The following is a 230,686-nucleotide window of genomic DNA, read 5'->3' as shown; positions in this document are numbered from 1 at the left end:
TTCAAGGGTCAGGTTCACCCGAGCAAACTTTCTTCCGCATTGTCCATGCTTGCAGAGGTCGATAAGCATGCTCAAGCGGCGGGCAAGGACGAGACGTTCCGGGCCAAGCTTCGTCGGGTCGCCGAAAAGGATCTGGCTGAAAAGATTGAACGCACCACGCCCGAAGAGTTCAGCCGGTATGTTACCCAACGCAAGAAAGACCTATTGGCTTCGCTGGATCCGCCAGACGGCAATTTCACCCAGGCACAAACGGAGGCAATGTATGACGTGCGTCGAACCGGACCGGTACGTGGCAATAAGAATGCGATCGGTTACGAAATGGTCGTGGATGCCGAGTGCGACGAAATCCTGCAAACGTACCTCATGGGCCGCACAAATCCGCGCGGTAAAGACGACGCAGACACTGACTTCGAGACGCGCAGCCGCGGCCACCGAAAAATGGTTGCGCTTCGTGACGCGTTGAAGTTTGTCACCGCAAATCTCGATAAAACCGGGTTCCGTGGGGCCAGCGGAGCACACACCCAAATGCTGGTCATAATCGACTACCCCACCCTGCTTGACGGACTGCGCAAGGACCTCGGCGACCGACTGCCCGAGATTTCTGCGGCACAACGTGAGAACCTTCTTGCCCTGCTAGCACAAGCACACCACGAGACGAGCAGCGATAATGCCACGGCCCAGTTACCTTTAGGAACCGTAACCGCAGACGATGCACCAGCACCAGAAACGCATTCACCACATGAATCCATCATGAAACAACTTGGTGAAAATGTGCTTTCCCTGCCGCCACCGAAAACCACGAATATCGAGGAGATTATCGACGACGACAATCTCGACCGGTTGCAGCCGAGAATATCGCAAGGTGTGTATAACCCGGATATTCCACCGGATGTTCTGTTGCGTATGCATTGCGATATTGGTATTACTCCGATCACGCTGACGGGTGACCGGCAGATTTTATCCGTGGGGACTTTAACACGGCAATTCCCCGAGCATGTTCGTCGAGCCATTAAAGCTCGCGACCGGGGCTGCGCTGTGCCAGGATGCCATGTGCCAGTAGCACTGTGCGAAATTCACCACGCCACGCCCTGGGCCAAAGGTGGTGTCACGAGCACCGATAACGGCGTCATGCTGTGCAGCCACCACCACGCTGCGGTGCACGCTCAAGCATTAAAGATCGTGCGAGTTGACGGTGAATTCCGATTCGTCTTGCACCCGATGATCGACGCCGACCAACGACCTCGGGTCAACTATTTCTTCCAGGCCTAATGCGCGCATTAAAGCGCAAGACCCGCTCATTTGGCGGGTCTTGCCTTACGTATTGTCTCTGGATTGGTGGGCTTCAACGATGCTGTCGCGGAAAAACTCCCGGACTTTCTGCCAATCCACTGCAGTCTGGTTGAGGTGTTCGACCATACGGGAAATTTCTGCGTGCTGTTCGGCTCGGCGTTCGGCTTCTGCCCGGGCCTGCATGCGGCGTCGAACTTCATGTTGTAACCGTGCCATGTGAAGATCGGTGTCGGTCAGCAGTTTGAGGAGTTGCTGATCTGTGAGTTGTTCTAGCTTCTCATCCGAGCGATCTGAAGTTGTCATGTCTCCTCCGGAGTCACCGTGCAGTTAGATCAGGGCACTCAGACCGATGATAATGCCCGGTAGAACAATGAACAGCCCTGCAAGCCAGGCAACGACGTATAGCTTGTTCTTTGCACCGAGATTGCCCAACCATGTCGCTCCAATGACTGGGATCGGACGCAGGAATGGCAGGGAAAAGATCACAATCGCTGAGAAAATGTTGTAGAACAAGTGGACGGCAGCAGCGGTCATTGCGGCTGTTGCTGCCGAACCGGAGAATCCAAAGGCTGCAATCATCGCCGTCATAGTGGTACCAACATTCGCGCCAACGGTAAAGGGATAAATCTGCCAGATGGAGAATTTACCGGAGGCTGCCAGCGGAACCGCTAGCGAGGTGGTCGTGGATGAGGACTGAACCATGACCGTGATGATCAGACCGGATACGATCCCGGAGATTGGGCCGCGACCGATCGCGTTGTGGAACATCTTTTCAACGTTGCCCACCAGCAAGACTTTGAGCATGCTGGAGATGAATTTGATGACGAGCAGAATGCCAGCCACACCCAGAACGATCATGGCGATGCCGGCCCACACTGGCGGCATGATGGCCAGGAGACCAGCTTCTACAAGATCTGCTCCCGGGTCGGTTACGGCTGTGACGGCACTGCCCATTCCGGTGAAGATGGTGGCGATGATCCCGCCGTCAGAGCCAGTGGTTGCCCCAGCGAACCAAGTACTCACCCGGTTCAGAATCCCGAAGGCCCATTCCAGCGGGAAGAAGATCGCCACAGACAGCAGGTTATACATGTCATGGACGGATGCTGCAGTAAATGCGCGGCGGAATTGATTGCGGTCGCCTGCTGCACCCAGAGAAACCAGAGTGGAGGTCATGGTGGTGCCCACGTTGGCACCCATCAGGATCGGGATAGCAGTCTCAAGTGGTAGACCACCGGCGACCATACCCACAACGATTGAGGTCGTCGTCGAGGACGATTGTGTCAAAACGGTCGCCAAAATACCGATCACGAGTCCGATAACGGGATTTTGTGCGAAGGCGAAGATCTCTTCTGCACGCCCACCGGTGGCAGCACCGAATCCGGAACCGATAATGCTCACCGCGGTGATCAAGATATAGACGGCCAAGACCACGGAGAACCATTCAACGACTTTGCGAGTTCTTCCGGTGAATGGGAGGCGATCCATGAGACCCGGACGCTTGACGGGGGTGGTGTCTTCCTCGACTAGAGGTGCGTCGTGGAGCGGAGCATGGAGTGTCTTGCGCTCCGTCGAGTTATCTAGGCTCATACCCGAGATGTTCCCTTCGTAACGGGTGATGTCGCGCCCAGTGAAACACCGGAAGGTAAACCAAAGGTTAACTCTGGGTCAATGTACGGTTTTGGACGTCGAAAAATGTCTCATTTATTCCAGGTATTCCCCGCGCAAAGTCGTAAAACCCCTTGTCAGGGGAACGGTTGAGTGATTAATCACAACTTTTGGTTTCTCGCTGCCCAGCGCCGAAAGTGAATAACAAGATGCATTCGCTCCTGTGTTTCACGTTAGGAATATGGTTCTGAGGGGCCCTTCTCGTGGTGTACACCTCGATCGAGCCCAGAAATACATGGGCAAGCCATCTTGGTGTGGCGAAATTCTCCGCAACTGTTTACCATCAGTTCAGCTATTTGGGCTCGTTGCGGCGGGCCGCGGCAGGCATGTGGCAGGCTGGCGGTGAGTTGCTGCTGTCTAGGCTAGGTCTGGCCCGACGATATTCACCGTGGAACCGGACTGCAATTTCTGGACCTGAATGCGGTAGGGAATCTGCTGTTTCATGGACTCAACGTGCGAGACAAGACCAATGAGACGGCCGTCGTCCTGCAGCGCAGCCAGCACACCCATAACTTCTTCTAGGGTGTCAGCATCCAGCGAGCCAAAGCCCTCATCGATGAACAGCGTGTCCATGGCCACTCCCCCGGCTTGAGCCTGAACGGCGTCGGCAAGACCCAGTGCAAGGGCTAAAGACGCCATGAACGTTTCACCGCCAGATAGGGTCGAGGGGGTGCGCACGGTGTCATTGAGGTGGTCGATGACCTCCAGGTTCAAGCCGGAGTGGCCGCGGCCGCCCTGCCCGACGGCGTGTTTGAGTTCATAACGTCCGCCGGTCATCCCGGTGAGGCGTTCTGAAGCATTGGCCGCAACGTGTTCCAGCCAGCCCGCCAGCACAAAGGAACGCAGCGGCATACTCACGGTATTTTCTCCACGTCCGGCGACCACATCGCTGAGTCCAACCAGTTCCTCGTAAATGGCTAGCTGTTCTGCCGAGCGTTCGCTGACCTGGGTTAACAGGTCTTGGTGGGTTCGACATTGCTTGTGGGTGGCTTCGATGCTGCCGTGCTCGCGGTTGGCTTCTGAGAGGGCCTGTTCGGCGGCACGCTGGGCTTGTTGGGCCGCCTCGAGGGTTTCTTCTGATGGGGGCGCGACGTCGTCGTCGAGTAATTTCAGACCTGCGATGACGGCGGTCTGACCGGCTTTTTCTGCCAGCCGGTCGCTCTCGGTGGTCCACTGACGCACCAAGGTTTCATATTCGGCCTGCGTTGTGGGATCCAGGAAATTTTCGCAGGCTTCGGCGGCGTCCTGATAGGCAGGGTGGTCCTGGGTCGCCGAATTGGCTAGAGCTTCGTGCACGCGTTGTTGGGCGGTGGTGTGATTGGCGACGGCGGTGGTGACGGACTGCCCGGCGCGCACGATCTGACCCACAAGCCGGTGAGCTGGTTCCACTGCGGCCCGCAATGCTGCAACATCGGGGAAATCGCCTAGGGCTGCAGCCAGCTCGTCCCGGAGTTGGGCAAGTTCAGTGGTCTGAGATGCAATCTGTGTGGTGACCTCGGTGAGCTGCTGGGCAACAGTGGTTTTGGCTTCGCGGAGTTGTTCGGTCTGGGCTTCGCGTTCCTTAATGCGCGTACGAAGCTGTGTCAGCTCGGTGGCTTCACGCTGGGCCTCAGCAACCGTTTGTTGTGCATGAGTCACGGCCGCTTCGGCATCGGTGAGGCAGAGTCCCCCGGCTTGGGTCTGCAGTTCTTGGAGGTCGGTAAGTTTGAGTTGATACGTTTCAGCTGCGGTATTGGCTGCCCGGCGGGCTTGGGTTGCGCGTTGTTGGGCCTGTTGAACGGCGTCGTTGGAAATTTCTGCCAGGTCGAGCGTTTCGGCCGGTTGCGGGTGGGTGGTCGAACCGCAGACTTCACACGGTTGCCCGGGTTCCAATTTGTCCGCCAAAAACCCTGCGGCGGCCTCAATGCGACGGCGCAATAGGTCTTGGGCGTGTTCAAGTGCCGCATCGGCCTGGGTTTGGGTCTCATCGAGTGTGCGTTTGGCACCATCAGCGGCAGACTGGGCGGTTTGAGCTTTTTGTGCGGCGGTGTATTTGGTTTTGGCCTCTTGAAGCTGCTGTGTCGCAGTTTCCAGGGTTTTCTCCACGCCTGAAAAGTGTTCGGCGCGCTGGCGGTCGGCGGTCAGCTGTTCACACACCGTGTCGAATTGTTCTTGCAGTTGTCCGATGCGTTGGCTCAGGGTCTGCTGACTGGTGGTCCAGGTGTCGAGTTGTCGTTGCCCGGCTTGGATCGTAGCCTGGGTTTTTTCGTGTTGGGCAACGTGTTCTAAGGCTCGAATGGCGGCGGCTTCGACCGTCTTCCAGCCAGCAAGTAACGGTTGGAGCTCACCGGCGTCGACCGTGAAAATCGGCTGTTGCCCGGCCCAGTCAATAATGCTGGGGTCTTGTTGTGCCGCATCGCAACGCTGCTGCAGGGTTTCCACGGCGTCTGCAAGTGCGGTCTGGGCGGTTTGGCAGTGGCGTTGGGCTTCGACCACGGCCCGGGCGCGTTCGTGGTGTTCCAGTTGTAGTGTTGCTTTGCGCACCGCGGGGGCCTGTTTTTGATGAGCGGTATGACGACGGCGATATGCTTCGGCCTCGCGCAGGTGTTCTTGTTGCTGTTGCAACTGTTGGAATGCATCGCGAGCGGTTTTCAGGGCGCGCTGGGATTGCTCGACTCGACGTTGTGCTCCGGTTGCCAGTTCGGACATGAGCCTGTCGGTGTGGGCGATGAGTTCGACGTCGTCCAGGGTCTCGAGATCAGCCGGCTCGGTTGCCGGCTGGGTGGAGTCAGCATCGTGGGGTTGTGCGCAGGTTTGCGCGGTTTCGATCAGGCTTGCGCGCAGGGTATCACGGCGTTGCGTGTCGGCTTGCAGGGTGCCACGCAGTTTCTTGGCCTCAGCGGCAAGGTAGTCGCCGATTTCGTCGAAGCGGTGGGTGTTGAACAGCTGGCGCAAGATGGCCTCGCGGTCGTTGCTGGAGGCCTTGAGGAAACGGGCGAACTCGCCCTGGGGTAACAGTACAACCGAGGTGAATTGTTCCCGGCTCAGCCCGATGACGCCGCGTAGGATCTGTTGGGCTTCATCGACGCGGGTGGTCAGCTGGCGGTGCTCGCCGGCAACGATTTCCACCAGCGACATGGCCGCCTGGCGGGTGACGACGTCAAGCGGGTCTTTGGCGCCACGCCGCGGGGCGAAGTGCTGCAGGGTCCGGTCAATGATAAATCGGCGGGTACCAAATGTGACATCAAGCTGGATGGTTGGTGGCAGTCCGGGCTCGGCCAGTGTGGAATGCAGTTCGGTATTTTTGCGTTCGTCGTCAGCCTTGCCGTACAGGGCGAAGGTGACGATATCTAAGATGGTGGATTTGCCGGCGCCGGTGGGTCCGTCGAGCAGGAACAGTCCGACGTCGTCGAGCTGGGTGAAATCCAGGTGCTGAGATGTGGCGTATGGGCCGATGGCTTGGAAGGTTAGGGTGTGGATGCGCATTATTTCACGTCCTGTGCGGTGACGCGGTTGACGTGGTGCAGGGCTTCGGTGAGCCAACGGTGTTCATTGTCTGAGGCCGGACGGTTGCGGACGTGGTCAACAAAATCCAGGATCAAATCCATATCGGTGGTGGCTTTGGCGATGCGATCGGAGTAAGTGGTTTGGGCTTCAACACCCCCGGTGGGCGCCAGGATAAAATTCAACATGCCCGGAAAGCGGTGTTTCAGACGGCGGAAAGCATGCGGTGGGCGTTTGGGGTCGGTCACGGTGATTTGGCACCAGGCGTCCTCGGCCCAAGCATACTGCTGGGATTCCAGCAGCGGGGTGATCTCATCTTTAAGAACCGCCAGCTGTTTGAGCTGCGGGATATCAACGGGCTCGATAGTCAACTCGTGGTGTGTATCCAGTAGCCACATGCCCTTGGTGTGGTTGACCTCCGAGAACGAATAGGCCACCGGTGAACCCGAATAGCGCACCGTGTCAGACATACTCTGGCGGCCGTGCAGGTGCCCCAGAGCAACATAATCCATGCCGTCAAAAATATCGGCGGGCACCTGACCCAGGGTACCGACTTCGCCCTGACCAATATTTCGTTCGGATTCGGACCCAGAGGCGCCGGCGGCAAATAGGTGGGCCATCAGAATGTGTGTGGCGTGCTCCAGACCCCGAGTGGAAATTTCTGCGCGCACCTGCTCCATCACATAGCCCATCACGGCGGTGTGGTTGGCCGCCACGCCAAACTCGGCGGCGTGGTAGCGCGGCTCCAAATACGGCACCGTCCAGATACACACGGGTGCGGCGTCGTCGGGAGCAAACACAATGGGGTCGGTGATGGATTCGGGCATGGTGCGAATATAGACGTCGCGCATCATCCGGGACATAAAACCTAACCGGATTGCGGAGTCGTGGTTACCCGAGGTGACAATGACGGTGGCACCGGCCGCGTGCATGTCCACCAGCGCCTGGTCAAACATGGCCACCGCATCCACGGGTGGCAGGGCACGGTCGTAGACGTCGCCGGCGATCAACACCAAGTCAATATCGCGTTCGGTAATGGTCTCGATCATGAAATTGATCGCGTGCTGCTGGGCGTCGGCCATGCCCACGTTGTGAAATGAGCGGCCCAGGTGCCAGTCCGAGGTGTGAAGAATTCGCATGCCACTCAGTCTAAGCAACCGGGTGGGACACGCTAAGGTGGTTACCATGGAGAATTACACTTCGCGTGTCGCCGGGTTATTTGCCGGAGGGGCGGTGGCTGAGGCCGCTGCGATCGATCCGCAGAACACCGAAATGTCCACCGGCACCCAGTTGAGTTTATATGTAGCCGACGGGCTCGTTGAGGTGTTGGAATGGGCCGCCGAAGGCCAGGTCGCTGATCCACCGGCTGCCGTTTGGTTGGCCCTGCTGCGCTGGTATAAAAACCGCTTCGGTACCTTCCCGGATGGACTACCGGCCGCCCCGGATCGCTGGATTGACCACTATGAGCTCTACGCCGGTGCCGTGGATGAGGCGACCAAGTCCGGACTCGAAGAACCCGACATGGGTTTGGTGCACAAACCCCACGGTGTGGATGCCACCGGTGCCGATGCCTTAATGCGCGCAGCACCCCTGGGTATGCTGCCCCAAATGGACGCCCAGTGGGTGACCAACATGTCGCACCAGATTGCGGTGTTGACCCACGCCGAGTGGGTGACCCCGAGTGCTTATAGTCTGTTAGTTCATCACATCCTGACCGGCAAGACGTTACTCGAGTCGGTCACCGAGGTCTTAGACTGGTTGAAAACCACCGACGACGACGTCGAGCTGGCCGAACTGATCCGCACCGGTCTGAGCGCTGGTATTACGGCGCCAGCAACAGCGGCCCAGGTGCTGGCCGCGGCAATTGCTGCGGTGGCCGATACCCTGCAAGAAGCCGTAGCACCCGAACAGCTCTACGCCACCGCCGTGACCAAAGCAGTCAACGCCGAAGGTCACACCCAAGCCACCGCGCTAGTGGCCGGGCAACTGGCCGGAGCGCTGCTGGGCAATACGGCCATCGGCATGCCGTCGAGACTGACACAGTATCCCATGGTCGAAGATGCCATCGACCGGTGGATCAACCTGACCACTTAGGAATGATCATGCGCCGCAATTATTGGGAGTCCATCGTCGCCGCCAGAGCACCCGGACCCGGAGATGATGCGGTGCAGGCCGCAATGCGACGACGTCGGCGCAGAGATTTTCTGCCCAAGCACCAGCGTAAATTTGCCGGTTACAACCGTCCGATTCACATTGGCTATGATCAAACAAATTCACAACCCAGCACGGTAGCCGATATGTTATGGCTGCTGGATGTGCACCCGGGTCACAAGGTGCTTGATATTGGGGCCGGGTCAGGGTGGACGACGGCGATCCTGGGTGACCTGGTCACTAAGACCGGCAGTGTCCTGGGATTAGAAATTATTCCCGAACTCGCCAATACCGCCGCAGCCGCGCTTGAGCAACACAACCTGCCGTGGTGCCGGATCGAAACCGCCACGCACGGCGTGTTGGGTGCACCCAGTGAGGCACCTTTTGACCGTATTCTCGTGTCTGCCGAGGCAGCGCATTTACCTCATGCACTGGTCGAACAATTGACCGACGACGGGATCATGGTCATCACGGTGGCAGGCTACATGTTGCGCGTGGTGCGCCACGGCCCAGATCCCAACGACGCCGAAATCACCCGCCACGGAGCCTACCGGTTTGTGGACCTGATGACTTAGCGGCCACCGGCAGCACCACCGCCACCTCCGCCGCCCACGGCTCCACCACCGGTTGATCCGGCGGTTGGGCTGGAGGTTGACGCCGCAGAACTGACCGACGACAGCATCGAAGTCAACGCGGATTCGGCACCGTGGTGACCACTGCTAAACATCAGCGGATACCACATCGGTGCCGGCCAATCATGATGCGTATAGGTATTTGCCATGGCTTTGGTCCACTGTTTTTGCAGGCCAAACTGCACCGCATAGGGTAACAGGCGATCATAAATATACACATATGACCCGTCGTCAGCTCGGCGCGGTGCGTTGGTGAATGATTGCATCATGTTCAACCGCGCGGCGTCATCGGCTCGTATCACCTGCTCCAGGCTTTCCAGTTGTCGCCGCAGTGCAGCCCCGCGCGGTGTGAGTACCCGGTGTTTGATCACGCAGGTGATACTCAATATCAGACACAGCCCACCCAGCATGATGCTGGCAACCGTCATCGGGGTGTTATCTCTGCTGGTGCCCAATATCAGCAGCACAACAGCCGGAATCAGCAGGCCCATGGCCGTCCAGCCGGCTACCGCTGCACCCGGATGTCGCTGATTCTGCTGATATCCGCGGTCGAGCGCCGTCGTCGTACTGTCTTTCACCACGGCCTGGGTGGCCTGCATAAAGGGTTTGGAGTTCTTCGGGAAATCGAAGGTCTCGCCTGGTTGAAGGTTCGGGAACATCCCGCGCAGTAACAGGTGTTCCTGTGGGTCATCAACCAGTTGGGGGTCAAGCAGGCGCAGCATCGGCTTGGTCTCTGCCTGTTTCAACCACCGTGAGGTTTCTGGTATTTCTTCAATGCGCACGACGCCGCGCACCGCCAAATCCAGGATGGTCGCCACAATCGGATTGTGATGCTTGCCCATCAGTTGCCCGGCAAGCAGTGGATTCACCTGGGACGGAATGCCGTATTCGATACTGGTCTGGCTGGTGTCATGGCGATGACGCCGTACCATCGTCCAGACCGCGAGCGCTCCCCCACCGGCTATCAGCGTTGCCGCAATGACAATGAGTAGTGGCACGACGTCGAGGAGGAAATTGTCCTGGCGTTGCGGGGGTTGGACCACGGTGCCGGGTTCTACTCCGATGGCCACGGTGACGCCGTGGCCGCCCGGCAGCCCTGCCTGCTCAATACTAAAGACTGCCTCATCGCCGTCGGTTCGTTGTATGTCGCAGGCTTGTGAGTCCTGCGGGGTGCCAACATAGCAGGCCGCCGAGCCGGTCAACGCAGCAGTTAACTGCGCATCAAGTGTGATCTGGGCGGTGACTTCAGCAATGTGTTGTGGCCGATCCGACGGGATAATGTCCCAGTAGAACTCATCGGCCTGCTGGGTTGTGTGCATGACGTCGTGAAGCGTATAGGAAATGACATAGGTTTGGGATCCGTGAATGAAATCGTCGTCGCCGATGAGAATACTTCGAAACCCATCGCTGTTATCTACCTCAAATGGTACTGGTGCTCCGGAGCCATCCGTGACAGTAATATGCTCCGGTGCTGCCGGAGCCGACTGATAGCGCAGTGGCAGCGAGCGAATGATCCCGCGGTTTTGGTCAAACTCTGGGAACTCGGCGTGTAATTCTTCGGTGACTTCAGCGACCGCACGCCCGTCGGCATCCAGTCCGACGTCGTAGCTGAGATGCCAAGCAGCATAGTCAAAGTTTTCAACGGTATGCTCGTCAGCGGTTGCTGTACTTGCCCAGCTCAGCGTAAGCAGCAGAGCCCCAAGACAGATAGCCCAATATTTCTTGCCCGCAGGAATAGCACTCATGGCGCAAGTCTAAAACACCCGCTGACATAGGACTACTAGCGTCATGCTGGTCAGGTTGGAGCGATCCGGTCAACGCCAGGTCCGAACTGTGGCATTCTGTAGCATAGGTACTGCAATCTTCAATCAATTCATGCGGAGAGACTGTGAAAACAACATCCCTGCCTCAACGTGCCCCAAGGCGTCGTCATGTGGCACCTCAGGCTCGCTGGGCTTTTGGTTTGGTCATCGTAGTCATCACCGCATTGAGTCTGGTCTTGTCGACCAATGCGCCGAATTTCACGGCTGCACATTGGCATTCCTCCAGGGCTGCTGCAGGTGCTTTCCAGGCCGGTAATGTACCAGCGCCCACACTGACGGGGCAGTGCCAATTTCGTCCGGGGATTCTTGGACTCGGTGCACGAGTGAGAATCTTTTGGAGCCTACCGGATGGCTACACACTCGACGACGTTGAAGTCCACGCCTCGACTTCAGGACTCGGTTCTGTCCTTGCCCCACTGACAGGCTTCAGCCTCAGCGGTAATACGGTGACAACCGCCCAAGGCTACCGTACTGATGTGCCGACGAACCTGTTGGGCGGGTTGCTGGGGCTCGGCTCAGAGTTGGAGATTGCTATTGTTGTCACCGATGGCTCGTGGACCTCCCAGGATGCTGCAGCCGTGGCCAGCAATGCCGGTCTACTTGCCGGCATCGGCGGAAATTGTCGCAACCTCACCTAACCACCGTGGGCCTCGGCCCGGCCGCAGCCTAGACCGCAATACGCATTAAATCGCGGTGGCGTGCGGCCAGTTTTCATTGAGCATCGCCAAGAATTCGGGCTCGGTGACCAATACAATATCCTGGCCTTGGGCACGTCGGGCGACGACGTCGCGCATCTTGCGCTGCTGCAAGCGCGGGTGGTTGGTAATGTCGGTGAGTTCTTCGGGGCGGATGCCGTCTCCAATCACGACCATTGTCGTGGTGGTGTTAATGCGCGACTGGGTCCTGGCACCGTAGGCGGCGGCCTGATTCTTGGCTTCCTGCCGGGAGATGCCCAGCATGCCGGTAAATACTACGTGATGTCCGTAGAGCGGGTGGCGCGGATCGGCGTCGGGATTGACCTGCGGGTTGGTGCCCTCGTTGGGCCAGCGGATCAGATCTGGGAGTTGCTCGGCGGGGACAGCACCGTTATTTGCATCGAATATGCCGGGCATGGTCAGGGCGTGTCGAGTGGGTTTGGAGAGGTTTTCGCCCACGGCGCGGGGCTGCAGCACGCGGCGCTGCATGCCGGTGGCATGTAGGAGTGCGTCCAGGGAGTCTGCCTCGACGCGTCGGGCGACATCTACGACAATCGCGGCCGCGGCTTTAGCATCCTCGAGCGCGTTGTGGTGGTTGTGCAATACGTAGCCGGCTTCGGCGGCGGCAGAGGGCAGCGCGTGGCTGGCCAGCTGGTAGGTTTTGCGTGACAGGCTCAGCGTACAAGCAAATTCCAGGCGTGGAATGGGCTGTTTCGATACTTCGAGTCCAGCTTCGATGACGCCGATATCAAAACCGGCGTTGTGGGCAAAAACGACGTCGTGGTCAATAAATGCATAGAAGTCTTTGAAGTGCTCGGCGAAAGCAGGTGCGGTGACGACGTCGCCGGGGGTGATCCCGTGGATAGCGATATTGCGCGGGTCAAACCGGTCGTATCCGGCCGGCGGTTGCACCAGGGTGTAGTGGGTTGCTACGAGTTTGCCATCGCGGAATTTCGCCGCGCCAATGGCACAGGCCGATCCGCGAAACCCGTTGGCGGTTTCGAAATCGATCGCGGTGAAATTCACTTGCCCAGCACACCTGCCAGATGTGGTGCCAGTGCGCGGAAGGCTTTGCCGCGGTGTGAGATCGCGTTTTTGGTTTCGGAGTCCAGTTCGGCACAGGTCTGACCATATTCGGCCAGTTCCACGATCGGGTCGTAACCAAAACCATTATTGCCGCGGGGTTCGAAGGTCAGGTCGCCTGCCAGTTGGCCAAATTCTACGTGGCGGGTTTCGCCGTCCGGGGTGGCCAAGGCTGCAGCGCACACGAAGGCGGCCCCGCGGTGCGGGTGGTCAATATCGGATAGTTGGGCTAACAGTAAGTCCAGGTTGGCCTGGTCATCGCCGTGGGTGCCGGCCCAGCGCGCCGAGAAAATACCGGGGGCCCCGTGCATGACGTCCACGGTGAGTCCGGAGTCATCGGCTACGGCGATCAGTCCGGTGGCCTGGGCGGTTAGGGTGGCTTTTTTCAGCGCATTGGCTTCAAAAGTCACGCCGTCTTCGACTATGTCGGGGGCGTTGACGGTTGCGGCGTCAATAATTTGTGCCGGGTCTAGTGTGGGGATGGCTTCGGTGAGGATAGCGCGCAGTTCGCGCAGTTTGCCGGCGTTATTGGAGGCCAGGACGATCAGCGGTTCCACGATGTTACGCCTGGGCTGCTAGTTCGGCGGCGCGGGCTTCGGCTGCAGCGTTGAGGGCAGCCTGCTGGATGTCAGTCAGCTGGGTGGTTGCGGCCAGGGCAAGGTCCAGCATGGCATCCAGTTGGGTACGATTGAACGGGTGTTGTTCAGCGGTGCCTTGGATTTCGATGAATTCGCCATCGCCGGTGGTCACCACATTCATATCGGTTTCGGCGCGCACGTCTTCTTCATACGGTAAATCGACCACGGCGACGTCGTCCACCATGCCAACTGACACTGCGGCGACCGAACCGGTCAGCGGCACAGCGGTTGAGCGGATGATGCGTTGTTCGCGGGCCCATTCCACGGCCAGCGCCAGGGCGACATAGGCGCCGGTAATCGCGGCGGTGCGGGTGCCGCCATCGGCCTGAATGACGTCGCAGTCGATAACGATGGTGTTCTCGCCAAGAGCTTTGGTGTCGACGACGGCGCGCAGGGCACGGCCGATGAGTCGGGAAATTTCTTGGGTACGACCCGAGATTTTACCGCGCACGGACTCCCGAGCGGTACGTTCGCCGGTGGCACGCGGCAGCATGGCGTATTCGGCGGTGACCCAGCCGCGGTTTTTACCTTTGAGCCAGCGTGGCACGCCCTGGGTAAATGATGCGGTGCACAGTACTTTGGTGTTGCCAAAACTCACCACGGTGGAACCTTCAGCGTGGGCGGACCAGCCGGTTTCTATGGTGACGGGACGCATTTGGTCGGCGGTGCGGTCATCGGCGCGAGTGGACAAACAGTGTCTCCTTCTAAACGGTATAGGTCACACCGGAAACGGCCACAGCCAGTTGTCCGGCAAAGGTTTCGCGAGCTTCTTGGGATGCGACTAACGGGTCGTTCCAGACGGGAATGTGTGTTAATAGCAGTCGGCCGACGTTGGCTTCGCTGGCCATTTGTCCGGCACGTTTACCGGTCAAATGTACGCCGTCGATCGCATCATCGCGGCCCTCGTGGAATGCGGCTTCGCATAGGAACAGATCGGCGTCTCGGGCGGCTTCGACCAGGCCGGGGGCGGTATCGGTATCTCCCGAATACGTCAGTACCGCGGTGTGTTGTTGACCATCGGGGCCAATTTCTGTGGCTTCCACTCGCAGCGCATAGGCCTCATCAATGGGGTGGCGCACCGGATACGGGGTGATCTTAAACGGGCCGATCTCGATGGGTGTGCGGACTTGCCAGTCGATGAACTCAAAATCCGGGTGCATGCCCGGATCGGGGTCCAGCCCGTAGGCGATGGCAATGCGGTCGGCGGTATCGGCCGGCCCGTACACCGGGATGCGCCCAACGTCCCACCCGTTGGGGTTCCAGCGGACCACGATGTGTAGGCCACACAGATCCATAAAGTGATCCGGGTGCAGGTGCGAAAGCATGATCGCATCGATGTCTTCCAGTGCCACGTAGCGCTGCAGGGTACCCAGCGCGCCGTTACCAATATCGAGGATGATGCGCCAGGTTTTGGGGTCACCAGCCTCGTCAACGCCTTGTGCGGACACTAGGTAACAGGAAGCGGGTGATCCCGGCCCGGGAAATGAGCCTGATGCGCCAATGATGGTGAGCTGCATGTCCTCGATTCCTTTGCTAGTGCGTGGCAGAGCCGGACGTCGGTGCGGCAATTACCGACAGTGTACCGGTCGGGAACTGTTCGGCGACCGTTCGAATCTGCGTTACGCCACCGACCTCTGGGCCTAAGAACCGTTGGGCAAGCTGGGCGAAACTGCCCGGATCCCCGGTGGACATGAACTTGTGTCGCGTGTTGGGGTGCGGGTTTTCTGGCCGGGCACCGGCCGGATTTTCTAACCCGTGGCGGACCAGTTCGCGATACACCGCACGCGCCGTGGACTCCGATGAGGTGACTAAGTTCACATTCTCCCCCATCACATAGCTAATCACCCCGGCCAGTAGCGGGTAGTGCGTGCACCCAAGAATCAAGGTGTCAACCCCGGCGGCTTTGAGGGGCTCCAGGTAGTGTTCGGCCACCGAAATAAGCTCTGGGCCGGTGGTAATTCCACGTTCCACAAATTCAACAAATCGCGGCGCGGCGGCGGAGGTAATGTCTAAGTGTGGTGCCGCAGCAAATGTATCTTCATAGGCTCGCGAGGAAATAGTCGCCTCGGTACCAATGACGCCGACCTTACCGTTTTGCGTGGAAATCACCGCGCGTTGCACGGCGGGTTGGATCACTTCTACCACCGGAATCCCATAGGCGGCAGTGTAACGTTCCCGGGCGTCACGCAGTACCGCGGCGGTGGCCGAGTTACATGCGATGACCAACAGTTTGACTCCGGCGTCGACGAGTTCGTCCATGATGGTCAGCGCCAGACGCCGCACCTGGGCAATCGGTTTGGGACCATACGGGCTGTTGGCAGTATCACCCACATAGACGATGTCCTCATCGGGCAGCTGATCGATAATCGCACGCGCCACGGTCAGCCCGCCGACACCCGAATCGAAAATGCCGATCGGCGCTTGAGGATTGGGCTTCGTCACGATATATCTCCGATCAACGCCTGCATGAGCGTTTCTTGTAGCCAGGACACAAAGTTATATAACAACGCCATGTAGCTTTCTACGTCGGTGGCCTGGTCTACCGAACCGATCGCATGGACCCGCTCGGCATCCTGCTCATCGGTGATTTTCAGTCGCGATGACAGCACCAGGCGCACCTGATTCAATGCGCGCGAAAATGATTCGGCTTCCGCGCGGTTGAGCATTAACGATCCAGACTGCAACAGCGCATAGGCCCGTTGCAAATCGGTGATCTTCTGTTGGCGAATGTCATCCTGAGCCAACTGGCGGAACTGTTCGGAACCGTGGTGGGCGTCGTCACCCGAACGCGCATCCGGCAGTAAGCGTTTGACGGCCGGGTCATCCAGGTTGAGGTGTACGACCTCATCAGTCAACGTCCCGACCAGATTCCAAAAAGCGTCATCGGTGGACGACGCTGCTTCAGCTGGCCCGGGGGCGCGGGGCAGTCGGAGGGATTCGCCGGTCCGAAACCGATCCCGGAACCGGGGTTTGTCGTCATCGAGTTGCTGATCGGCCGGCGATACCCCGCCCAGCAGGGTTAGCACATCGGAAAACAGCGATCGCAGGATTTGCCGTTCGGGCTTTTCGAGAAATGCGGAGTACCCGCGCAGGGTGGATTTAAATGCTAATGCCATAAGAAAAGTGTGCCGTTCCTTACTGATTCTGCTCGTAGGTCGCCCACAGGCCAAATCCGTGCAGTGCCGCGACGTGGCGTTCGGCTTCTTCTTTGGTGCCGTTGGCTACCACGGCTTTGCCTTCGTTGTGTACCTGCAGCATGAGTTTATGGGCAACCGATGCGGTGAACCCAAAATAAGTGCGAAAAACGTAGGTGACATAGCTCATGAGGTTGACGGGGTCATTCCAGACAATCACTTTCCACGGTTCGGCGACCTTGGCGGTTTCCTCAACGGCAATATCCGGGTCGACATCAACAGCACACGTAATGGACATGCCCCATATTCTAGGCAACAACTTGGGCACAAGTGTGCCAATTCGTTCTGGCAAGGCCAAAATGTGTTCTGACGGTGCACAAAGGACTAGTGTGTAAGGCGTGCATAACACCCAACGTGGCATCAGCCCTACTTCGTTTTTTACTGACCACTACGAATTGACCATGGTGGATGCGGCCCGCAAGGCCGGTACTGCCACGCGTCGTGCTGTTTTCGAACTGTTTGCGCGGCGCTTGCCCGCCGGACGAAGATACGGCGTCAGCGCGGGTCAAGGGAGGTTTCTTGAGGGGCTAGCGAATTTCCGGTTCGACGACGAGCACCTTGGTTTCCTCTCCGATCATCATGTTGTGTCCGAAGACACCCTGAACTGGTTGGCTGAGTATCGGTTCACCGGCAATATTTTTGCCTATGCCGAAGGTGAACCCTATTTCCCAAACTCTCCACTGATGCAGGTCGAGTCGACTTTTCAAGAAGCCGTGATCCTAGAAACCTACCTGTTATCGGTGCACAATTATGACACCGCCGTCGCCTCGGCCGCCTCACGCATGACCATGGCCGCCGGTGGCCGCCCGTGCATCGAGATGGGGTCGCGCCGAGCTCATGAAGAAGCCGCCGCGGCCGCTGCTCGTGCCGCCGCGATTGCCGGATTCGATTCGACCTCGAACCTGGCCGCCGGTCTGCGCTACGGTATTACCACCGCCGGCACCGCAGCCCACTCTTTCACGCTGCTGCACGACGACGAACAGGCCGCCTTCGAAGCCCAGGTTGAGGCTATGGGCAACCAGACCACCCTGCTGGTCGATACCTACAACATCGAACAAGGCATCCGGAATGCAGTAGATGTCGCTGGTCCCGAGCTGGCCTATGTTCGCATCGACTCGGGGGATCTATTAGAAGAAGCCCACCACGCCCGGCGCCTGTTGGACGACTTGGGGAATACCAACACCGGGATCGTGGTCACTTCGGATCTGGATGAATATGCGATTGCTGGACTGCGCTCTGCCCCGGTAGATTCCTACGGTGTGGGCACCCAGCTGGTCACCGGCTCAGGCGCCCCAACGGCGTCATTGGTGTATAAACTCACAACCCGCGAAGACCAGCACGGCAACTGGATTGACGTGCAAAAACAGGCTGAGGGTAAAACCAGTCGTGGGGGACGCAAATTTGCCGCCCGCCGGATGCACAATAATGTCGCAACCGCTGAGGTTGTCATTGCAGATGAACAACCCGCCTGGGACGCCAACCACCGACCACTCTTGGTACAGATGGTCACCGAGGGCGAAATCGATTCCCGATACACCGGCGCAGCGGCCGTGCGGCGAGCTGCAGCGCACCATAGCCACACGTTGGCCGAACTGCCTCGTGACGCCCGTCGCTTACAGGCCGGTGAACCCGCCATTCCAACCATTTTTGCATTACACTAGGCTTCCCGGTTACCTACACCGGAGAAACACTCCCATACAAAGGATGAAATCCCATGCATGCTCTGATCATCGTGGACGTCCAAGCGGACTTTTGCGAAGGCGGATCCCTCGCGGTTGAAGGCGGGGCAGAAACGGCTGCATTGATCACCGAATACATCAACCAGTGCGGTGAAAAATACCACGTCATTGCTTCAACCCGCGATTGGCACATCGATCCGGGCCCACATTTCGCCACTGAGCCAGACTTTGAAACCAGCTGGCCTATCCACTGTGTTGCTGGTACTGATGGTGCAGAACTCCATGAAAATATTGACGCGGAGGCAATTGACGCCGAATTTCTCAAAGGCCAGTACACAGATGGGTACTCGGGTTTCGACGGCGTACTTGGCGAGCCGGATACTGTTCGCAGTCAGGACGGCGTCGCCGGACCCTACGGGGCCACCGCTGCCGCCGCTGCTGCAACCGATGCCGATTCCATGACCATGGACGACTGGTTGCGCGATCACGACGTCGAACGAATCACCGTGGTCGGTATTGCCACCGACCACTGCGTACGTGCCACCGCCTTGGATGCCTCCGACGCCGGATATGAAGTCCGCGTGCTCACCAACCTGACCGTTGGGGTCTCCGAAGACAGCATTGATGCCGCACTAGAAGAGATGGAAGACGCCGGCGTGATGCTCTCTGAATGGCCGGGAGCCGACGCCTTCGTGCATTAAACTTTCCTATTCTCAAAGGACCGCTGTTCCCCCAGGACCAGCGGTCCTTTGGTGGTTAACCACGCCGCGGCGAGGTAGTGTCAATGTGCCGGTTGCTGTGGTGACCTCATCGTGGCTGTTGTCGCCCTTTGTATTGGCTTGGCGTTGTTCAACAGTACATTCAGGTGTGTGGCAGGGTGGATGTACCTTTGCTTCCCACCATCGAGTATCGTCCCACTCCAGCAGTGTCTGTGAAGCCTGCACCTGGCCGTAGTCTCCGGTGGCGGGCTATTTTCGTCCGACGAACCAACCCTGTAGGATCTCCAAGCGGTGTTCAATTTGTTCTTTCGTTGCCTGTGCGACAGCAGGTCCACCGGAGAGCTCACGAAGTTTATTGTGTATCATCCCGTGCGGTGTGCCCGTGCGTGCTGACCAAGCCGATACCGAGGATGACAGTTTCTTGCGCAGCTCTTTCATCTGGCGGTGATCAACTACACTAGGATCTTCAGCCGGTTGTTTGCGCGGCTGGCGACGCAACTGTTCGGCCTGGCGCTGTTTAAGCAACGTGGAGACTTGATCAGCATCCAGCAAGCCGGGAATTCCTAGGAAGTCGAGTTCTTCTTCCGAACCAATTGCCCCGCCGGTGCCAAATTCACCACCATCGAATAAGACCTTATCGAATAGTGCCTGCGATTCTAATGCCTGGAACTTGGCGCCGGTCAACGACGACGATGCGGATTCTTCTTGATTGGCTGCTCGCATCAGGTCCTCTTCGGGGGCCTGTTCCAGCTCCTCAACAGAGACACCAGTATCAAGTTCTAGCGCGTGGTCGCGTTCTTCTTCCATCTCATTTGCCAGCTCCATGAGCTTTGGCACGGAGGGCAGAAAGACCGAAGCCACTTCACCACGTTTTCGAGAACGAACGAAACGGCCAACAGCCTGGGCAAAGAACATTGGGGTTGACGTCGAGGTTGCATACACCCCCACGCATAAACGTGGCACGTCAACGCCTTCAGAGACCATGCGCACCGCTACCATCCAGCGCTGAGTGCCCGCTGAGAATTCTTCAATTTTCGACGACGCAGTAGGGTCATCAGATAAGACTGTGATAACTTGCTCGCCGGATAGTTGCTCCAAGATTTCTGCATAGGCGCGGGCATCTTCATGGTCGGTGGCGATGACCAGTCCACCGGCGTCGGGGACATTGCGGCGTACCTCGGTCAGACGCAGGTCGGCAGCTTTCAGGACCGATGGAATCCATTGGCCTTTGGGATCCAGTGCCGTCCGCCAGGCACTTGCGGTCATATCTTTGGTGGCCGCCTCACCGAGTTGAGCTTCCATGACCTCACCGGTTGAGGTTTGCCAACGCATTTGTCCCGAATATGCCATGAAGATGACCGGCCGCACGACATAGTCTCGCAGGGCCGGACCATAACCGTAGGTGTAATCGGCCCGGGAACGCAGCACACCGGTACCGTCGTCCACGTAGTCTACGAATGGGATTTGTGCATCATCCGAGCGAAATGGTGTACCGGTCAGCGATAAACGCCGAGTTGCCGGCTCGAAGGCCTCGCGGATGGACTCACCCCAGGACAAAGCGTCGCCACCGTGGTGGATTTCATCAAGGATCACCAAGCTCCGGGCGGCTTCGGTCCGGTTGCGGTGCAGAATCGGTTTGGAAGCCACCTGAGCATAGGTCACCGCGACCCCCATGTATTCCGATCCATGGCGACCGTCGGAGTTTTTAAAGTTCGGGTCAATCGCCAAACCGATGCGTGCTGCTGAGTCGGCCCACTGGCTTTTGAGATGCTCTGTTGGCGCCACCACTGTGATCCGGGAGATTACTCCGCTTTCGTGTAGCATTTTTGCCACCCGCAGCGCGAATGTGGTTTTACCAGCGCCGGGTGTTGCCACGGTCATGAAGTCTTTACGCGGTTTCTCGAAATACAGTTCAAGGGCTTCTTGCTGCCACTGCCGTAGTTTCGGTGCGGTCCCCCAGGCGGCCCGTTCTGGTAGGGCGGGTGGGAGATCTTCTCCGATCTGAAACAGCGCTTCACTCATGAGTGACGACACAGCCTCCTTCATGGCCTAAGTTCGTGATGAAAACAAATAAATATTGACCACCAGTCCATGGTGGTCAATATTTATAACGTTTTAGAGTTACTTCTTACGACCGAAACCGAAGAAGCCTCGGCCTTTGCCTGAGTCCTCGGAATTATCATCCCCAGATTCTAGCCCGTCCCAAATTTCTTGGCAGGCGGGGCACATGGGAAAACGTTCTGGGTCGCGAGATGGCACCCACACTTTGCCGCACAGTGCCACAACGGGCGTACCGTTGATGATAGCCTCGGTGAGCTTGTCTTTTTGCACGAAGTGCTTGAACCGTTCGTGGTCTCCAGGTTCAGTTGCATGGAGCTGCTCTTCACGCTCCAACACACCGGTTGCGCCGCCGTTGACGTCTTCGTGCGGATCGTAATCAGTGGACGAAGCGTACACAGAGTTCATCGGATTCATGCCTCCATTGTAGTCAGAACAGCGGACAATACGCGTCCGCGACAGGCTATGTGCTCAGTATAACGCCGCAACCTTGACAATTGACTGATAAGTTTCTGGCAATGCACGTTCATACCATTTGGCTCCAAGTTTCACTCCGACCCACAATAAGCCGGCCCCGTAGAGCACCCCAATCATTAACGTGATGATGCCCCACGCTTGACTGCCCAATATCAGTGCTACGACGGCAGGAATGACCACGGGTAAGGCAATCAACAACTGCACGAATAGTCCCACGGTCTGGACTAACATGGTTCGTCCTATTCCGCCTTCGGGTTGTGACATCAGGCTGGTCCCGGGTGGTGGAACTGGATAAATGTAGCGTGCAGAAATCACCGCTGACAGCGCCGTGCCAGTTAATAAGAGCCCAATGGACAGTCCCAGCCAGGTGGCCCACTCATGCCAGACGCCGGTGGCAGACACCATCGCGATGGTCAGCAACAGTACCACGGGTAATGCCCAGGTCAGCAAAGCCAAGACCCTGCCCAGTCGGTCATCGACACCGCGCACACCAGAGGTGACATGCAGCGAGAAACCGGTGGAGTCATATGACAGGTCAGCCGAGATGGAAAACGCGAGCATGTAGGCGATCAGGGCGGGAAGAATCTTGATAAAGAACTGGAAATCATTAGTGTCCATGACGGTGGTACCCAGCACACCGAACAGCACAAGCACACCGACCAGAATCAGGCTTGCAGCATAGCGGGGGTCTTTAACCCAGTACAGCAATGAGCGGGCCCAGATGACTTGCATCGGCGAATTTGCGCGTCCCAGAAGACCAATACCGGCGTTTTCGCGTTGGCGTTCGCGCGTGGTTCCGGCACCTTCAACCGCACGGTCGACGATTGCGCTATATGCCCAGGTTGCCAAACCAATATAGGCAAGCATCACGATGAGGTGTAGTGCCGCCAGACCAAACAGTCCCCGGGCGACGAACCACGGTAGGGCCAAGAATCCTGCTGGAGTAAATGCTACCCAGGTGGCAATCTGCGGCAGGAGTTCCCAGAATTCCTGGATGGTTTCAATGGCGCCCATCAGGATGAATCCGGTGAGCATTAACGGCACTAGAACGATCAGCTGGATGGCATCGCGTACGACGCGCCGGGAAATCAGGTTATTAAGCACCCCCACGATCACCTGCATGCTGATAACGCACAATACGGTGCCCAGCAGTGCGGACAGCACCCCAGCAATGATTGCCGCTGGCTGCCAACCCCACAACACGACACCGGTGAGCAACAACACCAGGGTACCGATGCCGGTTGGGGCCACGACGCCCCCGAGAACCACCCCGGGAATGAAGGACTTATTGGGGATGCCGAAAGTCAGAAAATGTTTCGGGTTAGTGAAGGGGTTTGATGAAGAAAAGATGATCGGTCCGACCATCCAGACGATCAGGCTCACAGCTCCGCACAGGACAAAGACTCCGCCACGGGCGGTATAGGACATTTCTTGGACCGGGATAGCGGCCGCCAGAAACGCCAGAACGTAGGCCATGACGATAAAATATAAAAACCCCAGGGCAGAAAAGATCGCCCCGATCATCGTCCCCACGGAACGCCGAAACCCGTTCCACATCAATAAGTACCGCAGACGAACTAGGTGCGAAACCATGACAGTCCTTCCCCGGATTGTTCGCTGGAGACCATGCCTACGAAGCGGTCTTCAAGTGAGACGCCGTCGGTGACTTCCGCCATGGATCCCGATGCCAGGACCTGACCCTTATCGATGACCGCAACATGGTCACAGGTACGTTCAACCAGATCCATCACGTGAGAGGAGATCATCACGGTGCCGCCGGAGTTCACATAATCATTCAGGATGGCCCGGATGCGAGCCGAGGACACCGGATCCACGGCTTCGAAGGGCTCATCGAGGATCAGTACTTGTGGCGAATGGATCATTGCGGCAGCCAGCGAGATTTTCTTGGTCATACCGGCTGAATAGTCGGCCACCATTTTATTGGCTGCTTCTTCCAGATCCATGACCCGCAATAGGTCGGGCACGCGCTCGGCAACGACGTTGGCCGCCATACCACGCAGTAGCCCTGAATAGGTGATCAGCTGGGTACCGGTGAGCCGGGGAAATACCGCGGCGCCGTCCACCAGGACACCCAGTACAGACTTGGCTTGTTGCGGGGATTCCCACATATTGATGCCGTGGACCCACACCTGGCCATGGTCCGGGCGCAACAGCCCGGTCATCATCGACATGGTCGTGGTTTTCCCGGCACCGTTGGGACCAACGAATCCATAAAATGAGCCGGCGGGAATGGTCAGATTGATGCCGTTGACGGCGATCTTGTCGCCAAATTGTTTGCCCAATGACCGGATGACAACTGCGTTGTCAGGGTCGGGTAGGGAAGTTTTCTCTAACATAAGTCCAGTCTAAAAAGTCGTGTGCAAAAAGGTATCCCCCGTCCGGTTGAACTTCGCCTCGGACGGGGGATGGAACGCATCAGCTGACCGGTTTAGAACAGGGTGGCAGCAAGTTTTCGGCGCGAGCTGGCAACTCGTTCGTCTTGCTCGCCGACGATACTGTAGAGCTCCAAAAGGTGCATGCGGGCGGTGTCTTTGTCCTCCCCGGCGCTGCGGGCAATGAATTTCACCAGGCGATCGAAGGCGTCTTGCACGTGACCGCCGAGCAAATCCAGGTCGGCCACTGCGGTTTGCGCGGCCACGTCGTTAGGGTTATCCGCCGCGTTGGCGCGCACCTGTTGAACGTCCATGTCGCGAGTGCGCTGCATGAGGCCGACCCGGGCTTTGCCACGGACGGCTTCGTCGTCCTGCGGGTTTTCGGCCAGCGCTTTGTCATAAGCGGCAATGGCGTCGTCGTAGTTTTCGGCCTGCAGCGCGGCTTCGGCCTCTTGGTGCAGGGGTGGCAGCACGGCCTCACCGTCTGCGTCGGTGGCCTCGACCAGTGGTGGCACCGTGCCGGCCATGCCCGATTGTACGGCGGAGGCGTTGATTTCATCGAGCAGTTGTTCCAGCTGTTCGGCGGCTACGGGGGCGTTGAACAGTGGCAGGGCTTGCTGTCCCACCAGGGCTACAACCATCGGGCCTGCCGGCACACCAAACATTTGTAGCAGTTGCGGGTGTTTTTCGGTGTCGATGCGGCCCATAACCATGCGTCCGGCGCGGGCGTCGATGGCCGGCTGCAGTACGGCATCGATTTGGTCCGAGGCAGGGTTGGAGGGCACCGCCAGGTGGATAATCACCGGGACGGTGGCCGCGTGTTGTAACAGGTCTTGTAGCGATTGTTGGTCGACGTCGGGTAGGACCCAGGATCGTTGGGTGCCGCCCTGGGCATCGGCCGAATGGGCCGAGGACAGTTGGGTCAGATCGATGGCATCGCGGGAGTGCGATGGGGTGGAGTCAGGCTGTTGAGTCATAATCCTCTTCTTCTCAGATTCGGCTCGTGGACGTGATCACCAGTCTAGTGTGCTGGTTAGTCAACGGTAGATAGAACGGTCTCATATCCGGCCAGCGAAACTTCGCCGTCGGAAGGAATCAGCAACGCAAATTGTTCACGGTAGCGGATGCGCACCTGTTCCTCGCGAGACGACGACGGGAATTCGCCAACTTCCTGAACAAGATCGGTGACATCAACTGTGGCACCTTCTTCTTGCGGGGTCAGCGACTCCAACGAGTTCATGGTGCCAAAGACCAAGGCGGATCCGTTGGGCAGACGTACCGAGGTCACGGAGTCTTCGAATAGGTTTCGAGTCACGCTGGCATCAATGTCGTTTTCCCTGTGGGTTTCTTCCAGGTCGGCCTGGTGTTCGTGAATCATCTCGATCCACTCGTTATCGGCAATCTGGTCTGCGGATTCGGCCTCCGGATCCGTAAGATAGTCGGCCAGTGCTTCAACAGCAGCGTTAGGGGACATGACCAAGTCGGTGGACTCGTCGTTGGCCATATTCACCACACTGTGATCGGTCAGGGATCCGGCGGGCAGCTCTGCCCCGGGAGCAAAGGGGGCGTTTTGAACCAGCTGGTACTGCGAGCGAGCATCCTCTTGGCGCAACACCAATAGCTGGGTTGCCGAGCCTTCGGCGTCACTGGTGACAGCGTAGATGGTGCGTGGGAAGGACTCATCACGATCCATCCAGGTCGCCAGAATCTCATCGGAGGCCACCGGGATTCGGCTCGGATAGTCTGCATCGATTGTGTGGTTGCGGTAAGAATCCTGGCGCGAACGCAGCGCGTGGCCCGCCACGCGTCCGGTGAGTGCTTCGGCATCAAAGTCTGCATCAGCCTGTTCGGTGGTTGTGGACACGGCCTCGAGGATCTGTTCAAATTGAGCATCGACGACGATCGGGAAGGTATCGGAGTCTTCGGCAGCACCTTCTTCTTCCAGCTGGTTCTGATCGACCTGGTCCGAAATGTCGTCTTCTGCCGGAGCTTCCGAGCTGGCATGCACCGGACCGACACCCAGGCCGATGGCCAGCCCCGTGGCTGACAGCGCAGTAATCGTCCGGCGCAAGAATCCACCGTTGTCTTTTGTATCTTCGGGGTGGTCGTGATCTTCTGGTGCGTCTGACAGCGGCGGCTGCCCGGTTGTCGGGTCGTGATCCGGGCCAGCAGACCCGCCGGGGGCATCCTCATCGTCGTCGAGGTGATCGTCCTCGGGGTCGGTATTGTCAGCAGGCTCGTCCACGCGGCTGGTCTTGTCGGCAGTCGAACCACGAATCGCCAATTCATCTTCATCGGCAAGTTGGTCATCTTCGGTCAGTGGCAGACCGGCCACAACCTCGGTGGCTTGATCGGTCTGGGGATCCTGGACCGGTTCGCCGGCCTCGATCTGTTCAACAGATAGCGTCTGGGTCGTTGATTCACTGCCCGCCATGACATCGGCTGCCGTCAGACCGGTGTAGTCGCCGCGTTGCGCGGCGCGGCGTCCCGAAGTGCGTTTGGCACGTCGTCGAAATTCAACAAAGCGCCAGATCAGCAAGGCAATGCCAAGAAGGACCAGGGCAATGCCCGCGATCATCAGCGGCACGATCAGCGGTGAGCTGGGTTCAACGTTGACCCAGGAAACACTGAAATCGGCAGGTGCGGGAGCTGTTCCGTCGACGGCGATCAGCAGGCCCCACTCCCCTGCATCGGTGCGGGTCCAGCGTTGGGTGACCTCATCGGTGACTTCTTGGGTGGCCAACCACAAATCTGAGGTCACCGGGTTGGGCACTTCGGCTTGTCCATCCACATAGGTGATGTTGACGCTGGGGTCTTCCCCGCGGCCCACGTCAGTATTGACTCCGTCGATGCGATGATGTGCGGCGTCGCCAACCCAGGCTTCAATGTCACGCAACTGGCCGTACATCAAGGTGAACTCGCCGTCACCTTTCACGGTATATTCGATGGCCTCATCCGGGTCAATGTCCACCCCGTCGGTAATGATAGTCAGCGGGGCGTCTTGGGTTGTTTCGGTGGTCGCGTTGAATACGGCCGGGGGTGCCCAAATGGTTTGCAGCCCCACGGAGACTAAAATCGCGACGACGCCCAGAATCATGGCGCCGATACCGCCGAGAGTTTTCAAAACCTGCCACCTTTTCCGTTCGATTGCTCGGTTTGGCGCACCTGGTCGATGCCACCTGGCTAATTTTCCATCATAGTAGCAATCCCATCGCCACCGCGCCGTTCGGGTCTGCCACAGCGGCGGCATCGTATCGTAATGTGGAGGCTGTGGCGGAGAATTCGAAGTCGGACAGGCCAAAGTCGAACCTGTTCCAAAATATTAAGCAACGCATCACCGGGGCGCGTGCCCAGTTGGCTACGACCCGCGCCAGACAACAATTTCGCGTGCCCGAGCCGGACGAGTACCCTGCCAGCCCGATCACTCAGGCCGAAGATTTCACCTCCGAACGCCCGCCCACCGGCCCGGTGGAGCTCGTATCGCGCCCGATCAGAACCGGATTCTTACTGACTGTTGGCGTCGGGCTGGCACTGGCCGTCTACGTGCTGGTGTCATCAAATGTTCAACTGCTCGTTTGGATTCTGGCAGCAATTTTCATCACGCTGGGTTTGGATCCGATCGTCACCAAAATCCAATCCTGGGGTGCACCCCGCGGGGTCGGTGTCGCAGCGGCGGTGACCATTTTGATCGGGATCGTGACGATCTTTATTTCCACGCTGATCCCGGTAATCGTGGAACAGACCACCGAATTTGCCCAGATCTTACCGACCGTGGTGTCAGATTTTATTGCCTCAGATTTCTTCCGTGCTATCGACGACGAATTCGATGTTGCCACGGTCATCACCACCGAGGTCAATAAATTCGTTTCGGATACCTCCAATATCACCACCTTGCTCGGCGGTATTCTGGGGTTTGGTACCGCCGTGGTCAATGTTGGCTTCTCGGTTCTGATCGTCGTCGTGCTGACCTTGTACTTTCTGGCCTCGCTACCCACCATTAAACAGTGGCTCTACCGGCTGGCTCCGCGATCGCGCCGTGAACGGCTCGAATACCTCTCGGAGAAAATTACCGGGTCCGTGGGACACTATATTGTCGGACAGACCATCGTGGCCACGCTCAATGGCATCGTGGCGTTCATTGCCGTGTCCATCGCCGGGTTGCAATATGCCGCACTGTTGGCATTATTTGCCGGATTCATGGCTTTTATCCCGTTGGTGGGCGCGGTTACCGGTGGCATCATCATCACGCTGCTGGCACTATTTGCCGGTTGGCAATCCGCTCTGATCTTCGCGATCATATATTTCATATACCTACAAGTCGAGGCCTATGTGATCTCTCCGCGCATTATGCAACGCGCGGTAGCAATCCCAGGTGCATTGGCCGTCATCGGCGTCATTGCCGGCGGCTCCCTACTGGGTGTGTTGGGCGCGCTGATGGCCATTCCCGTGGTCGCCGGCTTTTTGGTACTCGTACGAGAAGTGTATGTGCCCTATCAGGACGCGCGCTAATATCGCATATCTTGGCGCCGATTATTCCAGCAAGCACTATGCCAATGACGACGTAATTGGCCGGCATCTTCATCTCCCATGAGCCAGTCTGACCGCCAGGTAACCACGTGCGTCTGGCCCTGCGGGATGTGCCGCAAACACCCCGGACAGGTGTAGATTTTCACCGCACGCCAGGCCGGGATCTGCCGAACGTGCCATCCGCCGTCAAAGGACTCTTCGTGAGAGTAGTTCGTGTCAAAAACGGCTCGGTTGAGTTCTCCGACGGGACGGGTTCTTCTGCCGCGTTTGGGATTCTGATCACGACGGCGCTTATTCTTGCGAGCCATGCACCTATTGTCACATACTCGCCGACCCACCCGGCTGCACTATGAAATACAAAATACCCAGTAGACTAAGGCCCGTTATGCGACTTGTCATTGCTGAATGTTCTGTCACCTATGCTGGCCGGCTTAATGCCTATTTACCCCCGGCCAAACGCCTCATTATGATCAAGGCCGACGGTGCCGTACTGGTCCACTCCGATGGTGGTTCGTATAAACCGCTCAACTGGATGACTCCCCCGGCGAAGTTACTCGTCTCCGAACCCACCGAGACCGAGCGGCAAGAGGGTATTGGAACGATCTGGACGGTGCAGTCGCAGAAGTCAGATGACCGCCTGATCATTAGTATTTACTGTATCGACCACGATTCCAGCCACGAACTCGGTGTGGATCCGGGATTAGTCAAAGATGGCGTGGAGGCTGATCTGCAACGGCTGTTAGCCGAACAGATTCACCTGCTGGGTTCAGGGTATAAACTCATCCGCCGTGAATATATGACAGCGATCGGGCCGGTCGATATTTTGGCTAAGAACGGCACCGGTGAAACTGTGGCAGTCGAGTTGAAGCGTCGCGGAGATATCGACGGCGTCGAGCAACTGTCCCGGTACGTTGAATTACTCAACCGTGATCCCCTGCTGGCTCCTGTGCACGGTATTTTCGCTGCCCAGCAGATCAAACCACAGGCACGTGTTTTAGCCGAGGATCGGGGCTTTAGCACCGTGACCTTAGACTACGATGCCATGCGAGGCGTCGACGATGCTGATGCGCGCCTCTTCTGAGTGCACCAACACCTTTTCCGACCGTCACATTCACGGTCTGGCCGGTGTTGATTTTGCGACCTCGAGTGTTAGTGCCATTCGCGCGGTGCTCAGCCTGCTGGCTTCCCGCCGAACCACCGGTGTCACCGCTTCAATCCCGACGGTTGACCGGGCAACACTGCCCAATACGCTGGACCGGTTGCGTTGCTTACAGTCAGATGGGCTCATAGACGGCGTGCATTTAGAAGGACCTTTTCTTGCACCCGAATATGCCGGTGCGCATCCTGTTGGGGCCATCATCAACCCACAAGAAGAACGTGGCAGGCTATTCCTAGAAACCGTATTTGAGTACCAACAGTACAGCCAGCTGATCACCATGATGACGCTGGCTCCCGAAGTGCCTGGCTTTGAGCATGCTGTTGAGCAGCTGGTCCGCCACGGTATCGAACCTGCGCTGGGCCATACCGCTGCCGATTACCACCAGATGCGCCACGGTATAGCCTTGATTCATGAGCTCACGGGTCAACCGGTGACCATCACCCATTTATATAACGCGATGCGTGGTTTTCATCATCGCGATCCAGGACCCGTTCTCGCGGTGGCAGAGGCGGTAGCAAGCGGTGAGGTTATTGTGGAGTTGATTGCAGATGGCTACCACGTGGATTTACCCCTCGTGCGCTGGTGGCTGGACCGCTGGCCCGAGGCAATCCGCTTGGTCTCCGATGCCTCGGCTGCAACACTGCCCCGCGGCGTTGAGCCAGTAATAGCAGGACGTCCACGGTTGGGCCACACCGAACTGCACTACCCTCAAGCAACCGGTCCACAACTTACCGGCAGCACCACCCTGGCTTCGGGTGGCAAAGACTTATTGACCATCCATGAAAATTTAGTCGCCGCCGGATTTGATCATCAACGAGTTTGTGCGGCGATGCAGCGCTGAATAGCAATCTGCTGGTCTACGATCGTGCTTAACGAAATCGGTCGACAGGGCCATCCACGTACCCTGTCGACCGATTGTCATATGAACTTAGAAATACCGCCGACGTTGTCGACGTCGTGGCGGTTCACGCCAGTGTCCGATGCCGACAGCGGGGCCGGATTCGTACCATGTGGTCAGTTCGGACACGTGGGCGTGCGCGGCGCTGAGTTTGATGTTTTCTCCGGTTCCGAGATTGTCTAACCGCAACCAGGAACGAATGCGGGTTCGACGCGGGAACCGTGTCACATCGAGCGTGTGCCGAGGCACACTGGCGGTCGGCCGCGGCCACATCGAATACACGCTGAAGATTTCCACCGAGTATTCGTTATACGATACGACCACAGGTTTGCCGGGTTTTTCGTCGTCGTGTTTGCTGACCAGACGGGCTTTAAAGGATCCGGGTGTTCGTAGCAGCATAAATAATCGCCAGGCGATGATAATAACCGTTACGAACGCTATAACCGCGATACCGATAAGCGTCCAGGCCAGCCACGACGGCATGTTAGGCTGACAGCTCCGCTTGCGTTGCGGCGATGGTCACCCGATTTGAATCAACCGAGAAGAACCCGCCGTTGGCCTGTGCGACCACGGCTTCGCCGTCTGCTGCTTCGACCACGACTTCGCCGTCACCTAGCACCGCGAGCAGCGGAGTGTGACCGGGAAGAATCCCAATCTCACCGTCGATGGTGCGGGCAGACACGGAGCGGGCTTGCCCAGACCACACGAAGTGGTCTTCGGCAACGATTTCGACGTCCAGAAAATTATCGGCCATGAGATTTAGCCTTCTTTCTGGATTTTTGCCCATTCGCGTTCAACATCATCCAGGCCACCAACGTTGTAGAAGGCCTGTTCTGCAATGTGGTCAAGGTCGCCGTCGGCGATGGCCTTGAAGCCTTCGATGGTGTCCTTGATCGGAACGGTCGAGCCTTCGACACCGGTGAACTGCTTAGCAGTGTAGGTGTTTTGGGACAGGAACTGTTCGATTTTGCGTGCACGGCCAACGATGACGCGGTCTTCTTCAGAAAGTTCGTCGACACCGAGGATGGCGATGATGTCTTGCAGTTCTTTGTTCTTCTGCAGGATCTGCTTGACGCGGGTAGCAACGTCGTAGTGCTCTTGACCAACGTACTGTGGGTCCAACAGACGAGAGGTCGATGCCAGTGGGTCAACCGCAGGGTATAGACCACGCGAAGCCAGGTCACGGGTCAAGTTGGTGGTCGCATCCAGGTGGGCAAAGACGTTGGCTGGAGCGGGGTCAGTGTAGTCGTCGGCTGGGACGTAGACGGCCTGCATGGAGGTAATGGAGTGACCGCGGGTTGAGGTAATGCGTTCCTGGAGGATACCCATTTCGTCGGCCAGGTTTGGCTGGTACCCCACAGCCGATGGCATACGGCCCAGTAGGGTTGAAACTTCCATTCCGGCCTGGGAGAAGCGGAAAATGTTGTCAATGAACAACAATACGTCCTGCTTCTGGACATCACGGAAGTACTCGGCCATGGTCAGACCGGTCAGTGCAACGCGCAGACGCGTGCCAGGTGGCTCGTCCATTTGGCCGAACACTAGCGCGGTGTCTTTCAGCACGTCGGCTTCATCCATTTCAACCCAGAGGTCATTACCTTCACGGGTACGCTCACCGACACCGGCGAATACCGAAGTACCACCGAAGTTGCGAGCAACACGGGTAATCATTTCCTGGATCAGAACGGTCTTACCAACACCGGCACCACCAAACAGACCAATCTTTCCACCCTGAATGTAGGGGGTTAGCAGGTCGATAACCTTGATTCCGGTCTCCATCATCTGCGTGGAGGATTCAAGGTCAGCGAAGTTTGGTGGCTGGCGGTGGATTGGCCAGCGTTCCTGTACGTCCAGCTCAGAGATATCCAGGTCTAGGGAATCACCCAGGGCGTTGAAGATGTGGCCCTTGACGACGTCGCCGACTGGAACCGAAATAGGACGACCGGTGTCCAGCACTTCCTGGCCCCGAACCAATCCGTCGGTGGCCTGCATCGCGATAGCGCGAACGAGATTTTCGCCCAGGTGCTGTGCGACTTCGAACGTGATGGTGGAAGTCTGGCCGCCCAGGTTCAGTTGAACTGTTAGAGCGTTGTAAATTTCCGGCATGGCATCGGCTGGAAATTCAGCGTCGATGACGGGACCGGTAATGCGGGCAATGCGGCCCACGGCGCCCGTTGTAGCGCCGCTACCGGATTCATTCATAGTGGCAGTCATGTAACTCACTTCTATGTGGATGTTGAATATGGGTCAGTGAGGCTGTGGTGTCAGCCCGTTTAGGACTCTGCCAGTGCATCTGCACCGGCGATGAGTTCGGTGAGCTCCTGAGTAATGGAAGCCTGACGGGCGTTGTTCATCAGCAAAGTGTATTCACGGATGAGATCTTCGGCGTTATCACCGGCTGCACTCATAGCTCGTTGACGGTTGGCCAGTTCAGATGCGGCAGCCTGCAACATCGACGAGAAGATTCTCGACTCAATGTATTTCGGCAGCAGTGCATCTAAGACATCTTCTGGGGCTGGTTCGTAGTCGTAGAGTGGCAATAAGTCCGATTCGTCGGTGACTTCTTCTTCCACTATTTCCAGTGGCAGAAGACGAACAACCGTTGGATCTTGTTTGACCATGCTCTTGAATTCGGTATAGACGATATGGATTTCGTCCACGCCGCCGTCTTCATAGTCGGTTAGGAAGGCATCGACAAGAGTTTCGCCGACGTCCTTTGCGACATCAAATTCTGGGTTATCTGTCGAACCGGTCCAGAATTTCTTATACGAACGGTTACGGAAATCAAAGTACGCCTGAGCCTTGCGACCGATCAAGTATAGGTCGGCGGTCTTGCCTTCATCAGTAAGGCGTTCGATCAAGGTCTCTGCGTGACGCAGGATGTTTGCGGAGTATGCACCGGCCAGACCGCGGTCGCTGGACATGATGAGCACGGCTGCGCGACGTGGGTTTTCTGGTTCCGACGTCAAAACGTGCTCAATGTCTTGTTGCGAGGCTACGGCGGAAACTGCCCGGGTGATTGCATTCGCATAGGGCATCGATGCTGCCACACGCTGGCGTGCCTTACCGATTCGCGAAGTAGCGATCAGTTCCATCGCATTAAAGATCTTCTTCATCGACGTCGTCGAATCGATCTTATTGCGAAAGACCCGAATATCGGATGCTGACATGCTTTTCCTTTCTGTGACCTATAGCAGGTGCCGGGTATTCCCGGCACCTTGAGCTAGGGTCGATCAGCGTTTCTGGCGGACGATGCGTTCTTGTTCAACGGCGTCCTCATCGATGGCGTCGAATTCCTCGTTGCCAGGCTGGACGGTATTGCCTCCCTGAGCGAGGAAGGACTTCTTGAAGCTGGTCACTTCCTGCTCCAAGACCGCAATGACATCATCGTTCAAACGACCGGATTCGGCAATGTCAGCTAATGCAATGTTGTTCAGACGCAGGTGCTGCAAGAATTCTGATTCAAAGCGCAGCACATCGGAGACTGGAACATCGTCCATGTGACCTTGCGAACCAGCCCAGATCGAAACAACCTGGTCTTCAACCGGGTATGGGGTGTACTGCGGCTGCTTGAGCAGTTCCATCAGCCGTGCACCACGGTCCAGTTGTCGACGAGTCGATGCATCAAGGTCCGAGGCAAACATCGCAAAGGCTTCCATATCGCGGTACTGTGCCAGATCAATGCGCAGAGTACCGGAGACAGATTTCAGCGCCTTGGTCTGGGCTGCACCACCAACGCGTGATACCGAGATACCAACGTCAACAGCTGGACGCTGGTTGGCGTTGAACAGGTCAGACTGTAAGAAGATCTGGCCGTCGGTAATCGAAATAACGTTGGTTGGGATGTAGGCCGAAACATCGTTAGCTTTGGTCTCAACGATTGGCAGACCGGTCATGGAGCCGGCACCCAGTTCATCGGAGAGTTTCGCACAACGTTCCAACAGCCGCGAGTGAAGGTAAAACACGTCACCTGGGTAGGCTTCACGGCCTGGAGGACGACGCAACAGCAGCGATACAGCACGGTATGCTTCAGCCTGTTTCGATAGGTCGTCGAAAATAATCAGAACGTGTTTGCCACCGTACATCCAGTGCTGACCGATGGCTGATCCGGCGTATGGTGCCAGGTATTTGAAGCCTGCTGGGTCAGATGCTGGTGAGGCAACGATGGTGGTGTATTCCAGTGCGCCTTCACGTTCCAGGGTGGCACGAACCGATGCGATCGTGGAAGCCTTCTGGCCCACAGCAACGTAGATACAACGCACCTGCTTATTCGGATCCCCCGATTCCCAGTTCGCTTTCTGGTTCAGGATCGCATCGACACCGATCGCGGTTTTACCGGTCTGACGGTCACCAATGATCAGCTGACGCTGGCCACGGCCGATCGGAATCATCGCGTCAATGGCTTTCATCCCGGTCTGAAGTGGTTCGTGTACCGACTTACGCTGGGTAACACCTGGTGCCTGGAGTTCCAGTGCACGGCGGCCTTCGTCTTCGATTGCACCGAGGTTGTCGATTGGTTCACCCAGTGGGTTCACAACACGACCCATGAAAGCGTCACCAACCGGTACGGACAGTACGTCGCCGGTACGGTAAACTTTCATACCTTCTTGAATACCCTGGAAGTCTCCCAGGACAACGACGCCAATTTCACGTGGGTCGAGGTTCTGAGCCAGTCCAGTGATGCCATTGTCGAAACGAAGAAGTTCGTTAGACATAACGGAAGGAAGACCTTCCACACGGGCAATACCGTCAGCTGCGCTCGTGACATAGCCGACTTCGACACGTTCGGTGTCGGCCGGTTCGTACGACTCCGCAAACTCGTTTAGGGCATCACGGACGTCGTCAGCGTTGATGGTCAAATCGGCCATCTGCAGTCCCTGCTCTCTTTTCATGCCACATCATTGTGGTGATGGGCCTAGTTGTATAGGTTTCGAGTGCCGGTTTCAGCCGGCCAGTTTAGTGTTCAGATCGTTCAGTCGAGAAGCGACCGAGGAGTCAATGACTTCGTCACCAACTTGGATCCGGATTCCGCCGATCAGCTGCGGGTCAGTGTGAACGTTCAGCTGCAGCTGGCGACCAAAAGTGGACGACAGCGAGCCAGCCAAGCGATCAAGCTGAGCTTGCTGGAGTGGACGGGCCACCGTCACATCGGCGATCCACTGACGTTGTTGCTGTGCGCTCAGATCAGCGAAACGACGAACAAGATCAACAGGTTTGACTCCGCGAGGGTTTTCAACGGCCTGACGTACCAGTAATTTGGCTGAGTTCAGGGCGTTGGCCGACATGAGGTTGTCAGCCAGATCGCCTCGGGAGGATACCGGTGCTTGTTGGTCTGTTAGTGCTCGTTGCAGTTCGTGGCTGGCTTCAACAACACGGTTGAATTCCAGCAGTTGCTGTGTGAGCGTTTTCAGACCTGCAAGACCGCCCTGTTCGGCGTTGTAGATAGCGGTAGTAGCTGCCATCTCTTCGAGTGCATCACCGAATTCGCGTTCGGTGGTCCAGCGTACGCCGGCAAGATCTTGCAGTACGGTCACAGTGTTTGTTGCGACTTTATTAGCAAAGACCTTGCGAATGAGTTCTTGACGTCGGTTGGCTTCAACCGTTGGGTCGGTGATCGACCGGCGCAGTGCACCGTTTTCGTCGATCACTTTCAAAGCCGCAAACAGTTCGGCGCCGAGTTCGACTCCTCCGGCTGAAAGGGTCGCTTTCAGCTCGGTGTGCAGTTGTGCCAATGAATCACGCGATGCTTGTGACATTACTCAGTTGCACCTGCACTCGTGGTTGAGGCCTGTTCCTTCTCCAAGTCTGCCAGGAAGCGGTCGACTACACGCTGGGAACGTGCATCGTCATCAAGAGCTTCACCAACAATCTTGGAAGCCAGCGATGTTGCGAGGGTACCGACTTCGGTACGCAAGGCTGCAACGGCCTGCTGGCGTTCAGCAGCGATCTGAACAGAAGCTTGTTCAGAGATGCGAGACGCTTCGGCAGAAGCATTCTGACGGGCCTCTGTAACAATCTGTGCCGCTTCAGTACGAGCCTGCTCGCGAATTTGGCTGGCCTCGGTGCGGGCTTCTTGCAGGAGCTGTTCGTAGTTGTTTTTTAATTGTGCAGCTTCTGCTTGTGCAGCCTGAGCGCGCTCAAGTCCACCTTCGATCGCATCCCGACGTTCGACATAAGATTTCTCCATTGCCGGAACGACGAATTTGATGACGATGAACAAGAGGACGAGGAAACCAACCGACGTAACCACAATTTCCCAAATATTTGGGATCAGCGGGTTCGCTTGCTCCTGTTCCGCGGCGGCCGCCATGATCGTCATGCTATTGATCATTTCAAACCATCCTTAAGTGTTCATTACAGACATATCAGGTCGGATGATAACCGACCGTGGATGGCGCCTAGGCTCCAATAACGAAGGCGAAGACCAGACCAAGAATGGCAAGAGCTTCTGCCAGAGCGAAACCAAGCAGCGCAATTGGCTGCAGCTGCGACTGGGATTCTGGCTGACGTGCTACACCGTTGATGTATGCAGCGAAGATCAGACCCACACCAATAGCGGAGCCAATTGCGGCCAGACCGTAACCGATCATGTTCAATGAACCGTGCAGTTCCATTGTGTTCCTTTCAAGATGCCTAACAGGCAGGTTGTGGAGGGTTCCCGGCGGGGATCCGATGGGTACCGGTACCAGGAAGATATTTCACGGCGTGTATCTCACCGTTGCGATCCGTAAGTCCGAATCGCCAAATTTCTGTATCAAATATTGAATTGTAGGCAAACCGTTTGCAGTTACGCCGCGACAGTCGTTGACGTGTCTACTGCAGGTTCCGGCTGGGCATCAATTGCCCCTTGGATATACAGCGCCGTCAGCAAGGTAAAGACGAATGCCTGCAGCACCATGATTAATAGTTCCAAGAAGTACAGTGCAACCGAACCGATAATGACACCGATACCAAGACCAGCGTTGAGAATGCTGTCAGTTTGAGTGATGAGGTATTCCGCACCGGAGCCAGCCAGCATAACGATCATGTGACCGGCCAGCATGGTGGCCATTAAACGCAGTGAGTGTGTCAGCGGACGAACGATGAAGTTCGAGATGATTTCCAGTGGAACCAACAGTGGCAGAATCCAACCGGGAACACCCTGTGGGACGACAGCCAATTTGAAGTACTTGATGCCATGGTGACGCAGGCCGACGCCGATCCACACGATGTACATGATGATGGCGATCGAGTATGCGGCACCAGCATGCGAGAACGATGGCAACTGCAAAATCGGGATTGCACCGAATAGGTTATTGAAAAGTACGAAGAAGAAGGTCGCAAACAGCAGTGGTACCCACTGACGGAAATGTTTCTCACCGAGAATGTCGCGACCCATGCCGTTGCGAACGAAGGCGTAGCCGGATTCAGCGATCCACTGAAGTCGACCTGGCACCAGGGATGGTTTGCGCATTGCGATGCCAAACAGTGCCCAGATGAGAATGACCGACAGAATGATCATCACCATCTGTTTGCCGAACCCGGTGCCGTACTCAGCCATCCACGGAATGATATCTGGCGGGTGCGCATCGTCGATCGTGGGCGGCACGTATCCCTGCGTGGGGAGATAACTTAGCACGAGTGGAAGCACGCAAATCCTCTCTTAAGAATCCCACGGGGAGGTTTAGGTTTTTGAACCTGCTTCGGGGATGTTGCCGGAGTGTTGTTGTAGGCAGTTGCGATATTCAACGCGTTTTTGCCCTTGGATAGTCTAGCAAAAACACTAACCTGTGTCGCATTGAGTCGCTTATTTGGAACGACGTTGCTTGTACAATCTAGCAAATCGTATGAGATATTACTCACACTATTTCTACGTGATGTCGAAAAATTCCAACAAAACACCTTGTCAGAGCGTTAATCACTGGGTATCACAGCCCCTTTCTGTTGTCTTAATCACATTGATCTGAAGGACTATGAGTAGATCAAACGTCGGGTATTGATAAATATAAGAACTTCTGCGCCTTGCCAGATCACGATCGCAACGAGGGCTCCAATAGCAGCTCCGACGGTATGTAACCAGTCTGGGGCAGGCACCAGGGCGAGCAAAAATCCTAAGATGACAATTTTGGCGACAAAAACTCCCATCGCCACGGGGATCGCCAAATGCCGACGCCGTTGCCACACAAGGGCGATCAGCAACACAGTGATAGCTGATAAGACCCAGACGATCATGCCGGCAATCAGCGCTGAGAGTCCGGCGTCAGCGTTTTCGACCAAGGTGAAAGACACAGCGGTGATAACAATGCCGATGAAGGTGGGCCACGAGGCGTGGATCAGGATCCCCCACCAGCCACGTTTATTGACGGGTTTCTTTGCCATGTGTGTCACCTTGTTCTGCCGATTGATTCAGCGCTCGTTCGGCAGCACGTGCTGCGCGCAGCTGATTGAGTCGTCGATAATAGGCCCGTCGCGCCATCCAAGGTCGAAGCGTTAGCAAAATAAGCAGTGCCAAAGCGACGATTGTTACGGATATAACGATCTCTGCTGGGAAATACGTCAGCGAAACAGCACCGTATCCAACGACAAAGGTCCATAAGTACAGCAGTAGTACTGCTTGTCGGTGAGTGTAGCCGCCGTCGACGAGTTTGTGGTGGATGTGGCCACGATCGGCACTAAATGGGGAGCTTCGTCGTGCTGTTCTGCGAAGCACAGCCATAAACAGATCCAATAGCGGCAGGATCATGACGGCTAGGGGCAGCAAGATCGGCATATAGGCGGGAATGTTCCGGAAGCGGAAACCTTCTAGTGCTCCCAGATCTGCTGTGACGGCCACGGCAGCGGTGGCCATGAGCAAGCCAATGAGCTGGGCACCGACTTCTCCCATGAAGATGCGTGCCGGATGGAAATTAAACGGTAGAAAGCCCAGGCAGGCGCCGATGAGTAGCGCAGTCAGCAGGGTTGCCAGGTTGGAGTAGTCATAGGCGTTGATGGTTCTGGTGAGGATGTAACTGTAAATAAAGAAGGCTGACCCACCGATGATGGCCACACCGGCTGCCAGTCCATCAAGTCCATCAATGAAGTTGAACGCATTGATCGTAAGCACAATAACGAAAATGGTAATAACGATCTGCGCGAGTTCATTATCAACGTGGATCCAGCCAACCGGCATGGCTTCCACGCGGATCCCAGCTGCCGCCACAATGCCTGCGGCCAGTATTTGGCCAGCAAATTTGATGATCCAGTGTAAGTCCCACAGATCATCTGCCACACCCATGATGAGCGTGACCAGAATTGCCAATAAGATCCCGACAATGGGCGCTTGGTAGATCCCGGATAAAAATGGGATCAGTGAACCAGCCCCCAGGACGATCATGACCGCTAACGCCATGGCTGCTCCCCCAAGTTTGGGGATGGGTTCGCGGTGCATGTCACGTTTGCGCGTGGGTGTGTAGACGCGTCCGCGAACACCTAACATGCGTGCCATCGGGGTCAGTGCGAAACTGATCAGCGCGGTGATGGCCACGATGGCGAGATAGACCTTCATAAGGACGAAGAATCCTCCGATGCCGGGGGTTCTGATGGCCCGGCATCAGGTGTTGGTTGGGGGTCATTGATGTCTAATACATCGGCAACGACTTCGCGGAGCTGTTGGATGGTGATGGCGCCGGCACGCAGGACCCGATGCGGAGTAACCGTGCAATCTACAATGGTGGATGCTGGTTGTGCCACACGATCACCGTCGTGAATGTAAACGGCTATGGATTCTCCTAGGGCCTCTTGGGCTTGGTGGACTGTGGTTGCTGCTGGCTGACCGTGCCGGTTGGCAGAGGATACTGCCAGTGGTCCGGTATTTTGCAGGATGTGTTGGGTGAGTTCATCTGCCGGTTGCCGTAGTGCAACGGTGCCGTGGGTTTCACCAAGGTCCCAGGAGAGTGAGGGTTGGGCGTTGAAGATCAGCGTTAGGGCACCGGGCCAGAAGGCTTCAGCAAGTTGTCTGCCGGTGGGTGGGATCTCGGCTGCTAGTGCATCCAAGACCTGCATATTGGCGATTAACACTGGCGGCGGTGATTGCCGTGAGCGTCCCTTGGCTGCCAAGAGCACAGCCACCGCTTGGGGGCTAAACGCATCGGCACCTACACCATAGACGGTGTCGGTGGGTAGGACGATGAGTTCACGTTGGCCGATGGCTTGACTCGCCGCGGCAATGGCGGCGGTCCGTTGGTCTGATTGTTGGGCGTCGAACAGCTGAGTCACGATAGTTATTGTGCCAGGGTTGGGGATGAATTCGGTGTTGGTTTCACCGATGGTGTGCGAATTGCCATAACGAATCGCTGGGCACCGGTGAGATCTTTGACGGTTTGTGGTTGTTCCCATGCGGGGTCAGCGGTGAGTGCATCCACGAGTTGTTGGGCGTGGGTGTGGTCATGTTCCATCATGAAAAACCCGCCCGGTGCAAGCCATCCGGCCGCCTGTTCGGCAATGCGCAACGGGATGGCCGTGCCATCCGCTGACCCACCGTATAGGGCAAGGTCGGGGTCTTGTTCGGCTTCGTATTGTGTGACCGGCGTCGTGGTGGGAATATAGGGCGGATTGGCGACGACCGCGTCAATTTGTGCTCGCAACGGTGCAAGTTCGGGCGCTGCTGTGATGACGTTGTGATGGTCGGTGGCATCTGCGCACAATACGGAAACGTTGTACTGTGTGGTGTTTTCGTCGGCAAGTTGGGCTGCTTGGGGGCAGATATCGATCGCCCACAGCTGTGTAGGGATGTTCCGCTGCTGCAACTGCTCGGCTAGAGCTGCGGCGATGGCGCCCGTGCCAGTACACAGGTCGAGAATCTTCAGTGGTCCGGGGTGTGACGCGAAATGTCGGAGCGTGGTTTCAACCAGGATTTCAGTTTCGACTCGAGGAATAAACACCCCGGGTGCGACCTTGACCTCGAGGCCATAGAACGCGGCGGTACCGATCAAATATTGCAGTGGTGTGCGCGTGGCGCGAGCTTTGGCAAGTTGGGTAATTTGTTCTACAGCCTTAGCATCGAGCCGTTCTGCTAGCGCCCGGAGTACTCCGAGTCGGCCACGGGAAATACCTAGAACATGAGCAACGATCGTCGCCGCCTCGGCCTGTGGCGAGTCAATATCCGCCTGGCTCAAGTGGTTTTGAACCAGGCGGATCACCTGGTTGACGTCGGTCATGAGGCCTTGGAGTTTTCGCCCAGTGCGGCAAGACGTTCGGCTTCGTCCATTTCGATCAACGAATCAATAACCGGATCCAGTTCGCCTTCTAGCACCCGATCCAGGTTATTGGCTTTGTATCCGGTGCGGTGATCGGCGATGCGGTTTTCTGGGAAGTTGTAGGTACGAATGCGTTCGGACCGATCCATGGTGCGAACCTGGGAGGCGCGGGTCTCGGCGGCTTCGGCGTCGAGTTGTTCTTGCTGCCAAGCCAAGAGTCGCGACCGCAGCACACGCATGGCTGCTTCACGGTTTTGGATTTGGGATTTTTCGTTCTGCATGGCCACCACGATGCCGGTGGGCAAGTGGGTAATGCGCACCGCGGAGTCGGTGGTGTTGACGTGCTGACCACCTGGACCGGAGGAACGATACACATCGATCTTCAGGTCAGTTTGGTTGATAGCAATTTCTTCTGGTTCATCGACTTCCGGGAACACCAGGACACCGGCAGCTGATGTGTGAATACGTCCTTGGGATTCGGTTACGGGCACTCGTTGGACGCGGTGGACGCCGCCTTCGAATTTCAGGTGTGCGAACACACCTTCGGCCGGATCGTTGGTATTGGATGAAATACCGATGTGGACGTCTTTATAGCCGCCCAGATCGGATTCGGTGGCCGAAATGATCTCGGTTTTCCAACCCTTATGCTCGGCATATCGCAGGTACATTCTGGCAAGGTCGGAAGCAAATAGGGCTGCTTCCTCGCCACCTTCGCCACCTTTGATTTCTAAAATGACGTTGCGGGCGTCGTCGGGATCACGTGGAATCAGCAGCCGGTGTAGCAGTTCGCTGGCTTCTTCGTAACTGGCTTCCAGCCCCGGAATTTCGGCTGCAAAGTCCGCGTCTTCTTCGGCGAGTTCTTTGGTGTCTTCTAGGTCTTGGCCGAGTTGTTGCCAGCGTTTATGGGCTTTGACGATTTTTTCCAACTCGGCAAAGCGCCGTCCGACTTTACGTGCCAGGGCTTGGTCTGCGTGGACTGCCGGGTCTCCCATTTTTTCGGTGAGCTCGGCATGTTCTTCTAACAGGTTATTGATGGAATCGAAGATCATATTTGGTACCTCGTAGTTGAAATCTTAGTGCAGATGAAAAAACCATCGCGCAACCGTATCTGGTCGCGCGATGGTTTCAGCATGCTTGCTAAGATTCTGTCTGACCACGCAGAGTGGTCTTGGAGACCAGCATCAGAAATTCCGCGTTGGTTTCGGTTTCTTTGAGCTTGGAAGTCAACAGTTCCAGAGCCTGCTGGGTTTCCAGACCGGACAGCACGCGGCGCAGCCGCCACATGATGCGAATTTCTTCTGCGGTCAACAGGTTTTCTTCGCGTCGGGTACCCGATGCGTTGATATCGATGGCTGGGAAGATACGACGTTCTGACAGTTCGCGGGACAGGCGCAGTTCCATGTTGCCGGTTCCCTTGAACTCTTCGAAAATCACTTCGTCCATGCGCGACCCGGTCTCAACCAGGGCGGTGGCCAGAATGGTCAGCGAACCGCCGCCTTCGATATTTCGGGCTGCACCAAAGAATTTCTTGGGTGGGTACAGTGCTGCCGAGTCAACACCACCGGATAGGATTCGGCCCGAGGCTGGTGCGGTCAGGTTGTAGGCACGGCCCAGACGGGTCATCGAGTCCAGCAGGACGACGACGTCGTGGCCGAGTTCTACCATGCGCTTGGCACGTTCGATCGACAGTTCAGCAACTGTGGTGTGGTCTTCGGCCGGGCGGTCGAATGTTGACGCGATGACTTCACCGCGGACCGAGCGCTGCATGTCGGTGACTTCTTCTGGACGCTCATCCACCAGCACCATCATGAGTTTGACCTCGGGGTTATTGGTGGTGATGGCGTTGGCAATGGATTGGAGCATCATTGTCTTACCGGCTTTTGGTGGTGAGACAATCAGACCGCGCTGACCTTTGCCAATCGGTGCGACGAGGTCCACCAGGCGTGGGCCCATGTCTTTTGGATTATTATCTTCCAACCGCAAGCGTTCTTTGGGGTACAGCGGGGTAAGTTTGTTGAATTCAACACGGTTGGGGTTTTCTACGGCTTCTTGGCCGTTGACCCAGTCAAGTTTGACCAGCGCATTGAATTTCTGACGATTGCCACCGCCACCACTGCGACGGTTGCGTCCACCACGGCCACCGCGTCCGCGGCCACCGCCCTGGTTGCTACCATCGTCACCTTCGCCCGGGGCACGAACCTGGCCGCGTACTGCGTCACCTTTGCGCAGGCCATAGCGTTTGACCATGGCCATGGATACGTAGACATCGTTGGGACCGGGCAGGTAGCCCGAAGTGCGCACGAATGCATAGTTGTCGAGCACGTCGAGGATGCCGGAGATCGGTACGAGCGATTCATCTTCAGAAACGTCGTGTTGCTGCTGATCGTCATCGGAATCTTGGTCATGATCCTGATCACGACGACGATCACGCGAGCGGTTGCGATCGCGTTGACGCTGACGGCGCTGGTTGCGCTGGTCATCATCACGACGACGGCGAGAACCGTCCTGTTTGTCGTCACCGGATGCATCGGTTTCCTGATCCTCAGATGAGTCTTGATCGTCCCGAGAATCACGGCGTTGGCGTTCTTGATCGCGACGCTGCTGATTTCGGGTGCGTTGACCGCGGCCACGCTGGCTGGACCCTTGCTCATCAGCTTTTTCGTCGTCTTGCTGCTCGGCGTTGTCGGTCTTGGGGGTCGACTCTTCGCGTGCGGTTTTGTCGTTACGTGATTGCTGGCTGCGGCCACCGCGGCGTCCACGGCCGGACTGTTGCTGGCGCTGCTTGGATTCTTCAGCGCCAGTGTCTTGTTGAATGTCCAGCTGTTCTTGGTCTTGCTGGTCAGCCGATTTTTCCTTGGTGGAGTCAGACTTGGTCTGCGTCTGATCAGTTACGGCAGCGGTGTCGGATGCCTTGGTGCCGGGCTTCTTGGCCCGCGAAGTTGTCCGCGATTTTTGCGATTTTGATTCGGCAGCCTTGTCTTGTTTAGATTCTGCCGTCTTGGTTTGTTTTGCCTCGGCGGTCTTGGCTTTTTGGGCAGCTGGACGTTCAGTACTGCCACCGCCGCGCTGGTGGTCGGTGATGACTTCTACCAGCTGGGCTTTGCGCATCCGGGAGATACCAGTGATACCCAGCTGCGACGCTAAGTCTCGAAGTTGGGTCAATTTGAGGCTACCCAGGCCAGCAGACCCATTTTCGGTTGGTGCCTGCATTGTGTCTTGTTCAGTCACGAAGGTTCCTTCCCCCTCGTCGGTACGGGCTTTAAGATACCCGCAGATTTGATAACAAGCCTGACGCGACTGTGGTTACGTCAGATTGTCGTGGTGTGATTGCAATATAGCGAGCACCTCATGTTGCACAGTAGTGTCAACGGAGGTGTCTATCGTGTTGGATAACCTGACATCTAGGATGATGGGTTATCAAAAACTTTCCGCAGAACTGCGGTAAAAACCAGGCCGAATACGATCGGTTCAGAAAAGCTCCAAACCGTAAAACGTTCTCGTTATGGCCGGAATACTTCCATGGTAGCACCTTGAGCGGCTACAGGCAGAATCCTAACATCCCAGTGTTGCTCAGATTTCGCTGCCCGCTGGGTTAGCTTGTCCGCGACAACGTTGGCTTCGGCCGAATCCGCAGCGAAAACGCACAGGGTTGGGCCGGCTCCGGAGACGACGGCGGCATGTCCTTGGTCACGCAATGCGGCGATGTGGGCCAGGGTTTCGGGCATTGATGGTTGCCGATATTTTTGGTGTAACCAGTCTTCGGTGGCGGCCAATAGCAATTCCGGGTTTGTCGTCATCGCGGGGGCTAATAACGCTGCTCGCGAAGCATTGGCTACGGCTTCAGTGTAGGGCACGCTAGCCGGCAGCAGGGTTCGGGCGGCCGCCGTGGACAACGGCTTGGATGGAATAGCAACAACGGGGGTCACCGCTTTGTGCGCGGTGAGCTGCAGGCTGCGATAATATTTGACGCCGTCGTTGTCTGACTCACTCCAGGAAAAGGTCAGCCCGCCATAGACCGCCGGGGCCACATTATCCGGGTGGCCTTCGGCTTCAGAGGCCCACTGCAACAGATCTTCGTTGGTGATGTCACAGTGCTGGGGCAACAGGGCTTTGACGGCCAGGGCGGCTGCAATGTGTGCGGCGGCCGAAGATCCTAGACCACGAGAGTGTGGAATTCGGTTGATGGCGTGTAGTTCCAGACCGGGCAGATGCCAGCCGAGTTGTTCCAGTCGGGCACGAATTTGGGTGATGATCAGATGCCGGGCATCGGTGGGCAGGTAGTTGTGTCCCTCGCCCTCAACGGTTGCGCTAAACCCTGCCTCCGTGGTGCGGATTTCCAATTCATCAAACAGTGCTACCGCAACGCCTGCGCTGTCGAAGCCGGGCCCGAGGTTCGCCGAAGTGGCCGGTACCTTAATTTTGGCAACGATGCCAACTGGGACCCGGTTAGCTGGTGGTGTAGTGGCCGGTGATGCCACGATCATTTACCTTCGACCCGCATGACGGACAACACGTCGTCAACGACGTCCAGTGATTTAGTTGCTTCAAGTGTTTTAGCCAACTGAGATTCCTTGGCACGGTGGGTGATAAACGATAGCAGTGCGGTCTTGTGTTCTTCGGTTGAGGCCACATCTGGGGTCTGATTCATTGATTTGATCGACACGTTGTGCTCAGCAAAGGTGCCGGCAACCTTGGCCAGGACACCCGGTGCATCAGCGGCCCGTACGACCATCATGTAGCGGGTCGTGGTTTCACCAATCTCCAGGGAATCCAGCTCCCGGCGTGCGGTGTGGGTACGGCCTGGACCACCGCGCAGTTTGCGCTTGGCGATTGACATCACATCGCCCATCACGGCGGATGCGGTTGGCGCTCCACCGGCGCCGGGACCATAGAACATCAATTCGCCGGCGTTTTCGGCTTCGACAAACACGGCGTTATAGGCGTCGCGAACCGAAGCCAGCGGGTGTTGTCGTGGCAGCAGGGTTGGGTGCACGCGCAGCACCACACCGGCGGGGTCATCGAGTTGTTCAGCGATGGCCAGCAGCTTGATAATGTAGCCGGCACTGGCAGCAGCCTTGTGATCCAGGTCAGTGATTTCGGCGATGCCTTCGGTATAGACCTGGTCCAGGGTAAACGGTGCATGAAAGGCCAGGTGTGCCAGGATCGCGGCCTTGGCTGCGGCGTCTTCTCCCCCAACATCAGCGGTTGGATCGGCTTCGGCATAGCCTAAGCGTTGAGCTTCAGCCAGCGCATCATTAAACGAGGCCCCGGTGGTGTCCATTTGGTCCAGAATGTAGTTCGTGGTCCCGTTGACAATGCCCATAACGCGGGTGACCCGGTCGCCCGACAAGGAGTCGCGCAGCGGTCGCAGAATCGGAATGGCCCCGGCAACGGCGGCCTCGAAGGATAGTTGGACGCCGGCCTGGGCTGCGGCTTCATACAGTTCATTACCGTGGGTAGCTAGCAGGGCTTTATTTCCGGTGACGACGTTGGAGCCCTGGGCTATGGCCTTGAGAATCAGCTCCCGCGCCGGGTCAATGCCGCCCATCAGTTCGACGACGATATCGGCATCGGCCATGACCTCGTCAATATCATCGGAGTAGTACTCGGCAGGCAGCTGGTAGTCGCGGGTGGCCTGCGGGTTGCGCACAAAAATCTTGGTCAGCTGCAGTTTGGCGCCGATGCGTTGGGTGAGGGCATCAGCGTCCTCGGTGAGAATTCGAGCAACCTGTGATCCGACGGTTCCACCGCCCAGCAACGCAATGTTCAGGGCTGGGGTCTCAGATGCAGTGGTCATGGTCCTCCGAGTCGATAATGAATGTGGCTATGGCACCGTGTCGTTATTGTAGTCCAGTTGCATCCGCTGGCTTACAAATCGACCTCGCGTGCAAAAAGATCATCGTAGGTTTCGCGCCGGATTATTTCACGGGCTTGACCGTCTTTGATCGCAACAATCGCCGGACGCAGCAGCATGTTGTAGTTCGAACTCATCACATGCCCATACGCTCCTGTGGCTGGCACCACGAGCAGATCCCCGTGATCGGTGTCTTCTGGCAGATACACCGTATTGACCACGATGTCTCCGGATTCACAGTGTTTGCCGACGACGCGGGAGAATACCGCATCAGCATCCGAGACCCGGTTGGCCAATACCGCCGTGTAGTCGGCGTCATAGAGCACAGGACGCGGGTTATCGGACATCCCGCCGTCCACGGCCACGTAACGCCGCGGGTAGTGTTGGCCTTCGTGTTCTACCCACACGGTCTTGGTGGTGCCCACCGTGTAGATCGTAAGTCCGGCGGGTCCTGCTATCGAACGACCCGGTTCAATGGAAATCCGTGGACATCTAATACCCAACCGGTCGATTTCTGTTGTCATATGCGCGGCTAAGTTCCGGGCAATGACGGCGGGCTCTACAGGATGATCGGCCTCGGTATAGGCGATGCCGTATCCTCCACCGATGTCGAGTTCGGCAATAGCAATGTCTTCGGCAGCCAGCACCGCGATGAATTCCAACATGCGCGTCGCTGCAGTTTCAAAACCGGCCGAGTCAAAAATCTGACTGCCGATATGTGAATGCAGTCCTACCAGGTTGAGGTGAGCAGCCTCATCGGCAAAACGCACGGCCTGATAGGCACTCGAAGTTTCGGCACCTGGAGCCGGCGTCATGGTCAGGCCAAATTTTTGGTCCTCGTGTGCGGTGGCGATGTGCTGGTGCGTCGAGGCGTCGACTCCCGGAGTAAGGCGCAACATGACGTTGGCCGGTTGCCTGAGACGGGCCGCCATGGTCTCAACACGGTACAGCTCGGGCAGCGAATCAACCACGATCCGGCCGATCTGACGGGAAATAGCGGTGTGCAGTTCCTCATCGGATTTGTTATTACCGTGCAGCCCGATGTGCGCCGGGGCGGTACCGGCACGCAGCGCGATGGCCATTTCGCCACCGGAGGCGGTGTCGATCCGCAGGCCTTCTTCGTTGACCCACTTGGCGATCTGGACGGTCAACAACGCTTTCGAGGCGTAAAACACGTCAACCCCGCCGCACAGCGGTTCGAAGGCCGTATTGAATGCGTCAACGTAATTGCGAGCGCGGGCACGGAAATCATTTTCGTCAATGACCCACAGCGGGCTGCCAAATTGTTCGACTAATTCGGTCACACCAATCCCCTGGATGGTGACTTGACCGGCATTTCGGGCCACACCGGAAGAAAAGATCTTGGCGTTGAGTCCGGCAGTATCGTCTGGCAGGCTCAGCCAGGCTGGTGCAAGCGGTGAGTGCATTACATTTTCTCCGGTGCTGAAACACCCAGCAGACCCAACCCATTGGCCAGCACCTGGGTGGTGGCATCGTTGAGCCAGCGGCGGGAATAGTTCACAGTTTCTGGGGCGGGTTTGGTGCCGTCTTGTGCTGGTGCCGGCACGATTCGGCAGGCTGCGTACCAGGCGTGATAGGCAGCAGCAATGGCTTCCAAGTGGCGCGCTACCCGGTGTGGCGCCCGACCCTTTGCTGCGGCACCGACCACGGATGGGAACTGTGCCAGTTTGGATAACAGTTCTTCTTCGGTCGGGTGATCCAGCGACGAGGCATCAAATGTTTCGACCTGGCGCACTACGCCTTGCGCATCAGCAGTCCGAGCCGCCGAACGCGACCGAGCGTGAGCGTACTGGACATAGAACACTGGGTTGTCATTGGTCTGAGAACGCAGCAGGTCCGGGTCGATTTCCATGGGCGAATCATTCGGATAGCGGGCCAACGAGTAGCGCAGTGCATCCACCCCCAGCCAATCAATCAGATCGCGTAGTTCAATGATATTGCCGGCACGTTTGGACAGGCGCGCTCCGTTGACCGAAATCAATTGCCCAATGAGCACCTCAATGTTGTGGTCCATATCGTCGCCGGCGCACGCAGCCAAAGCGCGCAGCCTGTTGACGTAGCCGTGGTGGTCGGCTCCCAGCAGGTAGATTTTCTGCTCGAAGCCACGGTCTTTTTTGGATAAGTAGTATGCGGCGTCGCCGGCAAAATAGGTGGGCTTGCCATCAGCTTTGATCAGCACCCGATCTTTATCATCGCCGAAATCGGTGGTGCGTAGCCAGAAGGCACCATCTTGTTCAAAGGTATGACCCTGGGCTTTTAGACGCTCCAGCGCACTGTCAACGGCACCATCGTCATGCAGCTTGGATTCCGAGAACCACACGTCGAAGTGGACGGCAAACTCATCCAGCGTGGCGCGGATGTCGGCCAGTTGGATTTCATAGGCGCGCTTGCGCAATTGTGGCAGTGCTTGGTCATAAGCCTGGTCTTTGATGCTGGGGTCTTCGGCCAGGATCGTATCAGCGATTTCGTGAACGTATCCGCCGGGGTAGCCACCTTCTGGCACATCCTGGCCGTGCATCCGAGCCCATACTGAAGCAGCAAAGGTTTCCAGTTGGGCACCGTAGTCGTTGATGTAGTACTCATTGGTCACCGTGGCACCGGAGGCGCGTAACAGTCGGCTGATGGCATCCCCTAGCGCAGCCCACCGGGTATGCCCAATGTGCAGTGGGCCGGTGGGATTGGCTGAGACAAATTCTACGTTGACGACATCTCCAGCAGCCTGATCGTTGCGCCCATATTCCTCGCCGGCTTCCACGATGGTCCGCGCGAGCTCACCGATGGCCGCGGCATCAAGAGTGATGTTGAGAAATCCTGGTCCGGCGATGTCGACTGCGGCAACTCCATCGAGGCTCTGAATTTTCGGAGCGACAATCTCTGCGAACTGGCGCGGATTCATGCCGGCGCGTTTACCAAGTTGCATCGCAATATTGGTAGCCCAATCACCGTGGTCACGCGACTTAGGGCGTTCGACTCGTGGGGCTTCTGGAACAGCATCGATCGGGAGGTTAATTTCCCCGGCATCAATGGCAGAACGCACAATGTGGGCAAGGGCAGCAGACAGAGTTTCAGGATTCACGTGTCCAAGTTTAGCTTTCGTCGCCTAGGTCAGCACCTTTAAGGCAAAGTTACCCTCGTCACCAGACATTTGGAGTCTATTATTTCATTACGCGAGATTTTTACGGTAGGGTATTCAAAGTCCACCGGAACATTTGAGCGCTCTGGTGAACATCCGCCTCCGTAGCTCAGTGGATAGAGCGTCTGCCTCCGGAGCAGAAGGCCGTAGGTTCGATTCCTATCGGGGGCACAAACCCTACAGCAGCCATGCACGGTCTGTGGGGTTTTGTGGTTAATTGAGTCCAACGACGACGCACATAGCCCCGGCCGTTAAACCAATCTTCAGACCATTTGCGACAGCCTCGGCAGAATCTGCCCGCCCACGAGAGTTTCATCTCACGACCGGCACCCTATTTGGTGACATGAAACACTCCCCACCATGCCCGGTGCTGAAAAGCACTTCACTCAACCATGAATTCTTGATCTGACAAGCAGGTTTGGGGCCAATGAGATATTGTGTCATGATAAACCGTTGCTGCATACTTGAAAAATCAACCGATGCAGAAAGCAGAATTTTTTGGACGGCAGATACATGCGTAGGAAAATCCACCCTCGGGAAGGGCAGGAACAGCTCGACCCCAAGGACGAACTTTCAGTCGGGTTAGACATCATGCGTCGGAGGGAAGCCGCACATCTCCCCCGTACCGAACTGGCCCAGAAAATTGGCATTTCCGAACGGACGCTTTTCCGTTGGGAAATGGAAGGCACCACCATGAAAAACCGGGAACGCACCATCGAAGCATTAGCGTCTATGGTGTACACTCCGGGTGGTCGCCCAACGAATTTGACAATGACCCGTAAGGAACTGCGCCGGGCAACTTCAATGGATCTGGCCTCTGAGCTGCAAGATCGAGCACGCATCATGGACAACTACACCCAGTTGGTAGAAGACCTCAAACACCGACTGCGCCAGGATGGCTTAGACCACTATATTCCTCCGGGCCTCTAACTGTCATAACAGCCAGCCAGATCTCACCAGCGTCAGTTTTTTACCTCCGATGACGCCTATTTCTGGTCCCCAGCATCCTGCCCGTAGGCCCACTAACAACGTTGCTACGTCTGGTCGTCCAGTAGCCCGTGATTTCTTCGATCACTTCGTTTAGATTGGTGATCGAATCACACTGTGCTGCGAATAAGAGGAATGCTCCATGACCACAACGTATCGGACACAAAATCCCGCCACCGGAGAACTCGTTAAAGAATTCCCCTATGCCTCGGACGATGAAATCCAACAGTCCCTGGCCGCTGCTGCCAGCGCGTATCGCACTTGGTCCACAAAGCCAATGGCAGAACGCGGCAAAATCCTGGTGAAGCTCGCCGACTTATTCGACGAGCGTGCCGAAGAACTCGCCGCACAAGCCACCCTGGAGATGGGGAAGAACACTCGTGAGGCCATCGGTGAAGTCCAATACTGTGCACGCATTATTCGGTACTACGCCACCGAAGGCCAGCGGTTGGCCGCCGATCAGGAGCTCAAGAACATTGACGGACAGACAGCGATCCTACGTCGTCGCCCCATTGGCACCATTTTAGGGATCATGCCGTGGAACTTCCCCTACTACCAGGTCATCCGTTTTGCTGCACCCAATTTGATGTTGGGTAATACGGTGATCCTCAAGCACGCCGAAATCTGTGCGGGCACGGCTTTGAAGATCCAAGAACTCATGCGCGAAGCCGGTGTGATTGAAGGTGCCTATATTAATGTATTTGCCACTCATGAACAGGTTTCGACAATCATCGCGGATCCTCGGATCCAGGGTGTATCACTGACTGGTTCCGAACGCGCAGGGTCCGCCGTAGCTGAACAAGCTGGCCGCCATTTGAAAAAGGCTGTCCTTGAACTCGGTGGTTCGGATCCATACATTGTCTTGGACTCAGCCGATGTCGCAACGTCGGCCCGCCGTGCATTATTCTCCCGGATGAGCAACAGCGGCCAGACCTGTACTTCAAATAAACGCATTATCGTCATGGATGACATCTACGACGAGTTCGTAGCTGAACTCACCAAGCTGGCCTCTGAACTCACCCCGGGCAATCCTTCCGATGCGAATCGCACTGAATACGCTCCCCTGTCTTCCGAGGCAGCAGCCATCGGTTTGATGGAACAAATTGAAGATGCTCGCAAGGCAGGAGCGACCGTACACGTTGGCGGTCAACGCCCTGATCTGCCTGGTTATTATGTGGCACCCACCGTACTGACCGATGTGCCAGAAACGGCCCGCGCCTATTCCGAAGAACTGTTTGGACCGGTTGTGATGATCTACCGAGTGCACACCGAAGATGAGGCGATCGAACTGGCCAACTCGTCATCCTACGGTCTGGGTGGTGCAGTATTCTCCGCAGATGAAGCACGCGCCCAAGCCGTGGCAGATCGTCTGGAAGTCGGCATGGTCCACATCAATGCATTCAATGTCGGCGGCGAAGATCTCCCCTTTGGTGGGGTAAAACGCTCCGGATTCGGACGCGAGCTGGGCCCGTTGGGCATGGATGAATTCGTCAATAAACAACTCATCACCATCAACACCCCGCGCTAACGACTCCGCTGCTTTAGGGGTGACGTGTTGAAGTCACCCCTAAAGCAGCGTTTTTTGGCTGCGCGCGTGGACTGCACACGTCGCCGCGGACTACCGTAGAATTCTGAGCATCATGTCCAATACTTCAGCGTCTCAGTTGTCTGCCATTACGTTCCCCGAAGATCTACCTGTCTCCCAGCACCGTGAACGCATCATGGCCCAACTGACCGAACATCAGGTGGTCATCGTTGCCGGTGAAACCGGTTCCGGGAAGACGACCCAATTACCCAAAATGTGTTTGGCACTGGGACTTGACAAGACCGGAATGATCGGACATACCCAGCCCCGCCGGATCGCTGCCCGATCGGTTGCTGAACGTGTCGCTGAAGAACTCGGCCAGGATATTGGTGCCAGTGTGGGGTACCAGGTGCGTTTCACCTCCGAAGTTTCCGACGACACGCGGCTCAAGGTGATGACCGATGGGATCTTGCTGGCTGAGATACAACATGATCCCACCTTGTCGAAGTATTCGGTTATCATCATCGATGAGGCTCACGAGCGCAGCCTGAATATCGACTTTTTGCTGGGCTATCTCAAACGTTTACTGCCTCAACGCACTGATCTGAAGATCATCATTACCTCAGCCACAATCGAGCCTGAGTCCTTTGCCAAACATTTTGCAGATACCACCGGCACCCCCGCGCCCATCATTGAAGTCTCAGGGCGCACGTATCCGGTAGAAATCCGCTACCGTCCCCTGACCCAACAAGCCCTACCGGATGATCCCGATGATGACGCCGATGACCTGGAAGACGCCCGCGATCCGCTGGATGCGATTGCCGACGCCGTCGATGAACTCAGCCACGAAGCACCCGGCGACATTCTGATCTTCTTTCCAGGTGAACGCGAAATTCGCGACGCCGCCGAAGTCTTAGCCCCACGAGTCGCTGACAACCCGCGACTCGCCAACGCCGAAATTCTGCCGCTATTTGGTCGGCTGTCAATGCAAGATCAACAACGCGTATTTCGTCCGGGCAACAATCCGCGTATCGTGTTGGCCACCAACGTTGCCGAAACCTCACTGACGGTGCCAGGGATCAAATATGTTATTGACACCGGCACCGCACGCATTTCTCGGTATTCGCAGCGCACCAAGGTCCAGCGTCTGCCCATCGAACGGATTTCGCAGGCCTCAGCACAGCAGCGCTCCGGGCGGGCCGGACGCACCAGCCCGGGTATTGCCATCCGGTTATATTCCGAACAGGACTTCACCGAACGTCCGGAATTCACCGACCCGGAAATTTTGCGCACCTCATTAGCCTCGGTTATTTTGCACATGGCTTCGATCAACATCATCGACACCGCAGAAGAACTCGATGCTTTCCCGTTTTTACAGGCTCCTGAACATAAACAAATTACCGACGGCGTCACGCTCCTGACCGAACTGGGCGCATTGAATACCGGCAACCCGGTCACAGTGCGCGGCCGCGGAGGACGCCGGGTCACCCGCACATTTACACCCGGCACGATCACTCCCCTGGGCCGCCGTCTGGCCCGGCTGCCAGTGGCCCCACGGCTGGGCCGCATGATTTTGGCCGCGGAAACCTATGACGTCGTCCCCGAACTCTTGGTTCTTGCCGCCGGGTTGACGATTCAGGATCCACGCGAGCGTCCCGAAGAGCACCGGGCAGCCGCAGATGAACTGCATAACCGATTCACCGATGAGAAATCGGATTTTTCAGCACTGTTGAACCTGTGGAACTATCTGCATGAACAACAACGCGAATTATCAGGCAACCAGTTCCGCAAGCTATGTCGCCGCGAATATATCAATTACCTTCGCGTGCGCGAATGGCAGGACCTGGTGCGCCAATTGCGCCAGATCGCACGGGAAGTGGGCATCAAGACCGGTTCAAAAACCATTGATGCAGTGGCCCATCACGACGGCGTACATAAGGCGCTGCTGACCGGGTTATTGTCACATATTGGATCGTGGGATGAGCGTCGCAAACAGTACCAGGGCGCCCGCGGATCACGCTTTGCAGTTTTCCCGGGATCAGGGCTATTCAAACAACGCCATGATTTTGTCATGGCAGCAGAGCTCGTGGAGACCTCTCGACTGTGGGCTCGCCAGGTGGCTGCGGTCGAACCCGAATGGATTGAACAAGCCGCCGGGTCGATTGCCAAAGTTCATACGTCGGAACCGTATTGGTCTCGCCGCAATGGTACAGCAATGGCGCGACAACGGGTCACGGTCTACGGCGTCACCATTGTGACCGATCGGCCGGTGCGCTACTACAACGTGGATCGTGTAGCCGCCAGAGACTTATTTATCCGGCACGCGCTGGTTGAAGGCCAGTGGAATACCCGGCATCACTTTTTCAAGCGCAACCTGGAACGTTTGGCCGAGGTTGAGGAGCTAGAAACCCGGCTGCGGCGTCGTGACCTGATGGTTTCTGAAGACACGCTATATGAGTTTTATGATGCTCGCATACCCGAACAAGCGGTTTCTCAGCGTCATTTCGATTCGTGGTGGCGCAAACAGCGCCACGATGATCCCCAGTTATTGGACTTTGATCCGGCCAAATTGCTGGCGGCTGAGACCACCGATCTCGACATTGATCAGTTTCCCGACGTGTTTGTGCATCCCACACCAACCGGGGATGTGGAATTACCGCTGCATTATGAGTTCAAACCAGTCGTGGCCATTGGCGAAGATGCCTCAGGCACCGGTCAGCCGCCAGGGCCGCAAACGGATGGGGTGACGGTTACTATTCCGCTGGCGCTATTGCACTACATGGATCAGCAGCGCTTCGACTGGCTGATCCCAGGATTGCGCACCGAGTTGATCACCGCGCTGATTCGAGGACTACCCAAGCCAATCCGCAAACACCTGGTACCGGCTCCCAATACTGCCCAAGCTGCTGCTGAGCATCTGGAGGCCGCCGCTAACCCGGCTACCGATCACTTCTATACCGAGTTGGGGACCTTTTTACGTCAAACCAAACATCAGCCGGTGGGAACCGATGATTGGGCGCCAGAAAAGCTTCCACCGCATTTGCGGTTCAACTTTCAGGTCGTGGATGAGCGTGGGGCCATTGTGGGCACCGGAGATGATTTACAAGCTTTACAACGCGATCTGGCCGGCCGGAACCAAACTGCGCTGGCGGCCTCGTTGACCGAAGCGGCCAAAGAACGCGGAGTGCGGCTGCCGAAATCCGAGCAACCGGCGGCCAAGCCGCAACCCAAGCGGCCCCAGCAGCACCGCGGTGTGCCAAAGAAGCCTCCAACGCCGTCGTTAGCACCACAGACCGGGCTGACGGCATGGAATTTCGGGGATCTTCCTGAAACGGTCGAAACCTCAATTTGGACGGGTACGGCGTATCAGAACGTCACAGGCTATCCGGCGCTGCAGTCCGAGGAACAGGCCTCACCGTCGGCAGCGTTGGTCATCCTGCGAACCGAGGGCGAGCAACATGCCGTGCACCGTGGCGGTATCATAGCGCTATTGCAGGCCGAGTTGCCCAATCCGCAACGCTATATTCTGGATCATCTTTCGGCGACCGAAAAGCTTGCGTTTGCTCATTCGCCCTATAAAGACAGTGCAGCACTGGTGACAGACTGTACGCGCACCGCCATTGATGCCCTGGTGCCTGATGCGTTGCCAATGACCGCCTCGGCCTATCAGTCGCTGAAGCAACAGGTGCACGAAGAACTCATCGATACGACCTTCAACGTCACGACTGTGGTTGCTGAGATCTTGAACCTCTCGCGAGAGGTTGATCGTCGGATCCGCAAGATCCGTTCCCTTGCGCTGGCGGCTACGGCAGCTGATTTGCGTGCCCAACATGACCAGCTGATCGGCCCCAAATTTGTTTCAACCACCGGCTGGACGCAAGTACGACACCTGCCCCGTTATCTGCAAGCGATGAACCAGCGCATGGACAAACTGGATGCTGGCGGCGCGCTACAACGCGATGGATTGAATATGCAGGTCGTGCAGGAGTTAGAACAAGCCTACGAGGACCTGAAAACCCAGGCCCCCGCAGGCGTTCCCACACCGGCGGCAATTCAACAGATCTTTTGGTTGCTCCAAGAACTACGGGTATCGCTATTTGCCCAAGAATTGGGCACCGCTTCCAGTGTGAGTGAAAAACGTTTGCGGCAGGCCATCAAATCCGCGGCAGCCGCAGTGCGTTAGTCTGCTGGAACGAATTCGCCGTAGCCTGCGTCACGCAGTGCGGCACGCAAGTCGGTTGCGGCCTTGTCCATTTTCTCTTGGTCCGGTTCGCGCATGACCCTGCGCAGATCAAAATCCGCCAAGGATTGGGTCGGGAAGACGTGCAAGTGCAGATGTGGAACCTCATAGCCGGCGATCATCATCCCGGCTCGTGTGGCTCCCAGCCCGGCTACCTGAGCAGCACCAATCCGCGAGGCGACCGTGTAAAGGTGAGCATTGAGGTCTTCATCCACGCCGGTCCACATATCGACTTCTTGACGTGGGACCACCAGGGTGTGCCCATAAGACAACGGGTTGATGTCTAAAAACGCCACGCATTTATCGTCTTGCCAGATGAAGCGACCGGGGATGTCGCCGTCAATAATTTGGGTAAAAATTGTAGCCATGAGCTCTCCTGTATACGAAGACAACAGTATGTTTCCGCCGCCAGTCTAGTAACCCCGCGGCCAAAAGCTCACAGGTGTGGCTCTAGAGGTCGGTAGGCATGTCTCCGGGGGCTTCACCGGTGGCGATCGGACGATCGCGCGAGGAGGACCAGGCCGACCAGGAGCCCGGGTACAGGGCCCCGTCAAACCCAGCCAAGGCCAGTCCCAGCACGGTTTTTGAGGCGGTGACCCCGGAACCGCAATAGGCGGTGACGGCGGATTCGGGTTGGACCCCATGGCGGGCAAAGTAGTCGCGTAATTGTGCTGCCGGTAGGAAACGCCCCGTGGCATCGGTCAGGTCTGCTCCAGGGGCCGACAGCGCCGAGGGAATATGCCCGGCCACCGGGTCGAGGGGTTCGTGTTGTCCTGTGTAGCGTTCAAGGGCTCGGGCATCCAGCAGGATGCCATGGTTATGGACGAATTCGGGGACCTGGTCAGTATCAACCACCGGCATCTTGCCCCAAGACAGGTAGGCCGAACCAATGCGCGGTAGGACTTCCCCGGCGTGCAGTGGCAGATCGGCATTGCGCCAGGCGTCCAGGCCGCCATCAAGCACATAAACTTCCTTTTTGCCCGCATAGCGTAGGAGCCACCAGGCGCGAGCGGCAGCCGCGGAAGCCACCGCATCGTAGATGACCACGGTATCGCCATCGTTGAGTCCCAGCATGCGCACCGCGTCGGTGAATTTGGCAGGATCCGGCAGCGGGTGCCGGCCGGCGGCAGGAGCGCCGTGTCCGGCCAGGTGGCTGGTCATCGAAACATACACGGCTCCGGCAATATGCCCCTGACGGTAGGCCTCATGATTTTGCGTTGGATCAGTAGCTGACCAGCGAACATCCCAGATCACCAGTCTGCCGAGTTCCGGCACCGGCGTAGGGGCGACAAAACCTTCGGGTTGGGCAGGGAGCTGATCGGCCAGGAGTCGGGTGCGCACTTCTAAAGTGTGTTTATCGGGCAGGCTGTGGTCGGTGCGATCCAAGCCCATCCAGGCGGCCAACACATCAACGCTGACCAATACGGGGTGATTTGTCACTGAGCGCCTCCAACACGGTTGGCACGGAACGGTCCATCGTTTTGTGTGACACGGAGTGTGCCAGTTCGCTGCGGATTTTTCACATCCTCCACAATAGCTCGGGCAGAGTTCGATTGCACGGTTGACGCATTGAATGATCGAACTCTTCGGCAGCTGGTGCTTCCTTGCTACACTGTAGGCCGAGTGCATCATGTCAGAAGGGGAAATTACCAGCATGTCGTCAGCTTCATCGCCCCGGCCTCGCACCCGCAATACCTGGCAGAAGCAGGCTATCGATGCGATCCTAGATCAAAGTACGGACTTCTTATCGGCTCAACAAGTCCACCAGTCAGTAGCCGAATCGGGCAGGACAGTCTCGCTTGCAACAGTGTATCGGGTGCTACAAGCCCAGGTGGAAGACGGCGTCGTCGACATTCTGGCGTTGGATGACGGCCAAACCCTGTTTCGGAAGTGCGTCTCGACCGGACACCACCATCACCTCGTGTGCCGCAACTGTCGGGCAACCCAGGAGATTGAGGCCCCGAAGATTGAGCAATGGGCCAATCACGTCGGCGCAGAGTTCGGTTACACCGACGTTAATCACACCCTAGAAATTTACGGGCTGTGCCCACAATGTGCACAAGCTGGCGCCTAACCACCAGCGGTGGCTAGAAGCTAGCTGCTAGATACTGCGGTGACCGTAACCTGCGGGGTGTTCTTCGGCCTCGTGTGCATCGCCCTCGGCCGTGCATTCGGGTAGTTCCACTACAGTTGTGCCATTGACCTCGGCCGGCTCGTGCAGACTGCCCAATCCGTAAGCGGTTTCGAGGTTTTCGCGCGTCAGGACATCTGCCGGTGCTCCGGCAGCGATGATTTTACCGTCCATCAGAATCACGTGATCTGCGGCGGCGGCTTCATCCAGGTCATGGGTGGTCAAAATGACCGAGTGGCCGTGTTCTTCTACCTCGGCGTGGATGACGTCGTCGATGATGCGCATTGAGGTCAGATCCAGGCCGGTCATCGGTTCATCTAACACCAGAATCTCATGGCCTTGAGCAATACCCTGGGCCACATAGACGCGTTGCCGTTGTCCACCGGAGAGTTCTTCCAGGTGCCGGTGTTTGAGATCCGTGACGTTCATGACATTCATTGCGTAATTGATGGCCGAGCGGTCATCCGAACGGAACATGCCAAACCAGCCGCGCTGGGCGTACCGGCCCATTGACACGACATCTTTAACGGTGATGGGCGTGCCCGTAGGAAACACTACCGACTGCATGACAAATGAGATGTCTTGTTTGACCTCTTTCACCGGCTTGCCCATGACGCGGATTTCTCCGGCACTGGGCGACAGGATCCCGGCAATGGCCTGCAGCAAGGTGGTCTTGCCCGAGCCATTCGGCCCGATGACGGCGGTAATTTTGCCCTGCGGGATAGTGAAACTGGACGCCGAAACGGCTCGGTGGGATCCACGATATAACACAATGTCGTGGCCTTCTACGAGAATCATGAGGCTCCTTGCTTAGCAAAAGTCGCGTTTCGGCGACGTCGGTGAATTGCACCGGTGAGTTCTCGGATCAGCAACACTAGGAAGAATCCCACGATCGCGACCAAGGCCATGGAGGCGCCCGCGGCAGTTCCCAGATGGTAACTGAATATCAATCCAACAGTAACAGACACCACGCCAATGACTAGCGACGCCAGAATCATCCTGGGCACGGTGCGGGTAATTAATGCGGCCGTGGCGGCCGGGCCAATGAGTAACCCAAGCACCAATAATGTCCCCACGGCTTGGAAGGATCCGATGACTGCCGCAGCGATCATCATCAATAACAACCAGTGCGTCAGCTGTGGGCGCATTCCCAGTGCCTCGGCTTTATCTGGGGAAAATGACAGTGCCATCAATGGCCGGTATAACAACAGCGAGACCACGCCAACGCCGATCACAAACACCAGTTGCATTTGAATATCAGTCCAGCTGACCCCCAGCGCGTCACCGAATAAGATGGCCGTCAACGAACCTTGGAAGCTGTCGGCACGGGAAATCACGACGACGCCCAGTGCCATCATGCCGACGAATAACAAGCCAATGGCGGTGTCTTCTTTGAGGCTGGTGGTCCGGTAGATCAGCTCCATCAGACTGACCATAACGGTCGCTGCCAGCGCCGCCCCAAGATAGGGTGAGAAGCCGAATAGCACGGCTGCAGCAATACCGGGGACCACACCGTGAACAAAAGCGTCGCCAAAAAAGCTCATTCCGCGCAGCACCAGCCAGACACCCACGAAACTCGACATCACAGCAGCCAAGAGTCCTCCGAGCAGGGCTCGGATTTGAAAGCCAGCCTGGAATGGTTCGACCACCCAGTTCAGTAACTCCACTACTTGGCATCCTTCCTGTAGATCTGCATGGTTAGTTTAGGGCCTCGGCCAGGGCTTCAGCGTTATACAGCATCGCTTGTTGATAGGTTTCTGCCTGGGAGCCAGGTTCCCCAACTGCAGATTCATAGAGTTCAACCACCGGAATAGTACCGCCGGTTTCCTCTGCTAAGGCCTGAATCATTCGATTCGTATTGGATTTCGAGGTCACCAACGCATCGGCACCTTCGTCCTTGAGCAACTGAGTCAGTTGAGCAAGATCTTGAGATGAAGGCTCCCCATCGGTTGAACCGCCTGGAATGACCACACCTTCAATTTGGACGCCGTAACGGTCAGCAAAGTAGCCATAGGCTGCGTGGTCGGTAACCAGGCGTGCGGATTCAACATCGGCAAGGGTTGTCGCAATTTGTGCATCGACGTCGCGCAGCTCTTCAGCAACTTCGGTACCGCATGAGGTATAGGTGTCATCGCCGGTCACCTCGGCAAGCTTAGCCCCAATCAACTCAGCGCCTTGAGCCATCCGGGATACATCCATCCAAATGTGTGGATCCTGCGCGCCGTGATCATGCTCGTCTGCACTGTCTTCTGCACCGTGTTCTGCCTCATGATCGTGGTCGTGGTGCTCTTCCAGGGGTAGCGGATCCAGTTGCGGGGCGAGTTCAAAGACCTCGGCACCGTCGGTCACGGCGTTATCGATCGAGCCTTGCATTGACGACTCCAAGCCCAGACCATTGGTCACCACCAGGTCAGCAGAGATCATGTCAGCTATTTGAGCACTGGAGGCTTCAAATTGGTGCGGATCGTCTCCGGGGCTCATCAACACCTGGGTGTGGCCGTCGGCGCACTCGGTCACCTGGCCAGCAACTGATCCCACCTGGGTAGTCGTGGCGACAACTGTGGCAGTGGCGTTTGCAGCTGCATCGTCATCGCCGGATCCGGAGCTACAGGCCGACAGTGCCAATCCGAACACCGACAGCATTGCCGCGACCGTCAGAGTGCGCTTAGGGGGTGTATGCATCGAGATTCCTTTGAGAAAAGCGGGAATGAGGCAACGTCGAGTCTTCGACGTCCACCACCACACACTAATGCAAATCATTCGCATTAGCAATAATCGTGCCGGACTAGGCGTCTATCGGGCTGATTCTCCCCCGGCCTTGCCCATTTGTTGACGAATATTGACACGTTGCAACTGGGTGATATCGCGGATCTCGCCAACCAACACTTCGATAACATCTTCTAAGAACAAGATTCCCACAGTTATACCGTTGGTGTCCTGCACGCGGGCCATGTGCACGCCAATACGCTGCATAACCGTCAGGGTGTCGTCAATCGGCTTATCCACCGTGACGTTAACCATCGAACGTATACGGTTGACCGGGATCGGGGCGGTATAGCGTTCACTCGGAATCGACATCAGGTCTTTGATGTGCAGATATCCGATCAGAGTGTTATCGGATGAGTCTTCGACGACGAGTCGAGACAATCCAGTTTTACGGACGGCTTCGTCAAAATCCTCTGGAGTAGCCATCGAGTCGATCGAGACGATCTGATCAATCGGTACCATCACTTCACTCGCTGGCACATCTGAGAAACTCAGCGCACCGGACAGCAACCCGGTTTGATCATCAACCAGACCAGTACGTTGTGATTCCTCAACAATGGATTGGACCTCTTCGAGGGTATAGGTGGAAGTCACTTCCTGCTTGGGTTCAACCCGGAACAGTCGCAAAATAATGTTGGCTGACCAGTTGAGAATGCGGATGACCGGACGAAAGACCTTTTCCAGCAACACCAACGGTGGCGCCAAGACGAGCACGGCCCGATCAGCGATACTGACCGAAGCGTTCTTTGGCACCATTTCGCCAAAAGTGACGTGCAAGAAGGTCACGATAACTAGTGCCAGGATGAACGCAATCGTGCCGGCAAATGCTGGGTCGATGCCCAGTTCTTCCAGTGGAACGGCAAAAATATAGGCGATTGCCGGCTCGGACACGTTCAAGATCAACAGCGAACACACCGTGATGCCCAGCTGACAGATGGCTAGAATATCAGTGACGTGTTCCATAGCAAACAGGGCGTATTTGGCAAGCTTGGAGCCGTCTTCAACTCGAGGTTCAATTTGTGCTCGGCGTGCGCCCATGACCGCAAACTCACCGGCGACGAAGAACGCATTGCCGGCCAGCAAAACGATCAGCCATAGGAGACCAGGAATGTGCTCGCTCACGCGTCCTCCTTCGCAGCAGACATCGGTTGGTCAAGATCGGAGTCTTCAGGGATATATTTCACACGTTCGATCCGATGACCATCAATGCGACGAACTTCCAAGACGCCGTTATCCAAATCAACGGTGTCGCCAACGTTAGCGACTCTGCCAAGTTCGGCCATGATAAATCCGCCAACGGTCTCATAGGCTTCATCTTCTTCGATGACCAGCCCTGGAATATAGCTCATAACTTCATCTGGGCGCAGCCTGGCTGGGAAAAACCAGCCACCATCGGCATCTTGCAGCACTCCGGGACTCAACCTGTCGTGTTCGTCGGCAACTTCACCAACAATTTCTTCTACTAGGTCTTCCAGGGTCACCACACCTGCGGTACCACCGTACTCGTCCACCACCACCGCCATTTGAAACGGTGCCTCTCGCAGATCAGTGATGAGCGTATCGAGATTAACCGCTTCAGGCACCCGGGTGATGTCACTGACGATAGTCGCGGCGGTCAGCTGACCGCGCTTTGATCGCGGAACGGCGATGGCCTTTTTAATGTGCAGCACCCCGCGGATCTCATCGGCGTTACCTTCGGTCACCGGAAAGCGCGAGTACCCGGTGGACCGGGCAACCGCCAGAACGTCGTCAAGGCTTTGATCGGCCTCGACCGTTTCCATATCCATGCGCGGCGTCATCACATCGGCTGCGGTGCGCTCACTAAATTTCAACGTCCGATCCACGAATGCGGCCGTTTTGACATCCAAGGTACCCATTTCAGCAGAACGACGCACCAACGATGAGAGTTCCTCAGGAGTTCGTGCGCCGGAAAGTTCTTCTTGTGCAGCCATCCCGAATAGGCTCAAGACCCAGTTCGAGAAATTATTCAATCCGGCAATAATAGGGTGAAAGATCGCCGTAAAGATCAGCTGTGGTCGGGCCAGTAGTCGCGCGACGGGCAGGGCTTTAGCTAAGGAAAGATTCTTTGGCACAAGCTCACCGATCAGCATCGACAAGCCCGTACCGATGATCATGGCCAAGGTCAGCGACGCAGAATAGGTCAGTGCTTGGTTATCCCCAAAGATGACCTCCAGCGGGACCTGGAAAAGCACACCCAGTGAGGGCTCCAAGAAAAAACCAGTCAGCAAGGCGGTCAGAGTGATGCCCAACTGGCACGATGACAGCTGGGTCGATAGTGACTTTAGAGCTTTCAGCACCGGCTCGGCGCCCTTGTCGCCGTCGTCGACCATCCGTTGGACTGTGGGGACGTCTAAGGAAATCAGCGAGAATTCCACCGCGACGAAAAAGCCATTGCCCAGAATCAATAGCATGCTGACGCCGAACAGCAACCATTCAACTAGCACCGAGGATCACCGCCCCGGCCTGTTCTATCGTGTTGGCTCAGCGGCCAACTCGGAGGCTCCATTTCGTTCGCCGGAGCGTGGCGAATTGTTCTGTGATTCGTGCATTGAGCACGTCTGTCATCGTCCATGATGCACCTATTATAGGGCCTTTTGATTACCAGGAACTGGCAACCGGGCGTCCTTCTTCATACCCTGCGGCAGATTGGATCCCAACGAGAGCACGCTCATGGAATTCCGCCAGATTTTTGGCCCCGGCATAGGTCATCGACGAGCGAACCCCCGCGGTGATGTCATCCAAGAGATCTTCCACGGATGGGTGGGCTGGGTCGACATACATTTTCGATCCGGAGACACCTTCTTCGAAGAACGCTTTGCGGGCACGTTCGAATGCATCATCTTGGGCGGTGCGAGCTGATACAGCTCGAGCCGAGGCCATACCGAAATTCTCTTTATACTTGCGACCGTCACGATCCATGAACATATCCCCGGGGGACTCCATGGTGCCGGCAAACCACGAGCCAATCATCACCTGCGATGCCCCTGCAGCCAAAGCCAGGGCAACATCACGCGGATATTTGATTCCACCATCAGCCCAGACATGTTTGCCATGGGTGGCTGCCGCTTGGGCGCAATCGTAAACCGCTGAGAATTGTGGACGACCAACTGCAGTCATCATGCGCGTGGTACACATCGCACCAGGGCCGACTCCCACTTTAACGATATCCGCACCGGCTTCGATGAGATCATGGACACCATCAGCGGAGACAACGTTGCCTGCGACCACCGGAACCGGCAGGCCGCGCAACCTACGCAACGCGGCTAACATTTTTTCCTGGTGACCGTGAGCGGTGTCGACAACTATGACATCGATACCACTAGCGACCAACGTTTCAGCATGCTCGGCAACATCCGCGTTAACCCCAACTGCGGCACCCACCCGCAAGCGACCTTGGGCATCTGTCGCCGGAGTGAAAATAGTCGAACGCAGCACCCCGCTCAGTGTCAGCACACCTACCAGACGAGTACCGTCAACAACGGGAGCGTAATTGACCTGTGCATCATGCATTTTCATATACAAATCACGCAGTGCCTTGGCTCGCGCTTCTGCAGGTAAGTCTTTAAGATCAGCAGCAGCAACGGTATACAGCGGCTCACGCAACAACGACTGCACCGAGGCAAATTGATCGATGTTTTCAGTGTCAGCATTATGCACGATCCCCAGCAGCGCTTGATTCGCATCGACGACGCACACCGCTGGATGATTGCGCTTTTCTGCCAGGTGACGAACGTCTAAGACCCGATCGTCCAGCCCCACATGCAGCGGAGTTTCAAATAGGGTGTCACGAGACTTGATCCAGTCGATGGACTCTTGGATTAGATGAAGCGGGGTGTCCTGCGGGAAAATGCCAAGTCCACCGCGACGGGCGACAGTTTCTACCATGCGTCGACCCGTAACACCGCTCATATTCGATGACACCACGGGAATCGTCGTTCCGGTGCCATCGGTCGAGGATATATCAACGCTCATTCGTGAACCAACCTCTGAGCAGGACGGCACAAGAAAAACATCTGAATACGTAAGGTCTGTAGAAACCGGATTAAGAAAACGCATAAAACCATCATGACAGCTTTTTGCTTTGGTGGCAGGAATTACCAGCGCACACCACGCTGCAAACGTGTTGCAACTCACCTTTTTTGCGGCATATTTTGCGTGCAGCCAATCTGTGAGCAATCCAACGTATTCTGTGGCAATTTGGCAGCGAATGTCACTATGATGGATCCAGCTGCCGTTGATGGCTGGCTTGGGTGAGTCCAGCCTCACTCAAACCAAGTACCGGGACACCATGGACGGCCCCGACGGCGAGTTTCGTCGGCCCGGCAGTTAGAGAGCTCGCCACGTGTACGCACAAAACACAAGAAATTACGGAAGAGGCCTTCACCGTGCCAGAACTTACGTCCGCCCAGCTCTCCGAGGAATTTCCCGGCAATGAGTGGCTTGTTGCGGATATCTACGAAAAGTACAAGGCGGATAAGTCTTCTGTGGATGAAAAATGGGCTGAGATTTTCGCCCGTTTAGAAGCTGCTAACACCTCGACTTTCCCACAGAGCTCAGCAGATTCACAGACCGCCGCACCTGCTCAAACAGCACAGAAACAAGCTGCAACATCTGCAGTCGCTGCTCCGAAGACGGCGACGAAAACTGCACCTGAAGCAACTGCGGCCAACGGGACGAAACCACCGAAACCAAGAGTTCGCCGCGCTGAAGCCGCCCCACATGCCATTACCTCTGAGCCATCGATTGCTCCTCGCCAAGAACAAAAAGAAGAAGGCGCGGAAGCGAAAGAAGACGAATGGATTCGGCTTCGCGGCATGCCCCAGGCTATTGCCTCCAACATGGACGCGTCGCTGTCCATGCCAACCGCCACCACCGTACGCGATGTGCCAGTCAAGGCCCTGGTGGATAACCGTACGATCATCAATAACCACCTGCAACGAACCCGCGGTGGTCGCGTGTCCTTCACCCACCTCATCGGATACGCAGTCATCCGTGCGCTGGTCAAACACCCAGAGATGAACGCGATTTACCGCGAGCAAGATGGCAAAAAATTCAAAGTCAATCCAGCGCACATTAACTTCGGTCTGGCCATTGACCTGCCTAGCGATAAAGGCGAACGCGCGCTTGTCCAGCCATCTGTTAAAGCCGTTGAGAATATGAACTTCCGTGAGTTCTGGGAAGCATACGACGATCTCGTCAAACGCGCCCTGAACAACAAGCTGACCATGGAAGACCATTCAGGTACGACCGTCTCGCTCACCAACCCCGGTGGTATTGGTACCGTTCACTCTGTACCACGCCTGTCCGAAGGTCAAGCAGCCATTATTGGTGTCGGCGCGTTAACTTACCCGGCAGAATTTGAAGGCACGTCCCAGAAAGTCCTATCTGATCTTGCCGTCTCGAAGACTATGACCGTCACCTCAACCTATGACCACCGTGTCATCCAGGGTGCAGGCTCCGGCGAGTTCCTACGTACCGTCCACAACTTGTTGCTGGGCGACGACGATTTTTATGATGAAATCTTCGTCAATCTACGGATTCCTCATGTGCCAGTTCGTTGGGCACCGGATGTCCAAGTTGATCCGCAGGATGAGGTCGGTAAAGCCGCCCGCATTCAGCAGCTGATTCACTCCTATCGTGTGCGCGGCCATCTGATCGCTGATACCGATCCGCTGGAATACCGCATGCGCACCCACCCAGACCTTGACCTAGACTCACATGGACTAACTCTCTGGGATCTGGATCGCGTTTGGCCAACCGGTGGCATTGGTGGCAAGTCCCACATGCTATTACGTGATCTACTGGGCGTACTGCGTGATGCCTATACCCGCAACTCCGGGTATGAGTACATGCACATTGATGACCCGGAACAACGCGCATGGTTCCAAGACAAACTCGAACACCCGTTTGTGAAACCCACACGTGAAGAACAGCTGCGCATTCTGGGTCGACTCAATGCTGCTGAGGCATTCGAAACATTCCTGCAGACCAAATTCGTCGGTCAGAAGCGTTTCTCACTCGAAGGCTCCGAGTCACTCATTCCGCTACTGGATGCACTCCTATCGGGTGCAGCAGACGACGACATGGATGAAGTCGCCATCGGTATGGCCCACCGTGGTCGACTCAATGTGTTGACTAACATCGCTGGCAAGACATTTACCCAGGTTTTCCGGGAATTCGTTGGTGATATTGATTCAACCGTCGCCCAAGGCTCAGGAGATGTTAAGTACCACCTGGGTACCGAAGGAACGTTCACCTCATATAACGGCAACACCACCACCGTGTCGGTTGCCGCCAACCCATCACACTTAGAGGCAGTCAACCCGGTTCTAGAAGGCATTGTGCGTGCCAAACAGGACCGTTACGACCACGGTGCTAAATCACCCAAATCGTTTTCGGTACTGCCAATCCAAGTTCACGGTGACGCCGCATTCGCTGGCCAGGGTGTCGTCTTTGAGACCATGCAGATGTCTCAGCTTCGCGGCTACCGAACCGGTGGAACTGTCCATGTTGTTATCAACAACCAGGTCGGGTTCACTACCCCACCATCACAGTCACGTTCCTCGACGTATGCTACTGACGTTGCCCGTTCCATTCAGGCACCGGTCTTCCATGTCAACGGTGATGACCCAGAAGCAGTAGTGCACGCAGCACAGCTGGCCTTCGAATACCGCCAGCGTTTCCACCGCGATGTTGTACTGGATCTGATCACCTACCGTCGTCGTGGCCACAACGAGGGTGACGACCCATCGATGACCCAGCCAGGCATGTACAACCTGATCGCCAATAAGACCTCGACTCGTCGGCTCTATGTCGACGCACTCGTTGGTCGTGGTGATATTACCCAGGAAGAAGCCGATCAGGCTGCTGCCGACTACAAGAACCGTTTGGAATCTGCGTTCGCAGAAATTGGTGAGGCCGAGACCTCGCCAATCCCAGTGCTTGGTTCGGCACACGGTATTGAGGACACTTCCAAGATCTACACGCCAGAGTCCACAGCGATCTCTGAAGACATGTTGCGTCGCATCGGCGAAGTCCACATGGAGATCCCAGAAGGCTTTAATGTCCATCCGAAACTGCTCACGCTACTAGAACGCCGCAATAAGATGGCCATCGATGGCAACATCGACTGGGGCTTTGCCGAGCTGGCTGCCTTTGGTTCATTGATGATGGAAGGCGTACCCGTACGTTTGGCTGGTCAAGATACTCGCCGTGGTACCTTCGTCCAGCGTCACGCGGTCTTCTATGATCGTGAAACCAATGACGAATGGACCCCGCTGTCCTCGCTGTCACACAACCAGGGCAAGTTCTGGGTCTATAACTCCCTACTGAGCGAATACGCCGCACTGGGCTTTGAATATGGATACTCGGTAGAGCGTCCAGAAGCACTGGTCCTGTGGGAAGCTCAATTCGGTGACTTCGTCAATGGCGCCCAAATCGTCATCGACGAATTTATCTCCTCGTCCCAGCAGAAATGGAACCAACACTCTTCGATCGTATTGTTGTTGCCTCACGGCTATGAAGGTCAGGGGCCGGATCACTCATCAGCACGAATCGAGCGGTTCTTGCAGCTGTCTGCCGAAAACAACATGCGCGTGGTGCAGCCATCTTACGGGGCAAACCACTTCCACTTGCTACGCGAACACGCATACTCCAGCCCGCGCCGCCCACTGATTGTGTTCAGCCCGAAACAGCTGCTGCGACTGCGCGCTGCTGCTTCCCAGGTGGACGATTTCACCAAGGGGCACTTCATGCCGGTCGTCCCAGACGAAACCGCACCGAAGTCAGCTAAACAGCTGCTGTTGGTCTCCGGACGCTTGTACTACGACCTTGTCCAACACCGCAAGGCGTTGGACTTGGAATCCGAGGTAGCCATCGCGCGTGTCGAGCAGCTCTACCCACTGCCAGTACAAGAGATTCAGGCAGAGCTCGACAAGTACACCAACGCTAAGGTCTCTTGGGTTCAAGATGAACCAGCAAACCAGGGACCATGGCCATTCATGCTGCAGAACCTGCTGCCTGAACTGGACCGCGAGGTCTCGCTGATCAGTCGCCCAGCTGCAGCTTCACCATCCGCCGGAAACAAGCCGCGTCATGATGAAGAACAAGACACCCTGCTACAGGATATCTTCGGCTCCTAGTCGAACGTTCTGTTTGTAGTCCAACCTGTTGCGGTCCAAGTTTTTGGACCGCAACAGGTGTTTAACCACCCATTTTGGTTCTAGACGACTACAGTGGATACAACCGATTGGCGAAGGAAAAGAGGCAATGAACGTGCACACACGAAACATCCGGTTGTTCTCCGTTGGATCTCAAACCCTCACCGGTGTTGGTGATGCGCGTGGTCTCGGGTGGCTAGGTCGGGTTCTGGCCAAAACCCATGCACCAGACCTCATCATTGAGTCCTATCCGTTAGTCTTCCCGAACGAGACCACAGAGCAACTCTCCGAGCGTTGGGAACCAGAAATACTGCCCAGACTGGCAAAAGATGAAACCGAAAACCGCATGATTATAGCGGTACCACACGATCCAATGGCAACAGCAGGCTCCTCGGCACGAGCTCGACTGCATTTGGCCAATATCCTCGACCGAGCAGCACAGCACAATCTTTCCACGTTCGTGGTTGGCCCTACCCCTGCACAAGATCCTGACATGAACGCTCACCTTGCACAGCTCAATGCTGCGTATCAAGATGTTGCCGAGCGTCGCGGAGTCACCTATATTGATGCGCTAACGGATCTGGTGAACCACCAGAACTTCAACGAAGATGTCATGATCAACGAAGGGCTACCAGGCCAAGCCGCCTATGGACTCATCGCCTGGCTCGTGTTGAATCGCGGCTGGTTTGAATGGCTTGGTATTGCCGACCCCAGCATTCATGGCTAATTGTCAGTGGTACACTAACGGGGAACCATTTAAAGAAAGGAGCCACTCAATGAGCAAACGTGGTCGCAAACGTAAGGATCGTCGCAAGAACCGTGCCAACTCTGGCAAGCGTCCAAATGCCTAAACGATCTTGAAAAGAAAAAGTCTGAACCAGTTGGTTCAGACTTTTTTATATGCCTCATCCTGAGCAAAACTAGTCGGCGCTTTTCAACGCCTCGATACGGTGCATAATTTTATCTTTCAAGCTGCTCGGGGCCTTTTCATCGCATGAGCGCTTCACGACGTCGCGAATAATCAATTCAAGATCATGTTCCGATTGACAGGTCGTACAGCCTTCAATATGAGCGCGCACTTCTGCTAAATCAGCAGAGTCAAGGGCACCATCTAAGTATTGGTAAATATTTTCAATACGGTCGTCGGTACAACCACCGTTTTCAATGCAATCGGACTCGGTCCGAACGTGTTGTGCTTCATGTGTCATTTTTGGGCCTCCTCCGATGCTTTTGACTGTTGCTTCTTCTGCAATTCGATTGCACCTTTAATGCCCCGCTCAGCAGCATAATCGGTGAGTAATTCACGCAAGCTACGCCGTCCTCGATGCAACCGCGACATCACCGTACCAATGGGCACATCCAGAATGTCGGCGATCTCTTTATATGCAAAGCCTTCGACATCCGCTAGATACACCGGAATCCGGAAATCCTCGGAAATCTCGGCCAACGCGTTTTTCACGTCACTATCTGGCAAAACATCGAGAGCTTCAGTCTCAGCAGAACGCAAGCCAGAAGATGTATGCTCTGCAGCTCTGGCCATTTGCCAGTCTTCCAGACCATCACCGTCTGCCTCTTGCGGACGGCGCTGACGCTTACGATAAATATTGATGTACGTATTGGTCAGAATCCGAAATAACCAGGCTCGCAAATTTGTGCCGGGCTTGTACTGGTGAAACGAAGAATACGCCCGAGCGTAGGCTTCCTGTACCAAGTCCTCGGCGTCTTCAGGATTACGAGTCATCCGTAAGGCACCGGAGTACAGCTGATCAACGAATTGCATCGCATCCCGTTCGAAACGGTCACGGCGCTGCTCATCCGTCTCAACTTTCGGATCAATACGAGAGCCGTCATCGGCTGCGGGAATTTCAGAAGGCAAAGGAGTCATCCCAGCTAAGTCTAATCTCAAAACCTGCTCATGAGAGGTTTCTGTCGGCGCATAAAGTGTTAGCACGGTTGTACACACCCTCCCTGCTGTGCTGCCAGACGTTCATCATCTAGCAATTACAGCGGGGATCAGAAGATAAATATTCCCTCAACATCGGCTCAACTGCCACGCTGTCAGCGAGAACAAGGTATCTTGGAAGAAGTCTAGTCAACCTATTTTGTGTATGTGAAAGAGGTCTGTGTTGGTCACAATGACACCCGCCCCCGGTGAAGACTGGTCTGCACCATTTGCCGATGCTCCTATCCATGCCACCGTGACATTACCGGGTTCTAAGTCATTGACGAATCGACACCTTGTGTTAGCAGCACTATCTACCACCCCGAGTCGATTGATCGGCGTATTGGTCTCCCGTGACACTGATCTGATGGTCCAGGCCCTCACTGCACTGGGCGCTGTTTTTCAACGCGTCGAGGGTGATCCGACCGTCCTGGATGTCACCCCCATTGGGTTGGCCACGACTACCGGGTCGATCACTGTAGAGTCTGGGCTAGCTGGAACCGTTATGCGTTTTATCCCGGGCGTGGCTGCAAGCACCAATGCCACCGTGTTCGTCGACGGTGATGAACAATCTTATGCCCGGCCGATGGGACCCGTAATTGACGGGCTGATTCAAGCCGGTGCGCGCATCAGCGCAAATGGCCAGGATCCGGTAACGAATCTGCCACTAACGGTTCACGGACAAGGAAGTGTACCCGGCGGCGCGGTTGGTATTGATTCGGGTGGATCTTCCCAGTTTGTTTCCGCCCTGCTGTTAGTGGGTGCAACATTCCAACGCGGTCTTGATTTACGCCATACCGGTGAACATACGCCCAGCCCGGAACACATCGCCATGACCATCAGCGTGCTGGAAGCTGCCGGTGTACGCATCGAGACTCCGGAACCAAACCGCTGGATGGTGTTTCCCGGTCCCATCACCGCCCCCGATACAGTCGTAGAACCGGATTTATCCAATGCAGGACCGTATTTCGCAGCGGCTCTGGCCACTGGCGGCAGCGTCACCGTACCATACTGGCCACAAGAAACCACCCAGATTGGCAACCGCTGGCGCGAAATCTTACCGGCCTTTGGGGCAACCGTTACCTTTGAACCTGTAGCAGGCACAAACTACGGCAACCTTACCGTCACCGGTAGGCGTGACGACAAGGGACATCCGGTCATCACCGGTGGTGGTGAAATTGCCGATCTAGCCGAGCTGACTCCTACGACCGCCGCGCTGGCGTTGTTGGCCGACGGCCCGACCCAGTTGACCAAAATTGGTCACCTCCGCGGGCACGAAACCGACCGACTCAAAGCCCTCAGTGCTGAAGCCGCCAAGCTTGGCGCCACCATTGAAGAAGGCCCCGACTACCTGGCCTTTGCCGGCGGCTATGACCTGACCGGTACCACCCTAGACTCCTACGCAGATCACCGTATGGCTACCTTTGGTGCGATCATCGGCCTGGCTGTCAAAGACACCGTGGTCAACGACATCGCCACGACCGCCAAGACCATGCCCGATTTCCCAACCGCATGGAACACACTTGCCGCCGGACAACGGGACATCCGCGCATGAGCCGGTACCGCATCGATTACTCGCGCTACGATGAGTCATCGGTCCCCAAGCGTCCCTCTAAACGCGGCAGCCGACCCCGCACCAAGGACCGCCCAGCCCACGAGGACGCCATCACCGGCCGGGTGACCACCGTAGACCGGGGACGCTACACCATCTACCTGCCTGGGGAACGTAAAACCAAAACCTCACGCGGCACCAAGGCCCGGTACATCACCGCCATGCGCGCGCGTGAAATGCGCGACACTGCCATCGTAACCGGAGATCTCGTCGACATCGTCGGCGATACCTCCGGCAAGGAAGGCACCCTGGCACGAATCGTGCGTCTGCAACCGCGCGACACCGTGTTGCGACGTTCCGCCGACGACACGGACGCATATGAGCGCGTCATCGTAGCCAACGCCGATACCCTGGTCATCGTCGTCTCCGCTGCCAATCCCGAACCACGCACCGGTTTTATCGACCGCGCCATGGTTGCCGCCTACGACGCCGGAATCACCCCGATATTATGCATTACCAAAACCGACCTGGCCTCGCCCGAGAAGCTCACGGAACACTACGCGCATTTAGACCTGGAAATATTTTCCATCGGACCGGTCAATACCGACGGCGATCCAAGCCTGGCTCCCATCCTGCATCCGGCCGATCTTGACACCATCCAAGGCAGGCTGGCCGGGCACATCACCGCGCTGATCGGTCCATCCGGGGTTGGTAAATCTACCCTGCTCAACGCGCTAACCGGCGCAGATCGTGCCGTTGGCCAGGTGAATGTGATCACCGGTCGCGGTCGTCATACGTCGTCATCAGCACTGGCCATTCCACTTAACCAAGCCGGCACGTCCATGATCATTGACACCCCGGGCATCCGATCCTTTGGGATGGGCCTGGTCGACCCAGACACCGTGGTCGCTGCGTTCGAAGATCTTGTAGATGCTATCGTGGACTGCCCACGTGGTTGCACTCACACTCAAGACTCCCCCAGATGCGCTTTGGACGCCTGGGTGGACGCCGGTCACGCCGGAGAATCCGGGCCCCAGCGTCTGGCTTCATTGCGCAGACTATTAGAAAATCGCCTTGAAACCGAAGACTTTGACTAATCCCAACAAGGAAAGACACCCCTCCATGCAGCTCACCCCACCACGCCAGGGTTACCGCGAAGACCTGAATCTTGCACTGGTCATCGCCGATTCCGTTGACGCGCTAACGATGTCCCGGTTCCAGGCAGTAGACCTACGCGTTGACACCAAACCCGATATGACCCCGGTTTCCGATGCCGACCGCGCCGCCGAAGAGCTCATCCGCGAACAACTTAAGCGCGCTCGTCCCCGTGACGCTGTCACCGGCGAAGAATTCGGTCACACCGGCTCGGGCAAGCGCCGCTGGATCATCGATCCGATCGACGGCACGAAAAATTTTGTACGCGGAGTACCCGTGTGGGCCACACTGATCGCACTAGTCGAAAATAATCAGCCCGTGGTCGGCGTCGTCTCTGCACCAGCGCTTGGCCGCCGCTGGTGGGCCTATGCCAACGGTGGCGCCTACACAGGCAAGTCCTTGTCCAATGCCACCCGCATCCATGCTTCCGATGTCACCGACCTGTCAGATGCTTCCCTGTCGTTCTCCTCGCTGGAAGGCTGGCGTGATCGCGGCAACGTCAGCGAATTCCTGCAGCTGACCTCCGATATCTGGCGGGTCCGAGCCTTCGGGGACTTCTGGTCATACATGCTCGTGGCCGAAGGCGCCGTCGATATCGCCTGTGAGCCTGAGCTGGAGGTCTATGACATGGCCGCCCTGGTCCCCATCGTGACTGAAGCCGGCGGTACCTTTACCTCCCTGGACGGCGAACCCGGTCCGTGGGGCGGTCACGGTCTAGCAACCAACACACACCTGCACGGCGACGTGCTGGAACGTCTCAACCCTGAGCTACGTGGCCAGACGCGCGCCTAAACCCAAAGTCCTAACGCTATTGGCGGTTGCCGTTGGCGGTGGTTTCGGCGCATTGGCCAGGGTCTACCTCCCCTGGCCAACGCTTTTCGCCGCGCCGATGCACGACTTCGACCCGCTGCCGTTAGCCGTCATAAATCTCCTTGGAGCAGCCCTGTTGGGTTTCGTCACAGGGATCGCCACCACCAGACAGTGGCCGGAGCCGCTGGCAAAAGGTATATCGACTGGCTTCTTCGGGTCCTTTACCTCAATGTCGGCTCTTGCTGTCGTCATATCCGCATTGTCTTTCGGACAAGCAATCTTCACTGATGCACCATCCGTACCTAATATCCTGACCAGCTTTGGCGTCGTCCTTGGCATCGTGGTCTTTTTGTGGCTGACGACCTGGATTACGATCGGCACCATCAAGTTCGGGACGTATGTGGGTAGAGGTGGCTAAACAGTGACTGTTTTTCTGCTTGCCGCCGCCCTGGCCGCGGTTCTTCGTTATCTGGCCGACTTGTATCTGCCTCGTTACGGTATTTTGCTCGTCAACATTATCGGCTCGTTCATTGCAGGGGGCATCCTGACCCTGGGCGCAATAGTACAAATACACGAGACGGTTGTTCAAGTAATTTTTGGTGGTTTTGCTGGGTCTCTGACCACCTATTCCACGGTCGCCATTGTTGCCGCAGAGCAATACGGCAACCGTACCGGTCGTGCCACGAGAACCTGGTTTGCCCACGTAGGGTTATCGATTGTGGCCTGTGTTTGCGGTGTCATCGTTACCAGGTTGATAAGTCTGTAACGCCTGAAACGGTGCGGAAAACCCGGTTAGCCGTACAGGATTGCGCCGCGGATTGGTGTCCACCAAGATTCAGCTCACCTCACTGGCCGATGTGCTGGGAACCGTCATCCCGTTACTCCTCTTTGTCGTTATCCTGTTATTTCTCAACCGCCTTGATCTCGATGGTGCGGTCGTGTCGTTGGGTTCGATGAGTATTCCCGGACTGCTGGCTATGAGCGTCATGTTCAGTGCGGTCATGGGCATTGCCGGGGTGTTATCAATCGACCGAACCAACGGCACCTTATTGCGAAGTAAATCCATTCCCGGGGGCACCACAGGATATTTGGTCGGAGAGATCACGGCGATTGCGCTCATCACCGTGATTTCCACACTCGTCCGATTGGCCACCGGGTTGAGCCTATTTGATGGTCTGGTATTTTCCACCCCCGGTCGGTGGGTTCTATTCACTATCGTTATGTTCCTTGGATTGGTGGCAATGTTAGCCATCGGGGCAGTGGTCGGTGCTTTGGTGAATAGCCCCAAGAACATGGGTTTGGTCATGCTGCCGGTTATGGCGCTGATTAGCGTTTCCGGTATTTTCTACCCATTGATTGCCCTGCCGGTGTGGTTGCAGACCATCGCGCAGGCTTTCCCTTTGTATTGGTTTGGTCTAGGCCTACGCGCCTCGTTGTTACCCGACTCCATGGCATCTGTAGAGGTAGCTGAGTCTTGGCGTCTGGAAGGGGTATTTATCGGGCTGGTGACCTGGGCGATTGTGGCCATGGTGCTGGCGCCAAAATTGTTAAGTAGGATGGCGCGGCGAGAGTCGGGGTCGACACTGGCTGCCCGACGTCGTGATATTCAACAAGACTGGGGAGTGTAGGCCCCAGTGTCTGAAGTCGTTCATAACCGGATTGCGTTGCTGCGTGCCGAACGTCAAGTGTCGCGGAAGGATCTGGCACAAGCACTGGCGGTGCATTATCAAACCATCGGCTACCTGGAACGCGGCGAATATAGCCCTAGCCTGTATTTAGCACTGAAGATTGCAGCCTATTTCGATGTGCCGATGGAGGTTATTTTCTCGACTGACCCATTTCCACAGATCTTTTGAGCCACTTGCCTCATATCTATCCTGTACCGTAAACAAAACACTTGCATATTCACGACGACGGTTAAAGAAAAAACCCGTAAACTCAACGGTCTACGGGCTTTAGTGTGGAGATGCCGGGAATCGAACCCGGGTCCGATGTGGCATTCGTTAGGCTTCTCCGTGCGCAGTCTGCATGGAGTTTTATCGACCTCAGGAACTCGCAGACGAGTACCTGTTAGGTCTAGTCGGATTCAGGTCTCTGTCACTTCCCCCGACAGGGGCGACAGACAGTGGCTATCTAAGCGACGCCAGACACCAGGTCGATAGCAAAGCCTGGGCTGACGGACTCGTTCGCTGGATTAGTTAGGCAGCGAGAGCGAAGTCAGTGCGTTTAGAATCGGCACTTAATTGGTTGCAAAGGGTGTTTACGAGATAACTTTGCGTCCTCGGCACGCTTCCCTGACGGCAACTCACATCGTCGAAACCGATCATCCCCATATTCTGTTATTCAACAGCACCTGGCGCAGCCAGGACCTTTTACTCTAACGCAAAAGTCTCAACTTGTACAACCACAAGTCCCCTACTTTTATTCCAGCAGGGACTGACTTCTTAGAGCATCGATATGCCACGACGGTTAGCTTCCCGCATGGCGCGTTGTGCTTCCCGTTTATCCTGCGCCTCGCGCAGGGCATGACGTTTGTCGTAATCGCGTTTGCCTTCTGCAAGCGCGATTTCTACCTTGGCTTTGCCGTTACGAAAGTACAGAGACAATGGAACAATGGTGGTTCCCGCGGCATCCAGTGCACGTTTCAGCTTATTCAACTCGCTGCGATGCAATAACAGCTTGCGCTTGCGTCGCGCTAAATGGTTGGTCCATGTACCGTACCCGTACTCAGGAATGTACACATTTTCAAGCCATAGCTCATTGCCGGAAAACATCGCGTAGCCATCCACGATGGATGCTTGACCGTCACGAAGGGACTTGACCTCAGTCCCCATGAGTGAAATGCCAGCTTCGTAAGTATCTTTGATGTTGTAATTATGACGCGCTTTGCGGTTGGTAGCGATCACTTGTCGATCTGAACGCGCAGGCTTACTGCGACCAGATTTCTTGGACATTCTCACTCCTTCCGCTGTTCGTTTTCGTCCAACCTGCAATTATACAGGCCCTGTCAAAACGACGCCCCTGTTCAATTGCAATCAACTGAACAGAGGCGTCGTGAAGTATGGATTTTAGAGCAGTCCAGCTGGGTTGACCGCAGTACCGTTAAGTAATGTTTCAAAGTGCAGGTGGCAACCGGTTGAGTTACCGGTGGTGCCGGTATAACCAATAACCTCTCCCTGTGAAACTTTCTGACCTGGACTGACAATGTAGCGAGTCATGTGGTGGTACTTGGTGGCAAGCAGGTCACCATTGACACGTCCGTGGTCAATCACCACACGACGGCCCGAAGTCGCCACGGCCCAGTCGGCGTTGATGACCGTGCCAGAACGTGCAGCCTTAATTGGGATGCCGCAACCACCGCCGTAATCAATACCGGTATGAACATAGCCGCCGCGGCCACCGTAATCATAGGTGCCGGCAGGCGTTGGACGCCAGCCGAATCCTGAGGTGACATAGGTATTGATCGGGACAATCAGTCCCCACGCGCTACCACGATTCGCCTGCTGCGTTACTTTCTTCTCAGCGGCTTCATAGCTCTTATTGGCACTATTTGCTGTGCTGCGGGCTTTTTCTGCAGACTTCTTCTGCTGTTGTGTAGCGTCGCGCTGCGCGGCCTGTCGTTCAGCTTCGCGAGCCTTGCGTTCAGCCTCCTGAGCAGCTTTTCGTTTGGCTTCTGCTTCGGCAACAGCCTCATCGTATTCTTTTTGAATCTGTGAGACCTCAGAGGACTGAGCGTTAACCTTTTCTTGCTGAGCAAGAATTTCTTCGTTAACGCTGCTGGCTGCCTCCCGATTCTTTTCAATCGCAGCTTCGATCCGCGGACGCTCTGCCTCAAGTTCTGCGGTGAGACGCTCGTTAGTGTCGATCATGCCATCGAGTTCTTCTTTGGCAGCGTTAGCTTCATCTCGCGCAGCTTGTTCGGCTGCAAGGGCCTCTTCTGCCTGAGCTTTCAGTTCCCGGATTTCGGACTCTACGGCTTCGAGTCGGGCCTGTGCATTCATGTCTTCTGCATTTTGCTGGGAGACTTCAGCAATCTGATTCTCTTGAATGCGCAGAGCCTGCTGTGCCATTCCCATAGCTTCAGGAAGCGATGAATCGCTCACACCAAGTAAAAACGACAGGTTATTGACGCCCCCGGACTTATAGGCTTCGGCCGCGATTTGTCCGACTTCGTCTTGTGCGAGGTCAAGAGCAGCTTCCGACTCTGCGATTTCCTGCTGTATTTCAGCCAGGCGGGCTTCGGCCTCGGCAATGCGATTATTTAGCGAGTTCACTTCTTGCTGCGCAGCGGCGACCCGGGACTCGGCTTCCTCAACAGCTTGCTGTGCTGCTGGTAGCTGCTCTTGCAGATCCTGTAGCTCGGTCACTTTATTGGCAATATCCTCATCGAGACCTTCAAGCGAAGCGTTGAGATCCCCACGGTCCGAGTCGAGTCCAGCTTTTTTATCGTTAAGTTCTTCCAACGAGTTGCCCAGCTGATCGCGCTCCTTTTTTGAGTCCTCCAGCTGGCGTTCAAGCCGGTCAATACGATCCTGTCCAAATGCCGGCACCACCGAGGTGACACCTAAAACGGCAACGATGCCGGCGGCTGCAAGAACGCTTGTGAACCGTCGTTGTGTCATATTCCTGTCTCCTTTAGACACGTGCCAAATATCGTGTTGGATAATTTGAGGGTGGCCCGGTCACTAACATTACTCAATTACTACACTTTCAGGTAGCGTCGAAGCGTCAACATGGACGATGCGGCAGCAAGTACTAGTGCAATCAAGAACAGCAGCGGCACAAGCCATAACGCTTCGGTCGAAGAAATGAATCCAGTTTGCGGATACTGGCTAGCCAACCAGTCGGCAATAAAGAATTTAGCAATAGCCCACGTTGTGATCGAAGCAAGTGCTGCGCCAAGCAGAGCCGCGACCACTCCCTCAGCCAAAAACGGTAGCTGGATCATTGTCTTGGAAGCACCCACCAGACGCATGATACCCGTTTCGCGCCGGCGCGAGAAGGCAGAGAGTCGAATGGTGGTGGCTATCAGCAAGATGGCAGTAATGAGCATGATGACGGCCAAGGCAATGGCGATCACCGATGCGATATTCATCAAAGAAAAGAGCGACTCTAAGAGTTCTCGCTGGTCGGAGACAACTTCGACACCTGCCATACCGGAGAACATTTCATTGACGACTTCATACTGTTCTGGATCAACCAGCGAGACTCTAAATGATTCTGGTAGCTGGTCGGCGGTGACGCTATCGGCCATATCCAGGTTGGCATACTGCTGCTGAAACAATTCCAGGGCTTGTTCCTGGGATTCGTACTCATAACTTTCCACATAGGCAGCGGCTTGTGGTGATTCAAGTTGGGCTTCGATGGCGTCACGCTGGGCATCGGTGACTCCCCCACCGGCGCAGCTAGCTGCAGTCGAGGTGTCGGTACACAAAAACATTGCGACTTCAACCCGGTCGTACCAGTAACCTTTCATCTGGTTAATCTGCATCTGCAGCAAACCTGCAGAGCCCACGAAAGTCAAAGAGATAAATGTCACGAGGACAACCGAGATGACCATGGATAGGTTCCGGCGAATGCCGGAGAACGTCTCCGACAGGATGAACGCGAACCGCACTATTTCACCTCGGTCTTTCTCAGTCGAGATTGAAGCTGCACGGTGTTATCTGCGGGCTGATAGCCACCTTCGGCTTCATCGCGGACGATCTTGCCGGCATCGAGCTCAACAACCCGCCGTCGCATTGTATTGACAATTTCGTGATCATGAGTTGCCATGACCACGGTTGTTCCGTTCTGATGAATCGTATCGAGTACTTCCATGATTCCCCAGGAGGTTTCTGGATCGAGGTTCCCGGTAGGCTCATCGGCCAATAGGATGGCTGGTTTATTGACGACGGCGCGGGCAATCGCCACGCGCTGTTGCTCACCACCCGATAGTTCATGTGGGAAACGGTGTGCTTTATCGTGCAATCCCACGGTTTCTAGTACTTCGGGCACTGTCTGATGAATTAAGCTGCGACGTTTACCCAGTACTTGCATTGCAAACGCTACGTTTGCAAATACAGTTTTGTTGGGTAACAAACGGAAGTCTTGGAAGACTACCCCGAGATCGCGGCGTAGGTGAGGCACTCTCCACGACGATAGCCGCGCAACGTCGCGACCAGAAACATAGACGGTCCCGGAAGATGCTTTTTCTTCACGTTGCACCAATCGAATAAAGGTGGATTTTCCGGATCCCGAAGGCCCTACCAGAAATACAAATTCGCCTCGGATAATTTCGGTCGTCACACTGTCCAATGCAGGACGCGAGGTCGTGTCATAGACCTTCGTTACATCTTCGAATCGGATCATCTTTTTCCTCGACCGAATCGTCGCACGATCCACCGGCGCTTGGTCTTGTCGGGGAAGCAAAAAGCACCAGCACTACCAAGAATAATCACGGTTGGATAACATCCGTGGGATCTTGGGGCTGGTGCCGGGGGTGTGTTGAAATTTATGTTTTATCGTTCAAGCAAGATGGCTTCTCCCTGGCCACCGCCGCCACACAGTGCAATAGCTGCTCTACCACCACCGCGTCGGCCAAGTTCTTTTGCGGCAGTCAGCGTCAATCGAGCACCGGATGCGCCAACCGGGTGACCCAGCGCAATAGCACCACCATAGAGATTGGTCTGTTCCAGCGGATAATCGTCGAGCTCTTTAAGAGATTGCACGACGACGGCACCGAAAGCTTCGTTAATCTCCAGAAAGTCCAGATCGGAAATCTGCCAGCCGGAACGCTTGATGGCGGCCTGCACCGCATTGGCGGGTTGTGAGTGCAGCTGCGCATTGCGTGGACCAGCGACTTGACCGTAGCCTGCTACAGTCGCCAAGATGTTGAGTCCGTATTTTTGAGCATATTGTCTTGCCACTACGACAACTGCTGCTGCGCCGTCCGATATTTGCGAAGAGTTTCCTGCCGTTACACTGCCGTCTTCAGCAAAAGCTGCCGGAAGTTTGGCCAGCGTTTCTGTCGTGGTACCGTCGCGAATTCCTTCGTCACGATCAAATACGATCGGTTCCCCGCGACGCTGTGGAATTTCGACCGGCCGGATCTCTTCTGCACGCGCGGCAACGCCCTCGGCTGCACGTTGATGTGACCGTGCTGCAACGTAGTCCTGACTTAGTCGATCGAGCTTATGTGTAACGTTCCCTTGCTCGGTCAGAAGGCCCATCGAAACCTGACTGTCCTGGTCGGTTAGCGAATCGTGATCGGTAGCGTCGAGCATCGTGACGGGCCCATATTTATGCCCACCGCGCGATCCAGGGATCAGATGCGGGGCGTTGGTCATGGACTCTTGTCCCCCAGCGATTACAACATCAGCATCACCAAGAGCAATCATGCGGGCCGCATCGATGATCGCTGTTGCTCCCGAAAGGCAGACCTTGTTGATGGTTATACCGTGCACATCACGTCCGACGCCTGCCTGGAGTGCGGCTTGACGGCCTGGGTTCTGGCCGCAGCCGGCCTGGATAACCTGCCCCATGATCACTGTATCCACCGCTTCGGCACCCACGCCGGCGTCCTGCAGTGCACCGGTTATTGCGTGCGCCCCCAGATCGATGGCTGAGTAACTCTTCAGAGATCCAAGTAAGCGCCCGAAGGGTGTGCGCGACCCACCGACGAGCACAGCATCGCGTGGTGAAGTTGTAGACAACGTGACTCCTAAGATTTTGGCCTGTTGTCTAACTTATTCTATCGCACAAGGGGCTAAAACTAGTCAGTTGTATAACGCTGGTTTTCGGCTTTTAACGATAGCCGATTCACTGAGTTCATCAGGGCGTCCTCGGTATAAGAGCGAGCCCGTGCAAAACGTGTTTCGTCAGTTAGTTGTGTCCAGTCGTAAGTGTGAGTCACCTCGGTGCTATTGTCATCGATCGGACGCAGTTCCCACCGAAAGATATGCCCACGAGGTTCTTGGCCAGTGGGCGCTGGTTTCCAGGCAATGCGTCGGCCCTCATCGAACTCAATCACGTGATTGGTGCGGCTTTCACCGTTGGTCAAGGCCATCGTGAATTGTTGATCTACCGCAGTGATTCGCTGCCCTGCTGGGGCCTGTGCAAGATTATCGTTGCCGTCCCATTCTGGTTGTCGAGCAGGATCAGCGATGAGTTCGAATATGGTTGCAGCGGGCGCATTAATCGTCCGTGTGGCTTTCACAATGCGTTGTTCAGTCATGTCCTCTAGTGTTGCACCCCTGCAGCGAGGTTGGCTAGGTTCAGCGGCTACTCGTGGCGACCTTCGGCGCGCCAACGCACCCCGGCTTCGATGAACTCGTTAATCTCACCATTGAAGACTTTGTCCGGGTTGCCTTCTTCATGGTTGGTCCGTAAGTCTTTGACCATCTGATAAGGATTGAGCACATAGGAGCGCATCTGATCGCCCCAGGAGGCTTTGACATCGCCGGCCAGTTCTTTCTTTTTGGCTTCTTCTTCCTCTTTGCGCAACAGCAAGAGCCGCGATTTCAAAACCCGCATGGCCGCAGCGCGGTTTTGGATCTGGGATTTTTCGTTCTGCATCGAAACAACAATACCCGTTGGGAGGTGAGTCAATCGGACGGCAGAGTCAGTTGTGTTGACGTGCTGGCCGCCGGGACCCGAAGAGCGGAACACATCGACTCGCAACTCAGTATCCGGAATCTCAATAGAGTCATCCGATTCGATAAGTGGCACCACTTCTACCGCCGCAAAGGACGTATGACGTCGTCCTTGGTTATCAAATGGTGAGATGCGCACCAGACGGTGGGTGCCAGCTTCAACGGATAACGTACCGTATGCATATGGGGCGTTGACTTCAAAGGTCGCCGATTTTAGCCCTGCCTCTTCCGCGTAGGAAGTGTCCATGACTTTGGTGGGGTATCCGTTGTGCTCGGCCCAACGCAGATACATCCGAAGCAGCATCTGGGTGAAATCCGATGCATCGACCCCTCCTGCTCCAGCACGAATACTGACAACCGCTTCGCGTTCATCATATTCACCACTGAGCAAAGTAACGGTTTCCAATTGGCCCAGGGCTTTTTTAATACTGGCCAGTTCCGTATTGGCTTCCGCATAGAGATCAGTGTCGTGTGCCTCTTCGGCCAGCTCAATCATGACTTCTAGATCATCAATCCGTGCGGCCAAGGACGTGAGACGTTCTAGCTCATTTTCTTTTCGTGACAGCGCAGAAGTAACCTGCTGTCCGATACTCGGATCGTCCCAGAGATTCGGTGCGCTGGCTTGTTCGGACAGCTCAGCGATGTCGGCACGGATCTGTTCGACGTCAGATACCGCCTCGATAGATTCGTAGGTGTGACGCAGGTCTGCGATTTCTGCGGAAAAGTCAATATCAGCCATTATTCTTCAAGGATACGCGAAATGGGGGTCAGGTCATAAACGCCGAGTCATTGCGTAAGCTGTGTGCGTGCGGTGCCTTCGGCCGTCACGACGACGCCGGCGGGCAGAACCCAACTGACAACAGGCGGGTGTGCAGTCGCTGACAACTGTACCGAGACCGTCGTATCGCCGGTAACAAGGACCCGGTCTACTCGAAGGTTCGGGAACCTGTCTGCGGCGTCGACATTGCTGAGGTGTTGGTTGACCTGATTCGTTGCTGTGTCTGGCGTAATCGTCAGGCTAAATGATTCCGAATTGGCAACCGTAAAAGCTGTAGCAGCACTTTGAGCAGCAGAATCCGCGAGCGATAATAACTTGCGATGCTGCAAGGTTACGGACATGATTGCTGCGATGGTCAAGGCAAAGAGCAAGATGATGACCGTGGCACCGATGACGAATATGGACGTTTGGCCGTCATCACGTTGGCATTGAGGGGTCATTCAAAGTCTCCAATCACGTGATACCCGGTAGCATGCATCGTGGCAATACGGGTGGGGTTTCCTAGGAAAGTAGGAACTAGTGGCAAAACCACATCGATCGATACATGAACTTGTATCTGGGTTCCAGGGTCCGTGCATTCGGAGTTGCTGCAGTGAATAGTCGTGCTCGTGGCGTGTGGATCCAGTTGAAAATCTGCCGCGGTTAACTGGACAGTGCGGACCGCACGCGTTTCAGCCTGTGCTGCATCCTCGGAAAAGCCCACAGTTTTTGCAGCCTGGTCCGCCGCAGCTACAGCGGCATATCCTGCCGCTTGAAGCTGTGAGATGGTCAGAAGCAAATATATTGCTGGGATCAGCAAGATGATCGACAAGCCGATGAACTCAACTGTGGCCGACCCTTCATCGCTACGGGGTGAGATCATAAGCTTGTGCCGTCGCTGACAGTGGGATGGGAGCGGTGATGAATCCCAGTAGGGGAAGCTGATGTGTCACAGTTACTGTGATGAGATCGCCTTGGCTCGCCCGCGCGATGGTTACGATTGCTGATTCTGCATTCGGGATACTACTAGTAAGCAGTGCAGCAGTTCGTTTTTGTCCATCAGATAGATTACGATCTGCCAGCGCAGCATAACGCGCTCCAGCAGACGCTGCGTCGATCATAGTGTTTCTGGTATGGATGATAACGCCAAGCTGCAAAATAGTCCCACAGAGTAAAGTCACCAGAGCGATGATCATCGCTGATTCAGCTACGATCGCGCCAGATTCTTTAGGAGAGCTCACTCTAGGACCCTGAAACACGCGCAATCGCTTGTTCAAACAACCCATTGAGTGCAGGTCCTGCGAGCGCCAGTAACCCTGCCACCAAAATAGCCGACATGAGGGTGATCATGACCCATCCGGGGACATCCCCACGCTCGTCAGAGATAGAATCGATCTTGAAGTACGTCACAAGGCGATAAAATAGGCGCATAGTGAATCCCTTTCGAAATTACAGTCCGATGTTGAGTAATGAGAGTCCGGGGAAGATTGCGAAAACCACGGTCAGCGGTAAAATACCGAATATTAATGGGACGAGCATCGAGATCTCTTTTTTGCCAGCGAGCTCGAGTAGTTCGCGTTTGGTAAGTTCACGAACGTCTCGTGCCTGTGCATACAGCACCGTTGCAAGGGGTGTTCCTCGTTCGTGTGCAACAGTCAAGCCCGTGATAAACCGCTCCACCGGATGAAGCTTCAAACGAGTTGAGCACGACTGGAGCGCAGTGGTCAGGCTATCACCAGAGCGTATGTCGGTTATCACCAGAGTGAACTCATAGGCGAGTTCTCCGTGAGCAGTGGTGGCAACCCGTTCAAGCGCACTATGTGCCGAATCTCCTGCCGCCACGGACAAGGCCAATAGTTCGGCAACAGTCGGAAATTCCGCAAGAATCTTAGTCCGTCGTCGGTTAATTTGGGCGGTCAAGAGATTATCCCGAGCAAAAAATGCGATCACAGTGGCAACTGTGACGACAATAAGTCCAATGATTGGGTTCAAAGAGTGATTGAGCGCTGCCCAAATGCAACCGGAGGTGGCCAGCACTGCTGCTCCGACAGCCATGATTAATTGTTGAGCTCGGTAGTCTGCCACGGTAAGGCGAGAGCCGGCTTGTGCTAATCGCGCGGCAAGCTGCGCATTACCTAGGTTCAGCCTATTGAGCTGGTCAACTCCTGCCTGCACCAAAGGAGCGCTAATGATCGACAACGTACCGAACATCGTAAGGGTGGTCTGTTCAGTTTTTTCTGCAGTCGAGTATCCGCGCATCTGGGGAGCGACTCGTTGTGCCAAACTCGGCTTGTTAAACCGGATACCTACCGATAGCAACATCGTGATCCCGATGGCCCCTGCAATTGCCAGCCCGACGGCTATCCACATTGAAACGGTCATAGGACTCTCCGCTCGGCGGGCAGGGAACCGATTTTCAGCATCAGTTGGTAGCACACGACTGAAACACCCACCCCACCTAATAAGATCACTAACCCACTCACAGATTGGTAGGCTGCTGCGGCCTCAGGCTGAGTAGCCAGCAGCAGGAGAACTAACCAGGGTGCCACTACAGCCAACCGTGCTCCGTTAATGGTCCAGGATTGTCTCGCTTCGAGTTCCGCTCGGGTTCGTGCATCGTCACGCAAAAAATCAGACAACGTTTCAAGCAAGCGACCGATATCTGCACCACCGACCTCGCGGGTCACCTTAAGGGAGGCGATTAACCGGTCAGCAGTTGGATCTGCTAAGGAATGCTTGAGCCGATCAAGAGCATCTGTAAATCGTGCTCCAGCTCGATAATCCGCGGCGAATTCTTTAAACGCATCACGAAGCTCTTCGGGCCCACGATCAGCTAACTGAGTTAGGGCTTCGGGCAAAGTCAAGCCTGCTCGTACGGCTGAACGGAGGTTGTCGATGGCATCGGGCCAGATCTCGCGTAACGCAGTTTGTCGTCGACTAGCTTGCCATCTCAGTACCGCCCATGGAGCCACGGCAGCAAATAGTGCAAAACAAAGACCGATCGGAACTGCTCCGGTAAGAGCAGAGAGACTCACAAAAACTACCAAGGCGAGCACAACAGATAGCATCACGACGCCAGGAACCGTTAGACGATCTATTCCTGACTGGGCAATGAGTTGATGCGCCTTTGACGGAGGTCGATTCTTAGATTTGATGGGCTGTGGCCAAAATGACCACCAGATCATCAGTAATCCTGCTCCGAGCAGAAGCCCCATAACGACACTCATGCGACTTCACCAATGACAGTGCGAATGTCTACGCCGGCAGCGGCGAATTTCGGGTTCTCCATCAAACCTGTATGGTTCAACTTCAGTTCGCCGTCTACTGGGCGGAAGACCGAGGTGGATTCTATGATTCCGTTCTCCACACGGTTACCAACCGCCAGAATCTCAGATACATACCTGTGTCCATCATGACTGCGAGTGCAATGCACGACAAGATCAAAACAACTGGCCACGGTCGGCGTAACAAATTCCCTGCTAATGTTTTCTCCAGCCAGCAGTGGCAAGGTACAAATTTTCGCTAATGCGTCATGGGCAGAATTGGCATGCACGCTGCACATGCCAGCAAGACCCGCATTTAACGCCACGAGCATATCGAGCGCCTCAGCCTCACGGACTTCGCCAACGATGATGCGATCGGGCCTCATACGCAAAGCTTCTTTCACTAGCCGTCGCAATGAAATCTCCCCGACCCCTTCGAGGTTAGGCTGCCGGCACTGCATATTGACTACGTCTCTCTGCGGCACCTTGAGTTCAAAGATCTCCTCGACAGTAATGATTCGTTCTCGTGGGCCTATCGATGCAGAAAGGCAATTGAGCATGGTGGTTTTGCCGGCCTGCGTTGCTCCAGATACCAGGATGTTGAGACCAGCGCTGACGGCAGCGTCAAGAAATGCTGCGGCCTGGGAGGTCAGACTTCGCTTACGCACGAGGTCCGATAATCGATGCGCTCGAACCACAAATTTTCGAATGTTTACTGCCCAGTGTTTGGCTGTGATATCTGGGATGACAACGTGGAGCCGTGAACCATCCGGTAATGCGGCATCAACGAAGGGCGTAGACAGGTCAAGCCGTCTCCCGCTAGTCTTGAGCATCTTTTCTACAAGATCGGCCACTTGCTGTGAAGTTAAAGAAATATTAGTTAGTTCGGTAACTCCATTGCGCGCACAAAATATTTGTGACGGCGTATTGATCCACAATTCCTCTACCTCGGGATCGTCAAGCAAGGGCTGAAGTGGACCAAATCCTGCTACAGCATCAAAGACCGCTTGTTGCGTTGAATCTAAATCATTTAGAACCGGGAGTTGAGACTGCAGGCTGCGCGCATCGTAGTCTGCGGTCGCCGACGCAACGAGTGCGCGTACTTCGTCAGGCTGCCCAGTGGGATCGATACCACGAGAACGAATCAGCTCACGGACTTCCAGTTCTAGCAATTGCTTGGCTTCCATGGGTCTCCGTCTTCAACCAAGGTGCATTTAATGAGTTGGTGACACGATTCACTTTCGTCAACTCAGCTTTATGTTTCAAGCCTTGATTGACGCTTTGTGGATAACCGCAATGATTGCTTTCATTTTCCACATGCGTAGGAAATTATCTTCACCATAAGCCGCAAATGCACGAATATGAGTGGACAGACGCGAAAGGAAAGGAATGCTACTCCAAATCTTTGGTTTGCCTGATAGTCCTACCTGGTGGCATCTCAATCGTATCCCTTCAGATGGGGGTGGTGGCCTAGCTTTGCACTTACGTCAAGTGGTTCCCGGCGCAAAGAACCTCAGGTTTTACATTCAAAAACTACCGTTGGATGACATGACTGTGCAGCAACTCTCACAGCTGTGGTCTGATGGCGTGGGATATCTGATAGCAAAACCGGCTCAGGCCGCTGCAATCAGTGAGCCAGAATCCAGGCTCTTACTAGTGACCGATGAAGGTCGCGACGCTGGCAGAATCTTTCCCCTGACTCGAGCTAACCTCGCTGTCGGAAGAAGTGGTTCTCAAGCGCAAATCCGTGATCCATGGCTCTCGGCTCATGACTTTAACATTCGAATGTCTTCCAACGGCACAGTCGTCACCCCGATACACGATATCCCCGTCCATTGGGAGTCCGATGAGACGTTTGTGGCAGGTAGGACACGGTTCAAACTTCATCGAGGTGCCGGCGACCGATTGCGCGTTCCTCACTATCCGGGCGCCTTCGAAGTCTCTTGTGGCCAGCCTCCCTCACCGCCCAACATAGTTCTGCAGGTGATTGGTGCAGCTGCCCCCTTGTTGATCGGCATAGTGCTGATGGTCGTTACCGGGATGTGGTATTTTCTGTTGTTTTCGGGAATTTCTGTCATCATTGCTTTTGTGCTCATCACGCAATATCGAAAGTCTCGGAGGCGATTCATCGAGAAGATCAGTGCGGCACTCGCCTCAACGGTGGAGAACATTCACAACAGCATCTTCACTCCGTCTCAGCTGATGTTAGCTTTGACAGCTCACGTAGCTGATCCCCTAGCCCTAACGAAAAAGCAGCCGGAGAATCCAGTCATTCACGTAGGATCTGGTATCTGCAAAGCGCAGATGCTGCATGTCCAAAATACGCAGCAATGGGATGCGTATCTAGATGCACGGACTGACTTGGTCCTAGAACTGCTACCAGGCCAGCGCACCGTAATCATTGGAGAATCAGACCTTCTTCAGCCGCTGAAGAACTGGATCATTGCTCAGCTGTTGCGCCATGTCCGAGCCACGGCGACAGGTCTAGTCATCGATGGTCACCAGGTGGGTGGTTCACCTCGCGTAGAGATATCGGATGGCCTCACTCCATCAGACAACGCCTCAGTACACCACCTGATATTCACCAAGGATGTCTATTTTGCAGATAGTTCCACCATCGTATTGGATCTCAATAGTCATCGAATTACGGGTTCATGGACTGCAACCGATGTCGTCCCAATTGGCATTAGCAGCATACTTCTTGACCGGATCACGCACGAACTAGGACTACACCAACCAGCTCATCAGCCCAGTTCTAATCACCTGGTGTTGTCGTCACCGTGTATGCGTGGTCAGGCAATATCGCAACTTGCAACAAGTTTGGGGACCGGAACGCTTGGTCTGACTTTCGATCTGGTTTCCGACGGCCCGCATGTCCTTATTACTGGAACCACTGGATCTGGCAAATCTGAACTGTTACTCACGCTGCTGGCTGGTTTTGCGGAACGTTATCCCCCGTGCGAGATCAGCATGATTCTGTTGGATTTCAAAGGCGGTTCATCTTTCAATGTATTAGCCATGCTGCCACACGTTATGAGTGTGGAGACTAACCATATAGCAGCAACTTCTTTGCGATCTCTCAAAGCCATCGCCGCCGAACTGTTTCGCAGAGAACGCCTATTTTCTGACTATCAAGTGGCAGATTATGACGATTTCCGGCGTCGGGCACCTCATATCGTCTTACCCCGGCTCGTCGTAGCGATTGATGAGCTCAGAGTATTAGTCGAGCAGAACCCAGAGGCGTCGACAACGCTCGCCCACCTTGCGGCCACGGGTAGATCACTTGGGTTTCATCTCATTATCGCCACCCAACGAACACAAGGCGCTGTCAGTGCCGACATTCGGGCAAATATCGGATCATCAATCTGTCTGAGAACTGCCACTGAGCATGATTCATGGGATGTTTTAGGGACTGCTGAAGCATTTTCGATCTCCCCTACGACACCTGGACGGGCGTACTACAAGGGTGGAGCAAGTAAACCTCAACTTTTTCAGACGTGTCGCTATCTACTGGATGACGAGCCAGTGGTTCTGCAACCCATCGACACTTCCCAGCGGTCGTTCGACCAAACCACAACGGATTGGTCAGCGCTTGTTCAAACACTACGGGAACGAGCCAGTGACCTGCCGCTTCCTGATCCGATTATATTGCCGGCTTTGCCACAGCATATATCTAAGTCTGCTCTTCAGCCTGTCGACAGTAGCATGGAAGCCACCGCTATCGGGTTAGTCGATGACCCTATGCAGTCCAGACAGTTTCCGGTTTACCTCGGCCAGGCACCTTCCGGTAGCGAAGAATTTGTGCTGTCTAGGTCTGTCGCCTGGATTGGTGCAGCAGATAGTGGCATTACACAGTCACTGTATGAAACGTCACGCTATGTTTTGGGAACGGCAGTTCACCGAATATTTCTTGATGGACAGCCTCACGTACAGACCTCAAAGGGGTGGGACACATACTTACACCATTCTGCGGCGAACGCAGATGTGCTAAAACAGTTCCTAGCGGATACCGCAACAGTCCTGGCTACCAGTGCAGAAGTCATCATAGTCATTGCTGATTGGGGTAGTTGGGCTGATGCGCTCGTAACAGGTAGTTTTCAGGGTTTTGAAGAACAGCTAATTCAAATCATGCGACAGTACTCTACGAATTTGAAAGTGTATGTGTTTGGTGGCCGAGAACTCGCCGGAGGTCGTTTACTCGGAATGATTCCCGATCGATTCTATTTACCCAAGAATTCATCGATCGAACATCGGATGATTTGGCCCAAGCTTGTAGATACCCCAACGGTGACATCTCGTGCAGTCTTGGTCACAGCGGATGAGCCTAACGGTGGTTGGGAAGTTCAGCTGGTCAATGGTTCATAGCGACGCTGAGCCATAGCGGAAGAGTATAGACAGATCGTTGCTGCAGTAGCCACGTTCAATGATTCTGCTAAGCCATAGAGGGGAACTGCTACCCTTTGATCGGCCAATCGAAGTTCATGGTCATTGAGTCCTTGGCCTTCATTACCAAATAACCAAGCCGTTGGTTCATTGAGCATGCCGGGGTCTGTCTGGTCTAATACCCGAGTGCCATAACCATCTGCAGCGAAGATTCGTCCCTGAAACGATGCAACGAATGCACCTATTTCTACCCGGGGGTAGACCGGAAGGTGAAACAGTGAACCCGCTGTGGACCTGACAGTTTTGGGGTTGTAGATATCGACTGTGCCTGGAGTAGCCAGAGCATAATCAGCGCCAGACGCATCGGCAACGCGAATGATTGTGCCGACATTACCTGGATCTTGAACGCGTACAATTCCAGCAACTAAATCAGCGCGCGGAGATGGTTGAAAATTATTTGATGGCATGTTGACGACGGCAACGATGCCCTGATGGACTACCGCATCGGACATGGACTGTAGCACTTGATCCGATGTCTCAGCGACGAACACATGGGCGGGAAGTTGCTGTACGAGCGCAAAGAGGTCAGGGTGAGAAGTTGCAAGCCGCTGTGTGTAATACACTTCCGCTACAGTTTCACCAATCGGCCACATTTGTTGGGCAGGCTCAGATAGTTTGAGCAATCCGAGGTGGGCACGGATAGCCTCGGTCGCTGATTGTGGACCTTCGGCCAGAAATTGCTGTCGACGGTTTCGCACAGCAGAACGCCCCGCCAACCGGGCGACCCGTTTGACGCGATCGGCATACGGGTTATCCATCAGATTGACGGGGCGTTGTGTCATGTTCTGAGTGCTAAATGTTATTTAGCGGCAGGTGCGTTGACGTCTGCAGGCAAAGCTTCTTTTGCCATTTTGACCAGAGCGGAGAATGTCTCTGCGTCAGATACGGCAATTTCAGCCAGCATACGACGGTCCAATTCAATTTCAGCCAGTTTCAGACCCTGGATGAAACGGTTGTAAGTCATACCGTTGGCACGTGCAGCCGCGTTGATGCGGGTAATCCACAGACGACGGAAGTCGCCCTTACGCTTATGGCGGTGCTGGTAGTTATAGACAAACGAGTGCAGCAGCTGTTCGTGTGCTTTACGGTATAGACGTGAGCGCTGACCGCGGTAGCCTTTAGCGCGCTGCAGTACTGTGCGGCGCTTCTTTTTTGCGTTAATCGAACGTTTGACACGTGCCATGCGTTCTACTCCTTATTTATATATTCCCTTTGGTGGGGAGAAAACTGATGGTGATGGTACCTGTAGAGGTCTGCTAGATGCCAAGCATGCGACGAATGCGTGCGACGTCAGCTTTAGCCAGCGCGACGTCTGGCTTCAGACGACGTTTGTAGCGTGAGGACTTGTGCTCCAGGTAGTGACGGCGGTTTGCACGTTCGCGCATCAGCTTTCCTGACCCGGTCACGCGGAAGCGCTTGCGGGCACCGTTGTGAGTCTTCATTTTCGGCATAGTGGCCGTTCTCCTTATCGTTATCAGCTGGCTTCCGCACGAAACCAGTCTCAGTCTTGTGACAAGACGCTGTGTCCCGGAACCGAGATCAGCTCGGGCAATTTTTCATCAAAACGAACTGTTTAGTTTTTTGGTCCAGGTTTGGGACCATCATTGGCCTGCGAGGCTTGTTGTTTCAGTTCTTCTGGCATGGCATCAGCAATCGAATTCTTTGGTTCTGCTCGCTGTGCTTCTTCTTCACGTGCTTCACGTGCAGCAGCTGCCGCACGGTCACGACGGGAACCGCCACCCTGACGAGGCTTATGAGCTCCGCCTTTTCCGCGAGTAGCTTGTGCACCCCTTAGAGGGCCAACCACCATAACCATGTTTCGACCGTCTTGACGAGGTTTAGATTCAACCTCGCCGAACTCGGCAACATCATCAGCGAAGCGTTCCAATAACTGAACACCAAGTTCAGGACGTTGTTGTTCGCGGCCACGGAACTGGATCATTGCTTTGACTTTGTCACCAGACTTCAGGAACTTCTGAGCCTGGGAGACTTTGGTCTGGTAGTCGTGGTCTTCAATTTTTAGACGGAAGCGAACTTCCTTCAGCTGGGTAGTTGCCTGGTTGCGGCGTGACTGCCGGGCTTTGACAGCCGCCTCGTATTTCCATTTACCGAAGTCCATCAATTTGGCAACAGGTGGTTTAGCTTTGGGAGCCACTTCCACCAAATCTAAATCAGCTTCAACAGCCAACCGCAACGCATCTTCAATGCGCACGATCCCGACCTGTTCGCCCTCTGGGCCAACCAACCGGACCTCGGGCACGCGAATGCGTTCGTTTACTCTTGGCTCGCTAATGAGATATCTCCTTGCTTGGGTGTCATACTGGTAGTCACCACTCCCCATGGTGGCTTCCAGGAGAGACATAAAAAATGCCTCCCTGCAAAGACAGTGGAGGCTAAACCGATAACACAAGGGGTGTTATCGACTCATCGAAGAAAGCTTAAGCTTCATTCGGGCTACCCGATAACAAGACATAAATCCGTCGGCGGGTGGGAGGAAACCTCCACTTGTCATACGTCGATACACTGTATCATGTTCGACCATTGATCTCAATTTGGTGTAATGGGCCTTGCGTCTCCTCTCTGCACGAAAATTCTGTCCCACTGAAATTTTCCGACACAAGTTGTGCCAAGCTTAGACGTATGACTGAACCACATGATCACACCCAAGACGGTGTATATGCATTCGGGCTGGATGACGTCGAGAATCAAGTCCGCGAGATCCACGAAGTACCCGCCGCCGAAGTTATCTCCACGACGGCTGTCCACCTGATGACAGCAGCTGCTGTCAAAGTTGGGTTGGGTGACATGCCGAATGCCCGGGACCATATTGACCTTGATGAGGCGCGCAAGCTCATCACCGCACTTGCCGGACTCATTGTTGCGGGTGCCGCTGACATGGGTGCGGCTCACGCTGCACCACTTCGTGACGGCCTGCGGAGTCTGCAGCTGGCCTTCCGGGAGGAGTCCATTGTCCCTGACCCACCGGGTCAAGGGCCCGGCGAAAAATACACCGGACCAGTCAACTAACAATTATTCTCGACTCCGGCGTTGCACAAGATGGTTGTTCAGCGCCGGAGTGAACAGCAAGATCAACACGACGCCACCCGAGATTATCAGCGCACCGCCCAGCAAGATGTCGCCAAGTTGGAAATAGGTAAATGAAACGATTACCGCCAACAATTCTGCAACGATCAACGCACCGCGCGGCCACGCCTTGCCTTTATTGACCCCAACAGCGGCAGCGATCAACCATACGGTACCAAGTAAATACAAGAAGACTAAGAAGATAATCGCTGAGACTGGCAGCTGACCCGTCCCGCTGCCCATAATCGTTAGGACGGCGCTAACTAAAAGCGCAACGGCTTGACCCAAAACCACGAGAACCACAGCCCTCACGAAAAGGAACGCTTGAGTGCTCTGTGGTGACTGTGACATGTCGTAACTCCATGACTAAAAAAAATCGACTGTAAGACAAAAAGATGCACGTCTCAGCGTATCGTCATTTGGGCACCCTTGATGTGATCATCGCATCATCGCTCATCACTTTCACTGTTCAATGTGATTAACAACTCGCGGTTTTCGGAAGAATTCTCGGAAAAGCTCTTGAAGAGGTGCACACTCCGTGAAAAGCTGGTTCATAACACATTAATGGAGATCCGTAATCTGTTTGTCTTTATGGGACACATCACGTGTCATCGAGACTGACGCGTTTTTAATTACCGATCACAAGGTACTTTTATTTCACGCTTAGAAAGCGTCATTTAGGGAGCGATTATAATGGATTGGCGCAGTAAAGCTGCCTGTCTTGACAAAGACCCAGAACTATTCTTCCCAGTAGGCAATACTGGCCCTGCATTACTGCAGATAGAAGAAGCCAAAGCAATCTGCCGTACCTGCCCAGTTCAAGAAGTCTGTCTGCAATGGGCAATTGAGACCGGCCAAGACTCCGGTGTCTGGGGTGGCATGAGCGAGGACGAACGCCGCGCGCTGAAGCGTCGTAAGGCTCGCGCTCGTCGCGCCTCATAACTACAGATTTTTTCAAAAAGGTCGGTGCTACAGGTCATGTGTGGCACCGACCTTTTGTTCTTTAAATAGCTAATGGTCTAGTGGAATCAACACTACGGCACGAGTACCTGCTGCCCCATATTTATCGGGTAACTGACGTTCCCAACTGATCGAGCCACGAAGATCAGATTCCACAAGGGTCCGAATAATTTGAGTACCCAAGCCGCTACCGATTGCTGCAGTCGCCGCCGGCCCATCGACGACACCTTCATCAAGGACTTCGACTTTCAAATACGGATGAGGCTGGCCTGGCGTATGAACCCGTTTGGTTAGCAAGGAGATCATCCCACCATCCGGGCCTGTGCCATGTTCAGTTGCATTCGTGGCTAATTCATTGACTACCAGGGCTAATGGAGTGGCGAGGTGACCTGGCAACTGTCCAAAGCTGCCTTGAATCCGAGTAGACACCGGACGCGATCCTGCTGCAATCTCAACGGCCATCGTAAACTGACGGTTCAATAGGTCGTCCATGTCAACGGTAGTTTCCATGGTCTGCGATAAGGTTTCGTGGACCAAGGCGATCGCATCGACTCTCGACATGGCTTGCAAAAGCGCCTGACGTGCGCCGTCGGATTTCATTCGTCGCGATTGCATACGGAGCAGGGACCCCACGGTCTGCAGATTATTTTTTACACGGTGATGGATCTCTCGGATGGTCGCATCTTTGCTGATGAGTTGTTCATCTCTGCGACGAATCTCGGTGATGTCCCGTAGTAATACTAGTGCGGAGAAGTGTTGCCCTTGGTCGTCTAGCAGGGGAATCGAACGAGCTGACAGCACGATATTGCGGGTTTCGATATCGACTCGGGCTGATTGGCGTCCAAACAGAACTGCTGGCATAACCTCGTCTATGGGCATATTGAGATCAAGCTGATTGGTCACTAATCTCGAAAGCTGACGCCCATCAACGGAGTCTCTGATGCCAAGTTTTCGAAAAGCCGACGTCGCGTTCGGGGAAGCGTAGGTAATCAGCCCGTGGGCATCGATGCGCACCAGCCCATCCCCCACTCGCGGATTACCGTGACTTGTCGAGGACGCCTTTGAATCCTGTGCCGGCCAGGTGCCGTGGGCGATCATGACGAATAAATCGTTGGCGGATTGTCGGTAAACCTCTTCCAGCCGTGAGGTGTGACGTTGTGAAACGAGATTTTGGTGGACGGTTACCACCGCCATGGTTTCGTCCTGTCCGACCACCGGCCAGGCGGACACCCCGGGTGGGCCACCTACGTCGTCGCTGCTTTGTGTGAAGGGTTGTCTACTCGTAAAGACCCGCTCTAGTATCAAACCGATACTTGCCGGAGGCGCGGTTCCGGTCATATCTTGGGGCAGCGTGGTTTGAGCGGTAACGGGTCGAGCCTGTGCTATCGCAATATATGAATCGTCGTGTGGATACCACAACACCATGTCGCAGAACGAGAGATCTGCTGCGATCTGCCATTCGGCGGTAATGAGCTCTAGCCGTGGTGCGTGCCGCTGGTCAACAAAAGACCCGGGAGTCGAGGTGTGCATGTTTGTAGCGTAGTCTCGACGCCCGGGTTTTGCGAAGCGGGGCCGCGATTACAGAATCAAACTGCGCAGTCGGCGCAAGACGACGGTCATCATGGCAAGATCCGTGTCTTCGTGCATGGTCTGGGCATCAAATTGTTCTGCTATCTGGGTTAGGAAACTGCGAACGCGTGCCACGCGTCGGAGGTGGTCGGATTCCCAGTGCGCCACTGCTTCAGCTGGTGAGCGCCCTTGGACTCCCTCGGTCGTCAGAACTTCACCGGTAAGTTCGGTAAGCCAAGAATAGAGTTCCTCACGCATCGACGCTCTGGACAGCGAGTCCCACCGGGTTTCCCGAGACAAACCACTGATGAGATCCAGCAAGTAGCTGACGTTGAACTCATCGTGGAGAGCAAAAAATATCCCGATGACGCGCTTGGGATCTTCATCGAGACGAGCAGCCAGATCCACGATGTCCATTAGCGAATAGGCTTCGAACATCCGTGAAGTTCGTACGGCGAGCTGCGGCTCGAAGCCAGCTTCAATCAAGCGATCACGGTCGGATTCAAATCTTCGCTTGGTATCACCCACGAATGCTCCGGAAATCTCTGGAATCAATTCGGTCACCGGTTCCAGGTAGCTGGAGATTCGTTGTTGCATGGTCAGATCGGCGCGCTGGTGGTGGATAATCCACCGGGTGATTCGATCCGTAAGACGTCGCAGCCGGAATCCAATCTCCCATCTGATCTCCGGGTCGATGCTTCGTGGCAACGCGTCAAGTTCCTCGCGGTATTCATTGATCTCATAAATCCATTGGCCAGCCAAAAATGATTCGACAACCGTGTGAGTGTCAGCTCCGGTTTCTTCTTGGGCACGGAATACCGTGGTGATCCCTCCGGTGTCGACCACATGATTTGCAACCGACATCGCAATAATCTCCCTGGCTAACGGATGATTAAAGACCGTCCGACCAGCGCGTTGCTGCAAAGTTTTCGGGAAATACGCATAGAGCCAGTCATTGAACCACTCATCATCGACCATTTCAGATTCCAGTAGATCGTGCATCATCTGGATCTTGGTATACGAGGCAAGGATCGCTAATTCAGGAGTGACGAATCCTTTACCGTGTTCCATGCGCTGGCGAAGTTCCTCTTCGGAAGGCAGAGCCTCTTGTTCTCGGTCTAGCCCGGCGTGTTCTTCTAACCACGCGGTGTGGCGGATCAGCGTCGGGGTCCACTCCGCGTCGAGGCCTTCTTCCAGACGCAATAGGGCGTTCTGGGACACGTTGGTTTTCAGCACCAGCTCTGCAACCTCGTCGGTCATTGACAGCAGCAGCTGGGTCCGTTCCTCAGGTGCGATGAGGTTTTCTTCAAGCATTGTATCGATCAAGATCTTGATATTGACTTCATGATCCGAGGCGTCGACACCACCTGAGTTATCGATCGCGTCCATGTTAATTAACACCCCGTTGAGGGCTGCTTCAACACGTCCTGCCTGGGTAGCACCAAGGTTTCCACCTTCGCCGACGACTCGAGCACGCACTTGGGAACCGTTGACCCGAATCTGGTCGTTGGCGCGGTCGCCGACGTCGTCGTGGGTTTCTTCTGATGATTTGATATAGGTTCCGATACCGCCGTTATAAATTAAATCGACCGGGGCTTGCAGGATTGTCTTGAGCAGTTCGTTCGGCGTCATTTCGGTGACGGTCTGATCGATAGCAAAGACCTTACGCATCGGCTCGGTGATTTCCACCGAACGAGCGGTACGGTCAAAGACGCCGCCACCTGCAGAAATCAGCTCCGGATTGTAGTCACTCCACGATGAGCGCGGTAGATGGTAGAGGCGTTCGCGTTCTTCGAAGGAAACTTCTGGATCCGGATTGGGGTCAATAAAGATGTGCAGGTGGTTGAAGGCGGCGATCAGTTTGGTGTGACGGGATCGGCGCATACCGTTGCCGAACACGTCACCCGACATATCGCCGATGCCCACGACCGTGAACGGCTCGGCTGTTACATCTATGCCTAGTGTGCCAAAGTGCGATTTCACTGACTCCCACGCACCGCGAGCGGTAATGCCCATGCCTTTGTGGTCGTAGCCCACCGAGCCACCTGATGCGAAGGCATCACCCAGCCAGTGGCCGTATTCGGCGGCGATTTCGTTTGCGATATCCGAAAAACCGGCGGTCCCTTTATCTGCCGCTACGACAAGGTAGGTATCCGTGCCATCGTGTCGGATGATATTGTCACGAGTCCAGGTCACGCGTCGACCTTCAACGGTGCGCTGGTTATCGGTGATGTCCAGCATGCCGCGCATAAAGGTTCGATAGGCTGCACGTCCGGCTTCGAGCCAGGCTTCCCGATCGACCGAGGGATCCGGCAGACGGTGAGCGTAGAATCCTCCTTTGGCACCTTGAGGCACAATAACGGCGTTTTTGGTTTGTTGGGTCTGCACCAGTGACAGCACTTCGGTGCGGAAGTCTTCTCGACGATCCGACCACCGCAGCCCACCGCGAGCAATCGACCCGAACCGGAAATGCACACCGGAGACCTGTGGTGAGTGTACCCAGATTTCATGCAGCGGCTGCGGATGTGGGGCAAATGGGATCCGTTGCGGTGCGATCTTGAAGCTTAGCCACCCGTGGCCGGTATAAGCATTCGTTCTGTCCGTGGCTTGCATAACCGTCAAATAGTGACGAAGCAAGCGATCGGCATCTAGGGTTGGGACTTTGTCGAAGCGTTCGTGCAGCTTGGCCACGATGTCCTCAAGTTGTTTAACTCGAGCCTGTGATGCCAAACCGTCGCGTTCTTCTCCGACCCCGGCTAGGTCCGGGGCAAAGCGCGTGTGAAAGTACTCCACTAATCCTGCGGTGACTCCCGGGTTAGCCAACAGCACCTCGGCCATGAATTGCAGCGAGTTGGGTAGCTGCAATTGCCGCAGATAGTGGCCATAGGCACGCAGTACTGCCACCATTTCGGGGGAAACCCCCTGATGAAGCACCAGTTTATTGAAGGCATCAGCTTCAATATGCCCGGCGATAGCTGAGGAAACCGTATCCTCCAGGAGTTGTGCCACGCTGGAGAGGTTCACGTCTTCGTCGGCGACCAGCCCGACGTCGTAGAGGTAGTAGTCGTCTCTATTGCGCGGCGAAATACGGAACGGGTACTCATCGGTGACTTGGACCCCCAGCTCCCCAAGGATTGGCATGAGCGTGGTCAAGGTGATGGGCTGGACCGAGTAGATTTTCATGCGCGCCCCGGTCTCCCCCTGCACCAGGTAAATGGCTGGCCGGTCCTGTTCCAACGCGGTGAAACGCGAAATATCTTCCATCGCGTCATCGATTTCAAAGCGGACCCGGTAGTTCGGTGGGAATGCCTCATCCCAGACCTGAGCAGCTTCGACCCCGGAATTCTCGCCAAAGACGGCGACAGCCTGGATGTCGACACCTTCTTTCCAGGACCGTACAGCCATCACAAGGTCTTCTTCGATTAGGTCGTGGTCAACCTGGTCATAACCGTCCCAATCTTTGGGTAATTGAATGCGGTAGAACAAGCGGGCCAGCACCGATTCATCGAGGTAGACGTTGAAGTCCAGCGAGGTAGCGTTGAGGTGATCTACGAGAACCTCCTGGATCCGCAATCGTACTGAAGTGTTGTAGCGATCGCGCGGCAGATACACCATGGCTGTCATAAACCGGCCATAGATGTCTGGTCTCAAAAACAGTCGAGTTTTGCGACGTTGGCCCAATGACAAGATGCCTAACATCGTGTCAAGCACCTCTTTGGGGCTCATTTGCATCATTTCGTCGCGCGGATACCGCTCGAGTTCATGATTCAGTGCGGCACCCGAGTGTGATTGTGGGTCGAATCCTGCTTCGGTGCGGACTTGCTCGGCAAGTTCGTGAGCATAGGGCACCTGGTCGATCGGAACCGAGCTCAAGGTGGGACGCCACAGTCCAATGAATCGGCGTTCCCCGATGGTCTCGCCGTCGTCATTATACTTTTTGGCGCCAATAAAATCCATGTACGCGTTTCGATACACCCGTGAACGCGAGTTGGTTTTAGTGATGATCAGCGGTTGTGGCTTATCAATTTGTTGCTGTCCCAGTGCGGTCAGCGGCTGAGCGGTTGATGCTTGGTCCCGCATAATACCCAGTCCGGTTTCCATATTGGCGGCAAGATACTGTTGCCCATGCTCATTGGTGGCCAGCTGGTATTCGCGATAGCCCAGGAATACGAAATTATCATCGCGCATCCATTCCAACAGACGGGCAGCCGGTTCGATATCCTGAACCCAGTTCGGGCCCTCAGTTCGCAGCGCCTGGGCGGTATTGGTTGCGGCGTGTTTCAGTTCTTCGTAATCACTATTCGCAGCACGAACATCAGACAGTGATGCCTCGATGGCTGTCACCAGAAGCTCGGCTTGTTCCGGTTGCAACGGTATACCGGTTTGGATGGAAATCCAGGACTGTAGCTCCGCGTGGTAGCCCTTAGGAGACGGCGGAATTTGTTCCAACGGCATGACCCGGTCGCCTGAGATCCGAGGCGGGTGCGCTGGTAGTTCAAAAATATCGGTGAGTTGACCGTCATCGTCTGCGTGTTGAGCGACCACGATGGGGTGAACGACCACCGAGATCGGTATGTCCATCTTATTGAGTTCGGCCGACACCGAGTCGACCAAAAACCGAATGTCTGGGTGAACAACTTGAATCACGGCGTGCCGCGGATAGTGTCGGATAGCAATTTTTGGTTTGCCGGCGGCTTTGACGGCAAGTTCGAGGTGACATTGCACCATCTCGTCACGACCTTGCTCGCCTAGGACCCGCTGATCTTCTGGGCCAATATGCCGAAAATAGGCTCTGGCAAGCTTATCCGTCGCTTCGACGGGACTATCCGTGGACGGCGCTGTCCACAACGGTTCGTTCGCGGGCATCATGCAACTTTCTGTTGGTAACCTTTCAGAGTGACGGCGCCATTGCCGCCATCCATCACCCTAGCTTCTGACCAGGTCTGAAAACAGGGTTGAGGCACAATCTGGTTCATAGCCGCGCCCAAAAAGCTTATCCAGGAGTATAATTAAGACTTCTTGGTGAATTTCAACAGTCTGCTTCGCGATCTTGACGGGGCTTTTTGCTTCAGCGAGGAGTTGTTAGCAGCAGGTGCTAAGTTGGTCACACATGCCTGCATGAGTCGTTGGATCGCCAACCGGATCTCGGCCTTCGGAGCACTTTCTGCCAGGGTTTTGCCAGACAGTAGCGCCCCAGCGGTAACTTCCGGAGCCCACCCGATAAATTGTTCCAAGTCCACTTTTGGTCCGAAACGTTCCCAAACACTGCGCAACTGCCGCTTCGGACTCAGGCCTGACGACATAGGGGTGACCTTGTTGACGATCGGCACGATGTCGCTGTTGGTTGTTTCCCTCAGGTGCTCTAGGCCTTTCATGAACCTGACAAATCCAACCGGGTCGCCGGTCCCAACTGCTATCACGGTATCTGCATTGGTCACAGCGGTGATGGTGGTGGCGTTGCGCTGCGGTGCAGGAATGTCAAAACTGAGTTCCTCATCTTCTTCAAGGCCAAATCCACAGTCAATAATAATGACATCCCAGCCCTCACGTGCGACGTCTAAAACGTGTGCCCACGCCGCCGCACGCACTTGCGGCCAGCGTTCTGGACGCGTCAACCCCGTGAGCACATCCACTGCGGATCCCTGAACAGTGACCCGCTGCGTATAACGCGCCAGACTCGCGGTATCCAAACCACGATGTTCGGCAGCACGGCAGGCTTGGGCAATGGCTGCGGTGTCTTCCAGCAATCCCAGATACACCGAGACTGCAGCCCCATAGGTATCTGCGTCAATAAGCAGCGTACGATAACCCGCCAGTGCCGCTTCCACCGCTAAATTCACCGCGATAGTTGTCACACCGGGTGAACCTATGGGGCCCCAGACTGCGATGATCTGGCCGCGGTTGTTACCTGATTGGACAGTTGGCTCTTCGACTTCGTCCGCGTCAACAACAGGGGTCTGTTCAGCATGCTGCGCAGATCCAAAATCGACGTAATCCAGGCTGTCGCTTTCACTGGATGCTCCCCCATTATTCACCACGTCCATCTCAGAAATATCCGATCCCATGCCGGCATTGGCAGCTAGCGTATAAGCGACTGGATTTTCGGGGAGATCCTTGGTTGGGTCATATGGCCTTGCACGGCGACCACGACGCCGCGAGGGTGTGGCATTGGGATCGAGTTCTGCAAGGACTTGCGAATCTTCCTGGCTCAATGACGAGTCGCCTTGAGGTTCTGGAACCACCTGGTGAGCGTCAACACTTTCTAGCCACGCGACGAGTTCAGCACCCGACAACTGTGGTGAGACGACGGGAATACCTAGTTCGGTTAATCGTTGACGATCGTCAACGACGTCGCTAATGGCAGCCAACTTAGGAGCTCTGTCATCGATGTTGCTCAGTTGTTGCAGGGTCTCCAAAGTCACCAGGTCTAAATCATCTGCCACCAAGACAATATCCACCAGCCCCGACCGGGCCACCGCCATCAGCTCTGCAAAGGCATGACATCGGTGGGTAATCGTCACATCCGAGCGCGTGGACTCAATCGGGGTGACATGATCAAAACGCGGGTTGATCGTGGTAGCAACATTGAGAACTGCCATTTCAAATCAATCTCCCGAAATGGACGGTACCAGCGAAATCTTAGCCCCATTGGCCTGTGCATCTAACACCCCGGGTAAAGCATCCTGCGACAGCATCAAGTACACAGTCGTGGTGTCTGCGGCAGCAAATGTGGATGTGTTGTCATCAATATCCACAACTTCTGCACTGCTAATGAGTTTGTGTGGTTCCTCAAAGCCTCGACCATCTGAATCGGCAAGTGCAACCCACACATCGGCTCGTGAACCGGTGGTAACCGAGGCCGGCATATCCTCCGAAATTCGAATCCCCACTTGCTGTCGTCCGCCTGGGTCAGCTTCATTGACTTGTCGCTGGGCTAGGAACTCACCTTGCAAGATTGTTGAGGCGACATAAAATTCCGAAGGCAGATCTTGTTCGGCCGACCAGTATATATCCGAGGCCTCAGACATGCTGGCTTGAACGACATGGAAGTCCTCAGGTTTCACTTTGACTCCCGGAACGACATCGACCGACGCTGCCCAATAGCCCTGCCGAGAGTCTGCAGCTTGCATCAACGCCACAACCCCGGCGACTGAAAGGACGACAAGAATAACGCCCACGATCAAGCGTGGATCGCGCCATCCGGGGGTGCGGATACGTGGGGCTTCTACGATTTTATCGTTCATGGGTCTTCCTCACGGGCGGTTACAGTCATCTACTGTGGCAAATCGCATAACAGAATATAAGGGTTGATCGTCCTATATTCGGAGGAACTCTCAGAGAGACGATTCACGGTCAGGCTAACGCATATCTCATCACTTGTGAACATTCAGCATCTCACGTATTCTAAAATCATCAAAGATCCCCAAATTTACCGATACAGGAGCTGCAATGGCCCGCTTTATGACCCTGACGGATGTTGCAGAAGAACTCCAGATCTCAGCCGCCGCCGTACGTAACATGGTGCTCAAAGGAGAACTTGAAGCTTTCCAGATCGGTGGTCGCGGTCAGTGGCGCGTTGATTCCCAGAAGTTTGAGCAATTCATCGAAGAACTCCACGAAGAACAGCGCCAACGCGTAGCGGAAGAACAACACACCGACCAGCATCAGTAGATGTTTCCAGCCCGTCACACTATATCTTCAAGCCCCATGGGCGAAGCCCTGACGAGTTGAATCGCGTCGGTTGGGATAATTCGCCATCCCTGTACCACTGATGAACGCCGAAACTCATCACGTGCATGTATCGCAATGTCGAGATGATCTTTCCCGACACGGTCGATCGTTCCTTCAGCTAACATTGCGCCCTGCCGTGAGACAACTTGCACCGGTTCTCGACGTCGCGCCAATGTGCGGTAAATAGCAAGCACGCTCGGGCCAGCACGCATGGGTCGAGATGGCACGACAGCTCGTTTCAAATTCGTGTCAATCCCCCGGATGGCGTCCCGCACGATGATGACTGAACTTGTCTCGTCAATACCACCGACCCAGGCGGGCCCAACGGATCTGAGATCAATGACTTGACTCCGCCCATCCGCCAGAACCATCCGTACTTGTTCACCCAATGCCCCACGTAGGCGATCCATTAAGGTCAGCTCAGCCCATAAGCCCCGAGTCAGCTCTGCAGCATCTTGTTCAACAGCTTCCCAGTGACCGAACTGCAGCTGAGCTTCGAGATCAGCAAATAAATCATTCCATCGCATGAGTTCACCCTAAAACCAGATCCACTTGAATTCACGGGTTGACCGCACGTTAACCACCAACGAATCCGAAAAATCTGTGTGGACAAATTCCGTCTAATCAATCAAAGTGAATCAAACGATATCTAACATGATAAAAATTATCCGTTGACATTCAAACAGAGGCTCTGTCAAACTACTGTCATCTTCGGCACCACCGTTTCAGGAGACAGTATGACGATCGATACGACGAACGAGATGCATCGAGCTGGCATAGAAGACATCTTGTTAGCGATTCTTGGAGTGATATCTGGACCGCTACTGTGGTGGATGAGTCAATCCTGGAAATCACAGCCCGCAGCTTCCTCTCTTCATACCTTGGAATACTGGATCGCCTTACTGTGCGGTCTGATTGGCGCAGCTCTAGCCGCTGTCTGGATGATCTACCTACTCGCAGCCATGACATACATAATCGGGGTTAAGACTCGACGTGCTGCACTTACATACTGGTCTGAACTCTTCACGCCGAAGTTTCTTCGTCGCATCCTCATTTCTGTACTCGGCGCACAGCTGGCACTTTCTTCCCAAGCGGTTGCAGCCCCAGAAGATGACAGCACTGCAATAGAGACACCTAGCACTTCACAACAAGAAGGATTTATGCCGTACGTAGCAACCCCTACCGAAACAAACCGCCTCGCAGAGGAAGACCAAGCTGGTATCAAATCTTCGAGCCCGTCTCCTGATTCGAGCGCACTGACAGCCCCCATCCAGGACTCCACGCCGAGTGCGACAGAGCCTGCCCTGACACCCAAGCCTCGAGAGACAAGCCACGTCGAAGTGTCACCCAGTCCCTCTGCTATTGCCAGTGACGAAGCACAAATCGTCCCAACGCCGCGCCAGACCTCAACTATCCCGGTGGAGTCTCTCCATTCCCACCCAGAGGCGTCAGACAAAGAGCCGAAGAATCACCAATCACACACTTACACACCGCAGCCAGTTCCTGTGGCTCCGCATTTGTCAACACCACGACCTAGCAGCAACACCACACAAACCGAAACATTCGTGGTCAAAGCAGGAGATTGCCTGTGGGACATTGCCCATTACGAACTTGGTGCAGATGCGACCCTGTATCAGATCGATCGTCGCTGGAGACAGTGGTGGGAGCACAACTATCAACTCCTGGGTGACGATCCACACACATTACAACCGGGAACCCTTCTCGAGATTCCGCCATTCACCGAGTAAACAATCGATCATTCTCACACTGGAAAGAGGAAATAAGCATGTCTACCGCACTTCATGAGCAATCCGTTCCTGAAGAATCAGGTCACACTCCAAGCGCCGTCCCGAGCCCGTCACACTTACGACCCGTACCACAACAGCAGTTGCACATCGCGCCCGTCTCAGGCCTGTTGGCCACGGATGTTCGGCAGGTGGCTCGGTTAGGCGAGGCGCCTATGGATCCGGTGGACGAGTATGAGCCATCAAAGTTCTTGAAACCTAAGAAACTCACGAACGTATTTCCCCTTCGCAAAACACCTTCGTCCCAGACGACGGACCGACGATATCGTCAGCAATTGGCTTCCATCAAAAAGATGACTCAGACCATTGGGGCAGCGTTTATTGAAGCCGAATTGGGAATCCGTCCCTATATGCAGCTGAGCTCATGGATGGAACTGGAACTCTTTCAAAAAGTCCGGGGGCGGCTCGAACACAGCATCAATGAAAAGTATTTGGCCACCCGACGTGGCGACGAGGGATCAAAGAAAGTACCTTCGATTGAAACCCTTGGGGTACGTGCCTCGCCAAAAGCCAATGGAGAATGGGAAGCATCGATAACTATTCGCGTAGGCCAGCGTGCTCGAGCGATCGCGATGCGCTTACAATTACACCGCGACCGCTGGAGGGTTATCGCTTTTGAAGCCGGTTAGGCCTCCCGACGAGCCTTCTTTGCGGCTTTACGAGCTTCGCGCTCTTCTGCCTTTCGCTCTGCACGTGACTTCTGCGCGGTCTTGACCCGTTGACCATCAGCTGCGCGGGTCTGCGTAGTGGCCGTACCTGGCGTTGACGCAGAGGGTCCGGAGTATTGGAGTGGTTGCTGGCGTTGAGCACCAACATTGGCAATCTGGGAGAAATCAGCAGCAACACCGGGCATGTTCGAGCCGATTTTTACTTCAGGTTTGCGAACCTTCAGATGGAAGAGTTTATAAACAGTTTCTTCGCGAATAGCCTGCATCATGGCCTGGAACATGGTGTGACCTTCGCGCTGGTATTCCACGAGAGGATCCCGCTGTGCCATAGCACGTAGTCCCACACCTTCACGGAGATAGTCCATCTCGTAGAGATGCTCTTGCCACTTCTGGCCAATAGTTTCAAGCAGTACCCGACGTTCTAAGTCGCGTAAGAGTTCTTCACCAAGTTCTTCTTCACGAATGCCGTAGAGTACCTTCGCGTCCGAGACCAGTTCGCGTTTTATATCGGCTGGTTTGATCGATGATAGCGATCCCAGTTCGGATTCGATGTCTTCTTGGGTCAGCGATACCGGGTAGAGTCCTTTGAGATTCTGCCAAAGTCGGTCGCCATCAACTTCTTCATTGCTGTCTACAAGATATGCTTCGTCAACAATGTCAGAGATGGAACTTTCAATGAATTCGTAGACGCGGGATTCTAAGTCTTCGCCTTCAAGAATTTGGCGCCGGTCGTTATAAATTGCTTCGCGTTGGGAGTTCATGACCTGGTCGTATTTCAACAGGTCCTTGCGTTGCTGGGTGTTGCGTTCTTCAACGGTTGCCTGGGCACGCTCAATTGCCTTCGTTACCATTTTGGCTTCCAGCGGCATATCGTCAGGATAGTTACTCATACTCATGACGCGTTGGGCCATGCCGGCGTTAAAGAGTCGTAGGAGGTCATCGGTCATCGACAGGTAAAACCGTGATTCGCCTGGGTCACCCTGGCGACCAGAACGACCACGAAGCTGGTTATCAATACGACGCGATTCGTGACGTTCCGTACCCAGCACGTATAGTCCACCGGCTGCTCGTACGGCTTCTCGTTCTTCTTCACTATCTGCCTGGGCTTTGGCGAAGACTTCATCCCAAACGGTTTCATATTCTTCAGCATGTTCCACAGGGTCCAGACCCCGGCGGTTCATTTCAGCAACAGCCGTGAACTCAGCGTTACCACCCAAGATGATGTCCGTACCGCGACCAGCCATGTTCGTAGCCACAGTCACAGCACCTAGTCGGCCTGCTTGGGCAATAATCGCAGCCTCACGGGCATAGTTCTTCGCGTTGAGAACCTCGTGACGGATGCCTGCTTTGGCCAACAGTTTCGACACATACTCGGATTTTTCAACCGAGGTGGTACCAATCAAAATCGGCTGTTTGGTTTTGTGACGTTCAACGACGTCGTTCACAACGGCATCAAACTTGGCTTTTTCATGTTTGAAGACGAGGTCTTGTTGATCGATTCGCTGTACCTCACGGTGGGTTGGAATTGGTACAACACCCAGCTCGTAGGTCGACATGAATTCGCCGGCTTCCGTTTCAGCCGTACCGGTCATACCCGAGAGTTTTTTGTACTTACGGAAATAGTTCTGCAACGTGACGGAAGCCAGAGTCTGGTTTTCTGCCTGAACTTTAACTTTTTCCTTGGCCTCAATGGCCTGGTGCAGGCCATCTGAGAGACGTCGTCCGGGCAACATACGCCCGGTATGTTCATCAACAATCCGGACTTCGCCGTCAATAATTTCATATTCGCGACCGCGTAGGAAAAGTTCCTTTGCACGAATCGCGTTATTGAGATGACCAATCAGTGGCGTATTGGCCGACTCATAAAGATTGTCGATGCCCAACCAGTCTTCAACTTTGTCGATGCCGTGTTCCAAAACCGACACGGTGCGCTTCTTTTCGTCGATTTCGTAGTCCACATCGAGCTTCAGACGCGGAGCCAGCGCAGCAAATTGCGAGTACCACCCGGATACGTCGCCCTGCGCAGGACCAGAGATAATCAGCGGGGTACGGGCCTCGTCAATGAGGATCGAGTCGATCTCGTCCACGATCGCAAAGCCATGGCCACGTTGAACCATATCGGTCATATTCATGACCATATTGTCGCGAAGGTAGTCGAAACCAAATTCATTATTGGTCCCATAGGTGATGTCGGCGTCGTACTGCGCTTTACGTTCCGACGGTGACTGACCGGAAGAAATGACGCCCGTTGACATGCCCAGGAATCGGAAAATACGCCCCATCAGTTCGGATTGATATTCGGCCAGATAGTCATTGACCGTCACAATGTGTACGGGGTCCCCAGACAAGGCATTCAAATAGGCCGGTGCAGTAGCTACCAGTGTTTTACCTTCACCAGTCTTCATTTCGGCTATCAAGCCTTCGTGCAGTGCTGCACCACCCATGAGCTGAACATCGAAGTGACGTAACCCGATCGTCCGAGAAGCGGCTTCGCGTACTGTTGCGAAGGCTTCTGGTAGTAACGTATCGAGGGTGACACCGTCGGCTATCTGGGCTTTGAACGAGTCTGTTTCGGCACGCAATTCGGCGTCACTGAGTGCTTTGAAGTCCTCTTCCACAGCGTTGACAGCGTCCGCATAATGGCGCAAGCGTTTGAGGATCCGTTTCTCACCGGTTCGCAGAATCCGTTCAATAAATGATGCCACGTGTCTTGTACTCCCGAAATCTTATTCTCTAGCGGGGCTACCGCATACTCTTGACAGTCTACGTTGCCCAGCTTTGTGGATACCAAATCCACATGCCTCTGGCATACATGATGCCCCACCGAAAACAGTGGGGCATCATTTTTAGCATTCAGCTTTAGGCTTCTGCTTGGCGATATTCGCGTGTGGTTTCTGATTCTTCATTGCCCATGGCAATGACACCATAAGACCAACCACGACGACGGTACGCTACCGATGGCAGTCCTGTTTCTTCATCAATAAACAGGTAGAAGTCGTGTCCGACCAGCTCCATGTTGTCGATGGCATCATCCAGATTCATCTTTTGGGTCGGAAAGACCTTGCGCCGGATGGTTACTGGAATGTCGCCGTTTTGCTCTAAACGTTCTTGTGCTGCTTGTTCTTTTGCTTCTGCAGCCTGCTGTTCCAAGACTTCTTCAACCAGGGAAACGTCTGATGGAACAGGGGAAAAGTTTTGGGTGATTTCTTGAACCGACGGACGACGGCGACCGCCTTTGGCACGTTCGCGTAGTCGACGCAGTCGCTCCTGCAGACGGGCAAACGCGTGGTCAAAGGCGATTTGTTTGTCGTTGTCGTTGGCTTCCGAACGAACCACGTTGCGTGGTGAGTGCAGGGTAAGCTCTGCAGTCACCAACCCGGAAGCTCCGGTGTGTGATTCACGAGAAACGAGCTTGACCTCCAAACGCTGAGCTTGTTCGGTCAATGACGAGATCTTGTCGAACTTTTCTTCGACGTACGAGCGAAAATCATCGGTTAGATCTGTGTCGCGGGCCAGGTAATTGATGTCAAGTGCCATCAAATCCTCCTCGTGTACTTAGAGCAATAAAGTCAGCGGCGAAACAACAAGCGTTTAACAACTGCTCCGCCGCCGAGGTTGGTTCACATTATGTTACCCGTTGGAATCCTTCACGATAAGTTTTGGTCTCTGGATTCCTTGAAAATTTGGGAAATTCTGCCTACCGCTAAGGGACCTATTGCTTAGCCGCGGGGCATCACCGCAGAGAAAACCACTGCTGCAACGACATCAAATCCGTGTGCCTGCAGCGTTCGAGCACTCGCGGCCAGTGTGGCCCCCGTCGTGAGGACATCATCGATCAGAATCACCGGTTCTGCTGGTTCCGCATGGCGTGTAGCAACACGAAATTTCTTGCGAGATTGCTCTCTGCGACTTTGAATACCCGTCCCGTGATGTGCCGCTCGATTCAGCAGGTGCCAGCGGGTTTTCAAGACCCCGGCATCGAGGTTTAATGTGGGCGGGAGCTGACGAGGCAGCATTGTGAGTACCGGGTTATATCCACGTTTTCTCATGCTGGCTCCCGATGCAGGAATCGGCACGAGCCGATAATAGGAATAGCCCAACATATCACTGGCGTACTGCAGTGTTCGATAGACGATAGGGCGCAGAAATCCGGCAATCTTGATGTGCTGGTGGTCTTTGAATTTCAGCAGCACCTTGGCCATCTCTGGCGTGTAAAATGATGCTGCAAACACCGGTAGCGGCTGTCCAGTTATCAAATCCAAAGGCAGCGCATCGGCGAAATCCTGAGCTTGGAAAATTTGTTTCGCCTGTTCTTTCAACAATTTTGCACACGCTTCACATAACTGATGCAGCACCGCATCGGACCACACGCACAACGAGCACGGATTGGGCGCCACCAGATTCAACATGCCCCGCCAGGCCGTGCCCACCATATTTGCTGCCGACGACGTCGCAACCCTATCCAACACATCCAAGATTCTGGTCATGCTGCCAGTATGACGAATTCAGGCGCTGTGGTGCTCGTGCTGGGGCGACAGTGTGGATAACTACCCTGGATACGACAGTTGTGTGGGAGCGTCGGACTGGACTCGCCAGTTATTACCAACACGCAGATAAACGTTGTCTTGCGTTTCTGCGTAGATGTTACCGGCACCCGTTGAGAAGTTGGTCATGCCCAGCATGGGTTTGAAATTGATTGATGTGCCGCTGAACCCAACTAATTCCAGCTCCACGCGTTCTCGTTCAGAAAGTCGACCGGCCAGGACTTCAGCATTTGAATACCATTCCACCGCGTTGGGGGGTTCATCGGTTTGCAACCGAAACGTATTGCCCAGGGCTTGGGGCTGAGAGTCGTCATCGCGGATGAGTCCTGTGACAAACAGTTGAGACGGGCCTTCGTCGAGCTGGACGACGACGGCCGCGCGGGCACCTTCCGGTGAAATACGTAAAGCCAAGATGTCAATATCGCGTCCAGCCCACGGGTGCATGATCTCCAAAACTTGGCCCGTGCGATTGGTATTTGCTGCGACAATAGTATTGTTATTGGTCACGGTATAGACCCAGCCGTGCACGTCCATAGTGGGAGCGATCAGGTCGGTACCCGTGGCAACTTCGAAAGCTTCACTTGTATCATTTGCTACATACATCGTGTCGCGATCAGCATTAAGAAATGCCACCACGTTTCGGTCGCGATTGATCGTTGGTTCAATCGGTTCCAGATTCGCCACGTTGGGGAAACCAGGCAGCTCTGACATGCTGCTGGCCTCATAGCTCACCAATTGGCTGGTTTCTGGGTGGATCCCGACCTGTGAATTTCCGGTGGTCACCGACGTCTCGGCGGGGACAAAGCCCTGGGGAGGTTCATCAAATTCTAGACTAGAACGTTCCCGGGTCATATTGACTTCCGAGATGCCGGGATATCGTTGCAGGGTCAGCTCCAGCTGTTGATACATTCGGTGTCGAGCCAGTTCAGACATGCCCCGCAGTGTTTCATCGGTGAAATCTACCTGGGCGATCCCGCTAGACACCGGCACAGTGTCGCGATACAGTTCCGCGCCGGCTGGGAATGCGGTGACGACGGCGCCTTCCAGGTAATCTGCCGGCCCGCCAAGAAGTGCCGTGACAAGCGTTGACGTTTGATCCTCGGTGTTGAGCATCCAGCGGACGTCTGGGACGGCGTACGTGTACGTCGGATCGTAGAAGTACAAGGTTTGGGTATTGAACAGCGCGCGGAATTGTGCAGCATCGAGATTTATCCCGTCTGGCAGTTGATCAATGCGCCACTGCCCATCGACTTGGGTTAACGAGAATTCGTGATTTCGTGTGCTTCCATCATCGGCAAGTTCCAACACTCCGGCGTCGTCCAGGGAACCCATGGTGACCAATTCAACGGTGTATTCAGTATCGCTGGTGGCATCCACGATTGGGCGGCCGGTATAGATCGTGGTCTGAGCGTATGGATCCCACTGCTGAGCCGCGGATTCGGTCAGGAACTGGCGGGCGGTGGAAAAATCGCCCTGGATTCCAGTTGCCGCCAGGATAAACCCATTGATGATCGACGTTGGGGTGGCGTCATCGGCTGGGCCTGCGGGGTTAAACGTGTAGGCGACGTCTCGGTTAATATCGGCTTGTTGGTCGGATTCGCCAACTTGGCCCGACTGCGGCAGACTGGCACAGGCAGCCAACGCGACAGCAGCAGCCCCGGTTACCAGCAGTCTATACAACCGCTTGAGCCTCATGGCAGCTCTTTTCGAGGGTGGTAGAGATGCTGTTCGGTGACACGATTGAATACGGTCGAGTCTTGTGGTTGGCTATCAGGAACATCGATGTCGCGCGCTGACATGCGCTTGGCCCGGTCGTATTCGGGTGGCAGGCTCAGTGGCGGCTCACCGGAAACAACCGTGCCGGAAATACGTGGCAGGGTGACACGGAATGCGGAGCCTTGTTCAAGGCGTGCCCAGACGTCGATGGTGCCATTGTGCAGGCGGGTATCTTCGACAGCAATAGCCAGGCCAAGCCCGGAACCGCCGGTTGTCCGGGTGCGGGCTGGATCAGCGCGCCAGAAACGGTCGAAAACGTGTTCGAGTTGTTCTTCAGTCATGCCCATGCCGTGGTCTCGCACAACAATGGACACGGAGGTGTCGTCGCCTTCCAGGATGACATCTACCGGCTTGGATTCGCCGTGCTCGATCGCATTATTCACCAGGTTCCGCAGGATGCGCTCGATACGGCGAGAGTCGACGTCGGCGGTAAAGTTTTCGCCTTTGGCCACGATCGACACCTGCGTGTTGGTCTTATCGGCCAACGGTTGAGCGGTCAGCACGACGTCGGCAGCGAGGTGCAATAAGTCGGTCTTTTCAACGGAAACCTGGGCAGCACCGGCGTCAAAGCGTGAGATCTCTAATAGGTCTTCTAATAGTGCCTGGAATCGTTCAACCTGGTGATGCATCAATTCGGTGGAACGTCGCAACACCGGGTCAAGCTCATTGCGGGACTCATAGAGGACTTCCGATGCCATGGCCACGGTGGTCAACGGGGTGCGTAATTCGTGGGAGACGTCCGATACGAAACGCTGCTGAATTTGTGATAGGTCAGCCAACTGGGTGATCTGGTCCTGAATATTGTCGGCCATTTTATTAAACGACTCGGACAGGGAACCGATCTCATCGGTGCGTTGAACATCCATCCGCACCGAAAGGTCGCCGGAAGATAACCATTCAGCCGTCTGAGCGGCCTGTTGAATGGGTTTACTAACCGAGCGAGTCACCCACAGTGCAACCCCAATATTCATGAAAACCAAGACGACGCCGGCCACCAGCAGCACATTCATCAGATAGTCGATCGTGGTTTGGACGTCAGCTAAATCGTAAATGAAATACAGCGCATAGTAGTTGCCTGGCGGCAGCACGACTTGGGTGCCAAAGGCTAAACCGGGTTGGGTCGATCCTGCATCGGGCAGGGCAATGGACTGGTAGTAGATACCGTTACCGGATGCGACTTGGTCGGCCAGTTCATCGGTGATCAGTTGTTCAGTCGCTCCCCCGGAGCTCATCGAGCCGACATACATGCTGTCGTCTTCTTCTAAGGGGACCAGCAAAAAGTCACGAGCAAAGGCGGTGTCGTCGGTGGTCAGCTGGCGCAGGGTGTCGGCAACCAGTGAGGTCGTGGAATCTTCATCTGCCGTGGCAGCATTTTCAAACACTTGCCGGGTTTGTTGCAGCGCGTGGTTGGCTTCAGCCTGCACCTGATTAAAGCGAGATTGAAAGAGGCCCGAAGTAATCTGTTGGGTCAAAAAGAACGCCAAGAACAGCGATCCGATAATCGTTGCTGCTGCGGCAATGACCGCGGTACGCAGCGCCATCGAGGAGTCCCATTCCCGTATGAAGCGTCGTCGGGTCCGGTCGAGCATCCCGAAAGACCGTTTGAACCAGCTTTGTCGCGGTTGTTCTTGTGGTTCCTCGGTAGGGGTAGCGGCGTCTGTGGACATAAGCTAGCCGGCTTTGTATCCAACCCCGCGTACGGTGAGAATCACTTCGGGTTTATCGGGGTCTTTTTCAACTTTGGCGCGCAGTCGCTGCACGTGCACGTTGACTAAACGGGCATCGCCTTGATGACGATAGCCCCAAATTTCTTCAAGCAGCTCTTCACGGGTCAGCACCTGCCCCGGACGTCGTGCTAGCTCCACCAATAGGTCAAATTCCAGCGGGGTCAAGTTAAGGTTGACACCGTCGCGTGTGACTTCATGACCGGCAACATCGATCGATAGATCTGCGATCTGTAAGGTTTCGGAGTCTTTTGTGTCGGTTTCGCGAAGTCGCGCGCGTACGCGTGCCACCAGTTCAGCGGGTTTAAACGGTTTGGGCACATAGTCATCGGCCCCGGCTTCGAGACCACGCACGACGTCGGCGGTTTCAGACTTGGCAGTCAGCATGACGACGGGCGTGTCAGATTCTTTGCGAAGTTCACGCAAAATTTCGATGCCGTCCTTACCGGGAAGCATCAGATCTAACAACACCAAATCGGGACGAACGCTGCGATACATGTCATTTGCCTGGGCTCCGTCGTAACAAAAATAGGTTTCAAACCCATCATTACTCAGTACAATCCCGATCATTTCGGCTAACGCTTCGTCGTCGTCAACCACTAGAATTTTGGTCTTCAACCGGCTTCCTTCCCGCGCTACTGGCATATCAATTACCCGTCTAAAGCATACCGGACAAGATCCTAGAAGCTGCTTTATATTGGGGATTCCCCCAATCGCGTCAAAAATGATCGCCGTTGTCGATCAAGCGTGGTTAGAATCTGTTGTAGTAACCGGTTGACGATTACTGTACCTGCACGCCTGGTTTATCCGACACTACGAGGAGCCCATGTCTTATCACGGCCCAACCCCACCACCCAACGAAGAACCGGGCGCTCACCAGCCGGGATCCTACGGTTGGAACCCTCAGAGCAATACCCCATATGGGGGTGCAACACAGCCGGCGCAGTATTCACCATATGGGTCCCCTTCGCCCTATGCTGCAGTCGCCCAACCGGGTACTATGCCACTGCGCCCACTAACTTTAGGTGATTACTTCTCGGGACTTTTTGCCACGATTCGCAAATCGCCGGGCCTATTTTTCGGTGCAGCATTAATCTTTGGTTCGATTGCGGCCGTCATCACGGCAACCGGCGAGTTCTTCTTGCTCCGGTCATTCGGGGCGACAATGGCTGATCCGTTTGCCACCGCTGACCAGCTATTCACCGCAGCAGGCAGCATTGGATTCTTTGGTTCCATCTTGCTGTCACAACTCGTCCTGGTGGTTGGTCAAACCTTTAACTGGGGTATGTATTCCATCATGATGGGTCGCGGTGCGATCAACATGAAGACCTCCCTGAGTCAGGGTTTTCGGCTCTTGCGCGGCCAATGGGGCAAACTTGTGGGCCTACTGGCGCTGATGGTGGTGGCCGTGATCGTCATCTACCTGGTGATCGCACTGCTACTAGTATTGGTTGCCGCCGCGGTTTTTGCCGGCGGGGAACCTGAAAGCGGCGGAGCGATCGCTGCGGCAATTTTTGGATTCCTTTTGGCGTTAGTTATTCCAGGGATCGCAGCAGCATTCTTTGCCGTCCGCTGGCATCTGGTCATACCGGCCATGGTGATCGAAGATATCGGTATTTTCGCAGCGCTTCGTCGCTCCTGGGGGCTTACGCGCGGCTATTTCTGGCGTACGTTGGGCATAGTATTGCTTTTTGGTGTCATCTTGGGCATCGTATCTGCCGTGATCACCGGTCCGTTGTCTTTCTTGGGCAGCTTCGTGTTGATGTCGGCTGGAACCGAGGGACAACTGCACACCTCGATGCTGATCACCAACCTGATCATTACTGCGGTCAGCTCGCTGGTCGGGTTCATCGTCACCAATATGGGCTTGTTGATCTCGATCATGTTCTACTACGATTACCGCTTCCGCAAAGAAGGCCTGGGCATCCATTTCCAACAGTTGGTCGCTCAGCGCGCCAATGGTTCCGTTGCCGATCGTTTCGATACATCCGGCCAACAGGACTCCACGTCCAACGACGAAACCGACGACCTGATCCCCGGTCGGTTCGCCCCAGCCGCAGCCACCCATCCACCACAGACGAATCCTTATGGCCAGCCTCCACAGCAACCCGGCGGCGGTTATCCGCCAACGCCATACCCGCCATATTCTGGCCCAACCGGCCCGGCTGACCCATCCGGTCCGCCACAAACGCCGCCCAACCCACCGGGGCCGCGTGTATGACGTCCATCCCCTGGACACCCGATGACGACGACGCTCGACGGCTACTGAATGATCGCATCGATTCCTATGAGGTCGACCCGGCTGCGATGAGCTGGTGGGAACGTGTGCTGCAATGGCTCAACGACGCCCTGCTGCTCAACGTCGATGCCTCAGGAGCCGGTAGCGTCATCATTCAGGTATTCCTGGTGCTCGCCGTCGTCATCCTGGTGATTTTATTGATCCGATTTTTCCGACCATCCGTCTCCAGCGTTACCCAGGCTGAAGCCCAGCTGGTTGACCCCAGTATTTCTGCGGCCCAGTATCTTGATCAGGCCCGCCAACTGCTGGCCAGCCAAAAACTGGATCAAGCCTATTTGCAAGCGTACCGAGCAATGGTGCGCTCGGCTGCGGTACGCGAGCTCGTTGAGGTCACCCCGGCAACCACCGCGACCGTGTTTGGCTGGTCGCTGGGCAGTGTATTGCCTTCCCACCGCATCCCGATTCATGAGGCCTCGGAGCAGTTCAACGAAATCAGTTACGGCGGTGGGGTCCCAACTCGTGAGGCCACGAGCGCCATGATCAACCTCGCCCAGACCATCGCCGTCGCCCAACCAACCGCAACACACCCGCACGACAACCCGGCCAGGTTGATGCCTCGATGACCAAATCTCGCCGTAAGACGGGGCTTATGCTGCTCATCGCGCTGATCGTTGCCATCTGGTTAGCCGTCATGGTCTGGATCTCCATGCAACCTGCCCGCACCGAAGGCAGCCTCGGCATCGACGATCAGACCAACGACGGCGCCGCAGCGCTGACCAGCGTACTCAGCGACCATGGCATTGCCGTGCACCCCGCCCAGTCCATAACCCAGTTGCGCTCGGAACTGCAACGCCATCCCGATGCCACGGTCCTGTTTCACGATAAGTACCAGGCCATGGCCACCGCCTCCTACGAGCGCCTCAGCGAATTAGCCGAACTGGTTCCCGCGGATCAGCGGGTGTTTGCAGGAGTCACCGCTACCCAACAGCTAGACCTCATCGATGGTGTCTATGAGACCCGCACCGTGGATTTTATTGACAACCTGGCAGCAGACCAAAGCTGTCGTCTGCCCTCAGCCCAGGAGGCCGGGTCCGTGGGTGCTATTCGGCAGGGTGTGGTCATCAATGACGACGCCCACGGTTGTTTCGCGATTGTCGATGAATCCACCGGCCAGACGGATCCAGCCTACGCATTTGCCAAAAGCCCCCAGGGCTCGATTATTTTTGCCGACTGGCGCATGCTGTCCAACGCCGGCCTGTATGACAACGGCACCGCAACATTAGCGTTGTGGTCGCTGGGACAATCCGACACCGTGATCTGGTTTCAACCCGACTTCCAATTCGACCCGGACACCGACGGCAAGCTCTCGCCTGTCCAGTTGCCCGACTGGGCCCGGATGGGTATCGTCTGGGCGGTCATCGTCACAGGTATTTGGTTGTTTTACCGTGGGCGACGCACCGGTCCCGTCATTGTTGAGCCGCTGCCGGCAGAAGTCCCCGCCGCCGAAACCACGGTGGGCCGCGGGCGGATGTACGCCAAAACTCACCAGCGATACCATGCCCTGGCCACACTCCAACAGGCATCACTTGACCGACTGGCTCGGCTCCTGCGCCTAGGCGCCCAGGCCTCCTCCGATGCGATCCTGAATGAAACCGCAATGCAGTTGAACGCCTCCCGGACCGAGCTGCAACAGCTCTACACCCCGCCCACCGGCAAGCTGAGCACACAGCAACTCGTCGCCTGGGCCAACCAGCTACAAGACCTTGAACACCAGGTGCGCGACCGCGTCAGCGCACCAACAAAGGAGTCCTCGTGAACACCACCGCCCGTCCCGCATTCAACGACGTCCGGACTGAAGTCGCCAAAGCCGTCGTCGGGCAAGACCACGCCGTCACCTCACTGTTAATCGGGTTGCTTGCCGAAGGTCACGTCCTATTAGAAGGCGTACCCGGTGTGGCCAAGACCCTGCTTGTGCGCAGCCTGTCCCAGGCCATGGACCTGAACAACTCGCGTGTGCAATTTACCCCGGACTTGATGCCCGGTGATGTGACCGGATCATTAATTTATGACTCTGCTACCGCCGAGTTTCGCTTCCACGAAGGTCCGGTTTTTACCAATCTCATGTTGGCCGATGAGATCAACCGCACCCCACCGAAAACTCAGGCCGCACTGTTGGAGGCCATGGAGGAACATCAGGTCTCTGTGGATGGTACGACTTATCCGTTGCCCGAACCCTTTATGGTCATTGCCACCCAGAACCCAATCGAGTACGAGGGCACCTATCCGCTGCCTGAGGCCCAGCTGGATCGGTTCATGCTCAAGGTCAAACTCGATCTCCCCTCGCCCGAAGAAGAACTACAGATTCTGCATCGACACGCCACCGGTTTCCGTCCCACGGATCTGGTCGAGGCTGGTTTGAAAGCTGTCGCTGACGCCGACACGATCGCGGCTGCTCGCGCTGAAATCGCCCAGGTCAAGACCTCCCCCGAGGTGTTGCGATATATTGTTGAGCTGATCCATGCGACTCGAAATTCGCCCTCTTTCCAAATGGGGGTGTCACCACGTGGCTCCACCGCGCTAATGAAGACCGCAAAGGCATGGGCCTGGCTGGTTGGTCGGGATTTTATTACCCCCGACGACGTTCAAGCACTCCTGTTGCCTTGCTTGCGCCACCGTGTGTCGCTGCGACCAGAAGCCGAGATGGACGGGGTTAGTATCGACCAGGTCTTGACCGGTCTGATCGCTACTGTGTCGGTGCCACGTTAATGTTTATTTCTTTCCGTTGTGTTCTGCTCGCCCTGGCCGGGTTTGTTCCGATGATTCTGTGGCCCAGCTGGGCCACGATCTTTGCGCTGCTGGGCGTATGTGTGCTCGTGTTGGGCATCGACCTGTGGCTGGCTGCCTCCCCGCGGGCGGTCACGATCCGACGCAGCGTCAATACGCCAGTCAGATTGGAGGAGCCAAGAGAGGTGTGGGTTGAAATAACCAGTCGCGCAGCTCGTGTCATGCGTGGACTGGTACGCGACGGATGGCAGCCGTCTGCCCACGATACCCAACCGGAACATCGGCTCCATCTTGATCCTCATGCTACGCAACGTTTCACGACAGTACTGACTCCGAATCGACGCGGCACCGTGCGCACACGCAAGCTGACGATTCGCACCTATGGTCCGCTTGGTCTTGGCGGTCGGCAGCATACGCATCACCATGAGGGTGAAGTCACCGTCGTTCCGCCGTTCCGGTCGCGTCGGCACTTACCGTCTCGCATCCAACAGTTGCGTGAGATTGAGGGGCGATCTGCCGTTCACCGTCCGGGTGCCGGGCATGAGTTCGATTCATTGCGTGAGTATGTGCGTGGTGACGACGTGCGCACTATTGACTGGCGGGCTTCTGCTCGGTCGGACGGTTTGATTGTCCGCACTTATCGTCCTGAACGCGATCGTCGGGTCGTTGTGGTTTTGGACTCTTCGCGGGCCTCTGCTGCTCGTGTTGGTGATGAAACCCGTTTCGATGCAGGTATTGAGGCAGCCTTGTTCATTTCTGCTTTGGCTAATGCTGGGGGCGATCGAGTAGATCTCTTGACGATGGACCAGTCCATTCGCGCTCGGTCTTCGTCAGAGGAAAAGGGTTACCTGCTGCATCGCATGGCTACGGCGCTTGCCAAAGTGTTTCCTCGCTTGCTGGCAGCAGATTGGACGATTCTTCCGCCTGAAGTTTCCAAGATCACGCGCCAACGGGCGTTGGTTGTGTTAGTTACCCCGTTGGATTCGGCTGCAATCGAAGAGGGCCTCATCCCAGTCTTACCGGTACTTACGCGTCGTCATGTGGTGCTCATTGCCGCAGTGGCTGATCCAGAACTTGAAGATATGGCAACTCAGCGCACCACTTCTGATGAGGTGTATATTGCTGCAAGTGCTGAAGCTCAGAAGCTGCGGAATCGGAAAATGATTCAGTTGTTGAATCGATATGGTGCCGAGGTGATCGAAGCCCAACCTGCTGATCTACCTTTGGCCGTAGGAGACGCTTACTTACGGTTGAAAGCTGCTGGCCGATTATAGAAAATCCATACCGCCGGAGTCGTTATAGTGCCCAGTGGATGTTGCGTAGGAGTGGTTGGGTGGGGTCGAGCCATGGTGCGGGTTGGAAGTAGTGGGTGCCGTTGATGGTGTGGATGGTCCATTTGTCGTTGTGGATGGCGGCGTGATGGTGTGCACACAGTGTGATGAGGTTGTCGATGTCGGTGTTGCCGCCGCGTTTCCAGGCTTTGAGGTGGTGGATTTGGCACCATGCGGCGATGATGGTGCAGCCTGGGGCTTGGCATCCGCGGTCCCGGGCCAGGACGGCGCGGCGTTGGGATGGGGTGCAGGTGCGGTAGGCGCGGCGCTGGTTGAGCACACTGTGGTGGTCATTCCAGATTTGGCCTACGAGTTGACTGCCGCAGGCCAGTTGTTGGGTATGTTGTGGATGTACGGGCCCAATATTGAGAGCTTCGGAGATATACCCGGTCCACGGGGCTGGTGGGCTGGCGCCCGGCAGATGCTTGGGGTTTCGACACAGACTGGTGGGGTTATCTGGATTTTCGCGTTGTATCACGGTGGGGATGATCCCGTCGGGGCCTTTGGGTCGTCGGGCGTCTTCTGGGATGGCTCCAATGCCGAGGGTCTGATAGGCGGTTTCAATATCCTGGACGATCACTAAGGTGGCATCGGCCCCGTGGGAGCGTTTTATTTGTAGTTGGTCGGGGGCCATACTGAAGATGGCTTTCATCGCTCCGATGAGTATCGTGCTGAGGAGCTGTCCGGGGGTCAACGTTTCAATATCATCAAGGGTTTGTTGACTAACCGGCTTGCCTTGGGCATCTTCGGCCACGACTGCATCGGGGTCGTGATCAATTCTGAGATCATCCAGCGTGGCTGTAGTGAGTGGATGGTCGGCTTCGAAATCATCAAACAGTCCGGCATCTTCGACAGGATCCTCGGGATTCCTGGTTGCGTGGGTGTCTTCGTTGGGCTTAGAGTTGCAATTATTGCTGCCGCTCTGGGGGTCTGTGGGCTGTGCAGTGGATTTTGCTTCCGGCTTATCGGACTGCTCTTCAGCAGGGCTATGCAGCCATTCGGTCAGTTGTTCATCCGGGGTGATTGGGGCACCATTTTTGTTGAGTTGATTGACGACGAAATGCTTGTACTGGGCAAAGACATCTGGGGTGGCATGCAACCAGATTTTGCCTGACCCGTCAGCGTAGGCTTGATCGCGGATGACATTATCGGCTTGTTTGCGCAGTGTGTGGGCAATGGGTGGCCCATCGGCATCCAGCGCATGAGCGATCTTATCGGCCCACCGTCGGCGGGCAGCGTTGAATGCATCCGGGTTGGAGACTTGTGCTGCCTCGACTAATGTTGGCTCAAATTCGCGCAGTACATCATCCTTGTCGTCCAGGGATGCACTGGTAGAGCGCACGTGCTTGGTGAGATCTTTGTCTAACCAGACGATCCGGTCCAGATTCTCAGCCGGAATTTGACCATCACGAAACGCTTTGGCTAGTTGGATCAATTTCGGCTGATGCACACCCATGGTGGGATCTTGGCCGGGATTCCAGGTGACATAGGGCAGCCGAGCGTGAATCTTTTTGGTCATTTGTCCAGAGAACCGAAAGACGTCTTTGAAATACGCGGTGCTATCCCGAAACGCTTGAACGCCTTCAGGCGTACCGAAATATTCAGGTTGAGCCTGGAACATGGGCTGTAAGTGCCGAGCAAAACCGGTGATAACGGCATCGTGCGAATGTTGGGTTCGCCGCAACATCTCAGCAATATAAGGAATGGCATCGTAAGGGTTCTCTGGCGGTGATGGCAACGGCCGTGGACTAATGATGGGATTGCCATCCGCGTCGGTAGGATCATCTTCACCGGATCGCGCTGATAGATAAGATTGCGTGGGAGTATCTCCCTGTGAGACTTCGGCTTCACTATTGTCATGGGCACCTTGGGGCACATGACCTGCCCAGTCTGTTCCAGAAGCTCTACGATATTGGGCGAATTCGTGGGCCGTGGCTGGATCCGCTATTCGTTGCGACAACTTCTGGGTAGTTACCGCCGTCAAGTACGCCAACTGGCCAACACTGAGATTGTCGATGGCCTCAAGATCGAGTTCCGCAGGCATCGGCACGGCAATTCCAAGGTCTGGAAAAGCGGTGGTGCCCATGACGCATCCTCTCGAAGGCTATTTAACACACATATCTGTGTTCCAAGAATTTTCTGGGAAGTCGAGGTGAGAAGTAAAGAAATGGATTGAATGATTTATAGCACCTATTCTACAGGATGATCACTGAGAGGACAATACTTTTATTGGCATTTAACATACTTGTATAGATAATAAAAGGTGTATATCACTGTTTTGGTGTCTCGTCATCACGTGTCATGGTATCTGTGGATATCATGTCGAAAAACCGGGAGTTTCCACAGTTCACGAGACACAGTTGCTTTCCGCGGGGTGAGGCTGTAGTAACGACTTCCTTGGTGCTTTCGGTCCAGGCAGCAGCGATGTTGCGTTAAACAGTAAAAAGCACTACCTCAGCGATCTTGGACTGAGGTAGTGCCTTATATATGCGAATCAAAAAACGAGACTAGAGACTGTTGGCGTATCCTCCGGCGTGACCGGCGATCGTGCGCAATGCTTCAAGACCCGAGCCAACAGCTACTTCGGTTTCTGAGTTGAACTGATATACGAATCGCACATGTTCCAGGTTGACCGGGTCTAATCCCCAGTCGAGATACTGCTGGATTAATTCTTCGGCATAGCGCTCGACATCTGGCCGTCGTTGCAGATGCAAGGCAACCGGGTTATCTGTGCTCAGAAGCTTGTCTATGAGTTCCCAGGTTTGTTCCGTTTGATCATCTCGGCCCACTGGCCAATGCACTGCAACGGAGCCGATCTGCGCGGCATCAGGGAGTACCGCGGCGGGAGTTTCAAAAAATACTTCCGCATCTAGCTCTGCGACCTGTTGCCAGTAAGACCGAATTTCGCTGATGTCTACAGCACGTTCAAGATCTGCCCCAGATGCCGAACGGATGGTGCCGTTGACGACGTCGTCAGCGCGATGTTCCTGCACGAATAAGCTGACTCGTGCACCAAGCACACTGTGAATCCGAGCGATGAGTTCGCTCGTACCTTCGGCCCAGGCCGCAGCCACTTCGGTTCGCGCTGCGGCATCGCGCAGGATTCGCTGCCCGGATGGCAACATTGCATCAATCAGTAGGCTGATGGGTCCAAGCAGGCGTACGGAAACGGCGGGGACGTCGTCGTCGGCAGCGACATCGGCCATGGCCTGAATGATGGAGTTGCGGTGTGCTACAGCACGCCATTGAATAGCGGCGTTGCGACGCTCACCGCGCTGCAGTTGCCACCCGTAGGGGCGCAGTTCGAAGGGCAAGCCGAGGTTGGCAATAACTTTGCCAAGACCGGTGGCGTGCGGACCGACGTCGGGCAATTCAACCAGCGCGGGGATATGGGGTGCACCAAGCTCGTTGAGTTGCAGGGTGTAGACCGCATGGGGGTTGGTGCCGGCAAATGTGCCATCAACCAGCCCGATAGGGTGGGTCACCGTTGCTCCTGCGAGATGGCTTTGTGATGACGGATGACTTCTTCGATAATGAAGTTCAAGAATTTCTCGGCGAATGCTGGGTCGAGATCAGCGTCGCGACTGAGTTCATGCAGCCGGGTGATTTGCGCTTTTTCCCGTTCCGGATCGGATGGGGGCAGGTTGTGGCGGGCTTTGAGTTGACCAACTTTTTGGGTGCATTTGAAGCGTTCGGCCAGTAGATACACCAGGGTGGCATCAATGTTGTCGATGCTGGAACGGATGGCTAGGAGTTCATCCAGGATAGCCGGATCGGTGGTGCCCGTCAGTGACGACGCCGTGGAATCGTAAGTCATGGTTCCTAGTCTAAACGTGTGCCAAGCGCTGCGCGTTGATTGACTTGTGGATTGTTACCTGACCTAACACGCGGGTGCCTTGGTATAAGACCGCAGTTTGACCTGGGGCAACGCCTTGTATGGTCTCGTCGAGTTCAATTTCCCATACGACGTCTGATACCCCGTCAACATCTCCGGTGGTCACGCGAGCGCGGCCGGGTACCGGTTCGGCGTGGGCGCGGACCTGAACGTGGCAGTTGAACCATTGACCGGTGGCTTCTTCGGCGATCGGGGCCCCGGCCCAGGAGGGGCGGATACCGGTGATGCGATCCACGGCCAGCATTTCGCGTGGGCCTACCACGACGGTGTTTTCCTTGGGCCGGATTTCTAATACGAAGCGGGGTTTACCGTCCTCGGCTGGTTTGCCGATGGCCAGGCCGCGACGCTGTCCGATAGTGAAGGCCTGAGCGCCCGGGTGGGTGCCGACCTGATCGCCTTGGGTATCAACGATCGCGCCTTGGGTCATGTCGATCTTTTCTTCCAGCCAACCGCGGGTGTCGCCGTCGGGGATGAAGCAAATGTCATGCGAGTCAGGTTTTTGGGCGACTGACAGGCCACGTTCGGCGGCTTCTGCACGTACCATTTCTTTTGACGGGGTGTCGCCCAGCGGGAACATCGAGTGCTTGAGCTGCTCGGCGGTGAGTACCCCGAGTACATAGGACTGATCTTTGGCGTCGTCGGCGGCGCGGTGTAGTTCGAGTTCACCGTTGTCATTTTCAATAACCTTGGCGTAGTGGCCGGTGACGACGGCGTCGAAGCCCAGTGCCAGGGCGCGTTCCAGAAGTGCCGCAAATTTGATGCGTTCGTTACAACGCATGCAGGGGTTCGGGGTGCGCCCGGCGGCGTATTCATCAATGAAGTCTTCAACCACTTCTTCCTGGAAGCGCTCGGAAAAGTCCCAGGTGTAATACGGGATGCCCAGTTTTTCGCAGGCTCGCCAAGCGTCCGAGGCGTCTTCAATGGTGCAGCAGCCGCGTGAACCGGTGCGCAGGGTGCCGGGCATGCGAGACAGTGCCAGGTGAACACCCACGACGTCGTGGCCGGCGTCAACGGCGCGCGCGGCGGCTACAGCCGAGTCGACACCGCCCGACATTGCTGCCAAAACCTTCAACTTTTTCATAAAAACTTCTCTTTCGTTAGCGGTGGGAGTTTGCCGTGCGAATCGAGGATGGTTGGGCTGTCATCCCGGCTTTCGCAGCCGCCTGGTACACCCCGGGCAGCGTTGCTATTACCGCGTCGATATCTGTTTGCGTCGTCGTGTGGCCTAAGGAGAACCGCTGGGTGGATCGGGCCGCGGCCTCATCCTGACCGGTGGCCAAAATTACCTGTGAGGGTCGTGAGACTCCTGCATTGCAGGCCGAACCCGTGGAGGATTCAATACCTGCCATGTCTAACCCAAATAATAACGAGTCACCCTCGGCTTGAGCAAAGGAAAAATGCACGTTCGTTGGCAGCCGATATTTTCCATCGGCAGGCCCCTGAAGTTTAGCTTCGGGAATCTGGGCTGTCACGGCGGCGATCAATTGGTCGCGTAGTCCGGCCAGGCGCGCAGATTCTTCGGCCAAATTCGTGGTGGCCTCTTCGGCTGCTGCGGCGAAGGCCACGATGAGCGCATCTGCCGTGGTACCCGAGCGGATATCGCGTTCCTGTCCCCCACCGTGCAACACCGGCAGCGGTTTAGCATCCCGGCGTACCAACAGCGCACCGATGCCCACGGGCGCACCAATTTTGTGCCCCGAGATCGCCATGGTGGTAATACCTGGAATAAAGGTTGCCTCAATGGCACCGAATGCCTGAACGGCGTCAACATGGAAATCCACCTGCTCGGCCGCACACAGCTCAGCAACCTGGGCAATAGGCTGAATGGTCCCGATTTCATTATTGGCCCACATCAAGGTGGCCACAGCGATCCGGCCACGGTGAGTTTCCAGGGCGGCACGCCAGGCGTCGAGGTCAACAAAGCCTTCCGCATCGACGTCAACCACCACCAGCTGGGCCCCCTCGTGGGTTTCCAACCATTGCAGCGAATCAGTTACGGCCGGGTGTTCAATACCGGTAGCAATCACGACGTTCTTGGTCTCATCGACCGCCCGATTGGCCCGGTAGAGGCCTTTGATGGCTAAGTTATCGGCTTCGGTGCCACCCGAAGTGAAGATAATCTCGCTGGGGTGTGCGTCCAGCGTGACCGCCAGGCGATCCCGAGCGTCAGCGACCTGGAGTTTGACCGAGCGCCCGGCGGAATGCAGGGCAGCGGCGTTCCCAATGCGTTGTGCCTGCGCGACAAAGGCGTCGAGCGCGGCGGGGCGCACCGGGGTGGTTGCGGCGTGGTCAAGATATATCCGGGACATGTCCTCTAGTTTAGAACAGCACGGGTAGAATATGGCCCGTGCCAGACAATCGCAGTAACCAATTCGACCCGTATCATGTGTTGGGGGTCAACCGTTCGGCGTCCAAGCGACAGATCCGGCGGGCGTACTTGGCGTTGGTCAAACAACATCACCCGGATCGCGGTGGTGACGCAGCGCGCTTCGACGAAATCTCCAAGGCCTGGAAACAACTCTCCCAACTTGATTCCGCACAGCAAGCCGGGCCGAAACGCAAACCCCGCCGCCCCGCGACGTCGACACCAAGGACGACGCCCGAGCCGGTGCGCTTTATCCCGCCGTTGGCTGATGGGCCCATTCGCACCGCGACCAATCCGCCCATAAATGTGGATTCGCTCTTGGCCCAACAGGTTGTCCACGGTAAAATTCCGGGCGGTTTTTTCGCTCGAAAACAGCGTTCGCTGCACGCACGACTCTCCGAGGTCTTGTTGTCGCGGGTTTACGGTGCACTGCCCGCCGTCCGGATTTTCCACGGGGTCAAACTGGACCGCAAACTCGTCTTAGACACCGTGGTGCTGGGCGGTTCCAAACTTGCGGTGTTCGGCGTCCAGCACGCCCCACCGGATGTGTATCAATTCAATGGGACACATCTGCTTGGACGTAAACGCATTGAGCTGCCAGATCTGACCGATGCTGTGCTGGGCCTGCAAACATTACTGCCCGATTTTGAAGTCGGTGGGTTCGACGTCATATTTTCCACCAATCCACACGCCCCGACGATCCAGGCACCCGATGCGCTCAATACGCTTGGTCTAACCGAGCCTCCGGCGTCAATCATGGATGCTGTTCGCAATATCAAACTATTTATCGGTACCGGCAATCACAATGTGGTCGACCGGGCCGCCATGGGACAACTCATCGCCAAACTATGACACATAATCCACACGACACCGCACCCAAATCCGCCGACCCTACCAATCCGGGCTTCCGGCTGTTATTCCATACCCCGGAGATCCCGGGCAATACGGGCAATGCAATTCGGCTTGCCGCAATCACCGGGGCCGAATTACACCTGGTGGAACCGCTGGGCTTTAATTTCAACGACGCCCACCTGCGTCGGGCCGGTCTGGACTACCACGATCTGGCTGTTGTCACCGTGCATAAAAATCTTGCCGAAGCCTTCGACGCCCTGGCTCCCGAACGCGTATTCGCTTTCACCGGCACCGGCAAAGCACGCTACGACGAGGTGACCTATCAGCCCCAGGATGTGCTGCTATTCGGCCGGGAATCCGTTGGTCTGCCCGAGGATGTGCTCAACGATCCGATGATCACCGAAACCGTCTATTTGCCGATGCAAACCGGACGGCGCTCACTGAATCTGGCCAATTCAGCCTCAATTGCGCTGTATGAGGCGTGGCGTCAGTATGATTTCGCGGGCAGTTCGTCACGCTAGGGCGCGCCGAGCCAGCACGAACACAGTGCAGTTACTAAGCTAAGACGTGATGGAAACACATACTCCTGGCCCAGCGCAATTACTGTTCCAATCCGGCGACAACGACTCGGCTGCTTTTGCGGCACTCTACGATCTGACCTCGCCGCAGGTCTTTGGCATGCTCACCGCACTATTCCCAGCCGAGGACGACGCACTGCAAGCCACGACCGACGCCTATGTCACGCTATGGCGCCAGGCTCCGCATTTCACCTTCGATTTCAACGTCGACCACGCTGATGAATTAGCTCGCGACCGCACCGTGGTGGCCTGGATCAATTCCATCGCTCAACAGACTGGCCGCTACCACCGTCCGGATGCAACCTCCGTGGGAGATGTGGACCGCATGCGCGCGATCGCCGCTCGGTTGAGCGAGCTTGAACCACTCACCGATGCTCAAGCATTAGCGCTAACGACCGTCTGGTTGGGCGGGCGCACGGTCGAAGAAGCAGCCGTGGAGCTCGACGTCGCCCTGCCCACGTTAAAGTCTCGCCTGCGCGACGCTGCGGTGCGGTTAACCCGTCATTACCTGTCGGAGATCACCGGCAGCACGTCGGTGGATTCCGATCCACTGCTGGCGACTCGAGTGACCGGTACCTTGTCGTCGTCGGGCGGACAAACGGCTGCGTTCTCCGACGACGTCGAAACTGATTTACACGTTGGTCTCGGTACCGAACTGGCCACCTTGAATGCGTTACAGGCGCTACATGACGACGACGCCGTGGCCGTCGAGGCCTGGATTAATCGTCAGGATCGTGAAACCGCAGCCCAGCTGCGCGCCCGGACCGCACTATTACAACGGATGCTCACCTGGGCGTATCGCCGGGTTGCAGCCCACCCACCGGCTAACCTGTTGGATTCAGTCCTGGAGCAATTGCCCGAACAAAATGTTGGCATCGAGTTTATCGAGACCGTGGATGACTATGAGGTTGCGGAAGATCCCGACCAGCAACGCCGCAGCAGGGCGATGTTCATTGTCGTTGGCGCAGTATTGCTCATTGCGGTTATCGTCGCCGTCATCTTTTTGAATACCGGCGACCAGCGCATCCGCAGTGCCGTGGATGATGCCGACGATCAGACCAGTGTGTCAGCAACCATGGATGGCGCCTCGGTTACCGGACATTTTTCAGCTGAAGAAGACGTCGCCTACCTGTCGTTTAGTGACGTAGCGGACTTAGAAGAAGACCAGCGCTACCAGGTGTGGCTATTTGAAGAACCCGGCGGCTCGGTGGTCTCCGTGGGCACCTACACCGCCCAGCAACTGGAAAACGGTGACGTCCAATTCCGCGGCGTGAACAACTACGAACTGTTGTGGATCACCGTCGAACCAGAGACCGGTTCCGAAACCCCATCCAGTACCGCCCTGGTCGAAATGCCACTGCAGTAGACGAAGCCCGGAGGCGCCAGCAGGATCCGGTGCGTCTTGACAGCACCGGGTTAGAACCCAGCAAATGTCGTCTGGTCATTGACTGCGACCAGGTGAAAGACTTCGGCGCCGCGCCCTGGCACAGGGTGGCTCTCTTGCAGCGCGGTGCGCACCCGATGATCCATAAATTCTGGGTCCGGATGCTGGGAGGCATGCACGTGCAGTGCATCAAGCTTGCGCTCAACATATTCGGTGACATCCACGGCCAGATTTGCCAACTGCTTCGGTGCACCCATCATCCACAGTTGTCGGATACGAAACGCCGGCAGGTGGGCTAATTCTGGGTAAGCAAAGGGGTTTTCCACGGCCGGGTAGATCGCACGAACCGTTGCCTCCCCCACTGCCAGATGGTCAGGATGCGAGGCCTGGAGCCGATCCCAGTGGCGCTGGGGGTGTTGGGTTATGACGACGTCGGGCTGCACTTCGCGCATGACTTGCACCAGTTGCGCCATCAATTCGTGGTTGGGTTCAACGTAACCATCTAGGTGTTTGAGATAGCGCACCTCAGAGACTCCGACGACGGCGGCCGCGGCGCGTTGCTCCTGCTCACGACGAGCGATCATCGCTTCGCGCGAATGGTCCAGTTCGAACCCGCCGGCATCGCCTGAGGTCACTAAACAATAGGTGACTTCTACGTCTGCATCAGTCAAGGCCGCAATGGTGCCGGCGGCACCGAAATCGATGTCATCCGGGTGCGCGGCGATGGCCAGGGCACGGGTGATGTTGGACTTTTTGACAAGGTCAGCGGCAGAGACAGGTTGGTTGAGCACGCCTTATAGTGTAGCCCTAGTTCGTGGAGCCCAAGGTGACCGTTTCAGTCAGCTCTTGACCGTCGCGGACCACAGTTAATTCCACCTCTGTGCCACCCGGGTATTGGCGCACAGTAGCCGACAGTGAGCCAGGATCCGTGACGGGTTCGCCGTTGACCGCGGTAATCACGTCGTCAGGCTGCAGTTGGGTTCCGGCGGCTGGACCGTCTTCGACCACCTCGACTATTTGGGCGCCCGAGGAGATGTTGCCTTGCGTTGTGGGAACGATCGAGACACCCAATACCCCGTGGGAGACTTCGCCGTTTTCAATCAGCTCCTGAGCGACCCGCTGTGCGTATTCCACTGGAATAGCAAAGCCAAGTCCCACGTTGCCCTCGGTACGAGTGGCGATCGCCACGTTGATCCCAATGAGACGGCCTTCTTGGTCAACGAGGGCGCCACCTGAGTTTCCGGGGTTGATGGCGGCGTCAGACTGAATGACGTTGAGATGAATTTGTCCTTGGGCTGCGGGTGCCTCGGTATTGTCTGGGAGCCGGAATTCAAAGGGGTTCTCTTCTTGTGGAGTTTCCTGTTCTTCGGGTACCGCAGATGAGGCGACCGAGATGGTGCGGTCAAGATTCGAGATGATGCCCTCGGTTACTGTGCCGGACAGGCCCAGAGGGGCGCCGATGGCTACGGCCTGGTCGCCGACGTTGAGGCTTTCAGTACTACCCATTTCGATGGGCTCAAGGCCTTCGGCATCAATTTTAATAACGGCCAGGTCTGACATCGGATCAAGGCCTACCACCTGAGCCTCATACACTTCACCATCGTGGGTTTGGACCATCACATTAGCCGCGGCCGTTTGGCCACCCAGAGTGACCACATGGGTGTTGGTCAGGATGTGGCCCTGATCGTCGAGGATGACGCCGGAACCGGAACCTTCGGCCTGTTCTCCACCTACCGAGAGGGTCACGACTGACGGCGATGCTACGGCTGCGGCTTCCGTGGTTGGGGTGATGTTATCTGTGCGGTTGAGCTGGTTAGAGTCCTGAATCTCGTTGGATGCGGTCGGTGCGCCGTCGTCGAGATAATGCACTGCTAGTCCCCCTGCGCCGCCACCAAGCAAACCGGCCAGCACGATGGAGGTGATGAAAACTGGCCACCCAATGCGGCTCTTTGAGCGCGGTTCAGCATTGTGGGGTTTGGGATGAGGTTGTGGGTAGGACGCGTGCTGAGACGGAGGTGGTGGTGGCGGAGCATTTTCACCGGCATCGGCGGCTGAGCCGTTGTATCGATTCGACGGGTTGCTGTGCTCCGGTTGTGAAGGCGTAGTCTCGTACATGATCGTCCTTTCCTGTCAGCTCTATTTTGGTACAGGATTCTGGGTGTTGCCACCATGTTTTCCTGACAGTTGCTGAAGATATCCCGTATCCGGGCAATATGTCCGCTGTGCTTTGAGCGTGGGGCAAAACGTTGTAGACGTCACGTTAGCGGGAGACTTCGACTGAGTCCTGATGTTTGTCGATCTGCAATAGTTCTGGCTCCGCAGCTGGGACATCCGAAATAGTAGGCTGCGGTGTTTTGGATCGGTTTTGACCAAAGCAAGATGCCCGTGCCGGGCGTATGGAAACGCAAAGACCCCCGAGTTTCCTCGAGGGTCTTTTTCTCTTGAGTTGCGGGGGCAGGATTTGAACCTGCGGCCTTCGGGTTATGAGCCCGACGAGCTACCGAACTGCTCCACCCCGCGGCGTCTTTCTCTACTGTACACGCCGCGAAAATGGAATGCAAATCGCAGGACTAGCTCATCGGACTCTATATCCCCTAGTCAGCTGGGACTGGTTCTTCAGTGTTGTCAGCATCACCTTCTGATTCGGCTGGGGCCTCATCGCCTTCAGCAGCCAGTGCGCGCTCTAGCGCCTCCTGAAGATCCGCCTGGGCTTCTCCATAGGCTGCCCAGTCGCCGTCGGCCATTGCGGAATCAGAACGTTCCATGGCGTCACGGGCGTCATTGAGCGCATCGGCCAGTTGCTCTGCAGGCGGAGATGCCACCGGTGGTTCGGCCTGACCTTCTTCCCCTTCTGGTGCACCTTCGGTTTGCTGTTCCTCTGGTGTTTCGGCACCAGATTCACCCTCGAAGACCTGATCAAGAGATTCGGCCAAGGTGTCAGCGAAACCGACCTTGTCGCCGAATGCCACCAGGACCTTCCTGAGGACTGGATAAGAGGTTTCACCAGTCGAGCGGACATAGACCGGCTGGACATACAGGATGCCTTCAGCGACTGGCAAGGTGATCATATTGCCATTGATCACATCAGATGCTCCCTGCCGCAACAGGTTCAACTCACGTGAGACCGTGTCGTCGGAGTTGAAGTTGTTCTGGGCCTGTCCAGGACCAGGGGTAGTGGTCTGGCGAGGCAATTCCAGCATCTGCATGTGACCGTAGGTTTCGGCTTTGACACCGTCCTCGCCGGTTCCGGCGTCACCATTAGCACCCAGGAAGCCGTAGAGCACGTTTCGCTGGGCCACACCTTCGCGTTCCTGTGGAATATACGGGGTGGTCAACTGGAAGGCTGGCTGCTCTTGACCCGGCATTTGCATGGTCATGTAGTAAGCCGGGATCTTCACGCCAGCTTCAGAGCCCGAGGTCGGGTCATCCGGGATCGACCAGGCGTCGTTTGCCTCGTAGAAGTCACCTGCATCATCCACATGGTAAGTGGCCAGAATTTCGCGCTGGACCTTGAACATGTCTTCTGGGTAGCGGACGTGATCCATCAACTCAGCCGACATCTCGGAGTACGGTTTGACCGTATTGTCGTAGACGCTCATCCAAGCCTGCAACAACGGATCTTCTGGTTCCCACGCGTAGAGTTCGACTTCACCGTTATATGCATCAACGGTGGCCTTGACCGAGTTTCGAATGTAGTTGACCTGGCCACTCAAAATGAGGTTGGGATCAACGTTGAGCGCATCCTGGGTTGCCGATTCCAGTTGGGACTGGTCAGAGTATGGGAAAGCATCCGAAGTAGTGTACCCGTCAACGATCCATTTCACCCGACCATCAACGATCGCCGGGTAGGTATTGGTATCGACCGAAAGGTAGGGAGCGACCTTTTCAACACGCTGGACCGGATCACGATCGAACAGAATCTGTGACTGCGAGTTGACGTCCTGCGATAGGAACAGTTCGGTGGAACCGAATTTGATCGCGTAGGCCAGTCGATTGAATATGCCACCGATGGATGGGCCACCTTCTTCGGAGAAAGTATATGCGGTGTCCTGCTCGGAGCCAGTTTCCTGCGGGCGGTCACGCTCACGGTCTGGTTGGCCTTCTTCTTTACCGACCACCGAGTACTCTGGCGCATTACGACCGAAGTAAATGCGTGGTTCGTAATCCTCTTCGGAGGCTAATACCCCTGAGGTCGGTATCCCTGATAATAGGAAGGATGGACGGCCACCGCCGGCAACTTCCGATGCATCGGCAACAACGAGACCATAGCCGTGGGTGTAAATCACGTGCTGATTGACCCAGGAATCATCCCCGGGTGGGTTAATTTCACGGGCTGCCAAAATTGTGTCACGAACCTCACCGTCAATTTCATAACGGTCCAGGTGCAAGGTCTCGGGGAACGAGTAGTAGGGACGGAACTGCTGCAGCTGTCCGAAGGTCTGGGACAGCAGATTGGGGTCCATCAAGCGCACGTTGGCGGTGGTTGCCCCGTCGCCACTGAGTGCACCGCGTTCGGTTTCGGTTTCACCCGCATAGGGAGTGTATTCGACATCGGCGACATCGTAGCCCTCGCGAGTGTATTGGATGTTGCGCTCAATATATGGGGCTTCCATGGTCTGCTCGGTTGGCGCAACCCGGTATTCCTGAATCAAAAACGGATAGATTGATCCGGCGATCAGCGCTGCAACAATAAAACCGGCTACACCGATGATCGACAAGCGCCAGCGGCCGTTGACCATGGTGGCGATGAACAGCCCGATGACCAGAATGGCGGCGATGGCCAAGATGGTCGACGTCGGAATGACGGCGTTGACATCCGTGTATAGCGCACCGGCCCAATTACCGGATTGATCCTGCAGGGTTTCGTAGCGGTTGAGCCAGTAGCGCCCGCCCTGCAGCAGCATGTACAGGGAGGCGAAGATCAAAATGTGGAAGCGTGCGGCACGTTCCACCGTGACACCCGTACCATCTTCAATGCGAATCCCACCGTAGAGGTAGTGCACAATGATGCCGGCAATACCAGCAACCAGTACGACGGAAGTCAAAAACGAAATGATCGTACTCAGCAGCGGCAGGGTGGCCATGTAGAAGGTTAGATCCATACCAAATTCTGGATCTTCCATGCCGTAAGGCACCTGGTTGAAGAACAGCAGTACCTGTTCCCAACCGTTCATTGCCGCGGTTCCGGCGAAGAAACCAATCAGAATCGGAGCGCCAATAAATACCAGACGGCGGATTGGTTCCAGCTGTTTCTGGTACTGTTCGACGTTTTGACGCAGCTGACCGGCCAGGTTTTTGGGCCGGTGCTTATACGCCAGGTGCAATGCCAGCCAGGTGATCGCGGCCATGACCACACCGGCGAGGACAAATAATATGGCCTTGGTGAAGTGTTCGGTCCAGAAGACGTTCTGGTACCCCAGTTGGTTAAACCACAACACTTCGGTGTACACCATGGCGAACAGCACGAACAGTACTACCAGGACACCCAGAATAATCAGTGTCAGTAGTAGTGCACCTGGACGGCGCGACCCCGCGCCCGTCGGTCGTGACTTGTCGTCGTCTCCTGAGCCCCCGTTGCCTGACGAAAAACCAAATCCGCGGTTCGACCCGCCGGAATCGTCAGAGCCACCGGAGGGATCATCCGGGCGGCCAAAAATGCCACCGAATCCTTGTCCGAAACTCACGGTAGTTCCCTATCTGCGGGCTATGCCCGACTCGTTTAATTACAAAGTAGTGAAATTCTATCGAAATGCCAGCTCACGAACAGGTGGCGTGATTTATTTCACCTGCTGGCGCATCCAGAATTTCTAGTGCTGTATCCAGTGTATCGACACTGTAAACGGTCATACCGTCTGGGACATGCGTAATTTCTGAACAGTTCATTTCAGGCGCCAGAAAAATGGTGGCTCCTGCCGAGGCGGCGGCCATGACTTTCTGTTGTACTCCCCCAATTGGTCCAACAGTGCCGTCGGGGTCTATCGTGCCGGTCCCTGCGATATGGCGGCCATCCGTCACCGAATCTTCGGTCATCCGATCGATGAGGGCCAGTGTGAAGATCAGACCGGCGGAGGGTCCCCCAACGTCTTGTAAATGGATCTCAACGTCGATCGGGAAGACAAATTCTGAGTCTAGATACACCCCGATCTGATAGGTCCCGTCCTCGGCTTGGGTCACCGGAATGGTGAAGGTCTGATCGTCACCGTTGCGACGCACCCGCAGATCCACCGGTTGGCCGTTTGCCTCTTGAATAGTGTTGACCAGCTGTCCGTGACCGGTGATCTGTGTGCCGTTGAGACTCAGGATTTCATCATTGGGTTCCAAAAACTGTGCTGCGGGAGAGTCTTCGGCGAAGTCTAAAGCGAATAAGCGTTGCTGATAGTCAATCCCCAGATGCTCCAGAGCAGCAGCCACCGCCCAGGACTGCGAATCTGCCATCGCTTCAGCATTTTGGCTACGGACTTCATCACCGGTAGTGTCCGGCGGATATAATAATTCCGCCGGCGTAATGGCTGGATACGGTTGGGCTGCATGATAGAGGACTTCAAGCAATGTCGAGGTGGACGTTGGTGGCCCAGAGACTGAAATCGTGGTGAGCTCCAACTGTCCTTCGGTAGGATACGTTTGGGCGCCGTCGATCTCGATCATGTCGAGAGTCTCGCCCTCAATATCGACCTGCTCTAGGGTGTCAAACGTGGGACCCGGCGATTGGATCGTATACGGGGTAGGGATAAATAATGTGGCCAGCAGCAAAATAGCCAACACGACCCCCACGCCTCTTGCCCGGGCCCGCAATGTTGTTTTGACGTCCATATATCGCTTTCGTTCGCGGATCGATTGAGTTTTCTTAGCTTATAACTAGGGTAAATTGAGACCAGCATTTTCTGGTTTCCCATTTCGTAAAAGGACCACAGTGGACTGGCTCGTCAAACTCAGCATGAAAAATCGTGCGTTCATCGCCCTGGTTACCATTGTCATCATGGTACTGGGGCTTATCTCCCTTAACATGCTACGGCGTGAGCTGATCCCACCGGTCGAACTCCCCACAGTTGCTGTGACCGCAACCAATCCCGGGGCGTCCTCTGAACAGATGGCTCAACAGGTGGCCGAGCCCATTGAACGCCAGCTGACCGCCGTCGATAATGTCACCTCTACGTCGTCTAATTCCAGCTCGAACTTCTCGATGATCATGTTAGAGATGGAATACGGATCCGATATTTTCCGTGCCGCATCCCAGACCGACACCATTTTGAACACCTTGGAAGACCAACTGCCCGACGGGACCACCACCCGCACCTTGACCGGTGGTTCGGCCAGTATTCCAGCCATGGTGGTATCCATGTCCTCGGAGCTATCCCCCGGTGAGCTCAATCAGCGTTTCGACCAGTCTGCTCGGTCCGATCTAGAAAACATACCTGGCATCGCTCAAATTCAACTCTTTGGTGTTGAAGAAGAAATCATTCGGATTAATCCCGACGACGACGCGCTGACCGAACACGGCCTGGACCGGGCCGCAATTGTAGACGGTTTAGAAGATGCCGGAGTGGTCCTGCCCGGCGGCAATATCACCGACAGTGGCGAAACCCTAGATATTTCCATTGGCAAGGCCTTCGACGACGTCGATGACCTTGCCGCAACCTTATTGGCGGTTGACGACGACCAACCAGTTCAGTTGTCTGAGGTTGCCGATATCGACCGAACCCAAGCAGAAGCCGAAACAATTTCACGGACCAACGGCAACGACTCGATCACGCTGCTGGTGATCCCCTCGCACGGCGCTAATTTCATTGAACTATCTGAAGCCGCCCACGCCGTCATGGATCAAGCCGCCGTGCAAATGGGTTCCGGAACCGAATTTACGATCGTATTCGACCAAGCCGAGTTCATTGAAGATGCTATTGCTGGACTGGCCAACGAAGGTATGTGGGGCCTGATTCTGGCCGTGCTAGTGATCTTCGTCTTCTTGTTGTCTATCCGCCCTACGATTATCACAGGCATTAGCATTCCGTTGTCGGTATTATTCGCCTTCGTGGGCATGTTATCCACCGGCACCACGATGAACATGATGTCCTTGGCCGGACTGATGATCACGATCGGTCGTATGGTCGACGACTCGATCGTGGTCATTGAAAACATCATGCGCCATCTCCGCCAAGCACCACCTGGTGAAACGAAAGGCAAGACGATCACTCGAGCAACCGCTGAAGTCTCGGCGGCGGTGATCTCCTCGACGGTGGTCACCGTAATGGTATTCGTGCCGATCTTGTTAGTCGAAGGACTCGCCGGAGAACTCTTTAGGCCGTTCGCCCTCACCGTTGTGCTGGCAATGATCGGCTCCACCCTGATCGCCCTGACGATTGTGCCGGTACTTGCCTACTGGTTTATGCGCAACCAACGCATTCGTGGCGCTGACGCGAACCAAATGCCCGGCACCGATATCCGCGTGACCACCAACTGGCTGTCCCGGATCTACCGCCCCATTATTACTTGGACTATCAAATCTCGCGGTACCCGTTGGATCACCGCGTTGGGAGCGCTGGTGGTTTTTGCCGGATCATTGGCACTGGTGCCTGCGCTGAAGGTCAACCTTCTGGGCGACACCGGGATGAATATGCACGCCGTAACCTATACGGCACCGCAGGGCTCCTCCCTGCAACGCACCTCAGAACTGGCTCAGGGACTCGAAGAAGAACTGGCCCAGATCGAACAGGTCGAAACTGTCCAGACCGATATTGGTGGACAATCCATGATGAGCGGAGCCGGCCCCAATCAGGCATCGCTTACCCTGATCACTGACCCCGCTGCCGATCAATCCGAAGCTGAAACACATATCCAAACAACATTGGAAACCTATTTCCAAGACAACCCGGATATTGGCGAGTTCCAGCTAGAAGCCGGCGGCGCCTTGATGGGCTCCGACACGGTTGACGTTCGACTCGATGCCCTTGACGACGACGATCTCGCCGAGGCTAGCGAAACACTCAAGACCGCTTTTGAAAAGCTCGACGACGTTGCGCGCGTGGAGTCCGACTATGCGGCAGCTCAACCCTCCTTGGAGATCGTCCCCCTGGAAGATGAGATTGCCCAATACGGTATGACCGTGCCCGAAGCGATGGGGCTGATTGCTTCACACACCACCGATTTCCCCGTTTCCCAGGTGACCATCGATGATGCTGAACTCAACGTGCACATGGATTCGGCAGCAACCGTGGAAACTGTTGAAGACATCGAAAACTTGGATCTTTTTGGCATCCCGCTGACCGATATCGCTGAGGTCAATCGCGTCAATATCGCCCCGTCGGTCTCAACCATCGATGCCGTACGCACGGTCACCATCTCGGTCACTCCTGCTTCCACCGATAACGTCGGTGCAACGACCGCCGCTTTGACCCAAGCCATTGACAGCGCACAGCTACCCGAAGGTGTACAAACCGAATTGGCAGGTGTGGCCGAGGAGATCGACACAACATTCCAGCAGTTGGCTCTGGCCATGGCCGCAGCCATCCTCTTGATCTACGTTGTGTTGGTATGGCAGCTGAAATCCCTGGTACAACCGTTGATTCTCTTGGTTGCGATCCCCTTTGGTGCCACCGGCATGATCCTGGCCTTATTGGTCACCGACACTCCGCTAGGAGCCACAACCCTGGTGGGCATGCTGATGCTCATTGGTATTGTGGTCACCAACTCGATTGTTTTGATGGACTTGATTAACCAATATCGAAGACGAGATGCGAACCTTGATCAAGCGATCATCGCTGGCGCACAGAACCGTGTCCGCCCGATTATTATGACGGCGGCTGCGACCATCGGTGCGATGATTCCACCAGCCCTCGGCTTAGCCGGACAATCCAGTTTCGTGTCCGCCCCGATGTCCATCGCTGTGATCGGTGGACTGATCGCATCAACTCTGATTACCCTGGTCATCGTTCCGGTCTTGTATCGTATGACGGAAGGTACTGCCGAAACGTTAGCCAAACGCCAAGCAAAACGTGAACAAGATGCGCTAGAGATTCACTCAGCGCAAAGCTAACAAAGGCTATTTTTTCAACCCGTCGCTACAGTAACGTGGAGTGTTATGAGCAACCAAGGTCCAACAAACGGTGATGACCAAGATCCAATGGAGGAGATGTTCCGTCGCATGTTCGGCGACAACGCTCCTGACCCAGAAGAAATCCAACGCGCCATGCAACAGTTTGGTGCCTCCGGCATGCCATTTGATCCCTCAATGATGAATCCACAGATGATGCAAAACATCATGGCGCAGTTCCAGTCCATGATGGCATCCTCGGATGACGATGGCCCGGTGAAATGGGATCTGGCCAAACAAACGGCACGTCAATCCATTGCTGGTCAAGATCCGTCAGTCGGCTCTTTTGCCGCCAAAGAAATTGACGACGCCTTACGGGTGGCCGACGCCTGGCTCGATCATGCCACGACCATTGAAGCCGCTAATGTGCCCATTGTCGCCTGGTCACGCGCTGAATGGGTCGAAGCCACGATGGAAAACTGGCGCGAAATGACCGAACCGGTAGCGGTTTCTTTATCCGAAGCGCTAACCAGGGCAATGACCGAACAACTGCCGGGACAACTTCCAGAAGAATTCCAAGCAGCATTTGGTCAAATGCAACCAATGATGAAGAACCTTGGTGGGTCGATGTTTGGGCTCCAATTAGGCCAGGCCATTGGTGAACTAGCGCAAGAGGTGCTATCCGGTACTGACACCGGCTTCCCAATCGCAGGACAACGTATGGCCATGCTGCCAGTTAACATCGAAGAATTCGGTGACGGCCTATCGGTTGAGGCAGATCAGGTGCGCATCTACCTGGCATTGCGTGAAGCCGCTCGCATGCGGTTATTTGCCAACTCACCATGGCTTGCTCGCGATTTGATGGCCATGGTTCAACAGTATGCCGCCGGTATCAGCATCGATGTCTCGGCTATCGAGGATGCCGTCCAAACGCTTGATCCTATGGATCCTGAATCCATGAATCAGATGTTTTCTGGTTCGATGTTTATCCCCGAGCCCGAAGGGGCTCAAAAGGCTGCCATCGATCAACTTGAAACGCTCTTGGCCCTCATCGAAGGCTGGGTGGATGTGGTTGTGACAGAAGCCGCCAAGCCACTTGAATCAGCTGAAGCATTGCGCGAGATGATCAACCGTCGTCGCGCAGCGGGTGGACCTGCCGAACACGCGTTTGGCTCGTTAGTTGGACTGGATCTTCGGCCACGCCGTCTCCACGACGCTACGAAACTCTGGACAACCATCCAAGAAGCCGAAGGGGTAAAGTACCGCGACGCAATTTGGGAATCACAGCTGTGGTTGCCAACAGACGAAGACCTTGATGATCCAGAGGGCTACATTAAACGACGTGAAACTGCTGACGAGCAGTCTGCCAGTCTCGATGATGACTTGAAGAAATTGCTCGAGGGTGGCTTCGACGATAACTAGTCGTAGGCATTTGGAAACGGCGTATCGTCACCACGGCGTTGAGCAAATGCAACTCCGTCTAAAAAGGCGTCGGCTTCGGCCATTTTAGGATAGCGGCGAGTAAAATCCTGAAATTCCTGGCCGTGGCCGGCGTATTTTAAATGTGCCAATTCGTGGACCAATACCCCGTCAATGACCCACTGGGGCATACCGCGAAGCATGGTCGAAATCCGTATTGCGCCGGTGGTCGCTGTGCATGAACCCCACAGCGTTGTTTGTCTATCGGACCAAACCACCGATGTGGGATGGACTTCTGCCTGGAGCCAGACTCGAGCTAAGTAGACAGCTCGCGCAAACAGCTCCGGGTTTGATTGAAAACGGTTGCTGCGGCGTTGCCGTGCCTTAATTTTTGCTATTAAACTGCGGGCAGAACTCACGATCTCGGAGTCTTTCATGGTCATCGGCACAGACAGCTGAATCATTCCGTCTCGTACCGAGGCAGAAATCGTCTTCCGACGGCGCGATGACGCAATTAAACGAATGGGCTCCCCGTCAATTTCCACCACGGACGCGATGCGACCGCCGGACAACTGCTGGATATTCTCACGTACTAAAGTTGAAATTGTGTTCATGCCCTTCATACTGCAGCACTGATACGGCCCTCGGGCCACAGCAGTGTTTCGATGTGGATATCACTTGTATCCAATCAATATTGTGGAAAACCCACTCAAGAATGTCCACCGGTGGCACATCATGGTAACACCCTGCAACGCTGAGGAGTCACCATGCAAATCAATCCTGGCCTGTCAATCACCTACGTGTCGGAGAGCCATGTTCAACTCGGATCAGGTTTTCGCGCCTTAGAGCTCACCGGGGTGACCAAACCCGTGGCTGATTTCATCGAAGCATTACGCATCGGCATTATTGACGGATACGAATATCATACGGCCCAGCAATGTCAGGTCCCGGAATTTGATTGTCACGTGCTCCTTACAAGACTACGTCCCGTCCTGGTCTCAACACCAACTGAGGAGTTCTTTATCCGAAGCCAAGACCCAGATCATCGAGGTAGTCTGGCAAGCTTACGATGTGTCACTCCCGTATTTTCCCGGGGCAAATTACACGGCTTGGCAGCACAAGACCGGCAACAGTTTCAAGCCCAACGCTACGGTGCATCCTTGCAGATCTTTGGACTAGGACGAACTGGCACGGCGCTGACAAAAATATTGCGGGATGCTGGCATTGGCCACCTCAATGTTTGGGACTCGGCACGAGTAACCTCGGCAGATATCGGCACCGGGCTTGCGGAAGAAGACATCGGACAGGTGCGTTCTTTAGCTGTGACAACCGCCAGTAACCCGAAACTTCAACGCCCAGTAGTTCACCCTACCGGTTGGTTGAAACAGCCAGAACTCTCAACGTTGGCAACGGTGCATATCACATTAGGCGCAGCCCACACCGAAACGATTGCCCAGGCAAAACAGCAGCGACACCCATATCTTGCCGTAGTTATTCGGGACGACGAAATCGACATTGGCCCCTGGGTAGTTCCACAAGCCACAGCTTGTCCGCTGTGTTTAGACGATGCCAGTTCGAATGCGCTACGTGCACAACGTGCCAATGCGCTCTATGAGAATCGCGGTGGTATTGAGACCGTTGCCGGAGCACACCTTGTTGCCGGACTCATAGCGACAGACGTCCTAACCATGGTTGATTCTCAGCATTTACGCCACCAAGTACCCAAAACGAAATACGGTCTGGTCCCTGGGTTACGCCTCAACACATTCACTCGAGTACATCTAGCCCATGGATGGGTGCAGACCTTTACAATTGAGCCGCTGAGAGGATGTTGCGCCGCACTTCACGAACCTAAAATTGCCAGCACATCGGTGCCATAACGTTCCAGTTTTTTGGGGCCGATGCCCGGAAGCTGTCGAAGTTGTTGTAAATCAGTGGGCATCTTTTCAGCGATCGCCACCAATGTGGCATCAGTGAAGACAACAAATGCCGGTACTTTATCTTCGGAGGAAACCGCTTTGCGCCAATCAACAAGTTTGTCGAAAACATCTTGATCGTACGTGGGCGGACAGTTCTCACACCGTCCGATTTTGCGTTCAGCACCGTTCGATAAGACGGTCCCACAGGTACGACATTTCGCGACTCTTGTTCCCCGGACGCGCTTGCGACGCTCGGCTGCTGTACCTGATGACTGCTGCATCGTAGACGTTCTAATCGCCTGGAGGAATCGTGAAGGACGACGGCTTGCCCGGCCTCCTGCAGACCGGGAGAGCGACCAGGACAAATACAACCGTGTTTTTGCACGGGTAATACCCACATAAAATAATCGACGTTCTTCGTCAATGTTCTTGTCATCCGTAGCAAAGCTAATCGGCATGAGTCCCTCAGTCAGTCCGACAAGAAATACCGAGTCCCATTCCAGCCCCTTGGCTGAGTGAATCGATGCCAGCGTCACGCCGTCCATGACAGGAGCATGCTGGTGGGAAGCGCGTTCATCGAGCTCAGCAACGACTACATCTAAGGTGAGATTGTCGCCTCGTGCTTCGGCCAGATCTTCGGCAAGGTTCACGATGGCATTGAGGGACTCCCAACGTTCACGTACCGCTCCCGACTGCTGCGGAGCCGCCGGCGTATACCCCAAGGATGCCAACACATCTTTGATGCGAGCCACCACGTCACGTCCGGCCACTCCCTCAGCAGATTTTGCCGCTGCGCGGAGTTGCAAGATACCATCACGGACTTCTCTCCGGTTGAAAAAGCGTTCAGCACCGCGCACTTGATACGAAACTCCAGCATCACTCAGCACTTGCTCAAAGGTTGCCGACTGCGCATTCGTACGAAATAAGATGGCGATATCCGAGCCTTTATGGCCAGCAGCTAACAGCTGCTGAATCTGTTCAGTGACCCATTCAGCTTCAGCTTGCTCATGGGTGCATTCTGCAAACACAGGAGCTGGGCCCGGATCACGTTGTGACAACAATTCCAAGGGTTCAGGCCATCGCGGCATGCCGGGCCGGTGGGCTTTAGTGCGTTCCAATAGTAACCGATTAGCTAAATCTACGATCTGTGGAGTGGAACGATAATCTCGGATGAGTTTGATCTGAGTCGCGTTGGGAAATTCCTGCCCGAAGTCCAGTAAGTAATCTGCCGTAGCTCCGGTAAAGGAGTAGATAGTTTGCGAGGTATCTCCTACGACACATACGTCATCACGATCGCCCAGCCAGGCTTTTAGCAATCGGTATTGCAATGGGGAGACGTCTTGAAATTCATCCACCAAAAAGATTCGGTATTGCTTACGAACCGCAGCGGCAATACGAGGTTCAGATTCTAAGATACCCACCATGATCAACAGAACATCTTCAAAATCAATTAGGCCCCGATCGGATTTCAGATCCTCGTAGGCTTGAAATAATCGGGTTACCGCGATCACGTCCCAACCGGCTGGCATGGTGCGATGTGTTGATTGTTGGTGATACGTTTGCGGCGTCAACATATTGAATTTTGCCCATTCGATTTCGCCGGCGAGGTCTCGAATGGTGGCTTTATCGGTGCTCATCCGTAACCGTTGGGCCGCTTCAATAATGAGGTTGGTTTTATAGTCGACCAGCCGAGGCATATCACCGCCGACAGCATGCTGCCAGAAGTACTGTAACTGGCTCAGAGCTGCGGCGTGAAAAGTCCTAGCCTGAACTCCATGGGCGCCCAGATCCCGGAGTCGCGAGCGCATTTCTGCGGCAGCCCTTGCAGTGAAGGTCACGGCAAGTATGTTGTACGGGTTGTAGACACCCGTGGCTACCCCGTAAGCAATCCGGTGGGTGATGGCCCGTGTCTTACCGGTCCCCGCACCGGCAAGGATTCGGACCGGGCCACGTAACGCGGTGGCTGCCTGCCGCTGTTCAGTGTCTAGGCCGGCGAGGATGTCTTCTGGAGTCTGCAATCTAATTCTCTAAAGTTCTAGGTTGTGGCAAGGGTCCACCGTACCAGTGGCTCAGCAGGTGGTGGGCGATCGAGGAGGCACCGGGAATGAACATCCGGCCGTTTTCAACCTGGTCGCGTAATTCATCACGAGTAAACCATCGCACTTCTGCTATTTCTTCCTTATCGGCTAAGGCCTGCTCGGGATGGCTGGTATAGCCAATGAATCCCAGCATTAAGGATTGTGGAAAGGGCCATGGTTGAGAGCCCATGTATTTCACACCTTCTACAACGACCTGAGATTCTTCATACACTTCACGCTTGACGGCAGCTTCTAATGATTCTCCGGGCTCTACGAAGCCAGCTAAAGCGGAATAGCGTTTATCTCCCCACGCTTTATTATTGCCTAGCATGGCGCGGTCTTGGGGGTCGGTAATCAACATGATGACGGCGGGATCGGTTCGTGGGAAGTGTTCGGAACCATCTTCTGGGCATACCTGCACCCAACCTGAAGATTTATATTGGGTCTTTGCTCCGCAGCGTGGACAGTATTTATTGACCTTATGCCAGTTCGCTATGGCCACAGCAGACACAAAAATACCGATGTCTCGATCATCGAGCCCGGCGGCGATGTCGAAGACCCCAAGCCATTCGACGTACTCGGGGTGTTCAACGCTGACACCACCGATCTCTGGGTCTTTGAGTGTTGGTGCAGCAGTGTCTGAATTAGCGACCAGTAAGATAATTTCGACATGTTCTGCAGCGGGTTCAACGAATTGACTGTGTTGAGACCGGTGATGAGCCGAACGTCCCAGATACACTGCGTCGTCAGGAAGATCACCCTCGGGTGCTGCAAGCACAATCTGGCCCGAGAAGACTGGGGCTGTTCGACCGTGCAACCATAGAACTCGGGTATTGGGACGTTCCCACAGCTGAGACAATAAGGTCTCGTCATCACGAAGTTCAGTACCCCGATCCACATCGTCACGGGCTAGGGGCAATCGTCCAAGAGCGGGGAGCATGTCCATGGCTTCCAGCTTAGTCGGCAATCGAAGTTTTTCGACTCACCATTGCTGTGCACACCAACCGTGTGCGATCCCGCGTAAGGTAGATGTGATGAAACGTACCGCCATGGAACTAGCAGCACTGGCCTCGGCCGCCATGCCGGGGCTTGACATTGTCCAAGCCGCCGCGTCACCTGACGATCCGCGTGCCTTTGACTCAGCCATCGTGACCGATACGGATAATAATCACTGGCGCGTACGTGCGCCTCGCCACTCTCAGGCTGCTTTCCGCCTAGAGACCGAGATTCAAGTGTTATCTGGGTTTACCCCTGCCATCAGGGCACACCTGCCGTTCCGGGTGCCTTCAGTTGCCGGTGCAGTTCAGATTGATGGACTACGGACCTTCATCTATCACCAAATGCCCGGTGCTCCGGTTGATTTGGCGACAATCACCCGGGCTGAAACACAGACTATTGATGATATCGGCCGGATCATTGCAGCAATTCACAAACTTCCAAGTGCTGTCGTTGAAACTGCCGACTTACCTGCCTACGGAGCCGAACAGTCACGAGCACGGATGCTCTCCGAGCTCGATCAAATGGCGCTCACTGGCAAGGTGCCAGCAGCCTTATTGCGTCGCTGGGAAAATGCCTTTGAAGAACGCCAGATGTGGACGTTCGTACCCCGAGTGGTCCACGGGGATTTTGATGAAACTTCACTGTTGATTGACCGGAACCGAGCCGTAGGAGTTACCGCTTGGACCGATCTGCATATTGGCGATCCGTCCCGTGATTTTATGTGGCTTGCTTCGACAGGGTCCATCGAGTTTCGGGATGCTGTGATCTCGTCCTACCATCGACATATGAATCTGCCCGCAGATCAGGTCGATCTGCACCTGATGCGTCGTGCCGCTTTGGCTGCTGAATTCTCTTTGGGTAAATATCTCATGTCTGCCATCCATGCCTCTGACGACGAAGCCATCGCAGAGGCCCAGTCAATGCTGAAAGATTTGGCCGCTGATATCGACCACACCGGTGGTCACGATATTGGTCAGCAATTTTGGGAGCCGGTTGCCATTGCAGAGCCGATAGGGATCGGTGACGAAGGCGACTCTGGCATCGAGTCAGCAGCTCCGTCCGAGTCCGCGCCGGTCGATACCGTCGGGGAAGAAGAGCACGACGACTCTGATGATGTGCAGCCTGACAATGCCGTTGAGGCAACTGAAACACAAGATACCGCCGCTGATGTTGACCAGATTCCGGAGGACAACGAGGCAGCTGATACCGATGATGACGACCAGATGGAGCCCGACGAAGACTCCCCGAATACTGATGGCCAGGACGATGGAGCTGAACTGGTTGTCCATTCGTTAACTGATGATGGGGAGATCGTTCGTCATGATGGTCCCCAACCTACTGCAGAGGACGACGATACTCAGCCCATATCTTGGAAGGTTGTGCAGGAAAACCTGCACAAAGATTAGTCTTCGTCGCCAAATGCTGCGGCGAGTAATTTCTCCAGTTGGGCTGCACTCGCAAAATCTTGCGGCGTCTTTTCAATTCCGTGAGCTAGGTACACAAATTTTCCAGTGATATTCTCCAGGGGGATGCCATACAGACGTGACCACGCAAGCCGGTAGATTGCCAGCTGGAGGCTACGGTGAGGCATTTCTGCATCGCTTGGTACACGCCCTGTCTTCCAATCCACCAGCTCCCACTGCGCTTCAGGATCAAATTCGATATTTGGGTCTCCCCCGTGACGGAACACTGCGTCAATACGCCCGCGCAGCGTCAGCCCAGCAACAGACGTTTCCACCGCGGCTTCAATCATGACCGGTGTTTTTTCCGCCCAACCTGAGGCTTCGAATTTTTCGCGTAGCTCAGCAAGACCGGTGACTTCATCCCATTCTGCATCCACTAGGATTTCGGTATCTTCAATGTCCAGCATCGGCGTCAGCCCCGGCCGGTTCTTGGTGTAGAAGTGCTCGATCCATTCGTGTACCAGTGTACCTTCTCGTGCAGCAGCAGTCGGACGCTGCGGCATGGGTCGACGAATCTGACGGGCCACCGCATCTGGATTATGTGCCAGTTCAACAAAGCGGCTGGTAGAAATGTGTTCTGGCATCGGGACGTCATGGGTGACCGGCATATTGGCACGGTCCAACACCCAATCAATGCGTTGAGCTAGATCGTTGTCGAGCTGGATGGGCTCCCCGGTGGCATGCCGAACACGCTGCGCGGCACGAGTCAGAACTTGCCTTCGTGGATGGCTTCGATGCACTTGGATGGACGCTTGTGTTGGTTCCGGAAGTCTGCCGTCGTCGCGAGCCTCCACTTGAAAATGCACCGGCCCATCAAGCGGATCGAAAGGCCACTGGGCTACCAGGGCTTTAGCCCTACGCGGGTTTTCTTCCGGGAATTCTTCGGCCCAGTGAGCTTTCTGATTCAGGCCATAATGTTCGTCGTAGGCCACCATCTCTTCCAAAAAGACAGACATGGTTTGAGGACGGCTCGAGGTACCCGCCCAATATGAACCAGAGACCCACAACAGATCTTTGGCACGAGTAAATGCCACATACGCAAGGCGACGTGCTTCTTCCAACTCATGGCGCTGAACTTTTTGTTTGAGGCTCAGCACCTCACGGCCATGAGTTTCGGACAGCTCATCGGCCATCTTCGTTGTGAGTGTGTCAACCCCGGATAGTCCTGCCCACTCGCGGCGGTCACCAGCAAATTGTTGATCCCATGACGGAAGGGTGGCACAGTCTCCCCGTAATGGCCACGGCAGATCCCCTCGACTGGTGCTGGTCCACAGATCCACTTTATTACCGGGGAAAGTATTTTGCGTCAGCCCTGGAACAAATACGGCGTCCCATTCCAACCCCTTGGAAGCGTGCATGGTCATGATTTGCACTGCCCCGGGCTTGGGCTGTTCGGGTGGCATGTCCAGCCCGTCTTCTTCTTCAGCCGCGGTTTCAAGCCACGTGAGGAATGTGATGAGGTCCAAGCTCCGGGTTTGGTCCGCCGAGGCTTGGAAGCTTTCGGCGATGCGCAAAAACTCATCCAAATAGCGTCGTGCTTCAACGGACTGATGACCGGGGCGAACACCGACTTCAACACCTAGACCCGTGATGTTTTCAATATGACGAATCAGGGTTGGGATGGGCAAATGAATTTGGCGCATCAGGTCACTGATCAACAGCCGAACTGCGTGGAGTCGTTGGAAACCATCTTCGCTGAACGTTTGGCCTCGGCTACTGACCCAATTGTCCTTGGGTAAGCGCAGCAAGGCACTGACCATAGAGGGATGATCGATATCTTCAAGCGCTGAGGTGTCTGCATCCAATGGATCATTGCGCGTCTGATATTCCAGGGTTCGTGCGAACTGATTCAGGACCCACAGGTCCTCAGGACCGATGCGCCAGCGAGCATTGGTTAGCAATCGCAGTAGACCATCGGATTCTTGGGGTTCAGCCAAGACTTTCAGGATTGCAACGATCTCGATGACCTCGGGAATCGTCAAGAGTCCGGCGAGACCAACGACCTCATAAGAGATGCTGCGGGCTTCGAGAGCTTCGATAAGGGGATCGAATTGTTTTTTCGTACGGCATAAGATGGCAGCAGTGGTCGTACCGTCGGCGACGTCGAGCTCTTGGATGCGCTTGGCCAGATGGTTGGCTTCTTCATCAGCTGAGCTAAACCAGTTCAGCTCAACAGTTCCGCTTGCCGCCCCCGGTCTGGCTTGGAGTTCAGGGATAACATGGCCGGCGTCAGCTTCTTCACGTAGTGGCTGCGCTACATGGTTAGCCATGTCCAAGATTCCTTGGCTATTCCGCCATGCGGTAGTGAGGACTAGTTGTTGGGCACCAAATTCTTCAACGAATGAAAATAGCTGGCCTGCTGATGCACCACGGAATCCATAAATCGATTGGTTCGGGTCACCAACTGCAGTCACCGAGTGCGATGATTGCGTGCCGTCACCGCGGCCAAACAGGTATGAGAACAGCTTGAGCTGGGCATGCGAGGTGTCTTGGAATTCGTCGAGGAGAACGATCCTATATTTTTCACGCTCAATGGCTCGCACTTCGGGTAACTGGGTGGCGATCAAGGCTGCGTAGCGCACGAGATCACCGTAGTCCATGACATTATTGGTCTTTTTGAGTTCAAGGTAATCGGTGACCATGTCGGCGATTTTGCTACGAAGCTTCAGGCTGGTGAAGATCGAGTTGGTGTTGGCAGTGGATTTACCTTCGGGCAGTCCCTGCCCAAAAGTGAACATTTCTGCCAGAGCCTGTTTGACTTGTCCTGGTTCGACAAGGTGTTCCGCGCAGTCTCCGGCCAGTTTGGCTACTGCTTTTATCGTTGAGGACAATGGCCTGTCACGCACGCCGTCGGCAATACTGGTGGCTAAATCTTCAGAGTCAACATCCGAGAGGTCAATATCGGCATCGTGATCCCGAACGACTTCGGTGATCAGCTGGTGGGTCTCGGCTTCCCCGATAAGTCGAGAATCCGGTTCGACCCCGATGCGTAGGCCATGGTCGGCAACCAAAGTGTTGGCATAGGAATGGTACGTGGTCACGGTGGCTTGACCGATGTCGGTGGTGTCGAAGTCCAGTTCAATGTCTTCACGTGATGCCAACCGTTCAATGGCAGTGTTGATGCGAGTTTCCAGTTCACCGGCTGCTTTGCGGGTGAAGGTCACCCCCAGCACCTCTTCGGGTCGAACATAACCGTTGGCGATTAACCAGATGACTCGGTCGGTCATCGTATGCGTCTTGCCAGAGCCTGCACCCGCCACAACCAATAGCGGGTCCGGTCCAGCCTCAATGATCGCGGTTTGCTCGTCCGTTGGGTACAGGCGTTTGTCTGCGGGCTTGTGGTCCTCGAGCAGATCCGTCAGCTCGCGTGCGGTATAGCGCGGTGCATGTCCCCACGTTAGATCAGCCATTCGGTTACCTGTTGTCCTTCCTTACAGATGGGGCACAGTGTGGTCAGCTTGCAGTCATCAGCATCGTGCACTGTATAGAAGTACGGCCCTTGCACCCAGCGGGCTGCATCGGCAATGTCCTGTTCAGCCCAGGTCATGCCGTCATCTAACGGGGCTTGGGGCTGAATATTGACGGACTTATTCGTTGTGCCAAGCTGAACCAGCGCTGCACCTGCCGGCTGACGACTTGGCACGATATCTTGCAGCGCACCAGCTTTGACCATGGCCTGGTAGACACCCAATTGCGGCAGTCGTGCCAGGCGAGCACCCGTGACCTGGGAGGCACCGGTTTTCAGATCGACGACGTAAGGGCGGCCCTGTGCGTCGACTTCAACCCGATCGATAATACCGTTGAGTTGAACCTGGACCTGGTCAAAGTCCATCTCCACAGTCACACGATGCTCGGTGTCAACGAGTTGGCGGGGGCCAAAGGATTCAGCGGTCTTGCCCCGACCGGTCTGATAACCTACCCGCATACCTGAGACATACTCATAGTAATATTCCAAGGTGCGTTGCGCTTTAGCATACAGGGCATCATATTCCCAGCCGGGGGCAATTCCAGCCTCGGCAGCAAGGACAGGGAATTTTTCTTTGAGTTCAGCAAACATATCGGCCACGGAGGCATCTGGGAACTTCTCAGCGATCGCGTGGATAAAGGTTCCGGTTGCTGCCGCAGGGTGGGTTCCAGCGGTGGAGATTTGATAGATGAACCATTGCAACGGAGATTCAACAGCGGTCTCTACCGTTGATGGTGACAGGCGCACCCGGTTGGGAACACCGTGTTCATCGACACCGTGAATTGGTGCGGTCGTTGATAGGTCGACTAGTCCCCACCAATGGCCTGGTTCAGCGGTGCCAATCCCACCATCGGCTAGTACTGCGAGCGCTTTGGCTGCCTGAGCGCCACGAGATTCCAGCGTTTTTATCTCGACAGGATTGGTAGCGTTCAGGAGGTTTCGTTCGGTCTCTTCTAAAGTCCGGCGCAGATGGATAACCAAGCCGTCAGCCGTGAGTGGGGTCGTTACCGTTGTGTATGGACGTACGGGTTCATCGTCGGTGGGTTTCCACGGGTCAAGACGTTCGATGAACATCGACGGCTGGTGATCCGCGTCAGCAACAGCGGTACCAATCAATCGACGGGAGGCTCGTGATATTGCCGCCGCAAAAGTACGCAGCTCATCGTGACGCACCTGAGCGATGCGCTCGTTAATCGGCTGTTGTCCGGCGGTGCCAGTGACTTCTTCGACAAGCTCTTGGGTATGCAATAGCTGTCCGCGCAATCGCGTATTTGGCCAAATGCCTTCTTGAACTCCAACGATAAACACGGTGTCCCACTCACGTCCCGCGGCTGTCGATGGGGTCAGAACAGCAACACCGGACTGCCCGGCACGCGCCGAGAGGGTATCCATAGGCAGATCTTGTTCTGCTAAATACTGAGTGAAACCAAGTGCGGTTTGTCCCGGGAACTGCACGACATATCGTTCAGCTGCTTCAAAGAGCGCTACGGCCGTATCAAGGTCGCGGTTCGCCCGAACGGATGCGTTTGGATCATCAGATAGTGCCTGCTGTTCCCACACCTCTCCGACATCTGGTAGGGCAGTCTCCCACCCTGCCCACAACACCATTTCAGCAGAAGCCTGCTCTTCAACAGTTGCTTTAACCATGGCAGCCAGCATGCGTCCGATGCGCACTGCCCCGGCTGCATACCGCGGCATGCGCTGATCTGCCTCTAGTCCAAGAAGTTCGACGGCCCGATCAGTATCGGATACCAACAGATCAAGTAGATGTGTGGAATCACGGGTGCCGCCTGCCTCGCGTTCCACTGCCAGAAGACGACGACGCAGGTTGCGCAGCTCCACCGGTGTCGATGTGCCATAGCGTCCGGTGATCAACCAGTGTAAGTCTGCGGGTTCTAGTCCGGTGGCGGTATCTGCCCCGCCATGGGCAACGGCATCCGCTGCTGCGGTGAGCACGAGTAAGGGCGCTGCGGCGGGTTGCTGGTTGAGCATGACTTCGGAAATCGACCGGACTACTGGAATCGCTTCGGTTTCAAGGGCGGTGGCGACCTCAGCAACTTTGGCAGAGGTGCGGGCAAGAACTGCCACGTCTTCAAAAGCAACTCCGTGTCGGTGGTGCAATTCCAAGATCTGTTGGACGATAAATAAGTGTTCTTGAACCGGTGACGCCAATCGGTGAACTGCGACGGCGTCGTCATGAGCTGCCGCGCTGAGATGTGATCGGGCATCCGGCAGACCACCAATGGCGGGGATTCGGCCCACAGTGCGCTGATAGGCGCCGTGCAGTGATGAACCGAGACGGTATCCGTTTTCTAAGGTCACGGTGGTGGCATCAGGGGCTAAGACCTCGGGCCAATTCACTAGGGCTTGTGGGCGGGCACCGCGGAATCCTTGGACGGTGGTGTCTGGGTTGACGGTGATGATGATATCCCGGTTGGCTCCAATACGTTGGATGAGCCGATGGATGGCCGGGGTGGCATCTTGAAAGTCATCGATGATGATGTGTTTGATGCGCTGTATTTCCGTAGCCGCGAAATCGGGGTGAGTTTCCCACAGCTTGACCGCTGCGGTGATCAACCCCGAGGGGTCATAGGCGTCAGCTCCGGATAGGTCCAATACATCGCGATAGTCTTGCAAGATGGTTGCTGCAGCAACCCATTCAGCACGCCCCTTTGTGCGGCCAAGTACTTCGAGGTCTCCGGGTTCTATACCGTATTCAGCACATCGGTCGATCAGTTCGCGTAGTTCGTGGCGCAATCCACGAAGACCCACGGCCTGTTTCAAACTGTCTGGCCATTCGATAGTCAGCTGTGGATCTGTGACGTAGCCTTCGATCAGTTCCGCAATCAGCCGGTCCTGTTCGGCACCGGCCAGCAGGCGCGGAGTGGCACCTTCTGCTTCTCGGATCCTGTGGATCAGGTCAAAAGCATATGAGGAAAATGAGCGTACCGGTGTCTCAGCACGTGAATCAACTGATTCGTAGTTCAGACGTGCCGTGAGATAGTCGCGAAGCTGTGCCGCACCGGTACGAGTATTCGTCAAGAACAAGACCTCGTTGGTAGCAACACCCGAGGTGATCTTTGAGACAGCGTATTCAACTGCCGTGGTGGTTTTTCCGGTGCCCGGCCCACCCAGTACCATCATCGGGCCGTGCCCGGTGGGTTGGTGGACGACTTCCTGCTGGACAGCGTCGAGTATTGGGGCGGGACGGTAGAGGTTTCGAGGCCGAAGCAGTCGCGGAGTTGACACCATGGCTTCCATTGAACCACTTTTCTTACCGAAGGGGTCAACCTTATCCACACGTCGGCTGGCAATCCCCAGACAGTTCAGTTCTGACGTGCAAGCAGGTATTTTGGAAGCATGACGACTGCGGCAAGCATATTATCCATCCCTGGGCCAGATGAACCCTGGCATACCGGGACATTGCTGGGGTTTGATCTAGAAACCACCGGGAAGAATCCGCATACTGCGCGCATCGTCACGGCCTCCATCGTGTTGCTGGATCCTGCAGGCAATGTGCGAGCTCATTCCGAGTGGCTGGTAAATCCCGGAGTGGAAATTCCCGCGGAAGCCGCTGCTGTCCACGGCATTAGCACTGACTACGCTCGTGAGCACGGTATGGACGCCACCACAGGACTAGGGGAAATCGTTGCGACCCTTCAGGATTTTATGTATCAGCGCGTTCCTATCATTGCCTACAACGGGGTCTACGATTTCACTGTGCTCAGTGCGGAAATGGCGCGACGCGACATGGGCGATTTCGCCGCGGTCGGCATCGTTGACCCCTATATCTTGGATAAACACGTCGACACGTACCGCAAAGGCAAACGCACCCTCGAAGCAGTCAGCGAATTCTACGATGTGACGCTTGATCAAGCTCATACCTCCTTGGCGGACTCGGTAGCTGCCGTCCAAGTTGCACAAGCAATCGTCGCCAAATATCCCGGGCAATTGGATGCCCCGCTCGAGACGATTTTCGATCAACAGATTCGGTGGAAAGCGGCTCAGGCAGCCAGTTTCGAACAGTTTTTGCGCCGAAAAAACCCTGATGCTACCGTGTCGCGCGATTGGCCCGTAGAAAAACTTTCGGAACCTGATCCAGTGCTCTAATCTTCTCGAATTCTCTGGCCATATGAAGATACACGATACGTTCAGTTACGCGTAGATGACATCTTAATTAAGGATTCTATTCGCTTCTGCTTCACTGAATGCCCATAATGCTTACAATTTGTTCATTGTGGCGTAAACTCTGAGATGTGAATCACCTTGCTTTCCAGTAATGTGAATCATGGTTTGCGTTGAGACAAAACCTAACGCAATATCAATTGCTTGCATTTACCCTTGAACGGAGATCCCGTATGCAACCCAAACGGATACTCAAATACGTTGCAGCGCTTTCAGTAGCAGCCCTGGCATTGACGGCTTGTGGCGGCGGAGGAGATGATGCCGACAGCGGCACAGCCGAAGGCGACATGATCATCAACGCCCATGGCACCGAACCACAAAACCCGCTGATCCCAACGAACACGAACGAAGTCGGTGGCGGACACATCGTCGATGCGATCTTTGCCGGCCTCGTGTCGTATGCTACCGATGGCTCCACCGAGCTTGAGGTCGCTGAGTCAATCGAATCTGAAGACAATTTGACCTGGACCATCAAGCTCAATGACGGCTGGACCTTCTCAGACGGCACTCCTGTCACGGCAAATTCGTTTGTTGATGCCTGGAACTACGGCGCGAACCCAGACAACGCCCAGCTCAACGCATATTTCTTCAACGCAATTGAAGGCACCGATGACGAGGGCAACAGCACGGACGGTGAAACCCTGAGCGGGCTGGAAGTTATCGATGACCTAACGTTTGAAGTCACCCTCAAGGAGGCGGCAGCAGACTTCCCCGACCGACTTGGCTACTCCGCATATTTCCCACTGCCAGAAGTTGCTTTTGAAGATATGGAAGCCTTCGGCGAAAAACCGGTTTCTAATGGCCCCTATGTCCTGGATGAATGGAACCACGACGTCGAGGCTGTCTTGTCAACCAACCCGGATTACGAAGGCAACCGCACTCCAGAAAATGACGGCCTAACCTTCAAGTTTTACACTGACCCAGATGCTGCCTACACCGATGTCCAGTCTGGCGTTTTGGACATCATGGACCAGGTCCCACCATCTGCTGTCTCAACCTTCCAAGATGATGAGAGCATCCAGGCGTTCACTGAACCCGGCTCGGTCAACGGGACCATCACCATTCCAAGCAGCATGGAACACTTTGGTGAAGATGAAGAAGGCCAGCTCCGTCGTCAGGCCATTTCCATGGCCATTGATCGTGAGGCCATCACTTCCACCATTTTCGATGACACTTACACTCCCTCCACGGATTTCTCTAGCCCGCTGATGCCAGACTTCACCGAAAACATTGAAGGTGCAGAAGTACTGGAGTTCAATGCTGAAGAAGCCAAAGATCTGTGGGCACAAGCCGATGAAATCAGCGAATTTACCGGTTCGTTCCAACTGTCATATAACGCTGACGGTGCCGGCAACCGTGAATGGGTGGAAGCAGTCACCAACCAGATTCGTGAAAACCTCGAAATTGAAGCTGAACCAAATCCGTTTGCCGCCTTCGCCGAATTCCGTGAGCTCATCACCAACCGTGAACTGGATACTGCCTTCCGTACCGGCTGGCAGCCTGATTACCCATCGGTTTACAACTACCTGGGCCCAATCTTTGGAACCGGAGCAGGCGCTAACGACGGCGATTACTCCAACCCTGATTTCGATCAGCTACTGCGCCAAGCAGCTGCCGCTGAAGACGAAGCTACCCGCGCAGAGCACCTTGCAGCAGCGCAGGCCATCCTGATGGAAGATCTGCCTGCCATTCCTCTGTGGAACCGGGATGCTATCGCCATCGCAGCTCAAGGAATCGAAGGTGTGCAGGTTAACTGGCAAAACCAGCCAGATTACCACCTTGTCACCAAATAATTCAGTAGTGACACTATAATTTACAACGATTGAATCATCCCTGTGACCGCCGAAGACTTCGGCGGTCACAGGCTTTGGTTTACAACTTCTAGGTCACCTTATGTACAAGGTGATGCGACAAAAATTCGAGGTACAGCATGTGGCGCTATATCGTCCGCCGACTGCTCCAAACCATCCCGGTTATCCTGGGGGCCACACTACTCATTTATGCGCTAGTGTTCCTCCAGCCTGGCGACCCGATCGTGGCGCTCTTTGGAGAAAAACCGGTCTCAGAAGCAGCCAGAGCACAACTTGAAGCTCAATATAATCTTGATAAGCCCTTTATCGTTCAGTGGCTCCTCTTTCTCAAAGGTGCCCTCATAGGTGACTTTGGTATGTCCTATTCAGGACAGCCCGTAGCCGATCTCATTTCGCGAGCCTTGCCGGTTACCTTCCAACTAGCATTCATGGCCATGCTCATCGAGGCCGTCCTCGGTGTCATCGCTGGCTTTTATGCCGGACTCCGTCGTGGCAAACTCTTTGACTCCACCATGTTGGTGGTGTCGCTGATCGTAATCGCGATCCCGATCTTTGTTTTGGGTTTTGCACTCCAGCTGATCTTTGGTGTGCAGCTGCAATGGGTCCCACCAACGGTAGGCTCAGCTACCACATTCACCAACCTACTGCTACCGGCAGTGGTTTTGGGCTTGGTCTCATTTGCCTACGTATTGCGTTTAACCCGTACGTCAGTCATTGAAAACCTCACCGCAGATCACGTCCGTACAGCACGAGCCCACGGCGTTCCTGATGGATTGGTGAACCGTCGACATGTACTGCGCAACTCGTTGATCCCAGTAGTTACATTCTTGGGCGCTGATCTCGGCGCGCTCATGGCAGGCGCAGTGGTCACCGAAGGAATTTTCAATATCAACGGCATCGGCAACCTGGCATATCAAGCCATTTTACGAGGCGAAAACCCCACAGTCGTATCGGTAGTCACCATCATGGTTTTGATCTACGTGGTCGCCAGCCTACTAGTTGATCTGCTCTACGCTGCTTTAGATCCGAGGATTCGATATGCCTAACCACACACCACAACCTGGACAAGAACGTTTCGTCGCGCCGTCCATCGACACAGAGCTACCTGCAGCCAACGACGTCGACACCTCACATCCGCCTGAAAGCCAATGGAAACAGGCTTGGAAGGCGCTACGCGGCAACTGGATCTTCTGGTTCTCAGCCATCTTGTTGCTGCTGGTGCTAATCGTCGTGTGCTTCCCTACCCTATTTACTTCAGTCGACCCGCGCTCGGCTGATCTATCAAACAGCCTCGGAAAACCGCAACCCGGGCACATCTTCGGCTTTGACCGACAAGGCTACGACGTCTTTGCACGCACCATTCACGGTGCCCGAGCCTCGGTCGTTATCGGTCTACTAACCACTCTCATCGTGACAATTCTTGGGCTCTTCACCGGGGCAATCGCCGGATTTTTTGGCGGCTGGATCGATACCATCATCTCCCGTGCCGCAGATATTTTCTTTGCGATTCCCCTACTTCTTGCCGCAATTGTGGGCCTGTCTGCACTGAATAATGTCTGGCCCAACCGGGGGTACTGGGGTGGTGTTAGCGCCGTAGTCATTGCACTAGCGGTGTTTGGCTGGCCCCAAATCACGCGTATCGCTCGTGGGGCAGTCATGGAACTCAAGAACCTAGAATTCGTTGATGCCGCTCGCTCGCTGGGTGCTTCCAAATGGCGCAACCTATTTACGCACCTCATCCCCAACGCACTGCCACCGGTTATTGTGACCGCAACAGTATCCCTTGGCGTATACATTGTGGCAGAAGCGACGCTGTCCTTCCTGGGCATTGGGCTGCCATCATCTGTCGTTTCGTGGGGGAACGACATTGCGGCTGCTCAGCCACAGGTACGCTCGGGTGATAACTTGCACGTTTTGTTCTTCCCTGCTGGCGCGCTGGCGCTGACCGTGCTGAGCTTCATGTTGCTCGGTGACGCTGTGCGTGATGCGCTGGATCCGAAAGCGAGAAAATAATGTCACAACCACTTTTGGAAGTCACTGACCTGCACATCGATTTCAGTGTTGATAAACGCAGCGTGCACGCAGTTCGTGGTCTGAACATGACCATTTATCCGGGTCAGACGGTCGCGATTGTCGGTGAGTCTGGGTCTGGCAAATCCACCACCGCACATGCGATCATCGACCTACTGCCAGGTACCGGTAAAGTCACCAAAGGCTCCATCAAATACGATGGCACCGACTTGGTGAAACTGCCAGCACGCAAACGACGCAGCTATCGTGGTTCACATATCGGCCTGGTCCCCCAAGACCCACTATCCAACCTGAACCCACTGTACAAAGTTGGCGCTCAAATCCGTGAGGTCTTAGAGGTCAATAACGTGGCCAAGGGTAAGGCTGCTGATGCACGAGTTGTGGAACTGCTAGAAGAAGCCGGCTTGCCGGATGCCAAACGCCGAGCCCAACAGTTCCCTCACGAGTTCTCCGGCGGAATGCGTCAGCGGGCACTAATCGCAGCAGGTCTTGCGGCGCGACCAAGACTGCTCATCGCCGATGAACCTACCTCAGCCCTTGACGTGACCGTGCAGAAACAAATCCTGGATCACCTCGACGAACTGACCTCAGAACTTGGCGTCGCGGTCTTATTGATCACTCACGACCTGGGACTGGCTGCTGAACGCGCCGACCATCTGCTGGTTATGTATAAGGGCGAAGTTGTTGAATCTGGGCCGGCGCTAGAGATTCTGCAGGATCCGCAACACCCGTATTCTCAACGGTTAATCAATGCAGCGCCTTCCTTGCAATCGGAACGAGTCTCGGCTCACGAGCGCAAAGCGATCCGCAAGAGCGCTCAGGAGTACATCGAGGAAGAACCTGAAGTTGATCTCGAAACTCCAGCCATGCAGATCCAGAACCTCACCAAGGTATTCAAATTGCCTGGCAAAGGATTTTCGAAAACTGAGCTCATCGCGGCCCAGCACGTAAATTTCGATCTCGACCGAGGTACTACAACTGCACTCGTGGGGGAATCAGGCTCTGGGAAATCCACCGTGGCACGCATGGTGCTCGGACTGGAAACCCCCACCGAGGGACACGTGTATTTCGACGGGGTAGATATTTCAACTATCACCTCACGAGACCAGCAACTAAAATTCCGTCGTCGTATTCAACCGGTCTTCCAAAACCCATATGCGTCCCTGGATCCGATGTTCTCAATCTATGACGCGATCGAGGAGCCACTGGTCGTACATAAAGTAGGGTCAAAGTCTGAACGTGAAGCGCGTGTTCGCACACTGTTAGATCAGGTATCACTACCGGATACCGTTATGAACCGGTTTCCAAATGAGCTTTCGGGTGGTCAGCGCCAACGCGTTGCCATCGCTCGAGCACTCGCGCTGAAACCAGAGGTCCTGGTGCTCGATGAGGCTGTATCGGCGCTAGATGTTCTGGTACAGGACCAGATCTTGCAACTACTCAACGATCTGCAGGTCGAGCTGGGGCTTTCCTACCTGTTCATTACACACGATCTGGCGGTCGTCCGTCAGATTGCCGATGACGTGCTCGTTATGCAGGGCGGCAGGGTCGTGGAGCAAGCCGATGCCGATAGCATCTTCAACAGTCCACAAGTGTCCTACACCCAACAACTACTAGCAGCCATCCCCGGACGAGATATCCCGCTGGCAGGTTAATCCTCGATGCATCCATAATGGGCTCTGATGCAAGGTCAGGGCCCATTATGCTTACTCAACGCCTGCAATGGCCCGATGTACGGCTGCGACAATATCATCTGTGCTCAAACCCAGCCGGTGCATCGATGCAACATACTGGGTTGTCAGTTCCTGTACCGTGGTCGCGTGTTCGCCAAATATTTGGGCTGCAACGATCGTGCCACGGCGCCCCCGGGCGACCAGGTAGCCTTCGATTTCTAATTCCTTATAGGCTCGGGCAACGGTGCCTGGTGCGATGCCAAGATCTGCGGCCAGCCGTCGTACCGCCGGCAGTCGGGTTTCTTCAGGTAACTGCCCAGACTGGATTTGTTCGATCAGCTGACGCCGCAATTGTTCATAAGGCGGAATCTGGGCAGCGGGATCAATGTGCAACATATTCATGACGCCACGCCTGTTGGCCACAGTTGACGTTGTTCATAGCCTTTGCGAGCCCCGGTTATCCATGACAACACCGGCCCGGCGGTGACGGCAATGACGAGCGCACCATACATGAGCAGCGACAGTATGGTGATGATGCCGGCCAGGCGAGCATCCTGTTGATAAAACTGGGCAAAAAGAATCGTTTGTCCAATAGAGATGAGCCAAAAGAGCAAGGAGATGCACGACACCGCCACACTGAGATTGGCTACCTGGCGCAGGCCGTCGGCACGCTCTGCGTCGTCCCAGGCTAATTCAAGCTCCGAAGTGCTGCGGGCAGGTGCATCGAGGACCTGTTTAAGGGCAACACATGCGACAGCCCAAGTGATCAGGGCCGCAGCCGCAAGCCCCCACCCCAACGCAGTGGCATATGGCAGCACATATGGCAGAGGTGCCAACAAGAGCGGTCCAGCAATGGCCCCACCAATGATGACGGCAGGCGCCAGCCAGTATCCGATTCGTTCACCTTTGGTGAGATAGTCAGACAACGTTACGGATCGCACTCTGGCTACCACCGGCCGCCGACTGTTCGCACTGGGTTTATGCCCTGCGATGGCCCAGGCTCCGCCAAAAGCAGTACCGGCTGCGGTTAAGGCAATCACGAGCGCCGGGGCTGTTCCATCGTCATTGTCGAATAACAGGATGTAGAGAATTGCCGCGATCACGATCCCCGTGATCCCGCCGATCATGATGCCACGTTGCCTGCGACGTAAGCGCTGCACGACCGGCTTCACGAGGTGTGCCGGCAGCGGTAGACCAACCTGCCGAGCGTACTGTGCAAGCTTGATTTGCTGTGGATTGCGATTCCCGCCACTGGTAAGCCCGGTGGCGGGAAGCACGAAACATACCAGAGCGATAGCAATCCAAATTGCGATGTTCATAACGAACCCCTCTTTTGTATCAATACAAACACTGTACTGATGCAGTTATTATTGTGTCAATACATTCCACCGCCGCTCTTCCCATCGCCCAAAGAGTTGAGCGCCAATGACTCAGGTTTCTTGCAAAAATCCGAACTTTTCGGAATAATCCAAAACAACAATGCGTTACTTGAGTTAGAAGCACTCAACTTTCATGCACAGATTGTGTATGAGTATTAGGAGGAGAGAATGCCCGCATTTTTCGGCCCAGCTGGCTCCAATGGCGGTTCCTTCGACGATTTCATTGCTCGATTTCTCCAAGGACAACCCGTCGGTCGTCAATCGAGCCCCGTTGACATTAATCGCCTATTGAGCAAGCGCACCCAAGAAATTCTTACCAAGGCCGCGAAATTCGCGGTTGATCGTGGCCAGACCGAGGTCGACGCACTGCATATTCTGCGTGTGATGCTCGAAGAAGACCCAGCTCTCTCTGGTGCACGCCAAGCTGGTGCCAACCCACAGGCGATTATCAAAGCCGTTGATGAGCAACTGCCTGCGCCAGTTGAAACTGATGGTGCCAGCGCTGCAACCCTGAATGGTTCGGCACAGAAAGTGCTGTTGGATGCCTACCAGGTTGCCCGCGGCATGGGTTCGACCTATATCAACCCGGAACATGTTTTCTTCGCGTTTGTCCTGAACCAGGACTCCCCCGCCGGTGGGCTGATGGCACAAGCAGGTGTCACACCGCAGGCCCTTCAGGCAGGTGCTCAACAAGCATATGCACAGCAGGCTGCCCAGCAGCAGGCCGACGGTGACGACGATGCCGAAGGTTCAATGTTAGAAAAATACGGTCTGGATCTGACCGAAGAGGCCAAAGCCGGTCGTTTGGATCCTGTGATTGGTCGCGATGAAGAAATCGAACAGACCATTGAGGTTCTGGCTCGCCGTACCAAGAATAACCCCGTGTTAATCGGTGAAGCAGGTGTCGGTAAGACAGCAATCGTTGAAGGCTTGGCTCAAGCCATTGTCAATGACGAAGTTCCTGCCCAGCTCAAAGGCCGCAGGGTCATGAGTTTAGATCTTGCCGGTATGGTAGCGGGGACTCGTTACCGCGGTGACTTCGAAGAGCGCCTCACCGGTGCTATCGAAGAGCTTGCTGACGACGAAAACACCATTGTGTTCATCGATGAGCTGCACACCGTAGTTGGAACCGGTGGTTCGGGTGAATCCGGCGGTATGGATGCCGGAAATATCCTGAAGCCTCGCTTGGCTCGCGGAGACCTACATATGGTCGGTGCGACCACGCTGAAAGAATATCGAACTATCGAAAAAGACTCGGCGCTGGAACGTCGCTTCCAACCGGTTACCATTGGTGAGCCCTCGGTGGAGGACGCCGTTTTGATTCTGCATGGTTTGGCTGAGCGCTACGCCCAGCACCACAAGGTCACCTACACCGATGATGCACTACGTGCTGCAGTTGAACTGTCTGATCGCTATATCACTGACCGTTTCTTGCCGGATAAAGCCATTGATTTGATTGACCAAGCTGGTGCTCGCCTGTCGCTGCGCCGAGGTCCAGATGCTGATGGAGCCGGCGTAGATATCGAAGCCTTGCGTTCGAAACTTGCCGAGTTGGAATCGGAGAAAAACTCTGCCGTCAATACGGAAAACTACGAGCGCGCCGGTGAATTACGTGATCGAGTCAATGAGATCAGCCAGCAATTGGCTGAAGCCTCGGCTCGACCAGAAGTGGTGTCATCGGTTATTGGCGAGGCAGAAATCGCCGAGATGGTCTCGCGTGCTACCGGTATTCCGGCTGCCCGTATGACCGAAGCCGAAAAATCCCGTTTGGCTCGTTTGGAAGAAGAACTGCACGAACGGGTGGTAGGTCAAGATGATGCTGTCACCGCGATCGCCCGGTCGATCCGTCGCTCACGCACGGGCATGGCGGATCCGTCACGCCCGGTGGGTAGTTTCTTGTTCCTGGGTCCAACCGGTGTCGGCAAAACCGAGCTGGCCAAGGCACTGGCACAGTCGTTATTCGACGACGACGCTGCGATGGTTCGTTTCGATATGTCGGAGTTCGGCGAGCGCCACACCGTATCCCGGTTAGTCGGTGCCCCTCCAGGCTATGTCGGCTACGACGAAGCCGGTCAGCTGACCGAGCAGGTCCGTCGTCGTCCATATTCGGTGATTCTGCTCGATGAAATCGAAAAAGCTCACCCGGATATCTTCAACCTGTTGTTGCAGGTCTTGGATGATGGACGCCTGACCGATGGACAGGGCCGGACCGTGGACTTCCGCAACACGGTGATCATTATGACCTCCAATCTCGGTTCTGAGCATTTGTCGTCGGGTGGAGCTCCGCTGGGCTTTGCATCTGGTGATGCCGACGCCGCCCAGGACGAGATCAAGCAAAAGGTCATGGGCCGGCTCAAAGAATTCATGCGTCCTGAGTTCTTGAACCGCATCGATGACACGTTGCTGTTCAAGCCGCTGAGCCGCGAGCAGCTGCGCAAGATCGTTAGGTTGCAGTTGACAGCATCCGAGGATCGGCTCGCCGCTCAGGGTATTGCGCTCGAAGTGGACGACGCCGCTCGCGATTGGATCGCTGAGGCAGGCTATGAACCGGCCTATGGTGCACGCCCACTGCGTCGGGTCATTCAGCGCCAGTTGGATGACAAAGTTGCCGATCTGTTGGTTGCCGAAGCAGTCGGTGAAGGTGACAAGATTAAGATAACTGTCGATAACGGCCAATTGGTGGCCTTACCAATTCCGGCAGTCAATACCGTTGCTGCCTAAAAGCTGCAGCCACGCTCTCATGTAGCGACATCACCTCCGGGTGCTCACTGACATAACGCAGTGGGCACCCGGAAGTGTTTCCGCACTTCCCAAACTGTATGGTCTTATCAACATTGCGGCCTGCAGGAGCTGTTGACCGGGCTCTTGTGCCCCTTGTCAAATCACCCCACATATCAGGCAGAGGTGGGGTCGTTGTCAACTTCGGGCAGCTCTCCGAACGAGTATGGGGGCCAGGGCCCCAAATAACGGATCTGTGCGCCGGGCTGATTGTCACGGATATCGGCGAGCTCAACACCGATGGCATCGACGACGTCCCGGTGAACAAGTAGTGATGCATTGAGCACCGTTACGCTGCCGGGTTCGCGTTGTAGACGGGGGCTTTCTACCATGTCCTCTGCCAGTGCAATCAGGCGTTTGCGAATCCGTGGGTAGAGTTCATCAGCGATCCGGTCGGCCGCCTTTCGGGTACGTTCTGCTAAGCGTTTGCGGTATAAGCGTTGCACACCAGCTGGTCGAGTATCAATGCCATCGCGCAGCTTGGCTAACTCTGGATCGTTCGCTGTGGCGGTGTCTTCGTCCAGGGAGATATTGACCCGTAATTCGACGTGATCACGGAGTTTGTCTAGGTGTGCTCGCATCATATCGGCGGATTTGGCAAGCCATGCCTGCAGCCGTTGTACTGGTTGGTGCTCTGCGTCGTCGCCGGGTGCCACAATGACGTTGAAGGTCACCGGCAGGATGGTTCCCAGGTGTTGCCATGCGGCATCGACGACGTCGCTATGTTCAAGTATCCAGCGTTGCACATCAGCATCTGGCCCCTGATAGGGTTCCGGGGCAGATTCGTGGACGATGGCGGCCAGCCCGTTGCTTTCCACAAGGTAGAGGCTTTGGTCGTTGATACCCTGTGGCAGTTGGGTGGTGGAGAGGCCTTCGGCGGGGATGATCGCGTAGACGTAGAGCCCGGTATTACTCACCAAGTAGTATGCCCTTCGTTGTGTGCTTCGTCAGCCCAACGGGCCGGGTTAATGAATTTATCTATCAGGTCTTCCACCACATCATCGAGTCCGCGGTGAAGGTCTGCCACCGATGCGCTAATGCCGTGTTCGGCTTTGATTTCGTCTAGCGCTTCGTCGAGTTCCATGAGCGCTTCACCAAGCCGTTCTTGTTCATCTTCGGTGAGGTCGCCACCTTCGAGTCTTCGGACGGCTTGAGTTTCCAAGGCCTCTTGGATGACTTCGACAAGTGTCACGACCAACGTGAGCACCCCGTGTTTCAGGCTGCCTTCGTCAATTTCCAGCATTGGTTTCTTCTTTCGACTTCGTGTCCCTGGTGATCCGTTCAGATATCAGGCGGACCCACTGTTCCGGCTGTACAAGGCCGAAATATTCATCACCGTGGTGGGTCATCAGATGCAGTGCGTGACCTTCTCCCGATGGGGCCCGCATGTCTGCTAGGTTCACACCGGTGATTTCCTGCCAGCTGAGATTGACTGCATGACGGGCATCGGTGGGAGCTCGCCATGCTAATCGCTGTTCGTCGATCGACACGTTTCCACCACGCCATAGTGTGCCCCCGGCGCGGTGTTCCAAATACCATGCGTGCTTGGTCAACTGTGGTGTTTCCCCTGCCGGTGGCCCCAGGTATGCCGGCGTTGACAGGTGCGGCTGTTGGTGACCAATCAGTTCTCGGATTCGGTCCGGTGCGGAGGCTGACAACATGGTGGTAACGCCGTCAGCGGTATCGACCAAAAGCCGTGTTCGAATCTCTGCACCGATAGTCTTCTCATCAGATAACCGCAGCGCGTTGATATGTGCTAATTGTGTTTCCCATAAGATCTCTTTGGGGTCACGCCGAAACACGACCAGTCGTTGATTCGTAATGTATACGGAGCCAGGACGCCAGGTTTTGGGCCAGTCTTCATGAAAATACCCGCCGGCCATTTTGGCCACGACTTCTTCGCCTTCGTCTAATGGGAAATGTCGGGCAACAGACCTCCGGACCCATGCTCGGGTCTTTTCATCCCAGTCTCGCATCATGCCGTACTCCAGCATGGTTTCCATTCCCGCAATGGTCGCGCGCAGATTCACTCCAATAAGTGGAATGTCTGCCACGGAGATGATGAGGTCAACATTAAGATAGGTGCCCTTATCGAGCAGCACGGTAATCAAGTCTGACAGTGAGACCTCAGGGTTGCGGGTGGGTTCCATCGGCACAGATTGTTCAGGCGGACGAAAAGTCGGGTTCGTCATGACTGCTCCCGAGGATTTTCCTGTCGGTCCTTAGAGGATCCCTCCACCATGTGTTCTTCGGTGTTTGGTTCGACGTTTTGGAGAGCCTGAGCTGATTGCCAGCCGCACCATGGACAAAATTCATTAAGCAATTGGGAAACCGAAGAAACTTTCTGGCAGCTGGGACAGGTTTCTTTGGCTTCGACCGCGCTTTGCCAGGCGACCGTTTCGGTATTCGTACCGGCCGGGAATTCGAGTCCATACCGTGCAGCCGTTTCAAATGACGCCAGTGCAGCCCGAATCCTAATACCCAGCAGTTCCACTCCTGCCACTGACACCATAATGTCTGCGTTGAGCACGAGTCCTTTGTCCAGAAGGGTTTCAACCACGTGCATCAACGTGCCTTCGCGACTACGCTGTGGCTCCATGCCTCCACTATTGCCGCTTCGTGCAACGGTCATGTGATTCCCCCTTTCTGAACGTGGGTTATAGGTCATTCCGCTTGGGGGCGACCTCTGAAGTACCGAGATTTTCGCCAATACGCGTCCAGTTCTCCACTACCGTCGATATCTACTTCATATTCGGCCATAATGTCTGCGCTGTCTGGGATACGTGCTGATTCCACAACCTCAATGGTTACTCGCCAGCCGGTACGGTGGGGTGTCACGCCCACCACGGACTCTGGTGTGCGGGTTGTCAACATTTGGAGTTGTTTCATCGCAGCGACGACGGCCTTATTTGCAGCAATTTTTGGCTTCGGACGACGTTTATGGGCGGTTTCGGATGACTGCGATTGGGGTTGCTTCTTCGTGGCTGTTTCCCGATTCGAGGATTCCTTAGCAGCAGACTTTATGCGTCGGGAGGTCCCGGATGAGGAACTGGATGTCGTTGTAGCTTTCTGTTGTTCAGTCATGGTGAATTGCTTTCTGCTGCCTGTGGGACCCGGGAGACTACTCGGAGTCGCGCTGGTGTGCCGTGAGCAGTCGTTGGATGAGTTCAGTTTCCAAACTAGTGGCTTCCTCAGCGGTGATTCTGTCGTCTTGGCGGGCCTGGGCAACGTCTTCCAGCTGGCGACGTATCGAGGCAGGGTCGTAATATTGCCGTTCTGCCTCTTCCTTAAGTTGTTCGGCAATCCAGATTGTGCCTTTGACGGGGCCGAAGAAAATCCCTGAGAATAGTCCCATAATGGCTGCCCTCCTGATTTATTCGACAACAAAATCGTAGGGAGCCTGAGGCCCGTTTAATTGGAAATTGATCCGAGTGTGCAGTTGTTGTGCCACCACTTCCAGGGCGGCTTCAAATTCCGATACCCTCTCCCTGTTCACCAGGACGGCCATTTCGACGACGTCTTCAACCTGCCCACCCTCATGTTCTTGGATATCTTCCACGGTTGGGCTCACCGCATCAATAATGTGCTGGGCATGCACCGGCCGGATACTGCCAAAGGCTTCGACCACCAGCTCCCCCAGGGCGATACGTTCCGCTCGGGTTTCATCTTCCGTAGTGCCAGCGATCGTTTCTCGAAGCTTGGCCACCTGGGGATCGTCTTCGATGAGATCCGCTAACACGGCATCGCGAATATACCGTGCTCGGACCGTATATTGCACCGAGTCAGATAACCGTTTGAGGGCTTCAAGATATTCAGCCTCGTTGAGTCCCAGAATGGCTTCCCGAAGCTCAGCCTCTGATGGTGCAACGGTCCCAAAAGCCATTGGCAGAATCGTGAGGTGTTCAGCAATGGCATCCAGCACCGTACTGTGTGCTAATAAATTATCGGGGGTGCCCAGTTCGTCTTCATCGTTAAGGTGTGTCACGACGGCTGCAAGCGGTCCGTGGGTGGTGGTGTTGACGGCACCTTGGCTGACACCGGTCAGCCCGGCGGGCAGTGTGGTGTTTTCAGTTACAATACCGTACACATACAACTGGTCATGTTCGGCCTCGGTTGTCATCGGGTTCCTGTCCGGAATCCTCGTTAATCAGAGGATTGCTTTTGTCGTCGGGTTGCCGTTCTCTTCGGTTTTTCGGTTTTTTCATCATCATCCGAAGTGAAGGCCTCTTTCACGCCTTCTAGGGCGCCGCCAACTTTTCCTTTGGAACCGCTCTCTGTGATACCTTCCATCATTTCGGTAAGATCTTTTCCGCCTTGTTGGGTCAGATCTAACCGATTCGTGGCTTCAGCGAATCGTAGATACGTATCGACACTGGCGATGACGATTCTGGCGTCGATGGTCAGGATTTCAATCCCGACGAGTGAGACTCGAACATAAAGGTCAATGACAAGCCCTTTGTCCAAAATGAGTTCTACGACGTCGGCCAGCGAGCTCGAGGAGGGACGATCCACGTAGCTGCCTTGGGAACGCCGTGTTGGAGTGGTGGTCATGGGTGTCTGCCTTTCTCAGTTGGATCGGCTGACATAGGTGCCGATCAACTACTTTTTGGGTCTTGCCTGTGCTGGTAGATCGGGGGCTCCTTATGTTCTTTGCTTGGCCAGTGGATCGACTCGATGTTTTGTTGCTTCCTTGAGCGGTAGAGCTTCATTTCCCACTGTTGGAACGCGAACTCTTGGTACCGCCGGAAGATTTGGCCCTGTTGGGACGGTTCCTTGACGACGAACGCTTTGCGCTCGTGCTAGTGGTAGATCGTTTCGAGGACCTCGTAGAAGTTTTTGAGCCGCTCGATTTGTTAGGAGTTTTCTTCGCCGGTTTTTTCTTCGGCTCGTCCTCCACTGTTTCATCCTCGTCTTCGGAGACTTCGTCATCGTCAGATTCGGATTCTTCAACAGGTTCTTCGACCTCGTCGATGGATTCTTCCTCGACTTCTTCGTCTTCGGGAGGTTCTTCTTCGAGGTCCTCTTCATCCTCGGCTTCGACTTCAGCTATTTCATCTTCAACGGGCTCGTCTTCGAATTCGTCTTCTTCAACGAATTCTTCTTCCTCGGGTTCCTCGTCTACGTATTCTTCATCTTCGTCTTCGATGTCCTCGTAGTCTTCAACGGGTTCGTCTTCTACGTATTCTTCGTCGTAGTCTGCGATTTCGTCGCTATCTGCTGCAGCGTCGGAGTATTCGGTAGCATCTTCTGCCTCGGACGTGGTATCGCCGTCAGCATCTGTTTGGCTTTCCTGCTCTGAAGCATTTTCATTGTTTTCCTCTTGTTCAGCTCGGGCTTGTTCTTCTTCAACGACTTCTTCGTGGGTGCGAACGACTTCGGAATCGCGAATTTCTCCACGCCATCCTTCAACGGCGTCTGGATCAAGAATGGTGGAGGTCATGACTTGGCGAACATATCGCTTGAGCTCAACCTGGACACGACGTCCGACCGCGCGCCAGATATTGCCGGTCTTCTCCATGAAGCCTTGCGGGTAGTACTCCACGACCACCAGGATGCGCGTCAGGCGTGGTCCTATTTCATGAAATGTGACTGCTCCGTCGAGGTGACCTTTTTCGCCGGTGGAGCGCCACACAATCTGCTCATCGGGGATCTGCTGGATGATGGTCGATTCCCAAGTCCGGTGCGATAGGAAGACTTGGCCTTGGAAATTGATCTTCTCATCGGATTCCTGTTCGACGTTTTCGATCTTCTTCATGAACTCGGTCCAGTCTTGGAACTGGGTCCATTGATTGTAGGCAACCGAGATGGGCACGCCCACGTCCACAGATTCCACGATATTAGTGACTTTGTCGTCACCATCGGCGTTACTTGTTCCGCCAGCACTGCTAGCGCCACCGGTGAAGACGTCTTTGACCTGTTCTTTCACCCCGGTTGCCGCACCAGCCAGGCCTGCCGTCACCGGGGATTTGCCGTCGGCGAGTTTCTCGGCACCCTTTTTGGCGGCTTTGCCCACGGGGCTGTCACCGGAACCAATGCGGTCAAAGAGTCCGCTGACCTTATCGCCCAGGCCTTTAATCGCGTTTTCGCCCCATGCGCTGGCATAATCGGTGAGGTTATGTTTCAACTCATCCAATGGAAGTGCTTGGAAAAAGTCTCCCCAGCCGGATGATGCTGATTGGCCAGATTTCTTCGAAGTGTCTGCCATATCAGCTCTCTCCGCTCTTGGTCGCCTGGGTGGTCTCTTCTTCGGTAGCTTCGGCGTCGTCAACGTCTGCTTCATTGTTGTCGTCCGATTGTTCCTTAGCGCTGCCGCGCAGTGCTTCGGATCGGTTTTGCAGATTCCGATTGAGCGTTTCCATGCCCTTGATCGCGCTGGAGGTAATAGCATCGCGTGCTGTGTCAGCTATTGCCGAGCTAGTGAACCCGCTCAGTAGCGAGCCGGAAGAATCGTTGGTTTGGTCACGTGTGGCTGTTAGGCGCCCATAAACTACACCGCCGGCAACCATCAGTACGGTTTTCATGCTTTTTGAACGTCCCAGCAAATATCCTGCTGCTAGGACTGCTAATTGTCCTGCGCTGTTGCCCATCCCGTCTCCAATGTGTTGGTAATAATAGGGAGGTCGTATAGGGATCAGACTACGCGCCAGTACTTGGGGTTACAACGGTTTTTCACGACTTTCAACAGGCTCCAGCCGCTTATCCAGCTGGTCTCTAGGATGCCCGCCGTCGTTGTTCCTAGTCGGAACGTCGAAACGACAACATCCGCTGAAATCCCCGGTGCTGGGGCTCTCAGCGGATGTTGTGTAACGAAGGTTTAGGCGGTGGCGGCCGCTGCTGCCTGGGCTGCGGCAGGTAGGGCATCGGAGATTTTCTGCATGGCGTCGTCGTCATGGGCTGCGGAGATAAACCAGGCCTCAAAGACTGACGGTGCCAAGTAGACCCCGTGGTCTAGCATCGCGTGGAAGAACGGTCCGTAGCGGAAGGCTTCTTGTGCCTGGGCCGTTGCATAGTCGATGACCGGGGTGTTGGCGGTGCCAAAGGTGATCGAGAATAGGGTTCCGGCATTTTGGATCGAATGGTTGACTCCGGCAGCATTCAGTGCGTCGCCGACCATAGTTTGTAGCTGGGTCGAGCGCTGCTGGATGGTGGCATAGACTGCATCGGTGGCGTTGGTCAGGGTCGCGTAGCCGGCAGCCATGGCAATGGGGTTTCCAGATAGGGTCCCTGCCTGATAAACCGGACCGACAGGTGCCAGCAGATCCATGACGGAGGCTGTACCGGCAACCGATGCTACGGGAAGTCCCCCACCGATAACCTTGCCAAAGGTAAACAGATCCGGTGTCCAGTCAGCGTGTTCTAAGCCCCATCCGCCCTGGGCGCTGGCACGGAATCCGGTGAGGACTTCGTCCATAATCAACACCGCACCGTGTTGGGTGGTGATGTCACGCAGGAATGTGTTGAAGCCTGGTTTTGGTGGGACCACACCCATGTTGGCTGGTGCGGATTCAGTAATGATCCCGGCGATCTGGTCGGGGTAGGTGTCAAAGGCCTGTTTGACGGCTTCTTCGTCGTTATAGGGCAAGACCAGGGTTTGACTGGTGATAGCTTCGGGGACCCCTGCAGAATCGGGTAGGGCCTGGGTGGCCAGACCGGATCCGGCGGCTGCCAACAGGCCATCGGAGTGGCCGTGGTAGAGGCCTGCGAATTTGATGATCAGATTGCGGCCCGTGGCGCCTCGGGCCAGACGAATCGCCGTCATCGTGGCTTCGGTGCCGGTGGAGACAAAACGCACGCGTTCAACCGGCATAATCTGGGCGATCAGTTCGGCCAGTTTGGCTTCACCTGGTGTCGAGGCGCCAAATGACAGTCCGGCGTCCACCGCGGTGTGCACGGCTTCAACGACGGCGGGATGGTTGTGTCCCAGCAGCATCGGCCCCCAGGAGCCGACGAGGTCCACGTAGGTTTTGCCTTCCACATCGGTCAAGTACGGTCCCGAGGCTTTGACCATGGCGGCGGGGGTGCCACCAACGGAGCCAAAGGCGCGCACCGGGGAGTTCACTCCGCCGGGAATAATGGCGCGGGCGGTATCAAAGGCTTGTTGATTGGTTGTCATGCAAGTCTCCTAGGCAAGTAGTCGGGCGGCTTCGGTGGCGTAATAGGTCAGAATGTTTTGGGCACCGGCGCGGCGGATCGCGGTCAAGGACTCGAGCATGGCTGGCACGCGTTCGATCCAACCGTTGGCGGCGGCGGCTTCGATCATGGCGTATTCACCCGAGATCTGGTAGGCAGCAACCGGGACCGGGGACATGTCGGCGACGTCGCGCAGGATATCTAGGTAGCTCATGGCGGGTTTGACCATGACCATATCGGCGCCTTCTTGGATGTCGAGTTCGGTTTCTAAAATGGCTTCGGTGCGGTTGGCCGAGTCCATTTGGTAGGTTTTGCGATCCCCGGTCAGTGCTGAGTCCACGGCTTCACGGAAGGGCCCGTAGAATGCGGAAGCGTATTTGGCCGAGTAGGCCAGGATGGTGGTGTTGGTGTATCCGGCTTCGTCCAAAGCCTCGCGGATGACGCCGACTTGACCGTCCATCATGCCCGATGGGGACACGACGTGCACACCGGCCTCGGCCTGTGCCAGAGCCATATTGGCATAGATTTCATTGGTCGCATCATTATCCACGTTGCCGGCGGCATCAAGTACACCGCAGTGGCCGTGGTCGGTGAATTCGTCCAGGCAGGTATCGGACATGACCACCATGTCGTTGCCGACTTCAGCGATTACTTCCCGGATGGCGACGTTGAGGATGCCGTTGGGATCTACCCCCGCACTGCCCTGGGCGTCGAGGGTTTCGGGCACGCCAAATAGCATGATGCCACCGACTCCGGCGGCAGCAGCGTCGTGAGCGGCAGCTTTTAGCGAGTCCATGGAGTGCTGTTGGACGCCGGGCATGGAGGAAATATCGATGGGCTGTTGGGCGCCTTCTTTGACGAAGACGGGCAGGATGAGATCGGCCGGGGCCAGACGATTCTGGGCAACCAGGTTGCGCATGGGGGCTGATTGGCGCAGGCGGCGTGGGCGGTGCGGGAACATTGGGGTCCTTTCGGATTCTACAAACGGTGCAGAACTTGGGCGATGCCGGTGGCATCGGGTGAGGTTGCAGTAGCGGCAAGGTCAATACGGTGGTGTTCAGCGGCGCGACGGGTGGGTTGGCCGATGGCAATGACCGCTGCGACGTCGACTGCGATTTGGGCCCAGCGGGATGCGGCGCTGGGTGCGGTCAGTACGACGACGTCGTGGCAGGTGAGGTTGGTGGGTGTCAGCACACCGTTGCTGGTTGCCAATATGGCCCGCTGAGGTGCAGCGGGGTAGCTCACGGTGTGGTAGGCCACAACATGGGTGACATCCCAGCCGCGTTGGGTCAGCCCCTGGGTCATGGCACGACCGGCGGCTTGGCTCTGGGGCAGTGCCAGGCGGCCCGGTCCGCGGGGAAATTGGGTCAGAATGCCCTGGGCGGAAGCATCATCGGTGGGCATCCAGGGGGTTTTGGTCGCCCCGTGGTTGTGCAAGACCCGGGCCGTGCCGGGGCCGGTGACGGCGATGGTCGTGTGTGTTTCGGTAACCGCCGGATCCCAGCCTAATTTGACCAGGGCGCGGATGGTATTGGGACTGGTGAGTACCACTTGGTCCCAGGTACCGGCGTGGAGTCCGGTGACCATGGCCTGTAGCGCCGCGAGATTCTCGGGTAGCTGGTAGTCAGTGAGCGGCAGAAACCCTAGGTGATATCCCAACCGCTGCAGGCCGGCCTCAATGTGGCCGGCCTGGGCGGGTTGGCGGGTCAGAATGACTCTCATCGATTGCCGCGTGCAGGTCCCGGTGGCAACAGGTCGGCGCCATCAACGAGCATCATCTTGGCGACGTCAACACCCAACTGGTAGGCGGTGTCCAGGGTGGCATCGGTGATGGCTTCCGGCGCGATGGTCGTGCTGGCTTCTCGGCGGATGGTTTTGGAACCGTCCATGGCCGCAACGATTGCATCCAGTCGCAGACTGGTGCCGCTGAGGTGTGCCAGACCACCCAGGGGTGCGGCGCAACCTGCTTCAAGAGTTTCAAGCAGGGCACGTTCTGCGGTGGCTTCGAGGCGGGCGGCGAGCTGATCGTGCTCGGCTAGCGCGGTGGCCAGTGGGGCATCGAGAGTTTTTTCGGCCGAGACTTCCACCGCAAGCGCGCCTTGACCAGGAGCCGGCAGCATGATCTCGGAGTCGATGCGCTGAGTGATCGCCCATTGTAAACCCAATCGGTCCAGGCCGGCGCAGGCTAATACGACGGCGTCCAAGTCGCCCTTGGGTGCACCCGCTGCGGCCGGTGCGTTGTCGTGGTGGTGTTCATAGCCTTTGACTCGCGCCAGCCGGGTGTGAACGTTGCCGCGAATGTCGACCATTTCCAGGTCTGGGCGCAGTGCTAGGAGCTGGGCCACGCGGCGTGGCGAGCCGGTGCCGATTTTGGCGCCCTTGGGGAGGGTGTCGAGGGTCATCCCATCAGCGGCGCACAGTGCGTCGCGATAATCAGCACGTTCTGGAATCGCGGCGATGCGCAGTTCTGCGGGTTGTTTTGCCGGCAGATCTTTGAGCGAGTGCACGGCCAGGTCAACCTCGCCGTCGATCACGGCTTGGCGCAGTGCAGTGGCAAAGACGCCGGTGCCGCCCAGATTTGCCAGCGATCCGGTGGTCACATCGCCTTTGGTTTTGATGATGACCTGTTCAAATCCGGTCTCCGCCGTCGTCATCGCATTGGCCACCCACTGAGTTTGTGTGGTAGCCAATGCGGAGCCGCGGGTTCCAATACGGTAGGCCATTAGGCCAGCACCTCTGCAACTTCGTCAATTTCAATGTAGCGCCCGGTGTAGAAGGGCACTTCTTCGCGCACATAGTGGCGTGTTTCATTATCGCGCAGCGCGCGCATCATGTCGACCAGACGGTCCAGGCGGGGAGATTCTAGACCCAGCAGCCATTCCCAGTCGTTAAGACCGAATGCGGAAACTGTATTGGCCCACACTTCCGGGAAGTCCTGACCGAGTTCACCGTGGGAGCGTAGCATACGGGCGCGTTCTTTAGGATCCAGGGTGTACCAGTCATATGACCGAACAAATGGGTAGAAGCACAACCATTTGCGTGGTTTGCGGCCTTCGGTGAAGGCGGGCACGTGTTCGGGGTTGAATTCTGCCATGCGATCAGCACCCATGGCGGTGAAGGCCAAAGTTGTGCCCGAAAGCAGCCCCGAACGGCGCACCTGACGGATCGCATCCTGCAGGGCTTCTGGGGATTTAGACCACATCCATACCATGATGTCGGCTTTGGCCCGCATACCCGAAACATCGTAGAGTCCTCGGACCGTCACGCCCTGTTCGGCCAGTTGATCCACCAGCTTGGCAAAGGCTTCGTTGTCCCTTGCGATATCCGCGTCAGATTTGGCTGGGGCATCGTTATCCCGTGCGAATACGGTGTAGGTGGTGAACCAGCTGGTTGCGGATTCTTCGCCTTGGACGACTTTGGTTTCTTCAGTCACTTCTGCTCCTTCATGCTGCGTGAACTTCATTGTTCTACACGACGTAGAACTTACTGTAGCGGATTCAACGGTAGTCCTGTTACATGCTGGCTTATTGCGGCTAATCCCGTTCCAGCAAACCACGCCCCGGTCACCTGAATCCAATTGGTGGCGCGCGCGGCTTCTTGTACTGCGCGAATACGGGACGTGTTCTCAGGTGTGATCAGTGGCATGGCACGACGCCACCGGATAATTTTGGAGGCGATAAGTCCTGCATTCAGTTCCTGGTGTTCTAGACCGAATATGGCGGAGGCATCTGTGGCTGCCATGGCTAGCAGGTCAGCGTCTGCGGTGTCATGTCCAGGGGCTGAACCGTCCGTCGGATCAGTAATTCTGCCGTAGCTCAACCGAATGATGTGACGATGCTTTGCCAGACTCGTGGCAGCCTGGGCAGCCCACTGCCATTTTGCTGTCACATGGGTTGCGGCTTTGGCCCGGACATCCGTAACAGCAGGTGATACCAGCATCCCGGTACCACGAGGGTGCACATCCAAACCGGGAGCATCCACGATAAGTAAGACGATTGCCACCCCGGTGCCGTAGGTAGGTCGCTGGGTCAGCTGGGTGCTGGACGATAGCAGGTCGTAGGCGCTGGGCGCATCCACCGCCAGGATCACCTGGTTTGCGCTCAGCCGTTGACCAGTTTGAGTCGTCACAGTGCGTGTTGCCGGATCCAGTGCGGTCACGCGCGTTTCAAACCGGATCTCGGCGCGGTCACTCAGGGCATCCAGTAGGGCTTCGATAAGTCGATGCATCCCACCGGGTAGGGTTTTGACCGCCGCACCGGGCGGTGCAGCAGCCCGCATATCGGTGACGGCCCTGGCCACTGAGTCCCGCTGGATGGCTTTGTCCAGGAGACCGGGGGCAATTTTGTCAATGTCGAGCTCATGCGGATCGGCCGAGTGCACACCTGCCACCACGGGGGCGACAAGTCGCTCCAATGCCACGGGGCCGAACCGGTCGGCTACGAGTTCCCCTACGGTGATTGGCTGGCCTTGGGCGCGACGTTGAGCCCAGGTAGTCATGGGCGTCGTCAAATCGGCTGCGGCACGTCCTGCCGCCTGGGTGCCGAGTGCCTGGACCACTTCGGCAGCTGTTGGATCACCGGGAATCCCCCACATGCCGAGTTTGGGTGCTGGTACCGCACCGGTCTGGGGCAGATAGAGCCAGGAGCCGTCCGGGTTTGGGGTCACCGTTTGATTGGCCAGACCGAGCTCATAGAGTAATTGGGTCATCTGGGTTGATCGGGATGCATAAGCTTCGGCACCGGCGTCAACGGTCAGCGGGCCTTCGGGCAGCTTAAAGGTGGCCGGGGCGATGGCCCCGCCGGCGGTGGACGCGGCCTCGAGCACCGTCACGTGGTGCCCGGCGTTGACCGCGCGATAGGCTGCGGTTAACCCGGCGATCCCGGCTCCAATGACAACTACGTGAGGCATTTAGTAATCGATCGAGTGAATGAATTCCACCAGACGTGTCAGTACGGTGGGATCGGTGGTTGGGGGCACACCGTGACCAAGGTTCAATACGTGGCCTGGGGCTTGAGCCCCCTGAGTAATAACGTCACGCACGTGGGCTTCTAGCACGCTCCAGTCCGCAGCCAACAGCGCCGGGTCAATATTGCCCTGCAGCGGCACCGTCGTACGCCCATCCGGTCCGGGGGTATTGGCCAGCCGGCGGTTTGCCTCGTCCAGACGCAGTCGGTAGTCGACTCCGACGACGGAGGCACCGGTGTCACGCATCAGATCCAGGATCTCCGAAGTACCGGTACCGAAGTGCACCAGCGGAACGCCGGTCGGACCGGTTAGATCTGAGATGTGTTCGATGGCTTGCTTGGAGTATGGCATTACTCCGGTTTCATAGTTCGCACGAGACAGCGAACCTGCCCAGGAATCAAAAAGTTGCGCCGCGGAGGCACCTGCCATGATCTGTGCTCGCAGGAAGCGCCCAGAGGCTTCGGCGGCCCAGGCCATCAGCCTGTCCCAAGATTCCGGGTCGTTGTGCATCATCGTTCGCGGACCAAGGTGGTCACGTGACGGACGCCCTTCCACCATATAGGCGGCCACCGTGTATGGGGCGCCGGCGAAACCGATCAGCGGACGAGGGCCCAGTTCAGCCACAGTGAGTTTGACCGCTTCGGTGATGGGCGCAAATATGTCGTCGGTCAGTTCCGGCAGGTTATTGATATCTTCGCCTGAGCGGATCGGGGCATCCAGAACCGGACCGACGCCGGGCTGGATTTCGACACCAATGCCGGCCAGTTTCAAGGGGATGACAATATCGGAAAAGAAGATCGCAGCATCAACGTCATGACGACGAACTGGTTGCAGGGTAATTTCTGATGCCATATCGGGGATCAGGCACGATTCCAGCATGGTCGTACCCTCGCGCAATTTCCGGTACTCCGGTAACGAGCGGCCAGCTTGGCGCATGAACCAGACTGGTCGACGATGTCCCTGCTGACCTCGATAACCTTTAATCAGCGCGGACTCCGCGGTCGAGCGCTCCGCGTCGTCGGTTATGAGTGGGTGGGTTGCCGGCAGGGCCGGAGACTGAGAAAACGCTTTGGTCATAACAGTTCATTATTCCAGCAACCCAATGCCATTGCCTGTACGTGTCCTCCCAATCGGTCTGATCACCCCAACAGCGAAACCGTCGGGTGCATTTTGTTCCGGCGCCCAAATTTCGTACCATGGGAGGCATTGTGGTGATGTTTTCATTAGTCGCAGCGCACACCTGGTTGGACCTCGAGACGGTGGCGCAGTTAGCTAGCGGCTCTGCGGAGGTCTCCGAAACGATCTCTAGTGGCACTGTGTCTGGCGTTGTGACACTATCGACCTGCAACCGCGTCGAGATCTACGCCGAGGCAGGATCCCCGCAAAATGTTGAACAGGCATCCAAAGCGATTTTGCACACCATTGCCGAAACCACCGGTATGCCATATGACGACGTTGCCACAGCCTTCAAGCTCTACCGTAATGATGCTGCTGTGCGACACCTCTTTGAAGTTGGCTCGGGACTAAAGTCCGCGGTCGTAGGTGAACGAGAAATTGCCGGACAGGTCCGGCGCGCGCTGTCTGAAGCTCGTGAAGCCGGGCACACTACGGGTACGCTCACGAAACTTTTTGAAACCGCTACCCGCACCGCCAAAGACATCGGAGCCCAAACCGCATTAGGCGCAACCGGCCGCTCCATCGTCTCGGTTGCTTTGGATTTAGCCACGGAATTACGTGCCGGGACTTCAGTTGTCGGGGCACAGCGCTTCTGGAAAGATGCCAACATTCTGCTGGTCGGAACTGGCGCTTATGCCGGCACCACGTTGGCTCAGCTTGAAGCCCGCGGCGCTAAGAATGTCGCGGTGCACTCATCATCTGGTCGCGCCCAACAGTTCGTCGAAGATCGCGGCGGATGGGCCATGGCCCTGGGCGGTTCAGATGTTCAAGGCGCCTTTGCAGAAGCCGATGTCCTCATTGGTGTTTCCGGTGGCGAACGTACCGTAAGTGCCACTCAATTAGAAAAATTACGTGAAGACGCAACCCACCGGCTCACCGTATTAGACCTTGCCCTGACGCACGACTTTGATCCGGCCATCGGCGATCTGCCAGCCGTTGATCTCATCACCTTAGAGTCGGTGAAAATGGCCGCCCCGACCGAACAGCAAGCCTCGATCACCCAGGCACAGCAGCTGGTCGACCAAGCCGTAGATGACTACCTAACAGAAAAACGCGAACGCACAGCAGCTGACGCAATTGTCACCCTGCGTGGTCACACGATGGCTGTGCTGGAAGAAGAAATGGCCCGTGTGCAAGATCGACACGGCTGCACTGCCGCCGCTGAAGAAGTTAAACTGGCCATGCGCCGCATGGTGCGTCAGATTCTGCACGAACCCACCGTGCGTGCTCGACAAGCTGCAGCCAATGGCACGCTTGAAGAATATGAGGCAGCCCTGGAAACCGTGTTCGGTTTGGATGTAGCAGAAGCTACCAAAGATCGCCAGCACACTGGCCGCACCAATACCGAAGCTGCGGCACAGCTGGACACCAGCGCAGCAGAACAACGCACCGCCTAGCCGCCCGCCGTGGTAGCCCATACGCAGCAGCCCAGAACAGGAAGCTGAAAATGTCGAAGACTACTGCGCCCCAGACTCGCCTACCGCGCGACCAACGGCGTGCCCAATTAATCGATGTGGCGCTGGATGTCTTCGCCGAGCGTGGCTACGCTCAAACCACAATGGACGACATTGCCCAACGTGCGGCGGTCTCCAAACCGGTGCTATACCAACACTTTGCAAATAAACGCGATCTATTCTTCACGCTGATCGACAGCCAGCTCGACACGCTGCGCAATCGCATCACCAGCGCAATACAAACCGTTGATCCGGATTCCCCGACCGCAGATGAAGACATCGCCTATCGGGCCGTGCACGGCGTCTTCGAGTTCACCGCAAATCCCCGTGGACATTACCGATTATTGCTGGATACCTCGATGGACAATCCCAACGAGCTGGAAGAACGCGTGGAACATTTCCTCAGCGAGTTAGTGGAATTCGTCTCCCCGTATATCCTGGATAATTCGATTCTGGATGTCGACTGTTCACGGTTTATTACCCGCGGTATTGCCTCCAGTGTCTTATTCATGGCCACCCGGTGGGCTGAAGAATATTGCGGCCAGACCGCAACGCACCCAAATATTCCGTTAGACACCGCGGTGGAGCATACGTGTCGATTCGTCGCTTATGGCAGCATCGGATTTGATGTATCCAATCATCCCCCAGCGTAGCGAGCATCAAGCTATGCTATTTCACGAACAAACTGATCTAAGCTATTTGATGACAGACCCACCATGAACACCCATGTTTTAGGAGGACTACCCGTGGAAATTCGTATTGGCATCCAGAACGTTGCCCGCGAGATCACATTCGAAACCGAGATGTCGAAAGAAGATGTCACGGAAAAAGTGCGCGCCGCAGTCAACGATAACGCCAACCTCGAACTAACCGACAACAAAGGTGGCACCATTATTGTCCCAGCCGGCGTCCTTGGTTACGTTGAAATAGGTGACGCTACTGCACGTCGCGTCGGTTTTATCGCCGGTTAGAATTCACCGACCCTTCCACCAGGTAGACTTGGATACTGGTCCATATGTTTGGATCTGATGAACTTCACTCCGGATGACCGGTCGTACGTGTACGCGTATCTGTTACTTTTGACTAATCCACGATCGGCTCCGCAAGCACCACTAGGTGTTGAAACCGAGCTTTAAGGAACTTATTCGATCGTGACAAATACCAATCAAGAATCCTTTGCAGATTTCGACTTACGACCCGAAATCGTTGCAGCACTGGCCGATCAAGGAATTGAACATCCATTTCCCATCCAGTCCATGACGCTACCTATTGCGTTGGATAATCATGACATTATCGGTCAGGCGAAAACCGGCACGGGCAAGACCCTCGGTTTTGGCCTACCGGTACTCAATAAGGTCCTGGGCCCCAAAGATGACGGGTACCAGGATCTCGCCATTCCTGGGGCGCCGCAGGCTCTCATCGTGGCCCCCACCCGTGAGCTCGCAGTCCAGGTCTCCAAAGATTTAGAAGGTGCAGCCAAACACATTTCCGCGCGCATTGGCTCAATCTATGGTGGTCGAGCCTACGAACCACAGATAGGCGACCTGAAAAAAGGCGTCGACGTCATCGTGGGCACACCTGGGCGGCTGATTGACCTGATGAAACAAAACCACCTGGATTTATCACAAATCCGTACCGTGGTACTTGATGAAGCCGATGAAATGTTAGACCTGGGCTTCCTCCCGGATGTGGAAACCCTGTTAGAAGCCGTACCCGAACAGCGCCAGACGATGCTGTTTTCGGCCACCATGCCAGGCGCCGTCATTACCATGGCGCGGCGCTACATGGTCCAACCCACCCATATCTCAGCATCCGACCCCGAAGATGACTCGCTGGTCAAGCGCGATATCCGCCAGCTGGTATACCGTGCGCACCACATGGACAAAGATGAGCTCATCGCTCGTTGCTTACAGGCACGCGGGCGCGGTCTAACCATTATCTTCACCCGTACCAAACGCACCGCTGCACGGCTGGCTGAAGAACTGGAACGCCGTGGCTTCGCCGCCGGGGCACTCCACGGTGACCTCGGCCAAGGCGCCCGGGAACAAGCTCTACGGGCCTTCCGTAACGGGAAGATCGATGTGCTGGTGGCCACCGATGTTGCCGCCCGTGGTATCGACGTAGACGACGTCACCCACGTATTCAACTTCCAAGCCCCCGAAGACGAAAACACCTACCTGCACCGTGTCGGCCGCACCGGGCGGGCCGGACACAAGGGTATCGCTGTCACTTTGGTGGATTGGGAAGACGTCGCCCGCTGGAGGCTCATCGCCCAAGCCCTAGAGATCGAGCAGGTCGAACCAATTGAAACCTACTCGGCTTCCCCACACCTATATGAAGACCTTGATATCCCGGAGGGCACCAAGGGACGGCTGCCAAAATCACAGCGTACCCGTGCCGGTTTAGACGCCGAGCAACAAGAAGAACTGGGTGGTCCGGATCAGAAACGCCGCGGCAATCGGCGCGGTCGCGGTCGGGAAAGTCATTCTCGCAACCGGGGACGTCAACGTCGGCGCACCCGAGCCAACCGATCCGAGAAATCTCAAGAATCGACTTCACAATCAACCCAGAAGCCACGTCGTCAGCGCACTCGCATACGCCGGAAGAACGGCCAGGTAGTCGACCGCGGCTCAAAAGGTGACGCATAACATCAATGAGCGCAATTTTTTCGGGTGACAATAAGATCATCCTGGCCGACAACATGGAATTCTTGACCTCGGTCCCGGATAAATCGGTGACCATGATCTATGTTGATCCACCATTTAATACCGGGCGTACACAGTCCCGCACCCAAATGAAGACGGTCCGGGTAGCAAATGGCAAAGGCGACCGGGTCGGTTTTGGTGGCCACTCATATGAGACGCTACGGGGTGCACTAGCGTCTTATGATGACGCCTTTACCAACTACTGGGACTTTCTTGAACCACGTTTGGAACAAGCCTGGCGGATCCTTGCCGACGACGGCACCTTGTACTTGCACTTGGATTACCGTGAAGTACACTACGCAAAAGTCATGCTCGATATGATTTTCGGGCGCGATCATTTTCTCAATGAGATCATCTGGGCATACGACTACGGCGGCAAATCCCGGAGTCGTTGGCCAGCGAAACACGACACCATCCTGGTCTATGTCAAAGACCCAACCAAATACTGGTTCGACTCCGAAGAAGTTGACCGCGAACCCTATATGGCACCGGGACTGGTCACACCGGAAAAACGGGAACGCGGAAAAATGCCCACCGATGTCTGGTGGCATACGATCGTCTCCCCCACCGGGAAAGAAAAAACCGGCTATCCAACGCAAAAACCTGTTGGGCTGGTGCGCCGGATGGTTGCTGCTTCGTCACGACGTGGCGACTGGGTGCTCGATTTCTTTGCCGGCTCCGGAACATTGGGCGCAGCCGCCCAGCAATTAGGACGACGCTATGTGCTTGTGGATCAGAATCCACAAGCCATTGATGTGATGACCAAACGACTGCCAGCAGCCGCGTTGGTCGGTGTTTAGACCCCGTTCCACAAAACTTTATAGCCCGACGTCGCCTGGGCCTCGATGGCCTCCACGGTTTCCCGGGAGGTCACGTGCTCGCCCAGACGATTGGGCTTGCCGGTGCCATGGTAATCTGAGGAACCGGTTACCAGCAGGTTATGGCGTCGTGCGAATTCCAAGAGCCATTCTTTGCCACTGCCGCTGTTATCTCGATGATATACTTCTACCCCGGCCAGGCCGGCGTCGAGCATTTCATCAAATAAGCGTTTGCTGACGGTTCTACCGCGTACTTTAGCCATCGGATGCGCAAATATCGGTACCCCACCGGCTTTGCGAATCAATTCAACGCCTAATACCGGATCCGGGGCATAATGGGGCACATAGTATTTGGACCCGCCCCGCAGGATCGTATCAAATGCAGCAGATCGGTTCGGCACCGCACCGATCTGCACCAATGCGTCAGCAAGATGCGGACGCCCAATGGTAGATTCCACGGTCGTTTGTGCTTTGACTAACTCCCATGTGATCGGAAAGTCCGCCGATAGCAGCATGGCCATTCGTTTGGCTCGCTTATAGCGCGCATTGCGCGACTTGGCGATCTCCGCCAACAACTCTAAATTGGTCGGATCGTGCAGATATGACAGTACATGCACAGCGATGCCCTCCCGAGAAACCGTGGATAATTCCATACCTCGGATCAGGGCAATCTGATGTTCTTGGGCGGCTTCTTCGGCAGGCTCCCACCCAGCGGTCGTATCGTGATCGGTTATGGCAACCCCTTCAAGCCCAGCATCTGCCGCTGCGCGGACAACATCCGCTGGCGAAGTCGTACCATCCGAAAGATTCGAATGAGTGTGCATGTCGAAGGCCATAAATCGTCATTGTACTAGTCCACATCTGAATCTGGCAGCTTCACGCCACTCACAAACATTTGTGAAGCAACTGGGGGTGCACAAGCTCGTCGCGAATTTCGCTGTGGCACACCGAATGTCTTGGCAATCATGGGAAGATGGAAGTATGACTCAACCATCTGATGCCGTACAGTCCGCTGCCCAAGATCAGCCCATTGAAGATCGTGTCGAAAACCGGTCTCATCGTCCATCATCAGACGCCTTCAAAGCGTTCATGGCTTCTCAATGGCAACAGACCGAAGACATCGATTTTCAACCGGATACTGCCGCCTCATATGCTGCACAGCGTCGCGTCACGTTGTCAAAGCGGTTTCCGACGGATCGCCTGGTCATTCCTGCCGGCGCACCCAAGGTTCGTTCCAATGACACCGACTACCGCTTCCGCCCCCATTCCGCCTTTGCCCATCTGACCGGTTTGGGCGTTGATCATGAGCCAGAAGCTGTATTGGTCATGCAGCCTGTTGCTGAAGGCACCGGCGATCACGGCAGTAATCACCTAGCCACGCTGTTCTTCCGGCCGCTGGCGGGACGGGATTCTGAAGAATTCTATGCAAACACCAAGACCGGTGAATTCTGGGTTGGCCCGCAACCGACGCTGAAAGAATTGCACCAACGTACAAATATTCCGACTCAGGATCTGTCCGAGTTGGAATACGCAGTCACGGTTGACGCCGGAGTCGTGGAGCTTGGCGGGACGCGAATCCGGTTGGTTCGCGAAACTGATCAGAATCTTGATGCATTGGTCGATACATCTCGCATTAATACCGGTGTGGATCTTGAACATTCCGATGCCATGGACGGCGAGCTGGCAGAGTTCCTATCCGAAATGCGGTTGATCAAAGACGAATTTGAGATCGCCGAATTGCGGGGTTCTGTAGAGTCCACCATCCGTGGGTTCGAAGACATTGTCCGAGCCATCCCGCAAGCTATCCAGCACGCTCGCGGTGAGCGCGTCATTGAGACAACATTTTTTGCTCGCGCCCGGTTGGAAGGCAATGATCTGGGCTACGACACGATTGCTGCGGCTGGCAATAATGCCACGGTGTTGCACTGGATCCGTAACACCGGCGAAGTCAATGAGGGTGACCTGTTGTTAGTTGACGCCGGTGTCGAGGCTGATTCGCTCTATACCGCTGATATCACCCGGACCCTTCCAGTCAACGGCAAATTCTCCCCAATTCAGGCTAAGATCTATAACGCGGTGCTGGCTGCCGCCGATGCTGCACTATATATCGCCAAGCCTGGAGTATTATTCCGCGATATCCACAACACCGCCATGGAAGTATTAGCCCAGCACCTTCATGACTGGGGTCTGCTGCCGGTACCCGTAGAACAGGCCCTCTCGAGCGACGGGCAGCATCATCGTCGGTGGATGCCACACGGCACCTCACACCATCTCGGTCTGGATGTTCACGACTGTGCTCAGGCACGTCGAGAAATGTATCTGGATGCTCCCCTGCGAGAAGGCATGGTCTTTACAATCGAACCGGGACTGTACTTCAAGAATGAAGACCTGGCGATTCCAGAAGAATACCGGGGCATCGGGGTTCGCATTGAAGACGATATTCTAGTTACCGCCAACGGTGCTGAATCGCTATCTGCCCACCTGCCGCGCACTGTTGAAGACATCGAATCATGGATGGCAGATCTGTGGCGCAGCTAGCGGGTCTGTGAGTCGTCTGAGTCTTGATCGGTGTCCGGCGTCGGATCGACCCGGACACCGTACTGCGGGCGGCCATCGGGTAGATCTGGGATGCCACGGTTGTTCTGATCGTTCGCCTCAGCTCCAGGCTGCTCGGTCTGCTCGGGCGTTGGCGCAGGTGCCGATTGTGAAGGGGTTGCTGTGGGTTGTGGGCCAAGCACAGAACTGACCTGCCCGGCAACAGAATTATCAACTACCAGATCGTAGCTGACCGCCGTCATCGAAGGAATCATGGCATATTTCAATTGACGTCGACGCATCATCTCACCGATCACGCCGAACAGCACCCATATCACCGCGCCCATGACCACAGTTGACCCAATCGTCATGGCCAAATCCTGTCCGCCAGACATCATGGAGATCAGCAGGCCAATAAAGACGCCAAAAAATGCGCCTTGCAGCGCAGCTCGTCCAGCGACGGCGGCATAACTTGGCCGGTGACGCAACCGATAGACCGAACGCAGATCACGTCCTACGATAGAAAGAAATCTCGGGTCCACCCCGGCTTCAACGACTCGATCCACTGCAGACAGCGCAGCTTCATACGAACGGTAGTTGCCAATCAGTTGTCCCTGTGGCAGTGGTGATCCAATGGGTGCTCCGGAGCCAAACATAGTCATAGTGTCCATTTTCTACCCTGTCAGCCAGACTTTCCACCATCCCGCCCACATTGCGCTGTGAGCAAGGAGAATAACCAGCCCATGTCCAGCACTACTGAGCTCTATCCACGTGGCATTCTCGGGCCAGATACCACCCCGACTACAGACCGTGAGCTGCAGGCCTGGCATGCCCTGTCTGATGTCATTGACCCAGAGATCCGCAAACCTATCACGACACTGGGAATGGTATCTGCCGTGGAATTTTCTGGTGACAACGTCACGGTGAGCATCCGGCTTACGATCGATGGATGCCCCATGCAAGACACGATTCATGCCGATGTGGCAGCTGCTGTACAACCGCTGGTCGATGGCAAGGTGTCGGTTCGTTTGACGACGATGTCGCCAGAACAACGGGTGGCACTGCAACAGCATTTAACTGCTTCGCGGCCGCGCAACCCATTTGGGGAAGGCACGCTAACCCAGATTTATGCGGTGGCATCGGGCAAGGGTGGGGTTGGTAAATCCACGATCACCGCAAATTTGGCTGTGGGGCTGGCCGAGCGCGGACTTGCGGTGGGACTCATTGACGCTGATATTCACGGGTTTTCAATTCCTGGCTTACTTGGTGTCACAGCCAAACCCACTAAGGTTGAAGATTTGATTATGCCGCCGGTTGCTTATGGCGTCAAGGTCATGTCGATTGGGATGTTCTTGGAGTCTGATCAGCCGGTAGCCTGGCGCGGGCCGATGCTGCATCGTGCATTGGAGCAGTTCGTCACCGACGTCTACTGGGGCGATTTAGATGTGCTGCTCATTGATCTACCGCCCGGTACCGGCGATATTGCTATTTCCACATCGCAGTTGCTGCCGAATGCACAATTGTTAGTCATTACCACTCCAGAGCACACCGCCGCACAGGTCGCTGCTCGGGCCGGGCAGTTATCGACTCAAACGAATCAGCCGGTCACCGGGGTCATTGAGAATATGGGGCCCATGCTTCTCCCCGATGGCACCGTCGTTGAAGTCTTCGGTTCAGGTGGCGGAGAAGCGGTCAGTACCCGACTGAGCCAAGTATTGGACCAAGAGGTTCCCCTGCTGGGCTCCATTCCGCTGGACCCTGTTTTACGAGCCGATAGTGAGGCGGGTACCCCGTCGGTGGTGACGTCCGCGGATGCGCCAGCTGGTCAAGCACTAAATATGATCGTGGATCAATTAGCTGGTACACCGCGAGGGTTGTCCGGACGCAAGCTGCCGGTGACCCCTAAGTAGCTTCTGAGTCAAACGGTGTGGTAGCCGACTCAGGTTCCGCGGTCTCTGGTCTGCCTTCGATCCCTGCAGTCCGCTGGTGGTCGGTAGCAGTCGGTTCAGCCTGGCTAGCTGCTTGTTGCGTTATTTCTCCAGCATCAGGCATGGTTTGCTGACTAGCAGCCGGTTTACTCGGGTCGGGAAACTGTGATTGTTGCTCGAGCTGATCGATCGGTACAGCAGCCGCAAGAATTTCTGCTTGCGTGAGCGCCGGACGCGGGGTGGGTTTATCAAGCACTGTATCTGCGGCATCCTGCACCGTGCTCTTGGCATCGAGCATGGACGCTTCCAGATCTTCGATCGGTTCAGACAGGGCTTCGCGGATAACTCGACGCGGGTCGTATTGGCGCGGGTCGTATTTCTTCCAGTCGACCTCGTCAAAATCAGTGCCAGTTTCTTCCTTGAACTGCTCTTTGGCACCTTCAGCGAGCACGCGAATTTTGTGCACCCATTCACGCAGCTTCCGAAGGTACTCTGGGATCTTTTCGGGACCCAACAGTAGTAAGGCGAGCACGATGAGAATGATCAGCTCGCCACCATTAATACCAAAGATGTTCATACTGGCTACAGCTTACCTGAAACGGGGCTGGGCGGCGGTTGCTGGAAGCCGTCTAACGGCCCAATAACCGCTCTACTCCGCGCTCGAAGCGCTGGCTGACACCTTCTTCAACGTGATCAGTGCTGGAGCTAAGACGAGATTTCTCTTCTAGATATAAGGTCGACATGATTCCGCCGGCATAATCTGCCTCAGAGGTCGAATCGACCCGATATTGGGACTTATTGGTCGACATGTACGCTGTCCACGAACCATCCGGATATGTGTAGACCCAGACGTTTTCTGCAACCGGAAGCGAAACCTTGTCGGCTGCTGATTTTGTAAAGTCCAAGCGGCTACAGGCTGTCACGGAGCCATCTTCGTTTTCGACACGGCATTCGCGCACAACGGTTTGATCTTCGCTATCGACAGTCGTGCCGTTGAAGATCGAGACTACATAGACTTGTCCGTCTTCTTCATCGAAGACAGCTGATTCAAAGGTCATGCCAAGAGCGCGGAATTGTGGGATCGTCCAACCCGCTGCACGGAGATCACTCACTGAGGTCAGCCGTACCGGCGTCCCGTCGATACCCAGTGGCGCACTGCTATACGACAGTTGGGCACGTGACGTGCCGAAATCTGTGGGCACTTTAGTCGAATCGTCACTGGGGGTGGGCCGAATCAGGTCTTGTGGGTCTGCCTGAACGATTTCGATTTCTTCGGGAATCAGGGCAGGTGAGGTGGAATCAGCCGATTCATACGCCCGTTCATCTCCACCAAGCATCCACAGGCTAACAAAGACGCCTACGATGACCAATCCGACGACACCGGCGCTCGCTAAAAATTTCCAGCCTGCTACACCGCTAGACTCCATGACAGCCGCAGGCTGCTGCACGATGGGTATGGAGGTATCATCCTGGGATAAGCGTTCTAACTGTTGCGTAACCGACAGCGCAGACCAACGTTGTTCGACTTCCTGAGCGCATTGGTCGCATCCAGCAAGATGTGCTCGGACTCGTTCGTCTGCGGCCGAGGATAATTGTCCTTCCAGGAACGCGTCGAACTTGGAACGGGGGTGAAAAGCGAAGTTCGATGGACTTCTGCTCATCAACGTCCTCGCTTCCATGATTAAGTCGTCGTCTAGCTATAATTCCAAACTCCACTCATTGTGGCAAAAGATTCTGAGAATATTCTGAAACGTCAATGGTTGTTTGGCATGAATACGATTCGGTGTCTGGCTGGCTTTACAATGTAGTGAGCATATGTCGCGCAGACGTCAACGATCAACGGGAGTAGACAAGTTATGAAGGCGCTGAGCCCACAACAGACCGGCAAATACGCTAGCTGGGCTTTTGCCGAGGCACGTCCAATTGAAGATGATGTGTTGTTGATGGCTCGTGATCGTTCAGCAGAACTTGGAATCACACCGGTATCTGAAGGTACCGCATCGACTCTGACGTTCCTAGCCGCGGCTTCCAGACCACAAACCATGGTGGAGTTAGGCACCGGAGCCGGCGTCTCGGGATTGGCTTTAATGCGAGGGGCACCTGCCGGGGCTGTGTTGACTTCATTAGATCCGGACGCTGAGGCGCAACGTGCAGCACGTGAGGCTTTCGTGGCTGATGGTTATCCCAGCTCCACGACCCGGCTGATTGCCGGCCGCGGTCGAACAGTCTTGCCCAAGCTGTCTGCATCCGCCTACGACCTGGTGTTCATCGATGCAGATCCACTGCTGCTGGAATACCATGTCACCGAGGCAGCACGTGTGCTGCGCTCCGGTGGCATGGTAATCATTCATGATGCTTTAGATCATGATCGGGTACCACGTCCAGCAGTACGAGAGGCGTCCACGGTGATGCTTCGCGAGGTTGGCAACACGCTTCGTGACGACACGTCTGTTTGGCGTACATCCACACTGCTGCCTACCGGAACAGGGTTATTATTGGCCACCCGGGTCTAGGGGCGAACAGTTATTAGCTGACGTTGATAACACCAGATAGAGCGTTTTTAAGTTCCTTTGCTTCTTCATCGTTGAGTTCCACTACAAGACGTCCACCACCGTCGGTGGGAATACGCATGACGAGTTTGCGTTGTTCACGGACAACTTCCATTGGGCCGTCGCCGGTACGAGGCTTCATTGCAGCCATTACTGTTCCTTTCTATACGCGTCTATGCCGCGACGCGAACGGTCGACATTTTTCGAGGATTATTCGTTGGAATAGGGTTGAGGATTTTGCGCGACTTGGCGTAGATCAGCGATCTGTTGATCACGTATTTCGATCGCTGTGGAAAGTCGAGCTAGTACCTGGTCGACCTGGTCGGTTCGGTATCCTCGCAGTCCAACTGCAAAACGAATGTCTTGAATATCTTGGGCGGTAACATCCTGCGCCTCCGGTAAGAGTACCGGGGGTAATGTTGGCAGTGGCTCAGCCAGGGGTTTGACCACATGCTGTTGTCCACGGGTGACCATGAGTGCTAAAAATCCGATGATTAGGACACCTAACACCAGAATTTCAATCATTAATATCGCATCGCCCATAGGGCTATTATCTCATGAAGTTTCTAACCTTGCTTGTCGGACGCCACAATTCCAGGTGAATGCAGACATAAGCACGCACGGCGGCTTTGGGCACAGGTCAGCTTTGGGGCGGTTTGACTACCAATATCACTTATTTTGTATGGCCAAGCGCGCCATCAAGCACATGCCTGGTTCGTCACAAGCGATCAAGCCCCAAGAATAGTCGACCCGGGGTCTTATGAACCGACATGTTTTTGGTCCCGGCCATTGGGGTTGGTGCAATTATTGGGTTAGTGTCTGTACGTGACTAAAAAACTGGTGCGTTGTTTGAAGGTATCGTCAATAAGCTTGGCGATGGTCGCTCTGACCGTAGCCCTCAGTGGTTGTGATACTACTGAAGAGCCTGTAGTAGACGAGACTGAGGCTCCAGAAGAAGTTGTCAGCATTGGAGTGGCATTGTCCTCTCCCGGGTTGGCCTCCGGCAGTGATCCTGCTGAGACGTCTGGCGCGGAGATCACCCTTGCCCAATCAATCGCAGCTGAATTAGATTCTCCCAGTCCAGAAGGCCAGCTTCGATGGGTGCCGATCACTGCCACCAACGAGGCAATAGCAGCCGTTCAAGCTGGTGATACGGAATTCATGCTCGGTCAATTATCTGATACACAGCTGACTGATGAACTGGCCTGGGTCGGTCCCTATGCAACCGTCAAACCCGCCTTATTGATCCGACAAGCACCGGACGAGACCACTGATGTTCCACCGACCATCGGGTTGTTAGACACGATCACTTCGGCCGAGGAATTGGCGGAAGCACACGTTTGTGTCGTGGAAAATTCGGTCGCTGATTCGGTTGAGCTACCGGTTGATGACGTTACGATCCAACAAACCGTCACCGAGTGCGAAGTCGGGATGCGTTCCGGTCGTTACGAGGCAATTGCCGCTGATGATCTGCAACTTGCTGGTGTGCTGATGGACCCGAATCTAGGATCCAATTACGAATTGCTGTCGTGGTCAGATGTCGCTGACAATGAAGCAGCCAACGTTGCAGAAGAACTGCTGGAATCTTACCAATACTGGATCGGTACGGATCCATCGCGGTGTGATGCCCTTGCTGAGGCTTTGCGTACGGTCCTGCAACAGGGAACCCTTGATGAAGCATTTTCTGATTGGGAAGAAGCCACCGGTTTGCAGCCTGCTGTCTCGACAGCCAGTGACATCACGACCCAGCACTGTTTGCCATAGCCTCGTTAACGATTGATGCCCCACCGAAGTGGGGCATCAATCAGCTAGACACCGATTATTTTGCGTTTGGGTAGTGACGCAGATCTTCACCAACATAAACTTGGCGTGGTCGGCCAATCTTGGTTTCTTGGTCGGCGATCATTTCACGCCACTGAGCGATCCAGCCAGGCAGACGGCCCAATGCAAACAGCGGGGTAAACATGCGTGGCGGGAAGCCCATCGCAGAGTAAATCAATCCAGTGTAGAAGTCGACGTTAGGGTAGAGTTTACGCTCGATGAAGTAATCATCGTTCAGTGCGCGTTCTTCTAGACGCATGGCGATTTCCAGGCGTGGGTCGTTGCTACCAAGTTTGTTCAGGATCTTCTCGGCGGTTGATTTCACGATGCGCGCACGTGGGTCATAGTTCTTGTAGACGCGATGGCCAAAGCCCATCAGACGGATCCCTGATTCTTTGTTCTTGACCTTGTCCATGAATTCTTCTGGGCTGACGCCCTCATCCTGGATCTGGTCGAGCATATTCAGTACCGCTTCGTTGGCGCCACCGTGCAGTGGACCAAATAGTGCATTAATACCCGCTGAGATCGAACCAAAGATGTTGGCGTGCGACGAGCCGACGAGGCGTACCGTGGAGGTCGAACAGTTCTGTTCGTGGTCGGCGTGCAGAATGAGCAGCATATCCAGCGCATCGACCATGTCTTGGTCTAGCTCAAATGGTTCCGTAGGAACCCCGAAAGTCAGGCGCAAAAAGTTCTCGGTCAGATTCAGCGAGTTATCCGGATACAGGAAGGGCTGACCGATGGATTTCTTGTACGCGTATGCTGCTAAGACCGGGACCTTAGACATCAAGCGGATAGTCGAGATGTGGACCTGTTCCTCATCAAACGGATCCAGAGAATCTTCATAGAAGGTCGACAGTGCAGAGACCGCTGAAGACAAGACTGCCATGGGGTGGGCGTTCCGAGGGAATCCGTCAAAGAAGGCTTTAATGTCTTCATGCAACATCGTGTGCGAACGGATGTTCTGGTCCCAGGCCGCAAGTTCATCGTTGGTTGGCAGTTCACCATAAATCAACAAGTAGGCGACTTCTAGGAAGGAAGACTTTTCGGCCAACTCGTCGATTGGGTAGCCACGGTAGCGCAGAATACCGTTTTCACCATCAATGTATGTGATGGCTGAGCGAGCATTGGCGGTGTTCATGAAACCGGGGTCGTAGGTGACGGTGTCGGTATCACGTAACACAGTCGCGATGCTCAATCCGTCGTTTCCTGCGGTTGCTCCAATACGTGCCAGGTCTACGCTGGCATCGCCTACCGTAAGCTTGCCGTCGTGTTTATCTGTCATGGTTTTCCCTCTTGTCCGTGCAAAGTGACACTTGCACTATGGCCACAGCTCAGTGGCGCTATTCGTTATGGCTCTGCCGTACAAATTTACCAATTTTAGGAACGCTTGGAACTTTATGGCCAAACGTTGTAATCATAACCCCGCTTTGAGCCGGGAAACTGCTTGGTCGACGTCCTGATCAGTCGCGGTAATGGAAATGCGGATATACCCGTTTCCTGCCGATGAGTAAAACACTCCGGGGCCCACCAGCATGCCTGCCTTGGCAAAGCGGTCGACCAGCTCCCAGGAATCGTGAGCAGTGGGATTGGTGACCGTTGGGTCGCGCACCCACAGATACAGACCTGCTTGCGAATGCTCGATAACTAATCCTGCGGCTTCGATAGCGGTCACCAGTTTTTCGCGGCGGTTCCTATACCGCGCCTTTTGTTCTGCCACGTGGTCTTCATCCGCCAGGGCAGCGATGGTGGCTTGCTGAATAGGTCCGGGAACCACCATGCCAGTGTGGGAGCGCAAGTTGATCAGTGCTGCAATAAGTTTCGTATCGCCAGCCACGAAAGCCGCCCGGTAGCCAGCCATATTCGACTGTTTCGACAGCGAGTACACCGAGAGCAGCCCGGTGAAATCCTCGCCTGCAACCTGGGAGTGCAATATCGATGGGATTAGTTCGGTGTCCCAGCGGCCCCACCCAAGTTCAGCGTAGCATTCATCTGAGGCGACAACAGCGCCCAGGCCACGTGCATCGTTGACAAGGGCCCGCAGTGCGCTTGCTTCCTGGACAATGCCGGTTGGGTTTGCCGGTGAGTTTACCCAAACCAATTTGATCTTGTCTCGAGTCTCCTCATCAAGTCCGGCTAAGGAGTCAGCGGTGACTGATGTGGCCCCCACGATTTTGGCACCGATGTCATAGGTCGGGTACGCAACCGTTGGATACACAATAACGTCGTCGGGGCCCAGTCCCAGCAGTAGTGGCAGCCAGGCGATAAATTCTTTGGAACCCACGGTGGCGGCTACGTTGTCTCGAGTCAGATTTTTGACGCTACGACGTCGGTGGTACCACTGGGCAATGGCATCGCGGAGTTCATTCGTGCCAGCAGCACCAGGGTATCCGGGCCAGTTGGTGCCAGCGCGCAATGCTTGTTGGATCACATCTGGTGTCGGGTCAACTGGTGCGCCGATGGATAGATCAACGAGGCCGGCGGGGTGGGTTTGCGCGGTGGCCTTATATGGGGCCATCAACTGCCAAGGGTATTCAGGCAGGTCGAGCATTAAACGTCCTGCTCTTGTGGCGGCAGGGCAGCTACGATGGGGTGATCTTTGGGGATCAACCCGAGCTTGGCGGCGCCTCCCGGGGAGCCGAGGTCGTCAAAGAATTCCACATTCGCGTCGTAGTAGTCAGCCCATTCTTCGGGGGTATCGTCTTCATAGTAGATAGCCTCGACCGGACAGACGGGTTCACAGGCACCGCAGTCCACGCACTCATCCGGGTGGATGTATAGCATGCGTTCGCCTTCATAGATACAGTCAACCGGGCATTCATCGACACAGGATTTATCCTTTAGGTCAACACACGGTAAGGCGATTACGTAGGTCATCTTCGTGTTGCTCCTTCACAGCGTTTCGTATCGTACAGTCTACTGCTTATCCTGTGGACCGACAGCGGGTGTCAGATATGTTTGGTTGGCCGCAAGCTCGGCTTTGGTTCGCCGAATTGTCCGGGTCAGTTGAATCAGGCTCAGTAGCGTCACCGCGACAATACCGATATTCCAGGCCAATGTGGCAAGCACCAGGTGGGGCACAAATTCCCAGGTCTGGTCGTTGAGCGGCACGCTGAAGTGGTTGCCCTGATTCAGGGCAACCATCACGGCCAGCGTGACATACTGAGCAATACCGGTTAGACCGGTAGCGACAATGCTGGCACTGCGCAGGCTGATCCACCGCTGGGCCAGCCAGACAATGACCAGGGCCAGCACGACGCCCCAGGGCAGACCGAAACTGCCAGTCCAGTAGGAGTTCAGGTGCACCACGGTGCCGATAGCCCCGGTGAGCATCCCCAACAGGATACCTGCCAGGCCCCAGCCGATCGTTGTGGCGCGGTTACTGTGATTCGGCGCGTGCTCGGGCGCGGGCAAGTTTGACTCTGTCATTAGCATCAAGCACAACCTTACGCATCCGGATAGCTTCCGGTGTCACTTCGACACATTCGTCATCTCGAACCCATTCCAGGGATTCTTCTAGTGTCAAGATTCGTGGCGGGGTGAGACCTTCGAAGTTATCCGAGGACGCGGCACGAACGTTGGTCTGTTTCTTCTCACGCACGATGTTGACATCCATGTCCTCGTTGCGCGAGTTTTCGCCCAAGACCATGCCTTCATAGACGTCGGCGCCGGGCTGGATGAAGAAGGAGGCACGCTCTTGCAGGTTGATCATCGAATACGGGGTCGCCGTTCCGGAGCGGTCAGACACAATCGAACCGGTAGCCCGGTACACAATATGCCCGGCCCAAGGTTCGTAACCGGCAGAATATGATGACGCAATGCCAGCGCCACGTGTTTCGGTCAAAAAGCGGGTACGGAACCCAATCAGACCGCGGGCGGGGACCTTGAATTCCATGCGAACCCAACCGGTACCGTTATTGACCATAGTCTCCATGACACCCTTGCGCGAGGCCATCAGCTGTGTGATAGCTCCCATGTGCTCTTCGGGAATATCGATGGTCATCAGTTCCATCGGCTCATGCAGAACGCCGTCGACCTCTTTGGTCACCACCTGGGGTTTACCGACTGTCATTTCAAAACCCTCACGGCGCATCTGCTCAACCAGAATGGCTAGTGCAAGTTCACCGCGGCCCTGAACCTCCCAGGTGTCCGGACGATCTGTGGGCAGCACGCGAAGCGAGACGTTGCCGATGAGCTCACGGTCAAGACGATCTCGAATTTGACGTGCCGTGACTTTCGCCCCTTTGACTTTGCCAGCAAGCGGCGAGGTATTGACGCCCAGGGTCATCGAAATCGACGGCTCTTCAATCGTAATCTGGGGCAGTGGTTTCGGGTCGTTCGGATCAGTCAACGTGTCACCGATCATGATGTCTTCAATACCGGCCACCGCGACGATCTCACCTGGACGAGCCGACTCTGCTGGCACGCGCTCCAGACCTTTGGTCTGCAATAATTCGGTGATCTTGACGTTCTTGATGCCACTCTTTGAAGACCATGCCACAGTCTGGTTCTTATTCAGCGTGCCGTTGTGGATACGCAGCAGCGCCAAACGGCCCAAGAACGAGGAGTAGTCCAGATTCGTAACATGGGCCTGCAGGACTTCGTTTTCGTCATAGGTTGGCGCCGGGATGTGTTCCATGATCGTTGCAAACAGAGGTTCCAGATCCTCGTTGTCTGGCAACTGTCCATCGGCGGGTTGGACGGTCGACGCCCGGCCAGCCTTACCCGAGGCATAGACCACTGGAACATCAAGCACGGCATCTAAATCCAAGTCGGGGACATCTTTGGCGACGTCTTCAGCCAGTCCCAGTAGCAGGTCCATCGAGTCTGAGACAACCCCGTCGATGCGGGCATCAGAGCGGTCTACTTTATTGACTAACAGGATCACTGGTTTTGCAGCTTCTAGTGCCTTCCGCAGAACGAAGCGCGTTTGTGGCAGCGGGCCTTCTGAGGAGTCCACCAATAAGACAACACCATCAACCATAGACAGGCCACGTTCGACTTCCCCACCGAAGTCAGCGTGTCCTGGCGTATCGATCACATTAATGGTGACCTGTTGGCCGTTGGAGGCCGGGCCCGAGTAGAACACCGTGGTGTTTTTAGCCAGGATGGTAATGCCCTTTTCTTTTTCCAGTTCCCCAGAGTCCATCACACGATCTTCGACGTGTTTGTGTTCGCCGAATGCCCCGGTCGCGGTCAACATAGCGTTGACCAGGGTGGTTTTCCCGTGGTCGACGTGGGCGACAATAGCAACATTTCGAAGGTCATCACGTGTGGCGGTCTGATTGGTCATGGGTATACCCCGTTTGAAGGTAGAAATGTAAGATGTGCTGTGGCCGAAGATACGGTAGGTGTCTACGCATTGGCCACGTTACTAGTGTAAAGCACACCTTGGGTGTTGCTGACCGATCCATTCTGCCAACAGTCGATTGGGCACACTATGGCACTTCTCAACTACGCAGACGAGCACAACGTGCCGCAGCCAAAACGTGACGAAAACCAATATTGCGGGTAGAACTGGTTCTATGTCTCATCACACCGCTGTTGCTAGCACGCCCAAGACGCTGACCTATGGGTTCATGTTCATTTCCGTACTCGCGTTGGCGTTGAACCTACGGGCCGCGGCAAGCTCGATCGGTCCATTATTGGCCGAGATCGGTGACGGCATGCAATTTGGTGGCGGCACCCTGGGCTTCTTGACGTCACTTCCGGGATTGATCTTCGGGGTCCTGGGGCTGTTTGCAGTGCGAATCGGCAAACGCTTTGGCATCTCGGCGACCCTATTATTATCTGCGCTGGCGATAGTCTTCGGCATTGGCCTGCGCGCCTGGGTGGATAATTCGTGGCTCTTTTTGATCTTGACAATCATTGGCCTCACCGGTATCGCAATTGCCAATGTGCTCATGCCCGCCTGGATCAAAATTCACGGTCGCCAGCACACCGTGAAACTCATGACCGTTTACTCGGTATGTGTGGTCGCCGCAGGCGCCATTGGCGCAGCCTTCACCGCGCCCGTCGCACAAGCATTCTCAGCATGGGTCAGCCCCGATATCGGGTGGCGTACAGCACTGACCCTGTGGGGTGTGATCGCTATCATCCCGGCAGTCTTGTGGTTTATTGTAACCAGACGCCTCGGCTACGATTATCCCCGCGCCCCAGCTCACTCCAGCCAAACCAAGCGCATGTTCCGTTCACCAGCAGCATGGGCAATGATGGCGTTCTTTTCGTTACAGTCCACGCAAATATATGTCCAGTTTGGTTGGCTACCGCAGATCTATCGTGACGCCGGTGTCAGCGCCAACGAAGCTGGGCTGTTGTTGGCCACCGCGGCGATCATTGGCCTGGTCGGCAGCATCATTATGCCCACCGTAGTAGATCGTTCCAAACGATTGTGGTTCTGGCCGGTCGCCTTTGGTGGATTCAGCGCAGTGGGCTATCTCGGCTTATTCTTCTGGCCGGCAGAAGGCCGCTGGGTCTGGGCTTTTCTGCTTGGTGTGGGCGGCATGGCATTTGCCACCGCCATTTCGCTGATTCCGGCGCGCAGTGTAGATCACGAAATCACCGCCAGACTGTCAGGCTTTGTCCAACCGGTCGGCTATGTTCTGGCCGGTGTCGGTCCCATGCTGGTAGGAGTGCTGTATACGGCCAACAACTCCTGGACGACGACGTTGGTATTTCTGTTCGTGTTGGCCATACTCATGGCCGTGGCCGGTGCGCTCGCAGCCCGTGATGTCAACGTCGATGACCAGCTCTAAGCGCACAACACTAGAAATTAGTTGATTGAAGCTTCTTCAAGAACCGCGGTGGCACTGCGTATCTCCCCGTCCACGGTACGCCAGACGACTTCCACTTCCTCACCGGGATCCTTATCTCGCACATACCGGGAAATGTAAGAGGAGTTGAGCACCTCGTTACCATCAATTTCTAAAATCACATCATCTGGCTGCAGTCCAATGTGATGACCGGCGGAACCGTTCATGACCTCCATAACCCGCGCGCCAGTATCGGGTTCAGATGACACCACGATCCCCAGCGCTCCCCCAGTGCCAATGACGACGTCGCCAGAATCATCCCCAGCTAAAACCTGCTCCACAACTTCTAAAGCGTTGACGATAGGTACCGCATACCCGTAGGCGTCCTCGGAGTTTGTGGTGTTTTGGCTTGCTGCGGTCGACACCCCGATGACTTGTCCATTGGCGTCGACGGTTGGCCCACCGGAATACCCTGGCACAATATCTGAGGTAATCATAATGAGGTCTTCAAGCCACTGTGCCGGTGAGCCAGGTTCCTGCGGTTCAATATGGATGGTTTCGCTCGTGCCCTGGATTTCTCCAACCACCGATGTCAGATAGCCCTGTCCTCCGGCGTTGCCGACCCCGGCCACGGTATCACCGATGCTGACTTCGCCCGGGTTAATTGAGGCAACTTCAAGGAATTCATCGGTGTCGATCTGCAGCACAGCAATATCTCGGCTGGCATCGCGCCCAAGAACGGTTGCGGAGTAGCGCTCATTCGTGTCGGCCATGGTGATTGACACCGAGGTTGACGATTCAACGACGTGGTAATTGGTGATGGCTAATCCATCGGAGCTAAGCACCATGCCAGAACCAAATCCAAGGTATTGATATACCTGGGTGTCGACCATGAAGATGCCAGGCGCTTGTGAAACTTCTTGGCCAGGATCCAGGCCGGGTCCGGTATGTTGGCCACCGTTTTCCCAGTCGATAGTGATGCCCTGGTGCACGTGGTCCAATTGATCGACCAGGCTGCCATCCACAGCACCGGGGTCTGGGACAATTGGATCCGCTTGTTCTGATGCATCATCAGGTGCGAAAAACTCTTCCAGGGAGAAGTCATCGATGGCGATATCTGAGCTATCCCAGTCAAATACCAGGGCTAAAAATCCGATGAGTAAAAACCCAAATGCCAAGATCCCGATGCCATTGAGAATGAGACTCAGTGGGCCGCGACGACGCCGTGGCTGTTTGGGGTATTGGCCAGGATCGTTGTACTGACCACTGAAATACGGAATGGACCGAATTTCATCGGTTGGGTGGTGGGTGGAGTGAACCCAGCGGGGATCATATCGCGGGTCGTGGAGGGAACCGTAGGGCGGTTCTGGAGGTCCGGTGCGATAAGGCTCAGGGTTGAATGTGCCGGGCCCGTAGGGACCATAAGGTTGTGGATCACCACCGCCCGGACCGTATGGTGGTGGTCCGGGCGGTGGTGGCGGACTTCCAGCGCTATCTTCTGAGGCCTGCCGGTAATGGTCAGGTCGTTGCTCGTCTGGTTCTGGTGACGAAGCAGGTTCGGAAGGATTCTGGTAGTTCACGCCGGTTGGTTTTCTTTTTATGGGCTATGCACCCAGGTGCTCCATGACCGCATCGTAGTCTGGTTCATGAGTAATTTCTTCGACGAGTTCGGTATAGGTGACTTCACCTTCGGGATTCACCACGACCACGCAGCGGCCAAGCAGGCCTGCCATCGGTGAATCTGCCAGTTCAATACCAAAGTCGGTACCAAAGTTTGAGCGGAATGCCGAAGCCGTGTGAGCACGTTCGATGCCTTCAGCACCACAGAAACGCGCCTGCGCAAATGGTAGGTCTTTGGAAACATTCAGTACCACTGTGTTCTCCAGATTCGCTGCGCGTTTGTTGAATTCACGCACGCTGGCGGCACATACCCCTGTGTCCAGGGACGGGAAACTGTTAATTAACAGCCACTGACCGGCATAATCGGAGAGTTTCACTTCGGACATATCCATGCCAACCAGTGTGGAATCGGGGATTTTCGACCCAACAGCTGGAATATCGGCGACGGTGTTTGTGGGGTTACCTTTAAAATGCGTTTTAGCCATGCCTCTACTGTATGCGTCAGCAGGCGGTTTTATCGACGGCTGTTCGCCGCTCAATGCAAAATTTGTGATCAACGCTGATAGTGTGCAGCCGGTTCGGGCAGTCCGAAGACCCGGTCAAACGTCCAAGCGTAGATGGCAGTGTAGATCAAAAAGAAAATCAACAGCCCGATCTCTAAGATGAAGGCTTCAAACAGGCTGATGCTAAGCAGCCAAGCAATTGCTGGTACCAACATGATCACAAGACCGCCCTCAAATAACACCGCGTGTGTTACACGCATGTACCAGGGTCGGTGCGTGACCCCAATTCGACGTTCGAATGCTTCAAATCCCCAATTGAACAGCATGTTCCACGCCAGGGCTACCATCGAAGAGACCACCCCGACTAAAAATGACGCGCCGGAGTCGTTACCTAGGATTGCCAGGATCAGTGTCGTGAAGCCCACCGCGAGAATCTCAAAAACTACCGCGTAGGTGATTCGTCGTGCCAGTGGGGACCGAAAAATCCGGCGACCGATCAGTGCATCGCGACCGCCTGGTCCAACGGGGACCGCGGGGATATTTTGGGCAATATCATCTCGGACTGTCACATCGTTAGGTTATCAGAGCCCGCCCCTGCCACACCGTGTGCTCGTCAGGGGCGCAATCGGGTTAGGAATAGCGCCCTGCAATGTAGTAGTCGATGGTTTGAAGAAATGGTTGTGTTTGTTCTGAGTGCACCCAGTGGCCAGCATTGCGGATTTGGATTTTTCGGGTGCTTGGGAATAATTTTCGCATGGCCACGGTGGACTCGGCGTTGATGTAATCCGAGTTAGCACCTTTGATCCACAACACGGGATGATCATCATAGCGCTGGTCCACGTGTGGAAAATCAACAATCGTTGGGAGATTATCGTAGAGCATCTGCAGATTGGGCTGCCAGGTAAATCCGTGGTGCTCGTCGCGGATCAAGTTTTGTAATAAGAAGCCGCGCACAGCGGTGTTGTTGATATCGGTTTTCAGCTTGGCATGTGCATCGCGGCGTGAGGTGACCTGCGATAGGTCAAGTTTCTGCAGGGTGCCCAGTAGGTGTTCGAATTCACTGGTGGATGACTGTGCCGGAGAGATGTCTTCGATAATCAGCCCGGCGATCAGCTCTGGATGACGCAACGCCAGCAGCATGGCGACCTTGCCACCCATCGAGTGTCCGAGGACGACGGCTGGTTCGTCTTTGCAAAAATCTCGATGGAGTTCTTCGGCGACCAGATCAGCGATTTCGAGGTAGTCGAAATCATCAGTCCAGCAGGAGGCCCCGTGATTGGGTAGGTCCACGAGCAGTGAGGTCGTGGTTTTTTGAAGACCTTTGGCAATGGTTGTGAAGTTTTTGCCCCGGCCCATCAGCCCGTGCATAAAAACAACGCGCCGTGGTCCACCTTCCAGGACTTCAGTGTGGATGCGACCGGCTGGATCCGAACAGTTCATCATGCCCTTCAGCTTAGTAAAGACACCTGTCACCTGCCTATCAGGGTCTTCACTCGGACGACATAAAACCTGTTAGGTGACGTTGTGATCGGCGGCCTGGGCGAATTCTTGGGCTTGGGATTTCTTATTACGAGAACTGTTAACCACTCCCATAACGAATAGTCCACCAGCGATGACGACGCTGGAAAGCCCGATGAGTACGCCCTGCAGGGCGGTATTACTCATCTTGTAGCTGGCGCCATCACTGACGATGCCCTCCTGCTGACACTGCACAACATAGGTGCCCTCTCGGGCTTCGAAATGTGTGTAAATCACGTGATGCAGCCCCGGCACATGATAGCCGGCAGCTGCTGCTTGCGTTTCGGTCACCTGTTGCGATGAGGTAGTCGACGCCACCGGGTCTCCATCCGGATCGGTGATATTACACTGTTGCATTTGTTCAGCCACCGAAGGCTCTTCAGTGCGATAGTACAGCGACAGGATAGTGTATTTTGCGTCACCCAGTTCGACCGCCTTCGCCTGTGGTCCGACGCGTTCGCCGGTTTCAAAAGCGTCGGCATAGGATTCTCCGACATCAGAGAACGTGTTCATAATGCCGGAAATCGTGATGGCAATCGCCGCTACCAAACCAAGCACACCAACAACGATGCTGGCCAGAATATAGCCGGCAACGGGACGACGTGATGGTGTAGTGGATGGGCGTTGCATCATGTGGATCACGCAGGTGGCCCCGGATAATACGGTTGTTGTCCTGGCCCATAACCGGGGTAGGGGGACCCTCCGTATGGAGGGTATTGCTGACGCTTTGATTTCGAGCGGCGCACCAGGCCGATAATGGTCAACACGGCGCCCACCAGGAAGACAAGACCTGCCACAAGGCCACTAATGCCTGCACCGAAAATACCGCCCAGTGGTAGTGCCCCACCGAGTATCACAGGGTAGTCGGTACAGGAGATGTCATAGACCCCACCGGCGGAAGATTCAAAGGTCTGGATAGCTTGGAAGGACAAATCGTTGAACGTCATGTTCAGGTCGGCCGAATGAGTGGTGACATCGTTGCCTTGTTCATCAAGCACCGTGCAACTGGCACCGGTCATGACATTGGGGTCTTGGTAGATAAACCACTGGTGGTCTCCCAGGCCATCAACGGTGACGTGCTGGTCAATCGAATGCGTCGAGGATGCAAAGTCTTCGAGTTTGCTAAACGATGAAACGGTGAAGGCCACCACAGCGATGATGCCGCCCAGGATGCTGACACCGATCAAGACCAGGCCGACGATGAGCATACCGGTGCCTGGTCGACGTCGTGGTTTTGCTTGCATTGGGAGGTTATCGGGCTGATATGAGTCAGGTGGCGGAGGTGGATATGACATGGATCCCTTCAGATGCTGCGATGGTAACTCTAGTGTGCCAGATGCGCGTACACCGACCAAGCAGCTTGGCTTTCGCGCACTGGGCATTAGACCTAGTCACTCTTCGGTATCAACCGATGACCGTCGCTATACCAGTAGCCTAGAAGATATTGTCTGCAATCGGAACTGGAACGGGTTGTGCCCCAGTTCTGTACCGAACCACGATCGCACAATAGGGTTTGGGCTATCGTCGTCACCCTCGCGTTACAAATTCAGACGGTTGCCCTGCCAAAGACTCTAAGGTAGAGAAATAAGGCAAAACTCAACACAATGACTCACGTAATTGACCATTGCCCGCCAGGCGTCAGGCTCTGAAACAGGGCCGAACAGGAGCATTTCTTGATCCTCGCCTACTCATGCGTCCGGCCGTGTCAGGCAACCTGCGCACTGCTGTGGTGCCTCGAAGCCGAGCAACACATGCCATTTCCTGTAATCAAACGCTATTTTGAGATAAAGGCACTGCCCGGCCCGAAGCGATCAGGGCTCGCTTGTTGCCATGCTTGCAACCATTGCTCTGGCGGCTCTCCATAGAGTTGCCCTGGTTCAAGCCACTCATAAAGTTCGGCGTAAGATGCGCTTTGGCCTTCAGACAAGTTTCGCCGCAACATCGTTGGGTGAAGGTCGTCCGGATGTTGCACGCCAAGAGCCGCCATCACCCGCAACGCTTGTCGCACTGTATTGCGCTGATAATTGTAGACGTACTCTGTTTTTGTAGGTACGTGAAGCGCTCGCTGACGACGTTTACTCTGTGTAGCAACACCCACCGGACACGTATTCTCCGCACACCTCATCGCCTGAATGCAGCCGAGAGCCATCATCATGGCACGCGCCGAATTCAAGTAGTCTGCCCCCTGGAGCATCCTGCGCACAAGGTCACTGCCTTCAGCAACTTTTCCGGAGGCGCCAACCCGTATTTGGTCTCGAAGCCCAGTCCCTACCAGGGCGTTATGAACCGTCATGAGACCCTGAGTCAACGGCATACCAATGTAATCCTCGAATTCCACAGGAGCAGCACCGGTACCACCTTCCGACCCGTCGACGATGATGAAATCTGGTGCGGTGCCGACTTGATGAATGGCTTTACAGATCGCTAAGACATCGCGTTGTGAAGTCACGCATAACTTAAATCCAGCAGGTTTTCCGCCAGACAGCTCGCGCATCGTTGCGATGAATTCGATAAGTTCCACTGGGGTCGAAAAGACCGTGTGATACGGCGGACTAATGCATTTTTTGTCCCGTGGAACACCCCGGATCTCAGCGATTTCCTCGGTAATCTTAGCCTGCGGAAGCACCCCGCCAATACCGGGTTTAGCGCCCTGGCTCAGTTTCAGCGACACCATTTTTACGGCGTCCATGGCAGAAAGGTCAGCGAATTTCTGTGGGTCAAAATCACCATCGGCGGTGCGAGCACCAAAATATGCGGTTCCGATCTCCCAGACTAAATCCCCTCCCCCGGCTAAGTGGTGTGGTGAAATGCCGCCCTCTCCTGTGTCGTGCGCAAATTCACCCTTCGCTGCCCCCGCGTTGAGAGCCTGGATAGCATGTGCGGATAAGGAGCCGTAGCTCATCGACGACACGTTGAGTAAGGCCATATCGTAGGGCTTCGTGCAATCTGCGCCTCCCACCGGAATCCGCGGCGGTACGGACAGCGGTTTCACAGGGGTAATCGAATGAACAAACCACTCTTTGCCTTCTGCAGTCACATCGTGGACCGTGCCGAAAGATTCTTCGCTCTTGTCGTCGCGCGAGCGCGCATGAATCAGTTGACGTGATGTTTTGTCAAAGGGCCGACCGTCCCAATCTCGTTCAATGAAGTACTGCTGGATTTCGGGACGTATTTTTAACAACAGTGTGCGACCGTGCCCAATAACTGGATAATTGCGCAACACGCCAGAACGTTTTTGCAGTAGATCGTAAGCGACGACGGCGCCTAGGCCAACAGCCGTTGCAGCGCCCTTCATAATCTTGCCAAGCGATGTATTCGGTGGGTCGGCTCTGAACCATTTCTTCATCATCGATATCACCTTCTTCCTCGGACCCGTCAAGAGGTTTCAGAATGTAGGATCCAAGGATGACCGCCAGCTGAGCGTTGTAGGAGCGCTTAGTACATAATCGCTAGTGCAACAATTTGATAATGTGGCGAGTCTACTTCTGGCCGTAGGTGATTCATAGGGGGCTGCCAGGATCTCTGCGCCGGAACTCATGTACATTGGTCGTCTTCTGTCAGCCTGTCGCAGCTACATGCGCCCGTGTTTTGAGGATGTTTCTGGAATGAGTTCGGTACAGCACTGCACTGACCCCAGCCTTGGGGTACCCAAATCCGGCTCTCAACCCCTGTTGTTTTGTAATAGCGCTCGGGCCGGTGTGCACAGCCGCGGTACCGATTCTGGTGGCTGACCAGTCCTACAAGCATAGCGTCGCGGCCATTACCATCAAGTAGCAGAAATCCTTGGATTAGCCCATCAAGGATCTGCTAGCAGATACCTAGTCCTTGAGGGCGCCGTTGTACCCTGTGTGAGCCACTCCCCAGCGGTATGACGCGGCTGCTGGATGGATTTCAATGACAACAGCTCCGCCGCTGCTGACATCCCCAAGGGCATCAGTTCGGTGCTAGCGGTCAAATGTCAGGTTGGTAACGCCAAGTGCCAATTCGCAACGCGATTTTGGGCCGTTGGTGTCTGGACTTGCCAAGGTGTCAGTGGCCTACTGTTGTACGAAAGGTACAAAGTCTTGTGGCCAACCACATGGCACATCGATTCCCACATAATCGACGTCCGGGATGGATACCGTAATAAGGCCATCGACAACGGGCACCACAAGCCAGTTTGATCGATGAACAATATCGAACCCAGCGACACACTGGGCCTGTTTTTCAGAACTACCAGGCACGGCTATCAAATCGTGTTAAAAACAACCAACAGAAGGATCTTACTCGAGAGCATTGAAACCTATCAGAATCCTCACACACCCCTATGCGCCAGCTAACAGTTTCGCGTTATTATTTGATTTCAGTTGATTTACCCTCATAAAGTTGCCATGTTGCCGGTCTATGACGATACGGAAAAAATTTCAATCAGTCTCGTTATCGGAGCTGGCTTTTCGTATTCACCTTCGACGAGAGGAATGTCATGGCTGGTGCCATAGGATCTTCCGAAACGCAGAATACTGACTCACAGAAGAAAACATATGCGCCGGTAAACAAGCCGGTCTTCTTCACCTCGGCCCTCCTGATCGTCGCCTTCGTATTGTGGGCATGGTTGTTACCAGCACAGGCAGAAACCGTCATCTTCGGCACGATGGACTGGGTCGCGACCAACTTGGGTTGGTATTACGTTTTGACTGTCACTATCGTAGTGATCTTTGTGCTCGTGGTAGCGCTGACCAAGGTCGGCCGGGTCAAGATGGGGCCCGACCATTCCAAGCCGCGGTTCAATCTATTCACCTGGGCGTCAATGCTATTTGCTGCAGGCATCGGCGTCGACCTGATGTTCTTCGGCATCTCGGGGCCCGCAACCAACTATCTGACTCCCCCAGAATTCGACGCCATGTCCGACGAAGCCGCGCGCATGGCTCCGCTGTGGACCATGTTCCACTACGGTATTCCCGGTTGGGCGCTCTATGCCCTGATGGGTATGGGTATTGGACTATTTGCCTACCGGTACCACCTGCCATTGAGTATCCGTTCGGCGCTCGCACCGATTTTTGGCAAACGCATCAAGGGTATCCCCGGCCACGCGGTCAACGTCGCTGCCGTACTGGGAACAATTTTCGGCATTGCGGTCTCGCTGGGTATCGGTGTGGTCTTCTTGAACTACGGGTTGTCCTATATCTGGGGTATCCCGCAGTCGATGGCCGTGCAGATCGCACTGATGGTACTGGCCGTAGGGATCACCATCATTTCCACGGTGACCGGTGTAGATAAAGGGATTCGTCGGCTCTCGGAGCTCAATGTGGTTCTGGGTATCGTGTTGATGATCTGGGTGCTGTTCTCCGGTAATACTCCGCAGATGTTGAACCAGTTGATACAAAACACTGGAGATTTCTTTGCCAACTTCCCATCCATGATGATGAACACATTTGGCTACACCGAAGGATCCGCCGATTACCCAGCTGCTACCTGGATGAAGGACTGGACGCTGTTCTTTTGGGCTTGGTGGATCGCCTGGGCGGCATTCGTCGGGCTCTTCTTGGCCCGTATTTCTCGTGGCCGCACTCTGCGCCAATTCGTTCTGGGGGTTCTGCTAATTCCATTTAGCTTCATCCTGCTGTGGATCTCAATCTTCGGAAACGGTGCACTAGCATTCTTCCGCGACGGCGACGAGGAATTCCTCAATGAAGCCATTAATCTGCCAGAATCCGGCTTCTTCACCCTGCTAGCCCAGTACCCCGGTGCGACCTTCAGCATCGGTCTGGCAGTGGTCACCGGTTTACTGTTCTACGTGACCTCTGCCGACTCCGGTTCGCTAGTCATGGCGAACCTGACCAGTGAATCGTCCACCGAAGACTCCGACGGCGCGCCATGGTTGCGAATCTTCTGGGCTATTGTCACCGGTGCACTGACCCTAGTGATGTTGTTCATCGATGGGGTCTACACCCTCCAGGCAGCCACCGTGATGATCGGCTTGCCGTTTTCGATCGTGGTGTATCTGATGATGATCAGTCTGTTCAAAGTGCTACGCACCGAACAGCAAAGTATCGACTCCAAAAAAGCCACGATGCCCGGAGTGCTCTCCAGTATTCGTGGGGCCTCCGGCCGTCCGTCGTCTACCTGGCGGCAACGCCTGTCGCGACGCATGTCTTGGGCCACGGCAGAACAGGCCCGTGATTTCATCAACAAGGTTGCCACCCCGGCGGTGGAAGAGGTGGCTGAAGAACTCACCAAATTCGGAGCCGACGTCTCTTGTCAGCGGGGCGAACACCCAGATTATCCAATCCCCTATGTGGATTTGGTCGTGCACTTCCCGGACCAAGACGAATTCAAATACCAGCCCTATCCGGTCGCGTACAACGTTCCAAACTACGCCTCGAATATCTCGGCGGTGGCCGAAGTATTCTTCAAGGTCGAAGTGTTCAGCCTAACCGGTTCCCAAGGCAAAGACATCATGGGCTATACCAAGGATCAAGTTATTTCTGACATTCTGGACGCCTATGATGCCCACATGATGTACATGTCTATGATCGGTGATAAAGGTTCTCCCTCGAGCTTGGTGGAAGCCGACATCCCGGATGAATGGACCGACAGCGATCAGATCCATACGCCAACCACTACTATCCCGATCGTGCCAGCAAAACGCGCTGGCGAGCAGACCTCCACAGAATAAGGAGAAGCCCCAAATGACCGCTAAGACAGTTCAAACTCTTTTCATCGATGGCCAGTGGGTCCCAGCTTCCAACGGCGGCAGCCGCACAATTTACTGTCCTGCAGATGGCAGCGAAGTCGGTATCGTATCTGAAGCCACCGCAGAAGATACCGAACGTGCTATTTTGGCAGCGCGTAGGTCTTTTGAATCCGGTGTGTGGGCTCGTCGCCCAGCCGTGGAACGCGGTGACTTCCTGCTTCAGGTCGCTGATAAGTTGAAAGCGCGCAAGGATGAATTCGCTCGTGCCGAAGCACTGGACACCGGCAAGCGCCTGGTCGAAGCCGAAGGCGATATGGACGACATCATTTCGGCCTTCCGTCACTTCGGGAAAATCGCTGATCACTACCCGGGTCGTCTCGTGGATGCCGGAGATCCGGCAGTTATTTCACGGGTCGTGTATGAACCCGTCGGTGTGGTGGGCATGATTACTCCGTGGAATTTCCCACTGTTGCAGGCCTCCTGGAAAATCGCTCCAGCCTTGGCAGCAGGCAACTCTTTTGTACTCAAGCCGGCCGAACTGACCCCGCACACCGCGCTGTTGATGGTTGAGGTGCTCGACGATCTTGGCCTGCCAGCTGGCGTAGCCAACGTTGTATTGGGGGACGGTGGTGTGGTGGGTGCTCCACTATCCAGCCATAAAGAAGTCGATCTTGTGTCATTTACCGGCGGGTTAGTCACCGGGCGCACCATCGCACGCTCTGCCGCCGAGACGGTTAAAGATGTCGCGCTGGAACTGGGTGGCAAGAACCCTAACATCATCTTTGCGGATGCAGATTTTGAAGCAGCCGTTGATAATGCGCTCAATGCCGGCTTCCTCGACTCCGGACTGGTGTGCTCGGCGGGAACCCGGTTGATCGTCCAAGACTCGATCGCCGAAAAATTCGTTGACGAGCTGGTTCGTCGTGCGGAAAACATCGTGATGGGTGGACCATTCGACGAGCAGGCTCAGACCGGGCCGTTGATCTCGGCAGAACACCGTGACAAGGTCACCGACTACGTCAACCGGGGTATCGAGGCCGGCGCTCGGCTGCGTGTGGGTGGCAATTGGGGCGGCGAAGAACACCGGGATGGCTATTTCTATTCGCCAACCGTCTTAGATCAGTGCACCGCAACGAACCCCGCCGTCATCGAAGAAGGTTTTGGACCGGTGATCACCGTGGAAACCTTTAGCACGGAAGAAGAAGCCATCCAGATTGCTAACGACACAGACTATGGTCTGGCCGGTGCGGTGTGGTCGTCCGATTCCGGGGTAACCAACCGAGTCTCACGCAAACTGCGCCACGGCACCATCTGGGTCAATGATTACCACCCATACCTGCCGCAGGCTGAATGGGGCGGTTTCAAGCAGTCCGGTATCGGCCGTGAACTGGGCGTTACCGGATTGGAAGAGTACACGGTCGCCAAGCACATTTATGAAAACACTGAACCGGCAGTGTCCGGTTGGTTCCCACAAAAAGACGCCAATTAATCTGATGCACGAATGGAGCAGAACGTGACAACAACGAATTACGACTATCTGGTCATTGGTGGCGGCTCAGCTGGAGCGGTGGTCGCAGCTCGGTTGAGTGAGGACCCTAACGTAACGGTAGCGCTGTTAGAAGCCGGCCCGACCGATATTGATAAAGACGAGGTGTTGCAGCTCAACCGGTGGCCTGAGCTGCTGGAATCCGGCATGGATTGGGACTACCCGATCGAAGAACAAGAACATGGCAACTCGTTCATGCGCCATGCCCGGGCCAAAGTGCTCGGAGGGTGTTCCTCGCATAACTCGTGCATTGCATTCCACCCGCCAGCAGAAGATATGGATCTGTGGGAAGAGATGGGTGCTGAGGGCTGGAATGCCGAAACGATGCTGCCGCTGCTCAAGCGCTTAGAAACCAATGACAACACCGGTGCGCATAACGGCACCGATGGTCCGGTCGAGCTGATGAACGTGCCGCCAAACGACCCCGTCGGTGTGGCCCTTCTGGATGCCTGCGAGCAGCAGGGCATTCCAAAAGTACAGTTCAATGATGGCTCCACCGTGGTCAATGGTGCCGGGTTCTTCCAGATTAACTCGAAGAAAGACGGCACTCGTGCGTCGTCATCGGTGTCGTATCTGCACCCGATCATGGATCGTGAGAATTTGTCGATTCTGACCGATCACTGGGTCACCAAGATTCTGTTCGACGATAATCATCGTGCCATTGGTGTCGAATATTTGGCCAACGCGTTTAGCCGTACTGAAACTTTGACAGCCACTCGCGAGGTCATCGTGTCTGCCGGTGCGATTGATACGCCGAAACTGCTGATGCTATCGGGTATTGGTCCGGCCGATCATCTCAAAGAAGTGGGGGTTGAGGTACGTGTGGACTCCCCGGGTGTGGGATCCAACCTACAAGACCACCCAGAAGCTGTGATCTCCTGGGCTTCGAATGTGCCGATGACTCGTGAAGCCACCCAGTGGTGGGAAATCGGCATCTTCTCGCCGACTCAAGAGGGTCTTGATCTGCCGGATCTGATGATGCACTACGGTTCGGTTCCATTTTCGATGCACACCCGTCGTCACGGATATCCTCACGAAGATGAGTCCTTTGCGCTGACGCCAAACGTCACCCACGCAAAATCACGTGGTACCGTGCGCCTGCGCTCGCGTGACTACGCGGATAAGCCGAAAGTCGATCCACGGTATTTCACTGATCCTGAAGGCCACGACATGCGTGTGGCTGTTGACGGTATCAAGCTGGCACGCAAGATTGTTGCCCAGCCTGCCATGGCCGAATTTGCTGGTCGTGAGCTATTCCCCGGTGAAGATGTGCAGTCCGATGAAGACATCGCCGAATACATCAAGAAAACCCACAATACGGTTTACCACCCAGCCGGTTCGTGCCGCATGGGCCCGGTCGAAGACGACATGTCGCCACTGGACCCACAGCTTCGTGTTAAAGGGACCAAAAACCTGCGCGTTGTGGACGCTTCTGCAATGCCACAACTGACCGCTGTGAACCCGAACATCACCGTGATGTTGATGGGAGAACGCGCCGCTGAACTGATCAAGGCTGATCAGTAGACGCCCTGCTGTATTTGCTGGCCCCTCGAGCTTTTCGAGGGGCCAGTAGTGTACCGGGATCTCGGCACAAGACTGTCTTGTAAACAGCGTGGTCTTGATGAGAAAAATCGACCAGTTTTTCTTCAGCAAACGGACGAATAATGGCTTGCGGAATCGCTGGCCAGTCCTGGTCGATTATGGCGAACCAGGCGGTGTCGCGGCTACGGTGTTTATAGACCATCGCCTGACGAAAGGTTCCTTCGTAGGTAAATCCCAATCTACGGGCAGCCCGGATAGAGGCTTGATTGAGACTGTCGCATTTCCATTCATATCGCCGGTAGCCCAACTCGAAAACATATTGCATCAACACATAGTGAGCTTCGGTGGCGATTCAGGTGCGCTGAACTGCCGGAGACAGCATCACGCTGCCGACTTCAAGACAACCGTGTTCCGGCATCATCCGCATCAACGCCATCGTCCCAAGCGGACGCATCGTAGCCCGATCAATGATGGCATAGTGACGTTCGCTATCTCGGTTGGCAACGGCGGTTGCCCAGTTGGCATAGTCGTCTTCGGCCGCAAATGGTCCGGCCGACATATACGTCCAGTCACGGTCATCTGGAGCTTGAGTGTAGACTGCAAAGAGTGCTGCTGCGTGCCGCTGGGGATCGAGTCGTTCCAAAAGACAATAGCGTCCAGATATCCTGTCGGCATCAGGGGCAGCGGGCGGCACCCAATCCGGCAGCACAGGCCCCACGGGTTGACCATATTCGTTGACCCGGTACATGATATTTCCTTTCGGTGGCTGCGGTGGGCTTCACAGTACGGTAGCTACCGACGTCATTCAATGCTTGACCACGTTCCGACAGCAGCCTTCGACAGGACATAAAGTATTGAGGCGCTCGGGTTTCGAACCTAAAATATCGGTGATGTCGATAGATTTATCGCCCACTAGTGAGGAGCGCTATCAGTGGATCGACCCCAACCGGATACGACCTGGAATGCCGGGGATATGGGCTGTGGCGAACTGATCGTCAAACTCAAGCTTAAGCTTCGTGACGAGCTGGGAGCCGGAGATATTCTGCAACTGACCGCAACCGATCCCGGTGCCCCGGAAGACATCCCTGCTTGGTGTCGCCTCACCCGCAACCCGCTGATCTATCAAGAGCATCCAACGTACTATATACAAGCCAAGGAGCAGTCCTAATATGTCCGGTACCGGAAAATTCTGTGTGTCCATCACCAATGCCAAAAATGATTCTGATAAAGCAACCGTTGGTTTTGTTGTCGCCAACGCTGCCGTAGGATCTGACCAAGACACCATGGTCTTTTTGTCCACTGAAGGGGTACGTCTAGCCGAGAAGGGTTATGCTGACGACATCCATGAAGACGGTTTTGCTCCGTTGGCCGAGCTGATCGACAACTTCGTTGAGGCCGGTGGCCAAGTCTATGTCTGTGCACCGTGTGTCAAAAAACGCGACATTGATCCAGAAAACCTCATAGACGGTGCAACCATTGTTGGCGGGGCAAAACTCGTGGAATTCCTGGCCGACGGTACCCCAAGCGTCACGTACTAGAACTCTTGTTGTGTGAAAGGTCCTGTTATGTCTGGTGCCACTGTCCACCCCTACCCACCGAAAACCAGCTTCAACGGCGGGGATCTCGATTGTGGCAATGGCCTACTGTTGTTGATTCGTAAACACATTGATCCGCTTGAACCAGGCGAACTGTTGGAAATCGTTTCATACGATTCCACGGTAAAAATTGACCTGCCCTCCTGGTGCAGGCTCACCAAAAACGAGCTGATCAATATGCACGCCGAACCCGGTGTGTGGCGATTCTTGGTCAGCAAGGGACCTTTCACACCGCCGGAAGACACCATCCTACCCAATGAACCTGCAACTACCTCCGGATCAGAAGCACCGTTGCAGCAAGTAAAACTGAAGAACAAGCGTAAAAAACCACAGATGGCGATCACCCAAGAGGTCGTTGCGCCACATATCCCAGCCAGTCTGCCCGAGCCCGCTGATGCGCCAACCATCGAGCCACTGTCAGTGATGAGTTTGGGCTCCTGGCCGCGGCCACGCTGGATGCTAGATGCACTCCATCAGCATCTGGAAGACCGGCTGGATGATACAGCATTCCAAGCCGACGCCGATGATGCGGTGCAGCTGGCTATTGCAGCCCAAGAACGTGCCGGCATCGATGTAGTGACCGATGGTGAACAGCGCCGCGACAACTACTCTTCCTTTGTCGGTGGCATCCTGCAAAACTGCCAACTCATTCCGGTCACGGATCTGCTGCCGTACGTGGACGACCCCGAACAGTTCAACAAGGAACTCCAAGCACTTGATGTTCCTGCCGGGGAAGTTCGCCACCCCGCAGTCTTCGGACCGCTAGGACGAAAGAACCCATTGACCGTCCACGAGGTCCGCTATGCCCACTCGATTGCCACAAAACCTGTCAAGGTAAGTCTGCCTGGCCCCTATCTGTTGACTCGGACCATGTGGATGGAATGCGTTTCTGACCGGGCCTATGATAACCGCGAGCAACTTGCCACCGACATCGTGCGCATCCTTCGCGAAGAAATCGCCTATCTGCTGGCCGAAGGCACTGCCTTGATCCAGCTCGATGAACCAGTACTCACCGAGGTGCTCTATGGCAAACAGGGCCAGGGCGGCCGCACCTTTATGTGTGGGGCCCTCGGCGAACGCGGCGCGCAAGACGAAGAGCTCGCTTTTGCCCAGAAACTGCTGGGACAAGTCACCGAAGGCTTCCCCACCGACCGATTAGCCCTGCATGTGTGCCGCGGCAACTGGACCACCGATGAGACGTCCGCATTAACAGGTGGTTATGAACCATTAGTGCCGCTGTTTCGGTCATTGAATGTGGGTACCCTTGTGCTGGAACTATGTACGCCACGTGCCGGTGAGCTCGAAGCGCTTGCCGGTATCCGCGATGATCAGCGCGTAGGTGTGGGGGTCCTCAATCAAAAAGATTCTGCTGACGATACGGTCGATGACGTCATTGCGCGTGCTGAGCGGGCAATCGAACTTTTCGGTTCCGAGCGAGTCCTACTCAATACCGATTGTGGTTTTGCAACATTTGCGGATAACCCTATCCAGTCGGCTCGTGCCGCCGAACGAGACCTGAGTCTGATGGCTCAGGCCCGCGATCACCTGCGGGCCAAATACGGCCACTAGATTTCTTTGACTTCACCTTTTTCAGCATAGTGCTGCAGCTGCGACCATAGACTCTGTCGCACCTCCACCATGCGATCACTCGGCTCAAGCTCGGTCACCCGGATTTTACTGCCGTGATCATATCGAAACTGGTGAATCAGCGAATCAATACGTTGGCGATAGCCAGGCAGCTTCTCCGTATCGACAGCGATGATCGTGGCCCCGATCCCCTGACGCCGCTCTCCGGCATAATACGGGGCAGCCTCATACGAAGAATCTCCACCACCCAGCATCGCCATGAACTCTACGAGCAGGGCAATGTTGCCACCTTTATAGCCACCAAATGGTAGCAGGGTGCCTTCCAGCGCGGCCCCGGCATCGGTAGTGGGCTGACCGTGGCGGTCCAGCGCCCAACTATCTGGGATCGGCTCACGCCGTATGGCATATTTTTGAAAATTCACGCGCGCTGTTGACGACGACGCCTGATCAATAATCAGCGCCCGACTATCGGCCATCGGTACCCCGTAGCTCAACGGATTGGTACCCAACAGCCGGTCATAGCTGCCACCCACGCTCATCACCGCGGGACTATTCGCAAATGCCAACGACACCAGACCGTGTCTGGCCAGCCGACGAGCATAATATCCCAGCTCGCCGCCGGCAAATGCGTTCTTCATCATGAGCATCACCAGTCCATGAGCTTTCACATCGGCCACCAGGGAGTCCTCAGCCTGGCGGTAGGCATACTGCATCGGCCCATGATCCGCATCAACCACGAGCATCGAATCGGTGACCGAGGTCAGTTTCACTCGAGGTGTAGGGGTAATCAACCGATTCGTAACCGCCTGAAAATAGTAAAATAAGTGCTCGAGCCCTACCGAGGATTTACCATGCAGTTCGGCCTCGGTCGTTGCGTCAGCAAGCGCCTGGCACACGGCCTCAGTAAAACCGGCCCGTCGAGTGGTTCGACAAACCAGATCCCAGATCTCATCAGCTTTGACCTGTTGCATGTATCCTCCCGACGTCCAAAGGTTGGGCTCGCTCAATTTCACCACGCTATATCTCTCAGATTAGCGTCCTGCTGCTGGAATCGTCTCTCACCTCAGCACATACCAACGACGACGTCGCTGGGACCGCCCTAGACCACAGTGAACTCGTGAACTCAAATGAACTTTGAGCCTCGGAAATTCTTGGTTCATGCCATCGCGCGGTGTGAACAACAGATGGACTAGGCCACTTGGCAAACTTCTTGTACAACGATGCTCGACAAAGACATATCTATTCCAACCACCACGGCGCCCGCCCGTTCCAGCGGCGAGCCGTAGGGTGGCAGCAGAGATTGTTGAGTGATCCGTTACGGTGATAGTTAACTCTGGCACCGGTGCGGCTACTTTCGACCGACAGTCATAAGAGATCTTCGTGTCCTTATATGACCGACCAGTGTGCCGGGCAAACGTAGTGTCACTAAACTCACAATCATCGATTGTTCCAAGTTTCTTCTAAAGGTGCCTCATGTCTGCTGAACATCAACTACAACGCCTGGGATTTCTGACGATCGGATTATTTGATCCACAGAATCCAGCCGAAGGACATGAATCGACACTGGAAATTATTGAACTCGGTGAACGGCTGGGTTTTGATAGCGCCTGGCTACGTCACCGTCACCTGCAGTTTGGCATTTCTTCGCCCATCGCGGTCATGGCAGCTGCCTCGCAGCGCACCAGTCGTATCGAGCTTGGCACGGCGGTGACCCCAATGGGATGGGAGAATCCGCTGCGGCTGGCTGAAGATCTCGCAACCGTAGACATCTTGTCTCGTGGCCGCATTAACCCGGGGATCAGCGTCGGCACTCCGATGGACTTTGAAACAGTCCAACATGTGTTGTACCCGAACACGGCTCAGGTGGAGGACTTCAGTAAAGCTCGCGTGGAATTATTCAACCGGCTGGTCGCTGGCGAGCCGGTGCGTGAATTCTCCGGGAAGCGAGGCGTGGTAGAAGAGTTTTCCAACCGCGTGGAACCGCACTCCCCTGGCCTACGGGATCGTCTCTGGTATGGAGCTGGCAGCATGGACTCGGCAGTCTGGGCTGGTGAACACGGCATGAATCTGCTCACCAGTAGCGTGGTCTTCCCACATGATGACGAAACACCAGATTTCGCCCAATCCCAGGCCAGGCAGATCCAAGCGTTTCGGCAAGCTGCGGCTGAGCACGCCCCGGAATCCCCGGCTCGTGTCTCTCAGGGTCTCGTGGTTATCCCCACAGATTCCGCCACCACGGCACAAAAAGCGAAATACCACGCCTACGTAAATGAGCGCACACCGCGCACCAAAAAACCGCAGGGCCCGCGCAACATGCTGTTTGCCAAAGACCTCATCGGTACCAGCGAAGCCATTGCCGATCAGCTGCATGCACACGCGGGATTCCAAGAGGTCACCGAAGTGGCTTTCGCGCTGCCCTTTAGTTTCGACCATGAGGATTACGTCCAGATTTTGACCGACATCGCTCAGCGTCTCGGGCCATTATTGGGCTGGCGTCCCGCCGCTTAAAGCACCCATCTCCACTGTCACCTGGGACACCACAGATCAGGCAGCGTATCCTGGGTACTATGGAAATTGAGTGGTTCCCAGAGACGCTTCTTACCGAAGCGGCCTTATTGGTGTGCTCATTTATCCTGTCGGGGATCATCGGTCTTGAACGAGAATTACGCCAGAAATCCGCCGGGGCACGAACCCACATTCTTGTGGGCATGGGTTCGGCGCTCTTTACGTTGGTCTCAGCTTACGGCTTCGCTCATGTGCTGGGTGATGAGGTTGTGCTGGATCCTTCACGCATTGCCGCCCAGATCGTGACCGGTATTGGTTTTCTGGGTGCCGGGGTAATCTTCGTTCGACGAAATATTGTTTCAGGGCTGACCACGGCAGCATCCGTGTGGGTCACGGCAGCGGTGGGCATGGCCTGCGGTGCGGGTATGCCGTTGATCGCCGCGTTAACAGTTGCTTTATATTTATTTGCTGTCACGGCCCTGACGGCACTGATTCGTCGTCTCCCAACCCAACAACGCACCGAACTGTATCAAGTCCGTTACCAGGATGGCCACGGAATACTGCGTGATATCCTGCAAGTCGCATCAGATGCTGGCTACGACACGTCGTTGTCGGAAACACGTCGAGAACGGGGAAAAGGTGGCCACACAGTGCTGGCTCGCATTGAGTTTACTCATGGTAAACAACGCCCACCAGAATCACTATTTCGCAAGCTTAGTGAGGTCGAAGGGGTTATCGACGTCAGGACCGAAGACCAAGACCACGATTAGCGTAGCTTTGGGATACAAAACCGCGTGTATCAATCTGCTGGATTAATACACGCGGTTGTAGAAAAAAGAACTATACAGTGACACTGGCATTATGCTTGGCGACCAGTTCTTCAAGCTGATCCAGCATGGCATGCATTTCTGCTGAGTGGCGCTGCGCAGGTGCAAACTCGCCGTCTTTCCAGTCGATAAACAGGTTGAAGTTCAGTTCAGCGCGCACCACGGGCATAGAGAAGTTCGCAAGGATCTGGCGCCACTGCTCAATAGCTCGCACGCCACCGACGGAACCGTGACCAATGAACGCAACCGGTTTTCCGACCCATTCTGGACCAAGCACGTCGACAGCATTCTTGAAGCCGCCTGGCACGCCGTGGTTGTATTCAGGGGTAACGAAGATGTAGGCATCCAACGAATCGATCTTGTCCGACCATTGCTGAACGTTAGGATCTTCGTGGTTTTTATTCGCAACCATTGGGTGGACGTCGTTGGTCAGCAGCGGGACGTTATATTCTGCAAGATCGACGTATTCGTATTCAAATTCGCCATTGCGCTGGGCAGCGATATCGTAAGCGAACTTTGCTACGGGTTCAGTGTTACGTTCCTTACGGATTGAACCGTTGATGATACCGATCTTCATAGACGGGTACTCCTTCATTGTTAGATTTTCTTCCCGATACTCTTCGAGTGAAGCGGTCTTCACGAGCCGGGAGGTCCCTATTCATTTCATCTGAAACACAGACTTATTTCAAATTTGTAACTGTCGGCTGAAAAGCGTGTCGTAGGTTGAGCCGATACAATGTTTTCATGCCCCACCACCGTGATGCACTCGTACTGGTCGACCTACAAAATGCGTTCTTTGATGAGAAAGGCTTGGCAGAACACGAAGACCAGCTCGCCGCCGCAGCCAATAGGCTTTCTGAAGCGGCCCATCAAGCGGATATTCCGGTCTTCGTGGTCACCACGGTCCACAGTCGTGATACTTCAACCTGGACACTCAACATGCTCGAAGCCGGTGAGGGTTTCCTATTTTCAGGAGAGGAAAGGACCGAAGTCATCCCGGGCCTGAACACTGATCAAACCACGCGGATTGAAAAAACTCGTGACAGCGCGTTCTTTAGTACTGATCTGCACTTGCGTCTTATGAACCTGAAGGTAAACCGGATCGTGATCGCTGGCGTCTCCACCCACGGATGCGTCAGTCAAACCGCTCGGGATGCCTATGCGCACAACATTCGAACCACCGTCGTCCGTGATGCCACAGCCGATGCTCGCCAGGATTATCACGAAGCCCAGCTCCAACGGCTCGAAGAGGACCGTCAAGCCGGCACCGCAACCATCAATGAGGTTCTTACTGAATGGCAACAGTGAGGCACCACTCTGCTTGGCTTCCTCGGCTACGCCTAGACACTGCTACGACCGAAGCGTACGGTGAAAACTAGACTCGCAAATCCAAGCGAAGCCACAACTCTCAGGAGGTCACCGTGGAAATTACTGCAGCCGTGACGCCAGGCAAAGGCGCACCATTTGAAATCAAAACCCTGCAACTCGACGATCCCCGTCCCAACGAAGTGCGGGTCAAACTCACCGCAACCGGGGTCTGCCACACCGATGCGATCGTTCGTGATCAGGTATATCCCACCCCTCTACCCGCTGTACTCGGGCACGAAGGCGCCGGCGTTGTTGAAGCCATCGGTGAGGCGGTGACCACCATCAAACCCGGAGATCACGTTGTGCTGGGTTTCAACTCGTGTGGCGAATGCACCCAGTGTGTAACCGGGCGACCCGCCTACTGCAAAAACTTCTACGATCATAATTTCAGCGGCCTCCGCCCCGACGGCACCACCGCACTGTCTGATAACGGCAATCAGGTGTCATCGCACTTCTTTGGTCAATCATCATTTGCCTCGCACGCCAACGTTTCTGTGCGTTCGGTTGTGAAAGTCGACGACGACGCACCACTGGATCTACTTGGCCCCTTGGGCTGTGGGCTGATGACCGGTGCAGGCTCGATCATCAACGCTTTGAACGTTTCCGCTGGAGAAACGGTGGCGATCTTTGGTACCGGTGCCGTGGGGTCCTCAGCAATCATGGCTGCCGCAGCGGTTGGTGCCACCACCATCATCGCCATTGATCTGGTCGACTCCCGACTCGAGGCAGCAAAAGGTTACGGCGCAACCGACACTATCAATTCGGGTTCCGAGGACCTTGGCAAGCGGCTTCACCAGATCGTGGGCGACCACGGAGTCAACGTCGCGCTGGACACAACCGGTATTACCGCAGTGACACGCCAGGCCGCCGATGCCGTCGGTATTAACGGTCGCGTTGGATTAGTTGGGGCACCCAGCATGGGTGACGAAGTCAGCTTCGAAGTCGGGGCATCATTACTCAAAGGGTGGTCTTTCCAGACCATTATTGAAGGCGATGCCGTTCCACAAGATTTCATCCCCAAACTGGTCGGTCTGTGGCGCCAGGGCAAATTCCCAATCGAAAAACTCACCCAAACTTATCCCCTGGCTGATATCAACCAAGCATTTGAGGATTCGGCTTCGGGTAAAACCATCAAGCCTATCGTGCTCTTTTAGTCTTCCTGAATCTCGCCCACAATATCGTAGCGAATCCAAACGCTACCGTCTTCCAATGGTTGAGCGTCCAGGAGCTTAAACTCATATGGTGCTGGTGTCGAGAACTGCTCATGGGACTCAAACAGTGAGTTTGTGTGGTTTTGCGCATCTGCGGTCGGCATCAGCACCAGGCTGAGTTCATCGCACAGTCCCTGACGAATCATGGACCAGTTCAGGGTCGGCCCACCGCCGAGCATCAACTGATCCATTTCAAAAATACGACCAATCTTTTCTACCGCCACGGACATATCGAGCTGTTCTTCACCTGCGATGAGATACGAGATACCCCTGCTGCGCAAATACGCTTTGAAGGCGTCACTGACGCTGGCCGGGATGAGCTCCACAATGTGGGCGTTGACACCGAAATATTCAAAGCTATTGCGATCCCAGGCGAGCTTACCGGTCCGATCGACTGCGAAATAAAACATCGCTGCTTCTGGATCCGCAAGGTAGTCACCTGCCGGAACCGGTTCAGTGGGTTCCGGGAACTCTACCTCGCGGGGCCCACCCATGATCGCTTCGCTCGTGCCGCTGCCGCTGATCCAACCGCGGTGTCGGTCATAGAAACGATTTTCGCCCAGCATGATATCGAAATACACCTTCTGGGCTCGCCAACCCACCTGGGTGATGTTGGCGATACCATCGACTTTGCCGTTGAGCAGCGTGTGCATGTGGCAGATAATACGAGGTCGGGTCAATTCAACGCTCTTTCTGTTGATTCATCTTCCAGAGGTCTTAGGCCTTTTTGACGACACTGGATTTTAGCTGCATATGACCGAAACCGGGGACACGGGCATCGATATCGTGACCGTCAACACCGTCTTCAAGGAGTCGAATCTCCGATACTTTTGTGCCGACTTTGATAACACCCCCGGAACCTTTGACTTTGAGGTCTTTCACCACGGTGACGGTGTCGCCGTCAGCCAGCGGGTTGCCGACCGCGTCGCGAATGACGGGTGTGGCAGTTTCGGGTTCATCGGAGAGCTCGCGTGACCATTCGTGCCCGCACATCGGACATACCAGCAGCGCACCGGATTCATAGGTGTATTCTTCGGCGCACTCTGGGCATGCGGGCAACTGATCAGACATAACTTGGAAACTCCACCTGTTGAATACATCGAGCGATATCGGCTGATGTCAGCTCCATGCATCATATCAATAGGCGTTGTGTTAGGGAGCGACCCAGTGTTTAAGCTGTTTAGCGGAGACTTCCGCAAGCCATTTCTGCCACAGTGGCCCGAAGGTAACGCGGCGCACACCTAATCTCTCCAGAGCAGAGAAGTCGCCTGCACCGTGCCCATCGACGGGGTGTGCAGTGACATTGACCGGCACGGAAACAGCCTCAACGACCGCTTTAACTTGATCTTTGGAAGTCAGTCCAACCGGGTAGACAGCTCGAGCCCCCGCCTGTTCCATGGCACGAAGCCGTTCTACTGCTTCGTGAAGTGGGTCGCGGTAAAATTCCATACCGAGCTTGATCGCATCTGTACGCCCGTTGATAACAAATGGGACACCTGCGGCATCTGCGGCCTCTCGGGCCCGGGCGATATAGTCGGCGTGCTCATTGCGGGAGCGGACCCGGCCTCCTTCGGTGTGTACGACGTCTTCGATATTAGCTCCTGCTGCGCCAACACTGAGCAGTCTGTGGATTAACTCCCCCGGCTGCAGCCCATAACCTGACTCCACATCGACGCTCACCGGGATATCCACAGCTCTGACAATGCGTTTGACGACCTTGAGGTACGCCGTGATTTTCATGAACTCGCCGTCTTCGCTACCGATAGAGTTAGCAACGGGATGGCTGCCCACCGTTAGCCCTCGGAATCCTGCATCCGCTGCGACCCCGGCGCTCCAGGTATCCCAGACGGTTGGTAAAACAATCATGCGACCAGATTCGTGAAGATCTGCTAGCTGTTGTGCACTTTTCGTTACATCCGACATGAAGCCCTCCTATAGGGTATCCACTTCCACCCTACGGCTGACTCTGGGGTCTGTACACAGATAAATTCCGAGGCTCAGGAAACTGCCGGTGAACTCTTACTGAACCGGTGTGAATTCAGTTTTCAGCAGGATTCGGTGAGCTAGTATTGCGCAGCAGTGGTCTCAACGATGCACTGGTACCCTTCGGTGCCGCTGTGATGGGCCGGTTAGTGGGCTCCTAGTAGTGCCAGGCGACTCATCGTGCGAAACAGATCTACTGGCGGTTGTTCTGTCGAGGACAGCTCAGTGCGAGGGACCGTGGTACACACGGTTAATGGGATGTCGCGGTCGACCAAGACGTCGATGAGTGTCACGAAACGCTGACGAGAGGCCGGATCGGTGTTGGATAGTTTGGGCACACCGGTCAACACCCACTGGTCGTAACCGTCGGCCAGTTCCATAAAATCACTTGTCACCGACCGCGCCTGCAGTAGGTCAGCAAAATCGAACCAAATCTGTGTGCCCCGCACCGCTAAGGCTCGCAGCGCTCGGTGTCCGTTAAGCACCGTGGTTGCTTCTGCTTGTTTCGGCGGCACCAAGCCCGCTGCGCGTAACGTCTGATACACGGTGTGTCCGGACTCGACGACGAGCCAGCGGCCGGAGGCAAACCCCGCATCATGGGATACATGCTGCAGGCGATAGTCTGTTCCGTCATCCAGTGTGACCACCGAAAAATGTTCACGAAGTATTTTGATGCCTGGCTTAATCACGTGATGAAACGCCGGCTCCTGTAATAATCCTTCCGGCTCATAATTTGAGGTGATCAGCGTGGGGATACGGTGTTCTGTTATGGCGGCTAGCAGCCGGTTCAGCAAGACCGCACTTCCGGGATCGTGGACGTGTAATTCATCGAAGAAGAAGAGCTCAGTGCCGGTGAGCAGGTTTTGTAACGTCGCCTCGATGGCCTCCCGGGTGCTGGTTTTTGCCCCGAGCTGTTGCTGAAGTCCGCGAAAAAAGTCGTGGAAATGCACCTGACGTTTCGACTCGGTTGGATACGGTGCGGCTTCGAATAGCTGCCTCATCAACCAGGTTTTCCCGCGACCCGGTGGACCGTAAACGAAATAGCCGCTTTGTCCCAGCTTGGCGGGGTGACCAGCGGTGGGGACGTTATGGAGAAACCCAATGACACCTTCTGCAAGCCTGCGCTGTTCAGGGTCCAGGACTATTCCACCTGGGGTAGTGCTGTCTTCAATATGTGCGATCACCGCTTCAGAGATTTGCAGTGTGGTATCGGTTATCTCCATGAGCGCTCATCATAGTCAAGCACAGTATTTTGAAGTGCATCCGTTCTCAACGCGAAGAACCCTCCGAATGAGGAAGCCTTAGTCTGCGGGAACCATCCTGCCAGTGATAGTGCTCAGATTCGGCTAGATAGGCAGTCTGGCCGGCGTCGGTTGTTATGTCGCCCAGATCAACAGGAACTACCTCAGAACAAGTAGCACCAGGTTGTCACCGAGGCGACGAGTTTGGACGCAAGACCGCCGTCCCCTGGTTTTCTATCGGCTCGCTTCGAGTCTGCGACGTTGCTCGGCAAGGTCAAAGTTGCCCGGCGGCCATGACAGGTCCAGAGATTCCAGGGCCTCGATCAGTAACTGTTGAACAGCCAGCTTAGCGTACCATTTTCGGTCAGCTGGGATAACGAACCACGGGGCATGTTCTTTATCGGTGACTTCGATGGCGATGCGGTGGGCTTCCATATAGGCGTCCCATTTTTCGCGAGCATCAATATCCGCCGGGGTGAATTTCCAGTGCTTGGTGGGGTCATCGAGTCGGTCTGATAACCGCTGGTATTGTTCTTGCCGGCTGATGTGCAGCATGACCTTCAGAATGACGGTACCATTTTGCCGCAGCTCGTCTTCAAACTGTCGGATCGCCCCGTAGCGGCGCTGTAACCGCGCCGGCGGGGTAAGCTCTTCGACCCGATGGACTAAGACATCTTCATAATGGGACCGGTCAAACACGGCAATGTCACCGTGGCGTGGGGTGTGGTGACGAATGCGCCATAAAAAGTCGTGTTGCAGTTCTTCAGGGGTGGGCTTTGTGAATCCAACCTGGTGGATGCCCTGGGGGTTCATCGATCCGACCACGTGTTTAGTGATACTGCCTTTTCCGGAGGTGTCCATCCCCTGAATAACCAGTAGCACGGATCGGCGAAGATCCGCTGCTTGAGCGTTAGCGAACAGTTTGGTTTGCAACTCTGATAGTCGTTCAGTGTGGTCTGCCAGAAACTGTTGGCCTGCCTGTTTGCCCAAGGTCTTACCATCTGGGGTTTCAAAACCCGGTGTGCGCCTACTATCCAATGCATTCAGGTCCGCCAAAATACCGTCCTGATAGGCAAATTCACGTAGCGCTTTATAAAATGGACCGACGCGTTTCAGGGCTTGATTGGCAGGCATCTGTATCCCTCCGGATTTGCTGGTGACGTTCACAGGACCCGCTTAGACCAAGATTAGGCCTTGGTCCAGATCCTGGTGTTGAGGTTGAAGTGTTCGATGAGCGAGATGAACGCAACCAGATCGTTGTAGATGTCTTGGGCCATTTGATAGCCATCATCGTTGTTGTTTTTGAAATTCAGGCTGAACCGGTCATCATCCATAACCACTGCAAAATACATTCTGGATCCCTTGAATGATACAGCTATGCGCTCCGAATCCATACGTTCAGCAGCATCATTGATCGCCAGTATCAATTCCGGGGTCAACAAGTAACGTGCTTCCACTTGATCAGTAGTCCATCCGTAGAAGCGTTCGGTAATGCCTGGATCTTCTAAGATCATCGGTTCCAGGCCGGTTTTTTCCGAGAAACTCCGAATAGCTTGAGTTTCTTCTTTCCGGGGCAGCAGGTAGGTACGCGATGTGAAATCCTTATGGAAATCGGCCACAAAAACCACCATTGACGGACCTATCCGTTTGGTGTGTTCCTCAAAGCGAGAATATTTTTCTTTAACCTGATTGACCAATGAATCTGGTAACAAGTCGATGAGTGAAGATCCCGAGCTGTTTCGGTAATCTTCAATCCGCTTATATCTACGCCAGTCACTACCATGTTCTCTTCGTAATTGACGATCTCTTTCACGCTCTCGCTGTTTTCGTTCAGATTCTTGGCGACGAGCGATGCGCTCTTTGGCTTCTGCACTCAACTCAATTTCTGATGTTTGCCACTTAACATCAGAAATCATAAAGTCGGTTTCTCCGAACGTGCCACGGATATAATCTTCCTGCGTAGCCTTAGCGTCCATAATGAAACCCGAGTTGGCCAGAATTGACTTCGGAATACCCCCATCGGGGTCGTAAGTTGCTTGAAGTTTCGATTCACTGCCGGTCACGGTACGTGCGCTCAGCTGACCGATCAGAGCTTCAATCATCGGAGCAACAACAGTTTGAGAGTATTTTCCAGAGGCTTTAGCCATCAGGTTCATTACGTAGACAACCGGGGGCGCTATACAAAGTATTGCCACCACCAGGGCCAACAAACCAAATACTGCGTAGTCAATGAAAAAGAACAGCATTGACAGCACAACAAGCCCCAGGCCAATAAACACCGGAATAAACAACCCAATGGATTTGGCGTTCCACGTCGTCAGCCAGGAAGTGTCATTGGTGATTTTTGTCGATGATTTCCTGACTTCTGACCATACAGAGTCAAAAGACGGAACCGAAATTTTGGGATGGGAGCTCATGAATCAAGAAATCCTTCCAAGTCGTATTGCTGGC

At 55.5% G+C, this 230,686-nt stretch carries 206 protein-coding genes, 2 tRNA genes and 1 other RNA gene (1 of these 209 cut by a window edge); 68 read left to right on the top strand and 141 right to left on the bottom strand.

Features of this window, described 5'->3' with window-relative positions; genetic code table 11:
- Window positions 1–1,269, top strand: the 3' portion of a protein-coding gene (locus K8V32_RS06930; RefSeq protein WP_303904880.1) for an HNH endonuclease signature motif containing protein. Its footprint begins 444 nt before the window's first position; the window shows 1,269 of its 1,713 coding nt (coding positions 445–1,713); its start codon lies off the left edge, out of view; the stop codon is at window positions 1,267–1,269.
- Window positions 1,270–1,314: 45 nt separating this feature from the next.
- On the opposite strand, the gene K8V32_RS06925 is transcribed toward K8V32_RS06930, so the two are convergent.
- The 4 genes from K8V32_RS06925 to K8V32_RS06910 all read right to left on the bottom strand — a co-directional run bounded on the left by K8V32_RS06925 (window position 1,315) and on the right by K8V32_RS06910 (window position 7,577).
- The gene (locus tag K8V32_RS06925; RefSeq protein ID WP_303904877.1) at window positions 1,315–1,593 is read right to left on the bottom strand and encodes a hypothetical protein; all 279 of its coding nucleotides are present in this window, start codon (window positions 1,591–1,593) and stop codon (window positions 1,315–1,317) included.
- Window positions 1,594–1,617: 24 nt separating this feature from the next.
- Window positions 1,618–2,877, bottom strand: coding sequence for a Na/Pi cotransporter family protein (locus tag K8V32_RS06920; protein ID WP_303904874.1), 1,260 nt, complete (start codon window positions 2,875–2,877; stop codon window positions 1,618–1,620).
- A 435-nt stretch (window positions 2,878–3,312) separates the two neighbouring features.
- The gene (locus K8V32_RS06915; RefSeq protein ID WP_303904871.1) at window positions 3,313–6,420 is read right to left on the bottom strand and encodes an AAA family ATPase; all 3,108 of its coding nucleotides are present in this window, start codon (window positions 6,418–6,420) and stop codon (window positions 3,313–3,315) included.
- Window positions 6,420–7,577 carry a metallophosphoesterase family protein gene (locus K8V32_RS06910; protein ID WP_303904868.1) on the bottom strand — a complete coding sequence of 386 codons (1,158 nt, stop codon included), beginning with the start codon at window positions 7,575–7,577 and terminating at the stop codon, window positions 6,420–6,422. Before K8V32_RS06910 ends, K8V32_RS06915 begins: the two co-directional genes overlap by 1 nt.
- 46 nt (window positions 7,578–7,623) lie before the next feature.
- Between K8V32_RS06910 and K8V32_RS06905 the strand changes: the two genes are divergently transcribed.
- Window positions 7,624–8,532: an ADP-ribosylglycohydrolase family protein gene (locus tag K8V32_RS06905; protein WP_303904865.1), complete on the top strand. Its 909-nt coding sequence runs from the start codon at window positions 7,624–7,626 to the stop codon at window positions 8,530–8,532.
- Window positions 8,533–8,540: 8 nt separating this feature from the next.
- Window positions 8,541–9,164, top strand: coding sequence for a protein-L-isoaspartate O-methyltransferase family protein (locus K8V32_RS06900; RefSeq protein ID WP_303904862.1), 624 nt, complete (start codon window positions 8,541–8,543; stop codon window positions 9,162–9,164).
- On the opposite strand, the gene K8V32_RS06895 is transcribed toward K8V32_RS06900, so the two are convergent.
- Window positions 9,161–10,966: a DUF2207 domain-containing protein gene (locus tag K8V32_RS06895; protein WP_303904860.1), complete on the bottom strand. Its 1,806-nt coding sequence runs from the start codon at window positions 10,964–10,966 to the stop codon at window positions 9,161–9,163. The two genes, K8V32_RS06900 and K8V32_RS06895, sit on opposite strands and share 4 nt — an antisense overlap.
- Before the next feature lie 143 nt (window positions 10,967–11,109).
- On the opposite strand from K8V32_RS06895, the gene K8V32_RS06890 reads away from it, so the two are divergent.
- Window positions 11,110–11,682, top strand: coding sequence for a hypothetical protein (locus tag K8V32_RS06890; protein ID WP_303904857.1), 573 nt, complete (start codon window positions 11,110–11,112; stop codon window positions 11,680–11,682).
- Window positions 11,683–11,727: 45 nt separating this feature from the next.
- On the opposite strand, the gene K8V32_RS06885 is transcribed toward K8V32_RS06890, so the two are convergent.
- Genes K8V32_RS06885 through clpS form a run of 7 tightly spaced genes read right to left on the bottom strand, consistent with a single transcriptional unit; the run spans window position 11,728 to window position 16,892 of the window.
- The gene (locus tag K8V32_RS06885) at window positions 11,728–12,765 is read right to left on the bottom strand and encodes a 3'-5' exonuclease (protein WP_303904854.1); all 1,038 of its coding nucleotides are present in this window, start codon (window positions 12,763–12,765) and stop codon (window positions 11,728–11,730) included.
- Window positions 12,762–13,379, bottom strand: coding sequence for an RdgB/HAM1 family non-canonical purine NTP pyrophosphatase (gene rdgB, locus K8V32_RS06880; RefSeq protein WP_303904851.1), 618 nt, complete (start codon window positions 13,377–13,379; stop codon window positions 12,762–12,764). The genes K8V32_RS06885 and rdgB overlap by 4 nt, the downstream gene beginning before the upstream one ends.
- A gap of 4 nt (window positions 13,380–13,383) precedes the next feature.
- A complete protein-coding gene (rph, locus tag K8V32_RS06875) occupies window positions 13,384–14,151 on the bottom strand; it encodes a ribonuclease PH (RefSeq protein ID WP_303904847.1) in 768 nt (255 codons plus the stop codon).
- A 13-nt stretch (window positions 14,152–14,164) separates the two neighbouring features.
- Window positions 14,165–14,977, bottom strand: coding sequence for an MBL fold metallo-hydrolase (locus tag K8V32_RS06870; RefSeq protein ID WP_303904844.1), 813 nt, complete (start codon window positions 14,975–14,977; stop codon window positions 14,165–14,167).
- Window positions 14,978–14,993: 16 nt separating this feature from the next.
- On the bottom strand, window positions 14,994–15,902 hold the full coding sequence (murI, locus tag K8V32_RS06865) for a glutamate racemase (RefSeq protein ID WP_303904841.1): 909 nt from the start codon (window positions 15,900–15,902) through the stop codon (window positions 14,994–14,996).
- Entirely contained in the window at window positions 15,899–16,576 is a 678-nt protein-coding gene (locus K8V32_RS06860; RefSeq protein ID WP_303904838.1) for a DUF2017 family protein, read from the bottom strand. Before K8V32_RS06860 ends, murI begins: the two co-directional genes overlap by 4 nt.
- Before the next feature lie 19 nt (window positions 16,577–16,595).
- A complete protein-coding gene (gene clpS, locus K8V32_RS06855) occupies window positions 16,596–16,892 on the bottom strand; it encodes an ATP-dependent Clp protease adapter ClpS (protein ID WP_303904835.1) in 297 nt (98 codons plus the stop codon).
- Between the two features lie 163 nt (window positions 16,893–17,055).
- Here clpS and K8V32_RS06850 point away from each other — a divergent pair, with 163 nt between their 5' ends.
- Window positions 17,056–18,315 carry a nicotinate phosphoribosyltransferase gene (locus K8V32_RS06850; RefSeq protein WP_303904962.1) on the top strand — a complete coding sequence of 420 codons (1,260 nt, stop codon included), beginning with the start codon at window positions 17,056–17,058 and terminating at the stop codon, window positions 18,313–18,315.
- Window positions 18,316–18,368: 53 nt separating this feature from the next.
- Window positions 18,369–19,034, top strand: a complete 666-nt coding sequence (locus tag K8V32_RS06845; RefSeq protein ID WP_303904832.1) for an isochorismatase family protein — start codon at window positions 18,369–18,371, stop codon at window positions 19,032–19,034.
- Between the two features lie 267 nt (window positions 19,035–19,301).
- Here K8V32_RS06845 and K8V32_RS06840 read toward each other — a convergent pair whose 3' ends face one another.
- The 6 genes from K8V32_RS06840 to K8V32_RS06815 form a co-directional block, all read right to left on the bottom strand.
- Window positions 19,302–21,074, bottom strand: coding sequence for a DEAD/DEAH box helicase (locus K8V32_RS06840; protein WP_303904958.1), 1,773 nt, complete (start codon window positions 21,072–21,074; stop codon window positions 19,302–19,304).
- Between the two features lie 99 nt (window positions 21,075–21,173).
- Window positions 21,174–21,527 carry a DUF3039 domain-containing protein gene (locus tag K8V32_RS06835; RefSeq protein WP_524536706.1) on the bottom strand — a complete coding sequence of 118 codons (354 nt, stop codon included), beginning with the start codon at window positions 21,525–21,527 and terminating at the stop codon, window positions 21,174–21,176.
- A 54-nt stretch (window positions 21,528–21,581) separates the two neighbouring features.
- On the bottom strand, window positions 21,582–23,180 hold the full coding sequence (locus tag K8V32_RS06830) for a Tat (twin-arginine translocation) pathway signal sequence (protein ID WP_303904829.1): 1,599 nt from the start codon (window positions 23,178–23,180) through the stop codon (window positions 21,582–21,584).
- Window positions 23,165–23,944 carry an ABC transporter ATP-binding protein gene (locus tag K8V32_RS06825; RefSeq protein ID WP_303904826.1) on the bottom strand — a complete coding sequence of 260 codons (780 nt, stop codon included), beginning with the start codon at window positions 23,942–23,944 and terminating at the stop codon, window positions 23,165–23,167. The genes K8V32_RS06830 and K8V32_RS06825 overlap by 16 nt, the downstream gene beginning before the upstream one ends.
- 92 nt (window positions 23,945–24,036) lie before the next feature.
- Window positions 24,037–24,957, bottom strand: coding sequence for a co-chaperone YbbN (locus K8V32_RS06820; RefSeq protein ID WP_303904823.1), 921 nt, complete (start codon window positions 24,955–24,957; stop codon window positions 24,037–24,039).
- Between the two features lie 56 nt (window positions 24,958–25,013).
- Window positions 25,014–27,104, bottom strand: a complete 2,091-nt coding sequence (locus K8V32_RS06815) for a hypothetical protein (RefSeq protein WP_303904820.1) — start codon at window positions 27,102–27,104, stop codon at window positions 25,014–25,016.
- A 146-nt stretch (window positions 27,105–27,250) separates the two neighbouring features.
- Here K8V32_RS06815 and K8V32_RS06810 point away from each other — a divergent pair, with 146 nt between their 5' ends.
- On the top strand, window positions 27,251–28,489 hold the full coding sequence (locus K8V32_RS06810; RefSeq protein WP_303904817.1) for an AI-2E family transporter: 1,239 nt from the start codon (window positions 27,251–27,253) through the stop codon (window positions 28,487–28,489).
- Here the strand turns inward: K8V32_RS06810 and K8V32_RS06805 are convergent.
- The gene (locus tag K8V32_RS06805; RefSeq protein WP_303904814.1) at window positions 28,486–28,815 is read right to left on the bottom strand and encodes an Rv1322 family protein; all 330 of its coding nucleotides are present in this window, start codon (window positions 28,813–28,815) and stop codon (window positions 28,486–28,488) included. The genes K8V32_RS06810 and K8V32_RS06805 overlap by 4 nt on opposite strands.
- A gap of 77 nt (window positions 28,816–28,892) precedes the next feature.
- On the opposite strand from K8V32_RS06805, the gene nucS reads away from it, so the two are divergent.
- Window positions 28,893–29,588, top strand: a complete 696-nt coding sequence (gene nucS / locus K8V32_RS06800) for an endonuclease NucS (protein WP_303904811.1) — start codon at window positions 28,893–28,895, stop codon at window positions 29,586–29,588.
- Window positions 29,572–30,507, top strand: coding sequence for a hypothetical protein (locus K8V32_RS06795; RefSeq protein ID WP_303904808.1), 936 nt, complete (start codon window positions 29,572–29,574; stop codon window positions 30,505–30,507). The genes nucS and K8V32_RS06795 overlap by 17 nt, the downstream gene beginning before the upstream one ends.
- 87 nt (window positions 30,508–30,594) lie before the next feature.
- On the opposite strand, the gene K8V32_RS06790 is transcribed toward K8V32_RS06795, so the two are convergent.
- The 19 genes from K8V32_RS06790 to argS all read right to left on the bottom strand — a co-directional run bounded on the left by K8V32_RS06790 (window position 30,595) and on the right by argS (window position 50,728).
- Window positions 30,595–31,047 (bottom strand): DUF2550 family protein, encoded by a 453-nt coding sequence (locus K8V32_RS06790; protein WP_303904805.1) that lies wholly within the window; start codon window positions 31,045–31,047, stop codon window positions 30,595–30,597.
- A gap of 1 nt (window position 31,048) precedes the next feature.
- Window positions 31,049–31,318: a F0F1 ATP synthase subunit epsilon gene (locus tag K8V32_RS06785; RefSeq protein WP_043057005.1), complete on the bottom strand. Its 270-nt coding sequence runs from the start codon at window positions 31,316–31,318 to the stop codon at window positions 31,049–31,051.
- A 5-nt stretch (window positions 31,319–31,323) separates the two neighbouring features.
- Window positions 31,324–32,778 (bottom strand): F0F1 ATP synthase subunit beta, encoded by a 1,455-nt coding sequence (gene atpD / locus K8V32_RS06780; protein ID WP_303904801.1) that lies wholly within the window; start codon window positions 32,776–32,778, stop codon window positions 31,324–31,326.
- A gap of 59 nt (window positions 32,779–32,837) precedes the next feature.
- Complete coding sequence (locus K8V32_RS06775; protein ID WP_303904797.1) at window positions 32,838–33,734, bottom strand: F0F1 ATP synthase subunit gamma; 897 nt, start codon at window positions 33,732–33,734, stop codon at window positions 32,838–32,840.
- A 63-nt stretch (window positions 33,735–33,797) separates the two neighbouring features.
- On the bottom strand, window positions 33,798–35,432 hold the full coding sequence (atpA, locus tag K8V32_RS06770) for a F0F1 ATP synthase subunit alpha (RefSeq protein ID WP_303904953.1): 1,635 nt from the start codon (window positions 35,430–35,432) through the stop codon (window positions 33,798–33,800).
- A 75-nt stretch (window positions 35,433–35,507) separates the two neighbouring features.
- Complete coding sequence (locus tag K8V32_RS06765; RefSeq protein ID WP_303904794.1) at window positions 35,508–36,320, bottom strand: F0F1 ATP synthase subunit delta; 813 nt, start codon at window positions 36,318–36,320, stop codon at window positions 35,508–35,510.
- Entirely contained in the window at window positions 36,320–36,895 is a 576-nt protein-coding gene (locus K8V32_RS06760; RefSeq protein WP_043057010.1) for a F0F1 ATP synthase subunit B, read from the bottom strand. Before K8V32_RS06760 ends, K8V32_RS06765 begins: the two co-directional genes overlap by 1 nt.
- Window positions 36,896–36,962: 67 nt before the next feature.
- Window positions 36,963–37,178: an ATP synthase F0 subunit C gene (gene atpE / locus K8V32_RS06755; RefSeq protein ID WP_022871288.1), complete on the bottom strand. Its 216-nt coding sequence runs from the start codon at window positions 37,176–37,178 to the stop codon at window positions 36,963–36,965.
- A 173-nt stretch (window positions 37,179–37,351) separates the two neighbouring features.
- Window positions 37,352–38,104 (bottom strand): F0F1 ATP synthase subunit A, encoded by a 753-nt coding sequence (gene atpB / locus K8V32_RS06750; protein WP_303904950.1) that lies wholly within the window; start codon window positions 38,102–38,104, stop codon window positions 37,352–37,354.
- A gap of 410 nt (window positions 38,105–38,514) precedes the next feature.
- Entirely contained in the window at window positions 38,515–38,922 is a 408-nt protein-coding gene (locus tag K8V32_RS06745) for a hypothetical protein (RefSeq protein WP_303904784.1), read from the bottom strand.
- Window positions 38,900–40,087 carry an MraY family glycosyltransferase gene (locus tag K8V32_RS06740; RefSeq protein ID WP_303904781.1) on the bottom strand — a complete coding sequence of 396 codons (1,188 nt, stop codon included), beginning with the start codon at window positions 40,085–40,087 and terminating at the stop codon, window positions 38,900–38,902. The genes K8V32_RS06745 and K8V32_RS06740 overlap by 23 nt, the downstream gene beginning before the upstream one ends.
- Complete coding sequence (locus K8V32_RS06735) at window positions 40,084–40,797, bottom strand: L-threonylcarbamoyladenylate synthase (protein ID WP_303904778.1); 714 nt, start codon at window positions 40,795–40,797, stop codon at window positions 40,084–40,086. The genes K8V32_RS06740 and K8V32_RS06735 overlap by 4 nt, the downstream gene beginning before the upstream one ends.
- 5 nt (window positions 40,798–40,802) lie before the next feature.
- Entirely contained in the window at window positions 40,803–41,738 is a 936-nt protein-coding gene (prmC, locus tag K8V32_RS06730; RefSeq protein ID WP_303904776.1) for a peptide chain release factor N(5)-glutamine methyltransferase, read from the bottom strand.
- Window positions 41,735–42,826: a peptide chain release factor 1 gene (gene prfA, locus K8V32_RS06725; RefSeq protein WP_524536704.1), complete on the bottom strand. Its 1,092-nt coding sequence runs from the start codon at window positions 42,824–42,826 to the stop codon at window positions 41,735–41,737. The genes prmC and prfA overlap by 4 nt, the downstream gene beginning before the upstream one ends.
- Before the next feature lie 88 nt (window positions 42,827–42,914).
- Window positions 42,915–44,987 (bottom strand): transcription termination factor Rho, encoded by a 2,073-nt coding sequence (gene rho, locus K8V32_RS06720; RefSeq protein WP_303904944.1) that lies wholly within the window; start codon window positions 44,985–44,987, stop codon window positions 42,915–42,917.
- A 290-nt stretch (window positions 44,988–45,277) separates the two neighbouring features.
- A complete protein-coding gene (gene thrB / locus K8V32_RS06715) occupies window positions 45,278–46,261 on the bottom strand; it encodes a homoserine kinase (RefSeq protein WP_303904773.1) in 984 nt (327 codons plus the stop codon).
- Complete coding sequence (locus tag K8V32_RS06710; protein ID WP_303904770.1) at window positions 46,258–47,574, bottom strand: homoserine dehydrogenase; 1,317 nt, start codon at window positions 47,572–47,574, stop codon at window positions 46,258–46,260. The genes thrB and K8V32_RS06710 overlap by 4 nt, the downstream gene beginning before the upstream one ends.
- Window positions 47,575–47,645: 71 nt before the next feature.
- Complete coding sequence (gene lysA / locus K8V32_RS06705) at window positions 47,646–49,058, bottom strand: diaminopimelate decarboxylase (protein WP_303904767.1); 1,413 nt, start codon at window positions 49,056–49,058, stop codon at window positions 47,646–47,648.
- Window positions 49,058–50,728, bottom strand: a complete 1,671-nt coding sequence (gene argS / locus K8V32_RS06700) for an arginine--tRNA ligase (RefSeq protein WP_303904764.1) — start codon at window positions 50,726–50,728, stop codon at window positions 49,058–49,060. Before argS ends, lysA begins: the two co-directional genes overlap by 1 nt.
- A 155-nt stretch (window positions 50,729–50,883) precedes the next feature.
- On the opposite strand from argS, the gene K8V32_RS06695 reads away from it, so the two are divergent.
- From K8V32_RS06695 to hrpA, 4 genes are all read left to right on the top strand, one after another.
- Window positions 50,884–50,956, top strand: a tRNA-Arg gene (locus K8V32_RS06695).
- A gap of 342 nt (window positions 50,957–51,298) precedes the next feature.
- The gene (locus K8V32_RS06690) at window positions 51,299–51,715 is read left to right on the top strand and encodes a helix-turn-helix domain-containing protein (RefSeq protein ID WP_303904760.1); all 417 of its coding nucleotides are present in this window, start codon (window positions 51,299–51,301) and stop codon (window positions 51,713–51,715) included.
- Window positions 51,716–51,914: 199 nt separating this feature from the next.
- Window positions 51,915–53,300: an NAD-dependent succinate-semialdehyde dehydrogenase gene (locus tag K8V32_RS06685; RefSeq protein WP_303904757.1), complete on the top strand. Its 1,386-nt coding sequence runs from the start codon at window positions 51,915–51,917 to the stop codon at window positions 53,298–53,300.
- A 112-nt stretch (window positions 53,301–53,412) separates the two neighbouring features.
- The gene (gene hrpA, locus K8V32_RS06680) at window positions 53,413–57,480 is read left to right on the top strand and encodes an ATP-dependent RNA helicase HrpA (RefSeq protein ID WP_303904753.1); all 4,068 of its coding nucleotides are present in this window, start codon (window positions 53,413–53,415) and stop codon (window positions 57,478–57,480) included.
- Here hrpA and K8V32_RS06675 read toward each other — a convergent pair.
- Window positions 57,477–57,905 (bottom strand): HIT family protein, encoded by a 429-nt coding sequence (locus K8V32_RS06675; RefSeq protein WP_303904749.1) that lies wholly within the window; start codon window positions 57,903–57,905, stop codon window positions 57,477–57,479. The two genes, hrpA and K8V32_RS06675, sit on opposite strands and share 4 nt — an antisense overlap.
- An 82-nt stretch (window positions 57,906–57,987) precedes the next feature.
- A complete protein-coding gene (locus tag K8V32_RS06670) occupies window positions 57,988–58,977 on the bottom strand; it encodes a sulfurtransferase (RefSeq protein ID WP_303904744.1) in 990 nt (329 codons plus the stop codon).
- 214 nt (window positions 58,978–59,191) lie between these two features.
- On the opposite strand from K8V32_RS06670, the gene K8V32_RS06665 reads away from it, so the two are divergent.
- Window positions 59,192–59,611 (top strand): Fur family transcriptional regulator, encoded by a 420-nt coding sequence (locus K8V32_RS06665; protein WP_303904742.1) that lies wholly within the window; start codon window positions 59,192–59,194, stop codon window positions 59,609–59,611.
- A gap of 27 nt (window positions 59,612–59,638) precedes the next feature.
- On the opposite strand, the gene K8V32_RS06660 is transcribed toward K8V32_RS06665, so the two are convergent.
- The 6 genes from K8V32_RS06660 to guaB1 all read right to left on the bottom strand — a co-directional run bounded on the left by K8V32_RS06660 (window position 59,639) and on the right by guaB1 (window position 66,511).
- A complete protein-coding gene (locus tag K8V32_RS06660; RefSeq protein WP_303904739.1) occupies window positions 59,639–60,466 on the bottom strand; it encodes a metal ABC transporter ATP-binding protein in 828 nt (275 codons plus the stop codon).
- Window positions 60,463–61,335, bottom strand: coding sequence for an iron chelate uptake ABC transporter family permease subunit (locus tag K8V32_RS06655; protein ID WP_303904736.1), 873 nt, complete (start codon window positions 61,333–61,335; stop codon window positions 60,463–60,465). Before K8V32_RS06655 ends, K8V32_RS06660 begins: the two co-directional genes overlap by 4 nt.
- Window positions 61,336–61,366: 31 nt before the next feature.
- Window positions 61,367–62,350: a metal ABC transporter substrate-binding protein gene (locus K8V32_RS06650; RefSeq protein WP_303904733.1), complete on the bottom strand. Its 984-nt coding sequence runs from the start codon at window positions 62,348–62,350 to the stop codon at window positions 61,367–61,369.
- Between the two features lie 111 nt (window positions 62,351–62,461).
- Complete coding sequence (locus tag K8V32_RS06645) at window positions 62,462–63,556, bottom strand: hemolysin family protein (protein WP_303904730.1); 1,095 nt, start codon at window positions 63,554–63,556, stop codon at window positions 62,462–62,464.
- Entirely contained in the window at window positions 63,553–64,866 is a 1,314-nt protein-coding gene (locus K8V32_RS06640; RefSeq protein WP_303904727.1) for a hemolysin family protein, read from the bottom strand. The genes K8V32_RS06645 and K8V32_RS06640 overlap by 4 nt, the downstream gene beginning before the upstream one ends.
- A gap of 187 nt (window positions 64,867–65,053) precedes the next feature.
- Window positions 65,054–66,511, bottom strand: a complete 1,458-nt coding sequence (gene guaB1 / locus K8V32_RS06635) for a GMP reductase (RefSeq protein ID WP_303904724.1) — start codon at window positions 66,509–66,511, stop codon at window positions 65,054–65,056.
- A 329-nt stretch (window positions 66,512–66,840) separates the two neighbouring features.
- On the opposite strand from guaB1, the gene K8V32_RS06630 reads away from it, so the two are divergent.
- The 3 genes from K8V32_RS06630 to K8V32_RS14730 all read left to right on the top strand — a co-directional run bounded on the left by K8V32_RS06630 (window position 66,841) and on the right by K8V32_RS14730 (window position 71,465).
- The gene (locus K8V32_RS06630; protein WP_303904720.1) at window positions 66,841–70,596 is read left to right on the top strand and encodes a multifunctional oxoglutarate decarboxylase/oxoglutarate dehydrogenase thiamine pyrophosphate-binding subunit/dihydrolipoyllysine-residue succinyltransferase subunit; all 3,756 of its coding nucleotides are present in this window, start codon (window positions 66,841–66,843) and stop codon (window positions 70,594–70,596) included.
- 127 nt (window positions 70,597–70,723) lie between these two features.
- A complete protein-coding gene (locus tag K8V32_RS06625; protein ID WP_303904717.1) occupies window positions 70,724–71,341 on the top strand; it encodes a DUF459 domain-containing protein in 618 nt (205 codons plus the stop codon).
- A 49-nt stretch (window positions 71,342–71,390) separates the two neighbouring features.
- Window positions 71,391–71,465 carry a 50S ribosomal protein bL37 gene (locus K8V32_RS14730; protein ID WP_379985263.1) on the top strand — a complete coding sequence of 25 codons (75 nt, stop codon included), beginning with the start codon at window positions 71,391–71,393 and terminating at the stop codon, window positions 71,463–71,465.
- Between the two features lie 69 nt (window positions 71,466–71,534).
- Here K8V32_RS14730 and rsrA read toward each other — a convergent pair whose 3' ends face one another.
- Window positions 71,535–71,822, bottom strand: coding sequence for a mycothiol system anti-sigma-R factor (gene rsrA, locus K8V32_RS06620; protein WP_303904714.1), 288 nt, complete (start codon window positions 71,820–71,822; stop codon window positions 71,535–71,537).
- Window positions 71,819–72,499 carry a sigma-70 family RNA polymerase sigma factor gene (locus tag K8V32_RS06615; protein WP_303904711.1) on the bottom strand — a complete coding sequence of 227 codons (681 nt, stop codon included), beginning with the start codon at window positions 72,497–72,499 and terminating at the stop codon, window positions 71,819–71,821. Before K8V32_RS06615 ends, rsrA begins: the two co-directional genes overlap by 4 nt.
- Before the next feature lie 238 nt (window positions 72,500–72,737).
- Between K8V32_RS06615 and aroA the strand changes: the two genes are divergently transcribed.
- The 7 genes from aroA to K8V32_RS06580 are packed head-to-tail and all read left to right on the top strand — an operon-like array spanning window position 72,738 to window position 77,929.
- Window positions 72,738–74,111 (top strand): 3-phosphoshikimate 1-carboxyvinyltransferase, encoded by a 1,374-nt coding sequence (aroA, locus tag K8V32_RS06610; protein ID WP_303904708.1) that lies wholly within the window; start codon window positions 72,738–72,740, stop codon window positions 74,109–74,111.
- Window positions 74,108–75,205 (top strand): ribosome small subunit-dependent GTPase A, encoded by a 1,098-nt coding sequence (gene rsgA / locus K8V32_RS06605; RefSeq protein WP_303904702.1) that lies wholly within the window; start codon window positions 74,108–74,110, stop codon window positions 75,203–75,205. Before aroA ends, rsgA begins: the two co-directional genes overlap by 4 nt.
- Window positions 75,206–75,230: 25 nt before the next feature.
- A complete protein-coding gene (gene hisN, locus K8V32_RS06600; RefSeq protein ID WP_303904699.1) occupies window positions 75,231–76,055 on the top strand; it encodes a histidinol-phosphatase in 825 nt (274 codons plus the stop codon).
- Window positions 76,036–76,491 (top strand): FluC/FEX family fluoride channel, encoded by a 456-nt coding sequence (locus tag K8V32_RS06595; RefSeq protein WP_303904696.1) that lies wholly within the window; start codon window positions 76,036–76,038, stop codon window positions 76,489–76,491. Before hisN ends, K8V32_RS06595 begins: the two co-directional genes overlap by 20 nt.
- 3 nt (window positions 76,492–76,494) lie before the next feature.
- The gene (locus K8V32_RS06590) at window positions 76,495–76,839 is read left to right on the top strand and encodes a fluoride efflux transporter FluC (protein WP_303904693.1); all 345 of its coding nucleotides are present in this window, start codon (window positions 76,495–76,497) and stop codon (window positions 76,837–76,839) included.
- Between the two features lie 55 nt (window positions 76,840–76,894).
- Window positions 76,895–77,701 (top strand): ABC transporter permease, encoded by an 807-nt coding sequence (locus K8V32_RS06585; RefSeq protein ID WP_303904689.1) that lies wholly within the window; start codon window positions 76,895–76,897, stop codon window positions 77,699–77,701.
- Window positions 77,702–77,707: 6 nt separating this feature from the next.
- Complete coding sequence (locus K8V32_RS06580) at window positions 77,708–77,929, top strand: helix-turn-helix transcriptional regulator (RefSeq protein ID WP_303904686.1); 222 nt, start codon at window positions 77,708–77,710, stop codon at window positions 77,927–77,929.
- Between the two features lie 102 nt (window positions 77,930–78,031).
- Here K8V32_RS06580 and ssrA read toward each other — a convergent pair.
- The 15 genes from ssrA to K8V32_RS06505 all read right to left on the bottom strand — a co-directional run bounded on the left by ssrA (window position 78,032) and on the right by K8V32_RS06505 (window position 89,913).
- Window positions 78,032–78,404: a transfer-messenger RNA gene (gene ssrA, locus K8V32_RS06575) on the bottom strand.
- 113 nt (window positions 78,405–78,517) lie between these two features.
- Window positions 78,518–79,027 carry an SsrA-binding protein SmpB gene (gene smpB, locus K8V32_RS06570; RefSeq protein ID WP_303904684.1) on the bottom strand — a complete coding sequence of 170 codons (510 nt, stop codon included), beginning with the start codon at window positions 79,025–79,027 and terminating at the stop codon, window positions 78,518–78,520.
- 114 nt (window positions 79,028–79,141) lie between these two features.
- Window positions 79,142–80,695 carry a M23 family metallopeptidase gene (locus tag K8V32_RS06565; protein WP_303904681.1) on the bottom strand — a complete coding sequence of 518 codons (1,554 nt, stop codon included), beginning with the start codon at window positions 80,693–80,695 and terminating at the stop codon, window positions 79,142–79,144.
- An 80-nt stretch (window positions 80,696–80,775) separates the two neighbouring features.
- The gene (gene ftsX, locus K8V32_RS06560) at window positions 80,776–81,690 is read right to left on the bottom strand and encodes a permease-like cell division protein FtsX (protein ID WP_303904678.1); all 915 of its coding nucleotides are present in this window, start codon (window positions 81,688–81,690) and stop codon (window positions 80,776–80,778) included.
- Window positions 81,690–82,424, bottom strand: a complete 735-nt coding sequence (gene ftsE, locus K8V32_RS06555; RefSeq protein WP_303904675.1) for a cell division ATP-binding protein FtsE — start codon at window positions 82,422–82,424, stop codon at window positions 81,690–81,692. Before ftsE ends, ftsX begins: the two co-directional genes overlap by 1 nt.
- A 149-nt stretch (window positions 82,425–82,573) precedes the next feature.
- Window positions 82,574–83,767 (bottom strand): acetyl-CoA C-acyltransferase, encoded by a 1,194-nt coding sequence (locus K8V32_RS06550; protein ID WP_303904673.1) that lies wholly within the window; start codon window positions 83,765–83,767, stop codon window positions 82,574–82,576.
- 59 nt (window positions 83,768–83,826) lie between these two features.
- Window positions 83,827–84,288, bottom strand: a complete 462-nt coding sequence (locus K8V32_RS06545; RefSeq protein WP_303904671.1) for an SRPBCC family protein — start codon at window positions 84,286–84,288, stop codon at window positions 83,827–83,829.
- Between the two features lie 47 nt (window positions 84,289–84,335).
- Window positions 84,336–85,445 (bottom strand): peptide chain release factor 2, encoded by a 1,110-nt coding sequence (gene prfB / locus K8V32_RS06540; protein WP_303904669.1) that lies wholly within the window; start codon window positions 85,443–85,445, stop codon window positions 84,336–84,338.
- Between the two features lie 47 nt (window positions 85,446–85,492).
- Window positions 85,493–85,924, bottom strand: a complete 432-nt coding sequence (locus K8V32_RS06535) for a pilus assembly protein TadG-related protein (protein WP_303904667.1) — start codon at window positions 85,922–85,924, stop codon at window positions 85,493–85,495.
- Window positions 85,921–86,346 (bottom strand): hypothetical protein, encoded by a 426-nt coding sequence (locus K8V32_RS06530; RefSeq protein ID WP_303904665.1) that lies wholly within the window; start codon window positions 86,344–86,346, stop codon window positions 85,921–85,923. Before K8V32_RS06530 ends, K8V32_RS06535 begins: the two co-directional genes overlap by 4 nt.
- A complete protein-coding gene (locus tag K8V32_RS06525; protein ID WP_303904663.1) occupies window positions 86,330–86,704 on the bottom strand; it encodes a TadE/TadG family type IV pilus assembly protein in 375 nt (124 codons plus the stop codon). The genes K8V32_RS06530 and K8V32_RS06525 overlap by 17 nt, the downstream gene beginning before the upstream one ends.
- A gap of 1 nt (window position 86,705) precedes the next feature.
- Entirely contained in the window at window positions 86,706–86,894 is a 189-nt protein-coding gene (locus tag K8V32_RS06520) for a hypothetical protein (RefSeq protein ID WP_303904661.1), read from the bottom strand.
- Between the two features lie 18 nt (window positions 86,895–86,912).
- Window positions 86,913–87,845, bottom strand: a complete 933-nt coding sequence (locus K8V32_RS06515; protein ID WP_303904659.1) for a type II secretion system F family protein — start codon at window positions 87,843–87,845, stop codon at window positions 86,913–86,915.
- Window positions 87,842–88,690: a type II secretion system F family protein gene (locus tag K8V32_RS06510; RefSeq protein ID WP_303904657.1), complete on the bottom strand. Its 849-nt coding sequence runs from the start codon at window positions 88,688–88,690 to the stop codon at window positions 87,842–87,844. The genes K8V32_RS06515 and K8V32_RS06510 overlap by 4 nt, the downstream gene beginning before the upstream one ends.
- Window positions 88,687–89,913, bottom strand: coding sequence for a TadA family conjugal transfer-associated ATPase (locus K8V32_RS06505; protein ID WP_303904656.1), 1,227 nt, complete (start codon window positions 89,911–89,913; stop codon window positions 88,687–88,689). The genes K8V32_RS06510 and K8V32_RS06505 overlap by 4 nt, the downstream gene beginning before the upstream one ends.
- A gap of 361 nt (window positions 89,914–90,274) precedes the next feature.
- Between K8V32_RS06505 and K8V32_RS06500 the strand changes: the two genes are divergently transcribed.
- Window positions 90,275–93,091 carry an FtsK/SpoIIIE domain-containing protein gene (locus K8V32_RS06500; protein WP_303904655.1) on the top strand — a complete coding sequence of 939 codons (2,817 nt, stop codon included), beginning with the start codon at window positions 90,275–90,277 and terminating at the stop codon, window positions 93,089–93,091.
- On the opposite strand, the gene K8V32_RS06495 is transcribed toward K8V32_RS06500, so the two are convergent.
- The 4 genes from K8V32_RS06495 to infC form a co-directional block, all read right to left on the bottom strand.
- Entirely contained in the window at window positions 93,070–93,951 is an 882-nt protein-coding gene (locus tag K8V32_RS06495; protein WP_303904654.1) for a TrmH family RNA methyltransferase, read from the bottom strand. The genes K8V32_RS06500 and K8V32_RS06495 overlap by 22 nt on opposite strands.
- Before the next feature lie 17 nt (window positions 93,952–93,968).
- Entirely contained in the window at window positions 93,969–94,352 is a 384-nt protein-coding gene (rplT, locus tag K8V32_RS06490; protein ID WP_043058548.1) for a 50S ribosomal protein L20, read from the bottom strand.
- 73 nt (window positions 94,353–94,425) lie between these two features.
- Entirely contained in the window at window positions 94,426–94,620 is a 195-nt protein-coding gene (gene rpmI, locus K8V32_RS06485) for a 50S ribosomal protein L35 (protein ID WP_043058549.1), read from the bottom strand.
- 122 nt (window positions 94,621–94,742) lie between these two features.
- Window positions 94,743–95,510, bottom strand: coding sequence for a translation initiation factor IF-3 (gene infC / locus K8V32_RS06480; RefSeq protein WP_303904942.1), 768 nt, complete (start codon window positions 95,508–95,510; stop codon window positions 94,743–94,745).
- Window positions 95,511–95,809: 299 nt separating this feature from the next.
- On the opposite strand from infC, the gene K8V32_RS06475 reads away from it, so the two are divergent.
- Window positions 95,810–96,196: a DUF1844 domain-containing protein gene (locus tag K8V32_RS06475; RefSeq protein WP_303904653.1), complete on the top strand. Its 387-nt coding sequence runs from the start codon at window positions 95,810–95,812 to the stop codon at window positions 96,194–96,196.
- A gap of 3 nt (window positions 96,197–96,199) precedes the next feature.
- Here K8V32_RS06475 and K8V32_RS06470 read toward each other — a convergent pair whose 3' ends face one another.
- A complete protein-coding gene (locus K8V32_RS06470; protein WP_303904652.1) occupies window positions 96,200–96,604 on the bottom strand; it encodes a hypothetical protein in 405 nt (134 codons plus the stop codon).
- A 342-nt stretch (window positions 96,605–96,946) separates the two neighbouring features.
- Here K8V32_RS06470 and K8V32_RS06465 point away from each other — a divergent pair, with 342 nt between their 5' ends.
- Window positions 96,947–97,195 carry a WhiB family transcriptional regulator gene (locus K8V32_RS06465; RefSeq protein ID WP_303904651.1) on the top strand — a complete coding sequence of 83 codons (249 nt, stop codon included), beginning with the start codon at window positions 96,947–96,949 and terminating at the stop codon, window positions 97,193–97,195.
- 69 nt (window positions 97,196–97,264) lie between these two features.
- Here the strand turns inward: K8V32_RS06465 and K8V32_RS06460 are convergent, their stop codons facing one another.
- The 4 genes from K8V32_RS06460 to K8V32_RS06445 form a co-directional block, all read right to left on the bottom strand.
- Complete coding sequence (locus K8V32_RS06460) at window positions 97,265–98,743, bottom strand: sensor histidine kinase (RefSeq protein ID WP_303904648.1); 1,479 nt, start codon at window positions 98,741–98,743, stop codon at window positions 97,265–97,267.
- A gap of 48 nt (window positions 98,744–98,791) precedes the next feature.
- The gene (locus K8V32_RS06455; protein WP_303904645.1) at window positions 98,792–103,651 is read right to left on the bottom strand and encodes an NAD-glutamate dehydrogenase; all 4,860 of its coding nucleotides are present in this window, start codon (window positions 103,649–103,651) and stop codon (window positions 98,792–98,794) included.
- Window positions 103,652–103,791: 140 nt separating this feature from the next.
- The gene (locus K8V32_RS06450; protein ID WP_303904642.1) at window positions 103,792–105,381 is read right to left on the bottom strand and encodes a CpaE/TadZ family protein; all 1,590 of its coding nucleotides are present in this window, start codon (window positions 105,379–105,381) and stop codon (window positions 103,792–103,794) included.
- 6 nt (window positions 105,382–105,387) lie between these two features.
- Entirely contained in the window at window positions 105,388–106,026 is a 639-nt protein-coding gene (locus tag K8V32_RS06445) for a hypothetical protein (protein ID WP_303904639.1), read from the bottom strand.
- A 205-nt stretch (window positions 106,027–106,231) separates the two neighbouring features.
- On the opposite strand from K8V32_RS06445, the gene K8V32_RS06440 reads away from it, so the two are divergent.
- The gene (locus K8V32_RS06440) at window positions 106,232–106,453 is read left to right on the top strand and encodes a helix-turn-helix domain-containing protein (protein WP_303904636.1); all 222 of its coding nucleotides are present in this window, start codon (window positions 106,232–106,234) and stop codon (window positions 106,451–106,453) included.
- A 14-nt stretch (window positions 106,454–106,467) separates the two neighbouring features.
- Here the strand turns inward: K8V32_RS06440 and K8V32_RS06435 are convergent, their stop codons facing one another.
- The gene (locus tag K8V32_RS06435) at window positions 106,468–107,040 is read right to left on the bottom strand and encodes a hypothetical protein (RefSeq protein WP_303904633.1); all 573 of its coding nucleotides are present in this window, start codon (window positions 107,038–107,040) and stop codon (window positions 106,468–106,470) included.
- Between the two features lie 210 nt (window positions 107,041–107,250).
- Here K8V32_RS06435 and K8V32_RS06430 point away from each other — a divergent pair, with 210 nt between their 5' ends.
- Both K8V32_RS06430 and K8V32_RS06425 read left to right on the top strand, forming a co-directional pair.
- Window positions 107,251–108,261: a LysM peptidoglycan-binding domain-containing protein gene (locus tag K8V32_RS06430; protein ID WP_303904630.1), complete on the top strand. Its 1,011-nt coding sequence runs from the start codon at window positions 107,251–107,253 to the stop codon at window positions 108,259–108,261.
- Window positions 108,262–108,299: 38 nt separating this feature from the next.
- On the top strand, window positions 108,300–108,947 hold the full coding sequence (locus K8V32_RS06425) for an Rv3235 family protein (RefSeq protein WP_303904627.1): 648 nt from the start codon (window positions 108,300–108,302) through the stop codon (window positions 108,945–108,947).
- Here the strand turns inward: K8V32_RS06425 and secA are convergent.
- From secA to mtrA, 6 genes are all read right to left on the bottom strand, one after another.
- Window positions 108,944–111,691, bottom strand: coding sequence for a preprotein translocase subunit SecA (gene secA / locus K8V32_RS06420; RefSeq protein ID WP_303904625.1), 2,748 nt, complete (start codon window positions 111,689–111,691; stop codon window positions 108,944–108,946). The genes K8V32_RS06425 and secA overlap by 4 nt on opposite strands.
- Before the next feature lie 154 nt (window positions 111,692–111,845).
- The gene (gene hpf / locus K8V32_RS06415) at window positions 111,846–112,523 is read right to left on the bottom strand and encodes a ribosome hibernation-promoting factor, HPF/YfiA family (protein WP_303904622.1); all 678 of its coding nucleotides are present in this window, start codon (window positions 112,521–112,523) and stop codon (window positions 111,846–111,848) included.
- A gap of 182 nt (window positions 112,524–112,705) precedes the next feature.
- Window positions 112,706–113,473: a ComF family protein gene (locus tag K8V32_RS06410; protein WP_303904619.1), complete on the bottom strand. Its 768-nt coding sequence runs from the start codon at window positions 113,471–113,473 to the stop codon at window positions 112,706–112,708.
- Window positions 113,474–113,533: 60 nt separating this feature from the next.
- Complete coding sequence (locus K8V32_RS06405; RefSeq protein ID WP_303904616.1) at window positions 113,534–115,225, bottom strand: LpqB family beta-propeller domain-containing protein; 1,692 nt, start codon at window positions 115,223–115,225, stop codon at window positions 113,534–113,536.
- Complete coding sequence (mtrB, locus tag K8V32_RS06400) at window positions 115,222–116,973, bottom strand: MtrAB system histidine kinase MtrB (RefSeq protein WP_303904613.1); 1,752 nt, start codon at window positions 116,971–116,973, stop codon at window positions 115,222–115,224. Before mtrB ends, K8V32_RS06405 begins: the two co-directional genes overlap by 4 nt.
- 3 nt (window positions 116,974–116,976) lie before the next feature.
- Window positions 116,977–117,648 carry an MtrAB system response regulator MtrA gene (gene mtrA, locus K8V32_RS06395; RefSeq protein ID WP_043058563.1) on the bottom strand — a complete coding sequence of 224 codons (672 nt, stop codon included), beginning with the start codon at window positions 117,646–117,648 and terminating at the stop codon, window positions 116,977–116,979.
- Window positions 117,649–117,856: 208 nt separating this feature from the next.
- Here mtrA and K8V32_RS06390 point away from each other — a divergent pair, with 208 nt between their 5' ends.
- From K8V32_RS06390 to K8V32_RS06370, 5 genes are read left to right on the top strand one after another with little or no spacing between them, the layout of a single operon-like run.
- Window positions 117,857–119,251 carry a DUF7847 domain-containing protein gene (locus K8V32_RS06390; protein ID WP_303904605.1) on the top strand — a complete coding sequence of 465 codons (1,395 nt, stop codon included), beginning with the start codon at window positions 117,857–117,859 and terminating at the stop codon, window positions 119,249–119,251.
- Complete coding sequence (locus tag K8V32_RS06385; protein WP_303904602.1) at window positions 119,248–119,892, top strand: DUF4129 domain-containing protein; 645 nt, start codon at window positions 119,248–119,250, stop codon at window positions 119,890–119,892. Before K8V32_RS06390 ends, K8V32_RS06385 begins: the two co-directional genes overlap by 4 nt.
- Complete coding sequence (locus K8V32_RS06380) at window positions 119,889–121,085, top strand: hypothetical protein (protein ID WP_303904599.1); 1,197 nt, start codon at window positions 119,889–119,891, stop codon at window positions 121,083–121,085. Before K8V32_RS06385 ends, K8V32_RS06380 begins: the two co-directional genes overlap by 4 nt.
- Window positions 121,082–122,035: an AAA family ATPase gene (locus tag K8V32_RS06375; protein ID WP_303904595.1), complete on the top strand. Its 954-nt coding sequence runs from the start codon at window positions 121,082–121,084 to the stop codon at window positions 122,033–122,035. Before K8V32_RS06380 ends, K8V32_RS06375 begins: the two co-directional genes overlap by 4 nt.
- Complete coding sequence (locus K8V32_RS06370; protein ID WP_303904592.1) at window positions 122,035–123,327, top strand: DUF58 domain-containing protein; 1,293 nt, start codon at window positions 122,035–122,037, stop codon at window positions 123,325–123,327. Before K8V32_RS06375 ends, K8V32_RS06370 begins: the two co-directional genes overlap by 1 nt.
- 22 nt (window positions 123,328–123,349) lie before the next feature.
- On the opposite strand, the gene K8V32_RS06365 is transcribed toward K8V32_RS06370, so the two are convergent.
- The 5 genes from K8V32_RS06365 to K8V32_RS06345 form a co-directional block, all read right to left on the bottom strand.
- Entirely contained in the window at window positions 123,350–125,470 is a 2,121-nt protein-coding gene (locus K8V32_RS06365; protein WP_303904589.1) for an HNH endonuclease signature motif containing protein, read from the bottom strand.
- A gap of 421 nt (window positions 125,471–125,891) precedes the next feature.
- Window positions 125,892–126,869 carry a hypothetical protein gene (locus tag K8V32_RS06360; RefSeq protein ID WP_303904586.1) on the bottom strand — a complete coding sequence of 326 codons (978 nt, stop codon included), beginning with the start codon at window positions 126,867–126,869 and terminating at the stop codon, window positions 125,892–125,894.
- The gene (locus tag K8V32_RS06355) at window positions 126,866–127,201 is read right to left on the bottom strand and encodes a chorismate mutase (protein ID WP_303904583.1); all 336 of its coding nucleotides are present in this window, start codon (window positions 127,199–127,201) and stop codon (window positions 126,866–126,868) included. The genes K8V32_RS06360 and K8V32_RS06355 overlap by 4 nt, the downstream gene beginning before the upstream one ends.
- Window positions 127,202–127,211: 10 nt before the next feature.
- On the bottom strand, window positions 127,212–128,351 hold the full coding sequence (mnmA, locus tag K8V32_RS06350) for a tRNA 2-thiouridine(34) synthase MnmA (protein ID WP_303904939.1): 1,140 nt from the start codon (window positions 128,349–128,351) through the stop codon (window positions 127,212–127,214).
- Window positions 128,352–128,376: 25 nt separating this feature from the next.
- Window positions 128,377–129,588 (bottom strand): cysteine desulfurase family protein, encoded by a 1,212-nt coding sequence (locus tag K8V32_RS06345; protein ID WP_303904579.1) that lies wholly within the window; start codon window positions 129,586–129,588, stop codon window positions 128,377–128,379.
- 38 nt (window positions 129,589–129,626) lie between these two features.
- Between K8V32_RS06345 and K8V32_RS06340 the strand changes: the two genes are divergently transcribed.
- The 3 genes from K8V32_RS06340 to K8V32_RS06330 are packed head-to-tail and all read left to right on the top strand — an operon-like array spanning window position 129,627 to window position 132,440.
- A complete protein-coding gene (locus K8V32_RS06340) occupies window positions 129,627–130,496 on the top strand; it encodes a J domain-containing protein (protein ID WP_303904576.1) in 870 nt (289 codons plus the stop codon).
- Window positions 130,493–131,017, top strand: a complete 525-nt coding sequence (locus tag K8V32_RS06335) for a tRNA (cytidine(34)-2'-O)-methyltransferase (RefSeq protein ID WP_303904574.1) — start codon at window positions 130,493–130,495, stop codon at window positions 131,015–131,017. Before K8V32_RS06340 ends, K8V32_RS06335 begins: the two co-directional genes overlap by 4 nt.
- A gap of 49 nt (window positions 131,018–131,066) precedes the next feature.
- The gene (locus tag K8V32_RS06330) at window positions 131,067–132,440 is read left to right on the top strand and encodes an anti-sigma factor domain-containing protein (protein WP_303904571.1); all 1,374 of its coding nucleotides are present in this window, start codon (window positions 131,067–131,069) and stop codon (window positions 132,438–132,440) included.
- Between the two features lie 50 nt (window positions 132,441–132,490).
- Here K8V32_RS06330 and K8V32_RS06325 read toward each other — a convergent pair whose 3' ends face one another.
- From K8V32_RS06325 to K8V32_RS06305, 5 genes are all read right to left on the bottom strand, one after another.
- Window positions 132,491–133,249 carry a PIG-L deacetylase family protein gene (locus tag K8V32_RS06325; protein ID WP_303904568.1) on the bottom strand — a complete coding sequence of 253 codons (759 nt, stop codon included), beginning with the start codon at window positions 133,247–133,249 and terminating at the stop codon, window positions 132,491–132,493.
- Between the two features lie 16 nt (window positions 133,250–133,265).
- Window positions 133,266–134,573 carry a S1C family serine protease gene (locus tag K8V32_RS06320; RefSeq protein WP_303904564.1) on the bottom strand — a complete coding sequence of 436 codons (1,308 nt, stop codon included), beginning with the start codon at window positions 134,571–134,573 and terminating at the stop codon, window positions 133,266–133,268.
- A gap of 331 nt (window positions 134,574–134,904) precedes the next feature.
- Window positions 134,905–134,978, bottom strand: a tRNA-Met gene (locus K8V32_RS06315).
- A gap of 74 nt (window positions 134,979–135,052) precedes the next feature.
- Entirely contained in the window at window positions 135,053–138,142 is a 3,090-nt protein-coding gene (locus K8V32_RS06310) for a UPF0182 family membrane protein (RefSeq protein ID WP_303904561.1), read from the bottom strand.
- A 73-nt stretch (window positions 138,143–138,215) separates the two neighbouring features.
- Window positions 138,216–139,268 carry a YlbL family protein gene (locus K8V32_RS06305; protein ID WP_303904558.1) on the bottom strand — a complete coding sequence of 351 codons (1,053 nt, stop codon included), beginning with the start codon at window positions 139,266–139,268 and terminating at the stop codon, window positions 138,216–138,218.
- A gap of 124 nt (window positions 139,269–139,392) precedes the next feature.
- On the opposite strand from K8V32_RS06305, the gene K8V32_RS06300 reads away from it, so the two are divergent.
- Together K8V32_RS06300 and K8V32_RS06295 are read left to right on the top strand one after the other, a co-directional pair.
- On the top strand, window positions 139,393–142,485 hold the full coding sequence (locus K8V32_RS06300; RefSeq protein WP_303904555.1) for an efflux RND transporter permease subunit: 3,093 nt from the start codon (window positions 139,393–139,395) through the stop codon (window positions 142,483–142,485).
- Window positions 142,486–142,530: 45 nt separating this feature from the next.
- Entirely contained in the window at window positions 142,531–143,904 is a 1,374-nt protein-coding gene (locus K8V32_RS06295; protein WP_303904552.1) for a zinc-dependent metalloprotease, read from the top strand.
- Here the strand turns inward: K8V32_RS06295 and K8V32_RS06290 are convergent.
- Window positions 143,901–144,515: a M48 metallopeptidase family protein gene (locus K8V32_RS06290; RefSeq protein ID WP_303904550.1), complete on the bottom strand. Its 615-nt coding sequence runs from the start codon at window positions 144,513–144,515 to the stop codon at window positions 143,901–143,903. The genes K8V32_RS06295 and K8V32_RS06290 overlap by 4 nt on opposite strands.
- Before the next feature lie 153 nt (window positions 144,516–144,668).
- Between K8V32_RS06290 and K8V32_RS06285 the strand changes: the two genes are divergently transcribed.
- Window positions 144,669–145,781: a ubiquitin-activating E1 family protein gene (locus K8V32_RS06285; RefSeq protein WP_303904547.1), complete on the top strand. Its 1,113-nt coding sequence runs from the start codon at window positions 144,669–144,671 to the stop codon at window positions 145,779–145,781.
- On the opposite strand, the gene K8V32_RS06280 is transcribed toward K8V32_RS06285, so the two are convergent.
- Both K8V32_RS06280 and nudC read right to left on the bottom strand, forming a co-directional pair.
- Window positions 145,745–147,838 (bottom strand): ATP-dependent DNA helicase UvrD2, encoded by a 2,094-nt coding sequence (locus K8V32_RS06280; protein ID WP_303904544.1) that lies wholly within the window; start codon window positions 147,836–147,838, stop codon window positions 145,745–145,747. The two genes, K8V32_RS06285 and K8V32_RS06280, sit on opposite strands and share 37 nt — an antisense overlap.
- A 1-nt stretch (window position 147,839) precedes the next feature.
- Window positions 147,840–148,844 carry an NAD(+) diphosphatase gene (gene nudC, locus K8V32_RS06275; RefSeq protein ID WP_303904541.1) on the bottom strand — a complete coding sequence of 335 codons (1,005 nt, stop codon included), beginning with the start codon at window positions 148,842–148,844 and terminating at the stop codon, window positions 147,840–147,842.
- A gap of 88 nt (window positions 148,845–148,932) precedes the next feature.
- Here nudC and K8V32_RS06270 point away from each other — a divergent pair, with 88 nt between their 5' ends.
- Entirely contained in the window at window positions 148,933–150,303 is a 1,371-nt protein-coding gene (locus tag K8V32_RS06270; RefSeq protein WP_303904538.1) for a phosphotransferase, read from the top strand.
- On the opposite strand, the gene K8V32_RS06265 is transcribed toward K8V32_RS06270, so the two are convergent.
- Entirely contained in the window at window positions 150,300–153,770 is a 3,471-nt protein-coding gene (locus K8V32_RS06265; protein ID WP_303904535.1) for an ATP-dependent helicase, read from the bottom strand. The two genes, K8V32_RS06270 and K8V32_RS06265, sit on opposite strands and share 4 nt — an antisense overlap.
- Window positions 153,758–157,078 carry an ATP-dependent DNA helicase gene (locus K8V32_RS06260; protein WP_303904532.1) on the bottom strand — a complete coding sequence of 1,107 codons (3,321 nt, stop codon included), beginning with the start codon at window positions 157,076–157,078 and terminating at the stop codon, window positions 153,758–153,760. Before K8V32_RS06260 ends, K8V32_RS06265 begins: the two co-directional genes overlap by 13 nt.
- 108 nt (window positions 157,079–157,186) lie before the next feature.
- Here K8V32_RS06260 and K8V32_RS06255 point away from each other — a divergent pair, with 108 nt between their 5' ends.
- The 5 genes from K8V32_RS06255 to K8V32_RS06235 all read left to right on the top strand — a co-directional run bounded on the left by K8V32_RS06255 (window position 157,187) and on the right by K8V32_RS06235 (window position 163,508).
- On the top strand, window positions 157,187–157,936 hold the full coding sequence (locus K8V32_RS06255; protein ID WP_303904529.1) for an exonuclease domain-containing protein: 750 nt from the start codon (window positions 157,187–157,189) through the stop codon (window positions 157,934–157,936).
- Between the two features lie 248 nt (window positions 157,937–158,184).
- Window positions 158,185–159,804, top strand: coding sequence for a peptide ABC transporter substrate-binding protein (locus K8V32_RS06250; protein WP_303904526.1), 1,620 nt, complete (start codon window positions 158,185–158,187; stop codon window positions 159,802–159,804).
- Window positions 159,805–159,941: 137 nt separating this feature from the next.
- Window positions 159,942–160,868: an ABC transporter permease gene (locus K8V32_RS06245; RefSeq protein ID WP_303904523.1), complete on the top strand. Its 927-nt coding sequence runs from the start codon at window positions 159,942–159,944 to the stop codon at window positions 160,866–160,868.
- Window positions 160,861–161,835, top strand: coding sequence for an ABC transporter permease (locus K8V32_RS06240; protein WP_303904520.1), 975 nt, complete (start codon window positions 160,861–160,863; stop codon window positions 161,833–161,835). Before K8V32_RS06245 ends, K8V32_RS06240 begins: the two co-directional genes overlap by 8 nt.
- Complete coding sequence (locus K8V32_RS06235) at window positions 161,835–163,508, top strand: dipeptide ABC transporter ATP-binding protein (RefSeq protein WP_303904517.1); 1,674 nt, start codon at window positions 161,835–161,837, stop codon at window positions 163,506–163,508. The genes K8V32_RS06240 and K8V32_RS06235 overlap by 1 nt, the downstream gene beginning before the upstream one ends.
- Before the next feature lie 51 nt (window positions 163,509–163,559).
- Here the strand turns inward: K8V32_RS06235 and K8V32_RS06230 are convergent, their stop codons facing one another.
- Both K8V32_RS06230 and K8V32_RS06225 read right to left on the bottom strand, forming a co-directional pair.
- The gene (locus K8V32_RS06230; protein WP_303904514.1) at window positions 163,560–163,922 is read right to left on the bottom strand and encodes a GntR family transcriptional regulator; all 363 of its coding nucleotides are present in this window, start codon (window positions 163,920–163,922) and stop codon (window positions 163,560–163,562) included.
- Window positions 163,923–163,924: 2 nt separating this feature from the next.
- Window positions 163,925–164,845 (bottom strand): hypothetical protein, encoded by a 921-nt coding sequence (locus K8V32_RS06225; RefSeq protein ID WP_303904512.1) that lies wholly within the window; start codon window positions 164,843–164,845, stop codon window positions 163,925–163,927.
- Between the two features lie 228 nt (window positions 164,846–165,073).
- Here K8V32_RS06225 and K8V32_RS06220 point away from each other — a divergent pair, with 228 nt between their 5' ends.
- Window positions 165,074–167,626 carry an ATP-dependent Clp protease ATP-binding subunit gene (locus K8V32_RS06220; protein WP_303904508.1) on the top strand — a complete coding sequence of 851 codons (2,553 nt, stop codon included), beginning with the start codon at window positions 165,074–165,076 and terminating at the stop codon, window positions 167,624–167,626.
- Between the two features lie 173 nt (window positions 167,627–167,799).
- Here K8V32_RS06220 and K8V32_RS06215 read toward each other — a convergent pair whose 3' ends face one another.
- The 17 genes from K8V32_RS06215 to hemE form a co-directional block, all read right to left on the bottom strand.
- Entirely contained in the window at window positions 167,800–168,600 is an 801-nt protein-coding gene (locus K8V32_RS06215; protein ID WP_303904505.1) for a GvpL/GvpF family gas vesicle protein, read from the bottom strand.
- Window positions 168,597–168,926 carry a gas vesicle protein K gene (gvpK, locus tag K8V32_RS06210; RefSeq protein WP_303904503.1) on the bottom strand — a complete coding sequence of 110 codons (330 nt, stop codon included), beginning with the start codon at window positions 168,924–168,926 and terminating at the stop codon, window positions 168,597–168,599. Before gvpK ends, K8V32_RS06215 begins: the two co-directional genes overlap by 4 nt.
- The gene (gene gvpJ, locus K8V32_RS06205; RefSeq protein WP_303904500.1) at window positions 168,913–169,875 is read right to left on the bottom strand and encodes a gas vesicle protein; all 963 of its coding nucleotides are present in this window, start codon (window positions 169,873–169,875) and stop codon (window positions 168,913–168,915) included. Before gvpJ (K8V32_RS06205) ends, gvpK begins: the two co-directional genes overlap by 14 nt.
- Complete coding sequence (gene gvpJ, locus K8V32_RS06200) at window positions 169,872–170,315, bottom strand: gas vesicle protein (RefSeq protein WP_303904496.1); 444 nt, start codon at window positions 170,313–170,315, stop codon at window positions 169,872–169,874. Before gvpJ (K8V32_RS06200) ends, gvpJ (K8V32_RS06205) begins: the two co-directional genes overlap by 4 nt.
- Before the next feature lie 32 nt (window positions 170,316–170,347).
- Window positions 170,348–170,767, bottom strand: a complete 420-nt coding sequence (gene gvpO / locus K8V32_RS06195) for a gas vesicle protein GvpO (RefSeq protein ID WP_303904492.1) — start codon at window positions 170,765–170,767, stop codon at window positions 170,348–170,350.
- A 37-nt stretch (window positions 170,768–170,804) separates the two neighbouring features.
- The gene (locus K8V32_RS06190) at window positions 170,805–171,038 is read right to left on the bottom strand and encodes a gas vesicle protein GvpG (protein ID WP_303904490.1); all 234 of its coding nucleotides are present in this window, start codon (window positions 171,036–171,038) and stop codon (window positions 170,805–170,807) included.
- Between the two features lie 18 nt (window positions 171,039–171,056).
- Window positions 171,057–171,803: a GvpL/GvpF family gas vesicle protein gene (locus tag K8V32_RS06185; RefSeq protein ID WP_303904486.1), complete on the bottom strand. Its 747-nt coding sequence runs from the start codon at window positions 171,801–171,803 to the stop codon at window positions 171,057–171,059.
- A gap of 23 nt (window positions 171,804–171,826) precedes the next feature.
- Window positions 171,827–172,234 carry a gas vesicle protein GvpJ gene (gvpJ, locus tag K8V32_RS06180; RefSeq protein ID WP_303904483.1) on the bottom strand — a complete coding sequence of 136 codons (408 nt, stop codon included), beginning with the start codon at window positions 172,232–172,234 and terminating at the stop codon, window positions 171,827–171,829.
- Between the two features lie 154 nt (window positions 172,235–172,388).
- On the bottom strand, window positions 172,389–173,888 hold the full coding sequence (locus K8V32_RS06175) for an SRPBCC family protein (protein WP_303904480.1): 1,500 nt from the start codon (window positions 173,886–173,888) through the stop codon (window positions 172,389–172,391).
- A 1-nt stretch (window position 173,889) separates the two neighbouring features.
- The gene (locus K8V32_RS06170; RefSeq protein WP_303904477.1) at window positions 173,890–174,270 is read right to left on the bottom strand and encodes a hypothetical protein; all 381 of its coding nucleotides are present in this window, start codon (window positions 174,268–174,270) and stop codon (window positions 173,890–173,892) included.
- A gap of 227 nt (window positions 174,271–174,497) precedes the next feature.
- On the bottom strand, window positions 174,498–175,796 hold the full coding sequence (gene hemL, locus K8V32_RS06165; protein WP_303904474.1) for a glutamate-1-semialdehyde 2,1-aminomutase: 1,299 nt from the start codon (window positions 175,794–175,796) through the stop codon (window positions 174,498–174,500).
- A 9-nt stretch (window positions 175,797–175,805) separates the two neighbouring features.
- Entirely contained in the window at window positions 175,806–176,774 is a 969-nt protein-coding gene (gene hemB / locus K8V32_RS06160) for a porphobilinogen synthase (RefSeq protein WP_303904471.1), read from the bottom strand.
- 17 nt (window positions 176,775–176,791) lie between these two features.
- The gene (locus K8V32_RS06155) at window positions 176,792–177,535 is read right to left on the bottom strand and encodes a uroporphyrinogen-III synthase (protein ID WP_303904468.1); all 744 of its coding nucleotides are present in this window, start codon (window positions 177,533–177,535) and stop codon (window positions 176,792–176,794) included.
- Window positions 177,532–178,536 (bottom strand): hydroxymethylbilane synthase, encoded by a 1,005-nt coding sequence (gene hemC, locus K8V32_RS06150; protein WP_303904464.1) that lies wholly within the window; start codon window positions 178,534–178,536, stop codon window positions 177,532–177,534. Before hemC ends, K8V32_RS06155 begins: the two co-directional genes overlap by 4 nt.
- Window positions 178,536–179,246: a hydrogen peroxide-dependent heme synthase gene (gene hemQ, locus K8V32_RS06145; protein WP_524536702.1), complete on the bottom strand. Its 711-nt coding sequence runs from the start codon at window positions 179,244–179,246 to the stop codon at window positions 178,536–178,538. Before hemQ ends, hemC begins: the two co-directional genes overlap by 1 nt.
- A gap of 50 nt (window positions 179,247–179,296) precedes the next feature.
- Window positions 179,297–180,721, bottom strand: coding sequence for a protoporphyrinogen/coproporphyrinogen oxidase (locus tag K8V32_RS06140; protein WP_303904460.1), 1,425 nt, complete (start codon window positions 180,719–180,721; stop codon window positions 179,297–179,299).
- The gene (gene hemE, locus K8V32_RS06135) at window positions 180,722–181,855 is read right to left on the bottom strand and encodes a uroporphyrinogen decarboxylase (protein ID WP_303904458.1); all 1,134 of its coding nucleotides are present in this window, start codon (window positions 181,853–181,855) and stop codon (window positions 180,722–180,724) included.
- A gap of 131 nt (window positions 181,856–181,986) precedes the next feature.
- On the opposite strand from hemE, the gene K8V32_RS06130 reads away from it, so the two are divergent.
- The 5 genes from K8V32_RS06130 to K8V32_RS06110 all read left to right on the top strand — a co-directional run bounded on the left by K8V32_RS06130 (window position 181,987) and on the right by K8V32_RS06110 (window position 186,913).
- Window positions 181,987–183,351, top strand: coding sequence for a glutamyl-tRNA reductase (locus K8V32_RS06130; RefSeq protein ID WP_369681047.1), 1,365 nt, complete (start codon window positions 181,987–181,989; stop codon window positions 183,349–183,351).
- Between the two features lie 50 nt (window positions 183,352–183,401).
- Window positions 183,402–184,061 (top strand): TetR/AcrR family transcriptional regulator, encoded by a 660-nt coding sequence (locus K8V32_RS06125; protein WP_303904453.1) that lies wholly within the window; start codon window positions 183,402–183,404, stop codon window positions 184,059–184,061.
- A 93-nt stretch (window positions 184,062–184,154) separates the two neighbouring features.
- Window positions 184,155–184,379 carry a DUF3107 domain-containing protein gene (locus tag K8V32_RS06120; RefSeq protein ID WP_303904451.1) on the top strand — a complete coding sequence of 75 codons (225 nt, stop codon included), beginning with the start codon at window positions 184,155–184,157 and terminating at the stop codon, window positions 184,377–184,379.
- A gap of 180 nt (window positions 184,380–184,559) precedes the next feature.
- Window positions 184,560–186,056, top strand: coding sequence for a DEAD/DEAH box helicase (locus tag K8V32_RS06115; protein ID WP_303904449.1), 1,497 nt, complete (start codon window positions 184,560–184,562; stop codon window positions 186,054–186,056).
- A gap of 5 nt (window positions 186,057–186,061) precedes the next feature.
- Window positions 186,062–186,913 (top strand): DNA-methyltransferase, encoded by an 852-nt coding sequence (locus tag K8V32_RS06110; RefSeq protein ID WP_303904447.1) that lies wholly within the window; start codon window positions 186,062–186,064, stop codon window positions 186,911–186,913.
- Here the strand turns inward: K8V32_RS06110 and K8V32_RS06105 are convergent.
- Window positions 186,910–187,767, bottom strand: coding sequence for a PHP domain-containing protein (locus tag K8V32_RS06105; RefSeq protein ID WP_303904445.1), 858 nt, complete (start codon window positions 187,765–187,767; stop codon window positions 186,910–186,912). The genes K8V32_RS06110 and K8V32_RS06105 overlap by 4 nt on opposite strands.
- A gap of 145 nt (window positions 187,768–187,912) precedes the next feature.
- Between K8V32_RS06105 and K8V32_RS06100 the strand changes: the two genes are divergently transcribed.
- Window positions 187,913–189,469, top strand: a complete 1,557-nt coding sequence (locus K8V32_RS06100; RefSeq protein WP_303904443.1) for an aminopeptidase P family protein — start codon at window positions 187,913–187,915, stop codon at window positions 189,467–189,469.
- On the opposite strand, the gene K8V32_RS06095 is transcribed toward K8V32_RS06100, so the two are convergent.
- Entirely contained in the window at window positions 189,466–190,128 is a 663-nt protein-coding gene (locus K8V32_RS06095; protein ID WP_303904441.1) for a YflT domain-containing protein, read from the bottom strand. The two genes, K8V32_RS06100 and K8V32_RS06095, sit on opposite strands and share 4 nt — an antisense overlap.
- A gap of 81 nt (window positions 190,129–190,209) precedes the next feature.
- Here K8V32_RS06095 and K8V32_RS06090 point away from each other — a divergent pair, with 81 nt between their 5' ends.
- Entirely contained in the window at window positions 190,210–191,376 is a 1,167-nt protein-coding gene (locus K8V32_RS06090) for an Mrp/NBP35 family ATP-binding protein (protein ID WP_303904439.1), read from the top strand.
- Here K8V32_RS06090 and K8V32_RS06085 read toward each other — a convergent pair.
- Entirely contained in the window at window positions 191,369–191,971 is a 603-nt protein-coding gene (locus K8V32_RS06085) for a twin-arginine translocase TatA/TatE family subunit (RefSeq protein WP_303904437.1), read from the bottom strand. The two genes, K8V32_RS06090 and K8V32_RS06085, sit on opposite strands and share 8 nt — an antisense overlap.
- A gap of 52 nt (window positions 191,972–192,023) precedes the next feature.
- Window positions 192,024–193,055: an anti-sigma factor family protein gene (locus tag K8V32_RS06080; RefSeq protein ID WP_303904436.1), complete on the bottom strand. Its 1,032-nt coding sequence runs from the start codon at window positions 193,053–193,055 to the stop codon at window positions 192,024–192,026.
- Window positions 193,056–193,250: 195 nt separating this feature from the next.
- Here K8V32_RS06080 and K8V32_RS06075 point away from each other — a divergent pair, with 195 nt between their 5' ends.
- Window positions 193,251–193,907 carry an O-methyltransferase gene (locus tag K8V32_RS06075; RefSeq protein WP_303904434.1) on the top strand — a complete coding sequence of 219 codons (657 nt, stop codon included), beginning with the start codon at window positions 193,251–193,253 and terminating at the stop codon, window positions 193,905–193,907.
- Window positions 193,908–193,920: 13 nt separating this feature from the next.
- Here K8V32_RS06075 and K8V32_RS06070 read toward each other — a convergent pair whose 3' ends face one another.
- Both K8V32_RS06070 and K8V32_RS06065 read right to left on the bottom strand, forming a co-directional pair.
- Window positions 193,921–194,094: a DUF3117 domain-containing protein gene (locus tag K8V32_RS06070; RefSeq protein WP_303904433.1), complete on the bottom strand. Its 174-nt coding sequence runs from the start codon at window positions 194,092–194,094 to the stop codon at window positions 193,921–193,923.
- A gap of 59 nt (window positions 194,095–194,153) precedes the next feature.
- Window positions 194,154–194,486: a DivIVA domain-containing protein gene (locus K8V32_RS06065; RefSeq protein ID WP_303904431.1), complete on the bottom strand. Its 333-nt coding sequence runs from the start codon at window positions 194,484–194,486 to the stop codon at window positions 194,154–194,156.
- 327 nt (window positions 194,487–194,813) lie between these two features.
- Between K8V32_RS06065 and K8V32_RS06060 the strand changes: the two genes are divergently transcribed.
- Window positions 194,814–195,707 (top strand): substrate-binding periplasmic protein, encoded by an 894-nt coding sequence (locus tag K8V32_RS06060; RefSeq protein ID WP_524536701.1) that lies wholly within the window; start codon window positions 194,814–194,816, stop codon window positions 195,705–195,707.
- Window positions 195,708–195,762: 55 nt separating this feature from the next.
- Here K8V32_RS06060 and K8V32_RS06055 read toward each other — a convergent pair whose 3' ends face one another.
- The 5 genes from K8V32_RS06055 to typA form a co-directional block, all read right to left on the bottom strand.
- Complete coding sequence (locus K8V32_RS06055) at window positions 195,763–197,049, bottom strand: citrate synthase (RefSeq protein ID WP_303904430.1); 1,287 nt, start codon at window positions 197,047–197,049, stop codon at window positions 195,763–195,765.
- Between the two features lie 132 nt (window positions 197,050–197,181).
- Window positions 197,182–198,315 (bottom strand): succinyldiaminopimelate transaminase, encoded by a 1,134-nt coding sequence (dapC, locus tag K8V32_RS06050; protein ID WP_303904428.1) that lies wholly within the window; start codon window positions 198,313–198,315, stop codon window positions 197,182–197,184.
- The gene (gene fdxA / locus K8V32_RS06045; protein WP_303904426.1) at window positions 198,315–198,641 is read right to left on the bottom strand and encodes a ferredoxin; all 327 of its coding nucleotides are present in this window, start codon (window positions 198,639–198,641) and stop codon (window positions 198,315–198,317) included. Before fdxA ends, dapC begins: the two co-directional genes overlap by 1 nt.
- Window positions 198,642–198,680: 39 nt before the next feature.
- Window positions 198,681–199,193 (bottom strand): hypothetical protein, encoded by a 513-nt coding sequence (locus tag K8V32_RS06040; RefSeq protein WP_303904423.1) that lies wholly within the window; start codon window positions 199,191–199,193, stop codon window positions 198,681–198,683.
- Window positions 199,144–201,057: a translational GTPase TypA gene (gene typA, locus K8V32_RS06035; RefSeq protein ID WP_303904420.1), complete on the bottom strand. Its 1,914-nt coding sequence runs from the start codon at window positions 201,055–201,057 to the stop codon at window positions 199,144–199,146. The genes K8V32_RS06040 and typA overlap by 50 nt, the downstream gene beginning before the upstream one ends.
- A gap of 232 nt (window positions 201,058–201,289) precedes the next feature.
- Between typA and K8V32_RS06030 the strand changes: the two genes are divergently transcribed.
- The gene (locus tag K8V32_RS06030) at window positions 201,290–202,519 is read left to right on the top strand and encodes an MFS transporter (RefSeq protein WP_303904417.1); all 1,230 of its coding nucleotides are present in this window, start codon (window positions 201,290–201,292) and stop codon (window positions 202,517–202,519) included.
- A gap of 17 nt (window positions 202,520–202,536) precedes the next feature.
- Here K8V32_RS06030 and K8V32_RS06025 read toward each other — a convergent pair whose 3' ends face one another.
- The 7 genes from K8V32_RS06025 to K8V32_RS05995 all read right to left on the bottom strand — a co-directional run bounded on the left by K8V32_RS06025 (window position 202,537) and on the right by K8V32_RS05995 (window position 209,506).
- The gene (locus K8V32_RS06025; protein ID WP_303904415.1) at window positions 202,537–204,096 is read right to left on the bottom strand and encodes a S1C family serine protease; all 1,560 of its coding nucleotides are present in this window, start codon (window positions 204,094–204,096) and stop codon (window positions 202,537–202,539) included.
- A 24-nt stretch (window positions 204,097–204,120) separates the two neighbouring features.
- Entirely contained in the window at window positions 204,121–204,621 is a 501-nt protein-coding gene (gene tpx / locus K8V32_RS06020; RefSeq protein WP_303904412.1) for a thiol peroxidase, read from the bottom strand.
- Window positions 204,622–204,689: 68 nt separating this feature from the next.
- Window positions 204,690–205,208, bottom strand: a complete 519-nt coding sequence (locus tag K8V32_RS06015; protein WP_303904409.1) for a PACE efflux transporter — start codon at window positions 205,206–205,208, stop codon at window positions 204,690–204,692.
- Window positions 205,209–205,269: 61 nt separating this feature from the next.
- The gene (locus K8V32_RS06010; RefSeq protein ID WP_369681046.1) at window positions 205,270–206,082 is read right to left on the bottom strand and encodes an alpha/beta fold hydrolase; all 813 of its coding nucleotides are present in this window, start codon (window positions 206,080–206,082) and stop codon (window positions 205,270–205,272) included.
- Window positions 206,083–206,151: 69 nt separating this feature from the next.
- Window positions 206,152–206,790, bottom strand: a complete 639-nt coding sequence (locus K8V32_RS06005; RefSeq protein WP_303904406.1) for a hypothetical protein — start codon at window positions 206,788–206,790, stop codon at window positions 206,152–206,154.
- A gap of 5 nt (window positions 206,791–206,795) precedes the next feature.
- Window positions 206,796–207,452 carry a hypothetical protein gene (locus tag K8V32_RS06000; RefSeq protein WP_303904403.1) on the bottom strand — a complete coding sequence of 219 codons (657 nt, stop codon included), beginning with the start codon at window positions 207,450–207,452 and terminating at the stop codon, window positions 206,796–206,798.
- A gap of 479 nt (window positions 207,453–207,931) precedes the next feature.
- Window positions 207,932–209,506 carry an FMN-binding glutamate synthase family protein gene (locus K8V32_RS05995; protein WP_303904400.1) on the bottom strand — a complete coding sequence of 525 codons (1,575 nt, stop codon included), beginning with the start codon at window positions 209,504–209,506 and terminating at the stop codon, window positions 207,932–207,934.
- A gap of 1,113 nt (window positions 209,507–210,619) precedes the next feature.
- Between K8V32_RS05995 and K8V32_RS05990 the strand changes: the two genes are divergently transcribed.
- The 3 genes from K8V32_RS05990 to K8V32_RS05980 are packed head-to-tail and all read left to right on the top strand — an operon-like array spanning window position 210,620 to window position 215,900.
- The gene (locus tag K8V32_RS05990) at window positions 210,620–212,812 is read left to right on the top strand and encodes a choline BCCT transporter BetT (RefSeq protein WP_303904397.1); all 2,193 of its coding nucleotides are present in this window, start codon (window positions 210,620–210,622) and stop codon (window positions 212,810–212,812) included.
- 13 nt (window positions 212,813–212,825) lie between these two features.
- Complete coding sequence (locus K8V32_RS05985; protein ID WP_303904394.1) at window positions 212,826–214,319, top strand: aldehyde dehydrogenase family protein; 1,494 nt, start codon at window positions 212,826–212,828, stop codon at window positions 214,317–214,319.
- Between the two features lie 24 nt (window positions 214,320–214,343).
- The gene (locus tag K8V32_RS05980) at window positions 214,344–215,900 is read left to right on the top strand and encodes a GMC family oxidoreductase (RefSeq protein WP_524536699.1); all 1,557 of its coding nucleotides are present in this window, start codon (window positions 214,344–214,346) and stop codon (window positions 215,898–215,900) included.
- On the opposite strand, the gene K8V32_RS05975 is transcribed toward K8V32_RS05980, so the two are convergent.
- Entirely contained in the window at window positions 215,884–216,270 is a 387-nt protein-coding gene (locus tag K8V32_RS05975) for a GNAT family N-acetyltransferase (RefSeq protein WP_303904930.1), read from the bottom strand. The genes K8V32_RS05980 and K8V32_RS05975 overlap by 17 nt on opposite strands.
- Window positions 216,271–216,666 carry a GNAT family N-acetyltransferase gene (locus tag K8V32_RS05970; RefSeq protein ID WP_303904388.1) on the bottom strand — a complete coding sequence of 132 codons (396 nt, stop codon included), beginning with the start codon at window positions 216,664–216,666 and terminating at the stop codon, window positions 216,271–216,273. It lies immediately after the preceding gene.
- A gap of 183 nt (window positions 216,667–216,849) precedes the next feature.
- Here K8V32_RS05970 and K8V32_RS05965 point away from each other — a divergent pair, with 183 nt between their 5' ends.
- From K8V32_RS05965 to K8V32_RS05955, 3 genes are read left to right on the top strand one after another with little or no spacing between them, the layout of a single operon-like run.
- The gene (locus tag K8V32_RS05965) at window positions 216,850–217,086 is read left to right on the top strand and encodes a sulfurtransferase TusA family protein (protein ID WP_303904384.1); all 237 of its coding nucleotides are present in this window, start codon (window positions 216,850–216,852) and stop codon (window positions 217,084–217,086) included.
- A gap of 1 nt (window position 217,087) precedes the next feature.
- On the top strand, window positions 217,088–217,456 hold the full coding sequence (locus tag K8V32_RS05960) for a DsrE family protein (protein ID WP_303904381.1): 369 nt from the start codon (window positions 217,088–217,090) through the stop codon (window positions 217,454–217,456).
- A 27-nt stretch (window positions 217,457–217,483) separates the two neighbouring features.
- The gene (locus K8V32_RS05955) at window positions 217,484–219,082 is read left to right on the top strand and encodes a sulfurtransferase TusA family protein (RefSeq protein ID WP_303904378.1); all 1,599 of its coding nucleotides are present in this window, start codon (window positions 217,484–217,486) and stop codon (window positions 219,080–219,082) included.
- On the opposite strand, the gene K8V32_RS05950 is transcribed toward K8V32_RS05955, so the two are convergent.
- Complete coding sequence (locus tag K8V32_RS05950; protein WP_303904375.1) at window positions 219,079–220,071, bottom strand: Ldh family oxidoreductase; 993 nt, start codon at window positions 220,069–220,071, stop codon at window positions 219,079–219,081. The two genes, K8V32_RS05955 and K8V32_RS05950, sit on opposite strands and share 4 nt — an antisense overlap.
- 502 nt (window positions 220,072–220,573) lie before the next feature.
- Between K8V32_RS05950 and K8V32_RS05945 the strand changes: the two genes are divergently transcribed.
- On the top strand, window positions 220,574–221,608 hold the full coding sequence (locus tag K8V32_RS05945) for an LLM class flavin-dependent oxidoreductase (protein WP_303904372.1): 1,035 nt from the start codon (window positions 220,574–220,576) through the stop codon (window positions 221,606–221,608).
- Between the two features lie 59 nt (window positions 221,609–221,667).
- Window positions 221,668–222,375 (top strand): MgtC/SapB family protein, encoded by a 708-nt coding sequence (locus K8V32_RS05940; protein WP_303904370.1) that lies wholly within the window; start codon window positions 221,668–221,670, stop codon window positions 222,373–222,375.
- A gap of 70 nt (window positions 222,376–222,445) precedes the next feature.
- Here the strand turns inward: K8V32_RS05940 and K8V32_RS05935 are convergent, their stop codons facing one another.
- Complete coding sequence (locus tag K8V32_RS05935) at window positions 222,446–223,009, bottom strand: NADPH-dependent FMN reductase (RefSeq protein WP_303904367.1); 564 nt, start codon at window positions 223,007–223,009, stop codon at window positions 222,446–222,448.
- A gap of 167 nt (window positions 223,010–223,176) precedes the next feature.
- Between K8V32_RS05935 and K8V32_RS05930 the strand changes: the two genes are divergently transcribed.
- Window positions 223,177–223,740 carry a cysteine hydrolase family protein gene (locus tag K8V32_RS05930; RefSeq protein WP_303904364.1) on the top strand — a complete coding sequence of 188 codons (564 nt, stop codon included), beginning with the start codon at window positions 223,177–223,179 and terminating at the stop codon, window positions 223,738–223,740.
- A gap of 113 nt (window positions 223,741–223,853) precedes the next feature.
- Window positions 223,854–224,954, top strand: a complete 1,101-nt coding sequence (locus tag K8V32_RS05925) for an NAD(P)-dependent alcohol dehydrogenase (RefSeq protein ID WP_303904362.1) — start codon at window positions 223,854–223,856, stop codon at window positions 224,952–224,954.
- Here K8V32_RS05925 and K8V32_RS05920 read toward each other — a convergent pair.
- From K8V32_RS05920 to K8V32_RS05895, 6 genes are all read right to left on the bottom strand, one after another.
- Entirely contained in the window at window positions 224,951–225,664 is a 714-nt protein-coding gene (locus tag K8V32_RS05920; RefSeq protein WP_303904361.1) for a dihydrofolate reductase family protein, read from the bottom strand. The two genes, K8V32_RS05925 and K8V32_RS05920, sit on opposite strands and share 4 nt — an antisense overlap.
- Window positions 225,665–225,728: 64 nt before the next feature.
- Window positions 225,729–226,082 (bottom strand): zinc ribbon domain-containing protein YjdM, encoded by a 354-nt coding sequence (locus K8V32_RS05915; protein ID WP_303904358.1) that lies wholly within the window; start codon window positions 226,080–226,082, stop codon window positions 225,729–225,731.
- Window positions 226,083–226,163: 81 nt separating this feature from the next.
- Window positions 226,164–226,934 carry an isocitrate lyase/PEP mutase family protein gene (locus K8V32_RS05910; RefSeq protein ID WP_303904355.1) on the bottom strand — a complete coding sequence of 257 codons (771 nt, stop codon included), beginning with the start codon at window positions 226,932–226,934 and terminating at the stop codon, window positions 226,164–226,166.
- 206 nt (window positions 226,935–227,140) lie between these two features.
- Window positions 227,141–228,217, bottom strand: coding sequence for a cell division protein ZapE (zapE, locus tag K8V32_RS05905; RefSeq protein WP_303904352.1), 1,077 nt, complete (start codon window positions 228,215–228,217; stop codon window positions 227,141–227,143).
- A 252-nt stretch (window positions 228,218–228,469) separates the two neighbouring features.
- Window positions 228,470–229,369 carry a PPK2 family polyphosphate kinase gene (locus tag K8V32_RS05900; RefSeq protein WP_303904349.1) on the bottom strand — a complete coding sequence of 300 codons (900 nt, stop codon included), beginning with the start codon at window positions 229,367–229,369 and terminating at the stop codon, window positions 228,470–228,472.
- A gap of 53 nt (window positions 229,370–229,422) precedes the next feature.
- Window positions 229,423–230,652: a DUF3137 domain-containing protein gene (locus K8V32_RS05895; protein WP_303904346.1), complete on the bottom strand. Its 1,230-nt coding sequence runs from the start codon at window positions 230,650–230,652 to the stop codon at window positions 229,423–229,425.
- Between the last annotated feature and the right edge of the window lie 34 nt (window positions 230,653–230,686).

It is taken from the genome of Enteractinococcus helveticum (assembly GCF_020742345.1).
Lineage (GTDB): Bacteria > Actinomycetota > Actinomycetes > Actinomycetales > Micrococcaceae > Yaniella > Yaniella helvetica_A.
Note: the sequence above shows the minus strand (reverse complement) of the source record. Positions and strands in the feature narration are given on the sequence as shown.

What these genes read in the sequence shown, in the direction of transcription:
- K8V32_RS06925 (WP_303904877.1), bottom strand. Translation starts at nt 1,593, where the DNA reads ATGACAACTTCAGATCGCTCGGATGAGAAGCTAGAACAACTCACAGAT.
- K8V32_RS06920 (WP_303904874.1), bottom strand. Translation starts at nt 2,877, where the DNA reads ATGAGCCTAGATAACTCGACGGAGCGCAAGACACTCCATGCTCCGCTC.
- K8V32_RS06915 (WP_303904871.1), bottom strand. Translation starts at nt 6,420, where the DNA reads ATGCGCATCCACACCCTAACCTTCCAAGCCATCGGCCCATACGCCACA.
- K8V32_RS06910 (WP_303904868.1), bottom strand. Translation starts at nt 7,577, where the DNA reads ATGCGAATTCTTCACACCTCGGACTGGCACCTGGGCCGCTCATTTCAC.
- K8V32_RS06905 (WP_303904865.1), top strand. Translation starts at nt 7,624, where the DNA reads ATGGAGAATTACACTTCGCGTGTCGCCGGGTTATTTGCCGGAGGGGCG.
- K8V32_RS06900 (WP_303904862.1), top strand. Translation starts at nt 8,541, where the DNA reads ATGCGCCGCAATTATTGGGAGTCCATCGTCGCCGCCAGAGCACCCGGA.
- K8V32_RS06895 (WP_303904860.1), bottom strand. Translation starts at nt 10,966, where the DNA reads ATGAGTGCTATTCCTGCGGGCAAGAAATATTGGGCTATCTGTCTTGGG.
- K8V32_RS06870 (WP_303904844.1), bottom strand. Translation starts at nt 14,977, where the DNA reads ATGCAGCTCACCATCATTGGCGCATCAGGCTCATTTCCCGGGCCGGGA.
- K8V32_RS06860 (WP_303904838.1), bottom strand. Translation starts at nt 16,576, where the DNA reads ATGGCATTAGCATTTAAATCCACCCTGCGCGGGTACTCCGCATTTCTC.
- clpS (WP_303904835.1), bottom strand. Translation starts at nt 16,892, where the DNA reads ATGTCCATTACGTGTGCTGTTGATGTCGACCCGGATATTGCCGTTGAG.
- K8V32_RS06850 (WP_303904962.1), top strand. Translation starts at nt 17,056, where the DNA reads ATGGTGGATGCGGCCCGCAAGGCCGGTACTGCCACGCGTCGTGCTGTT.
- K8V32_RS06845 (WP_303904832.1), top strand. Translation starts at nt 18,369, where the DNA reads ATGCATGCTCTGATCATCGTGGACGTCCAAGCGGACTTTTGCGAAGGC.
- K8V32_RS06840 (WP_303904958.1), bottom strand. Translation starts at nt 21,074, where the DNA reads ATGAGTGAAGCGCTGTTTCAGATCGGAGAAGATCTCCCACCCGCCCTA.
- K8V32_RS06835 (WP_524536706.1), bottom strand. Translation starts at nt 21,527, where the DNA reads ATGAATCCGATGAACTCTGTGTACGCTTCGTCCACTGATTACGATCCG.
- K8V32_RS06830 (WP_303904829.1), bottom strand. Translation starts at nt 23,180, where the DNA reads ATGGTTTCGCACCTAGTTCGTCTGCGGTACTTATTGATGTGGAACGGG.
- K8V32_RS06825 (WP_303904826.1), bottom strand. Translation starts at nt 23,944, where the DNA reads ATGTTAGAGAAAACTTCCCTACCCGACCCTGACAACGCAGTTGTCATC.
- K8V32_RS06820 (WP_303904823.1), bottom strand. Translation starts at nt 24,957, where the DNA reads ATGACTCAACAGCCTGACTCCACCCCATCGCACTCCCGCGATGCCATC.
- K8V32_RS06805 (WP_303904814.1), bottom strand. Translation starts at nt 28,815, where the DNA reads ATGGCTCGCAAGAATAAGCGCCGTCGTGATCAGAATCCCAAACGCGGC.
- nucS (WP_303904811.1), top strand. Translation starts at nt 28,893, where the DNA reads ATGCGACTTGTCATTGCTGAATGTTCTGTCACCTATGCTGGCCGGCTT.
- K8V32_RS06795 (WP_303904808.1), top strand. Translation starts at nt 29,572, where the DNA reads ATGCGCGCCTCTTCTGAGTGCACCAACACCTTTTCCGACCGTCACATT.
- K8V32_RS06790 (WP_303904805.1), bottom strand. Translation starts at nt 31,047, where the DNA reads ATGCCGTCGTGGCTGGCCTGGACGCTTATCGGTATCGCGGTTATAGCG.
- K8V32_RS06785 (WP_043057005.1), bottom strand. Translation starts at nt 31,318, where the DNA reads ATGGCCGATAATTTTCTGGACGTCGAAATCGTTGCCGAAGACCACTTC.
- atpD (WP_303904801.1), bottom strand. Translation starts at nt 32,778, where the DNA reads ATGACTGCCACTATGAATGAATCCGGTAGCGGCGCTACAACGGGCGCC.
- K8V32_RS06775 (WP_303904797.1), bottom strand. Translation starts at nt 33,734, where the DNA reads ATGTCAGCATCCGATATTCGGGTCTTTCGCAATAAGATCGATTCGACG.
- atpA (WP_303904953.1), bottom strand. Translation starts at nt 35,432, where the DNA reads ATGGCCGATTTGACCATCAACGCTGACGACGTCCGTGATGCCCTAAAC.
- K8V32_RS06765 (WP_303904794.1), bottom strand. Translation starts at nt 36,320, where the DNA reads ATGTCACAAGCATCGCGTGATTCATTGGCACAACTGCACACCGAGCTG.
- K8V32_RS06760 (WP_043057010.1), bottom strand. Translation starts at nt 36,895, where the DNA reads ATGATCAATAGCATGACGATCATGGCGGCCGCCGCGGAACAGGAGCAA.
- atpE (WP_022871288.1), bottom strand. Translation starts at nt 37,178, where the DNA reads ATGGAACTGCACGGTTCATTGAACATGATCGGTTACGGTCTGGCCGCA.
- atpB (WP_303904950.1), bottom strand. Translation starts at nt 38,104, where the DNA reads ATGGCTGAGTACGGCACCGGGTTCGGCAAACAGATGGTGATGATCATT.
- K8V32_RS06745 (WP_303904784.1), bottom strand. Translation starts at nt 38,922, where the DNA reads ATGGCAAAGAAACCCGTCAATAAACGTGGCTGGTGGGGGATCCTGATC.
- K8V32_RS06740 (WP_303904781.1), bottom strand. Translation starts at nt 40,087, where the DNA reads ATGAAGGTCTATCTCGCCATCGTGGCCATCACCGCGCTGATCAGTTTC.
- prmC (WP_303904776.1), bottom strand. Translation starts at nt 41,738, where the DNA reads ATGACCGACGTCAACCAGGTGATCCGCCTGGTTCAAAACCACTTGAGC.
- prfA (WP_524536704.1), bottom strand. Translation starts at nt 42,826, where the DNA reads ATGATCTTCGATTCCATCAATAACCTGTTAGAAGAACATGCCGAGCTC.
- rho (WP_303904944.1), bottom strand. Translation starts at nt 44,987, where the DNA reads ATGCAGGCACCAACCGAAAATGGGTCTGCTGGCCTGGGTAGCCTCAAA.
- thrB (WP_303904773.1), bottom strand. Translation starts at nt 46,261, where the DNA reads ATGATCGTGGCATCACCGGCCACTACACCACCAGCTAACCGGGTCCCA.
- K8V32_RS06710 (WP_303904770.1), bottom strand. Translation starts at nt 47,574, where the DNA reads ATGACCACTGCATCTGAGACCCCAGCCCTGAACATTGCGTTGCTGGGC.
- lysA (WP_303904767.1), bottom strand. Translation starts at nt 49,058, where the DNA reads ATGCACTCACCGCTTGCACCAGCCTGGCTGAGCCTGCCAGACGATACT.
- K8V32_RS06690 (WP_303904760.1), top strand. Translation starts at nt 51,299, where the DNA reads ATGCGTAGGAAAATCCACCCTCGGGAAGGGCAGGAACAGCTCGACCCC.
- K8V32_RS06685 (WP_303904757.1), top strand. Translation starts at nt 51,915, where the DNA reads ATGACCACAACGTATCGGACACAAAATCCCGCCACCGGAGAACTCGTT.
- hrpA (WP_303904753.1), top strand. Translation starts at nt 53,413, where the DNA reads ATGTCCAATACTTCAGCGTCTCAGTTGTCTGCCATTACGTTCCCCGAA.
- K8V32_RS06675 (WP_303904749.1), bottom strand. Translation starts at nt 57,905, where the DNA reads ATGGCTACAATTTTTACCCAAATTATTGACGGCGACATCCCCGGTCGC.
- K8V32_RS06665 (WP_303904742.1), top strand. Translation starts at nt 59,192, where the DNA reads ATGTCGTCAGCTTCATCGCCCCGGCCTCGCACCCGCAATACCTGGCAG.
- K8V32_RS06660 (WP_303904739.1), bottom strand. Translation starts at nt 60,466, where the DNA reads ATGATTCTCGTAGAAGGCCACGACATTGTGTTATATCGTGGATCCCAC.
- K8V32_RS06650 (WP_303904733.1), bottom strand. Translation starts at nt 62,350, where the DNA reads ATGCATACACCCCCTAAGCGCACTCTGACGGTCGCGGCAATGCTGTCG.
- K8V32_RS06640 (WP_303904727.1), bottom strand. Translation starts at nt 64,866, where the DNA reads ATGCTATTGATTCTGGGCAATGGCTTTTTCGTCGCGGTGGAATTCTCG.
- guaB1 (WP_303904724.1), bottom strand. Translation starts at nt 66,511, where the DNA reads ATGCGTTTTCTTAATCCGGTTTCTACAGACCTTACGTATTCAGATGTT.
- K8V32_RS06625 (WP_303904717.1), top strand. Translation starts at nt 70,724, where the DNA reads ATGAACGTGCACACACGAAACATCCGGTTGTTCTCCGTTGGATCTCAA.
- rsrA (WP_303904714.1), bottom strand. Translation starts at nt 71,822, where the DNA reads ATGACACATGAAGCACAACACGTTCGGACCGAGTCCGATTGCATTGAA.
- K8V32_RS06615 (WP_303904711.1), bottom strand. Translation starts at nt 72,499, where the DNA reads ATGACTCCTTTGCCTTCTGAAATTCCCGCAGCCGATGACGGCTCTCGT.
- rsgA (WP_303904702.1), top strand. Translation starts at nt 74,108, where the DNA reads ATGAGCCGGTACCGCATCGATTACTCGCGCTACGATGAGTCATCGGTC.
- hisN (WP_303904699.1), top strand. Translation starts at nt 75,231, where the DNA reads ATGCAGCTCACCCCACCACGCCAGGGTTACCGCGAAGACCTGAATCTT.
- smpB (WP_303904684.1), bottom strand. Translation starts at nt 79,027, where the DNA reads ATGTCCAAGAAATCTGGTCGCAGTAAGCCTGCGCGTTCAGATCGACAA.
- K8V32_RS06565 (WP_303904681.1), bottom strand. Translation starts at nt 80,695, where the DNA reads ATGACACAACGACGGTTCACAAGCGTTCTTGCAGCCGCCGGCATCGTT.
- ftsE (WP_303904675.1), bottom strand. Translation starts at nt 82,424, where the DNA reads ATGATCCGATTCGAAGATGTAACGAAGGTCTATGACACGACCTCGCGT.
- K8V32_RS06545 (WP_303904671.1), bottom strand. Translation starts at nt 84,288, where the DNA reads ATGACTGAACAACGCATTGTGAAAGCCACACGGACGATTAATGCGCCC.
- prfB (WP_303904669.1), bottom strand. Translation starts at nt 85,445, where the DNA reads ATGGCTGATATTGACTTTTCCGCAGAAATCGCAGACCTGCGTCACACC.
- K8V32_RS06535 (WP_303904667.1), bottom strand. Translation starts at nt 85,924, where the DNA reads ATGACCCCTCAATGCCAACGTGATGACGGCCAAACGTCCATATTCGTC.
- K8V32_RS06530 (WP_303904665.1), bottom strand. Translation starts at nt 86,346, where the DNA reads ATGATCTCACCCCGTAGCGATGAAGGGTCGGCCACAGTTGAGTTCATC.
- K8V32_RS06520 (WP_303904661.1), bottom strand. Translation starts at nt 86,894, where the DNA reads ATGCGCCTATTTTATCGCCTTGTGACGTACTTCAAGATCGATTCTATC.
- K8V32_RS06515 (WP_303904659.1), bottom strand. Translation starts at nt 87,845, where the DNA reads ATGACCGTTTCAATGTGGATAGCCGTCGGGCTGGCAATTGCAGGGGCC.
- K8V32_RS06510 (WP_303904657.1), bottom strand. Translation starts at nt 88,690, where the DNA reads ATGAGTGTCGTTATGGGGCTTCTGCTCGGAGCAGGATTACTGATGATC.
- K8V32_RS06505 (WP_303904656.1), bottom strand. Translation starts at nt 89,913, where the DNA reads ATGGAAGCCAAGCAATTGCTAGAACTGGAAGTCCGTGAGCTGATTCGT.
- K8V32_RS06500 (WP_303904655.1), top strand. Translation starts at nt 90,275, where the DNA reads ATGACTGTGCAGCAACTCTCACAGCTGTGGTCTGATGGCGTGGGATAT.
- K8V32_RS06495 (WP_303904654.1), bottom strand. Translation starts at nt 93,951, where the DNA reads ATGACACAACGCCCCGTCAATCTGATGGATAACCCGTATGCCGATCGC.
- rplT (WP_043058548.1), bottom strand. Translation starts at nt 94,352, where the DNA reads ATGGCACGTGTCAAACGTTCGATTAACGCAAAAAAGAAGCGCCGCACA.
- rpmI (WP_043058549.1), bottom strand. Translation starts at nt 94,620, where the DNA reads ATGCCGAAAATGAAGACTCACAACGGTGCCCGCAAGCGCTTCCGCGTG.
- infC (WP_303904942.1), bottom strand. Translation starts at nt 95,510, where the DNA reads ATGGGGAGTGGTGACTACCAGTATGACACCCAAGCAAGGAGATATCTC.
- K8V32_RS06475 (WP_303904653.1), top strand. Translation starts at nt 95,810, where the DNA reads ATGACTGAACCACATGATCACACCCAAGACGGTGTATATGCATTCGGG.
- K8V32_RS06470 (WP_303904652.1), bottom strand. Translation starts at nt 96,604, where the DNA reads ATGTCACAGTCACCACAGAGCACTCAAGCGTTCCTTTTCGTGAGGGCT.
- K8V32_RS06465 (WP_303904651.1), top strand. Translation starts at nt 96,947, where the DNA reads ATGGATTGGCGCAGTAAAGCTGCCTGTCTTGACAAAGACCCAGAACTA.
- K8V32_RS06460 (WP_303904648.1), bottom strand. Translation starts at nt 98,743, where the DNA reads ATGCACACCTCGACTCCCGGGTCTTTTGTTGACCAGCGGCACGCACCA.
- K8V32_RS06455 (WP_303904645.1), bottom strand. Translation starts at nt 103,651, where the DNA reads ATGATGCCCGCGAACGAACCGTTGTGGACAGCGCCGTCCACGGATAGT.
- K8V32_RS06450 (WP_303904642.1), bottom strand. Translation starts at nt 105,381, where the DNA reads ATGGCAGTTCTCAATGTTGCTACCACGATCAACCCGCGTTTTGATCAT.
- K8V32_RS06445 (WP_303904639.1), bottom strand. Translation starts at nt 106,026, where the DNA reads ATGAACGATAAAATCGTAGAAGCCCCACGTATCCGCACCCCCGGATGG.
- K8V32_RS06440 (WP_303904636.1), top strand. Translation starts at nt 106,232, where the DNA reads ATGGCCCGCTTTATGACCCTGACGGATGTTGCAGAAGAACTCCAGATC.
- K8V32_RS06435 (WP_303904633.1), bottom strand. Translation starts at nt 107,040, where the DNA reads ATGCGATGGAATGATTTATTTGCTGATCTCGAAGCTCAGCTGCAGTTC.
- K8V32_RS06430 (WP_303904630.1), top strand. Translation starts at nt 107,251, where the DNA reads ATGACGATCGATACGACGAACGAGATGCATCGAGCTGGCATAGAAGAC.
- K8V32_RS06425 (WP_303904627.1), top strand. Translation starts at nt 108,300, where the DNA reads ATGTCTACCGCACTTCATGAGCAATCCGTTCCTGAAGAATCAGGTCAC.
- hpf (WP_303904622.1), bottom strand. Translation starts at nt 112,523, where the DNA reads ATGGCACTTGACATCAATTACCTGGCCCGCGACACAGATCTAACCGAT.
- K8V32_RS06410 (WP_303904619.1), bottom strand. Translation starts at nt 113,473, where the DNA reads ATGACCAGAATCTTGGATGTGTTGGATAGGGTTGCGACGTCGTCGGCA.
- K8V32_RS06405 (WP_303904616.1), bottom strand. Translation starts at nt 115,225, where the DNA reads ATGAGGCTCAAGCGGTTGTATAGACTGCTGGTAACCGGGGCTGCTGCT.
- mtrB (WP_303904613.1), bottom strand. Translation starts at nt 116,973, where the DNA reads ATGTCCACAGACGCCGCTACCCCTACCGAGGAACCACAAGAACAACCG.
- K8V32_RS06390 (WP_303904605.1), top strand. Translation starts at nt 117,857, where the DNA reads ATGTCTTATCACGGCCCAACCCCACCACCCAACGAAGAACCGGGCGCT.
- K8V32_RS06385 (WP_303904602.1), top strand. Translation starts at nt 119,248, where the DNA reads ATGACGTCCATCCCCTGGACACCCGATGACGACGACGCTCGACGGCTA.
- K8V32_RS06380 (WP_303904599.1), top strand. Translation starts at nt 119,889, where the DNA reads ATGACCAAATCTCGCCGTAAGACGGGGCTTATGCTGCTCATCGCGCTG.
- K8V32_RS06370 (WP_303904592.1), top strand. Translation starts at nt 122,035, where the DNA reads ATGTTTATTTCTTTCCGTTGTGTTCTGCTCGCCCTGGCCGGGTTTGTT.
- K8V32_RS06365 (WP_303904589.1), bottom strand. Translation starts at nt 125,470, where the DNA reads ATGGGCACCACCGCTTTTCCAGACCTTGGAATTGCCGTGCCGATGCCT.
- K8V32_RS06355 (WP_303904583.1), bottom strand. Translation starts at nt 127,201, where the DNA reads ATGACTTACGATTCCACGGCGTCGTCACTGACGGGCACCACCGATCCG.
- K8V32_RS06345 (WP_303904579.1), bottom strand. Translation starts at nt 129,588, where the DNA reads ATGTCCCGGATATATCTTGACCACGCCGCAACCACCCCGGTGCGCCCC.
- K8V32_RS06335 (WP_303904574.1), top strand. Translation starts at nt 130,493, where the DNA reads ATGACACATAATCCACACGACACCGCACCCAAATCCGCCGACCCTACC.
- K8V32_RS06330 (WP_303904571.1), top strand. Translation starts at nt 131,067, where the DNA reads ATGGAAACACATACTCCTGGCCCAGCGCAATTACTGTTCCAATCCGGC.
- K8V32_RS06320 (WP_303904564.1), bottom strand. Translation starts at nt 134,573, where the DNA reads ATGTACGAGACTACGCCTTCACAACCGGAGCACAGCAACCCGTCGAAT.
- K8V32_RS06305 (WP_303904558.1), bottom strand. Translation starts at nt 139,268, where the DNA reads ATGGACGTCAAAACAACATTGCGGGCCCGGGCAAGAGGCGTGGGGGTC.
- K8V32_RS06300 (WP_303904555.1), top strand. Translation starts at nt 139,393, where the DNA reads ATGAAAAATCGTGCGTTCATCGCCCTGGTTACCATTGTCATCATGGTA.
- K8V32_RS06295 (WP_303904552.1), top strand. Translation starts at nt 142,531, where the DNA reads ATGAGCAACCAAGGTCCAACAAACGGTGATGACCAAGATCCAATGGAG.
- K8V32_RS06290 (WP_303904550.1), bottom strand. Translation starts at nt 144,515, where the DNA reads ATGAACACAATTTCAACTTTAGTACGTGAGAATATCCAGCAGTTGTCC.
- K8V32_RS06285 (WP_303904547.1), top strand. Translation starts at nt 144,669, where the DNA reads ATGCAAATCAATCCTGGCCTGTCAATCACCTACGTGTCGGAGAGCCAT.
- nudC (WP_303904541.1), bottom strand. Translation starts at nt 148,844, where the DNA reads ATGGACATGCTCCCCGCTCTTGGACGATTGCCCCTAGCCCGTGACGAT.
- K8V32_RS06270 (WP_303904538.1), top strand. Translation starts at nt 148,933, where the DNA reads ATGAAACGTACCGCCATGGAACTAGCAGCACTGGCCTCGGCCGCCATG.
- K8V32_RS06265 (WP_303904535.1), bottom strand. Translation starts at nt 153,770, where the DNA reads ATGGCTGATCTAACGTGGGGACATGCACCGCGCTATACCGCACGCGAG.
- K8V32_RS06260 (WP_303904532.1), bottom strand. Translation starts at nt 157,078, where the DNA reads ATGGTGTCAACTCCGCGACTGCTTCGGCCTCGAAACCTCTACCGTCCC.
- K8V32_RS06255 (WP_303904529.1), top strand. Translation starts at nt 157,187, where the DNA reads ATGACGACTGCGGCAAGCATATTATCCATCCCTGGGCCAGATGAACCC.
- K8V32_RS06250 (WP_303904526.1), top strand. Translation starts at nt 158,185, where the DNA reads ATGCAACCCAAACGGATACTCAAATACGTTGCAGCGCTTTCAGTAGCA.
- K8V32_RS06245 (WP_303904523.1), top strand. Translation starts at nt 159,942, where the DNA reads ATGTGGCGCTATATCGTCCGCCGACTGCTCCAAACCATCCCGGTTATC.
- K8V32_RS06240 (WP_303904520.1), top strand. Translation starts at nt 160,861, where the DNA reads ATGCCTAACCACACACCACAACCTGGACAAGAACGTTTCGTCGCGCCG.
- K8V32_RS06235 (WP_303904517.1), top strand. Translation starts at nt 161,835, where the DNA reads ATGTCACAACCACTTTTGGAAGTCACTGACCTGCACATCGATTTCAGT.
- K8V32_RS06230 (WP_303904514.1), bottom strand. Translation starts at nt 163,922, where the DNA reads ATGTTGCACATTGATCCCGCTGCCCAGATTCCGCCTTATGAACAATTG.
- K8V32_RS06225 (WP_303904512.1), bottom strand. Translation starts at nt 164,845, where the DNA reads ATGAACATCGCAATTTGGATTGCTATCGCTCTGGTATGTTTCGTGCTT.
- K8V32_RS06220 (WP_303904508.1), top strand. Translation starts at nt 165,074, where the DNA reads ATGCCCGCATTTTTCGGCCCAGCTGGCTCCAATGGCGGTTCCTTCGAC.
- gvpK (WP_303904503.1), bottom strand. Translation starts at nt 168,926, where the DNA reads ATGCTGGAAATTGACGAAGGCAGCCTGAAACACGGGGTGCTCACGTTG.
- gvpJ (WP_303904500.1), bottom strand. Translation starts at nt 169,875, where the DNA reads ATGACGAACCCGACTTTTCGTCCGCCTGAACAATCTGTGCCGATGGAA.
- gvpJ (WP_303904496.1), bottom strand. Translation starts at nt 170,315, where the DNA reads ATGACCGTTGCACGAAGCGGCAATAGTGGAGGCATGGAGCCACAGCGT.
- gvpO (WP_303904492.1), bottom strand. Translation starts at nt 170,767, where the DNA reads ATGACTGAACAACAGAAAGCTACAACGACATCCAGTTCCTCATCCGGG.
- K8V32_RS06190 (WP_303904490.1), bottom strand. Translation starts at nt 171,038, where the DNA reads ATGGGACTATTCTCAGGGATTTTCTTCGGCCCCGTCAAAGGCACAATC.
- K8V32_RS06185 (WP_303904486.1), bottom strand. Translation starts at nt 171,803, where the DNA reads ATGACAACCGAGGCCGAACATGACCAGTTGTATGTGTACGGTATTGTA.
- gvpJ (WP_303904483.1), bottom strand. Translation starts at nt 172,234, where the DNA reads ATGACCACCACTCCAACACGGCGTTCCCAAGGCAGCTACGTGGATCGT.
- K8V32_RS06175 (WP_303904480.1), bottom strand. Translation starts at nt 173,888, where the DNA reads ATGGCAGACACTTCGAAGAAATCTGGCCAATCAGCATCATCCGGCTGG.
- K8V32_RS06170 (WP_303904477.1), bottom strand. Translation starts at nt 174,270, where the DNA reads ATGGGCAACAGCGCAGGACAATTAGCAGTCCTAGCAGCAGGATATTTG.
- hemL (WP_303904474.1), bottom strand. Translation starts at nt 175,796, where the DNA reads ATGACAACCAATCAACAAGCCTTTGATACCGCCCGCGCCATTATTCCC.
- hemB (WP_303904471.1), bottom strand. Translation starts at nt 176,774, where the DNA reads ATGTTCCCGCACCGCCCACGCCGCCTGCGCCAATCAGCCCCCATGCGC.
- K8V32_RS06155 (WP_303904468.1), bottom strand. Translation starts at nt 177,535, where the DNA reads ATGAGAGTCATTCTGACCCGCCAACCCGCCCAGGCCGGCCACATTGAG.
- hemC (WP_303904464.1), bottom strand. Translation starts at nt 178,536, where the DNA reads ATGGCCTACCGTATTGGAACCCGCGGCTCCGCATTGGCTACCACACAA.
- K8V32_RS06140 (WP_303904460.1), bottom strand. Translation starts at nt 180,721, where the DNA reads ATGCCTCACGTAGTTGTCATTGGAGCCGGGATCGCCGGGTTAACCGCA.
- hemE (WP_303904458.1), bottom strand. Translation starts at nt 181,855, where the DNA reads ATGACCAAAGCGTTTTCTCAGTCTCCGGCCCTGCCGGCAACCCACCCA.
- K8V32_RS06125 (WP_303904453.1), top strand. Translation starts at nt 183,402, where the DNA reads ATGTCGAAGACTACTGCGCCCCAGACTCGCCTACCGCGCGACCAACGG.
- K8V32_RS06110 (WP_303904447.1), top strand. Translation starts at nt 186,062, where the DNA reads ATGAGCGCAATTTTTTCGGGTGACAATAAGATCATCCTGGCCGACAAC.
- K8V32_RS06105 (WP_303904445.1), bottom strand. Translation starts at nt 187,767, where the DNA reads ATGGCCTTCGACATGCACACTCATTCGAATCTTTCGGATGGTACGACT.
- K8V32_RS06100 (WP_303904443.1), top strand. Translation starts at nt 187,913, where the DNA reads ATGACTCAACCATCTGATGCCGTACAGTCCGCTGCCCAAGATCAGCCC.
- K8V32_RS06095 (WP_303904441.1), bottom strand. Translation starts at nt 190,128, where the DNA reads ATGACTATGTTTGGCTCCGGAGCACCCATTGGATCACCACTGCCACAG.
- K8V32_RS06090 (WP_303904439.1), top strand. Translation starts at nt 190,210, where the DNA reads ATGTCCAGCACTACTGAGCTCTATCCACGTGGCATTCTCGGGCCAGAT.
- K8V32_RS06085 (WP_303904437.1), bottom strand. Translation starts at nt 191,971, where the DNA reads ATGAACATCTTTGGTATTAATGGTGGCGAGCTGATCATTCTCATCGTG.
- K8V32_RS06080 (WP_303904436.1), bottom strand. Translation starts at nt 193,055, where the DNA reads ATGAGCAGAAGTCCATCGAACTTCGCTTTTCACCCCCGTTCCAAGTTC.
- K8V32_RS06075 (WP_303904434.1), top strand. Translation starts at nt 193,251, where the DNA reads ATGAAGGCGCTGAGCCCACAACAGACCGGCAAATACGCTAGCTGGGCT.
- K8V32_RS06070 (WP_303904433.1), bottom strand. Translation starts at nt 194,094, where the DNA reads ATGGCTGCAATGAAGCCTCGTACCGGCGACGGCCCAATGGAAGTTGTC.
- K8V32_RS06065 (WP_303904431.1), bottom strand. Translation starts at nt 194,486, where the DNA reads ATGGGCGATGCGATATTAATGATTGAAATTCTGGTGTTAGGTGTCCTA.
- K8V32_RS06055 (WP_303904430.1), bottom strand. Translation starts at nt 197,049, where the DNA reads ATGACAGATAAACACGACGGCAAGCTTACGGTAGGCGATGCCAGCGTA.
- dapC (WP_303904428.1), bottom strand. Translation starts at nt 198,315, where the DNA reads ATGCTCGACCTGCCTGAATACCCTTGGCAGTTGATGGCCCCATATAAG.
- fdxA (WP_303904426.1), bottom strand. Translation starts at nt 198,641, where the DNA reads ATGACCTACGTAATCGCCTTACCGTGTGTTGACCTAAAGGATAAATCC.
- K8V32_RS06040 (WP_303904423.1), bottom strand. Translation starts at nt 199,193, where the DNA reads ATGACAGAGTCAAACTTGCCCGCGCCCGAGCACGCGCCGAATCACAGT.
- typA (WP_303904420.1), bottom strand. Translation starts at nt 201,057, where the DNA reads ATGACCAATCAGACCGCCACACGTGATGACCTTCGAAATGTTGCTATT.
- K8V32_RS06030 (WP_303904417.1), top strand. Translation starts at nt 201,290, where the DNA reads ATGTCTCATCACACCGCTGTTGCTAGCACGCCCAAGACGCTGACCTAT.
- tpx (WP_303904412.1), bottom strand. Translation starts at nt 204,621, where the DNA reads ATGGCTAAAACGCATTTTAAAGGTAACCCCACAAACACCGTCGCCGAT.
- K8V32_RS06010 (WP_369681046.1), bottom strand. Translation starts at nt 206,082, where the DNA reads ATGATGAACTGTTCGGATCCAGCCGGTCGCATCCACACTGAAGTCCTG.
- K8V32_RS06005 (WP_303904406.1), bottom strand. Translation starts at nt 206,790, where the DNA reads ATGATGCAACGCCCATCCACTACACCATCACGTCGTCCCGTTGCCGGC.
- K8V32_RS06000 (WP_303904403.1), bottom strand. Translation starts at nt 207,452, where the DNA reads ATGTCATATCCACCTCCGCCACCTGACTCATATCAGCCCGATAACCTC.
- K8V32_RS05995 (WP_303904400.1), bottom strand. Translation starts at nt 209,506, where the DNA reads ATGATGAAGAAATGGTTCAGAGCCGACCCACCGAATACATCGCTTGGC.
- K8V32_RS05990 (WP_303904397.1), top strand. Translation starts at nt 210,620, where the DNA reads ATGGCTGGTGCCATAGGATCTTCCGAAACGCAGAATACTGACTCACAG.
- K8V32_RS05985 (WP_303904394.1), top strand. Translation starts at nt 212,826, where the DNA reads ATGACCGCTAAGACAGTTCAAACTCTTTTCATCGATGGCCAGTGGGTC.
- K8V32_RS05970 (WP_303904388.1), bottom strand. Translation starts at nt 216,666, where the DNA reads ATGTACCGGGTCAACGAATATGGTCAACCCGTGGGGCCTGTGCTGCCG.
- K8V32_RS05960 (WP_303904381.1), top strand. Translation starts at nt 217,088, where the DNA reads ATGTCCGGTACCGGAAAATTCTGTGTGTCCATCACCAATGCCAAAAAT.
- K8V32_RS05955 (WP_303904378.1), top strand. Translation starts at nt 217,484, where the DNA reads ATGTCTGGTGCCACTGTCCACCCCTACCCACCGAAAACCAGCTTCAAC.
- K8V32_RS05950 (WP_303904375.1), bottom strand. Translation starts at nt 220,071, where the DNA reads ATGCAACAGGTCAAAGCTGATGAGATCTGGGATCTGGTTTGTCGAACC.
- K8V32_RS05945 (WP_303904372.1), top strand. Translation starts at nt 220,574, where the DNA reads ATGTCTGCTGAACATCAACTACAACGCCTGGGATTTCTGACGATCGGA.
- K8V32_RS05940 (WP_303904370.1), top strand. Translation starts at nt 221,668, where the DNA reads ATGGAAATTGAGTGGTTCCCAGAGACGCTTCTTACCGAAGCGGCCTTA.
- K8V32_RS05935 (WP_303904367.1), bottom strand. Translation starts at nt 223,009, where the DNA reads ATGAAGATCGGTATCATCAACGGTTCAATCCGTAAGGAACGTAACACT.
- K8V32_RS05930 (WP_303904364.1), top strand. Translation starts at nt 223,177, where the DNA reads ATGCCCCACCACCGTGATGCACTCGTACTGGTCGACCTACAAAATGCG.
- K8V32_RS05920 (WP_303904361.1), bottom strand. Translation starts at nt 225,664, where the DNA reads ATGCACACGCTGCTCAACGGCAAAGTCGATGGTATCGCCAACATCACC.
- K8V32_RS05915 (WP_303904358.1), bottom strand. Translation starts at nt 226,082, where the DNA reads ATGTCTGATCAGTTGCCCGCATGCCCAGAGTGCGCCGAAGAATACACC.
- K8V32_RS05910 (WP_303904355.1), bottom strand. Translation starts at nt 226,934, where the DNA reads ATGTCGGATGTAACGAAAAGTGCACAACAGCTAGCAGATCTTCACGAA.
- zapE (WP_303904352.1), bottom strand. Translation starts at nt 228,217, where the DNA reads ATGGAGATAACCGATACCACACTGCAAATCTCTGAAGCGGTGATCGCA.
- K8V32_RS05900 (WP_303904349.1), bottom strand. Translation starts at nt 229,369, where the DNA reads ATGCCTGCCAATCAAGCCCTGAAACGCGTCGGTCCATTTTATAAAGCG.
- K8V32_RS05895 (WP_303904346.1), bottom strand. Translation starts at nt 230,652, where the DNA reads ATGAGCTCCCATCCCAAAATTTCGGTTCCGTCTTTTGACTCTGTATGG.